Here is a 168,536-nt window from a genome sequence, read left to right on the forward strand (position 1 = left end):
ACAATTCATTGCGCCTCCCATTGTTGATATTTCTCCTACATGAATTTGAATAACTTGCTTCTCCGTATACTGTTGAATATATCGTAAAACTTCCTCATCTTTAGCTAGTCCAAACTTAGGAACATAAAGAGCATCACATGATTCTAACATATTTATATACAACCCTTTTGCTGATGCTATCTCTTGATCATATTGTCCTTTCTCTGTATATGATGAAGGAACAACTATAAATTCAGCTTCTGGCATTTGTTCTTGAATAATCTCTTGAACACTATATCTAAATTCATGATCCCCTAAAAAATCACTAATAAACATTGTATGTTCATCAATAAATTTAACCATTCCGTCTGCGTGTGCTAGTACATCCCCTTCTTCAGCAGGAATAATAATAACTCGGCTCACATCTAAATCCCATTCTAACTGCTCAATAATTTCCTCTTCTGTCCAATCATCGTTATCATCAAATATACGTTCTGTTAATATTACGGTATCTTTTTTATTCCAAATAAGATTACCACCATCTAATATTAATGGGGATTTCACATATTCAAAGTCATTCTTTTTCAACCATTTATTAAACTGTTGATCTAAATATCGCCCCTGATCATCTGGCAAATAATTGGGTCTATATTTAAATTTAACTAGATGAGTTGTGACAACCGGTGCAACATCTCTTAGCCATATATCATCATACTCAAAACAGCTCGTATGAAAGTCTTGTTCTTCAACAGATAAAGATATAAGTTGATCCGCAATTGATTTCTTTTCATTTAAACATTCATTAAAGTAAATCAAGTCTTCATAAAATGGTTGATAATATTCATTCGATTCGTCTGGTATTGCAGTAAAAATAATCCCATTATGTTTTTGTTCCATATTATTTACCTCGCTTTTTAATAGTAGTTACATAACTGATTTCACAAAGCCAACTATTCCTCAATTCATTTCTCTTTTCATTACAACTCATGAACCGCGTATATTTCATGAATGGATTATAGCATGGAGAAATATTATATATTTATATAAAGAATATAAAGCTGACATTAAGCCTTAAATTGACTCTTGACAAGTTTTTTAAATACCATATTTTAAAACAACAATAAATGATTAAATGATTTTTTTATCAAGATTCAAACCCATTACTTCTAATAGATCGTTTTGATTATATAAATTCACTAAATGCGCTTCTACTCCTATACAAATTCCTTCTAGCGGAAGATCATTTGGATCCTGACCAAAGGGATCTTCAATTTCAACCCCTATTGCTTCAATACCTATGAATGTAAAACTTATAAATGTAAACTATTTTGATTATTGTAATGAACCATATTTACAAAAACCTCTTTCTCTATTAACCTTTTATTCTTTTAAATCACGAAAGTATACAATTAAATAATAGAATCATAAACCCTATCATTATGAGGCTGGTTAAGATTATTTCTTTCAATACCGTTACTCCTTTTTGGCAAAAAGATAAAATATCTTATTTAATTCAACAACAAATGTTCACTATTCTAAATCCCGACGCATCATTTTAGAATTCGCAATGAATAACGCACTAATTAATACAAAGATTGCACAGGCATATAACAATAAATCTAACGGACTATCGTGATCTATAATAATAAGACGCACAATAGCTGTTATACCTATATATATAAAATATCGTAATGGAAAATGAAAATTCATTTGAAAATACTTTATAATCATTACGATGAATTCAAAGTACAAAAAGAATACGACGATACTATCAATTAAATGATAACTAGATTCATTACCATCCAATTTCAGTTCTTGTATAAACTGAATGACTTCTTTCATAAGAAACACACTTAGAACAACTCCTAAGCAAATTAAAGCTACATTTAAAATGTACTGTAAAACGATAGGGAAATACGAAAACACTATTTTAAAATTCTTTAACACAAACATTTTTCTCCTTTACCATATAAAACGAAAAGCGAACATACACTACAATTCAATTATCATCATATTTAAATTTTATTTTTACAAATAATAAGGAACGACAAAATAGGTAAAGATAAGATTTCACCTATTTTGTCCATATAGCAGCACAACGAAATTACAATTAATTACTTCAATGCAATTGGTTGTTGTTGTGTCACACAATGAATCATACCGCCGTTTTTATACAACTCTCTCACATCAATACCGACTACTTTACGATCTGGGTATAACTTCTGAATCGTATCGTTTGCGATTTTATCATTCGAGTCATTATAATTAGGCACTAATACAACTGTATTCCCGATATAATAATTGATATACGATCCCTTATAATCGAGAGTTTTTCCATTCTTTAAAGCAACCTTTTCTTTACTAAGCGGCAAGTATTCATACTTATATTTCTGTCCTGAAGCATTTTTTGCATCTAACAATGTATCCATATCTTTATTAGATAAACCCCATTCGGCTAGGTCATCTTCTTTCATCGTTACAATGGTAGATTTATTATGGAATTTAGCAAATCCATCAATATGAAAGTCCGTAATATCTAAATTAGGTACTCCGTCTAACCAAATAAAGTTTGATACCCCTAGGTCACTTATATATTTTTCAATTTCCTTTTCTGATAAATCAGGATTTCTATTTTTATTCGTTACCGAACTTCGAGTTAATAACGCAGTCCCATTGCTGTCTAATTCAATTGCGCCGCCTTCAAGGACAAATTTCCCCCAATCAATTCTTTCAATTCCTGATTGTTTACTAACATTTTTACGTATTTGAGCATCATTTTTATAAGGTGTTTTCTTCCCCCAACCATTAAATGCTGGATCTAATATTTTGAGATTTTTATTGCTGTCATAAACAAAAATTGGTCCACTATCCCTTGCCCATACATCATCAGTAGGCGCGATAAAGAAATCAATCTTCTCCATATTTAACCCTTCATTTGTTAAAAGCTTATTGATTCTCTCCTTTTCTTCCTGGTCATATGCAACAATGTGAACTTTCTCACCCTCAGTTAAAGCACTTGCCATCTTAACCCAAATAGGTTCAACTTCCTGCTTATACTCTTCACCATATGTGTATTCATGTGGCCATTGCAGCCATGTACCTTCATGTTTATCTTTTTCATCTGGCATCGTATATTTCCCAGCATTTTTCTGTACCTCTACTTTTTCTCCTTCTTTCCCTTTAACATTTTCATTGTTACCCTCAAAAGAGCATCCACTAATAATCGTTGTAGATAATGTAGCTATTAAACAAAACTTTATTGCTTTTTTCATTTTTCCAACCTCCTGTTCTTGTCTCCAATACTGTAAAGCTTCACATAGTGTGAAGCTCAAGCTTTTTTATCAATGTAAAAATTACCAATTGTTCTTTGCATTACTTATCATTTAACGACCTATTTAGATTTATTCAAATGCCAATCACCTTTTTTACCTATTTATCCCGCCATTTGTGGGCAGTAAGACCCCCACCTCAAAATTCAGCGAAAGCAAAGAAGTTAGGTGGGGCCCTGCTGATTAAAGTTTCACTTTATTCAGTAAGTAAAACTTTACAAAATAAAAAAATCGGTATTGATAATTACATATCAATACCGATTTTTTTATAATTACTTTCCTTCTATTAAATCATTCGCCATTTTCCTAAATTCTTGATTAAATGCATCATTCATACCATTTTGGACGTTAGAAAATAATATGACAAACGTTCGTTTATCCCAGTTAAAATTATTAAAAGTGTTCCAGCCAGCTAATACACCGTGGTTATGATAATAATCTGGGTAAATATAGAAACTAAATCCATATTTTCTTGCAGGTGATGCAGAAAACATATCTGATACACTTTGTTTGGAAAGTAGTTTACCATCCATAATAGCTTCATCTAACTTTTTCATATCTTCAACAGTCGTATACATTTCACCACAACCATACAGCCAGTTCATTTTTAAGCGAGGCGTGGCTATTAACTTATTATCTTTTTTCGTATACCCTTCTGCTAAGAAAATATCTTCTGGGAGTGTTGCGCCCATTCCAGATTCATTCATTTCAACAGGAGTCAAAATATTTTCTTTCACATATTCAGCAAGTGGTTTATTCGATATTTTTTCTACAATATATGCAAGCACCATATAATTATAATCTGTATATTTCCATCCTGTCCCTGCTGGAAATTGTAACGTTTGTGCCCCAATCCACGTTACTAATTTTAACCGTGATGCTGCGTCAACACTACCTTGTCCCTGTTCTGGTAATCCAGACGTATGTGTTAACAAGTTTCGTAACGTAATATTTTTATCTGCTGGAAACGATGGGATATATTTATTTACATTGTCTTCAATGTTCAACTTCCCTTTTTCTTTTAGTTGCATAATAGATATTGCAACTACTGTTTTCGTAATAGACCCAATGCGATATTTCGTTCTTGGCGTTGTTAATACTTGATCTTTCACATTCGCATAACCGTAGCCTTTTCGTAAAATGACATGATCTTTACTTGCTACAAGAACACTCCCATTAAATCCTTTATCTTTTAAGTACTGATCTAGTTTTCCAGCTGCAATTTCATAACGCTTTTTCTCATTCGCATCAACTTCCTGCTTAACATCTTTTTGCTTACTATTTACATTAGAAAATGCCTTTGTATCATATTTTTTTCCTTTATTTGCATGTATTAGTGTAACAACACTTCCACAAAAAACAGCAAAAATAAAGAAAACGATTAACCATTTCTTTAACATACTAGGAACCCTCTTTTATCTAGTTTCACTTAACGTACATCCATTCTATTTTATATCTTTTAATTATCAAGTATATTATAATATTATTTAATATTCACTCTGTTAAAACTAGATTCCTTTTTCTCATTTTCAATTTTTACTACTCTCTATTGTATTTCTTTCTTGCAAAATTTCCAACATACAATCGGATGCATTAAACTATAATTTCAAATTCTTTTGTAACATTTGTTACATACTAAAAAGAATGGAGATGTAATATGAAAAATACCGATAAACGCAATCGTTTAGATGATAAAATGTTTCATTATCGGATAATAAAAAACAACATGGTATTAATTGAATATTACAGAAAACAGATTATGGTATTAAAAGGAAATGATGCTGAAAAATTTTTAAATAAAATAAATCATGCAAATAACGATAAAGAAAAACAGCTAATTATGGCTAAAATTACAGGTAATTTCAAAAGAGGTAATGAACGAAATTGAAAACGAATCTCATTTACATTTTGATTATACAACAAATAAAAAAGAAATGTCGCTCATTCAACATTTCTTTAGACTTTCTTCATAAAAAATTTACATTGCTAACATTCCTTCATTTTCTATACTTCCTATATAAGCTAACCGCTGAAATAGTTAGTAATACAACTATGCATAACCACGCGTACGTATATCCCTTCTTATCTACAATATAACCAAATAAAGCAGGCGCAACAATAATAGCAATTTGATTTAATGTAAGTGCAAAACTCACTGTCATCCCTACCGATTCTTCACTTGCTGATTCCGCAACTTCAGTTATAAAAAGACTAAACCATCCAATTGAAAAGAACCCTAACAATGCACTTACGCCATACAATACATTCGTTATTGTATGTATGCTCATTACTAATATTAGAATGAAGAAAATAGAAATACAAACAGTTATAAATAAGGGGGTACGCCTATTCCCCTTATAAAATAAATCACTAGTAGCTGCTAATATAACCCTACCAACCATTCCAGAAAAGAACATAACGGAAAATACTTTTCCAGCTAAAATTGGCGTGATTGATTGTTCCAATACTAAAAATTTTATAAAGTGTGCAACTAACACCATTTGCAATGAAATCATACAAATGCCAGTTATATAAATTGCATACAACTCTTTTTTACACATCACTTCTTTTAACTGCATCCAAAAAGAAAGTTTACTACGTTCTTGTTTAACTTTCTCTTGAATATATGGTTCCTTATAAAATATAAAAAATAAAAACCCTCCAATTATACAAATGCATGCAATGCTATTTACCGCATAGGCCATATTATATTTTATTGTAAGAAACGGGATCAATACTCCCGCTAATGTACCACCAATCGGTATACCGGCTTGTCTAATCCCCATCGCTAACCCGCGATTTTCTTTTGAGAACCACTTCATTATCACCTTACTTCCTCCTGGCTGCAAAACACTATAAAACGTTCCTACTAATAAAAGTACAAAGAGTAACCCATTAAATCCATTGACCATATTAGTCAGTAAAAACGAACCCCCTAGTAAAAATAAACTTATCGAAATTAACAACTTTTCATTGTATTGATCAAGTAGCCGCCCAACAAAAAGCATACAAAATAGCGGTCCTATATTTACAACACTTACTAACAATCCACTCTCCGTATTCGTAAGTGCATATTCTTCTTTCCAAAATAAAGCAAATGCTCCAACACCATACGTTATAAGTGTCGCTGTTGTTTGAGCAACTGTCGCAAAAATTAACATAACCCACTTATAAGTACCATTCATCCTTTCTTCCATTAACACAATAATCCCTCCATCCCCTTCCATTGTATGAAAGTTCTGATATCATATAAAATAAAGATTTATCATATAATCCATCAAAAAAAATGATACCTTTTATGGAGGGATGATACTTGGATATAAAAGATTTAACTGTATTTTACGAAGTTGCGAAAGAAAAAAACATATCTCACGCAGCTAAAAATTTAAACTATGTACAGTCTGGCGTAACAATGCGTATGAAACAACTAGAAAACGAACTAGGTGTACCTTTATTTTACCGAAACGGAAAAGGTGTAACTTTAACTTCTAACGGTGAGATTTTATTAACATACGCTAAACAAATTATCCACTTAATGGATCAATCTATTAAAGCAGTTCAAAGTAATGGGATCGAACCAAGGGGCACTTTAAAAATTGGATGTACAGAATCTACAACCGCTGTAAGACTTCCATCTATATTAACGGCCTATTATGAGGAATACCCAAAAGTCGAATTGATTTTAGAATCAAATACGACGGAACAATTGATTAGACTTGTATTAGAACGAAAACTAGACGGGGCGTTTATCGCTGGAACCACTCAGCATGCTGAACTTCATACAAATATATTTCATGAAGAAGAATTAGTTCTCATTAGCAAAAAGCCTTTATCTTCCTTTAAAGACATAGGAGACATGAATTTACTTGCATTTAGTCACGGGTGCTATTATAGAAATTTATTAGAAGATTGGCTTCAAGAAGAAGGGATTTCACCTAAACGAGTATTAGAGTTTGGAACAATTGAAGCGATACTCGCATGTGTAAAATCAGGTATGGGCGTAGCAATTATGATGAAGTCTATTTTAAATGGTCATAAACATGACATATCATTCAATCCTTTGCCAAATAGCTTCAAAAAAGTTCCTACTACTTTTATTACTAGAAAAGATATATATCACTCTGCTGCATTACAAAAATTTATGGAGATGACTCTCAATGCGTGAAAAGAAAATACGTGGTATGAAACGAAAAACAAACACTATGATAAAGCGAATTGAGGAACATACAAAAACATTCCCTTCTACTTTCTATAACGATGAATATTGGAATATGCTATTGCCAATTTCGCAAGCTTTTATTGCCTCTTGTAAAACACCTAGAAAAGTAAAACGATTGTGTATTCAAACCTTATTAAATCAAGCAAATCATTTAATAACTATGAAACCGAGCGATACACATACATATCGAGTTGTTGTTTTGATTTCTATAAATAATTTATGGGATTCGCAAATCATTATATTTAAAAACAAGGACTATTTTCATAATTTCTTTAATAGAAATAGTGAATTTCAAAAATGGATCCTTCTTTCAAATGAAATTGATTTTGGGGAGACATGGGAAATTTCAGTTTATCATTCCTTCCAAACACTTCGCTTTCAAGAAATTATTTATGATGAAGATGAATGCTATGAAAAAGAGATTCTGTTTATCGGGGAATTAAATTAAAAGGGGTATACCTAAAACACTGGTATACCCTTTTCCACTTATTTTTCCTTCAATACACTATGTAATCGATCCGGATAATTTGTAAACATTCCTGTAGCACCCCATTTGATTAACAATCTCATATCTGGTTTCTCGTTAATTGTATAAGGGTGAATTAACAGTCCATTTTTCCTAGCCATTTTCATATATGACTCATCAATAATTAGTTCTCCGTTATCATTACGTAAGTTTGGTCCAATACCAGCTGCATACTTTTTAATTTCTTGAAAATCATCATTCGTTACACTTTTCGGTTCATGTGTAATGCCAGACCATTCGACAATTTCATTGTTTTCATTTGGATAATACCAAAGCAATTGAACTAACGGAATATTTTCATTCATACTATGAATCTTTTTCAAACTATCTTTACTAAATGATTGAATCATAACACGGCTAGAAGACATGTTTTGACCTACTAAATTATATTTTTGTAACAACGCCAACAATTTCTCTTCCATTTCTGGATACACATCTGGTGATTTTGTTTCAATATAATACTTCATACTTCTTCCATACTTTCGAAAAATTTCTTCAAGAGTTGGAACTTTTTGCCCAACATACTCTTGCTTAGCCTTTTCTGGATACGCTTTATTAAACCATGATCCTGCATCTAAACTCTTTATTTCGCTTAACGTTTTATCACGTACTTCGCCTGTTCCATTTGTAGTGCGATCAACCGCTGTATCATGCATTGCAATTAATTGGCCATCCTTTGTTAATTGAATATCTAACTCTAAATAATCCGCTTTCATTTTTTTCACTAAATCATAAGAAGCAAAAGTGTGCTCAGGTGCATGTCCACTTGCTCCGCGATGTGCAATATTTAAAAACTTATTCGTATTCCATTCATGCTTCCCTTCTGCTTTCGCATGAACAGCTCCCCCAGCAAAGATACTTCCCGTCATAAAGAAAATAACTAAAACGCTAATAATTTTTCTCATCCTTCTAACCCTTCCTACGTTGCAAATTTCAACAAGTTAATGAGATTTACACGAAATAGAAGATATACTTTCATTATTTTTATAAGCTTATATGAAAATTCCAATCTTACAAATACAATTCCCCTATGTTATTACTATACTATTTATTTTCCATATCCCTCCTATTCACATGTAACTCCTTATTGATTACAGTTCATCAATAAAAAAAGCCATAATTTATTTAGAGGACACTTCTGTATCCCTAAATAAATGTATGGCTTATCTCAAATATCTCCGGCCTCGATTAACTTGTCGAAATTAATCATACCAAACCTATTAATATTTGTGAATATTATTTTTTCAGTACGACGAAGCTTTAACCAGTATAAGTTATATATCTCATACTAATTAGTATTTGAACCTATCGAATTTTTCTGTACAGCCTGATTCCTATCTAACTTCTTTAATTTCCATTCATACAAGATAAAATTCTATTATCATTTGACGTGATATTTACGTAAACCTAGGTTTTATTTAATTACAAATTCTTAATTTCGTATATCTTTTCTTGTAAGTTTAGGTTTCTTTTGAGAATGTGGTATATTTACATGTCCCGAAGCAGCCGTGGATTGTCTCCTTTCCTTTCTTGACAGTCTAGGCTTCTTTTGAGAATGTAATTTTTTTAAATGTCGCGAAGTAATACCTTGTTTTTTGAAATCAAAGTAAAAATACAAATGTGTACTTAGCGCTAGGAAAACAACTGAAATAAATGACAATATAACGATTAGCACAATCGCCATAGCTTTTTGGCTCAAAATCCCAATAATAACTTGACCAATCATATAACCTAAACCAGAAAAATATACAATTTTAGGAATTTTCACATCTTGATCAGTTGTCCCCCTTAAGCGGGCTGTAAAATATTTAATCCAGAATAATTCAGATTTATAAACAATTAAACTATATGCAATAAGCGATAGAGTAAAAAATAAAGGTGACTCTATTTCTACGAATTCGTAAGCTAACTTTTGTACAGCTATGAAGCTACAAAATGAAATACTTAAAGCAACAAATCCAGAATATAGTAAATGTTGCAATTGAGGCTGCCGAGGCTTATGAATAGAAACCCAAATTCCCCATAGATTACATATCACATAAAATGGTAAGGCTACGTAAGAGTATATATTGAACGGTGGAAATATGAATAAAATGATAAGTAGCATAAAATTCATGATAACCCACATAAAGGCCCCTACAACATTCCTTATATCAAATGGTATTAATATTCGTATACAATCCACTATGTTGTTGCCATTATATTTGTCCATTATGCATCCCATCCATTTCCTCTCTCTTTAAATCAATATATATACATATATACACACCATATATACTAGACACAACAGCCAATAAAGAAAAGACTAAAATTAAGACCGTCGCTAAACCGTTTTGTGATAATGTACCTATACATATTTGTCCAATAACATATCCCAATCCTGATAAATAAACAATTGGAGAAATTTTTATATTGTCATTTTCTTCATTGTTTAATCTCCTTAAAAAACTTTTCACTCCAATAGAAATCAATTTATAGATTGTAAGAATGTAAAGCAGAAAAGTAACAATAAAAAATAGAGGTGTTTCAATTTTAATAAAAGTATATGCAATCTTTTGAATCACTATAAAGCTTCCAAAAGAAAAAGTTAGCCCCATAAATCCATTATATAAAATGTGTACCAACCTTGGCTCATTTGGTTTATAAAAAAATACCCATACTCCCCATATATTAGCAATGGAAATAAAAGGTAAAATCACGTATAAGTATATAGTAAAGGTTGGAGGAAATAAAAATGGGGTTAAAATCATAAAATTAATAACTACCCATACCATAACGACACTCGATCTTACACTGCCAGGCATCAATTTCTGAATAATTTGTTCTGTGCTTTTTCCGTGGTATTTTTCCATATTACTCTCCTAAAAACTAAAAAATTTTATCTAAAGTTGCTCCGATTCCAGATTTAACTCTATCTTTTATTGAATCCTGTTTACCATCATGATTCCAATCACCTTTGTTAAACTTAATTCCATCTGTTATTATACTAGCTCCTATAGAAACACCAAAGCCAATACAAGCTCCAGCAACAGTTCCGATTGGACCGCCAAAAACAGTTCCAACAGCTGCACCTAGCTTGGCTCCCGCAAAGGCACTTACAGCAGTTGTACCAACCCCAATTGCTGCATCACCAATAATATCACCAGCTATCTTAGTTTTTGACGCTTTATTTTCAATATTTTCCTTTGTATCATTAATTACATCCCATCCTACAGCTGCATAGCCTAAAGCATTTGTTTTTAATTTCAATGAATCTTTCAGAATTTCTTTTGGTGATAAAACATGTCTTTTTACATCGTCTATTTGCTTTACTTCAGCTAAAGGTAATTTTGTACGCCTTATCACATTAAGTCCATTTTTATCCTTTAGTACGGTACGATTTTGAAATCTTACCATTTCTTTTCCTTTGTTATTTTTGTAGGGTGTTACACGCAAACCTTTATTATGTAAAGCTGCCAACTTGTAAGCAGCTGCACCTTCAGTTACAGTACCAAGTAAAGTAAATAAAGATCCCGTAGGGTTATCTTTCCAATCATCAATATCGCCACCCATCGGTGCAAACCAATTAATATCAATTGCTTCTTCCCCAAATGAAACTTCTTGTTGATCAACCTTCTCAAAACGATCAGCAATTTTTCTTAATGCATCACTTTGTTCTTTTAAAACTGTCGTTATAGTAGCTAACACTGAGCCTGCGTATTGGGATTGATTCAACACAGCATCTCTTCCAGATACCTGGAATGGAATATCAAATAACTGCTGATTGATACGTTGATATGTTTCAAACAGCTCATGAGCTGTTTGTTCTATATTAGAAGACAATTTCCTTAAATGGTCAGGAGTAACCTTAATTTCGCCACTCACCTTGTTTCACCGCCTAATGATTTAAGATAAAGTACCATTTTCTTTATCTCTTCAGCAATTGTAAAGGTGTCAAGACAAATAAAATTCGTTTGTGTTTGCTCATTATCTAAAACTTTTTGGATTAGCCAATATTGATTTTGACTATATAAAAAATGAATACAGTCTGTAGACCATGAGTCTTTTATATAATAATGAACTTGAACAGTATTTAACTCTTCACGATTATGTATAATGTTTGCTAACTCTAAGGAAGCTTCATCATCTAAGTAAAGTTTCAAGTAATCTACTAATTGCTTGTTTGATTGATTTAAAATATTTTCCTTATATGCAGAAGAAGGGATTTTAAATGTATAATTTGGATGAGAGAAAGTATTTTTAGGCTGTAATGCTTGATATATAAATTGCCAAGCTACCTCTGGTGTCCCGCATTCTTTAAATGTACATTGTATTTCACCGTTAGCATCTGTTATTACATTTTGTATAACTTTTTTTCACTAAAATAGAAAATGTTTTTTTCTAAAGCGCTGTTTTTACTTATCTGTACTTCAATAACAAACCCTGTAGTTAAACAAATACGAAAATATTCTAAAAGTTGTTTATCACATAATGTTTCATCTTCTTTTATTATGAGTAGCTCTTCGTTTGTCCAATTCTCGTACATTACATCCAATTCTTTGTCTATTTCCTCATCTGATCAATTTTCAAAGGGGTTCTCAATTCCAATCATCGTTTCATGGTCAAATATACCAGTTAATACATATACTTCTTTATTTGATAAAATAAGAGGTTCAATAGTCAAGTAGTCCCACTCCCTAGTGTAATATGTAATCTCTAGGAAATATAATACAATAAAAAAATGATTCAATCTAGTAATTACCAACGTTTAAAACTAAAAACTAAAAAAATTCTAACAACAAAAAAGAAAGAGAATTAATACATATTTTTATAATAATAATGTCTTTTCACTTCATAATTTTTATTTTGTCAGCTAAAAAAAATAGAAGTATTGTCCCATATAAGACAATACTTCTATTTTCACTTAAAAATCACATAATAAAATTCCCATTACCTCGTCCAATACTATATCTGGATTTACTACCGCTTTTTCCGAACACCATCCTATAAAGCCATCTGGTCTAATTAATACAGCACCTCCATTCTCTATACCATATAATTTGCTAAAAATATCTTCTTGAACAATAAAGTCTCCACTTAAGCCAACACGATACCCTTTTATATTTATTCCTAATTTGGCTGAAACAGTATGTGCTGCTTCAGCCCAAGAACTATTTTCTACTCTTGTAAGTAATACAAAACTGTTACCGAATAAGTCTAATATAGAAACTTCCTTCCCTTCATACGTTCCCCATAAATGTGGCGCTCGCGTTCCAGGTCTTCCGTTCAACTCTATGCTATCCATTCTATGTGGAGTGACTGAATTATCTATAATCGCCTCTGAACAATACTGATATCCAACTGTAACAGCTAAACCATCCATATTATTCAAACTGCCTTCCTCTCTATTCGCAGCACGAAACAGTAAACTACTTGCATAAGCTGTCGTTAATTTTGCAACAGAGTGTCTCTCTTCATGATATGTTTCTAACAGTTTTGGTTTTGCCTTCCCTTTTATAACAGCCGCTAATTTCCAAGCTAAGTTATGTGCATCTTGTATTCCTGTATTTGAACCAAGTCCTCCTGTTGGCGGCATAATATGTGCTGAATCTCCAACTAAAAAGGTTCGATTTTCTTGAAATTTCACCGCTGTACTTTCGGCCGCTTCCCACGGTAAAACACTTAATATTTCTGATTCAACATTTGTACTTCCAATTGCTATTTGAATAATTTGTTTACAACGTTCTATAGTGAAGTCCTCTAGCCCCTCTCCTTTTAATGGATCGTAGGCTACATGATAAATCCATTTTTTTACGTTATCAACCGGGATAAGTGCACCAAGAACCTCCGGATGAACTACCATCGAAAAACCGAATGCGTCTCCTTGTATAAACTCACTTAAGTCTGCTTCAAAATAAATATTCATATAATAGCCACCAATGGTTCCACGCCCCTCAGTTTTAATCCCTAACTGCTCACGTATTTTACTTTTCGCTCCATCTGCTGCAATTACATAGTCACAATGTATGACACTTTCTTTTTCTGTTTCACGATTTCGAATCTTTGCTTTTACCCCGTTTTCATTTTGTTCAAATGAAACTAATTCATGATAAAAAGATAGTTGCCCGCCTAGCATTTTCGCTTCTTGTAACATCATCTCTTCTAAAATAATTTGATAACACGCAGTTTGTTTTGATGGACTAATCTTTTCTATTTTTTGAAGTAACTCTTCATCGTTTCCGTATTGCGTCGCTCTCATTTGTTCCAATTCTTCTTTATTCGCCTCAGCTATTGTATGAACCGCTATTCTTCCTCGGCAGTTCTCTAATGCTTTACCTGCCAATTTAATTCTTTTTTCCAAGCCTAATTCTCGAAACAACTCCATTGTACGTAAAGTAAGACCGCCTGCTTTCGGATGAATGGCAGTAGACGGATGCCTTTCAATAAGTAAGTACTCAATGTTATGTTTTGCAAGAAATAACGCAGACGCTAACCCAGATAATCCCCCTCCAACAATTAAAACTGGTACATAATTCGATTTCATATATTTACCCTCCACATCATTGTTCTGAGCTCAGTGACATAAATATAATCAAAAAAACAACAAAGATATAGACTTATATTTCATTTTAAATTATCATATAGATAGATTACGCCCCAAATTACTTTTACTTTTTCATACATCTATAATCCACCTGAATTGTGTCTGTATGAAAGTGTAAAACAAAAGAACGTACTTTACGTTGAACCATGTTCTATCGTAAAAATCAAAAATAATACAAACATTATAAGCGATTGTAACCTTATGGATTATACAAGGTTACGACCGCTTATTTTATTGTTACATCATTTTTTGTTTTTAAAACCTCATCTATTGTGTTATGTAGTCCTTCCAATCCCTTTTCTATCTCCCTATAATTTTCAACAATAAAAAATTCATTCGTCTCGATTTTCTTTCTCAATATTGCACCTCATACAACAATCATGTAGCATTACCGTATCGAAGTAATGGTTCATCATCTTAAACCTTTCGACTAATTACCTGGAGGCAAAGTGATTGAAATGAATAAACAAGAACAATTAAATATTATAAAAAAAGATTTTATTGATTCTCAAAAAGTATTATTGGCAATTGGTGATGAAACGCGTCAAGCTATTTTATTAGTGCTAATGGAAACGGAATGTCAAACAGGATTACGTGTAGGAGAAATCACGAAGCAAACACACCTTTCCCGTCCAGCAGTATCACATCACCTTAAGATTTTACGAGAAGCTGGCATTATTTTAATGAGAAAAGAAGGTACAAAGAATTTTTATTATATTGATATACGTACAAAATTAGGTTTATTAAAAAATCTTGTATTAGATATTGAGAAGCTATTGCAAAACTTTTATTAAAACTTGGAGGTATAAGAAATGAAAGCAATGATAATTGATAGATATGGAAAAGTCCCAATGCGTATGGCAGAGGTACCTACTCCTGAAATAAATGAGTATGAAGTGCTCGCAGAAATTCATGCAGCTAGCATTAACCCAATTGATTTTAAAATACGCGACGGAAAAGTAAAAATGTTACTGAAATATGAAATGCCCCTAATCCTTGGTAACGACTTTGCCGGTGTCATCACGAAGGTTGGATCAAAAGTAACTCGTTTTAAAGTTGGTGATGAAATATATGCTCGTCCAAGAAAAAATAAGATTGGTACTTTCGCGGAGTATATAGCCATTCATGAAGATGATATAGCTTTAAAACCGAAAAATTTAAGTTTTGAGGAAGCTGCTTCGATTCCACTCGTTGGCTTAACATCATATCAAGCATTACATGACATCATGCAATTACAAAAAGGACAAAAGATTTTAATTCACGCCGGATCCGGTGGTGTTGGTACTTTCGCTATTCAGCTAGCAAAAATAATGGGTGCCATTGTTACAACGACTGCTAGTGAAGCTGGTGCGAATTTAGTAACGTCTCTTGGCGCAGATGAAATTATTAATTACAAAACAGAGAAATTTGAAGATATACTAAAAAATTATGATGCCGTATTTGATACAATCGGCGGTGCAACACTTGAAAAATCATTCAATATTATAAAAAGGGGAGGAAACATTGTTTCCGTTTCAGGCATGCCGAATGCTCGCTTCGGTAAAGAATTTGGTTCAGGATTCTTTAAAACTCTCTTATTTTCATTAGCCAGCAAAAAACTTACTGCACTTGAAAAAAAGCATAATGCTCAATATTCATTTTTATTTATGAAGCCAAGTGGGGATCAATTACGTACTATTGCAAACTATATTGAAGCTGGACAAATCAAACCTGTAATCGATCGAGTTTTTCCTTTTGAAGATGCGCAAAAAGCAATGGAATATTCAGAGTCTGGAAGAGCAAAAGGAAAAATAATTGTAAAAATTAAATAATAATAAAACCTCCATTTTTAAAAATGGAGGTTTTAAATTTGCTGTTAAATAGACATAGTACAATGAAGTCCTTACAATAGATTGCAAGGGGAAATATTGTATTATACTTTTAGTTAACTTTACAAAGAATACATACGTACAAATACATAATTTAAAATACAAAAAGGAGGAGATACAATGACTAAAAATAATGAAACAGGTTGGAATTTAGATAATAGTTATATGACTTTACCACAATCATTTTATACAGAAATCCCCCCTACTCCCGTAAGTTCACCGGAGTTAGTTAAACTAAACCATTCATTAGCGATATCTCTTGGCTTAACCCCTGAAGAACTGAAAAAGGAAGCTGAAATTGTCATTTTCGCTGGCAATGGACTTCCAGAAGGAGCTCATCCATTAGCTCAAGCATATGCTGGTCATCAATTCGGACATTTTAATATGTTAGGCGACGGTCGTGCTCTTTTAATTGGCGAACAAATTACTCCTTCAGGTGAGCGTTTCGATATTCAACTGAAAGGTTCTGGCCCTACTCCCTATTCACGTCGAGGAGATGGCCGTGCTGCACTCGGTCCGATGCTACGTGAATATATTATTAGTGAGGCAATGTATGCACTTGATATTCCGACTACTCGTAGTTTGGCTGTTGTCACAACTGGTGAACCTACATATCGTGAAACAAAATTACCTGGAGCAATTTTAACTAGAGTCGCTAGTAGTCATATACGGGTCGGTACATTTCAATATGCTGCAGCTCGTGGTTCAATAGAGGACCTGAAATCACTAGCTGACTATACGATAAAAAGGCATTACCCAGAAATTGAATCTCATAAAAACCGATATACTGCATTACTACAAGAAGTCATTAAAAGACAAGCCAGTCTTATCGCAAAATGGCAACTTGTTGGATTTATTCACGGCGTAATGAACACTGACAATATAACGATCAGTGGCGAAACAATTGATTACGGTCCTTGTGCATTTATGGACAATTACGACCAAGGAACCGTATTTAGCTCTATCGACACACAAGGTCGTTATGCATATGGAAATCAACCATATATGGCCGCATGGGATCTCGCACGACTAGCAGAATCTTTAATACCGATTCTGCACGAAGATGAAGAAGAAGCACTAAAAATCGCTCAAGACGAAATTTCGAAATTTAGCGTACAGTATGAAAACAATTGGTTCCTTGGAATGAAAAAGAAATTAGGACTATTTAGCAACGAAGAACAAGATCAATCACTTATTGAGCAACTTTTAAAAATGATGGAGAAATATAAAGCAGATTACACTAATACATTCCGTTCATTAACTCTTGATACGTTAGAAAATATCCCTCTATTCGATAGTCCTGAATTTAAAGAATGGTACAAACTGTGGCAATCTCGATTAGAAAAACAAGAAGAATCGAAAGAAAACGCCTACGAGATGATGAAAAATAATAACCCATCAATCATCCCGAGGAACCACCGTGTAGAAGAAGCACTAGAAGCAGCTGTTACAAATGACGACTATAGCGTAATGGAGAAACTTCTTGAAGCTTTATCAAATCCTTATGCGTATTCTACAGATCAAGAAGAATACTGCATTCCGCCTGCACCGACGAATCGCCCTTATCGTACTTTTTGTGGGACTTGATTAAAAATTTGTTTTTATTTTAACCCAAAATTTATTAAGTTAACTATTAATCACAAACTTAAAAGTTGCTTTCAATATTGAAAGCAACACATTTAGTATCCAACCTTAAACAAGTCACAAATTATAATTTGTGACTTGTTTAATTACCCACGTTCAATAGAAGGTTTGTTTTGCAGGCATCGTTGTATCTTCAGAGACAGCATATGGATTTTCATTAGGTTTTATAATTATAAACGTTCCACCATATCCACTGTGAGCTAATTTATTGCAAAGACCTTCTACCATAAAACCCCATAACTCCAGCTGCTATTCCCATTATAGATAATCCAAGTTTTTTCTTTATTTTAATGCTTCTTTTTCAAATATTCTCTTTTTTATTTCATAACTCATAAAAAAATACTTTTCTGCTTTTTCTATATTACCTACTTTATGAAACTCTAATGCCAGACTTTCAGTATATTCGTGAATATACTCCGATAAATTTTTTCTTTCAAAGTAAGAAAAACCTTCAAGAATAATTTTTTCTATTTTTTCTACCTCTAAATGCTGACAAAATCCCTTTAGAATTAAAAAGTGATATCTATATTCATCATTTTTTAATTCCTCACAAACCTTCAATCCACTTTCAATTAATTCCTTCGCTTTTTCTATTTCACCTAATTTATAATATTCTCTTGCCTCTAAAAAGATTGCCTTATAATGAGTAGGCATTTTTTTAGAAACCTCAGATAAGTGTCTAATTGCTAAAACTGAAAGATTTTGACTCGCATACAATAAACCTAAATTATGTCTGATTCTTAATACTAACATTTCTGCATCATTTTTTTGTAAAATGTTTATTGCTGACGCAATATATTCCTCACCTTTATCATGCTGCTTTAATTCCGAAAAAGATAATCCTAATATATTTTCGCACAGCGCTATGTTCACTTCATACCCTGCTTGTTTAACAAAGATATCTCTTGCCTTTGAAGCGTATTCAATAGCTGAATATGCGTAATGCAAGTGGTATTTTAATATAGCAACTCTATAATTAAACTCTGCATATTCAATTTCATCTGAAATATGCTCTAATAACCCTTCAGCTTTTTCAAAATAGTTGCTAGCTTCACTATAATTAGTAAGAATTGTATAATGAATGGCTTTGAATAAATAATAATAATAATTAGAATATTCATCATTTGGTTTAGGCAATGCATCTATTTTATCAAAAGCTTTTTTCAAATTACCTAAACCATCTATTAGCACTTTATATCGAAATTCTAACAGATAATAGTGAAATGAAACCTTTATATCTGATTCGATAATATAAAGCTTTTTATCGATCTCTTCTTTTAATTTTTTTGCTTCACTTATACGTTGAGCTCTAATATCTCGATACCAATCATTCAGCATCTTATTAATTAATTCATTGCCAGTGATTTGTATATTCATCAAATCCACTCTCCTTCTTTTAATTATCATAAAAATAACATAATTCGATTATTTATATCTATCTATATATATATTTCTCAACAATTGAACGAAATTCATTCACTGAATTTTGTTCAATATTTTAATAGACCCGCTGTAAATATGAATACTTTTTCTTATAACCTCTGAATATGAGTATCCTTAAAATCCGTCTCATATTTCAATCCATATCCAAACATTCGATCCATTCCAATATGTGCTGTCCATATTAAGCCAATCATTATAACGATATCCATCTTAAAATAGACACCTATTAGAACAATTAATATGGATATGATATATGTGTGACATACATTATATATTTTCGCACCAACGTGATTATTAATCCCATATGCTAACATTGATAGATCCGGCGCTAAAAGGAATACAAAAAATATAATCCAACTAAACTCATATATCGAATACATATAAATCATGGCTAAAAATACAACCATTCCTTCAAAATGTACAATACGTTTTTGCATTATTTATCATTCCTATTTTTCTATATTTATTGATACATTTTCATCGCTGAAAGTATTCTTTGTATTTTTTGACCAGATGGTTGCTAATATTGGCCCTGCAATGTTATGCCATACTGCCGCTAATACACTCGGGAGTGCAGCAACCGGTCCAAAATGTGCTGTCGCCAGCGCAACACCTAAACCTGAATTTTGCATTCCTACTTCTATTGAAATAGCCCTTCTTGTCCCTTCGTCTAGTCCAAGTACGAACGCAGTTATATATCCGAGCAAAAAACCGAAAGCATTATGGAGCATCACCGCAATAAAGATAAGAAGTCCTGAAGAAGTAATGCTACTTACATTTGCTGAAACAACTGCAGAAACAATTATGATAATTGCTACAACTGATATTAAAGGAATAACAGTCATTCCTTTATTAACGATATGAGGGAAAAACTTTTTCACTACTAGTCCTAAAATAATAGGCACAATAATGACTTGTACGATAGAAAGAAACATGGACATAGCATTTACTGGCATCCATTGCCCTGCAAGTAATAGTAGAATGAGCGGTGTAGCAATTGGTGCTAGTAACGTTGATACTGAAGTCATTGCAATAGACAACGCTAAGTTCCCTTTTGCTAAATAAACCATAACATTTGATGCAGTGCCACCCGGTACTGAACCGAGCAACACTAACCCAGCTGCTAATTCCGCTGGCAGATTCATAACGTAGGCTAGTACGTATGCGACAAGTGGCATAATAATAAACTGAGCACATACACCGATAATAACTGGTAATGGTTTTGTAGCTATGATTTTGAAATCAACAGCCTTCAATGTTAATCCCATCCCAAACATGACAACCCCAAGTAAAATCGTTATGTAACTAGTTAACCCGAGAAATGGCGCGGGAATGAAATATGCAACAGCTGCAATACAAATAACCCAAAATGCAAAATACTTTCCAGCTATATTACTTATCGCTTCTAGTACTTTCATCCACTCAGCCCCTATCTTTTAATTGAAACACCTTATTCGGATTCAAAATATTTTGCGGATCAAGAGCTTTCTTTATTTTCTCCATTACAAATAATGCCGCCCCATGTTCTTCTTCTTGATACTTTCGTTTTCCGATTCCAACGCCATGTTCTCCTGTACACGTTCCTCCTCGTTTAAGAGCATACAGAACGATACTTTCGTTTATTTCGTCCGCCTTCTTTACTTCCTCTTTATCATTTGTGTCAATCATTAAGAGTACATGGAAATTCCCATCTCCAACATGACCTAGAATACCGCCAATAAGTCCTACTTTATCTAATACCTCTTTCGCATGTTGAATCGCTCCAGCTAATTCCGAAATTGGCACACATACGTCTGTACTCATTAGCTTTTTACCAGGATAACTATGCACGTAAGAGTACGCTAAGTTATGTCTTGCATCCCACAGTTTATTTCTCGCTGCTGTTTCCGTCTCAAACGTAATTTCTATACATTTATGATCAAGAACGATTTCTTTCGTAAATTCAATATCTTGCTTTAACCCTGCTTCATTGCCGTGAAACTCTAAAAACAGTGTCGGTTCTTCTCTGTAACTTGTTTCATTATAATAATTTACTTGTTTCATAGATAATTCATCAACGAGTTCAATTCTCGCGATTGGAATACCTGCTTGTAATATGTTAATTACAGCTTCTACTGCATCATTTATAGTTGGAAACGATGCCCTCGCAGCCATAACATGTTCTGGTATACCGTATACTTTTAAAGTTAACTCCGTGAAACATCCAAGTGTTCCTTCTGATCCTACGAAAATACCATTTAAATGATAACCTGATGATGACTTCGCCGCTAAATTCCCGGTATGTATTACTCCTCCATCAGCAAGAACGACTTCTAAATCTCGAACTTGATCACGCATTACACCATACTTTACCGCTGTCGTTCCGCTCGCATTTGTAGCAGCCATTCCTCCTAACGTTGCATCAGCTCCTGGGTCTACACTAAAAAATAATCCATACTTTTTCAATTCTTTATTAAGCTGAGAGCGCGTCACCCCTGGCTGTACCCTCACAAGAAAATCCTTTTCTCTTATTTCTAGTATTTTGTTCATAAGAGAAAAGTCCATTGTAATTCCTTTTTCGTAAGGAATTACATGTCCCTCTAAACTGGATCCTACTCCAAATGGAACGACAGCTGTTCCGTGCTGACTCGCTATTTTCATTATCGTGCTAACTTCTTCGGTCGTTTTTGGAAAAACAACTACATCAGGTAAACTACTAACGTGGTAAGATTCATCTTTACTATGTAACTCTCGTACTGTCATATTTATTACTACTCGATCTTCAGGAAGTATGCCTCTTAATTCATTTACTACATGTTCAATTGTTATTTCCATAATCAACTCTCCTTTTTAATTTTAAAACAAGTATACCATCTTTATACAAAATAATTAGAAAAATAAGATTATTAAACCTGAACATACAAAAAAGAACCTGCAGCACACGCTACAAGTTCTTTTTCACTACATTTTAAACGATTTCTTTATTAACAACATAAACCAAATTAAAGTAACTGCCATCAACGAATGAGAAAATCCTACAATATAAGTTAACCCTTTAAAGTCAGCTCCATTTAACTGAAGAAGCCCTCTCGCTGCTAGCGAACCTAACATTAATGTTAATGCAATATTATGTAAAACAAACCACTTATTAAACCCTTGCACTTCATGAAACGCGAATACTTTTGCTAATCCTAAAGCAATTAAAAAGAAGAAAAAGCCAAGTACAAGTGTATGCGTATGCAAAAGATTTAACAAAGTAGATCCTAAAATCCCTTTATACTTACCATACTCCCTAGCGAAAATCCCTGATAATAAACCGATAATCAAATACGTAAACGATGCATTATATAATTTCTTCATTATGTACCTCCTTGAGTAGAATGTATAGTGTGTCATATTTAGTAATAATGATAGTTATATAGTAAAAACTCCTAGTCACCTAGGAGTCATTGTATAAGCATCTCACTCTTTACAATCAATCCTAATTATAAGATATCTCTCTATACAAAACAAACGAACTTTATGTGAACAAACACCCCCATTAAAATATGTTGCACTTTTGTTTTACACAATCCATACTAATTGTTATAACTTTTTAAAGGTGGTGTAATAATTGATAGTTCTTGAAACCGAACGTCTAAATCTTCGTTGGTTTGATATAAAAGACGCTTCTTTTATTCTTGAGTTAGTAAACGATCCTGCATGGATTCAGTTTATCGGTGACAAAGGGGTTAGAAACTTAGAAGATGCAAAAAATTATATTGTAAACGGTCCCATCGATATGTATAACAAACTCGGATTTGGCCTTTACTTAGTAGAACGAAAAGAAGATCTCACTCCACTTGGTATGTGTGGCCTTATTAAAAGAGATTCATTAGAAGACGTTGATATCGGATTTGCCTTTTTAGAAACATTCCGTTCAAAAGGATATGGCTACGAGTCAGCTTCTGCAATAATCGAATACGGTGTACAAAAGCTCGGCATGAAACGAATTGTAGCAATTACTTCTATAGATAACATCGCCTCAGGAAAGCTTTTAGAAAAAGTAGGATTACGCTTTGAGAAAATCATTTCAGGGTCTGGAGAAGATTTAAAATTATTTGGGTATAACGCATAGTAAAGAAGGTCGCCGTGAATGGCGACCTTCTTTACTATTTTATTGATTTTGTAATACTATTTTTAGTTACATCATAGTTGCATCAATTCTTGTGATTACTAATATCCCTTTCACATCAAATTTTTGGAACTTTATAGAAATAAAACTTCTACTTTCAAATAAATTATATTAATATATCAAACAAAGGAAGTGAGAATAAATGGATCAACCACTATTTTTGTTAGCTCTTCAATTCATTGCATTTGTATTAATCATTTGTATCGTATATGGAATCTTGTACAATACCGTATTAAATTTAAATATGCCTAAATGGACTGCACATATGGTAGCTACGGTCTTTTCCCTTGGTATTGCCTATCAAGCTTTTATAAATTTCATTTGAAAAACTTTTGTAGCATTTACTTCTACAAATATTGTTGATGCAGTAAAATTTGCAAAAAAAGTAGAATTGCAATTTGAGAGGATTATTTCAAGATCAGGAAATGTAACCATTTTTTATAAAGTCTGTCTAGCGCAAAATAGTGATGAAGTTATTTCCGCTGAAAATGTGTTTGCATAACAAGGAATGAATTTAATTGATCCTGCAAAAATTTTATTTTAATTCTGGTTCTATTGTTTGAAATCGTTCTAGGGTACCATTTGTGTGGACTTTAAAAATTTTCATTTGCGCACCAAAATATTGCGTTAAGTAAAATGTATCACCAGTTATTAAATTTCCAATCTTCCAATCAGGTTGATATGTACTTTCCTTGGAACTTTCTAAATCCCCGTTCATTATTAAATCGATATATAATGTAGATGAACTACGCAACATTTTCGTTAAAGATAGTCTATCAACCTCTAACTATCTAATGAACTCAAGTAAACGCATCTTCAGTCATTTTAAGAGGTACAAAAGGCACCCTTTCGGGTGCCTTTTGTATAAAAATTCCAATTTTTTTATATTCGATACCAACCACGAACCTTTTTAAAATAATAGTATCATTATGTCTCCTTTTTAGAGATTATTTTTAATTACCTTGAATTTTTTGCACCAGAACCGGAAAATCCCTGACTACTCGAAATATCAACTATCAAGTGCTAATATTCAATAACGCGTACTGAAAATGATTAAACATTTTTATAAACCAGCGGAACGTTTAAGAAATCAATTTTTCTCTTATCGAAATTTAATTAGCTTACAGTAATACAATGGTCATATATTTTTAAGAATAACGGAAGAATATATAGAAATTGCTACAGAAATGTGAAGTTTAATTAATTTAGGAGGAACAAACTTGTTTAATCAGCTTGTAAAAATCATACCGAATTTATTTACGATTGGAAATTTATTGTGCGGCGTTTTCTCAATCACCTTGAATATGAATGAATATTTGGGAGTAGCCTCCATTTTCATTTTCTTTTCAGCTGTTTTAGATTTTCTTGATGGAAGAATTGCGAGAAAATTAAAAGTGAACAGTGAGTTTGGCGTAGAATTGGATTCCTTAGCTGATATTGTTAGTTTCGGCGTCGCTCCTGCGCTTTTATTTCATACGATAGCAACACCTTCTATTTTAACTTCTTTGGCATTTATCCTATTCCCAACAATGGGTGCTTTAAGATTAGCTAAATTTAGTATTAAACCAACTATTGGATATTTTAAGGGATTACCTATTCCAGCTGCAGGATTATCATTGGCTGGTATGGCATTGTTTTCATATAGTAATGCATGGATTACTTTAATCCTCGCCCTCTTAATGGTAAGTCCCATTAGGTTTAAAAAATTTTAATTAAGGTCACGCCCAACGCCATTAAGGAGCATCTCAAATGGATTTAACGCATCAATAAGTATAAAAAAGCGGGACAATAATATTAAATTAGGTGCCCTTCGTAAAAATTAAAACCTTGTATTTATGGCTATTGGGTTAATCCATCGATATGTTATTCTGAAACGTCAATCCACTTTTAACAGGAGCTCCCTTTATCAAGAGAGCTCCTGTTCTTATTTCTTCTTCTTTTCTGTCGGTTGGCTTTGTTTAGCAAAATTAGATGAATCATCAAAATTCGGTTGCTTTTTACCAGCATTATTACTTCTACCTTTTCCCATATGTAATGCACCTCCCCTCCCCCTTACTATTCCCAATAAAAAAATTCTCTTGCATCCAAGAGAATTTTTGATTGGGTTCTTATTGATAATACCTAAGTACTTCCAACACTGCCATTCGATAAAAGATGGATCCAATGTCAAATTCTTTAATGCTGAAACAAACATTACATTTTCATATTTAACTGGATAATCAATTAATAATCCTAATGTATTTCCTGAAGCTGCAACAATTATGCTTTCCTTGTCTAACACGTCATCTATAACTTCTTTTAATTATTCTTACCTGTCATATAATATTTTCCTACGCGTTGAGATTGCATGTTGTATAAGGAAGCCCTTCTTTTTTCCATGCAATAAATCCCCCCTTTAAATTCACTACTTCCTTTATACCAGCTTTTTGTAAAATGCTAGCTGCTATAGCTGAACGCAACCCGGTTCGACATTGTAAAACTATTGGGCAATCTTTTGGTATAGAATCTATCTTCTCAAATAGATTACCTAAAGTAATATGTATTGCATCATGAAGGTGTCCTTCCTCCCACTCTTTTTTACTACGCACATCGATAACCTTAACACTTCTATCTTTTATATGCCGATATAATTCAATTGATGTTTTTTCCTTGTAACTTTCTAATATATCAAATTTTTTTATTACTTTTAAAGGTACAAAAGCAACAATATTATCTAGCCCAATAGATTCAAAGTCCCTAATGACTTCCTCCACTTTAACCTTTTCCTCATCTAGAATGATTAAAGTCTCTGTTTTATAATCTAGTAACCATCCACACCAAGTTGTAAAAGAATTGTTATAAGGTATGTTAATTGATTTTTCAATGTGACCAGAAGCAAAACTCTCTACATCCCTTATATCAACTATTTGCTGAACACTCCTCATAACTTCTTGGAGTTCTTCTACTGTATTAATAGTAGTAATCTTTCTCTTCTTACGAATTGGAGGACCATACTTATTTAAATTCTTCATTAATGAAAAATACTTTGGAGGCTCTGGCTGTCCCGTCAATAAAATCGATACAAAATCACTTTCTTCATTACATTGAAATGCCCAATTGAACATCTTTTCATAACCTAATGTAGAAGTTGGAATTGCTCCTAATGCTTTTCCGCATGCGCTTCCTGCACCATGTGATGGCCATATTTGCAAATAATCAGGGAGTATTTTTACTTTTTGTATAGAATCAAATAATTGTTTCGCTCCTATTTGTGCTGTATCTTTCATACCAACAGCTGTTTCTAATAAATCAGGTCTTCCTATATCTCCTACAAATATAAAGTCACCTGTGAAAATTCCTATCGGTTTATCATTCGTAAAATTATTTTGACTTGTATCAGTTACTAAAAAAGAAATACTTTCAGGCGTATGCCCTGGGGTGGAAATTACATTAAATTTTATATGGCCTACGTTAAACTCTGTGCCCTCTCTAACCAACTTGTATCGACCTTCGTTGAGATATTGATATTTCCAATCACAATCTCCTTCATCAGATACATATAAATTTGCATGATAAAGATTAGAAAGTTCTCTAGATCCAGAAAGAAAATCTGCATGAATGTGAGTCTCAGCCGCAGCAATTACTTCCATCCCCTCTTTCTTAGCAAACTCTATATATTGTTCTATATAGCGACCTGGATCAATTACAATTGCTACACCTTCCTTCTGACACCCAACTAAATAGGAAGCATGTGCTAATTTTTCATCATAAAAATATTTTAAAAGCATAGCTATTCCCTCCAAATATTTATTTCAAATTGCTTTTCAACTGTTTATAACCACTTTTTATCTTCTCCTATAGGATCCCTTTCAGCATTAAATTCCAATACATATAGGGCAACATATATCTTTTAAGTAAAAACATACTATACCGTTCTTTCGCTTGATTAAATGGAAACGTTTCTTGGGGCTCATGTTCATAGTTAAATTCAGCGAGTATAAGACTTTTATATCCTGTAACAATCGGACAGGATGTATACCCATCATATTTAGCATGCAAGTCTCTTCCGTTAAGTACGTCCATAATATTTTGTTTTAAGACAGGTATTTGTTTTCGAATTGCCGCTCCAGTTTTAGAGGTGGGTAAATTGGTACAATCTCCAAGTCCGAAAATATTCTTATACTGTATATGCTGCAACGTATAAGGGTTTATATCTACCCACCCCTGAGAATCACTTATCTCACTCTCTTTAATAAAAGTAGGTGGCTCCATTGGTGGAACAACATGGATCATACTGTATGGTACAGTTTCTCTTTTCAGTGTTTGCGTATCTTCAAAAATTGCTTCTCTCTTTTCGCCAATAATTTCTACTAAATTTTTATTATAATTTGTTATAATTTGCTTTCTTTCTAGTACTTGTTCTAAAGTATTTGCATAACGTGGAACCTGAAATATGTTAGCGTTCGCAGTATAAAACATTACTTCACTTTTGTTTCTTACACTGCTATTAGAAAAATACTCTTCTGCTAAATACATAATCTTTTGTGGAGCACCACCGCATTTAATAGGAGTATTGGGATGCGTAAAAATCGCATTTCCTCCTTTAAATTTTTCAATTTCTCTCCAAGTTGAATCAACATATTTATAAGAGTAATTGCTACAAACCCCACTATCCCCAATAGACTCTTTTAAGCCTTTAATACCTTCCCAATTTATTTGTATACCGGCTGCTACAATAAGAATTTCATACTCAAGCAGCAGTCCGTCATCTAACAGTATCTTATTTTCATCCGGAAATAACTTAACAACACTTTTAGGGATCCACGTTGCCCCTTTTGGAATAAGCGATTCTTGATCACGCATTGTACTTTCCTTTGAAACAATTCCTCCCCCCACTAAACTCCATAGTGGCTGAAAATAATGTTTTTTTGACGGATCAATAATTGCTATACTTTCTTTCAATAGGGGGACATTTCGTAACAAATGTGCAGTAGAAGATAGTCCTGCAGTCCCAGAACCAATTACTATAATTTTATAACTATCTCTGGTCTTCATTATCCTCTTCCTATCTAAAATTTATTTTTTAATTAACTCAACCTTAGCCTTATTTCATCTTATAAACAATATTATAAGTTAAAAACACTATTATTTTATCTGATTTGAATGAAAATTTAGTTAAATTAAATCAACAAAATTACTATATGCATGAATCCCCCATGTTACTTCTTTAATTTGTTTCAAACACTACATACTTTATATTTTTCAATATTATCCTGTATTCTAACTACATTTAATTACATCACATGCCAATAGACATTGGATTATGAGTTACATGAAACGAACTGCATAGAAACATCAAATTTCCACATATACAATAATAGGATGTTTTTATATTAATTAATCACTTATATAATTTTCCTCTTACAATTTATCCTTGCCCCATTACTATCTCACAGTATCCGTTTATACTTATAAGAACCTGAATATTGAATTTAGTAATGTAAAAAGTTTCTTTTCAACCATTTTTGTTTATATAAATTTATTAATAAGTTTATTGTTATTTAGTTTGTATGTAGCCAACAACCCATTTGCAAATCAATCCTGTTGAGCTATTACTCTTTTAAAGATCTCATATGTAGTATTTTTATTTAATTTTGTTTACACCCTTAAAAAAAACGAGCATATGATACTATATACTAATCCAAAAACCATATAGTTTACTTTCTAAGAGCACTGATCTGTGTTCTTTTTTTTGAATGAATCTTGTGTTCAATTTTTTACTACATTTTTAAAACTTTCACTTGTTACTCTTAGAAAATACTTTTAAAACAATTACATATAAATAAAATTTTTTAATTGCTCGGGATTTCCATCAACACTATCGAAAACTTTAGCTTTGTATTTTATCCTATTCAAATATCATTCATCATAGCCCCATATATCCCAATTTCTCATTTTATAATTCCGATTCATAGTATTTGGACCTTGGAATAGCTAATTACTAAGTCATAGAATATCTTTTTCATTAACCCTTCCGACCATGTTGTATTTATTAAACCTTTGTATTATAGGATTTAGTAGTTATCTCACTGATCATAAAGAGATAATATCAGAACGTGATTTCTATTAGTCCAAGCACTTCATGTTACTTACACATACACTATAAAATGTTTGGACTTTATTATTTTAATTAAAACTTAAAATTAGGAGGATTTAATATGGCAGATTGTACAGGTTTAGCTTGTTTTTTATTCTCTTCGTGGCCAACAGGAACAGTAGTTACAGTTACCACTAGATCAGGTCAAATTATCGGGCCTGCTACTTTTTCACTATTCTTTCCGAATATATGTGCAGTAGTGTTGGTAGAAGAAGATGTGATAACCCCCTCTTCAACCAATACTATATTTATTAGTTGTGAAGATATAGAAAGTGTTACTTTAACCACTCCTTAAGAAGCTTCATATTTTTCTAGCTTAATCCCTATTTAAGAAAATCTAATGACTGTACTAATCAGTACACCCTGATATGTAACATTCTATTGCATCTATTATTTCAATAGGATGCTTTAATTTAAACTTTTTCTCTTCTAAAGGTTACTTGTCTACACATCGTTCTACAAAATTTCATATGATATAGTATATTGTTTAAAGGAGGGATAAATTTGTTCTTATGCAATTTATTTGGTTGTTCAGGTGGAGTATGTAGTATTTTTAAAAATTTACAACCAGGCGAAGTCGTTACTGTGACTGGTAAATCTGGGAATATTATTGGTCCTGCTGTGTTTACAAATTTTAACCCTAATACTTGTATAGTCACATTAGAAGAGGAAAATTCAGTTACTCCTCCTACTACAAGTATTACTAAGATTAGTTGTAAAGAAATAGAAAGTATTACGTTTATCTCATAATATATTTTAAACCTAAAAGCAGGTGTTGAAATATGAAACTCTTATACATTACTTCTGGTTACTCAAAAATCTATCAATATCTAGATCAAAGCATACAAAGAACTCTTATTGATCAAAAATTCGAATGGTTAGCAGTACAGCCAAGTGAATTAATACAGCAATTGGATTTCATTACAACAACGTTTCATCCCGATATTGTTTTCACCTTATTAGGTAATCATCTACCACAAAAAGCAACTCAATATTTTAAAAAAAGGAACATTAAATTAGCTGTGTGGCTAACTGAGGATCCATTTTATATAGATACTTCTCTTCTTCTATTAAAAAACTTCGATTTTATATTTACTATTGATAGCGAAGCACTTAAATATTACACAGCTTTAGGATATACCAATGTATATCACTTACCATTAGCAACTAATATAGAACTATTTAAACCAAATCAAAAAAATTCAAAATATAAAAGTGAAGTATTGTTGATTGGATATCCTTATCCTAACCGAGTAAAATTGATACAGTTTCTCTTGGAAAAAACGCCTTATCACTATACTATTATTGGTCAACACTGGAGAAATAAGTTATTAAAAAAATGGAAGAATCACCGAAGAATTAAGATTATAGAAGGATGGATTCCACCTCAAGAGGTTGCACTCTATTATAATAATGCTAGTCTTATTTTAAATCCTCATCGTAGTCATCTATTTCCACAGAATAAAAATAAAAATAAAGTGAAAAATAATACCATTAATAATCGCGCTTTTGATATTGCCGCTTGCCAAGGCTTTCAAATTATTGAAGAAAAACCTGACCTTTCATCCTTCTTCAATAAAGATGAAATTGTATCCTATAACAGTTTTGAAGACTGCTTAAACAAATTATCTTTTTATTTAAATGATGCAATTTCGAAAAGATTAATGGTCGAAAAAATTCATGCAAGAGTTATTAGCCAGCATACTTTTTATGAGAGGATCCATTTTATAACGACTACTATACAATCACACATTCATTAATTTATTAAATTAATAATATCTTTTCTTCAATACTCATTCTTAATAAATTAAAATGTTTTTTCAATTTTATGAAGAAGCATTTTAATTTGTCTTTTCCCTATAGAAATCTACCACAATTCCCCTGAAGATACAATTGCACTTTCAATGAGATGGAGAATAAACATCGTTTGGACCAATTTAACAAGTTTGCTACTACATTTTTAGTATTAAGGATTTTTTATTAGCATTTCATATTAGTGTATTTTAGCTATTATTGAAGATGACATATCAGCGATATTTTCTTTTTTTATAGGTTTTGTCAGGTTCGTTTGCAAACTTTTTAACACTTTTTTATATTTATTCTATTACACCCACCTTCACAAACGTATTATACTTAGGTACTAACTCATCAAGTTTCCTTTTTTGTATTGAGTATCCGTAAAAATGAATCACTGGCATTTTATCGTAATATTTCTGCTTATATATTTTGATGAGCTCTTCGTACTTTTTAATTTCACTTCATTTATTAAGAGCAATCTACCTCAACTTCATGAAATATCCCTTCTTTATAGAGATAATACACGTATTCTCTCCCTAGTATTGTTTTACTCACATTCCGCTTCAAATTTTCTAAAATACGATGAAAAACTTTATTAAATGCGCTACTCCTACATTTCCTGTTGCATATCTTATTTCAAAAGTTATTAAATTACATATAGAGGGTATTTGGTATGAAGAGATAGTAATAAGTGTTAAGCTGGTTATACTCATACTGAGGTGAATTGTATGATTTGGGCTATCATTTCATTAGTCATCGTTTTTGGATTAGGAATAATACTTAAAGCACCCAAGGTCTCTGAAGAAGAAATTCGCATGAAACACTTAAGAGAACAAGCAAATCGTGAATATTTAGAAAAAATGGATCCGCGAAAGTTTGAATATTTAATCGCTGACTTGTTTAATTCTCGAGGATACCAAGCGCAAGTTACACCAGGTTCTAATGATAGAGGAAAAGACATTATTCTTTGGAAAGATAATGAAGTGAAATTTGTTGAAATAAAAAGATATACAAAAAAATCTATTGGACGACCATACATTCAAAAGCTACATAGTGCCATCATCGATGGAGAAGCTACAGGAGGATACTTTGTTACGTTAAGTCATTTCAATAAAAATGCGCAGCAATACGCTGCAAATAAGAACATTGAATTAATTGATGGTAACGATCTTATCGACATGCTAAATTCATAAAACAAAAAGAGCCGTCATCTAATGGCTCTTTTTGTTTACCGAATTATTCTTTTATCATATACATTTATCAGTCAATACTAAGTTCTATCTTTTTATAATATTGGATATACTATTTATACATCTAGAATATCACCACATGAGACACCTTCAGCTGGGGAAGGTGTCTTTATTATTTTCAAGTCATATTGTATATAGTGAATTCATATAATTAGAATGCCGATTGTGTTATACAGAAACAGAGTATTCCTCCCATCCAACCAGGAATGCTCTTTTTTCTGTCTTTTTAGTTATACAAAATGATTTTCTGCATTATATTACATGGTTCAAGAGAAACTACGAAACCAGAGCTCTCTCTAATTAATAATACTCTGGTTTTATTTTCATCATACTCTTGGCTATCATTACATAAACATGATACAGAACGCCATTACGGGGATAATATATCTTATAATATTCTACAAACTAAGTTCTTCTCTCGGGAAGAACCCTTTTTATTATTCTTTGATTTCACATAGGCTTCATTTACAGTTACATAACATGTTTTTCCTTTACTGCTTGTATACTGTATATTATGTTAAGCCATTTATACTTTTTTTCGTCAATAATAAATTATACGTTCAAAAAATTAGATAGATTAATTCCTTTCAAGAAAGGCTATGGCCACTTGAAAATATCATAGGAATTGCGTTTAAAATAAACATTTTTTATGAGAAGGGAATTGAATTTATGCAAAACTTTCATTTCATTTGTGATCAATTTGCTACAATCCTTAAAGGAAAAAGTAAAATAAGTCAAAATGGTTGTTCGGTGTCTTTTCATCGTGATTTTAAGGTGCTAGTTCAAGGAAAACCAAGTGCGTATGTAGTACCCGTCGGATTAAGTTTCGAATCAATGGATCAAAATGATAATGCATTAAATTTAGGAGAAATTGCTGTTCTACAAGAAGAAATCCCTTTATTTTTGAAATCAATTGTACAACAGGGAATTATCGTTAGTGCTTTACATAATCACTGGTTATATATGACCCCATTAATCATGTATATTCATATCCAATCAGTGGAGCCTCCGTTACATTTTGCAAAAAAATTAGCAACTTCCTTTTTATCTTTAAGTAGCTATCCTATTGCTAATAACAATGAAGAATAATAAATGAATTATATATATCTAATTTTTGTTAATAGTTTTATATTAAGCTGATTTCAATCATTACGTATTACTTTATTTCGAAATGGATACCTACCCCTAAATTGGATTTGATTTCCGATTTAGGAGATTACCGTCTTCTAAATTTCTAATCAGACTTTATCTCAATTCTTTTCATTTTCAAAAATCTAAAAAAACAATCCTAAACATATTCTTAACTTTTATTTCACTTGAAACATGTATTTTTTATAATTTTTATGCACCGATAAGATAAGCCCCATCATTATCATATTTGAAAACAGTGAACTCCCTCCATATGATAAAAAAGGAAGTGCAATTCCTTTTACCGGCATTATCCCAACAATCATACCGATATTTTGGAAGATTTGCAGTGTTAAAACACTAATAGTCCCCGCACATAGGAATGTACCAAACAGACTCTCTGCTGAATAAGCAATTATAGTTACTCGATATATAAGAAGTAACAAGACCAATACAACGAGAGCCGCTATTATAAATCCACCTTCTTCAGCGATGGTAGCAAAAATAAAATCAGTATGCTTTTCAGGAATATATACACTTCCTTGACCAAATCCTTTTCCATGCAATTCACCACTTCCAACAGCTAAAAGAGATTGTTGCGTTTGATACCCCTGATCTGCATTTTCAGCTGGATTCAGCCACCCTATAATGCGTGATTGTTGGTGAGGTTTTAACCTAGTAACTAAATCTTTAAAGAAAAAATCGGGATATCTTACGTATATAAATATTAATGTAGATAGTAGAGTTACAGGTATGAATGTACAAAGTGCAATTAATTTTTTTTGAATCCCTGATATGAATAAAATAAAGACAATAGATGCTGCGTATAAGAACACCATCCCTGTATCTGGCTGACTGTATACCAGAGCAATAGGAGGAATAGAAACTAACATAATTTTTCCAATCAACATGAAATCAGTTTTATATGTCCGCATCATATATTTTACATTATGATTTACTACTAAATTTGCGACAAGTATAATTAGTGCAATTTTGAAAAACTCCGACGGTTGAATTTGACCAATAACAGGAAATTGAAACCATCTTTTTGCTCCCAATTTAACAGGGGTAAACGTTGATTCTGGTAGTATTTTCAATATAACAATTGCTGCAAATCCAATAATATACAATGGCCAAGATAACTTTTGCCATTGATCCCAATCAATACTTGCAACTAATATTAACAGTACAAAACCAATTATATAGTTCCTACCTTGCTGAAATGCAAAGTTTGTACTTCCATACTGGCCAGTTTGTTGACTACTATAAATTGCAGTGATACTAATAATACAAAACATGCATAAGATCAAAATTAGTTTTTTATCTAAACTCCTTAGTAAATCTATTATTTTACTCATGAAACCCTCCTATACTACTCAAAAAATTCCATACTTCATAATAATGACTAGCACCCATTTTATATGCTTTTAATTATTCAAATGAAAATTATATTATTATGTTATAACGCAACATTTTATTTTTTTTAAACTTTCCCTTAAGGTTTCACTTTAAATAGTTAAAGTAATAATAAGTAAATCTTAATTTTTTCTAAACTAAAATGAACCAATCTTTTTTATCCAGAATTACTTAATTTCTAACTTCTTTAAAAAATAATAGGCACTTAAAGGCCTCGGTAACTCTAACTCTCTTGGTTGAGGGTCGAGCAGTTAGCTATTGTTAGCTGCTCTTTTATGATTCATCGTCACAATATGATGAAATAGTCATATATTATATTAAATTTTAAACTACTAATTTATTTTTCAATATCTCATTTCTTCCTTAAAGAGGTCTTTTTATAGATGCTCTTCTTAGGTTTTTCAGCATAAAACTAAACATTTCGTCAATACTAAAGATAGGCGAAAGCCAGAACTCATTTAACCGTCCCTGTAGTTCTTCTCTTTTCTGTATTAAGCAGCTAGCATCACTAGCTGCTCTTTTATTTACACATATCGTAAGATTTTGAATACATTATGTTTGAAAGTGCTCTGTTTTATCAAAAGGTTATCCGGTGGCAATTTTATTTTTATTTCTCCAAAATGTAATTGCCACCAGGTACCTTTTCGTATAACATATGCAATCTTGTTAATACTATAAATGTAACTTTAGGTTACATAACTATTACTTTTAAGGGCCTAATTTTCTTTTGTGCAACAAGTGGTTAGCCAGCTTCGCTGGCCACTTTGTTGTGCCCAATGAATTTTTTATTTCTCAACACCTAACATATGGTATAAATATTCCAATAATGGTAATGTAAAGGTACCTTCAGTTGTTAAATATCATGCCCTTTTTAAAGGCCCTGTTTTTAAACAGGGCCTTTAAATCATTTTCTGACAGAAGACTCTTCTTCAAAAATATGAAGGTGTGAAACACCAACTTTAGGTGGTAGATGAATGTCGGTGGGTATAGGCCAGCATGTTTGCTATCATTTATAGCATTTTTGTTATAAATCTTTCTATAAAAGCTCTCATTTCCTCGGTATCAAATTAAATCCCATGAAACAGGCGTCCCTTTTTTGATATCCTTACTCGCTTTTTTTCCGATAATTTTGGATAAGTGTTTTGGTAATAAGCCATTCCCTGGTCTAATAGCTTTAACATTTTCATTTGTAAATCTTTCTCCCGCTTTTATGTTTTCTACTACATATAATGATCTTCTAAACTTTAAAGAATCTTTTTCTATATCAGTAGGTCCATAATATACATTCCCCAAAGATTCCCATGCTTTTTCAGTTTCGCTTACTAATAATTTAAATTCAGCTGGTTCCATTGAAAATTTAGCATCAACTCCTCCATCCGACCTTGAGAGCGTTAAATGTTTCTCAATTACTGTAGCTCCCAAGGCAACACTTGCTACAGATACACCTACTCCCAGGGTATGATCTGATAAGCCCACCTGACAGTTAAATAACTCTTTCATATGAGGTATAGTAACTATATTTGTAGATTTTGGAGATGCAGGATACGTACTTGTACATTTTAAAAGAATTAGTTCTTTACACCCTTCTTCTCTCGCAGCCCTTACTGTTTCATCTAGTTCAGCGATTGAAGCCATACCTGTCGAAATGATTATTGGTTTTCCTGTTGCGGCTACCTTACGTACGAGGGAAATATCAGTATTTTCAAAAGATGCAATTTTATAACATGAAACATTTAATGTCTCTAGAAAGTCTACAGCTGTTTCATCAAAAGGCGTACTAAATGGTATCATTCCTAACTCTATACAGCGATCAAAAATTGGTTTATGCCACTCCCATGGTGTATACGCTTCTTTGTATAAATGATAAAGTGATTTGCCTTTCCATAAACTTTTCTTATCATGAATTAAAAAATCACCATTTTCTATATTTAAAGTCATTGTATCTGGTGTATATGTTTGAATTTTAAATCCTTGTGCCCCGGCCTCCGCAGCTGCCTCTACAATTTTCAACGCCCTATCTAATGATTGATTATGATTCCCTGACATTTCTGCAATAATAAATGGTCGCAAACTATTGCCAATCTCTCTACCTCCGATATATACATTACTCATTTTTGTCACCTTCAAGTTCTTTTTTTATAGATTCTCTTCTTTCCTCCCATTGTTCACGGGACAAGGTCATTGTAATGACATCAACATAATCATTGTCCCTGTAAATATAATCTTCATATCTTCCCTCTTCTTGGAAACCAATTTTCTGATGGAAATTTAAACTAATACGGTTTGATTCTATTATTTCTGCACATACTTTGTGTATGTCTTTGATTTCAAAAATAAAATCTAATGCTAATAAACCTAATACAGTTCCGGCACGTCTTACACTTTGCTTTTCACCTATATAAAATCCCCAATAACAAGTTCGATCCATTTTATCTATTTTTGTAAAATTAACAAATCCAATTGGTTTTTCTTTATATATTAATAATCTTGCAACCTTTGTATCATCCATTACGAGTTTTTCATACCACTTTAAATGTTCGTCTATTGTTATTTCATGATTTTCATACATAACCGAGCGGATTTCTTTTGTATTCCGCCAATTTAAAATAAGTTCTAAATCTTTCTTTTTTAACTTTTCCAATTGAAAATCCCCAATATCTAACATACTATCCTCCTAAAATAATTTTTGCTATTTCATTTGTATTACTGGCACACTGTATAGAAAGAGCTTTATTAGACATTTCTTTCACTATTTTAAAATCTGATAAAAGTTTGTTTAGACATTTCGTAATTGCTTTATCCGAAACACTTTCAGCTGTACCAATATTCCATGTAGCTCCAACCTTCGCTACAGCCTTTGTTACTTCAATTTGATTTTGGGCAGTTGTAATTGTTATAGAAGGTAATCCAAGAAAACATCGTTCCCATGTGGTTGTGCCCCCAGCTCCTATCCCTAAATCCGCTCGTACGAGAAGCTCTTCCATATTCTCTATTTGACAATAATATGAAGCGTTAGTAACACTCTTACAATAAGTTTGAATATCCTCTTTATGAGGATTTTGGCTACCTACCACAACGTCTATTTTTAAGTTATCTTTATTTATATTTTGTAAAGCTCTTAACGTTTTTAATGTCTCATTTGTTACATCATGGCCACCAAAAAAAATAAAAATCCTCTCAATTTTTCCTGTTCTTTTTCGTGAAATCTTCTTAGCTGCATGAAACTCTGGTCGTAATATAGCGTATTTAGGCCCCAATTTTACTAATGAGTGCTCTGGTATTAAATCTTTATAGCGACCATTAAGGTTATCATATAAATTTTGGTCTAGTAACAAATCACAGTCATGCATTCGATTTGCAAGATCATCGATTACCATAATTTTTCTTACACTTTTTCTTAAAGCAGACTCCCACTTATTATCTAATCCATAATGATCAACAATTAACCAATCACACTTGGGAAGTTGCGACAAAATATCATTGGTCTGCTGCGCATCAACAAACCAATGATATTTTAGCCAATTTAAATACCTCCCGTTTTTTGCACTTAAGAAATTCGTATTTTCACCATCTCCATCTAATACAAACACATGAAATCCTTTATTTAAAATATATTGATGCAAATCACCTTGCAGCTTACGACAAATGAAATATACTTGAGCACCTTTATTTCGCAATTCTTGGGCCAGTGTTAAACAACGCATAACATGACCGGTACCTATTTCAATAGATGCGTCGGCGCGAAAGGCAATTTTTTTCTCAAGCAAGATACTCCCTCCTCACTAAAAGCACTATAACTTATTAACTTATAATTTCGTTTCTCTATTTAGCTCATCTACTAATGATTGTTGATTTGCCCATTTCAATTTCACATGATTATTCATTTTAATAAGTTCAGGATTTCGAAGGATGTAATCTTTTATTTGATGAAAAAATAAAGGTTTAGATTTTACATTCAGACCTTTATAAAGTTCATTGAACATATCTAAATCCGGTTGTTCATCTAATGTTAACCTCCAAGTAGGGTAACAAAATGGTGGAGGAAGTTTCACTATATTGATACGAAATAAATGTGGATTATTAATAAAATAAAATGGAAGGTATTCTGCATAGGTTAAAGGTTTTGGGGTTTGTAGTAGTCGTTCAATTGCCTCTAATGTAAAAATATCGCCTGCTGTTCCGACAGGTAACGTACTTAACTCTGCCTGTGTATAATCTGCACCACTTTTCAAATGTTCATCTAGTAAAAAAGTATTAATTTCTGGTGACACAGCTGGGCAATCTCCTGTAATCCTTATGACAATGTTTGCATTTTCTTGTTTTGCAGCTTGGAACATACGATCAGCGGTATTTTCTGGATCACCTCTAAAAATCTTAACCTTTCCATCTAAATTAAATTTTTCCAAAGGGTCATCTTGTGCAATATCTGAAGTAGCAAGTATGACCTGATGTTTTCCTGGAATAGCTAATGTATTTATAAGACATCGTTCAATGGAAGAAACTCCGTGTATTGGCAATATGGCTTTTAAAGGTAATCTAGTAGATTTTAAGCGGCAAAGTACAATTATTACTACCTTAGGAGGCTCAATAACCTCTTTTGTTAATGGGGTACCTGCAGACAAATTATATACAGCTACCTGAGGTAATAATTCCTCTGCTTCAAGCTTGTTCAGCGCATTTTCTACAACATTTAACTCCATTGTTACTTTATTAGCTGTAATAATTTCTCCTTTTTTAATGTCAACTTTTGTAACTGCTCTTAACAATTTCTGATTTTGCAATTTTATTAACCCCCCTTTCATTTAATTTTTAGCAACACTATAAAACGAAAGAACTTTTCTCACAGCTTGTATTACATCCCACACATCAGCTTCTGTCATTTTAGGAAATAGAGGCAGCGTAATAATTTCCTCATATACGTTTTCTGCTTGCGGACAAATACCTTTTTCATAACCTAATTTTTGATAAAACGGTTGTAAATGTACGGGTATATAGTGCACATTCACACCGATATTTTCTCTTTGTAACGCTTCGTAAAATTCTTTTCGATTACATTTTAATAATTTAGTATTTAAACGAATAATATAAAGGTGCCAACTCGAACTGGTTTGAGGCAATTGCTTTGGTATGATGATTTCAGATAAACAACTAAATTCTTTACTATAAATGTCTACATATTTCTTTCGAATCTTAATAAAAGAGTCTAATTTACTTAACTGTGATAAACCAAGAGCAGCTTGTATATCCGTAATTCTATAGTTGTAACCTAAGAATTGCATTTCATAATACCAAGGTCCATGATTTTCAAGAAGTTTTTGGGGGTTCCTTTCAATTCCATGCGTACGGAATTGAACAAGTTTTTCATAAAAAAGAGGATTATTTGTGGTAATTACTCCGCCCTCTCCGGTAGTAATATGTTTCACCGGATGAAAGCTAAACATTGTCATATCACCAATTGAACCAATCTTTTTATTTTTATAAGTGGCTCCTAATGCGTGGGCTGCATCTTCAATGATAATCAAATTGTTTTTTTTTGCTATTTTTTGTATTGCTTCTAACTCTACAGGCTGTCCAGTAAAGTGTACGGGAATAATGGCCTTTGTTTTGTTTGTAATCTTTTCCTCAATAGATTTAGGACTAATGTTATATGTTTCATTGTCAATATCGGCGAATACCGGCTTTGCACCCTGGTATAAGATACAATTTGCACTTGCTACAAATGTCATTGGAGTTGTAATTACTTCATCTCCCTCAGTTATGCCAGCTGCATAGCAGGCAGCATGCAATGCAGCTGTACCATTTGAAAAGGAAACAGTGTATTTTGCTCCCACATATTTCGCTATAGCCTCCTCAAATTGTTGAACCATAGGTCCTGTTGTTAAAAAATCCCCTTTTAATACGTCTACAACAGCCTTAATGTCATATTCATCAATTTGTTGCTGACCATATGGTAAATAAGTTTCTCTAACAGGCTTTCCTCCATGAATACCGAGAATCCCCCTTACCATTACTCTTTCTCCTTAGGGTTAATTTTTAAAGATTTAATCCACTCTTCTGTTTTAATAACTCCATCTTCTAAAGAAACTTTCGGTTCCCAGTTTAATATTGTTTTTGCTTTTTCATAGTTACATAATAATTTTTGGATTTCACTTTGCGGATGGATATGAGTTACATGTTGAATACTTACTTTATTTCCCGAAATCAATTCTGCTAATTTATTAATGGATATATCTTGTCCTGTTCCAGCGTTGATAATATGGCCATTTGCTTTTGCAGAGTATCCTGCTGCCACAACAAAATCTGCACAATCTTCAACGTATAAAAGGTCTCTCGTTTGTTTTCCATCCCCATAAATATTTAATGGTACATTATCTAATTTATTATTTATAAAAATGGCAACAACCCCACCTTCCCCACCTGTTTTCTGGAATGGACCATACGTATTAAATGGGCGAATAACCACTACAGGTAGCTTATAAGCATAATAGTAAGATAAAACCATGTTTTCAGCAGCAATTTTTGATCCAGCATATGGAGAAGCTGGTTTAATCGGGTCTAATTCTGATATTCCTTGTATATTAGTAGCTTTATCATATACCATACAAGTACTCATAAAGACCATTTTGACTTTATATTTAAGACATTGTTCTAACAAATTAAAAGTACCTATTGTATCATTTTCAAAAGTTGATCTAGCATCATCTATACTATCTTGAACATTGATACTAGCTGCTAAATGATAACAAAGGTCAAATGAATTATTTTTAAATAATTCAGCAACTAATTTTTTATCTTTAATATCTCCTTGAATGCATTGCTTTAAATTTAGATCGTGTGCAAATTCGGTGATATTTGCAGTAGTTGAATTTGCTAAGTTGTCTAATATCCATACTTCATGCTTATCCTGCAATAATCTCTTTACAACCCACCTACCAATAAAACCTGCACCACCAGTTACTAATATTTTCATAGTTTCTCCCCTCCTGTTAATAGTTGCTGGTTTAATATTAAATTTCTAAGCTCTTCTTTTGAAATCGCATTTTGATGATCAGAACGGTAAAATCCTGCTTTCGCCCTTTCTGCATTTTCATATTGTGTACCCTTTTTTAATGGGCTAGGAATGATAAACATATCTGGTAATTCAAAAGCCTGTAAAGACTCATCATGTGTCATAAGTTCTTCATACATTTTTTCACCAGGTTTTAATCCAATTTCTTCAATTTTTATATTCTCCTTAGGCAACCCATATAACTTTGTAACTTCTTCTATCATCACTTCACTTAAATCTTTTAATGAAATAACTGGCATTTTTAATATAAAAGTTTCACCACCCTTTGCTATTTTCATTGCTTCAATTGTTAACATAGTTGCTTGATTCAGTGTCATCATAAATCTACTCATACTAAGATCCGTTACAGTTATTTTTTGGTTTTCTTTAATTTGATTTTCAAATAAAGGAATGACAGATCCTCTTGACCCCATCACATTTCCGAAACGAACACTTGCAAATATCGTTTCACTTGAACCTTTTGAATATTCCGCTGATGTAATCAATCTTTCAGCAGTCAACTTTGTTGCACCGTAATTATTTGTTGGTGAAATCGCTTTATCAGAACTTGTAAAAACTACCTTTTTTACTTTCTGAGCAATTGCGGCTTTTATTACATTTTGTGTTCCAAAAATATTGGTCAAAACTGCTTCAAACGGATTATATTCACAAAAAGACACATGCTTCATCGCGGCCACATGAAATACATAATCAATATTTTCCATCGCACTAAATACTCGATCATAATTACGAATATCCCCAATTAAATAACGAATATTTTGATTTTTATCCCTAAATTCTTCTTGTAATAAAAATTGATTATATTCACTTCTACTAAGAACCCTTACCACTTTTGGCTTTTCCTGTAGAACATTAGAAAGAATGCTTTTTCCAATTGTTCCTGTTCCACCAATAATTAAAACGTTTTTATCTTTAAAAAACATGAAAATATATACCTCCTCATATTAAAAAATTAATTTTAGCCAAGAAAAACCTCTCTTCAATTTGTGTGTAGTTCCATTAGCAAGCCATTTGTTGAGAGATAAATTGGTTTATCGGATATTAAAACACACGTTTCCATTGCAAGTTTAAGATACATATTAATCATTGAAAACTGAGGATATAATCTTTTACTTCAAATATTTATAAATGGTGAGGAGTTTATTCTTTTTCACCTTGAATTAAATTTATTAATCTTTTTGTACATGCTTCTTGCGGATAGTTTTCATTAATAAATTTTTTTCTTAATTCTTTTGCTAAATTAGATTGTAAAGGATCATGTAGAACCTTTTTAATCGTACTAGTCACATCCTCCATAGAATGGTTTACAAGCCAATCTAGCGTATCGTAATATTTATAATCCCTTTCCTCTAATAAAGATTTATAAACAACTACAGGTATGTCTAATAACATTGCCTCTAATCCTACTGTTGAATTTGAGATAACCACAAGATTTGCATGTAAAATAACATCATACATGTTCACTTCATTTGTTATATATTTAACATTAGGATATAAGTTACTTAACTTAATATATTCTCCCACTAAGTTACGCCCTTTTTCCCAAGGATGAGGCTTTATAATAACCGTAATATTTTTTTCTTTCACTAACTTTTCTGTCAGTTCAGTATAAAATAAAGTTTTAAATGGCTGGGTTGCAATAAAAACTACTTTTGTAGAGGGGTCTATATTTAATTTATTAAATAAATTCTTTTTATCCATATATACTCTATCAAAGATTTCGTCATATCTAGGGTGCCCTAGTATTTCAATTTGAGATTCACTGACCCCTTTTTGAAGGTACCAAGCTTCTTCATATTTCCCATATACGACCTGTTTTGTTGCGAAAACCGGAAAGTATGCTTCTTCTCCCATTATTGCACCATGTTGCAGACATAAACTTGGTATACCCTCACTACCAGAAAGAAAAGTAAGTGCTCTACTTGTTATGTCTTCCGTAGTACCAACAACCACACCAGAAATATCTTGTTCTTTAAAAATAAAATGAGCCATGTTAAGCTTCTCAATCATGATAGGAAGGTCGCTGAGTAATTTTTTTTGAAAAAACGTGTTTGATAGTAGTGGGTGTTTATTAAACCTTAAAAAGATTTCTTTAGCTTTTTCTATATAAACATTTGCGTTATTAGGGGATTTATTTATATAATCTGGTGCACAAACTGTAGGAAGACCATAAAGTTCTGGCTTTTTTGATCTTGTTAATATCTTAGTTTGATTTGGATGAAAGTGGGTAAAATTACTTACTGAAAAACGGAGATAATCTGAATTTAGCAGGATTGTTCCATCTTTATTTTTTCTTTTTATTTTTGATTGAAATGCAGAAATTATTTTTTCAAACTCCAACTGTAACTGTTTTTCCGCTATTGGTTCAATTGACAATTGCTTGTAAAAATTATCATCTTTCATTTTATTTTTTATATCTTCATCTAAATATTGATAAAAATTACTCAGTAATGGCAAAGGAATGTTATGATGCTTTAACTCTGAAAAAATATTTATATAATCTAAATTTAATAGCCAGTAATTTTTTAAATAAATGTCACTCAATTTTTCACCCTCTTTTTCTTCTTAGATCTTCTCTTAATTCTTTGCATGTTCTTTGTGGTGGTAATAATTGCACAAATTCATTTTTTTCTTCTGCAAATAACTGTGCATGTATTGAATGAGGAGTAATATAATTGATATCTAAAATTTCATCTAAGGGATAAAAATCCCAATAATGATTTAATCTCCAAAAGAAGCGTGCATCTCCTATCCGGTAAAACTGAGGATCTTCATCCCAGTAAGAATTCCATCTTTTTTCAAGAATTGGTAAAACTGATGCTCTATGCATAATAGAACAATGATCAATGGTACATGGCGCATTATTTGTAATTTTTTTGGAAGGTCTTTCAACAGTTTTAATAGGCATATCTGATTCATCTATATGAATCGTTTTTGATGCAGAGTAAATAATTTGAACATCTTCATTCTCATCAAGATAACTAGACATCTTTTTCAAGCGTTCTTCTTCATATTGATTATCATCTGTAATATAAGTTATATATTCCCCTTTAGCATGCTTAAGTGCTTCATTAATTAAAGCCGCATATCTGACTTTTTTTGTCCTTTCAGAAATATGAGCTACATTACTTTTATAAAAATGTACATTTTCCTTATTTATAAATGGTTGAATCACCTTCTGCGTTATTTCATCTGAATTATCATCCATTATAAAAAGCTCAAAATCTTGAAAAGTTTGGTTTAATACACTTAATATCGATTTTTCAACAAACGCAGGCTTATTGTAACTTGTCATTATAACTGAAATTTTAGGCAAATATCCCTCTCCTCCTTATCAACAAATACAAAAACAGTTACGTTATTATATAAATAGAAAGGACAAACCGTTCCGATAATTTTAAAAAAGATTTCTTTACCTATAAAAAATTAATAGCGTTATTTATATTCACCTATATCCTTTTTTCTCCACTATAGTCCATACCATATCTATGAAAAAGTAATAAACTATTTAAAATAAAAAAGAAAGTGTTGATAAAGCTTTAATTATTATATTTCACTAGAAAAAACACATTTAATATTCTCAATAGAGGTGAAGTATTTGCAACCCAAAATATCAATTATCCTTACTAGTTATAATAAGCCGTCATTAATTAATCAAGTTATTGAAAGTGTTCTAATGCAAACTTATAAAGAATGGGAACTTTTTATTATGGATGATAACTCCTGTCTAGAAACTATAAATGTCATAAAAAATTATTTAGAGGATCCTCGAATTACTTATAAGAATAGTTTTATACAAGATGATGAACGATATAAAACTACAAGATATGCAACACTTATCAATGAGGCACTTCCATTAACCTGTGGGGATTATATTTGCTATTTAACGGATGACACTATATACCTTCCAAACAGATTAGCTGAAATGTTATCTTTCTTAGAAAAAAACCCTGAAATTGATGTAGTCTACTCTTCCCAATACGTTAAATATGTTGATTATAACCTAGAACCTACAAATGAATTTGTAAGAGAAGCTTCGAAAATTTTATATACAGCTGCTAATGTTGTAGATCACTGTTCAGTTATGCATACTAAAAGAATATTAGTAAAAGTCTATGAAAAGTACCGTGGATATTGGGATACAAATCCTTTATATTGGTTTGCTGGAGATGCAATGTTTTGGAAACGCCTAAATACATTTCAACCTTTTTATCCCATTCCCAAAGTGCTCGATATTACTTTTAAAACACCATTCTCTTTCCAAAACCTATATGCTAACCTCCCTTCTAAAGATTTAAATGGTATTTTGTTTAGTAATTCACACGGTGAAGTATTTTTAATTGATAACCTTAAACGCAGGCTTATTTCAAAAGACATGCTTTCTTACTTCAAATATAATCAAAATGAAATTGTCTTAATTCCCGATCCATTTATCTATAAATATACAGAAGGTCCCCCCATAACCCTTACAGAGTCAATTCCAAATCTACGAGTTGTACAAAATGAAAAAGGAGAGTTATTTTATATAGAAAATAATCAAAAACGTCTGTTTATTAATACCATAGCATTTCGCAAATTTAAATTTTCAGTCCAAGAAATTATTAAAGTTTCACAATGTAGTTTAAATCAACTTTCAGATGGGCCACCTATTTATCCAAATTTATCTAATCACGCGATTCTACCGGAAGGAAAAGTATTTATCTACCATCACAATTATTTCATCATGACAGATTATATGCTTCATCCCATAGATAAAGATATATTGCAAAAACTATATTTATTAAAGAACTGTATACCAATTTCAAAGACCAATTTATCCTACTTTCATATGGGCCCTCCTATTTCAACATACCCTTCTTACCTAGCCCAAAAATACTTAGAATAGTACTAAGAAGGAGTGTTATCAATAAAATAATAGAAAAAGCTCCTGAACTAAGTACTATGCTTGCCTACAGTATTAGAATTAAACGGATTGATAAAAAAGAACTAAATAAAAGTCCCTATTGTTATACTAGTATCTCCTAATAGGGTGCTAGAATTTATTTAGATGATCAAAGATTCTTCTTAACTTGTAAAATAAATTATCATAAAAAGGGGACGCGAATAAAAATGCGTCCTCTTTTTATATCGAATCAAACTAATCCATTAAAATGTTTTTCATGAATATGGATTAGTAATATTTTTAAGAAAAACATTATCTAACATCTTAGCTGTTACAATAAGTAGATTCGTATAATTCACACCAATGACAAGTATTACTTATGTTTTTACCCTTTTCTGTATATTATAATAAAAAATTGTGAAATTTTATCGCATTATGTAAGACACTTAATATCAAATGTATTACTTTTACTATGAACTAAATGTATTTTATAGGACTATTATAGATAAACAGGGTGCTAAATTGATTCTTAAGAAGTCATTAGCATTTGATTTATCTAAAGATTGAAAAAAATATGTAGATAGATATCATCTTAAATACATATATAATTAACTTTAATTTTCTGACACAATTTCACATAATTATTAAACTGATTTTTTGCGTACATTATGAAAAAAATTGCACCGTGTCAGTCTTTAAAAGATTATATATCATAACTTTAAGAGAGGAAGGAAAACTATGAAGATGAAAAGAAAAATCATTATGGGTGCACTACCTACTACCTCGGTGTTTGCTGCAGAAAAGGAGGCTCCCATTCAACCAAAAGAGGCACAATTAAGTATTCAACCTTTTGCACAAAACAATTTGGAAACAGCCGTTCAAGCTGCCTTAAATGGTCCAGAAGTCAAAAAAATCAAAGTATTCGAACATGAATTTAATGTAAAAGAAATAGAAGTAGTAAATCTAGGTGCAGGAAAAAAATATGTTAAGGGGCAAATCTCTCACCATTTAAGTTTTCGTCCAGATGATCAATTTTATTATGAGTTTACAGTACAAGATGGAAGCTGGGAACATGCGGCCCAATCAATTGCAACTGTAGTTAGTCTAAGTTTTAATGAGTAAAATTTTTCAATTTTTATTATCATTGTAGAGATTCACTTTTCGTAATTAGCCTAGTTATAAGAGAATCTAAAACAGCTATTAATAAATTTTTACCGCTCAGTCACATTATCTTGATTTGTTTACCACCTTATCATTCATTATATGTCACAAAATAGAAGTCTTTTTTAAGGCTTCTATTTTGTTTGTATAAAATACGAGCACCGGTTGCTTTTTGAAGGCTATACTTCGATTTTTCAAAAATAAGTTTGGCTATTAGGCACAATTCATAAAAACAAATTATTAAAGTCTCAAATAATTTACTCCCCCTATTTTCCAAAAATACCTTTTAAGTATATAAAGTGGTAGTTCATTCATAAAAAAGAAAGAGATAATTAGAACGTTGCTTCATTTTCACAGAAATAAAAAAGGAATCCTTTACGGATCCCTTTTTGCAATGCACTCTTTTTCAAATGGTACATTTTGCACCTACTTTTAGTATAGCTTATAATTCCAATAAAATAAATAGGATTAAATAAAATTCACTTCATGTATTTTCATAAAAGTATATGAATCTAGAAATTAATAATAATAGGTTCACTTACAAAAGATTTGTGTTCTTTCACTATTAATAAAACATCATACTTCTTTATAATTTTACAAATATAATTACGTATTTTTAAACCTTTCTCTTGAACATTCTATTAGTTGTTCCATAGCAATCTTTTGCGCATGTTCCTTACTATCTATCAAAGTCAATCCTTGTGATATATAACTCCAAAATGTATAGCCGCAATCCTCCATCCATCTATACGCTTCTGTTGTATATAGACCATCTTTTCTTTTAATGATTTGAACCTTATAGTTTTTACTTGGAGAAAAAAACTCTTGTATAACCTGCTCCATTTATTCAATATCCCCTTAAAATAAGGGCTAGGCTTTTTCACCTAACCCTACTAATATATTTACCCGTGTTTAATCAATCTCATACGGACATCTTCGTCTGCACTATAAAGTTGTAACATATTTAAATCATAATTTTGTACCTGATATCTAAAACTCTCAGTTCTTTGAGTCTTATGACCATTCTCAGTTACGCTTGTTAATTTTAATGTTAATTGTAAAGAAGGTACGTCTAACTCGTATGTTCCTTTCATTAGACTATCTCTACTTGGGAAATCCCCATACTTATAAAAAGCAAATGTCATATCACCTTTTAAATAGAGTATTGTTTTGACTCCTTCTCCTAAATCAATACCATACTTACCTACAATAGACCTTTCATTTTTAATATACCTAGATGTATTAGAATCGTTTATTCCTAACTCTTCATCAGTACCAACTATACCTTTGAACATACCTGTTTGGGCTTGGCTCTTGTCTGATTGACTTGAGTTAGGTGAAGATGATCTTGGAACAAAATTTGATGAAACGTCTTCACTAGATGAATCAGAAGAACTTTCTACTTTTTTTGATTCATTCTTTAGTTTTTCAAACACTGGTATCCAAACACGATTACCTTCTGATAGCTTACTGTCTGCCTTTTCAAGTACTTCCTTATCAGCTTCCATTGAGAAGTCTGTTTTCTTGAATACCTTTTCTACTTCTTCAAAAGATTCCCTATACTTACTGACTGCTTTAAGGACTTCTTTGTGATCTTCCTTGTATTTAGAAGGGGCATCTATAGACTCTATCTTATCCAGTACTTTCATATAGTCTTTAATGGAAACTAAGACTTCTTCCCTTGATTTACTACCTTTTTGGTAGTATTTTATTGAATCTTTATAAAAAATTAACCGCTTCACTAAATCTTTCTCCATGTCTAACATGTATTGTGGATAATCCTCTTCTAAAACTCGAATCCTTTGAATATCTTTCTCGTTATCTTTTAAGCTAGTAGACTTTTTATCTTGTTCAGTAGCTTTCGCTTTGCTTGACTCTTCTGTCTTTGCTTCTATCTTTGGTGAACCTTGAGTCGTAGCACAACCCCCTAATAACATAACCGGAATCGCTAACGTGATTAGTTTCTTCGATTTCATACGTCATCCCCCCGTTAATAATCGTTGTTATTTTCTTCTCTGCTTACCTTTTTAGGATTTAATTTATGAATACGGAATCCACCTTCTGTATCATCATTTAAATTCCTTTCTACTTTCTTCTCTGCTTTACGTTTCGCATCAGGGAAATCTTTATCTATTTCATCAAAAATCGGTTGCCATGTGCTCAGTACGTCTATAATCATATCATTGGCTTTGTCGAATCCCTCAGGTAATTTGTTATCAGGATATAATGGATTTTGCGCTCTCATACCAAAGTCTACAATGAGTTCTAAAGCTTCTCTTAACTTTGATACACCTTCTTCGAGTAAAGGATAGTTTGATTCGTACTTTCCGATTGGCACCAGGTTAAGTATGTAGTTTAGTTGCATATCAACCAGTTTTGATTCTTCTCTTGTGTAGTTCACGGTAGCACTACGCTCATTAATTGATTTTTCCATCCCCTTACCTAGATATTCAATTTGATACTGAAGTCGGGCATAGATTTCGTATAACTGATACGGATATCTTTCTTCCGTTACCGTTACTTTTTCTTTTTCTTTCTTTTCATAGACTGTTTCATTGTCCCCTTTCTTCTTGTCTTTCTTGGTTTCTTCTTCCGTCTCTATACCCTTGTACTTATCATTCTCTTTCTTCTTCATTTCCTCTTCATACTTTAATTGTGCTAACGCCATTCTTAGCTGTTTCTCAATTTGTTCATCGCTATAATGCAACTGTTTCATGTCTTTTATCATCTTATCTGCTTTAAACTCTTTATCTACTTGTCTGAACTCTGACTGTGTAAGTCCATATGTTTCGGTTGTACAACCTGCTAATAACATAACAGGTAAGGTTAATGTTACAAGAATCTTTGCTTTCATTTTCTGCTACCCCTATAAAAAGCAGCAACTATACAGTTGCTGCTTCTAAAATTTCTTTTTTTATTTCAACACACTTAACTTGGTGGGGGTCTTTTGAAAGAATTGTAAAAGCATATCCTTCACTAAATAATGTTTGTCCTTCCTGGATATCATAATTCTGCATTAGAATCCAACCACCAATTGTATCAACATCACTATCATTCATATGTAATCCTAACAAATCATTTATTTCACTAATACGCACTTTACCTTCTACGACAACATGATCATTATTTATTTGCTGAATTGGTGACAGCTCATCTCCATCATATTCATCACGGATTTCGCCTACAATTTCTTCTAGTATATCCTCAATTGTTACCAAACCAGCTGTGCCGCCGTATTCATCATATAATACAGCCAATGGGATACGTTTCGTTTGCATTTTTAATAATAAATCATGTATTGGTATGGTTTCTATTGCTACAATTACTGGACGCGTATACGAGGACATAGATTTAAATTCTTTTGATTCATTACTCATATAACGAATCAAGAAATCTTTCACATTCACCATGCCAATGATTTCATCTTTGTCTTCTCCAAATACAGGGTAGCGTGTGTACTTTTCATTACGGATTATATTTATATGATCCGCTAAAGAATTCTCTACATGAAGCCCTATAATTTCTGTACGAGGGACCATTATTTCTTTTGCAATACGATTATCAAATTCAAAAATATTATTTACATATTTATATTCAGCTTGATTAATCTCTCCACGTTGATAACTTTCCGAAAGAATCAATCGTAATTCTTCTTCTGTATGTACGACATCATGCTCTGATGCTGGTTTTAAACCAAATAGTCTTGTTATCATCCTTGCAGAGCCATTCAACAATCGAATAAACGGATACATGATTTTGTGGAACCAGATAAGCGGAGCTGAAAGCAATAAAGTAACCTTCTCAGCCTTTTGAATCGCAAATGTTTTGGGTGCCAATTCACCAACTACAACATGTAAGTACGTCATAAAAGTAAAAGCAATTCCTAAAGATAATACACCTGCAATGGAAGGGTTGATATTCCACTTATCAAATAAAGGATGTAAAAGTCTCTCAATGGTTGGTTCACCTAATGCCCCTAGTCCCATTGCTGTCACTGTAATACCTAATTGACAAGCTGACAAATATTCATCCAGGTTTGACGTTACTTTCTTAGCTGCCAATGCACCCTTCTTTCCTTCTAATACAAATTGATCAATCTTTGATCCTCTTACTTTTACAATAGCAAACTCAATTGCCACGAAAAACGCGGTACATGCGACTAAAACCGCTACCATAATTAAATTAAATATGTCCAACTAATCCCCTTAGTTTCGTAAAAACTAAAGGATTCACCTCCTAATATATTTTCACTTTCCCTACTTACTATTTATTAACTGCGTGTAATATATGATTGTTTACAATCTACATTCTCAAAATAATAAGAGGTACTCTAAGAAAATCGAGGTTATTTAGCCAACTATCCGAGTCAACGTCTGAGTCCAATACATATCCACCGCCTAAATTAAATTATCTATATGTTAGCATAGGTAATAAATTACAGTCAACACTTATATTTCAAATACTTAGAAATTGATTTAAAGAACTTCCCTCCTATCCTTTTCTTCCCTCACTACCTAATATAGCTAACACTGTTTATAACCTAAACACTCCAACTACATTAGGCCGCTCTCTCTTTCATTCTGCGTATTTTTAATTCATAAATATTTTTCAAAAACCACTTCATAAAAGAACGTAAGTTCGTGTATAATAAGAACGGACGTTCTTGTTGTTGGGAGGAATTATGATGTATGACTATTCAATTTTACCGAATAGAATCATTTTATGTGTTGATCTTCGAAGCTTTTATGCCTCAGTTAGTTGTATTAAATTGGGCTTTGATCCACTTCATACAAAATTAGCTGTAGTCGGGGATGTAAATAGAAACGGTTCAATTGTTCTAGCCGCAACTCCACCATTAAAAGCAATGGGTGTAAAGAAGATGGCAAGGCTATACGAGATTCCTCGACAAAAAGATATTCTTATTGTGAATCCAATTATGGGAACATATATTAAATGCTCCAATTACATAACGAAGTTAGCTCTACAATATGTTCCTATTGAAGACTTTCATCAATACAGCATTGATGAATTTTTTATGGATATTACCGATAGCATCCATCTATTTGCCCGAAATCCACATGAATTTGCATTACAGTTTAAACGTGAAATATATGAACATACACGAATTGAATGCACAATTGGAATTGCTCCTAACCTGTTGATGAGTAAGGTAGCTTTAGATATTGAAGGAAAGCAAAATAAAGACGGAATTGCTTATTGGAAATACGAAGATGTACCTACAAAATTATGGAGCATACGGCCACTTAGTAAGTTTTGGGGAATTTCACATAAAACTGAAACAAAGTTAAATAAAAAAGGAATACATTCAATTGAAGATTTAGCTAATTATCCTCTTAAATATTTAAAACAAAGCTTCGGCGTGATTGGAGAAGAATTACACTTACATAGCCATGGAATTGACTTTAGTCGCATTTCAGAGAAATATGTTCCTGCCACAACTTCTATTGGAAAAAGCCAAATTCTCATGCGTGACTACACAATAGAAGAATTTCCGATTATCCTGCTGGAACATACCGAAGAAGTTTGCTATCGATTAAGACAACAAAACAAACTTGCTCAAACCGTTCATTTCTCTGTTGGTTATAGCAAGAATTGTGCAGGTGGCATTAGAAAAACACATACTTTAAGCCGTCCCACAAATTTAACGATGGATATTTATCATATCTGTACATACTTTTTACATCAGCAATATACTGGTGAACCCATTCGTAGCATAAACATATCCTTAACAAACCTACTTCAAGAAGGAGAAGAACAAATTTCACTTTTTGATAATGTCACGCAACGAGAACAAGAAATAAAGCTAACGAAAGTAATGGATGAAATACGCACGAAATTTGGAAAGAATAGTATATTAAGAGGAATTTCGTATACAAATAATGCAACAGCTAGATGCAGAAACACACTATTAGGAGGACACAAAGCATGAACAACGCTAATATGCCAAAAGGCAGAGGAATGGTAAAATGGGCGCCGTTCGCAGCAATGCCAGAACAATTCGCCGGAATACGTGAAATAATCAAAGAGAAAAATAAAATAGCACGTCCTATTTTAACCTCTGAAGAAAAAGAACTTATTGAGAATATGCTTTTATGTTCCTTATTATCCGAAGAAGAAATACTAATTACATATTATGAAGACGGCTATTTTCTTACTAACTATATGACCATCATTGATATAGATCCGTTAAATAGCGCTATCATATGTACGGATGCTTTCTATAATAAGTTGACACTACAATTTTCGGATATACTTGATGTAAAATAGAATAGATTTAAACGTTTGGATTGTTATAAAGGAGTGTATAAAATGCAAGGGAATCAGATAAGAAAGAATACAGCAAGAACAGTTATTCATAACAATATAAATAGCTATCCCTATTTAAATATACCTATGATTATTAATGAGAATGATGGAATAACTTACGAGGTTTTAAGCGCTGGTTTTCATAATAATGATGCAGTAGCAATGATAACAACTGACGGTTTCACTACAACTAGGGTAAATACACCAATCGTAACAGTAAAAAACGATGATAGTAGTATCCAAGTATTCCGTTTACCTTTAGAATTGGATTATTGGGTGCTTTCATGTATGCGCGCTGCTTCAATAGGAAAAAATCCGTTCCCATGTAAAGTTGCTTTTGGAATCATTGATACTAAATTTCATGTGGAATTCAAGTAAAAAAGGAGTAAATTAATTTGTTCCTTTTTTAATTTTTGGGACATTTATTTTTCTTAAGTTGATGGGCATGTAGCGGTATCCCCCACTATTAAATTTCAAATGCATAAAAATGAGAAAAACTTTAAAATAATTTATATACAAATGAAATAATCCAGCGAGAGTATCAAACTGTATACAATTTGCCTTTTCACACTAAAAAATGATACTAAGGTCATTGAAAGGCACCTCAGGGTGTCTTTTTCTTAATTCTAATCCGCGGTAACAAATTCATATTTTTTATATAAAAAATGGAAAAAATATTTTATAATTCTATTTAGATTAATATTACGTTTTTAATATAAAATTTATAGAAAAATGGCGGTGATTGATTTTATGTTTAATATTTCAAAGGGTGCGATGATAGATACAATAAACAATATGATTTACAACATTGCTCTTTATGTCTTTGTATTTATTATTTGCATGTGGATTTTAGTATGTATTGTTCGATTATTTGTAAGGGGATTATCTAGAGTAATACCTATAACGTATACACCTTCGTTGCAATCTAAAGGAAATGGAAAAAGAAAACAAAATAAAAAAAGGAATACGTCTTATAGAGTTCAATCAGTTGGAAAGAAAGCAAATACAAATAAAGTTGTAAATTCTGATTTGGATGATGAAGATGATTTTAACGACTATTATGACGACTACAGTTCCCCTAGCTATTATAGCTCTTCTAATAGTTCAAGTTCTGAAAGTTCCTATAGTAACTCCAATTATAACAGCACTTCTAGTTACAAAAATGAAGATTCCTCTAGGTATGATAGTCCTTCTTATAATTCTAGTTATAATAGTAACTCAGATGAAAATGATTACTAATAAAATACTAACTTGCATGATAGTACACAATCTATTTGTCATAAGAATGCACACATCCATACATTAAAAATATATTAAATTGCAACAATCATTTTGGTTAGAAATCTTATCCATAACATTAAACTTAAGATGGTTCCATACGGAGAAAGACGCCTTTGGTGTCTTTCTCCGTATGGATCAGTACCAAGCTTAATATATTACGTAAGAACTTGACGCTATTTTAAAGCGAATGCTGCCCCTGCTGCTACATGAGTCGGTCCTCTCCAATATATCCTCCTTTCTATTATTCAAGCTTTATCTCAGCAGTTGGCGAAAATATAATATCCTTTCACCCAGCGCTCTTTTAACCATCTCAGTTTATATTCCATGCTTGGTGTATGAGTTGCTGCAGAATCCATTAAGTTATATCTATCTAAAATCTCCAAACATCTAATAGGACTTGTTAAAGTATTTAGAAATTCCAAGTCCTCGCTTTCAAGAGACTTCCATACAATTCCTTTAAAATTAATTGGCAGCAGTTCTAATATCATATCTCTATCCAAACCTGATGTTTCTAAGAAATTTTGAAGATGCGAGAGAGATAAATAACTCCAGTTTGTACTTTGGTATTCTTCCCTTAAAATTGTATATCGATCTAAGTCATTACAATTTAATTCATAACTCTTTATTGCTTCTATTCCCCATTTCATCTTTTTCCCCCACAATCATTATTTCCGTAATCAACCGTTAGTTATGTTCACAAAGCCCTATTATTAAAAAAGATCCAAGCATCAGTAATACGCTCAGATCTCTGTTTAATAATTAGATTAAATAAAACTTTATTAGCCTCTTTTTAGAAAATTAAATATGTTCCCCATGATCCATAAATACTTCAATTGATTCTTGTTGTGGTACGTCTTTTACATTAGTAAGACCAAAAGTAAAAAATGTGGACAACATCATCATTAATAAGATAGCTTTTTTCATTTTAGCGCCCTTCTTTCTTTGCTTATTTTGTCTGCGTCTAAAGCAATGTGTAAATATTTGCTTGCCTTTTCATGATTTTTTGAATTGTAGAATTGGTCACCTAAAAGAGAAGCATACTCTTTTATCCACTCATATAATTCTTCTGCTTCAAAATAAGAAATACCTTCTATAACTAATTTCTCAAATTCTTCGATTGGTGCTTTATTATGTAATGACCTTAAGATTTCGAAATGATGACGATAACCTACATCACTAAGCTTATAACCTTGTTCAATATATTCATTAGCAATAGTATGCTTTCCTAGCTTGAAATGTTCTCTCGCTAAAAGAAACATAGTTTTAAAGTTATTCTCTAATGAATTCTCTAAATGTTTAACTGCTAACTCTGGCATGTTTTGACTTGCATATAAAAGTCCTAAATTATGCTTAACGCGTTTAATTAGAATTTCATCACCTGATTTTTTGAAAGTGTCTAATGCTGAAAGTAAATATTCTTCTGCACTTTCAAATTCATTTAGTCGTATGTTTGCCATTCCTAAAGTATTTAAACATGCAGCTATTTTCAATTCATATCCTGCATTATTTATAAATATTTCATTTGCCTTCATAGCATATTGAATTGCTTGAATTGGTTTCATTATATGGTAGTAGTAAACAGCAACCCAATAATTAAATTCTGCTTTTTCAATTTCATCATGCATGTAATCTAGAAGCTTTTCAGCTTCTTCAAAATGAATCCTTGCTTCACTATTGTTGGCCGTATTGATGGCGTAAATAGCTTTAAATAAATGATAATAGTACTCTAAAAACGTTTCATTTTCGTCTGGTAAAGGTTCGACTTTGTCTAAAATATCTTTTGAACCCTTCGTATCACGAATTAGAAGGCTGTACCGCGCATTTAGTAAAGCGTAATACATTAATATTGTTTGATCTTCCTTGATATAATTAATTTTACTTTCAATATCTTCTTTTATCTTTTCAGACTGTAATACACATTGTGCAATCATAGCTTGATACCAGTCATTTAATAATTTGGTGATTTTTTCGTTAGAAATGAGGTTAACACTCATCTGCTCCTACCCCCTTTTATCAAATATTATCACGGCATACTTGCATTTATAAATATATTCACAATATTTTAACTTGAGAAACTTATTTTTGAATATTCACAGAAGAACATGAAGAAAGTAATTCGAGTTTTTGGTATCACTCTAGAATTAGTAGCTATCTTTAGATTTAGTTTCACTTCAAGCAACAAAATAATGAACATAGGAAAATATTCTAATACAAAAAGAACCATTCTATCACAAATGGCTTCTTTCATCTCATATATTTTCTTTGCTGTACCATTTCAGATACAAGTACATTGATTGTAGAGATATATTCTCTTCCCATAGCCTTTAAGATAAAATCCTGTTCTTTTGTAGGAAATAGCTTAATTTTTCTGTCACAAATTGTTATATTTTTCTACAACTAAATCCCTAAGAAGTCTGGCTCTTTTAAGACTTTTGTATTCGTCTAAAGTTATAACTCTTACAATTGACCACGAGCCAAGCCACATCACTTTTCTGATATAACCACTCGGGATTTTAATTTGAGAAGTATCACAAGCATTTCTCCCACACAGAACAAACAAGGCATTTTTGTAGTCATCTCTATATTCTCTGTTGAATTTATGGTCTTTCATAAATTGTTCAAATCCGCAATTACTACATTTAATTTGCACCTTTCTCATCTCCTTGTTTTTTGTTTTTCTACATATTTTTTAAAAGTTGCACTCGATACATTTCCTGCGGTAGATACAAAATAACTACATGCCCATAAACTTGGAAAATGTTTAGGGTAAGGAAATTCCTCTCTCAATTTTTTGAAGTTACTCCTTTGATTTTTGCCATAATATCAAAGGACTAAATGTTGACAGCGTGTTTAAAAACATATGTGTATGGTCTTTGTTACACTCTAAAGCGACAATGACAATTTCTAATTCGTCGCATATTTCTTGTACCAACTCCCTAAAGCACTCTTCTAAATCCGTCCGGTATGATGCTCCCTACTTTGTTCAAAGAAACCCGTTGTCCATTCTATCCCTTTCCCCTTTTAATTAAAAAGCTATCTGTTACTCTTTATTTTATATATACTTTTCTTTAATTTAGGCTTTTTATGTAACCTTACTTTGCTTCCATTAATATCAAAATCCAACTTTTCTTCTAAAGCCTCCATTTTCTGCTTATGTTCTTTTTCTATTCTATCTTTTTCTTCTTTTCTCTTAGTCGCTTTAGGACCAATTACGAATAGAATTAAGAAAATACTAACCATTACAATGAACGTAGTCACTAATACTCATCCTCCCTTACCAAAACCTCATACACAAAAAGCTTTTTAACTTATTAGATTTAAATTAGAAACCTAAAGGAGAATAAGTACTAGTATATATAGAAGGAATAAATATAGATGTTACCTTCACTATTCCTCTATCTCCTTATATAAACCAAAATTATAAATGGCGCAGTAAGGCCGGTACTAGCAATGTCATTACAAATATAAAAATTGAACTATATCTCAAACTTGAACTCCACTTTCCATATTTGGGATGTTCAAATTTCTTATAAAGCATACCTAATGCTAAAGATATCAAAAACATTAATACAGCTGTTCCTAAAATTATAGAAGTAATTAAGCCCACCATATTACTCATAAAAGTTTGAAAATCAAAAGAACGTGTTGTCAACATTAACACTGGTAGAATCCTTATTAAAAGTATGAGAATAAATGAACCTACTCCTAAATATATAGATCTTTTTTTCCACTTTATATGTTTAAACCATAACGAAGCCCCAAAAACTAATAATGATATTAAAATTACTACAGAAAATATAAGGAAAATAACATCAAAGAATGCAGGCACACTCGCATGGACTGCACCATCTATTTTATCTCCCCCATCTTTTATTACATTACTGCCGCCATTAAACAAAGAACCAAACCAGTCTACAATCCAATCGGTCATCCAAGAAATATCGAATGGTAACTCTTCATTATTTGTTTGTGCAGGAGCAGCTGAGTTATATACCTCCAAATTATCCTCCTCCTTAATTGAAATTAAGCCCTTTACTTTAAGTATATAAACTTACCTAACCAAAACTAAGAAAATATCAAATCTTATCTTATTTTATTAGATAGAAATTCTCCTTCTTCAAATGTGTGCAGGACGATAATCCGACGGTAACAGTAAGAAGGATTTTCCTTTATGCGCATAAACAGAAAAAAGAGCACCCTATCACTAACAATAGGAGTGCTCGTATTTATTTTCGTCTATTCCTTTTCTGGCCAAATTTTCGCGTTTGGTTCTAATAACCACTTGTGGTCTTCCTCCATGATACGATCATTCCATGGGTTATTCTCAAGATGTCGAATCATCCAACAAAAATACATTGCATATCCAGGCGCAGTTGCTTGCGGATGGTCTAGCTCACCCGGAATTGTAATAAAACTATTATGTACAACGCGATAAGCATCCTCACCAACCATTGCACATCCAAATCCCTGTGGCTTGTTAAAGCGATAATAATATACCTCCGGTTGATCATGGTGATGCGGTGGATAACTGGACCATCTCCCTGGATAAGAAATAACTTCTCCTACAACCATATTCGAATATGCTGCATTATTATAATCAAAAATTGTCCGAATAACACGCTGGGCTGTTCCCTCCCATACGCCCTCACCAACTACAACACTTTGACACTCATTTGGAGTATACAACTTGGACGCAAATTCTTGGTCATTATCTGTTTTTTGGACAAGCACTTCACTATCTGAAAGAGCAGTAATTGTAACCTTCACATTTTTAGCCACATGTAAACACCAAGGATTTTCTTCAAAAACAGACTGCCTTTGAATAACTTGTTCCATTCCATCCCACTCTAAACGTATTGCCCCTTCTAGTAAAAGTACTGCCGTTTCATTCTTATTATCAAATAACAGCTCTTCTTTTCCATTAGACAACTTATATATGCCTATATCCATTAACATATCACTGCAATGACCGTTCATTTCTGTTAATACATTATATCCTTCATTTAATTTACCCAATTTACCTAACATGATGTTCTCCTCCTTTTTTAACGTATTCCCCGAAAGAATTCTCTACCTTTGTCAGCTAACTAAATTATGAGTTCCTTCTATTATTTAATGAAGAAAGCTTTTCTGGTTGTGCTTTGTTTTCACTTCCGAAAATGAGCATATGATTTTTAACGTTTTCGTATGCGGCCTCAATTACATCTTGATGATACATAAAGTAATCTGAATAAGGAGTATTTAGGACAGCAGTGTTAACCGCAGTAATTACATTCTGAAATGTCGCTGTTGCTACATTAATTTTTCGAACACCATGTTGAATACATTGCTTGAAATCCTCTGGGCTAATGCCAGACCCACCATGTAATACTAAAGGAATATCGACTATCCCATTAATCTCCTGCAAGCGGTCTAATCGTAAATCAGGGTCTCCATTGTACATCCCGTGCGCATTTCCAATCGCAACAGCTAACGCATCAACATCTGTTTCTTCTGCAAATCTTTTTGCTTCTTTAGTACTTGTCAGCATCATTTCAATATCTTCTGATCCGTCCTCACTACCACCTACTCTGCCAATCTCAGCCTCTACTGTCGCTCCGTACTGTTTCGCAAGCTCCACAACTTCTTTTGTCCTTTGGATATTCTCTTCTAATGGATAGTGAGAGCCATCAAACATAATCGAACTAAAACCAATTTCTAATGTCTCTTTAATTTTTCCAAACGTCATACCGTGATCAAAGTGAACTGCTACTGGAACAGTTGCTTTTTTCGCTGCAGCTACCATCAAAGGACCAACCATATGAATGGGCGAATGATTCAAACGAACTTCCGCAATTTGTAGAATGAGCGGGGAACGTAACTCTTCAGCTGCTTGAATAGCTCCCATTACCATTTCCATATTAGCGACACTAAAAGCTCCAACCCCATAATTCTCTTGATCTGCTTTAATTAAAATATCTTTCATTTGAACTAATGGCATTACATACTCCCCTATTTCAATATTATTTATTAAATGTAAAACCAACCGTCACGTCTTTTTACCCCTTTTGTAAGAAGACATGTTGATTACCATACCATTTACTTAGGGATAATCTTAATATGCTTAAATTACAAACCTGCTTTTTCTTGTATAAATTTTCGAGCTTTTAATGCGTATTCAAAAGGATTCGCTAAAGCTGGGTCTTGCTCTGCTTCTACCACAAACCATCCTTTATACTCAGAGTTCGCAAGGGTAGTAAACACTTCATCAAATACAATTACGCCATCTCCAGGAACTGTAAATGCACCATTCTTCACTGCCTGTAAGAAGCTTAAATTGTTTTCCTTTACAGCATCAACTACTTCCTGGCGAATATCTTTTAAATGTACATGTTTAATACGAGGTAAATATTTTTTCAAAACATAAAGCGGCTCTTCTCCTGAAAAAACAAGATGACCTGTATCAAAAAGTAGGGATACAAGCTCTGGATTCGTCATATCCATTAACTTTTCAATTTCTGCCGTTGTTTGAACACCCGTACCCATATGGTGATGGTATACAATATGTAGCCCCTTTTCCTGAGCTAATTTACCGAGGTGATGTAACCCATCCACTAGCTTTTCCCACTCTTCTTCTGTAAAAACAGGCTTATTTTTAAATAGTGGTACATCCATTAAACCTTGAATACTATGCCCTTGCTCTGAAACAACGATGACTTTTGCACCCATGTCATGCAAGAAATCCCTATGCTTAATAAATTCTTCTACCGTCTCTTCAATCGGCTTCGTTGTTAAAAACGTACTAAACCATGCACTAGCAATCTCCAAGTTTCGTAATTCCAAAGATTTTTTTAATACAACTGTATTTCTCGGGTATTTATTACCTACTTCACTTCCATTAAATCCAGCTAGTGCCATCTCACTAATACATTGTTCAAACGTATTTTCTGCTCCTAGCTCCGGCATATCATCATTTGTCCAAGCAATTGGTGCAATTCCAAGCTTAATTGTATTTTCTTTAAACATCCCCTTATCTCTCCTCTTTGCAAAATGTTATAGAATCTTGCCAAGTTCACTTAACTGTTCGTTAAAAAGAGAACTTCCTAGACAATATGCATGTAGATAAAAAGCTCTCTTTGTGTCCTAATCTAATATGATCTTGCCTTTTGCAAGTTACTTACTTTACTCTCATACGAAGCTTGTACACTTGGACTATTAGATACTTCTGCAACACCTACATGCCACCATGAATCGTATCCATTTGTCATTGTTTTTGGTAATACTTTAATATCAATTAATGTAGAAACTGTTTGTTTTTTCGCATCCTTAAGCGCTTCCTGTAATTGTTCCATTGATGTAACTTGATACGTTTTTACGCCATATCCAGCCGCGCTAGCTGCAAAATCAATTTTCATAATAGCCCCGTTTAATTTACGTGTTTCTTGGTTTCGGTAGCGAAATTCTGTTCCAAAGCTGCCCATACCGTTGCCCATTTGTAAGTTATTAATACAGCCAAATCCGGAGTTATCAAACAATAAGACGTTAATTTTTTTGTTTTCTTGAAGACTTGTGACAAGCTCAGAATGTAGCATTTGGTAACTGCCATCCCCTACCATTGCATATACTTCTTTCGATGGTTCAGCGAGCTTTGCACCAAGTGCACCTGCAACTTCATAGCCCATGCAAGAGTATCCATACTCCATGTGATATGTATTAGGTTTTCTTGCTGCCCACATTCTTTGTAAATCACCCGGAAGACTTCCTGCCGCACCAACAATAATTGCATCTTCATCAAGTAATGTATTGATTTGTCCAATGACTGCGGTCTGTGTTAATTGTGTACCAAGTGCGTCTACATACTCATTTAAATTCTCATCGAAATGACCTTCAACTTCCGGCGTGAAACCTTGACCTGTAAAGCGAATATTATGTAGACGTTCTAATTCTGTTTCCCAAGCCTCTTTTGCATCATCAATTTCTACTGTGTAACTAGATTGATACTCAATTGCTTGCAGTTCATCTATTAGAGCAAGAAGTGCTTCTTTTGCATCTGCTATAACCTTTAATGCATCAAGTTTGTTCGCATGGAATTCCGAAATGTTGATGTTTAAAAACTCAACCTCTTTATTCTGGAACAATTGCTTAGATGCCGTTGTAAAATCAGTAAATCTTGTCCCAATTCCAATAACAAGATCTACTTCCTTTGCAATTGTATTGGCTGCTACATTTCCAGTTACCCCAATGCCGCCAAGATTATATGGATGATTGCTTTCTATCGCGCTTTTCCCAGCTTGCGTTTCTCCAAATGGAATGCGGAATGTTTCAGCAAACTGTTTGAGTTCCTCTGCCGCTTCTGCGTATCTTACACCACCACCGCAAATCATAATTGGCTTTTTCTTTTTCTTAATCATTTCTACCGCATCCGCTAAACTGGCTTTTGTAGGTAGACGACGTTCAATACGATGAACACGCTTTTGGAAGAAGTAACTTGGAAAATCCCAAGCTTCCCCTTGGACGTCTTGTGGTAAACAAATTGTTACAGCACCTGTATCTGCCGGATTCGTTAAAACACGCATGGCTTGAATCATAGCTGTCATCAATTGCTCAGGACGATTCACCCGGTCCCAATACTTACTTACCGCACGGAAAGCATCATTCGTAGAAATAGATAAGTCATGCGTTTGTTCAATTTGTTGAAGAACAGGATCAGGTTGTCTCGTTGCAAATACATCACCTGGAAGTAGTAAAACGGGAATATTATTTGCAGAAGCTGTTGCAGCAGAGGTAATCATATTTGCTGATCCAGGACCAACAGAAGAAGTACATGCCATAATTTGTTTTCTGTGTTTTTGTTTTGCAAAGGCCATCGCAGCATTTGCCATCCCTTGTTCATTTCTCCCTTGATATACTTCTAATTCCCCTGCGTCTTCTTCTAAAGCTTGACCTAGGCCTACTACATTCCCATGACCAAAAATCGTAAAGATTCCCTTAATAAATTTTTGTTGCTTTCCATCAAACTCTACGTATTGCTGATTCAAAAATTTCACCAAAGCTTGCGCCGTCGTCATTCTAACAGTTTGCATATTGTTTGCTCCTTTCTATCTCTATCAGTCATTCTGCATATGAAAAAGGAGTATCAGGAATTTGATAGACTCCTAATACTTCCTTCTTATGTTTTACTACTTCCGTTACTTTCGCTTACAAGCACCTAGAGAGATTCTACTTCTCTCTTCATGATTACTTTTCCCAACGAGATGTAAGCATTTTCTTTCTCGTATAAAACTCAACGCCGTCAGTACCGTTCGCATGAAGATCTCCATAGAAAGAATCTTTCCAGCCAGAGAACGGGAAGAATGCCATCGGTGCTGGAACCCCAACATTCACACCTAACATACCTGATTCAATTGTTTCACGGAATTGACGTACACTTGCTCCGCTATCTGTATAAATGCAAGCACCATTTGCAAAGCGAGATTCATTCGCAATTTCAATCGCTTCATCTAATGATTTCACACGAACAATGGATAAAACAGGAGCAAAAATCTCATCTTGCCAGATTTTCATTTCTTTTGTAACATGGTCAAAAATTGTTGGACCAACGAAGTAGCCAGCTCCTTTTACAGCTGTGTCTTCGCGTCCATCACGAACTAATGTAGCGCCCTGTTCTACACCTGAATCGATGTAACCAATTGTACGCTCTTTATGGTTATGACGAATAACTGGGCCTAAAAATACATCTTCATCAAGACCATTACCAATCACAATTTTATGTGCTTCTTCTACTAGTCTTCCAACTAATTGATCTGCAATTTCTTCTTCTACTGTAACAACAGAAGCAGCCATACAACGCTCACCAGCTGAACCGAATGCAGCACTAATAATTTGCTTTGTTGCTAGCTCAAGATTCGCATCATTTAATACAATGGAATGGTTTTTCGCACCCGCTAATGCTTGAACGCGTTTTAAGTTTTCTGTTCCTTTTTTGTATACATATTCTGCGACAGGCTGAGAACCTACAAATGAAATTGCCTTCACTAATTTATGTTCCAGAAGACCATTTACTACATCGTGTGCACCATTTACGATATTTAATACACCTTTAGGTAAACCAGCTTCTGCAGCTAATTCTGCTAATCTTGCTGCTAGAAGTGGTGTACGCTCTGAAGGTTTTAATACAAATGTATTACCACAAGCAATTGCAAGTGGGAACATCCAGCATGGAACCATCATAGGGAAGTTAAAAGGTGTAATCCCGCCTATAACACCAATTGGGTAACGATACATACCAGACTCAATACCTGTTGCAATATCAGGTAGCTGTTTTCCCATCATTAATGTCGGAGCACCTGCAGCAAACTCCACGCACTCAATACCACGAAGAACTTCACCGTAAGCTTCGTTATAGCTTTTTCCGTTTTCAATCGTAATAAGTTTCGCTAACTCTTCCCAGTTATCTACTAATAATTGTTGATATTTAAATAGAATACGAGCACGTTTTGGCACAGCTGTTTTGGACCAAGATTTGAATGCTTCATTTGCTGCTAATACAGCTTGTTCAACATCTGCTTTTGTTGAAAGTGGTACCTGGGCGATTACTTCCCCTGTTGCTGGATTGTATACAGCTTCCAACTTAGTTGAAATAGATTCTACCCATTCGCCGCCAATGTAGTTTTTTACAATTTGTGCTGTTTGTACTGTCATATTCATTCTCTCCCTTTTATGTAATGTAGAAGCGTACATAAGATACGTACTTACTTGATTACTCATTTATGATGTTTCTATACAATTTCCTCAGCCGTTTCCATAAATGCAGAAATCTCTGCCCTTGTTGGCATTGCATCAGAACAGCTATGTTTCGAAATAACAATGGAAGCAGAAGCACCACCTAATCGCATCGCTTGAGGAATCTCAAGTCCTTGCATTAGGCCATAAATAAACGCAGAAGCATACGAGTCACCAGCGCCAAATGTCTTTAATACCTTTGTTTTAAAGATACCGCCTCGGTGGGATTGGCCGTCTCTCGTATAAGCGATTGAACCATCCCCGCCGTGCTTAATTACGACGATTTTCGCATGATGAGAAAACCATCTTTCAGCCGTAACTTGGTCATTAGATTGTTCATAGTTTAATAGTTTTTCCATCATATCGAACTCTTCACGCGTTCCAATAATGACATCAGATTTTTCAGCCGCTAGATTGTAATACACAGCCGTTTCAGCCTCTGATTGCCATGTATACGGGCGGTAATCAACATCAAAAAATACGACTACATCATGTTTACGCGCATATTCTAGCGCTAAAAATACCGCCTCGCGAGAAGGACTTTTCGCTAAAGCTGTTCCTGAAATTAAGAGAGCTTTGGATTGTTTAATATAGTCCTCAGATACTTCTGTTGGATCAAGATTTAAATCTGCGACATTGTCGCGGTACATTAAAATACTGCAATCTTCAGGGCTTTTAATTTCTGTAAAAGCTAGACCTGTCACCGCACCTGTACAATCGATACGTATCTGATCTGTATTAATATTGTTATCCTTTAAGTATCCTGTAATAAAGCGGCCCATTTGATCATCGGAAACTTTACCGATAAATCCTGTCAGTAAGCCAAGACGTGCCGCACCAATTGCGATATTCGCAGGAGAACCTCCCACATACTTAGTAAATGTTCTTGTTTCTTCCATAGGACGTTGTGTTTCATTGGCATTTAAATCAACGCATAAACGTCCAACTGCAATTAGGTCTAATGGACAATCTTCTTTAAAAATAAGTGGATTCATTGTTTCTACCTCCCATGCTTTATGAATGAGTGAATGATATGGTTCATATTTTTATAAACTTACTATTCATTACTCTTTATCTATCTAGAAGTAAGCGCTCTCTTTATTGATTTAATGCAGGCTGTTTATGTTCAATTTGAACAGGTTTTCCAGTTAGTAAAGATTCCTTCGCAGCTTTCGCAATTCTTTCTGCCTGTAACCCATCATTACCACTGCAAATAACAGCTTGTCCTTCTATAATTGACTTTGTAAATTGTGTTACTTCCTCAATGTAAGCTTGCGTGTAGCGCTCTAAGAAGAAATAAAGCGGCTTATCTTTTACAACACCTTCTGTTTTTGAAACTTGTACTGTTGTCGGGCAACAATTATCCGCAGCAACCGCGCCTTTTTCACCAAATACTTCCACACGCTGGTCATATCCATAAACAGCTTGGCGGCTATTATCAATTACCCCTAAAGCTCCATTCGCAAATTTTAATGTGACAATTGCAGTATCAACATCATTTACTTCCTGAATGGATGGATCAATTAATGTTGTTCCATATGCAAATACTTCAACCACTTCACTATTCATCACATAACGAGCCATATCAAAATCATGAATCATCATATCCATAAACAATCCACCTGAAGAGCGAACATATTCAATACTTGGCGGTTGTGGATCTCTAGACGTAATTTTTAAAATATGTGGGTGTCCCACTTCTCCTTGTTGAATAAGATCATAGACTTTTCTGAAGTTAGGATCGAAACGACGATTAAAACCTACTTGAAGAGATACGCCTTGTTCTTTTACTACTTCTAATGCATCTAATGTTTCTTCTACTGAGAAACTAACAGGCTTTTCACAGAAAATATGTTTTTTCGCAAGAGCCGCTTCTTTAATAATTTGCGCATGTGTATTTGTTGGTGAACATATAAAGACAGCATCAATTTCTGGATCTGCTAATAAATCCTGATAGTTTGTAGTCAGAGTGGAAATCCCTTTATCCTCAGCCCACTTTTCTAGATGACTAATCACTACATCTGAAACCGCTTTAATTTTTACTTGTGGCATAAGCTGCAAGTTATCAACATGCAGTTTCCCAATTCGTCCAGCCCCAATAATTCCAATCGTTAAAACATTCATATGATTTCTCCCTCTTTATTTAAATTTAAGAAAAAAATGAAAGTCTATAAGGTTTAGCCTAATAATTTTAGTTAAGCGCTTTCCTTATTTTTCTTCATTATACACACTTGATTCTAAATTGAAAACATTTTTATTTTTTTGAATACTTACCTTTTCATCCGAATTTTAAGTTCCTTCAATAAACGTATTACATAAAAATAAAGAATAATAATTAGAAATAAATAATCTAAAAAGCTATAAATATATTCTTTTAAAATACTGATATAACAAAGAAAACCAAGCCTTTTAAATAGTAACCCCCATCTATAAGGTATTTCTTTCTTTTCATACTCACTATTATTTTATTGTCCAATAAGTAAATAGAATGCCTCTATAAAAGAAAGTTGTAAATTGTCAAAAAATTAAATTGACGACCTCACAATGTAAGCGTATACTTTTTTTATCAAAAAGAATTAAGCGCTTAACCAAAAATAACTTATCGGTGGTGGGAGAATGAACGCTATTAGTTCAAACAAAACATTTATGGACAGGATTGGGATCCCTTCTAATTTAACTTGGGGATACATAGGGATTATTGTTTTTATGATTGGGGACGGTTTAGAGCAAGGATGGTTATCCCCTTATCTCGTTGAAAAAGGATTAACGCTAGAACATGCTGCATTTTTGTTTACTATTTACGGTATTACTGTATCTGCTTCTTCTTGGTTTTCAGGGGTATTTGTACAAATGTGGGGACCAAGAAAAGTCATGACGTTTGGTTTAGTATCATTCATTTTAGGTTCAATCGGGTTCATAGGTATAGGAATTCAACATATGAATTATCCCGTAATATTAATTTGTTATGCCCTACGAGGGTTCGGTTATCCTTTATTTGCTTATTCTTTTCTAGTTTGGGTATCTTACAGTACTCCTCAGCAAATGCTTTCAAGAGCAGTTGGCTGGTTCTGGTTCGTATTCCAGCTAGGGCTTAGTGTTATAGGAGCCTTTTATTCTAGCTATATGGTTCCTAAAATCGGAGAAATCGCTACATTATGGAGCGCTTTAATTTTTGTTGTCATCGGGGGATTGTTCTCAATTGTTGTAAATAAGGACAGATTTAAAGCACAAACCGTAAGCGCTAACAAATCAAGTGAGTTACTAAAAGGCATTACCATCGCATTTGAAAATCCTAAGGTTGGTATAGGCGGTATTGTAAAAATTATAAATTCGGCCGCTCAGTTTGGATTTGTTGTTTTCCTGCCTACTTATATGATGAAATATAATTTTACGATGACTGAATGGCTTCAAATTTGGGGTACTCTATTCTTTGTAAATATGGTGTTTAATATTATTTTTGGTATTGTTGGAGACAAGTTTGGTTGGGTAAATACAATTAAATGGTTCGGAGGAGTCGGTTGCGGAATTGTAACTCTTGCACTCTATTATGTACCTCAAATGGTGGGGCATAATTATTGGGCTATATTATTTGTTGCCTGTTGCTATGGAGCAACACTTGCCGGTTATGTACCTCTTACAGCATTAGTCCCATCTTTATCTCCTGAAAATAAAGGAGCTGCAATGTCTGTCTTAAATTTAGGTTCAGGATTATCAGCATTCGTTGGACCATTAGTGGTAACTGCCTTCATCGGTCCTTTAGGTGTTGGCGGCGTGATGTGGATCTTTGCTGGTTTGTATTTCTTTGGTGCATTTTTAACTCATTTCCTTACTATTCCAAAGGAAAATGAGATGGAACAGGATTTAAACACGAAAAGCGGTGAGCAATTCTCTGTATAAATCCTATATATAAAAGAAGGTCATCCTAACTATACTTAGTTACGATGACCTTCTTTTTTTACATTCAAATAGGCTTATAAAAAATCTATCATGTAATATCCTTTACTGAGGATCGCTCTACTAACTGAGGAATAATTGTAATTTTTTGCTTAGCATGTTCCTTCATTTCCATCGTTTTTAAGAGTTGTTCAAACGTACAAGCTGCCATTTGTGTAATTGGCTGTTCAATCGTCGTTAACCCAGGATCTGCAATCTCAGCATAGATTGTATTATCAAATCCGATAATTGATAAATCTTCTGGAATTGAAAGCCCTTGTTTTCTTGCTTCATTCATAAGGCATATAGCAATCAAATCTGTACAAGCAAAAACCGCTGTGGGTCTGTTAGGTAAATTAAGTAACTCTTTACTTGCACGTTTGCTATCTTCCACTGTCGAATAGCAGCTAATTATAGCATCATCATCTAGTGAAATCTCTGAATCTGTAAGAGCTTGTTTGAAACCAGTCAATCTCCCTAAGCTACTTTTTCTATCCTTCTCCATCATAATCGTTAAAGATGTATGGCCTTTCTGCGTTAGATAACTTCCAGCTAGATAGCCTCCCCTCATATCATCAGTTGTCACAACATGAGTCGTGATGGAAGGGTGATCTACAGTGAATAGTACTAGTGGCAAATCTCGATTCACGATTTTTTTTACAAGTTTATAATCATTTAGCTCCGTTGCAATAATAATGCCATCTACTTGCTTTTTAAATAATAAATCAATGTATTCATGCTCACGTTTTGTTTGATGGTCTGTACTACATAAAATGAGTGTATACCCTGATTCTCGTGCACTATTTTCAAAAGCTCTTGCTACTTCTGCAAAAAAAGGATTTGAGATATCTGGGACAAGTACCCCAATCGTATATGTTTTTTTACCTGTTAACGCTGCTGCTACACTACTTGGCTGGTAATCTAATTCATCCATTACCTGATTTACTTTGTTTATTGTTTTTTCACTAATACGCCCAGTTTGATTAATTACCTTGGATACAGTCGCTATTGATACACCTGCTTTTTCCGCAACATCATAAATTGTTGGTTTCACTTTAATTATCCCTTCTTAATCATCTTTTTCTATATTTTATCATAAATATATTTTGCTTCTTGGTATCCAAACGGAAATCTTTTAAAATTTGTAAGTACTTGTATCATCTAGCGCAGTGCTTCACATTTACAAACTAATTACCCTTGATGAAACTCCGGTAGAAATACTTCACTGATATACTTATGAGACATTTTAATCACCACTGATATTGTCTACAATGTCTACTAGTTCAATATTGTTATCATCATTACAAAATAGAATCCACCAGCTCTATTGAATTTCTATATAATCCTGTTACTACTAGCTCTGGAATCCCCATATTTCCAAACCTATCTTTTGAATACTACGTCCAAAGCTTTTCACTAAATTGAATTACTTCACATAAATGGTTCAATTTCACTATACCTGTCAAACTTCATCACCTACATTTTTATCAATAATATAAATAACAATTTTTTTATTTTCTCTACTCTAATCAAACATCCATTTTACTTGCTTGATAAAATTATATAATAAATTAAAAATAGATTAATATAAAAATATAATGTATGCTTTTATTAATAATCTATTACGACTATTACACTCAAAAATTAATAGAGGTGATATTATGACAGAATCGAGTAAGCTAATTGAATTATTATACATACAAAACGAATCCAGAAACATAGAGTATAAAACCACTTACAACTGGAATGAACCTTCCCATAAAGCTAAAATTACAAAAACCATTCTCGCAATGTCCAACATTCGTGATGGTGGTTATTTAATTTTGGGCGTTAGAGAACTTGAGAATCATACTTTTTCAGTAGATGGAATGCCTCAAGAACATTTTGAATTATTAAATCAAGATGATTTAATGAGCCATATCAATAATTATGCAGATCCTTATGTCACATTTATACTTCATAAATTTGACATTGATAATAAGTTTTTCGCTATATTCGAAGTCATGGAGTTCGAACAAGTACCTGTAATTTGCAAAAGAGATGGAGTTGCCAATTTGCAAGTTGGCGCTATATATACTAGAAGTCGACAAATGGCAGCTACTGCTACAGTAAACAATCAAGCTGAAATGCGAGAAATTATTGATATAGCTATTGAAAAGGGTGTAAGAAGGCTGCAACAAACCATCTTTAGAGCTGGACTGTCTATTGAGCTTCAGCAAAGTGAAGATGAAAAATTTCAAAAAGAATTAGGAGGGCTATAAAAATGAGCGAACAAATTTTAGAAAAAATTAAATCCAAAGCTTATTGGAGAATTATTATACGCCCAATGGAATATAATAAGTACTCAATTGAATCTCTCAGCCAAATTCGAGAAGTAATTCAAGAAAACCAGGTTAAACTATCTGGGTGGAACTATCCTCATACAAATCAAAGTACATTAAATAATGGACATAATTTTGTTGAGAGTTCAACTGATTTCTCGACACATATTGAATACTGGAAGTTTTTCCAGAGCGGACAATTTGCTCATTTAATTTCCATGGGCGAAGATTGGCTTGAGCAACATATTTCGTTGGTTGGACCTACTACTAATCCTACTGACTTTAAAGGGCTAGAAATCTTAAATGCTCTCTATCTAGCAACTGAAATGGTTGAATTTGCAACAAGATTGGCTTTAAAAGGCATATATAATGGAAAAATAAAAATTCAAGTAACACTTTTTGATACAATTGAGAGAAAGCTGTTTTTTACAGAAAACTCGCGCACTTTATTTGGGGATTACATCTGCCAAATTCCCGAAATTAATTGGGAAAAGGACTTAAATCGTGATGAATTAATCGGCGGGGGCCCTGATATTGCTTTACAATTAGTGAGATTTATTTTTGAAAGGTTTAACTGGAGTCCTCCTCTTAATACTCTTAAAGAAGAACAAACTAAATTCCTTAATCCTTCCATTTAAATGAAGGGATTAAGGAATTTAGGGCTTCCATTAAAAAGAAAGCTTTTTTTCGCTGGGGTATTCACTTGAATGAAGAGGCCTTTATTTTCACCGGCAATATGATACATTCTCCCTTACATATAGATGCTCCTCATCGCTTTTTGAATAATCACTATAAAAAAGCTGGTGTTCCTAGAATTCGTGGCTGGAGAACACCATAAAATCGTACAAGACCGCTTAGGACATTCCTCTATTAAAATGACTTTAGACAAATATAGTCACATCACCCAGAACAAGCAGCAGAAAACTTCGAAAACATAATAAAATCTAATGAAAACACCTGATAAAAAATGAACATCGAGGTGAATCACCACTTATAAACCTTGATATAATAAGGTTAATCATACTATATCGTTGAATCTCGGGAGGAGAATGAGCAGTTTTAGGGTTGTTTATTTGATAAAACATAAAAAACACAAAAGTACCAAACCCCTTATACCACAAGGTTTTTGGCACTTTTTAATATCTAGAATAAATTTTATTATAATAATCATTTTCATAGATTTTCATACTTTTTTATATAATACGTGAACAAAATATGAGCAAATATTTGAACATAAATAGTAATAAATGAAATACCTTTCCGTTTTATATTAGGGCGAATCATTTACCATAACTTTCACATCAATAGTATACCCTAATTCTTCATCAACAGTACCTGCAACATCCTTATATGGCCAGGAAGCCGTATGTTAAAAACTAGATTGTCCACTTTTTGAAACAAGTTGTTTACCAAATATAATACTTACATAAAAAGGTTGTTTCCTCTTATATCCGATATAAGGTGGGTTGTAATAAATCACCTGTTTCTTCTAACACCTAATACGCATCGTCTTTTCCTAATTGACAAAATAGAAATCACTTTAAATTTATAACAAGCTTGCCTAGAATTCACTAAAACTACCTCTTAACTATTACTCTATTTAACAGCTGTACGCTAGAATCACTGATTCTTATTATTTAAGTGAATGTAGTGATTCTACCAAGATATTATTTTCCGCTGTACAAAGTAGCTCTTGATGTTCGGTGTCCCACAGTCCGCACTTAATCATAATCTCTTTTAATTTAAAAAAATCTTCATTTGTAAATAAAACTGAAGAAACTGTTGCAGAGTATTGAGAATGTGTCTGAGCTTCTACAAGCAACTGCGTATTGCCATTTACAATACGGCTTTTGATACGAGCAGTTGCATTACTACCTGTATTAAAATTCTCTGCCATTTCTAAAAGTACCTCTACCGTTTCTATTGTTTGTGTTCCAATTAGCATTCTTGGTTGTACTAATCTATCAAATTGGTTCAAATGCAATACATCAACTGTTGTTTTCCCTTTTAAATCTTTGCCTTTTATAAGATAATTAAACATTTTTATGTGATTACTAGGTTTGTCAACCGTAGGATTAATAATTGGTTCTTTTCTTGCGTCATGTGTTCCTTTTTTTCCATTACATCTTTTGCAACTAGGTAATAAGTTATTCCAATCGACAACTAGTTTAGGATAATCATCTTTGGGAAGAAAGTGCTCAACTTCCATATACTTACTTTCTTCATCTAATCTACATTCACAGTAAGCACACTTGTTATGTGACATCTCTAAAAGAGCAGACTTTATATAAGACTTTCCCCAAACACTACTACCACTAGTAATGAAATCTTGGGTTAGTTTTGTTTTAACTTCATCCGTAAGTTTACTAGGACAATTAGGTCGAGGTAAATGAATCACTTTATAATCCTCCCAAATTGAGCTAATTGTAATTTTATAAGTTTTCGAAGTGGATTACTTGGATGTAACATTAAATCTAACTTGCGATACGCCTCAAATATTTCTTCTTCATTTTCTACCTCTATAGATTTTTCAAATTCAGTAATTGCCTCTATGTACATTGGTGAACGTGTTTCAACTAGTCCCTTAACGTCTTCCAATATTTCCTCAACAGTCCAACCTTGAAATCCATATTGTACATTAGGTAATTGTCTTACGTATACACTTCCACTTTCATTTACTCCTAATGCTATAAGTTCATTAATTTCTGCAGCCTGTACCATATGAGGACTGTGTGTTATTGCAATAATTTGTGCCTTTGGTATTACACGTTTTAATAAGTAAATCATTCTCGCTTGCCACTGTGGGTGCAGATGAAGATCTAATTCATCGATTAATACTATTCCTTCATAGTCTTGAACATTAATTCCGCCATCATTTTTAAATCGATATTCTATTTCTTTAATTATTCCATGGATAATATAAATACATGATTTAAATCCTGATGATAAATATTCGAAATAAATTTCCCCATTTGGCGTATTGATTATTATATCGAATGTTTCACTCTTCACGCGACTAAAACGAATATTTTCATCTAGAATACCAAAACATTCTGTCGCAAGATTAAAATTATTTTTCTGTAAAGAAAATAGCATCCATTATGGATGCTATTCTTTAATTAATACTGCTCTTGGTTTACGTCCTTCATAAGGACCAATGACCCCATTCTCTTCTACGATCAATAATCTTTACTGCACTTGTATAACCAATTTTAAATCTACGCTGCAACATTGTTACTGACGCAGCTTGCATTGCTATTACACATTGTGCAAGTATCAAAAAAACTTTTATTTAAATAATGTTTTCTCGATTATTATGGGCATGGTGTATGACTAACAGTAACGGTTGGAAGTTGAATAGTTCCAACTACCGTTCTTTGAGCACATTCAATCTTTTGATCACAGATTCCTATCGTTTGAGCACCTGTTACACCAAAATTAATCAGTTTAACTAAATCACAATTCAATACTGCTGGTACATTAATCTTTTCCGTACTACTACCAATTATTTGATTTACACATATATTTCCTTTACAACAAATGTATCCTATATTACTTCCATCTGTAGTTGTATTACATAACGGTCCAGTAATCGCGCCGCCACATTCAGAAGTAACTGCTATATTCGCTAAATATGGAATACAACCTATTAATCTTGCATTATTACAAGTACCTTTTAGCGGGCCACATTTAGTGTCGTAACATATTTCTTCAGCCTCTATAACTATATCTAAACAATCAGTCGTGTATAAAAATCGATGTGGTACAGTTACATCCTCTACAACTTCAAAATTTGGAGGTAAATCAATTGTACAACAAAAATTTACAAGTGTGTTGTCTACTCTATATTCATGAGTATCAACATTGGTATCAGTATTATCATCAATCATTTCATTTTCATGATATTCAAATTCCATCCCAAACAATCCTTTCATGTATATGTGTGTGCATCTCATATACATAGTAAACAAAGAAAAAATTTTTGAGTCTGTACGCTTATATATTCGAATATCGAATATCGAATAACTAATATAATTTTAAATAAAATTTCAGAAATAACACTCTCTTTCGTTTCTGAATCCCATTCATGTACTGGCATTTCAATACTACGAACATATCTTTGCATTAATAATGGGTCACAAGGTTTCTCACGCTCATAGGCAGCTCTTCGTTCAATACCTCTTTTTTTTCCTGGCTGTTTAGTAAAGCACATCTATTCCAGAGAAAATTACGAATTTAAAATAATTTCAGAACACACCTTAAATTCTTCTTCCTCAATTGTTTCTTTAGCCTGTTTGATGGTATTCAAAGATTTCTTATACTCTTTAATTAACTCTTCCATTACCTCATTCCCTTTCTATTCAAAATAAAAAATCTAAAACAGTTAAATAACTGCTATAAAGAATCAGTGCCCTCACGCTTTCGTTCTCGGACTACTTAGTCTTGTTCTCTATCTTCTTTGATGGATCCTAGAATCGCTAAAAATAAATTTGCTTTATCTATAATACGATGGTTTCTTATTGCCAAAATCAGTACCAGTGGAAATACAATGCTTGGAATTAGAATTATTTTCATATTACTGTTTCCTACAATGTCTATAATTGTTTTAACATAATCTATATTTTCTCCACCAACCTTACTGGAAATTTGCGCTAATTGCGCCGTGGTAGCTATTAATATCGATACTACAATCCCGACAAAAGTAGCAAGTATTGTATAAATTTGAAAATTAATTTTTACAGTATCAATATAAGAAACTAACATAGAATAATAAAGGTTTAGCTGCTTCTTATCACTGATTTTTGAGTCAATATACTCTTTAAACTTTTCCATTTCCCAAAGGTTATTACCCTTTTTAAAGCTTGTATACTCCTCATTTAGGTAACTATATATGCTACGACTTTTTTCTATACCACGTATTCTTGCTTCCTCTTGGATACTTGTTTTACTAGTATTATTTTGAACTTGCTCATTTGTATTAACCCCAGCCAAAAAGATTCCTCCTATCATTAATGTCAATATTTATATATAATTTAATATTAATATAAAAATATTAATTAAAACAACTCATAATAATTATCTGGTGCAATTTCTTTTGGGAGTTTATCAACTACCTTTGCTTCATTTGATATATAAACAATAATATATGTATAACGCACCATAGAATTGAACCTCTTAATATAAGCCTTTTCAAAATCAAATATTGTTAGTTGCTCAGGCATTATAATCACACCAAACCCTTACTTCTTGGAATTACTTTTTGTTTTTCAGCTTAATGATAGACTAGTAAAATTACTTACTGGGGTTTCCGTTTAAATATTTTCAAAATGTTCCCTACAGAAATACCAAATTTCCTCACCTCTCGAAAATCATTAATCTATTGGATACTCCACACATGATTAAATTTCTCTCGCATAATATAATCTACTTCCATTTGACTTAAGCTTCTTTTCGATATTTAGCTAATACTTGTTCTAAACGTTTACGTTCACCTTAGGCGCATTCTTTTCTAAAGCTGTTTCCATTGCTTTGAGAACAAGTTGTGCATTCAAATCTTCAATCCCCGCATTATTCCCTTCAGCCACAAATGGTTTAATTACTCCAAAGTTTGCTCGTTGAATGCTATTGGATTTTCTTCTACTACTTTTCTATCACTTGGGCAGCTTGCTACTTCTTTTCCCTTCATATCAAAAACCTTTAAGCTAATTTTGCTCGCTTTAGGTTAGAGCTATCTTGTTAGGTTATTAGGCATAGATACTTTTTTCTTATCCTATATTTCTGACCTTTTAATCTGTCCATTTCCACGAATCACATATTATAAATTCATTTATAAATCACTCTTACAAATAAAAAAATAAGAAGATCCATGCGAATAAACGCTCTAGAATCTTCCTATTCCTCCATATACACCCTTAAAAATAGTTGGCTTATTGCTTTGTATTAGATAATCCCCTTTTTCAATAAACTTACATAACTATTATCTCCAATGATGACATGATCTAGAAGAGGGATACCAATAATAATTCCACATTCTTTTAATCGCTTAGTTACTTCAACATCTTCTTGAGATTCCATACTATGTCCTGAAGGGTGGTTATGGAAACATACTATTGAAGATGCATTGTTTAATATTGCTGTGCGGAACGTCTCGCGCGGATGGACTAACGATGAATCAACAGTTCCTTCAAACACAATGCTACATCCAATAATTTCATTCTTTGTATTTAAGTTAAATACACCAAAAATTTCATTTGGCCTTGATTCTATATCAAATATAATCTGTGCAAAGCGTACAGCATCCGCTGGACAAGTGATTTTCTTTTTCTCAATATCATAAATTCGATTACTGTCTTTTACCAACTTTACAGATTGAACCATAATTTTCTTACCCATGTCCTTCTCCTTTCGAAATAAAAAAGACGAGACTGCTCCTCTCATCTTTTTTCACCTTCTTTTGTATTTTGAAATCCAAAATTCTTATTTCCCCACTACAATTCTTAATAATTTAAGATAATCTATCACATCCTTGTTAGTTGATTACTTGTCCTATTCCTACAACGCAAAAAACCTTCCAGGAATACATTCGTATTACAAATTAGCGTATATGCGTTATACACTTCCTTGTAATGAATCGTAAACCCGAAAGGTTTGTGGTTATCTAGGAATGATTAAAAAGGAAAAATTTTCTTGAACTTATTATATAATAAGTTCATTTCTATTTCAATTAAAACAAACTAAATATTCATATTTTTACAAAATATATTTGATTTCTATAATAAAAGACACCCCTATTCAATCGAGTGTCTTTACAAAATTATTTAACTTGTTTTTTTAGAATTCCCTCTAATTCTCGCACAGTCTCGGAAAATTCATCAATTCTTATCGTGCACATTTCGATAGTTTTTTCAGTATCGATAACTTCCCACACAGGATGAACAGCTTCTACCTCCTGTTTCGGGTACAACAATATACACCTTTCTACTTCCTTATAAGCAGTTACATACGCATACATTTGATAAATGTCACTCTGAACATAACTACTTCTTCCATTATTTGTTGCACTTTTCCACTTCGTATCCATGATTATCACATTATCAATCACAAAATCTGGTTTTAATAAAATATTCTGGCGTCCACTCTTCTTATTACGTAATAACCTCTTCTCTGCATGTTGAATGATTATTTTATTATTACCAATAGCCTCTTGTAGTGCTACTTCAATATATTTTTCAAACAATATATTCATTTGAAATAAGAAAGAGAACGATGATGCTCCTCGCCCTTTACTATAAATCGTTGCCCGCTCAACGATTAGCTTAGCAAATAAAGCAGCTTGACGAAAACGTTCATTCTGTCGGTTAAATGTAATGCTTTTTATTTCCTTCTCTGTAAAATGTACTACATCCACAGTCTCTAAGTAGCCTAAACAGCGCTCAAGATATAGTTTTAAAGTATGTATTTTTGTATGCTTTTTTACAATGAGCAATGCACATTTAAATAGCTGGTTTAGAGGGTTATTTTCCGTATATTCATCAAATGCACAATATGCTTTTGTTTTTTGAAATACATTCTTATAAATGTGTTTACTAAGCTCGAGTTTGCCACGCAGTGTATTTAAATTTTCTTCATGACGTTCGTATGTTTTAAAAGTCCCTTTGCTGAGTTCATTCAGCAAACGAGCAAGAAATGCAGTAAGCAGTTCACCTCTATCTTCACCATTTAGTACTTCCTCATAAAATGAAACCGGCAAAAAGCCTGTAATTGAAAGCATTCCTAGCAATGCCTTTCGATCGTCAGTAGGTGTGAGTTTTAATTTAGGAATAATTTCGTACCTCACATCTGAACATTGTATCACTCCAACATAATTAATAAAGCGAAGTCGTTTATACTTCTGATCAATCACTTGTTCATTAGGATATTTTTCTTCAATATACCGTATATGTGCAGTGATAATAAAGTTGTTTAATTTTATTCTTAGAAATACAATAACCACTTGTCCATTAACTTGGCAGGTGGTTATTAAAGTTATTTAAAAATTAGTTTACTCCTTTCAATGTGAGACATTTTAAGAACAATAAAGTTGTTTAAAAATCTAATTGCTGTTAATCGAATGGATTTAATTACAACTTTTCTTTAATAATCGATTTTAAAAGTTCAATGGCTGGCTCATCATTTGGATCATTTGTACCAAGTTCACCTTTGAAGGCTTTTGAAAGGATAGATTGTTTTAAATTATTCACTGAAGAATCTAACTCTAAAATTTTTATAGTATTTCTTTCTCTATCTTTTAATTCTTTAATCTGCTTATTAATTTCCTTAATTTCTTCAATAGTTGGCACTGGTATCATTATTGATGCTAATTTTTGAGAATTAATGTTTGCTTGACCAACTTGTTGAGTGACCATTGAAAGTAACATTTCTCTACCAATGTGAGAATTGATAAATTGAACAATATAAGGGGCTAAAACATCTTTTTCAACTAAACGTAAGCGTATTAAATAAGAAGCAAAAGAATACTTACCATCAAATTCTTCAGTTATTATTGCTGATTTACCTACAAGTTCATAACTGTTTGTACGATTAAATAATATATCATTAGTTTGTACATCAAACTTTAATACATCAGGATGGTCATTAGGTAAGTATTTATAATCTACTTTTGTAATTTCGCCCTCTTGTATATTCCCCATTCTAATAATTGGTGTTCCACTAACATCATCATTTGTCTTTGAGGAACTACCATAAGTCATATTTTCAATCAGATCATTTAGCTCTATCCATTTCCAACCTTCTGGTAATACATAGAGATTTTCTTTTATCTTAGGGTCTAATTGAGATTTAAACTTTTTAACTTTATTACTTTCAAGTTCAATATATGTTTTCTTTTTTTGGTTCTTTCTAAATTCTTTAGTCAAATTGCCACTAAAAGCATTATAAAGAATCGCTGCTTTACGAAGTTCAAATGTTTCTTTTGCTTCTTCAATTAATTGTTGAGCTTTTTCTATTTTTGAGAAAGTCTTACATAATAAATCAACTATCTCAATTTGCTTTGATTTATTTGGCAAAGGAATTGGCAATTTTTCAAAATCACTGCTCCTTACAGAGGGAGAATTATCTCCCTTAGTATGTTCGTTTAAATATTTTGTTGCTATCGGAGACATTAGGTAATAGTATAGATATTTTGGATCCACTTTATTTTTTGTATTACAAACATAAAATGCTGTAGAAGCAACTAATTTTGCATCTTCAAAATCAATTAGAGCAATATTTTTTAAATAAGGTCTTACCAGTGATATTAAAACATCATTTTTTCTCACTTTTCTTTGAGCACGGCTTGGAGCATTGCTAATTTCTAATTCTTTAAACTGAGCTAATTTTTGATTCTTGTTATCTATGGCATCTACATCTATATAATGGAAAATACTGCCATTGATATCTTTTGGTTTTCTATTTTCCATAGTACATATAATATTATTAATATTTGTCCAGACCCAATTCTCAGGAATTTCATAAGGCTGTTCATCTTCTGGTACTAATGCTTCTTCCAATAGTTCACCTATCGTCTTTACTTTATCTTTTTTACTCGCCATCTTCTTCCACCTCAATTGCTTGTAACTTGTCTACTACTTCTTGCAGCAAGCTCATTGCTTGTGAAAGTTTTGAGATGGCTCCTTCAGCCAATTCGATTGGGTCTGGTAAGTTATCGTAGGCTAATAACGATTCATCTGCAATTAAACCGATATCCAAGCTGTCATCTTTTCTTGTAATGTCTTCACGTGTAAACTTGTTCCAACGCTCATCTGCAATAGCTTCACGATTTTCAGCATTGTAGGCTTTAATAAAATCTTCAAAGTGCTTATGAGTTAGTGGTGTACGTTTACCAAATGACGGCATATTTGTACGAAGGTCGTATACCCAAACTTCTTTTGTATTTCCTTTATCTGTTGTGCCACGTTTAAAAAATAATACATTGGTTTTAACAGTTTTGGCATAAAATATGCCTACTGGTAATCTTAAAATTGTATGTAAATCACATTTATCCATTAAATCACGACGAATTTGCGTTCCTACACCAACATCGGTTAATACATTTTCAGGTAGTATTACAGCTGCTCTCCCATGCCCATTAGTCACTAGTGAATTATATATAACTTGTAAGAAATTTAACTGCTTATTCAATGTTTCAAACGTTAAGTCATCACGTGTTGCGCGTTCGCCACCTTTTTTCGTACCGAATGGTGGGTTCGTTAAAACAACATCAAAGTTTTTCATCCACTTACCATTAGCAGATAGTGTATCACCTTGTTCCAGTGGACCTTCAATATCATGTAACAAAGCATTCATAAGAGCTAATCGATGTGTATCCTTTACAAGCTCCATACCAGCAAATGCTTCTTTCTTTTGGAATTCTGCTTGCTCTGGTGTTAATTCAAAATAATCATCTGTTTTTTCTTTTAAATAACGATCGGCTGCAATCATAAAGCCAAATGTTCCTGCTGCTGGGTCATTTAGTTTTTCACCCGGTTTTGGATCAATTAATTCGACCATTACATCAATAAGTACGCGTGGTGTAAAGTATTGACCTGCACCTGATTTTTTCTCACTTGCATTTTTCTCAAGAAGTCCCTCATATAAATCACCAAGACCCTCTTCTTTTGCATTGTACCAATCTAATTCATCAATAGATTTAATTAATTTCTCTAAGTTTTTTGGTTCATCGATACTTGTAGCTGCACCACTATAAATTGCACGTAAACGTTCATTTTCTGTTTCTGAAGATCCTAGTTTTAATAGTAATGTTTGGTAAAACTCTTTTAACTCAATACCTTCTTTTGAAAGTAAATCATCCCAACGATATCCTTCTGGAATAACACTCTCTGTTTCTTGTTCTTTCATCATTTTTAAGAACAAAATATATGTCAATTCAGTTACATATTGTTGATATGTAATCCCGTCATCACGTAATACATTTGCTAGTCCCCATAATTTTGAAACGATCTCGTTGTTATTCATAATCTTCCTCCTAATATAAAACACTGCCTATTATTATACCTTTTTTTTATTCAAATCAAAAGGAGCTCAATAACAGAGCTCCTTTTTCTATTAACTTACATAAAGACCTTCATTAATAGCATAAACCAATTGATTCACTTCTTCTTCACCAAGGTCTTTTTTCATCCTTGTATAACCACCTTGACTTTTAAAAGGCTCCTCTGAGAAAGCCTCCTCTGGTGTAGGTGCTAACACTGGGAATTTCAATAATTGTGTTTCAATCCGCTGTAGCCATTTTTTCTGTCTAGGCGTCCAATCGTGCATCTCATACACTTTCTTCATCGCATGATTCACCCGTGTTTTATGGTCAACCAATGCTTCACCGATCGCAGCTTGGCGAATAAAGCTAATAATATCCGCTGCAATTTCTTCATTCTTCGCTTGCTTCCAAGCGTTTCGTAAATCATTTTCTTTATATCCTTCCGTACTTAATTGCACAATAATATTACGAAGGTCATCTTTCGTTAAGTCTTTAGGACGCTGACAAATGATTTGGAGTGCAGGTATAGTATTCATATTCTCCCGAATATATTGTACAAAACCATCTAAATAATCGACTGGCCTTGTATTTCCTTCACCATACCCACGATTTACTGACGTAACTTGATCTTCATGTTTCGAAATTACTTGAAGTTCCTTTTGTGTTCTATAATTATCTAAATAGTCAAATAGACGACTATTTGTTTCTACTTGTGTTTGTGTATAATCTTGAATGTCATGTGCAAAGTCATCAACTGTAGTACCTTTTGATAGTTGTTCAAATTCTTTCTTTGCGGTTTCATCTAGCTTTTGTTTTTTACGTTGAATTTTTGCAACTAGCTGATCTAAGAAGTGCTTTGCTTCATCTTTCGTCTCTGATTGAATATATGCTTCTTTTAAATCACCAATTGATGCATTTTGTTTTTTTACAACAGGTTTCATATCTGTATATTTTTGTAGTTGATGATAAATACCCACTGCATCAAAAATACGGAATACTTCTTTATTGATATCAGGACATAATCTTGTTGCACGACCTAACATTTGATCGTATAAAATACGTGATTTAATACGACGTAAAAAGACGATATTAGTAATGGACGGTACATCAATTCCTGTCGTTAATAGATCTACTGTTACAACGATATTTGGGAGTTTTTCATTTTTAAAACGTTTAATCATTTCATTTGGGCGATAAATAGAGCCTGTAATTTTTACGATCGCATCATCTGATACTTTATCGCCTCGCTCCTCAAACGCCTCTTTTAATAGACGCACAATAGAGTCAGCGTGTCGATCTGTCGCAGCAAAAATCAAAGTTTTTTCATCACTTTCAGGATCAATGTAGTCTGTTAATTTCGTTAAAACTGCTCGATTAAAACCATCCGAAATAACTCTCTTATTGAAATGTTCCACTTCAAACTTCAATTCATCTTCCAATTGTTCTAAAATGATTTCACCCTCTTCAGGGTCATACAGTTCAATCTCTTCACCTTGATTAAACGTAATACCATTTTCCTTAAGTTCTGTTTCAAATAAATACGGAGGTTCATGATCTACTAAGTAACCATCTAATACAGCCTCTGTATAAGAATACTTATAAATCGGATTTCCAAAAATCTCCGTTGTATGTAATGCTGGCGTTGCAGTTAGTCCTAAAACCGCTGCATCAAAATAATCAATAACACGTCGGTACTGACTCACATAATCATTTTGATTACGGAATAATAGTTCATCTTCAGTCATTTCTTTATCACTTGTATAACCTCTGTGTGCTTCATCGACAATAATAAAATCATATTGTCCAACAGAAGGAATTTTTTCTCCATCATTATTGAACAAGCGTCGAACCATCCCTTGAACAGTAGCGATTTGAACTTTCGTTTCAACATCAGGTGTCATATCTTCTAAAGTTTTAACATCATAAATGGAGGTAAAAGGTAAACCATTTTCCATTTTAGAATCTTTTAATGCGTCTTCCGTTTGTTGTCCTAGTGAATTACGATCTACTAAGAAAAGAATACGACGACATTTTTTCGCTTTAATTAAACGATACATAAGTGCAATCGCTGTACGAGTTTTACCAGTTCCTGTTGCCATTGCAACCAGCATTTTACGTGCACCTTCTATTAATGCGTTTTCAACGGATAATACCGCTTTTTGTTGGTACCCACGTAAACTAAACTTTGTAATATCATCCTCTTTTAAGCGCTTATCAGCTTCTTCATCATTCACATCTAGTAAAAGTTTTAAATCTTCTGGTGAATGCCAACCTTCAATTGCATGAGCACGCTTTGTTTGGTGGCGTGTATCCCAAAACCAAATTCCAGATTGATCTTCCAATTGTCGAAGGAACGGACGACCGTTTGAAGCATATACAAACGGTACTTTATATTCACCATTTGGAGGTAATAATTGAATATCCTCCATTTGCGTAACATTACGTGCATAATCCTTTGCTTGACTATCCAAAGCTGCAGGAATATCACGATGTTTTGCTTTCGCTTCAACTAAAGCTACTAGTTGCTCACCGATAAATAATGCATAGTCAGCAAATTGACTACCAACCTTCCATTCAGCGATCGCCATATTTCTATTTTTTTCAGGCATTGTTTTATAATTTTTAAAGTTAATAGTTTTTGAATCAACTTCCCAACCAACTGCACGTAATTTATCATCAATTAATGTACGTGTTTGCTCTTCTGACATTTGATGTTTACGTAAATGATTACGCGATTTTTCTTTACGTTGAACACGCAGTTCTTTTTCTACTTCGCGTGCCGAAATGACTTCCAGTTGTTTTTCTAAAGCTTTTTCTTTCTTATCAATCTCTGCTTGTAGTTGTTTGATTTTTTCTTGTAATGCAGAAGAATCGGCTTCTTTAGTAGGAGGAACATAACTTGGCGCACTAAACTCCCAGTCTACGTAAACCTCCATAAACCAAATAGAAATTTGATAAGCTAATGCTAGCAGTTGCTTTGCTTCTTCCGTTGTTCCATAACTACCATCATGAGCAGCTTTATTCCCCTTTTTACGAAGCAAGTGGAAAATCTCTAACATTTCTGGCTCTGCTAGACCTTCTCGTTGAATTGTATTCAATCGCTCAATCTGAGTATTACTCTGTAGTTCTTTAATATTGTCAGAAGCAAGCACAGATTTTGCAATTGTTTCTCCTAGTAAACGCAGTTTGCTGATCGTAGTGTTTGAATCAATATATACATTACGCTCTGCACTTTCACCAATTTTCGCCAACACTTCCCATTCATCTTTAAAAAATGAAAAGTTACCCATCACATCACCACTTTACACTTAAATTATTATATTTATATACAACTATATCAATAACTATTATACTTACCTTTACAATATAATACAATTATATACTATTAGTGACATGCACTTTTATTTTAATTTATATACTATATGTGCATATACCAAAAATAATATAATTATAATTATACGGAGGCATATAAATTGGGCGATATTAAAATATTCCGTTTAAAAGAAAATAATGTAGAAGAATTAGTTGGGCAAGCATTAGCAGTCGAAAAATCATTACAAACTATAATGGAGCGACACCTAGATACATTTTTAGGGATACGTTTTTTAGCCTCTGAATATAGTACAGGTAAAAAACACGCAGGTAGAATAGACACATTAGGCATAGATGAAAATAATTCACCTGTTATCATTGAGTATAAACGTTCAGTAAACGAGAATGTTATAAACCAAGGATTATTCTATTTAGATTGGCTACTAGACCATAAAGCAGAATTTGAATTGATGGTAATGCGTAGATTCGGTGAGGAAGTCTCTAATGCTATTGACTGGAGTAGTCCACGTTTATTATGTATTGCAGGTGGTTTTACTAAGTACGATGAACACGCAGTAGAACAAATCAACAGGAATATCGAACTATACGTTTATAAACACTATGAGGACGGGTTACTATTACTCGACTTGGTAAATGCTACAACTGCTCAAACTGTACATATTAATGATGATACAACTGCCCTGATTACCAACAGAAATACCAAAGTTAAAACTGTCTCAGATTATCTTGAGCAATCAAATAAACAATTAATTGATAGATTTGAAGCACTAAAATTGTATATGTTGGCATTAGGTGACGATGTTCAAGTAAAAATATTAAAGCATTACATAGCTTTTAAGAGAATAAAAAACTTTGCATGCTTAGAAGTGCACCCCCAAAGCGATAAGATCTTACTGTATTTAAAGGTGGATCCAAAACATATAGAACTACAAAGTGGTTTTACTCGCGATGTCAATAATATAGGACATTATGGTACCGGAGATTTAGAAGTTATTATTACAAGTGACGAAGATACCGAAAAAGCTAAACCCCTTATTAATATGAGTTATGATGTAAGTTAATTAGTTAATAAACCCTTGTACGAATTAAGAGAATTTATTTTAAAAAATGTAATCTTTTCATAGAAAATTTCGGTCTTGTAACTCAATAATATGAGTACTATATTGACAAGATGACGGACAGCTAAAACGGGTACTTAGACATTTCTCGCCGAGTTTTCAATAACGACATTGGAGATGTTTTTAGAAAATCTAATAATGAAAAAACAGGTTCGAAGTGCAAAGGGAAACATATGAAAAAATAAATACATTTACTTTTGAACAATTATTTTTGAAATTCTATCATACTACTATAAAGAGAATATTTATAAGTATAATAGTATGATAGTTATTTTTTACACTGAGACTAGGGAGTGTTCCTTTTGAAATATTATTTTGCAACTAAAATACATAATATGACGATAAAAACTACTCTATCCAAAGGAAAAACAATAGAGGGAAGTGCTCGTATTTCAAACGGGAGAGAAAATTTCAAGAAATACTTTGATAATAGGGTACTTAGAGATTGTATTGGTTCGTTAAATTACGATGAGTTCAATGATAGCACCTACTATTATGAGACAGGGAATTTCGAAGATTTAAAAAATAAAGTTGGTGGTGACCCAGCACGACTAGATTGTTTATTTTTTCTGTTGCGGAATGCTCAACATTTTGTCAATAATTTATGGTTAATAAAAGATAATAGTATTTATGTAACTGATGGATTTTTACAAATATATCCAGAAAAAACCCCAGAAAAAGGTTTTGTAACAACCGGATCACTTTCACTAATCACTACAACAGCTTTATGTGAAACTCAAAATACAGATTTCGCAACAGAGGAGTTAGATAACGCGATTACCCTTTATAACCTTGATCCTATATTAGAATTCACAGAAATAGAGGAAAATTGGGAGATGCCCCTTAAAAATCCACTAACGAAAAACCTTGGGAGAATAGGAAGAGCTACTTACTTTACATTAGGTGCTCGTGGTGCTGCCTCACTTCCATTAAAAATCCTTAATTATTGCACCACTCTTGAATGCTTATTTACTTCAGATAGTACAGAAGTAACACATAAAGTCGCCGAGCGATTCGCATATTTTTTAGGAAATAACTTCGAAGAAAGAAAAAAATATTTTCAATTGACTAAAGATGCATATAAAATACGTTCAAAAGCTGTTCACGGGCAGTCTATTAGAGCAACTAATGAAGAAATGCAACGAGTTTCGCAAGAAATTGATAGTGCAATTAGAAATATATTTATTATCTACTATACTAATAAAGTAAAAGGTAATATTTTCAAACAAACTGATAACAGCAAATACGATGATTGGTTCAACAACTTAATTTTAGGTTAGGTACTAAGTGATTGGGATTATTTGACTTAATAAAAACGACTCTGTAATCCGAGTCGTTTTTCCCATTAAATTAGTGGATTTGTACACGGTTTTCCTTTCGAATTTACTAATTAAAATCGACATTGTACATTTTTAAGTTTTTTCCCAGAAAATTTTCAGCGAAATTAAGTAACTATATTCAAAGTATTACAAATGGATTAAGATGGCGTATAGTTCTATCTAATAAATTAGACCTGTTATTTTAAATTTTACGTGGATCTTTCAGTCACATGGTGAACAAAAATATCTATTACCTCTTTCATCGCTATAATGGACGGCTTTTCCCCTACTTTAGATCACTTATATACTCCGATAAGATTATCTGTTTTTGCTGATTTCAGTATACTGGGCTCCTTCCACTTCCCTTGCACGTATCTTCTTACGTTCTCCACGGCAGTATTTGTAATGGCTTGCCAGTAACGATTGTATCTACATTATACTTATACTTTGTCATAACTAATAGCAACATATCTATTACGACAATATCTGCTTGCATCCCCAATATTATCTCGTCACAACTTATTAGTATCGCATCCATATTAGATCCTAACTAAATTAACACAGCTTACAACTGTCTGCCCAACATTTCTACTCCCCACTATTCCTCCTTCTACAATCTTTCATTTCAACTCAATTACCGCTTTTACTCTTTTAAAAGTGCTTAGTTAATAATTGATTGTTTATTTTTTACAGTATGAGGATCAAATGATTATTAATCTATTAAACTTAAAGGGTATCCGCTCTGTCCTCAATCTCCTAATACACGTATACTAATATAGTCTTTTGATATCTTATATTACAAACCCCTCTATAATTCATTATTTTATATTTAGTATAAATTTATATATATTTTTGCAAATACAAATATTTACTCATATTTTAAAGGGAGAATATAAAAAATCACTCTGCTAACCTATACGCATGGTATTTTTACAAAATAATTTCTCTACCGGAGAAAGAAAAAACTACCATTTTATGTTTTATACATAACCCTCTTCATTAATAATTTGGTATTATTAAATATAGAAACAATAGTTCTACATAAGGAGGCTTTTATGCATAAGATTTTATTAACAGAAGAATCCTCGATTTCTTATCGAATAGAGCCCTTTTATTTTAAAAAGGACTTCTCAAAGATAAAAAGCTTAAATGGTTTTAAGCCATTATCCTTTACAAAGGACATGTTTTATAATCATATTAACCAGCTAATGTTTTTAAAAGAAAGCGATCCAGCGTACAAAAATCAAATCGGCAAGTCCTTCCTCCTTGATTGGGAGACAGAGGATCCAATTAAGTATTTTAATTCTTATCTAAAAGAGGAGAAATTTTTCCCACTTAGGGGTACAGAATATGAATATCTTGTGAGAGAGTTTAAAGACGAGCAAACCAAAGAGAGTAGACTAAAAAAATACATTCGTTTTAAAATCGAAAACGTTCAGTTGCTAATTAGTGAAATGCAAGTTGGTTTTCTTGTTTATGATTTGAAGGTATTAGAGCTTTATGATGTTGAGAAGGGGGAAAAGAAGCCCTATCCTCAAACCCTCGAAAATTATGATTGGGTCATGTATTATTTACGAAAAATGCAGCATGCAAAAAAAGGGAGATTACGTGCTGTTATTCGAGACCCAGAGGATATTAAACACCAGAATAATTACAATAAAAGGAAAGCAGCAGCATTTAAGAATGGACTCTCATTTACTGAAGAAAAACCTGATAAACAGGGGGAATTTTCAATTCCAGTAAAATGGACAGACTTAGTAACAGGGCTGTTAAATCAAATTGGAGATGTATATAGCTTTACCAATCAAAAAAAGGTTGGACATCATTCGCTATTATATTCATCAGCTTTTATTAAGACTCCAGATAATTTGGAACAATCGAATCAGACACATGAATTGAGTTTAACACGAGAAAATTATGAGTTAGCAGTTGCAAACAAAGTATATAAGGTTAGCCATGGTTATCAGGAAACATATTATAAGGAATGCACAACAGAAGATGTTCTGCGGACATTTGATAACATTATGTGGAGTTTATCAGCCGAGGGTGTTTCTAATATCGTCTATAGCGTACCAAATAAGCAGGCTATGAAGTTCTTTGATGAATCGTTTAAAAGGAAACAAGAGACAAATTATTATTATATGTATGTACTTGCTTTAATGCAGAAGTATAGTTTGCTGTATTATTCAATGCGTACGGCAGATATTTTATTTCAATCTTCTGTTTACATAGGACAAGAACTTTCGAGGGAAGAACGTGATGAGGAACTGCAGCGAACACGAAGCTTTCATGCCAAAACATTAAAATTCACTATTCATGGTTATTATGAGCAAGTATCATATCATTCTCATTATAATGATCTTTATGAAAACCTTATCAAGTCTCTGCGAATTCCTGAGCTTCAGCAGGAGTTGTCACCAAAAATGGCAGCTTTTACTCAGGTAATTGAAACACTTGTGCATGAACAAAACACAAAAGAAAAAGAAGAAATAAATAAAGCAGCAAAAATTTTGCATAATGAGGAAAAAAGGACACAGGAAAAACAAAATAACATCATTCAAACAATCACTTATTTTCTATTACCAGCTACGTTAACAACAGGAATTTTAGGAATGAATATTCCATTTATTGATCACAGTCAGGACATTTACTTAGTTTATGCTATATTACTTGTTACCCTGTTTACAGCTAGTTTGTCAGTTTTACTCAATAAAGAAATCAAGGGAATTCCGGCAAAAACTGTTATTGTTGCGGCCATAATTCTACTAGTTCTAACATATACTTTGGATCAAGCTTTTAATAAACCAAAGCAAATAGAGAAAAAGACTGAGCAAGTACAAACAAATGAAAAGAAATAGTTAATCTGGACTAATTCTAAGAATTAATGTAGAAAACAAAGTGTAATTCAAAAGGGATTTGGAAATAAGAGATCAAATCCCTTTTGTTTTTAAATAAGCTTGAGTCACAGAACTTAACGATTAATATGTATCTTGCAGTTATTTATATGCTGGTGAACTTTTATTTTCAACGATAAAATGCATTAATGATTATTTTAGTATCTGATGTTCAACAATTAATATGCCCCACCCTGCTACAACAAGATTGTTACTAAATTAATCCAGAAACAACTATAGGATAACGCCTTTTAATATTGGTATTGTTGATTTATTTAAGCACGTTACCCCAAAAAATCCTTTATCAATACATAGAAATTTACTAAGCTTGATAAGGGCTTTTCAGAATATAAAAACGTTGTTGAATAGATTCCTTTTTTAAGTCGACGTAGATTAACACAGCTCGTTTTCATAACTAAATGGAACTATAATAACTTAAAATTTATTTTCACCGTTCTTTTTATTAAATACATACAAACGCAATTAAAGTTTATTATATTTTCCTTAGGTAAGATTTTCGGACTAGAGTAGAAGTTTCTTATTTTCATACAGTTAACACTGTATTCTGTGAGATAAAATGTTAGGTTTTCATTAGATAGGAAGCAAAGCATAAACTGTGAGAAATGACTGCATCTATTACGGAAACAAAGGTTAGCGATATTTATCTTCGCTAGACCTTTTTATTAACTTTATTATTATCAAAAACATATCTTAATTGCATGTTCAATTACCTTTCGTTGATTATACACGCCTAAACAAAAAAGTTTAGGTGTTTTTGGAAAAAATAATACCTAAGGGGTATAGGACCTATGTAAGTCCTTATGCTCTCTTACCTCTTTCCACTCTTCCCTATAACCTTATTACAATTATCGCTTCAGAAGTTTCTAATTCTACGTTAATTTTTAAACTGTTTCATGTGTTTAATTTGCTTGATTTATTATCTACCTTGTAATCAATTCCTTCTGAAAATAAAAAACACCAGCTTTAAACTGGTGCATACATTTCTCTCTATCTATTGTAGTGGTTAGAATAAAATTATATTACTTTTTCCGTTGTACAGACTCAAATACCAGAGATAAAAATAATTCTACTTGATTACCCATATGTGTAATGAAATCTTGTTTTATTGCTATTTCACCACTATCACTAATATTAATAGTTTCATATGAATCAATTACCTTTTTTATTTCTTCAACCTTTTGATCATCGTACATTCTTCCATTGCAATGTACAATATTATTACGGATAGTGTTTAAATCGTTAATAAATTCCCATTCTTTACATTCAAAAGGGAATTGAATACCCATCTCTTTACTCATATATTCCCCTAATCTTCTTAAAAAATGACCTTCATATTTAAATTTCCCGAACTCTTTTTTAAATTTTCGGTTTAATTCCATCATATCTTCATACCTCAAAGTACTCGCCATGTGAGCCTTTACAACTCTCACCAAATACTGTTCGATAGTAGAATATGTTAATACTACCGTTGAATATCTTAATAAACTTGGGAAAGTTTTATCTAGATCATTAAATTCATCTATTACATATTCCCAATACATATCTTGTTCTTCTTCAGTTAGTTCTTTTGAGCTTTTTTCGGATAATTTTGATAGTTCTTCTAATTTTAATCTATTTGTTTTTTCCATTTCATGAACATAGTCCCTAATAGAGCCTACTTGCATTTTAGCAACAGTATGTGCTATTACGTTTTCAAACATCTAATCACCTTCTATATCCTATATTTTAAATTTCTATTTATAACATATCACTATTTTTTTCCTGTACACAAGGATAGTACCAATAACTAGGATTTTATAACTCTATATTTATATAATAAATTAATTTTAATCTTTAATTTTGTTCAAATTAATAAATTGTTCCTATGAACCATATTTTTTTATAAAATACTCCCTATCCGTCTTCACCAACGTAAACTCTTGATACCTCTTTGTCTCTCCCCGTTCCTAGAATCTGCTCTTCTATAAATCTGCAACTTCTCTTTTTCAAACGCATCCTACGTACAGGAGGCTTGTGATCACTCCGATCAGAACCGTATTCCTCCCCCTAATTTCACCGATACCTCAGCGCTATGCCTCCTCGACGATTGATGATGGCTCATAATCAGAAATTCTTCATGAGTCATCTTATCGGGATATGTATTCGAAAGCTCTTCGTATAACATCAAATCTGCTAATCGTTCGAGTTATTTTACCTCAGGACGTTCTTCTTCTTTTTTTAAATATCGTTATAATAAAAATACTGATTAAATACCTAGGAAAAAGAACTCGCTTTATTTATTGCTGAAAAGGCAACAGGTAAATATATAAAATATTTAAAGACTTTGTTGAGGACTGGAAGAAGAAATATGCTGTTAATAACCTGTGACCTCGAACATACGAAGCTTATTGCAGCCATTTAAAGTTACGTATCTTACCTTCTCTCAGAAACATAAAGTTAGAAGATATAAAACCTATATACCTAATCATCCTTGCCGATCAGCTTAAAAGTGATATTCATAAAGATAGTAAAGCGAGTAGTTTATCCATTACTACGAGATTCAATCTCTGAACTTAATTATGTGTGTAATAACTTATTTTTGTTAGTATTAAAGCGTTCTCTCTATTTCTACACATTGCTTTTATGTAGAAATAGAGAGAAAATCTGTTTAAATTAATTACTTTTTAAATATAAAAGTAATTAATTTATTTTGTTATATATTTTTATAAATACGCACAGAATGCTCTAGACTAGAGAAAATCATTCTACTCTTTATTTATATAATTCTTTACAATATACCAGTTTCTCGCAATTTAAAATCTGAATTTTTTAAAATCAACCTTAATTGCTTACATTCCAACAATTAGTTCTCCTTCATTTGTAACTAAAATTTTTATTTCTTTTAGATTTATATAAGCCTGTTTTTCTAATAATTTATATTTTTTCTTTAGGTAGGAATTTTGACCCTTTGATAAAATTCGCATGACTTTCTTTTAAATTTTTTAGCCCCTTTACTACTTCAGGTACTATTTTTAATAAATAAGGAGAATCTAATGGTGCCGCATACCTATATTTTAAAATACGATATACAGATTTCTCCATCTCCTCAAGACTTCTAGACCATTTCCCTTCACAAATAGAATCACAGGATGCATATATAACAGCATAAAACATAGCCGAAAATTTATTTTTCCTTTGCAAATCAGGCAATAAAGCCTCTTTCTCATTAAACCGCTGTACAATCACATTAATTTGAGGATGATTCGTAAAAGGAAGAAACAAATCTAACCACTCCAATTAAAAAATTCCCACTATAAATCAAACTATCCCAAAAATAGCACCTGCTTTTCCTTATTCTCAACAAACTTCGGAGATGCTAGACTCCTGAGCCCCTATCATATAAAATAGATGTATTTTATGTACCGTAACTTCAAAATTAGTTTCAATTCGTTATTTAAGCATATATAAATTGGGCACATTGTCGTGTTTTCTTGTTTATTGTATAATTTCCATCTCTTCAAATATGTTACAAATTCATTAAATTAGAAATGATACCTTTAAATTTCTTATATTCCTCAATTTGTCCGGATACTTCTTTATAAGATGTGGATATCAATACTTTATTTCCATGAATGAAATCATTTCTATTTTTTCGGATGTTATTGATTAGTCTATTCATCTTACTCCTGCTAATTAAAGTTGGTAATAATTCGCAATAATCATACAATTTCTTTATAATCTGAAAAGTACTCATGCTTACTTCTCTAATTAAACCTTCATTTAATGCAGATTGATAATTTTCTTCAGTCATGTAATACTTAAAATCAAAATCATTGTAATTAGGAACTCTACGATAAAACTTTTCATCTAGTTCTCCCACACTTTTTTCTACAATCAATGGGCACACTACAGTATATATATAGTTTTCAAAGGCTGAATTCAAAGAAAGAATGGATTCTCTAAAATCACCACTTAATAGATAACTCTGCGAATCTAATAATAGTAAATCATATAATGCTAAAGCACCCGCATCCATATATTTAGGAATTTCTACTTGTGATTTTTCAGAACTAAATGTATATGCTCCATTATCTAATAAAGGTATATTTATAAATGGAATTCCCTCAGCTATATATTCAATTGCCTTATTTCGAATCATAAATGGATATATATTTTTTATCCAATACTCTTGAGATACTGCTCTATAATTATTAATTACAGTATTAATAGTTAAGCAAATCGCTTCATCTAAAATTGAAATCTGATAATCCGCATTTACTTCAACTAATTTATGGTAATTAATATATTCATTAAATTCAATACTCCAAATTGTAGACGACATTTGTCCTTCTTTATCGTAATGCTTTGTTACATTCCCACTATTTGGGGCATCTGGATTATTTGTTACATAATTAAGATTTGCTACAAAATCACTAGTTTGAACTGTTATCGGTATTATTGTGGCTTCTTTCATTGCTAAAGGGAGCTCCAGCATAACTTTTGTTTTTATAGTATTTTTCTCAATTGCTTCTTGTAAAGCTAGTGCCTCTTTAAATGTTTCATCATTTACAATAGTATCTACCGCTAAAAGTTCTAACTCTTTCAATAATTTTTTTCCATTGCCAAGGAATTTTGAATTTTTACTGTTCAAAAATTCAACAAAATAAGTTTTTGCACCACTGATAAGAATGTTCCTCTTATTATCTTCTAGCTCCTTACTATATCTATTGTGATTTTTCGTCTTTTCAAACCAATAAATCGCTTCAGAATATTGAGAAGTCCTAAAAAGATTATCAAATTTCCCTCGATATATTACATACATCTTATATTCAATTTCAGCTCTTTCCCTTCCTTTCAATTCTTGATATTGAGTAAGTACTTCCTCTACTAAATTAAAATCTTGAAATTTTGAATTACAAAATAATTGTACCTTTGTTAATAAACTTTGCAAAAAAAACACTCCAATTCATAAGTTTTTATAACTTAATAAACAAACTGTTAATTTTCATGTTCAAATACATGTAATAATAAGGTTTAATAATAGGCTTTTCTCTACTATGATACTTTACAGTACAATTCATCTCTTCTATATGTTACTTAATTTTATATAACGATCACAGCATAAAATCCACTATGAAAGTATCTTACATATATTTAACTATTTCACCTTTTTGTGTGTTAAAAAACTTTGCAACGGAACTATAATTTCTATAGCTTGTTTGTAATCATCTCTTCTATATCCACATTTATTTGGTTTTTTAATAAAATAAAGTAAATTAAAACATCAGCTAGTTCATTATTGGTTTTTCAAAAATTTCCCCAAAGCTTCTTTACTAATGTTCCATTGAAAATTCTCCAACAATTTACTAGCTTCTAATTGAAAAAGAATTTGCTAGATCCTCAAGATAACGAAACCGCTTTAAGTATCTATTATATAGAAATTTAAGGATTTTTCCGGAAATATTTTGATTAATTTTTCGAACCTCCAAATACATTTCATTGATTGTGCATCTATAATTATATAAAACCACCTGTTACCATTGCGGGAAATATAGATATGCAAATATAAATGTTTAAATTTGAGATAAATACAAATGATTTATCGAGAGGTATACCATTGTCCCAAAATAATATATAGTTAAATGAAGTCATCGAAATATTAACGAATCTAGAATCAAACTAAGAACAAGGTTGTGGAGCGTAATATATGTGACTTTGATAATTATCACCACGAACAGACTATCTACCATCGTTCATACGATAGTAATATTTATAAAAGTGAACAAGTCTTATTTTATGCTATAAGTCCAAACAATCAATGATTACACTGTTTTAATTTTGGGCAGACCGCATGGATCTGTTCTTTTTGGACTATATACATGTCTCCCAGTGTACTTAATATCAAAATTGCAACATAAAATAATTTGAATACTCGCATTGAACATATGCGTTTCTTAATAAACCGATTATTCTGTTCCACAATGTTATTTAGCTTTTTTATTTGTTTGATTTAGCTGCCTATCGACATCTTTTTTCAATTCTTTAATCGTTATCGGATGGGATGAATTCTTTTCTACTGTGATAGCGCAAGGCTTAGAAACTGTAAAAGGCTGTAAAGCGTTTTTTTGATCTCTTTCCCTGAACAACTTGATCGCATACTGCATGCCTTTATGATTCTCTGTATATCTTTTGGTCATCCTTTATATACTCCTCGCCTTTTATCAAAAAAGAGTCCCTATCTCTGTGCCGTTACTTAATCATATCAGCTGCAAAATCTGCAATCCCCGATATAACAGTGATTATTAATTTTTCTAATTGCCGTAATGTGTTTATTTTATCTCCATCTATGTTTAGAACGTCAGAAATTACAAGTTTAGCAGGTTTAAAAAAAAGATAAGAAAAAGTTTAAATATGATTTAACAAATTTCTATTTTAAAGTATAAAAAATTCTACTCTCAGTCACGCGAGTAGCTTACAAATCCTATTGTAGTGGGAAAAGTAGAGATTTTATCTATTATTACAGTCAAATCCGAATTCAGACAAAATTAAGCTACCTGCCCCCAATTGAATATAGGGACAGGTAGCTTAGATGCTTTTTCTATTGTCTCAAATTAATAGGTCAGCTCAGGGCATTCCGAATTGTTTCTTTTATAAAATCTTAGTTAATACACTTAGTCAGCTTAATTAACTGAATTATCTTCTGTTCATCAGCCAAATCCTCGATTCGAATTTCTTGTAAGTACCCAAAAATGATTTCAGCATTAGGAACTTCTTTTAGGGCATTAAACCGTTGACCAATTTCTTGTATAATTTGCTTGGATTGCTGCTTATTGCCTTTTCTATGTTCCATTAGCAATTTCTCTGCATACATGCCAAGCTGGATGACCTTCATGGTTATCCCGCTAAGATGAGAATCGCATATACTAATCGCCGTATTGATATACTTAACAGCTAATTTATCCTTCCCTTTACAGTAGAGATACGTAGCCATATTCCAAAAAATAAATTGTAGCGGGTGAGAGAATCGATAGCTTGCTTGCAAGGTTTCAACCGTTATATTTTCCTTGATCAACGATTCATACATTCGGTCTGCTAATACATCTGTCCCATTCCATTTAGCAGCAGCCATAATTTTAAAATACGAATGGTATTTAAAAATCACCCTATACACTTCGTCTTCTTTCAACGTCGCCAATAGTCCGCGAAACTCATCTTTTTCTGTTGTTAGTTCGCATGCTTGATAAAGAAAATTAATGGCTTTGTCAAACTGTTCCCCTTCACAGTAGGCCAGGCTTTTGTAAAGATACTGCCTCTCCTTATCAACATCAAGTGTAAAGTGATTTAATGCATGATCAAAGTCATAGATCGCATTCTCCAAATTGGCCGAGTTCTCCTGAATCAGCATCGAATACCCTTGACCTCTTGTCCCGTATGCTTTTCCTAGCATCTCAAACATTTGCGTTTCTTCTGAAACCCCTGAGGATTCCTCATCAACAATTTCAAGCAGCTGCATCATTTCCTCAAGGATTGTAATCGCTTTAGTAGAATCTTGGATCGATCCTGTAATATCCATTAAATTCTTTTGATTAACCGCCCTACGAATTTTGTATAGATTGAAATACTCAAATTTAGTCATCACATCTTTTACACAAGTGAGCTGCTTCATAAATAGAGCATCCTGGTCATTCGCTTTCATACTGCCTTCATGAGTGTACAAAGAGTAAAGATAGAGAATAATATCAAGGTTAAACTCTGGTATATCTATCCCATTTTCACTTAACCAAGGCAGGAGCTCTTTCTGCATGTCAATTAACACAGGCCGAATAAATTCATAATTTCTGTCTATCTTTATAAAAGTATCGACTTTAGACGAAATGAAACGCAATTGAATTTTCTGTCCATACTCGTCTAAGTCACTTAGATGCTTAATGGCAATCGGGAGGTAGGTTTCCTTGAAATCCTTACTTGAATCGAGGTAACATTCAAAAATAACGTCACTTATATTACCTTCTACTAACCAGCGTTCCATCTCGTTCTTCACGGAATTCTCAAAAAAAGAGAAAATGTACAAATGATTATACAGTTCATCAATCCGCTGTTTTTGATTGTCATCAAATTTAGATGAAGTTTTGGTTAAGAAGGTATTACAGACACCATCTGCTAACATCAATCTTGAACTCGTTCTGGCATCATCAAAATGAATATGATAATTCCATCTGTTTTTTCGTGTTAGAACTTTTCGCGCCAGGCCAACAATAATTCTTTCTCTTAATCTGCTTTCATATTCTTCTTTCGCTAGAATTCCATAGCCTTTTACCGTATTCTTTCTCGTGGCTACTAAGATATCAAGCTCAAAATCACCATGAATCGCCGACAAACGCAGCAATAGTTGAATGATGCCTTCTGCGAGGACATTTAAATAAGTAATATCGCTGTCAATTATCTTAATCCGCTCTTTATTTTGAAAAATAACAAATTCCCCATTATTTTTTCGAACTTCTTCGAGCATTGCTAGATTTTCATTGCCACTTTCCTCATTAAAATGAATGTTGTCTTTTCCAATAATCTGCCGGGCGCTTTCTTCAGTTATTTTTCCTTTTTCAATCAATACTCCCCCAACTAGAGATGGGTTCAAAAAAGTTTTGTGATCACTGATGAAATCACCGCTTTCATCCAGCCAAAGTTCGAAACGCATGTTCTTTCCTCCAAATATTTTATATGAATCTACGAATCTGGAAAATCACACACCGGGCACTTCACGAACCACGGATAATGTTCAAATTCTTCTTTATGATAGTTATCATTAAGATGTTTGACCAGTTTATGACCATTACTATCACAATGCGTACGGACCCAAAATTCTCCGCAACTGTTACAAGAAATATGGAATTTAATGTTTTGACTCCCCGGGATAACCTTATGTTGGATGTCAGTGTCGGTACTGCCGCACTCCCAACAGATAAACGGGGTCTTTTGCTCTACAAAATGGTATTCAATCATCATTTTAACATATGCTTTAAGATTTCGTATTTGTCCGGGGATACAGGATATGGAGCCAAAGCTTTGCCGTGGATTACGGTCAAAAAGCTGGTTAACTCTTTGAAAGTTTTGTGCCATTGTATAGTTTAAATAGCCGCCAAAAAACTGATAGCGATCGTCGACATCCGGATGAATGAGAAAAGAAGCATGTGATGGCTGATCGTGGGCATGGAAATAATTTAGATAATGATTAATCGCCACTGTATTAATATCATGAAACCAACCATAATGTGAACTTTGCTCCTGATAATTTCGATATTTAGCATCCAGGTAAAACCATTTTGTGATTCGTCTTTGTTGCAACCCTTCTCCTGCAAATACCGTCAACTCAAAAGCATAATCGGGTTTTTTCCCAGCAATGTATTCATTAAAATGAATGATTACTTCAAGTTTTTCAATAGAGACGGATCCGTCCGCGTATAGATGATTCGTATGTTTCTTTCCGGTATGTTCCATTTTAATTTGAAAACCTTCTAAGTTCCCTGCTTTTGCTTTTTCCATCCTTCTCCCATCAAAAAATTGGTCAATTACGTTTTTAAAAGAATGTCCAGTTATTGTTTCCCAGCCCGTATCATGGAAGATTTTTAAGATTCGAATCAAAATCCAATATTCATATAATTCATCTGTCTTTTTTACGATGATATCAATTTCTTTAAAATCGGAAGTAAATTCATATTTCTTATCAAGCGCCCTTAAACTTTTCCATAGCATAGAATAATTCTTATCATTGGTAAAAATTTGAGTGAGCTTCCAACGATTCTTTTTCTTTGTCACACCACTTAGAAAAGGAATCTGTAAATATCCATCTAATTTATCTATTAGTTTTCTTACCTTTTCATTGCTGGCTTTAATTTCTTCTAATTCGGTATGAGTTCGAATCTGCTTTGTATTTAAACTGTTAATTTGCTTACGAATTTCTTCTTTGAATTCTAAAACTCCATATAGATTAAACCAATACTCAAGGTCTGATTGGGTAATCACTTTTGGCACTTCCATACCATTAATACTCTTCAATTCTACAATGTCAAGCGGATATTCATAGGTATCCCGATAATACTCACCATTCTGATTTTTAGCTTGATTTCCCCTTAACGGGTCATCATCTTTGATGGAGTTTTTCTTCACAACTGCATGGATGTTCATCACACTTTTGTCATTCAGTTCAAATAACTTGTATAAAAGAAAAACATGCTGCCGAAAATCTGCTGTAATAAGTTTTAGGTCCACTTTTCGTCCTTTAATAGGAACAAGTCTCCGATTTTCATTCACAATACGATATTTTAATTTTTGATTAAGAAACATAAAGTCAAGTGGAAAAACACGGTTCACAATATCAAACTGATAACCATTAATTGTTGTCATTAATTGATGATAGATAAAACTCATCTTAGGTGTAAAATTCTGGTTGTACTTGGCAACTTGAAAAATTACTTCAATTGTTTCATCCTCGTTGTTTTGTGATTTGAGCTTCTTAAACATATTTCGGCAATAATTCACTTTGAAAAAGGGATTGATACTAGAATCTGAAATCAGTTCCTCTAAATCTGTTAAGTTATGAACCCCATACTGCCCAACTAGTTGCCCCACTTGGTCATCAATTTCTAATTTTCTTTGGAGACTTTCCTTAGAAATATACATCTTTGAATCTTCTAGATACCTTTTTAATTCTAATAAAGCAAAACAAATCATTTGGTTTTCATAAATATCGGTGGATTCCGATGGCTGTGAAGAAATCATTTTAACATTACCTTCATTAAGCAAAAGATTCATTACTGTTTTCGAATTAAACTTTTTAATATTGCGAATCGGTACCTTCGTAAAGCGCTCTTCAATTTTCACTTTTGGTTGTTGATTAATTCTTATCAACGGGCTATGTATCTGTTCAATGGATTTTTCAATATCCTCTAATGTATGCTTCCACATAAGCTGTATCGACTGCTTAGAGGCGTTATGTTCCATGATCAGCTCTCTTCTAATATTTATAATATCATTGAGCATTTCCTGATATTTTTCAAAAGAAAGAGAAGAAGGCAGGATACACGCTTTATAGAAATTAGGAGATACCGGTGTTATTGATCCCTTTTTGTATACATTAAAGAAAAAAACACCTGCATTCACTGAACCAAAAACAGCCTTATCTAAACTATTTGAATAAGCCCATTTCTTATCTCTGCCCTTTTTCAGCTTCGGTTGGTCGAAGAAGATTTGCCTTTTTTCATCATATTGTAACTCTTTCTCTAGCACTTCTTTCTTTGGAGAATACTTGATTTGAAAATTACTAGGGTCTTCATCATCGGCTAGGTCAGTTAATTGAAACACAAGTACATAAAATTCGCTTCCTCTTTCCTGTCCTCGAAAATGACTTTGTGCTACAAATGTTTTATGCCGATTTTCAATTCCTACTACCAATTCAGGGTACTGCTCAAGGTTTTCAAGAAAAATCACATCTTTATAGACGAATTTTCCATTTTGATTCTGAACTTGTTCCTCATCAAGAATAAATTTGGCCATCAAAGCTTCGACTTTCATTAGCCCTACCTCCAATAGGTTATAGCTGATAATTTATTACTGCTGCCAGAATCAAAGATTTTCATTTCGTTTAATACGTAATATGAGCGTTTTGTACTTTCATTGATAAAAGATTGCAGTATCAACATCAATTGATCCAAGTCAGTATCATAGCTGTCAGTATTGATTTTGGGCAATATTAAACTAGTACTGACAATATCAATTAAATCAGCGGATTCCAGCACTCCTGCACCAATCATTTGATTTACAGCACGATCAAACCGGTTAGTTAAATGCAAGTCAAACTGACGTAACTGCTCTTTCATCGTATGAAACTTCTTCTTTTCTCTTTCATTCTTCTTACCATTTTCAACCCGAAAATCCTCAGTCGAAATATCGACTTGTTCGCGAGGGATATTTAAATTTAGAACATTTTCTACTGCTTTTTCCATTTCAATCTCATTAACAGGGTCGATCTTCATTAAGAAGCTTCGATCCACAACCTTCGGACTTAAATCCTTTGTAGTTTCATCTTTATTGATTGTACCAATGAACCGGACATTTTCAGAAATTTCAAGAACCGATTGATATGTATGGATAAAATGAAATTGTTTTTTCATTTGAAAATAGTTATTTATGTCATTTTGCCCTTGTGAGGCTAAAAAATCTTCTAATGACATATCAGCAATTTTCTCTTGAAAATAAACATAACGCTCACTTAATTCTTCCTCTATTTCGAGCTTAATATTTTCACTGTAAAGCTGTATCTTCCGATCCGTCTGAAGTTTACTTAAAAATTCTGCAAAATAGTACTCAATATGAGCAAGGTTCATCTCGTCCAAGCAAATAAAATAGAGTTTCGATGGATTGTTTTTTGCTTCTAAAATTGCATCTAAGAAAGGAGTTGATACGTAAGTCTTTTCGATTGGATTCAAGAATCCTAACAGGTCGCTTTTATCCATCCAATTCGGCTGAACTGGAATAATGCGCAATTCAGCATCCACTGCCTTTGAGAATCCTTCAACTAAACTAGTTTTACCTGTCCCTGGCCTCCCCGCTAACACGACAAGCTGATCGGTTCGTAATCCTGTATAAAATTGCAATAATGTTTGGGTATCAAAATACAACGGCTTTTCATCATCGGTTAACAAATAATTCTTTACATGCTCGATCATTTCTAATGGGTGGTCAAACTTTCTTTTCGTCTTTTCTCGTGAGATCACAGATTTGGATTTACCTTTTTCCGTAAATAACCTAAAGATTTCTAGATTATTTCTGATCTCTTCCATCTCATCAATTTCTTGCTGTAATGTTGCTTTCATTCTTTGCTGTTCTAACTGTAGTTGCTGCTTTAAATCTTCTTCTATTCTTTCATAGTCTTCTTTTAAAATTGAGATTTCACCTTGATGAGCTGTTATTAAATCCTCTGTATATGCTAACACCTTCCGTTTTTCCTGAATATCATATTCTATTAGCTTGTTAAAAAAGTGTTTATTATTTTTTGTTAAATATGCAATTTTCTTTTTGGTATCCACAGCACAATCATTGAGTATCGGTCGTTCTTCGGGATAAGCATCCAATAAATTTGCAAGATAACCGTCAACCAATTCTGCTTTCATAACTGTATCTTTTTTTATTTTAATTAAGTGGGGTTCTGTTTCCCTTTTGCCACCATATAGGTCAAGATTAAAAAAGACGTAATCTCCATGGACAATCTTTTTATCAATTAATTCTTTGGTTACAGGGAGCGTTCCAAGAATTGTTTTATAATTTAATCCAAACGGAAACTTCAATGGAGACAGATGCTTGTTATTATCTATAATCCTTGGATTAATAATCTCACAATTATTTTCTTTTATTGAGTGAACTTTACCAAATAGACGCAGGTCGCTATTTCCCACAAACTGCTCCCAAAACTTACTTCTCTCTTCATAAGGTTTTTCCAAGTAATCTAGCAGATTCATTTGTTCCCGCTGTAGTTGTTCTACCATGTTAGATCTCCTAACTTCCTATTCTTTATTAACTTATGCCTATCTTAATTAACGACAGTCTTGTTTTTTCGTAAATTGTCTTTAAGAAGGTTCCAACCTAAAAAGGATAGGGATTCTATCATTAGGTCACTGCCTCCTTCTCTTCTGCTAGCAAAAGTAAGACTAAGTAAACCGACACGTCCTTGACCCGGATCATTAAACTTCTGTTTTATCAATCAATTCTTTAATCGTAATCGAAACGATCTTGCCATTTGGAAAGGAAAGCTCATTTTCATGTACCTTGATATGGATGAAGGAATGTGCAATCTTATATTAAAAAAATAAAATACAATCCTAACCTTCTTTACTTTTCTTTAACTATTTTCATTTAGAAAGTGATTAGAATTTATCTTTCAGGTTTTTTTAAATTGAGTAACTCAATTATTTTTAGTTTCATAACATAAACAACCCTTTATCATTTTGCGGATATACATAACCACCCATTTTGCAGTTAAAATCTTCTTGACTATAAGAAAGCTTTTTATCATTAAAATAACCGAATTTTTCGCCTTCTTTTCCAACTAGTTTAAAGGTAAATCCTTCATTTAATAATAAAGGATTCGGCGCGTCTATTCTAATTATACTAAATTTACTAATACTTTTAATTGTTTGTGAGGTAATATCTGTTTCATTAAGTTCAATAATTAAATCTAGATGAGACTCAAATATTAATCTCTTCATAAAATCAAAGACTGAAGAAAATAACTCATTTAAAAAAAGCACTTTGACTTCCTCATCACTACTAGATAATTCTTGAATTAGGATTCGATTTTCTTTAACGAACGGGTACTTCTTTCTTTTTGAATCGTACTCCGAAAAAATCTTCATAAGTTGCCCTTTATTTGCAAAATTCGTGAAAATATATTTTATAATATCTGTCCGTTGTACAGAAACATGTAAATCTTGAATTTTTCTTTTTAACTTTGGTTTTGCTACAGTTCCAGCAAAACTTTTTGGTGTTGTTGGAGCAATTACTTCTTTCTGCAGTTCCTCTAGTGCTTTACCAAAGTAAATCCCTAATTCGACTAGTCTTTTATATTCCGAAATCGATAAAACTTCTTCGATTTCTCTTTTAAACATATCCACTTTCTGGTTATCTTTGTTTGCCTCTAATAAATAATATGCATTAGGTATACCAAAATAATGACCAAATCCTTCACTTGCATTAGATATAACTAGTCGAGAAAAATTATGCCAAGCATCAGGTGAAGTTTTTTCTTTTGTTACTTTGATTACTTCTAAAAGTTCTTTCCCGGCATCTATTTTTTTAAAAGCTTTCCCAACCCTATATGATGTTTCAGCTATATTCATTTAATTCCCCCCTATATTTCATCTTATACGCTATAATCATCCCAATAATTGTATTTGAATTCCAAATATCCATCCTATCAGTGCTTTCTGTTGCACGACCATGAACCAGATCATTTCTTTTTTTTCTTATACGTTTTAGAAGTTCACTATCTCTGTCTGTAATTGGAATGTCCAATTTATCTATTAAATTATATAGCTTTGCAAATAACGGAGCATTTGTTAATGCAGCAGAAAACTTTTGTTTAATATCCTTGTATAACCTATCTTTATCTTCTACATCTCCATCAAAAATTGAATCAAATTCATTCAATGCTACATCTACTATTTTATTTCTGATATCTTTATTTAATAATGGAGGCACTTTTTCACCTGATAGTAAAAATTCTATAGCTATATTACTAAATATAATTTGGTCTTCTAAATCAGTAGCATCCCAACTACGTTTGAGCCACTTTAAGGCATTTAACAAATTCTTCTTCTCATTGGAAATATTATTATCCATATTGTCAGCAATCAAATCTTCATACCATTCTAAACCTTCTATTCTATCATTAAAACTTTCATCTAGTTTTAATACATTAGGTTCAACTATACGTTCCATATCGGAAATAACTATACCATTTGTCACCAAATTACGAGCATAAACTATGGATCCAATTTGGGGCTTTGGTATAAAAACATCCCTATTCCACTCTGCAACTTGGTTTTGAGTAGAATACAATTCATACAATGAATCCTGTTTAACAATGTGATTTATGGCGTTAAGCGCATCTTCAATTTGCTTACTCGCTTGACAATATGCCTCATAGTAAGACCGACTATCTACATTTACTTTCGCTATTGTAAATTCTTTCCACTTCTCTTTCAATTTATCTTTCATTAGTAAAACATCATCATTTTTGGAGGCTCTTGCCAGTAATTCTACATTGCCTATCCCTATAGCATCAGTTTCCACTAATATGTTATGAACCGGTATCATTACTATATAAGGTTGAATATGATTTGCTATTCCTTCGATATTTGTCTCCCAACCATAACTTCTAATCATAAAATCTATAAGATAACGAGGATCCGTACTTTCTGAAATAAGTACACCTACATTAGAATTTTTGAGATTGTACACATTGGTACTAAAAAACAACTTAACAGTAGTATTATTTTCTTTCCTAACAGATAATACCAAACCAACATACTCTTGCTGTATACCTTCACCGTAATCAATATAAATAGAGAATTCATGAATTAAATGAAAGCTTTTGAGATCCTTCTCAAAAATATCTGTAAGAACTATTTCACCGTAATCATCGCTACCTGAATATCCTATAAAATTAAAACGAGAAGGTTTTATAAAGTTACCTTCAGAAACCTGTATTTGTAATTTTATTAGTGTTTTTTTATCCGCATTTAAATCTAATAATATATACATATTATTAGCAAATCTAATAAGTTTCTCCCCATCTCCTATTTGTTTATCTGTTAGTTGTTCCAATGAACTTATAGTTGAATTAATCTTATCAATACTTATCTCTTCATTTGACTTTTGACTTTCATATTTAGTCAATCTATTCTGCATTAAATTTAATAGTTGTAATGCAATATTTTTATTAATCCCGAATAGATTACCTTTCAGTGATGATGCTCCTACTAATAAAAAAATTGGTACACCCCCATTATCGCCTTTGAGAAGAAGTGCTTCTACCATTTTTTCATCTTGATACATTATGAGTTCATAATGCACAATTGAATTTTTAAACGGCTCAAAGGGAAATTTTAGTGGTGTACGCTTGGCTGCAATTCTAAACAGTTCCGTCATTATGATACTCCTTTAGATATTTATATTTATATTATAATAAGAGCAAAAAAATTGGTATCCTTATAGATGTAAGTAACAACCTTCCATTTTTTCAACTATCTAAATATTAAGGAAAAGGCAACTCAATTAAAATTAGTCTCATTATTCATCAAAAAAGCATAATATATCTGAACTTAAAAGCTTTTTATCACTTGTAGGAATAAATAGACTTCGCTTTTCTTTTAAATCCCAGTATTCTGTACTATATATAGTTTTTCTAGTTTCTACTTTTATTTCCTCCTTAGTAATTCAACTATCTTATATCTAAAAACTTATATTCCGTTTGTCTTCTTCTTTTGCTTCAATAACACCTTTTATGATTAACACAGTTAGTGTCGTCCCTACACTATCACCAATGAAGAAGCTTAACCACGTCATTTATACCATTCCATCCAGAATAAAAAGCACCATCGAAGGTGCTTTTTATTCTTTAATAGAATTTTTTAAAACGTCATATGAATACCTCAGATTATTTAAAAAAGCATTAAAGTGTTTGGAGCGTTCTTCATATTCTTTTACAGACTCTTCATATTCTTTTGCAGACTCTTCATATTTTTTTGCAAGCTTTTTAACTCCAATTTCAACCTTCTTGATTTCATCTTGAATATCCTGAGTAAAGGAATTATTATGCTCTTTCTTAATTTTATCTATGTCACCTTGCAATCCCTCGAAGTTATCTTTCATTTTCTCTAGGTCATCTCGCATTATAAAAACATTATCTTTACAAACACTTAAGGCCCCTTCAATCAATTGTATTTGCTTTAGTGTTATATTCTCTACCGTTATAACTTTTTTGTATTCTTCTCTACTCTCAAATTCATCTAAAAAAATTCTATTAATTAAAGTATAATATATATATCTAAAGGTAAATATAAACCTATTTTTGGCAGACGTATCTTTCCTTATAGGATTTAACTCTAATGGTGGTAACTCACCAGTTTCTTCATTTGGAAATGGAATTGATGGTGGTACGAAACAATTCTTAGGAATTCCAAAATTTTTACACACATTAATAATATCATTGTTTTCAAATGAAATATCAACAAACTGATGCGCAAATTTATTTCTAATTCTTTGCAGGTAAATAATATTTAATCTTTCGTTTTGTGATATTAATCCCAAATAATAAGACATTTTTATTTTTGAATCAAAATTTGTTAATACTCCATTACCCTTAAATAAATCTTTTTCAACACTATCAGTTTTAATAAGAATAATTTTTAATAGTTCGCTTAATAACTGGTCTATTATAGAACCACAAACCAACACCAGTCCTCTATCACTACTATTTTTAAGTTCTTTTTCAAACTCTTCATATGCTCCCAAGTATTCTTTGTTTTTAATAACACGTTCATAAAAATCATTTCCTTTTTTGTTTCTCATTTCATCTCTCCTTATATGTATATCTATGTATTCATTCTAACTAGGAGTATCCGTTTTACTATATATTTCGTTCGACATTAATCGTCAAAAATCTCGAAAAAATGGAGTTCTCCTCATTTATATGTATATCCAAATAATTTAAAATGCAGATTGTAAAAGGGGGAATTGTTGTGAAAAAAGTTATGGCAACTGTTTTAGGTTTGTTAATTGTAGCAAGTGGGTGCAGCTCAAAAATGTATGATGAGCAAGTTGATTCAGGTAAAAAGGCAATAGAAAAAGGGGAATATGCAGATGCTGTTAACTCTTTCGAAAAGGCTGCAAAGGATAAATCAACAGATGACATTCAAAAATACATTCGATTAGCAGATGATATGAAAGACAGTGCTACTGCATTAAAAGAAGAAAAATACGAAGTGGCAATTGCAAATGCTGAAAAAGTTACAAAAGAAAAAACGAATGATAAAATATTCAAATCTGCAAAAGAACCGGCGGATAAAATCATCAAAACTGCTAAGAGTTCTCAAGAACAAAAAGAATCAACAAAGAAAGAAATTCAATCGGGGAAAGATTTATTAAACCAAAAAAATATGATGAAGCCTATCAAGCTTTCAAAACAATAGCTGATAGAAAAGAATCACCACAACTTATAAGTGAAGCAACAACATTAATGAATGAAGCGATTACATCGAAGAAACAACATGAAGATGAACAGGAAAAGGTAAGAAAAGAGAAAGCAGAAAAAGAACAAGCTGCGCAAGAAAAGAAAAAAGCGGAACAAGAACACCAAAAAACAAAAGAAGAAACTAAGAAACAACAAGACACAGTCGCGGATACAAGTGAAATAACTGAACACGAGGCTGAAGACCTTGTACGACGACAATTTAATTTCTCATCAGATGTAGTAGTACAATATAATAACGACGATGAGAATGGTAACTTTGTTATCCAAGTGTATGAAGATCATCCCGACCATACGGCTACATTAGGATGGTTTGCTGTAAATCCAAAGACAAAAAAAGTTAATAAAATGCAATTATAAAATTGAACAAAGAGAAACATTCGAATAAAAGACTTCTATTACTTTACAGTGAAATAGAGGTCTTTTTCATTACAATATGAATATTGTCAACTCATGTGCTCCCTCTCCCTTTTCATTGTCCCTGATTCCACTTGGTATTCCTCGTGTTCTTGATTTAGGTATCTGGCCTGGAAAAAGGAATTTTGCTTGTCTATACAAATTTAATTTTGATTTTTTACAAGTTTTATTTGGAAGGTCATTTACCTTACAATATGGAATGACTCAACAGGTGATGGTAATTATCATTTTGAAAAGTAACATTAGAAAACTATTAAAAAGCAATGGAATAAAAGGAAATTGGATTGTACAGCAATTAAATATAAGCCAGAATCAAGTGATTAATTATGTAACTGTCAAATTTTATCCTCCAGTAGTCAAAGTATTTGAGTTAGCAAAAGTATTTAATTGTAGAGTCGATAATTTATACAAGGTACAAGAAAAAGACCCTGCTAATTAATTACTCGAAGGGTCTAGCACGTATTGAGGTAAAGGATGTCCCTCAATAGATTCCATATACATTTCAGCCAATCTCGATCCATCAATTAATCTAAGGTATGTAACTTTGAATTCTTACCTTTAAAAACTTCAATAGAGCTACCATAACTATCTATTTCTTTAGCTTGAATATTAATCTTGTTATCAGGGGCAGCATCCCTATTAATACGTACTTGAATTTTTATCTTATCAATATTATTTATTTCTAATTCAACCTGCATTTGTTTTGTATTATTAAATTTAACTTGAACAGACTTTTCTTGTCCAAAAGATACAAGAGTGATCGACATGCCGCATATAAAAAATAAAAAGGCTATATATGCAAAAAAACTATACGGAAAAATTAAAAATTAAGTAGAGACTGTAGGCACTATATAATAAAGATTTATTTATTGCTAAAATATATAACGAAGATAAATGTCGCCTGATTAAATACTATTACAAAGAGCTCAACCTAAAGAAAAACCTTTTATTTCCATCCTATAAACCATTAAAATATGCAATTTTCGAAAAATATCACCAGAGAAAACTTAAAAAATACGCACGATATGTTAACATAAAAACTAGAATATCAAGTTAAAAACTAATATAAAGTACCACTTAGCCTATAAACTTTTATATCCATTTATTTAAGTTAATTCTTCATAAAATGAAAGTTTTATTAGTTTAATGAGCAATAATGTGTTTAAGTAAAAAAGTATGTTAACCATTCTCCGCCCAATTTGCAACAAAGGAGCGCCTCATTTTAGAGACCCTCCTCACTTTTTGGATATTCCAACACATCCGTCTTTTCACCTTACTAAATATATAATAGCAATAAACAAAAAATATTAGATATAAGAACAAGTAATCAGAATTTCGATTATCAAAAACTATACATAGAAGAAGACCTCCAAATATTGCGGGTTCCTTTATACAAAAACAAATGAATACTCAACAATCTAGTTATTCCAGAAATTAATCTATATATTTTTTACGTAATTGTTTTAAAAATAGAGTTTCATTTTTTAATTTCCCCTTCTTACTTAAACATACTACATACATCCTATACGCTGCTTTAAGTTGCTTATGTTCTTTTCCATATACTCCTCTTATTATACTTAAACAATCCTCTATATGCTTTTTCCCTTTACGCATGTTACCTTTTTCAGTATAAATTGCCGTTAAATTTAAATGTAACATAGATTTATCAAGATTATTAATAGCTCGCTTATCATATATTCTTAGTGCCCTTAAACTATAGATTTCCCCATCTTGAACATTACCAGACTCAAAAAGAGTCGCTCCCAATTTTGCCAAGTCTTTCGCGACTTCAATATGATTTGGACCATAAACCCTTTGATCAATTACAAGTGCTTGTTTCAAATATCTCTCCGCTTGACCATAATCTTTCATGCAAGTATATAAATTTCCTAAATTGTATAGAATTGGTGAAACTGATGGATGTTCTACCTCTACTAAGTTACCTAAGATTCTTAAAGAATTTTCATAACATTCCTTAGATTTCACATATTCCCCTTCATATTCATAAACCATTCCTAAGTTATTAAAATTCTTTGCTAAAACATCGTTAGTTTCAGGATCGGGGAAAACCTTCTTGTTGATTCCTATAGCCCTTCTAAAATACCTCTTTGCTTGAGTTAAATTGTAATTGTAAAAGTAGGCTAAACCTATATTATTATATTCTCTAGCCACGTTAAAATGATTCTCCTCAAACAATTCATGATTAATTTTTAAAGCTTTTTTATAATATGTTATCGCCTTATCAAAGTTACCCGTTGTGGTCCATAGCGTTCCTAAATTACTATATACTGAAGCAACATCAGTTTTAATATACCCTTCTCTTTTTTCCGAAGCTTTAACTGCTTCTAATAAAAATTTTTCTGCTTCTTCGTATTCGCCCTTTTCTGTAGAAATTTGCCCCAAGGTGTTAAATATCATTGTAGCTATCCTTAATCCTATACTATCTATATTATCTTCAAAAATTCCTTTGGCTTTCCATATTGATTTGCTGGCAGAATCCAAATCCCCTGCAGATAATTCTAAATTTGCTTTAGTATTTAAATATGAGCACCTATCTTTATAATGTATTCCTTCACCTTCAAGTGCTATTTCTACCAATCTTTTTGCATCTGCTGTCCTTCCCATTTTCATATTAACAACCGCTAAATTATGGTAAGATTCTTTTGTAAAAGGGCTATCCTCCCCATATAAGTTAATACTCATCTTTTGAGATTTTTCCGCCATTTCTAATGAAATTCCCAGGTTTCCTATTTCACTAAAAGCTGTTGTACACCGTTGCGATAACATAAGTACATTATGAGATATAAGATTTAATTCTTCTGCATATTCAAGAACCTTAATCAAATGTGCTAGCAAAACATTTATATTAATACGATTATTAATCGTTTCTATATTGTCCTCCAAAAAATTTATAACCTCTTGTAATTCTGTTTTTCGTTCTTGCCCGGATAACTCGCTTAGAATTACAACTTGTAATAATCTATGTATATAAAAGAACTCTTCGTTTGTCTGAATTAAGGAGTACCTTTTAAATAACTTAATAACTTCATCAAATTCAAGAATTGATTTTAGTCCATGACTTAAAAACTGTGGGATAAACCCCTCTTTTTCATCAAAAAACATTTTCTTAGAAATGTTATCAGCATCTAAAAACGAACAAAATAACATAAATTTTTTACAAATCGGCATAATTCCCGAAACTGTTTCTAGAGATATTTTCCAAGTTGTTAAAACTGTTTCATTATAATTTAATGCTTTTCCTTTACCCATAATCTCGTTTTTATATTGCTCAAATCTTTGTAGGTACTCTACTAGACTTAAACCTGTTTCACGAATATAAGCACTTGCCTGTTCTAAAGCTAGCGGTAAATAGCCTAGTTCTTTTGCTAATTTTAATGCGGTAGCTGAATCCTTTTGATTAGTACTCTCTAGTAGAAGGTCTTTTGAAAAATTTTCATTGAGTACATCTACCGGTATGGATCCTCCCCATTCACAAGATCTAGAAGTAGCCAGTATATTCCCTTTTATATTTGTTGGAGTATATGTATATACCAAATCAGGTTCTTCTAGGTTATCGAAAATAATAAGCCACCTTTCATTTGCTTGCATCCACTTTTTCAATATTTTTATAGCAATTGATTGATTCTTTTCATCGACTATAGGTAAACCTAATTCTCCACATAATTCTTCTAAACTACTCAATATAGCATGTTCATTTTCCGCATTAATCCACCATACAACATCATACTCGTTTTCATACTTAAAAGCATATTCTATAGCGAGCTGAGTTTTACCAACTCCCCCCATTCCACAAAACATTTGAATTTCACTAGTTTTATCTTCCTTAAAAAAACTATCTTTCAGTCTTCTAATATCACTATCTCTACCAGTAAAATAAGGATGTCTATGGTATGGAATTTTCCATATTCTTTGTTTCTTTAGATTTCCTAATTTCGAATCTCCATCTGATAGTAATAGTCCATTTTCTCCCCTCCTCCCTCTATCTACCTTGAAAAAAAGGTTGTAGTGCTGCTTTGATTCCCAATTGCCAGTTCTAGGATCATATTCATAAGGTATTTGCTCACAAGTTCTAGATTCCTTATTAACCTTTAATATTGAAAAATTGTTTCTGTATCTTTCTCCTGCATATGTTGCTCCTCCTATCACCGAGTAAGCACGGTTAAATATTCTTGAAGGCTCTTCAATAGCAGCATGAACATGACCTGATAAAATCAGATGTGTTCTTTGTGATAAATACCTGTAGGTACCTGGACGTTCATATGTATTTTGTTCTTCATCATTTAACCATTCCTTTGGATGGTGCACTACAGCAATTGTTATTGGACCATCATCATAGTCAGAAGGATTAATAAGTTGTTCGGTGGATTGCATAAGCTCTAGCTGTGGTAACCCCAACCATAATTTCCCCCTATCTTCATTCCCCCTACAAAACCACGCACTATTAAGTACAACAAATTTAATTCCGTGTATTTCCCTTTGGCCCACCAAGTTAAATTCCTTGGATCCCATGGATAATTTTTTAATTTCCATTCCTTCACAAAATCTCTCAAATGCCTCAAAAGGGCGAATAAAGTTTTCTAAATGCTCTACTGACAACCAATCATCTGCATCAGCTGCATTTTGGGGCGTGCTCATTCCTATCGTTTTATTCCTATTAATATCATGGTTACCCGCACAAACTACGAGATTTTCTTTTTCAACATTTAAAACATTCAACAAACCATCTATCCACTCATTTGCTATTGAATATGCTGATTCCTTTCCTTGCCAAGCTATATCACCTGATATAACTACAATATGCGGCCGATCCCCATCCTTTAATTTAGATAATGTTTTAATCATTTCCTTCAAAGCATTATCCCTCTGCGCTTTCTTTGTTTCATCCTTTTCTGACTCCATTCCAAAGTGGAGATCAGAAATATGTAAAATATTAATCTCGTTTAACATATTTTCCTCCCAAGTATTCTTTCTATAAACAAACCATCTATCCAAAATTTTTATATTTACAAACTATCGACAATCTTATAAAAAATTATAATTTATATATACCTTTGGTCACAAGGAAAAACGAAGATAGCATTGATTTATTATTTACAATTTATTCTTAATTGATCTCAGTAATATTATAAATATCCCGAGTATCTTGTATTACTTTGACCATACTAAAATAATTAAATACAACAAATACTCTCAATAGTTTTCCTTTTAGCATTGTATATTTTGGTATTATTTTATATAAATATATAATACCCAAACTAACTTAATACATATTATAACATTGTATAATAATGAAATTATAGAAAGGTGGGTATAAGGGAGATGGAAATTCTAGATATTTTAGACAAAATATCATGGACTTCTTGTTTCATCCTATGAATATACATACTTCTTAAATAAAACAAAGATGACACAAGTAAACCCAACTAACTAGTTAGATTTCTCAAAGAACAATATCTATCTCTTCTTATCAATATGTCAAAAACTTCATTGATTTTAAATACTATCTGTTTGTTTTTAGCTATTCATTACTTTATTGTTACCGACTTTTCTAATTTACAAATGTTAGACACTATCTACCTAATAGTTATTATTTTATGGATTCTGGTCTTCGCCATTTCGATTATCAAGAAATTTAAGAAGTAAATCCATTACACTATATTTAGCAGGAGGAAAAGCAAATGAGCACTTACCAAGATCGCTACATCTACCCATCTATTTTTAATTTTTCTAATGAACAAGTCATTGTTACATTCCCTGACTTAGCAGATTGTCATGCTAATGGTACTAACTATGAAGATGCTTTTGAAACTGCTAAAAAGACGTTAGCAACTCATCTATATGAAATAGAAGAAAATAAAGGCGCTATTCCGCCCGCTTCTAATCCAACTTCTATTCAAACTACAGACAATCAAATTATCGGCTTAATGGAAGTATGGATGCCACCATTCCGTAGTGAAATTGAAAATAAAGCAGTAAAGAAAACATTAACTATTCCTCACTGGCTTGATAAAATGGGAAAAGCTAATAATGTAAACTACTCTCAAGTGCTACAAGATGCATTAAAAAAGCATTTAGGTATTACTGAAAACAAGAACGTATAAAAGAGATGAGTTATTTTCATCTCTTTTTTCTATCTCCATAAAAAAAATCAAAAACCATTTACAGAGAATGATTTTTGATTCTTCCTTCCTAATCAAAAGCCTTCTTAATAACTTCAAAAGTAGCTTTTAATGATCCACCCAACAAAATTATCCCCAGAAGAAAATAAATAATAAAAATTGCATAATACACATACAAATTAGAATTTATCGGCAAATAAGGGAACAAAAACGTTGTGAGTAAAAACGTTAACGTAACGAGCATCAGTGTCAAATAGTTCAAATAAACGTTTTTATTTTCTGTCCTAGATTCATGATTTTGAAAAGACATACAAGCAATAGAAATTGCAACCAGACCTATAATTATGCTTATTCCTAATTTCGCTGTTTCCTGAAGCATCTCTGTTAACATTTTCATATTTCCTACAGTATTACATATTACTGTTATCACTGTAATAATTGCTAAAGCAACGACTAATCGAGTAATAGCTCGAATGTCTTTACGGATTTTTCTCATATGTGATAGCCTCCTCCTTCTATACAAGGATAAAAGAAGACTGTATTAAAATCAATAAAACTTAATATTAAATTTTACACATAATAACCTTCAAGACAGCTTCTAAACTTCATCATACGGTCTATACTTACCACGCAATACTTCTAATTCTTTCTTCTTCTCTTCAATATCTTCACGAAGAAATAAACTTACTCGTTACATTTTCTTAAATGGCACAAGTTTACCATCTTTAATCATTTTATTAATCCTCGCTTTACTAATTCCTAAAACATCCATTACCTCTGGTGTCGTTAATACTTCATCATGTAAAAAAGAAAGCAGTTGCTCTTTATCTTCAAATTTGTACACTCTATTCATCTCTTTTTTCTTTAAAAATCCCAAAGAGTCGCAATGACGTATTTATTATATAAAGGACTAAAATAATAATTAACAAAATATCCAAAATCGTTTTAAAAATACTCGTTTCAATTGAATCTCGAAAATAGGTAACGTAACACAGTGTAATGAAAATAATTAAGAATCTTGATGAATCACTTGTTTTCTTCATATTGTTTACAAATTGGCAAGTTGTTATAATGTGTATAGAAGGGAGAAGGTCGGCTTCTCTCTTCTGCTCAAAATCATTTTTGTTTACGTCTGGCTGGGCGTTTTCGTTTGGTTTTGAGCTTTTTTACTTTTCGTGGATGACTAGGACTTTTTCGATTGATTGATAGTGTTGTAAGTATCATTCCTAGTATCAGTGCTAACTTTGCCAGTTTGTATCCTCCTTTCATTCTTTCTATATTTATTAGACCACTCCTATTCACTTAGACAAATAGATAATGCATATATTAGTTATTTTTTTGTTTTTTTATCCATTTGATTTCTAATATTCATTTGAGCTTTATATTGTTTACTTAGAGAATATAGTTCTCTCACCACTTGTCCCGTAATTTCATTCTCTCCTTAAAAATATTTCTACAGTTAATTCACAAAGAAGCCACCTATTTTTACAGATGGCCCCCTGGTTAATTACAAGGTTAGAATTTCTCACGTAATCCTTCTAATTCTTTTTTCTTTGCTTCAGCATCCGTACGTAAAAATAAACTAACCTTGTCCAACTTCTTTACGGATTCAAAGTTCTCTCTTTAATTAATTAATTCATTTACGTATGCTTTACACCTAATATTTCAGATGCTTCGCTAGTAGTAAGCGAAGCATCTGAACTCATTTTTCTTACAAGAATATAACCCCAAATCTTTTTAATCTGCAAGCCTTAAGAGATCTATGTCACTTGAGTAATGTCTATTATTTTTCTGGTGTTACAACTTCAATAATGCCTGTAAAAATATCAATTAAAATAATGGGCAATAAGAACATCTGTATCAAAGTAATTTCTTTAGGCCATTCAAAAGATACCTCTTTTACACTCGCATCATATTGAAATAATAATGTAAATGCAAATAACAAAATACTTATACACACTTTTAAAAGTGTTAATCCTTTTTTTACTGCATTGGGGCTCATATTGGATCGAAGCATTATGATACACCCTACGAAATAAGCAGCGGCTATAATAAAAAATGACTTCAGTATAGGCTCTGCTTGTTCCATAGACAATTTAAAAATCTCAATGTTCATTAGTTAAACCCTCCTCTCTCTAATAGACAAAAATATATTAATTACTATGCATAACTTTATATCGTTTTATAACATTATTCAAACTATATGTTTCAAATTAGACAGTCATTACTCCTCCACTTCGATCCCTAATATATAAGCAAGTATCGTTCACTTGGAAAAAATGGTCCCTTGCAACTTGTTCCTTCATTTCATTCTCTCTTTAAAAATCCCCCTGCAGTTAATTTACAAAAAAAGAAGCCAACTATAATTAGCTATCCGTTCGCTTAAAGCCTATTTAAATTTTAAAAAACCAGTAAAAAACCTTTCAATCAATCATTCTTTCTTTAGATAAGCCACTCCTAAGTACTTTCGGTGTTTTATTTAAACCATCAAAATGTATAAGTGCGAGTTCTTACTTATCTATTCCTGTTCTTAAAGGCGATTACCTTTATGTGAAAGTAAGTGAAGTGGGAACACCCCATTCATATTCTGAGGCTTTAACTGTTAATGGTGTTATATATGCGGGGACTTCTTTAGACTCAGTTATCTCTTATACTGGTCCATTCAGTTCTGAGAAAACATTTAGATTACGTATCAAAGATTATTACGTCTTCTCAAACACATCAAATTCTATGGCTTTGTTCCTTTCTCAATGCAAGTATTATCTAAAAGCCTATCAGTTCATGTGGAATAATATAAAAGGTGATACCATGAAGACTATACTCAAAGTTATTTGTACTCATCTCCTATTAATTACAAAACCTATTTCTTTATCTATTATGTTCTTCTGGTACAGGAATTGAATCTAGACAACGGAATTGAAAGCATTACTTTTTTACTTTATAAGTTGTAATGCTTTCATATAATCCTCTTTTTTCTCAAGTGTCTTTTTTGCATTTTCTGCCGTTAATACATAATCTACTACAATATTTTGTAATAATTCCTTCTTAGCATTTGGCAGCTGAATCGTTATATCTTCCACGCTTCTCTTATTATTTTCAATTGTTTTATTAAATGCTTGAACACTTCTTGCAAGCTCTGTTAATTTTTCCATATGTGCGGGATTGTTTACATCTATAAAGATATTACTTCTAAACACTGCTGTAACATATTTCTTTGAATTTTTCTTTTCTATTTCTGCTTCAGCCTTTTTATCGAAAACAGCATCTCCTGTATACATTTGTTCAAACGTAAATAAATCATTATTCCCTTTTCCAGCATAATATGTATTGAATTTTTCTTTTAAATCATTCGCTTCTTTTTTTATTTTATAATTATCATTCACTACTTTAAGAGAAACTTGTCCATCGAATGATAATTGAAATTGTAAATACGGTTTATCTACTTGCTGTACATGGGCTATTCGTACATCTGGCCCTAGTATATCTTTACCGTTTCCAATTGTTTCAACTTGATCTAGTTTAACAGAAAGACCATACTCCGATTTTGTATAATTTTGTGCTTTTTGTTCAATTTCTTCATTCGATATACCGCACGATGTTAATAGTAGTAAACTAATCATCATGCTATATGTTATTTTTTTATTTTCATATGGTAGCCCCTCTTATTTTCACTTTATATACACAAATGCTAATATAGATTTAGAAGAAAGTCACGAAGTTTCACAGAAAGAAGAACAATTTCGAATAAGTTTGCTATATGTATAAAATTAAAAGATTTACATATATTCTACTACTTCTTAAGGAGGCATTTATCTTGAACTATGGCTGGGCTGGAACTATTGAACAATTTAAAGAATTAGATTTAAGATCATTCATTAAACAATTGCAATATCATGTTTATAAAACCAATGCAGATGATACCAAAATAGCTTCTCAAAAGAGAGCATGGATTGATAGCTACAATAAGCTACAAGATTTATTTAATCGATTTTCTAATTTAGATGCATCACTTATTTTTGAATATGAGATTTTACGCGGAGGTGGCCGTCGTCCAGATATACTTTTATTAATCAATGGTTATTTGATAGTCATCGAATGTAAAAGTTTTAATAACGTTTCACCTTCTGAATACATTCAAACATCGCTTTATATGCGTGATCTCCAGCATTATCACTCAGCTATTCAACAATCTAACATGCAAGTCATAGGTATTCTACTGCTTACAAACTATGAAGGTGAACAATGGGAATTCCAAAAAGATTATCAAGTAACCCTTTCAACAGTTGATGGATTGGAAAGTATTATTAAACGAATATTAGAGAAAACAGAAGTACAAACGTTGACGCTAGACGAAATAATCAATGGTTTCTATGAACCTTCACCTTCTATGCTAGAAGCTGCTCGTTCCATTTTACATAATGAACCACTCCCTGATATTAAAGCAATATCAAGCAGTAATTTTCCAAAAGTACAACAAACTATACGCACAATTATTCAGGAAGCACAAAATACAAATACTCATCACTTAATTTTAGTATCTGGTGAGCCAGGAGCAGGTAAAACATATTTGGGTTTGACCATTGCACATGAAATGAAAAATGCAGTTTATTTATCTGGTAACGGGCCATTAGTAGACGTATTACAAGATACGTTGAAAAATAGAACGTTCGTACAAGGCCTATATGGATATAAAATGGATTTTCTCGAAAAGAAAATCATTCCAAAAGAACAAATTATCATTTTTGATGAAGCACAACGAGCATGGGATACAAAAAAAGTCGACCAATCACTCACTCGAAGAAAGCGAGAAGCCCAACACTTAAGTGAACCGGATATTATAATGAATATTACGACACATAATAAGCCGTGGAGTGTAACAATTGGCTTAATTGGGGAAGGTCAAGAGATCTATTCTGGTGAAGAAGGCGGTCTCCCTCTGTGGAATACTGCGATTGCTGGAAAAAACGTTACTGTTCATTCTAAACACCCTAATTCTGTATTCACAAATGCAGCACATTATAAAACTCATTCTCAGCTACATTTAAATTCATCTTTCCGTGCTCATGCAGCTTTAAAATACTATGAAATTATTAATACTTTATTAAATGTTAGTTTTGAACAAACGAAACAGCTTATTCATAACCTACCAAAGGAACATTATCAGCTTTTTATTACGCGTGATTTAGAAAAAGCAAAAATCACTTTAAATCAGCTTTATCAGGATGATACAAAAACAGTTGGTGTCGTCTGTGCTGGTGGCGCTGATCGTCAAAAAGAAGTCCCTGTTTTACCACGAGATGAACGATATGAAAAGCCTAGTAAGATCGCTCAATACTTTAACTATCCAGGGTCTCAATACTATTGTAAAAATCTCAACTACAGCGCAACTGAATTTCAAACACAAGGACTTGAACTAGATATGGCGCTCGTTCATTGGGATGATGATCTTTATCTACAGAATGGGGCTTGGAAAGGACAACACTATCAATGGGGTGTCGAAGATCCATTCCAAATTAAACTCAATGCATATAGAGTTATTTTAACAAGAGGGCGAGATGGAACAATTATTTACATACCACCAAAACCTATTCTAGATGAGACTTGGAACTTACTTAAAAATCAGTTGAAAATCCCTGAATTAATGTTTTAAAACCTATAATAAGAGACTATATTCTAGATTCCCTCAGAATATAGTCCCTTATTTTTCTATTTCACAGCAAATTGGGAATTAGTCTTACATGGCTTAAAACAATTGCAAGAAAAAGTTGCCTCAAACGTCTAGTATTTTAGGAAATTACAACTAAAGAAGTTGCTGTTTCTTTTATTACTTTAGCAACTTAATCGCTTTGCGTTACTTGTTGTACTCTTTATACTATTAATTATTATCGGATGAAGTTATTTCTGCTAAAAACTATAAAAAAAGGAACCTTAGGGTGTCTTTTCTATATGGAAAAATCCCCAAACATTGTGTAGGGATCTTGTTTTTCTTACCAATTAATTTTTGTTGGATTTAACTTAGAAATATTTCCACGTACCAATTGTTTTTCGTTGCTGTCATAGATACCGATATCACCAGAGAAGTTTTCCCAATATTCCCCTAAATAGTCTTTTGATGGTGCTTTCAAATCTACATATAATCCCATAGTCCCAAAACTTGCCACCTGGCGCGCTGCTGTGTCTCCTACTTGTTGTGCTCGTTCTTTCGTTGTTCCCGCTGGAACGATAACTACAATTCGAGTTAGACTGTCTTTCGCTTCAATATGGACGTCTTGCGCCTGTGCAGCCACCTTTATTCCATCCTTTGCTGTTTGGATGCCTAATTGGCTTAATTTTACATCTTTATTACGCGCTCCCTGGCCTTGTGCTGTCTTCGATTGTTCCACTTTTTCTTGTGATTGTGCCTCATTTAACCCACTGGCTTTCGGTTGTTCAACAGGCGTTGACTCCGCTTTTGGTTCTTCTTTAACTGTTTCCTTTGCTACATTTTCATGCTGTTTTGACTTATCGGTCGATTGTTGCACCGTTACTTTCTTATCTTCTTGCTTCTTTTCTACCTGAAATGCTTTAACTTTTTCTTTTTGTTCCTCTTTCTTCACATCTTGCTCTATTTTCGCTTCTTCAGTACCACACGCTGCCAATAATAAACCTGCTGCAATTGTTAAACCTGCTAATTTAATTGCTTTCATAATAAATACCGCCTTTTCATAATTTAATTCTTTCATATGCATAAACGACCTTAGCTACAAATATTAACTTTGTACCACATATCTGAATTATTTAAATGATAACATATCGATATTCAAATTTACTATATTTAAATATTAATTTTATAATCTATTTTCAATCAAAACAAATTAATCTTTTCATAAAGACCAGAAATTTACTATTGGCACTAAGCTATTAAAAAGTTTGTTATGAAAATTAAATCCGGAGCAAACATGAATAAGGAGAAATTCGCTTATTTCAACAGGATTGTAAATAACTTAATGGACAAGTTCTACTTTGATAAAGAATTTATGGGAGCATAGAAAATGCCCTCAAACACTAAACGTTCGGAGCTCCAAAAGGAAAAAAAGCATGCAGAGGGAGACACCTCTACAACCACAATACAGATTATCATAGTTTCACATTATAAAAACATCTAAATTTCCCTTTATTACCCAAAAATTTATATATCTTATTTATGTAATTTATGTTATGGTTCCATATGTTAATTAGTTACAATATTTTTAAAAAGGAGTGTACAAAAATGCAAGCAAAAAAACTAGCATACGTAATTTTACCAATCATGTTATTAGGGGTAGGTTGTGGGATATCAAAAGACCATCTGAAAGAGTCAGCTTCACAAGAAACTGTATCGGAGACTTCTACGGAGTCATCAAGACATAAGACTTTAAATGATAAGTCCTTAACATATACAGATTTCTTATTTGACCTAAGTGATGAATTAACCGAAGCTTCTAATGCTGTGTATGATGCAGTTGGTGATGATAATTACAAAATTGCACTCAACGATTTAAAGAAAGTAACTCTTAAATTCGATGAATTAGAGCCTAGTGATGATTACAAAGCCATTCATGAGAAAGTACTTCAATCAATGAAAACCAGAAGAGAAGGTATAGAGTTAATATTATCAAACATAGATGATAAAACAAACAGTGATTTCTTGAGAGGGTCATATCTTCTAGGGGAAGCACTTGATTCTTATATAGATGTATTAGGTGAAATAGCACATAAAAACAAAGGGTAGAACTTTATGAAAAGGTAACACAACAAGAAGTGTACAGAAATGGAATTATCCACAAAAGAACTAAAAGAATTACTTATGAATGCGTGATATAAACAGGAGGCATCTCTATAAAAGTTGTACGTTCTATATTTAATAGTTTACGTTTAATAGGTTTAATTGTAAAACCAATATCAAAAGCATTATCTAAAAGTGAATTTTAATTACATAGCCATAAAAAAGTACACCTCCAATTGTTGTTAGTGTCTAACAATTGGGGTGCACATCAAACAGGACGGCTTTTGTTTTATTTCAAATACTCGTACCACCAGTTTCTTTCGTCCATCCAAGCTGTAATCTTATCAAGCTCACCATTTGGTAACACTTCGGTTTGCAAGTATGCTAAACCAGTTAATGGATCAGAAATAACTTGCCCTTTAGTTCCACGCTCATTCATAGCATATAGAGCTTCTTGAACCAATGAAATACCAAAACCACCAGATTTAACATATTGATAACCGCCATTAGCAACAGATTGTTTTGATTGTTTCTCTCCGGTAAACCAATCCAGGGTTTTATCACCTTGCAATAAATTAATATCCACTTTCCCAATACCATCAATATAACCATTGTCGGTATATTGCCAAATGTCACAAGTATAGGATGGTTTCTTCTGTGGACTGCCGTCATTTGTTCCGTATCGTGGTAACCAAATAAAATCAGCTTGTACACTTTGTAAATTATAGTCACCGTACATATGATGTGCTACATAAAATCCTACTGTCCAACCTGCAGCTTTACATGTATCAATAAAAGCTTGTGATGCTTTAGCTAAATCACTAAGGTTACCTTTGCTTTTCATTGACTTTACTGTGTCATCTTCCACATCTAATACAAGGAATTTAGCATTAGGATTTACTCTTGCTAAGAAATCCTTAGCTTCCACAATTGCATCTGCTACTGATACGAAACATCCATAAGCATATGCAGCATGTGGAATACCGTATTGTTCTGATTTTGCTACATGTTCATTATACAAATGATCTACTAGATTTGAACCATATTGTACCCTAGCAATTACTAAATCTAATTGAGCTGCTGCTACATCCCAATTAATACTTCCATTCCATTTTGAAATATCTACAATGTGTCCCATTACTGAACATCTCCTTCAAAAAGTTTTTATTTAAATTCTGTTACGTCTTTAGAAATAAATCCAAGAGCTTTTCCCTGTTCTTCAATAACTTCCTGGTTCTTTTGAATAACAGCTTGGTACTGCGCTTCACGCTGTTCATTCTTTTTTGTGTAATAAAAAGCATCCACACAAATAATGCTGCGCATGCTCCCTATTGAATACCTGAAATAAAATCTCGATAAACAAAAAGAGCACCTCAATTGAGACTGCTCCTTTTGCTATCATTTTTTATATTTGTCTATATTTAATTTTTTTCTTTTCTAGAGTTTGATCTTCTAATTTTCGCTTCAATTTCAGAAGATACACTTTCTAACAACCAAGTAGGAATCCATTTATCCCACCCAATCCGTACACAATTGGCTGTAAAGCTATTAAAAATATGATAAATTAAACCACCCGTTACCATAAAATAGAAAAACTCTGGTAGTTTAAACGCAATATCAAATAAATGCGCTAAAGAAGGTAATAAAAAGAGCACCACAGTTCGTGCAATGCCCTCAATTCCATATTGTGATGAATACGTACCATCTAATTTTGAAGCCTTACTACCAGTTATCCAATCTAATACAACTACCCATACCAAAATGATAATCCAAATTAAATTAGATTTACCATATAAAAAATTAAATATCGTTCCCAATCCTCCACTAATTACAGAAGCAACTTTAAATTGGGTGGTATTAATAACATCCATTACATTTAATGTTTTTACAAGTTCATGAATCCTTTCCAAACTTTCACCCCCTTTTTACATTTCAAAGCAAAATAAAAAAGCCTGCTTTGGCACGCTCGATTTTGATAAATTTATTTATATGTTCATTTTCTTCCACGCATACTCTAGTGGTTCAGTTCGTGGTGGCTTCATTACTTCTTTTTCAGTAGTTCCTTTCTTACCTTGAGATAAATTGTGCATAACACCTTGACGGGTGGAAATTTGCCTAATACCTGTTCGTATCCAATCATCAGGGTTTAAAATATCACCTCGATGTGTTAGCAGTTGCCTAACGCCTGTATGTGAAAAATCGATTGGATTAACAATACCCCCTTGACGATGTGTATTGATTTCACGTATTCCATGATAATATAGCGTTGTTGGAGATATGATTATACCCTGATGTGTATTAATTTCGCGTGTTCCCGTACGGTATAGATTTGTTGGAGATATGATTATACTTTGAAGTACTGTCATATACTTACCTCCTTCTTACTCGATGCGTAAAGCTATAGCATATTCAGCAAATGAATTGTATTGTCCGCTTACAGATGGAGCATACGTATAAAATAATTTATATTTTTGAATTTCATTATTCTCTGGGACTTCTACAATATCACCGTAAATATAACCACTCCCTTTATATATGTAAAAACCATCATATTTCCCTCTGAACCCATCTGTCGAATCACCCAAATATAGCGGTGTGAAAACTATTTTCCCCTCATTTGAAGGAGCTCTTAAAAACACCTTATCCCAAAAGAATGTTGAAACTGAACGAGACACTGGTGATGGTGTAGCAAATTTGCTTTTATTAGTTACTTGTGCAGTTTGTTGGGAATAGGCTCCAGCGCTTAATAAAACACTAAAAGGATAGGAATAAGGTGTAAATAATTCCGGTTGATATAATTCGTCAGGTATTCCTAGAAAACCAATTGTTGTTTTTCCTTTTTCGGATGGGATTTCATCATCATTTGCATATACACAATAAATGACAGTATCCTTATCAACGTATAGATATAGATCAACCATATATTTTTCATAACCTAAAGTAGTTATTCCGCTCGAATTATGTACTTTTCCATGATGAAATACTAACGGAAACCATGATTCTTCTCCGGTCCCATTATTAGTATCTTTATTGTAACCTCTAATCAGTCTATAACTCCCATCTGCACGATTCCCTTTTGGATCCCTTATATCATTTGCGCTCGATAGTTGGTCGTTTTTAGAGTTTGAGTCATTAGGACGCAGCTCAATATAATTGTTTTTGGTTCCATCATTACCTGTAGAAAACATAACAAAAATATTATTCTTATCCGGTTTGTCAGCATTTAATTGCTGCCATCCAGCCTTTTTCATTTCATCGATAATCTTCATAAAGACTTCTCTGCGCTCTAGTCTGTGTAACTTACAAATTTTATTTGTCATTTTATATGTTCCTCCTTAATTTAAACGTATTGCTTTCATAGAAACATTAAAAGTAGAGGTTGCTACGCCCCTATTTTCTATATAAAGATGTACCTTGTTTGTATGATCTTTATCCTCACAAGGAATAGCCAAAATATCATATGTTCTTTTTTCTGATAAGCTTTTATAAATCTGATTCCCATTCTCTTTTTGATCGTACATAAATAACATTGCTTCAACGTTTGAATCATTTGTAACTTGAATGGTACGAATATCGTATTTGTTACAACCTACATCCAGCGGAGCATATAGAACTTTCCCTGGTTCAATTGTAATTTGTACATTCCTCTCAATAAGGATTGATGGTGTAATCTCACTTTCGGATGTATATCTATATAATTTCATTACAGTTCCCATATTGTATTCACCTCAATTATGTTTTAGATGAACATTAAAATAAATTGGTTCAAATGCTAGGAATTTTGTATCCTTTACAACCTTTACCCAAAAATCTCGCGTACTTTGTGCGGCTATTGAATCAATCTGTATTTCATTCAAATAGTTAGTACCATTTAATGAAATAAGTACCCAGGTGTAACCAACTTTCTCCATGTATTGCTGGATTGATAGTTTTATATTTGTAGCAGCACCAATGTTATCATTTACGATTGTCATTTTTACAATACGCTCATTATTCAACATATAACCTAAATTCGTTGGATCTGTTGTATTTAATTCATCGTTATTCATTTTGATTTGTAGGGATGAGCCCATACAATACATATCCCCACCATAGAAGGTAGTTTGTTTCTTAGCTAGTAGTTCGTTTTCTTCATCATATATTTCTATGATTCCCTCAAACTCTAAAGAAGGAAGTAGAATATCAATGCCCGTATGAGCTGCCGCCACAATATTAGTAGACAGAATATTATCTGCAGTATCTTTTAATACAATCTTATAATTTTCATATAGTTGACGCAGACATAACATATTACTCTTTGTCATAATAATTTTATTGATGTCAAGAGATACAAATCCCTCTGCTGTCCCTCTTTTTAGAACAACACCAATTCTTTTTGTATCTAATGAATCATTATCCATATAATCAAAAAATGTATTAGTTTTTGTGTAGAAGTCCCATTGATCTTCCTTACAAATTGCCATCCACTCTTTATGGCTTTGTGAACTATTAACAGCATAAGATTCAAGGAATTCAACCTTATTCTTTTCATTTTGATAGATCAGTAAGCCACCTTCATCTCCATCTTTTATAGGAGCATACTCCCCAATAACCTGGATTGCAAAGTTACCTTGCGGTTTATCGATTAACAGCATAACGTCTTTATCTGCAGAATGATTCATACGTAAGAAACCTTTTTTGATAGCATTGTTAAATGCATTTGATGGCGACATAAGCCATTTTGCATTTATTGTATCAAAATCATCTACAAATATTTTTCCGCTTTCTTTTTCGTACAAAGATACTTTTGGTTTTTCCAGTTCAAAAAGGAGTAATTCTCCATCCAAAATATCAATTGCATCAATAACATTTTCTAGAGCTTCTATCCTTATTTGATGAATTCCAGGTTCTAATTTTAATTTTTCATAAACTAGAACTTGCCATAAAACTTTTGAACCTATTAGAGAATATGTTTCTGTTAAACCGTCAATGGTTATAGCAATAGGCGCTTTGTAGCTACCACTCCCATCATAATTCCGACTAATTATTCGGAGTCCCGTACCATTAAAACTAAACTCACATATTACAGGTTCTGTTCCATGTGTAGTATTTTTATAAATCCCTGTTCCGTTGTGATACCGAGAATCATTATGGATTTCTTCCCAGTTCCCAGTATATTTAATCCTACGATCAGAATTATCAAAACGATTCCATCCTGATTCTGGTTCCTTTAATTCCTCACCTTTTTTAGGAAATGTTAAAAATTCCCCTTGTGCATCTATATCAAACGCATTAAATCGGTGACTATGACCAGTTGTACTCTCAATTTTAATAATAACTTCATGTATCTCCCATTTTGATAATTGCTTTTCAAAAAGGAAAGTATATTCCTGTAAACCGCTTTTTAAATCTTTATAAAGGCTAAAATATTCTTTTTCACTACCATCAATTGATATAGAAACATTCCCTGGTCCGCTACTGACTTCTGCTATTACACGTAGTTTCTTCCCCAAAAACTTAAATCGTAAATAATTATCTTTTGTTGAACCAAAATAATAATTTTTATAAGTATCATTGACAGTAAACCCATTCATCTCAAAAAGGAATGAATGAGATGGCATACAATCATATCTCCTCCATCCCACTTCTGGATTCTTCAATACATCCCCAATTACAGTCATTGCATCACCTACTATTTTTCTCGTTTCCTTCCAATTGAAGTTCTCCCATCATTATTAGTGACTATACGATACTCATAACTTCAAATTATTATATATTTTTCTATCTAATGCTCTTTCCATTGAAAATATTTAGTCATCTTCCATAACAATTTTTCGTCCTAGTTACATTCAAATCGTTTAAATTACTTTGTAATGATTTCTAAACAAAACAGTATACCCATTGCTACTGACTTTCAAAAAAATATATCCCTTAAAATTTATTTTTGTTAGCTGTTACATAGTTTGTCCCTCCTTTAATTTTATTTTCATTATTTTTTACAATTTGAAATTAATATGTGATATTTTCCTATTAATTTCATTACAGTCCCCATATTATATTCACCTCAACTATGTATTAGGTGAATATTAAAATAAATTGGTTCATATGCTAGGAAATTCGTATCCTTCACAACCTTTACCCAAAAGTCACGCGTACTTTGTGCAGCTATTGAATCAATCTGTATTTCAGTCAAATAGTTAGTACCATCTAATGAAATAAGTGCCCAGGTGTAACCAACTTTCTCCATGTACTGCTGAATGGATAGTTTTATATTTGTAGCAACATCGATGTTATCATTTACGATTGTCATTTTTACAATTCGCTCATTATCCACCATGTAACCTAAATTCGTTGGATCCGTTGTATTTAATTCTTCGTTATTTATTTTAATTTGTAGGGATGAACCCATACAATACATATCCCCACCATAGAAGGTGGCCTGTTTCATTGCTAGTAGTTCGTTTTCTTCGTCATATATTTCTACGATTCCCTCAAACTCTAAAGAAGGAAGTAGAATATCAATGCCTGTATCCGCTGCAGCTACAATGTTAGTAGACAAGATATTATTTGCAGAATCTTTTAATACAATCTTATAATTTTTATATAGTTGACGCAGACGTAACATATTACTCTTTGTCATAATAATTTTATTGATGTCAATCGGTACAAATCCCTCTGCAGTTCCTCTTTTTAAAATAACACCAATTCTTTTTGCATCTAATGAATCATTATCCATATAATCAAAGGATGTATCTGTCTTTGTATAAAAACCCCATTGATTCTCCTTACAAATTGCCATCCACTCTTTATGGCTTTGAGAGCTATTACCAGAATAGGATTCAAGGAATTCAACCTTATTCTTTTCATTTTGATAGATCAGTAAGCCGCCTTCATCTCCTTCTTTTGTAGGAGCATAATCCGCAATAACTTGGATTGCAAAGTTACCTTGTGGTTTATCAATTAACAGCATAACGTCTTTATCTGCAGAATGATTCATACGTAGGAATCCTTTTTTAACAGCATTGTTAAATGCACTTGATGGTGACATAAGCCATTTTGGATTTACGGAATCGAAATCATCTACAAATATTTTTCCGCTTTCTTTTTCATATAAGGATACTTTTGGCTTTTTAATTAGATTTGATGATTGTAATTCTCCACCGAATACGTCAATTGCATCTATAATATTTTCTTGAGCTTCAATTACAACTGTATGAATACCTGCAGAAAGATTTAATTTCTCATATGCTAAACATTGTTGTAATGGAGGTTTAGGAGAAATTATGTAAGTTTCAGAAGAACCGTCTATTGTAATTTGTATTGGATATCGATAACTTGAGTAATTATTGTGTTCTGAAATAATTCGAATTCCAGTTCCCGAAAATGCAAACTCACAGGTGACAGGTTCGTTACCGTGATCACTATTATGAAAAGATACTGTATTGTTAAAGTAACCCTTAGAGTTTGCTAGATGATTCCAAGTGCCTGTATATTTAATATTACTATCCGTATCATCAAATCGCTTCCAACCTGGTTCCGGTTTAAATAGTGCATCACCAACTTTTGCTGGTTCTAAAATAGATCCATCTGCATCTATATCAATTGCATCTAGATTTAATACATAGTCATATATTTCTACAGTATGTTTACCCGGATTAAGATCTAATTTTTCGTAAACTATTACTGATTTTTGATCTGAGGTCTTATCGATTTTCGGACAATTGTAAGTGATTCCGTCAATTACTATTTTTGTATTATCAAAATATGTACCATCTGTTCGATATGCTAGTAAACGCAATCTAGTACCAACAAAGTTAAATAATACACGCCCTAACTTATCTTGCTCATCATTTTTAACATGTGCCGTCTTATTGTAACCATCATCCCAAAAAGTATGAGTCATCCAAGTTCCAACATACTTAATATTGCTATCTGAATCATCAAACCGTTTCCAACCTGGTTCCGGTTGTTTTAAAATATCACCGACTTTTGCCCCTAAATCCACGTAATCAATAGCAGACAAAAATGTATAAATCGACTTATTATTGGAACCAGTAGTGAAACCATCATAAGTTACTTCTACTCTATAGGTCCCTTTAGGTAAATCTAATTTCTCAAAACAAACTCTAAACTTTGATGTATTATTTTGAATTACCGAACCTTTAATCCAATTCCCACCATTTATTCTTACTTTTATATTGTAACGATGATCGGAATAAGACATTTGCATTATTCTAAAAGCCGTTCCAGTAAATACAAATGAAAAGATATCTTCATTTGTATTTCTAGGATTAAGGATGCCAAACCAACAACCTTCCTCAGAAGGATTATTATTTCCACCTACTACAAACCACGTAGCATTGGGATATTCTTCTGACCCTCTTATATTTTGAAAAAAAGTACCAATGTTAGCTTGTTGGCAATATTTACGATTCCATCCGAACTCTGGATTAAGTAAACTCTTACCTAATTGAATTGCCATTTTATCACCTTATATTATTTAGTTTTCTTTAATGTAAGATTGTTAATAAATAACTACTACTTCACATAGTTTCAAACTTATATTTCTTTTCCTACACACTCTATTTATTCTCCTTTTTCTATACCTAGCGCTCTTTCAAGTAAGGTAACTATATTTTTATACTAACTACTCAATCGTTCTTTACTACCAACAAAAAATCAATCCATATTCTCTTTTGAGTTCTCTATTATGATAGAATTCACAGAAAGTTCCGGCTAGACTCAGTATTTATTTAAATGATTACATTCTACATCTTTGTTATATAAAAATCGTTTTTGGGGTCAATTATAATTTTTAAAATTTTTTTTCATTAATAACGTTGCTGTACCTATATCTTATTTACATTAATTATGTTTTAGATGAACATTAAAATAAATTGGTTCAAATGCTAGAGAATTTGTATCCTTTACAACCTTTACCCAAAAATCACGCGTACTTTGTGCAGCTACTGAATCAACCTGTATTTCATTCAAATAGTTAGTCCCATCTAATGAAATAAGTGCCCAGGTATAGCCGATTTTCTCCATATATTGCTGGATTGATAATTTTATATTTGTAGCAGCACCGATGTTATCATTTACGATTGTCATTTTTACAATGCGCTCGTTATTCACTATGTAACCTAAATTCGTTGGATCTGTTGTATTTAATTCATCGTTATTCATTTTAATTTGTAAGGATGAACCCATACAATACATATCCCCACCATAGAAGATAGTTTGTTTCTTTGCTAACAGTTCATTTTCTTCATCATATATTTCTACAATTCCCTCAAACTCTAAAGAAGGAAGTAGAATATCAATGCCTGTATGAGCTGTAGCTACGATGTTAGTAGAAAGGGTATTATCTGCAGTATCTTTTAATACAATCTTATAATTTTCATATAGCTGGCGCAGACGTAGCATATTACTCTTTGTCATAATGATTTTATTAATGTCTAGCGGTACAAATCCCTCTGCAGTTCCTCTTTTTAAAACCACACCTATTCGTTCAGCTGATAATGAATCTTTATTCACATAATCAAAGAATGTATCTGTCTTTGTGTAAAAGTCCCATCGATCTTCTTTACATATTGCCAGCCACTCTTTATTACTTTGTGAACTATTAGCAGCATAAGATTCAAGGAATTCAACCTTATTCTTTTCATTTTGATAGAGCAGTAAGCCACCTTCATCTCCATCTTTTGTAGGAGCATAATCCGCAATAATCTGGATTGCAAAGTTACCTTGCGGTTTATCGATTAACAGCATAACGTCTTTATCTGCAGAATGATTCATACGTAAGAAACCTTTTTTGATAGCATTGTTAAATGCACTTGATAGTGACATAAGCCATTTTGGATTTACGTAATCAAAATCGTCTACAAATATTTTTCCACTTTCTTTTTCGTACAAGGATACTTTTGGTTTTTTGTTATAATCATAAGGTAGCAATACTCCTGTATCATTAATATCGATTGCATCAAACGTTAATGGATAAAGTGAAGTAGTTCCAGATTTAATAACGACTGTGTGAACTCCATCCACTAAATCTGTTTTTTCATAAACCAGTGTTTGATATTGCATTTGAGTGCCTTGTTCACTATATATTTCTTCTTTACCGTCTATTATTATCTTAATATCGCTGCTTCGATGCTTAGGTTCATGTATACAACCAATAATTCGAAGTTTTGTTCCGGAAAAATTGAATTGTACTTCTCCAGAACCACCTTGAATAAAATTGAATGTATTGTTATACCATTCAGGAGTAGTGCCCGACGACCACCAATCACCTAAATATTTAAAGAATTTATCAGTATCATCAAATCGCTTCCAACCAGGTTCTGGTTCTTTTAGAACATCACCCACTCCAGCAGTAGGACGTAGTAATTCTCCTTGTGAATCAATATCAATAGCATCCAAAGTTGATAACGCATCATCATCAGTAGTATAAATAACTACGTCGTGTTTTTTGTAATCTAAATACAGCTGTTCAAATGTTGTCATACACCCTCGTGCGTAGGGAAACTTTTCAGCGTAGCTACTAATTTTATAATTACCAACATTAATACCATCTATTTCTACATAAACAGAACCAAACCAATCTTTATAAACGGTAGGTAAAATTCTAATTCGACTCCCGGTGAAAGAAAACTTTATCTTTCCTTTCCCTTTTTTTATATGATTCTTTCCGTTATATAGTTCTTCTGGTGATCTCCCACCATCTCTCTCTCCCCAATTCCCACCACTTTCGTCTATATACTTGATTCCTTCATGACTATCATCGAAACGTTGCCAACCAGTTTCCGGTGTTAAAAGGTATTGTCCTCTTTTTTCATTTAGCTTCAACATGCTTCCATCAATTGGAATATCAATAGCATCTAGATTATAAAAATCCCCCGAAATTTTAACCGTATGATATCCTTTTTTTAAGCCGAGTTTCTCATACATTAAAAGAGTATGGTCGGATGTGGCATGTGGTTGAAAACTAATGATTTCTTTGGCGGAATCATCTATTGTAATCGTAGCTTGTTCATAGCTTCCCTTATAACCAATAATTCGTAATGCGCTGCCATAAAAACTGAATCGTATAACTCCAATTCCATCTACTTTACTTATATAGTGTCTTGTCCCGTTGTAATTATCTTTCACGTTCTCGAAAAATTTCCAATTTCCTTCATATCGAATCCTTGGATCGGAATCATCGATGCGAGTCCATCCTACTTCAGGTTGTAAAAGTACATCACCTACTTTAGAAGGAGTAAGAATAGAACCCCCTTGAATATCGATAGCATCCATGATATTTTCTTGAGCTTCAATTACAACTTTGTGCGTTCCTGGTGAGAGGCTTAATTTCTCATATACCAAACTTTGCATAACAATCTTTGTAGACTTAATCGTATATGTTTCAGTTGAACCATCTATTGTAATTTTTATCGAAGAACTATAACTAGTACCATTAGATAGTTGTGAAATAATTCGAATACCGGTTCCTGTAAACGAAAACTCACATTTAGTTGGGTCAGCACTGAATCCATCATGCTTGAATGTAATTGAATTACCATAGTAAGCAGTATCGTTAGTAATAGTTTTCCAAGATCCTGTATATCGAATATTACTATCCGTATCATCAAAACGCTTCCATCCTGGTTCAGGTTGTAATAATTGGTCGCCTACTTTAGCCGTCGCTAAAATAAGGTCACTTGAACCTACATCAATAGCATCCAAGTTTAAATAATAGTCGTACATATCAACAGAGTGAGTACCTGGACTAAGGTCAGTCTTTTCAAATACAACAACAGTCTTTACAGATGAGGGTTTATCAACTCTAGGTATGTCGTAAGTAACTCCGTCAATTACTATTTTGGTGTTATCAAAATAAAGTCCATCTGTTCTATATGCTAGGATTCGTAACTTGGTACCCGTGAAGTTGAAAAATACATGACCTAATTTATCTTTATCATTATTTTTTATATGGTAACTACCCAGATAACCGTCACCGGAAGACTGGTTATTATAAGTTTGCCAATTCCCTTCATATCTAATAGCACTATTTCTATCATCAAAACGACTCCAACCTGGCTCCGGTTGTGTAAGTACATCACCGACATTTGCGCTTAAATCCGCGTAATCAACAGCAGTTATAAACGTATAAGCAGTTCCAGGTGCCCCAGAAGCATATCCATTGGTAGTTACTTTAACGTTATGTTCACCTTTAATTAGATCTAGTTTCTCAAATACGACAAGTGAATATTCGCTAGAATAAGCAGGTACCGAGCCACCATAGCTTATATTATCTATGGTGACTGTAATGTTATATGCATGAGTTGTAAAATTTTTTAATAAAATACGAACTGCAGTCCCTGTAAATTTAAAATAAAATGAACGACCTAATGTATCACCAACATACCAGGCACTATTCTGCTCTAATCTGTTAGTATCACCTACTGCACGCCATTTATCGCCCGTAATTTTATTATCTAGGTCTACATTTGAAAAAAACATACCTGGTTTTGCATTTTCTAAAAAGCAATATTCACGAGTCCACCCTGGTTCTGGTTGCAATAGGTTTTTTCCTAATTGTCTTGCCATTTTATCACTCTCTCTTTATCTCGTTTTCTTCCAGTTTGAATTTGTCCACCAAGATTGACGGCTATGACGCAGCCATAACTTCGGATCATCATTTTCCTTTTCGATAACTATTAATTCATCTGGTTTTACTGTATCTAGCACTCTCTCCATTTTGAATAGTTCATTATCCTCTAGAACTGATTCTCGTTCTGGTGTACGTTCAAATCGTTCATATTCCTCTATAACGCTTCCTAATTCATGTTCCCTATCAAATATACCTACTTCATTAACTACAACTTCTACACTAGCCCGTCTTTCTAATAATTCTTTTTCACTAACGATTGCATATCGTTCAGATTCCCTTGCTACATCTACAGTTTCAATTACATTTGTATCTGTTGTTATAACTTCCTTATCAGCTGGTGTTATGTCAAAGATAATTCCACCTTCGAATTCACGTATGCCGGTAAAAGCTTCTTGCTCTGTAATAAGAGCTTGTTGTGTATCCTGTTTATAAGAAATGTCTAATGATATATGTTCAGCACCTAAGGTAATTGGAACGGTATCAGAAGCCACTTCTTCAATTACTACAGTTGTATATTCTTTCATTGCTTTTTCAGATTCAATTGTTTGATTTAGCTTCATTTGCATCACATTTAATGATTTAGATGAATCATTAAGTAAGGAAATACGTGTTTCTAGTTCTTTTTGAACACGACCAAACAAATCGAATTCTGGAAGATATACGGGGATACCAAGGCCCTCAAATAAATCAAACTCTTCTATGATAGCTTCTAATTCTTTTTCTGTTTTATTGGCAACTTCATCAGTATCTACATGGGTACTAATGAAGAGTTCTTTTAATTCGAATAAAGAAATTTCATCTATATGTGTAAGCAATGCAGTATCTTCTTTATCTGCATAATCCAGTTCAACTACAGTTGCTTGCAGCTCATTTTTCACTTCTGCAAAAGTAAAGTCTGGCGATACGCCTTGTAATACTTTTAAGATACGATGAGAATAATCTGCCGCAGTAATATCAGCATTTATTTCATATAACCTCTCTGCTTCTTCTGCGACGATCGTCTGTATTTCAAATATGTTTTGCGATTTATTTACATCGTCAGTTATGGAAATATCCTTAACAGATAATACCCGTGAAGCATTTTTAACTTCTTGCCCTATCTCTACAGCTGCTGTAAATACATGTTCTTTATTGGCGAATTCTTGTTGATCGGCATAAACAGAGTCAAGTGTTTCTACAATACGTTCAAATGTGTGTGTTGTAACTACATTCGCATACTGTTCTTTTGTTCTTGTAAATGATGCAGATTCATTTCTTTCAGAATCAAATATATTTATTTTCTTGCTTACTTCATTACTTGCAATAATATCTGCAGCAAGTTCCTTTGTTCGAATATAGTGATCCAGGTTAATTTGCGCTACATCGATCTTACGAATTAAATACGCGCTTTCAATATCTTCATAAGGAAGCAAGTCCACATTTTCAATTTCTTCTACGCGATTCAATTCATATTGTTTAGCGATAGATGTTTCAATGTCTCTTTGCATACGAGCAAATAAATCATAATCCGGAAGATAAACCGGTATACCCATACCATTGAACAAATCAAATTCTTCTATGATTCCTTTAACTTCTCGCTCTTTTGTACTAAATTCGAATTGTGCCAGAGCATGAAGAAGTATTTCTTTTTGCTGTTTCTCACCAGTCTCCTTTTCGGCAATGGATACAGGTAATATATTTGGAACGACTGTAGATAAAGTAACTTCTGCATGAGTAGCTTTTAGCTCCCTGGTAACAATATCACTTGCGTCATTATACATTGATACAGCTTTATAATTCTTTGTAACTCTGTCGGCCATAAGTTCATTATAGAAACCCTCACCGTATACAATACGCGCAACATTGACCCATTCCGGTAATACTTCTACACCTGCAGCGAATTCACGTAACTTACCTTTTAGTAAATCCTGATTTATGATCGGTGCAGCTTCGTATTCATTTGTTTTGAGATTTGTTCTATCAGAAGCGTGTACCATTGCTTCTATCTTGTTTAGTTTTGTGCTCTCTACCCCTTCGATATGGTTTATATCGAAAATCCGTCTATGTTGTGGTGATTCTTCTGCAGAAATTAGTTGAACAGAAATACTGTCCATTCGTTGCGAATGCTGCATTTCAATGTTGGCCACATTTATATTTCGATTTAAATCAAAATCAGTTGTATTTGAAATATAGGCTTCTACCTCTATTTGTCGCAATGCATTCTCTATAACATCTGTTAACATCCCTTTTGCCCTTACTTTTATGGCAGTTACTCCTGCGTTATCTTCTTTAACAGCCTTATATCTCGTATAGGGAGCAATGCAAATTGGATAATCAACATCATTTTTGTTTTCTGTATTTGCTGGTGTAATAGAAAAAGAATAAACTTTTTCATTCCAATTAGGTCCAGAACCAACGACAACAACATGACTTTTTTCTTTGGTACATATAGAAGGGGAAGCAATAGAATAAACTTTTTCACTCATTCTTCTGCTACCCCCTTATGCTTAAATATCTTCTTTGTAGATTGCTAAACCAATTGGATTAAATGGTGTTGCTTTTGCTTGTGTCATAGGACAAACAGGCGTTGTTGGTAATGTGTAACGATATAATTGAGCCATTTCATAAGCGCCTGTGATTTCAGAACCAATAACCGGTGCTTCTTTAAACGTAACGGTCTTATCTTCTGCATTGTATACATAATCCGTTTTTTCTACTTCTTTACATGATATGAATAGTCTTAACGTTTCGCCCTTTGACTTATGTTCTAAATGAAATACTTTACGGTGCCCATCGCCTTTTCCAATTACTTCATCTACAACCGTTTTCTCAATTTCTAGCTCGTCGGCTTGCTGGATATTCTTCGGATGAACCGCATATACATCATCCAACTTCCCAACATAGCCATCATTAGGATGCACAATATAAATTTGAGATAAATGATATTTACCACTATAAACGGATGGATTAAAGCGTCCTTGCCCACTATCTACTGACATATCATGTGTAATGAAAGCTAAGTAATGGTGTTGGTACATTGCTCCTGTACTTGATTGCGATAATTGGACCGTTTCGTTCCCGTTTGATGTATCAGAACCGTAATCAAGTGGCGCGTTACCGATTTTCTTATTTTGTGAATATACAAATTGATCACCTGGTCTACAGCCACTTAAAATAATCATGTTTTTTCTTGGTGCAACATCGAATGTATATAATTTCCCGATATACAACGGAACGAATAATGCACGAACTGGATTTGGCGTTGGATCTACACGCATAAACATAATCAAGCGGTCCTTGTTTGCATTCCCGTATAGATAAACAACAGAGTCACGATTTAGCTCTTTAGAGAAACGCTGCTCTGGTGTAAAACTAATTGATGTATAAGGGGATGGATTCACAAAATTAATCGTAGAATAAACTTCACCCATAATACTTTCCATCTTTTGTACATCAAAGTTTGTTTTTGCTGTTAATGCATCCAGTGTTCCATCTTCTTTTGGTAATAAGAAATAAATACCGGAAACCTTAATTGTTATATCTGCTGCAGGTGCTGTTTTAAATACAATTTCTTTTTCAGTGAACGAGTACTCGCTTGGATCAACAATAGTATTATTTTTGTAAACTATCGTTCTACTTTCATCAAAGTTAGGAAATGGCAATGCAAAGTTCTTTTTCGTTCCATCTCCTTTTCCTAATTCACCTAATTTATCACCAGCAAGAATCTCTTTTTCGATAAAATATCGATTAAAAGTAAATAGCAACATGTCATTGTTCGGCTCATATGTGTTGGTAGCTAATCTGTATTCGCATGTGACTTTATCGCCTTTTGCAATAGCAGTAGTGAATGTTACTTTACCTGTAGTTGCATCCACCTTATATTTACTCTTTTCTTGCTCAAACCCATTTACATATACAATGACAGAAGGGCCAAGAACAGGAGAAACAGGGATGAAGAAGTCTTTCTTCACTCCATCCCCCATCCCTAATTTACCTAATGGAGAATCTGCCGAAATAAACCGACTATCAGTGAAATCAGAATCAGCAGTATCATACGCATTTGCTATACCGAATCTTCTACGTTCTCCATCACTTCCTAATGATTCAAACAACCTTACATCAATAAATTTTGAAATACCGCTCTTAATTTGGAAAAATAGCGTTCGTTTCCAACCGTTATCAGCAAATAGTTTTTCTAATTCTTGCGGTAATGTCTGTAAATATACGACTTTATCAAACCACATATAAGTCCACTCCTTTATACTGTTTTCTCGAAAATACCTAATCCAGCAGGACGATATGCCGTAGCAGGTCTTTTTGTAATTGGTGAAATAGCATCTACATTAAAGAATTTGTAAATGTCGTGTGAATCCGGACAAGTATTCTTCCTAACCTTTAATCTATCGCCATTTAATAGACCTAGTGGAGACAATAGGATCATATAAGGTAAATACCCACGTACACCTTCGTCTGGATGAACAATATAAGCGCGTGAAGTATGTACTTTATTACTATAAACAGACGGATTAAATTGATATTTGTATTCGTCATTATCTTGAGATTGCCATGCTAGTGAATATTGACCGCCATCTTTACCAACGCGATCTGGTGGCATTGCATTAGGCGCTACATTCCATGCAATAAAGTGAGCCTGGTACCTTGCTCCCAGTCGTGAACGTTTAATAATTACGTTATCAATACCATTACCAGGAGAACGCGGATAAGACTTCATGACAGGCATATAGTTTTCTACGTTTCTATATGGTTTTGTGTCATTAAAATCGAATTTGTGTGATGCTGCTTCGTTTCCAGTATCAAATGCGGTTCCTGCCCATAATGCATCCCCTAATGTATCGTCGTTAGCATAACTTTCTAATTGCCCCATATAAAGCGGTGTAACTGGAACTACATTGTTTTCAAAGGCTGGTGTATTATCAGCTTGTATTAATAAAACAACACGACTTTCATCAACTTGGCCATTAATTCGGACCAATGAATCTGGCCACCAGTTTGTTTGAGCATTGATACCTTGTAAATTTGTATTTCGTAATGTTACTTTTACCCAAGGAGACATCATGACTTGTGTCTCTGCTTCATCATAGGAGTAAACTTTGTAAGTACTACCACTATTTACTCTTGTAGTAACTGTTATTTTAGTTAATTCAACATCTAATAATGTTTTTTCGAATTTATTAGATTCATAAGGAAGAACAAGAACACCCTCATCTGCAACGCTTGGTTCTTTTTCAATCATGTAAACATAAAAACAAGAACGATCTCTGCCGCTTTCTAAACGTTTTTTACCGTCTTCGGCAAAAGCTTTCTTTCCTTCTTCATTTGTGAAGTTGTATTTAATCTCTGACTTTTTAAGGGACCATTTTGAAATTTGAGCAATTCCATAAATAGAACCGCTTTTATTCTTCACTAACATGTGCTTACTCATGCCGAATTCAAATTTTGTATCATCCTCAGATTTTACGTCTAAATCCGGATAAACAGCTCTGAAAAACGATTTTACTTTCTTCCATCCGTTAGCGATTACCAATTTAACGATTTCGTCTTGGAATTCGCCTTCTGTATACATTTTTTCAACGTATGCCATCTATTTCACACTCCTAATCTCTTAATAGTTGGTAATTAAGCCATATAGCTTTTTTCTCTGCAGATGCATTGTGGTATTCGAACTTTAACTCGGCATTAGCAGGTATAGGTTTTACAATAGAGAAATTAAATCCCTCCGGCACATCTTTTACATAAACCTCTTTAAACACTTGTTGGCCATTAATAAATAAATTCCAGTAGTCCGAATCACTGTAATGTGAAGCAGCAACAGAAAAAGCAATCATTTCTGTTTCGAATGGTAATGAAAACTTATCTATATGAATTTCATCATGAATACCAACCCTACGCCCTTGTATGAATGGCTCTGTTTTTGTCGGGAAGTAAGGCGCGTCGAATCTTCCACCAGCCATATAATTAATTGCAAAACTCATAAGTACGCCTCCTTATCTTAAAAAGTGCAATTCAAACCAAACAGTTTTATCAAGAATTCCTTGGTTATGGAATCGGAATACAATTGTATCTCCTGCTTTAACCGCTTTATAAACCATAAAATGCATCCCTTCTGGAAGACGCTTTGTATAAATATCTTGGCAAACAGTTTGTCCATTCACGATTAAATCCCATTTATCATCTAATTCGTAAATGGAAGAACTAACACTAATTGCGTAAATCTCCATGTCTGCAGGTAATATATATTTCACTTCATCCGTTTTATATGATGTGGAATCCATAATGAATCCAGGTACGAATGGTTCTGTTTTTGTTGGATGAAAAGGTGGATCTAATCGACCACCGGCTAAATAGGTTGTTTCAAACAAGAGCAATCACCCTTTTTCTTGTATTAAAAAATTCCCGTGCATCATTACGACACATCGGGAATTGTTAAATCAGATAGTATACCGTTACCTTTATTAAGAAGTCTCGGCTGCACACGCTCTAATTGCTTTTGTGCATTATATATTAATTGTATCTCCATTTCTTTTCCTGTTACTTTATGAGAGACAAGAACCTTTTCTAGCATGCTGTGTGCATTGAAAGCTAAATCATAGTGTAAATATTTATCTCCATCGACTGCAGATAAACGAGCACCGTCACGAATAAGCGTATATCCTTCGGTCATGCCTTCTTTAAATACGCCATTTGGATCATTACCAGGCATTGGTTTACCACCGGTATAAATTTGCCTATCAATTAATCCCTTCATCAAATACATGATTGGATCATATAAATTCTTTTGCATTATCATAGAATCACCCCTAGTTCACCCTAGTAACAGACCAAGTTTTTGCTGGACGTTGGATATAATAGTGATTTGCATCTTGATTTACCCGAGGAAATGATAAATCCGGTAAGGAACCATAATCAAACAAGATATTATTTTGCTTATCTAGTACTTGCAAACGTCCTGTAAGAATTCCTTTAGGGTTTCGCACTGCTTCAAATACGATAATATTCACGCCATATTCAAGCGGAATATCAACATACGTCGGATTGTTTCGGATGAAATAATTTTCTTCGATTAATTTATCATTACAGTAAATATTTAATAAATCGCCATCCTCTACATCCCAATCCCAAAGTTTTAAACGTAATGTATCTACATTTACTGTAATACCAGTAATATCTGTATATGGAGCTGGTTCATACCCATAGTTAACAGATAAATCTAAAGTTTGATAGAATCCATCATCAGCAGATATCATGGTATTAATTCCTTTAACAAAGTAGTTCCATTGTTGCCCAGAATCTCTATTGTAAACAGAAACCACATCGAATAATTGAATCCTTGGATCTCCAATGACCGCTACAGTTAATGTTCTGAACTTCTGGATTGCTTTTAAATGATAAGCTGCAGCAACCGCTCTTCTTGCAAAAAACGTTGTCGCCCAGGGAACTTCTATCATTTCCTCTCGTAAATCACCCTGCGATACATTTTTTAATAGAAACGAATTAAGAAATCCGTTTGCATAATCTCCACATTTAACAACAATGCTATTACTTATATCCTGGTCAGTTAGCTGCATATCTAAAGAGATAAGGTTTTCGCCTTCTCTAAAATTAAACTTTGCAGGCTCATTAATTGCATAGTCTGGCATTTTCATAAATGTACAACTTCCGTCTGGTTCGTGTTTAATATAATGGAATGTTGTATCTATGATATCGCGAACAATCTCATCCCATTTTTGAAATCTCTTCCCTGTTGCTCCTTCAATAATCCAGCTTTGATTTGTACCGGGAATGTTTACCCTACTTCCGTGTAATGTAACTCCTGCTTTTTCAAGGAAGAATTTCACTACATCATACACATTACCGGTAGGTGCAACAATTTCATCTGATCCCCGCGTTGGAATTACTGATTTTTGTAGAACCTTTTTATAAGATGTTGTGCAGGTAACTGATATTGTACCGCTTTCAGCATTCACCTTTATGTCAGATACAAAACCATGTATATACGGTAAAGCTTCTTCACCATAACCGATAGAAACCTTAAATTCAGTCTGCGGATATAGTTGGTTTGTGTTTGTTACTTCACTGTTGTAAAACCATTCTTGAATGGAAGAAAACTTACCATACCAGTTATCAGGTGCCATTTGCCCATATTCATTAGCAAAGGTAATAGAAAATGTACTTGCGAACTGATCTGCGTTCTCTTGCACTTCCAGGCTCATTACACGATGTTGTATTTGTACATAAGAAGAAGATTCTCTTTTTTTCATATAAACAATTAAATTAGGAGCATTATTCCCCACTTGGAAATAGCTCCCCAACATTCTGATTAAAGAAATAGATCCTTCTCTCACATTCCATCAACTCCAATACCTGCTTGTGACATAGATATTAATTTACACTTTGCTATTACTAGCGTTCCTTTACGTATTGCATCAACTTCATTAGGTGGAATAATACCACCATAGGTACCGTAATCACCTGTAATAATATGAGGGCGATATATTTCCCCCATGAACTCACGCCAATGGCTGATATCATTGAATAAAGCAGTAAATTCTACTTCACATCCTTTATTACCAGTACTTTGGTAACGAGGATATCCATGCATAACATTGTAATTTTTTAATCCGTTTAAGGATTTAGGCATTTTCGTTTGTTCAATCATTGCAATTGTAGGTATAGGTCCATATGCATGATAATAAACATCACGCAAATAGGCTACGTCAGAAGAACCGTAACCGATTGTTGTAAATTCAATTGTTTGTGGCCCTGCACCAACAAAAATTTCTCTTGCTTCCCAGGCATAAGCACCTCTTGCTCTAAATTTTTCAATACCATTTACTCGAACACTAAAGTATTTATCTGGTAACATACCATCAGAACCAATAGGAACTTGGGACATAAAAGAAAAATTATATGTCCCAGGCCATGAAAAATTAATAGTATATTTAATTGTACTTTTTAATTCTGTAGCATCCCATAAGAGATGATATGAACCAGCTCTTCTATGCAATGTTTTTAATATACTCATACATTCCGCACCGCCATTCCCATTAGATCATCAGCAACTACGTTTTGTAGTAATTTTCTCATTTTCACAAAATCCTCTGCAGTTTGCAATTTTTCAACAGCAACTTTGAATGTAGCATTTTGGATTGTAACACCTTTATCAGTTTTCTTTTCAACAGAAGATTGCCCAGCAAATGGATGTGCAGCTTTTCCAATCATATCAGCAGAATGTGCCCCCATTTGTCCAATTCGGGTAGATACATCCGTTACTAGTTGCATCGGTTTCGGTGGAACGACCGCTTTATTTAACAATCCAGAAGCCTTGTCCACAGCCGGGATCATTTTTTCCATCCCTACACCAAGACCTTCTGTAATATATCCGCCGTATTCCATCATGAGACGCGAAGGAGATTTTATACCAAAGAAACTTTTAACTGCTTTTGGTATTCCGTCTACAACGCCTTTAGCTTTATCAACAACCCAGCCAGCCATAGATGTCATACCTTTACCAATACCAGCAATAATATCTTTCCCCCAGCTTACAGCGTCGTTTGCTATCCCTTTCACTATAGAACCAACTTTACCGAATACATCCTTTACTGTATCAACAATGCCGTCAAACGCTCCGACGATAGCTTTTTTAATTGCTGCAAAGTTACTTACTATGAAATCTCTAATAGCACCAACAACACTAAATATTGTGTTTTTTATCTTATTAAAGTTATCCACCACAAAGTTAACAAATGTCCGAACAGCAACTATTATTGTTTCTTTAATAAAATTCCATGCGGTTACAATAATAGACTTTACGATATCCATTACAGTCGTAATTGTGTTTTTTATAAAATGAAATGCTGTAACCACAAAATTCTTTATAGTCTCTAATACAGTTATAAAAACTGTTTTAATTACATTCCAAATCGTAGAAATAACCGTCTTTATTCCATTCATTACAGTTGTAATTATGCTATGAATTGCTTGAAACACACTACTTACAACTGATTTTAAGAAGTTTAATACAGTCGTAAAAATTGCCTTTATTCCATTCCACACTGTAGAAATGACGGTTTTTATCCCATTCATCACAGTCGTAATTATGCTGCGAATTGCTTGAAATGCACCACTTATAAATGTTTTCAAAAAGTTTAGCACCGTCGTAAAAACTGTTTTTATAATATCCCAGCCAGTTTTAAAAATATTTTGCCATGTTTTAATAGCAGTAGAAATATAGCTTTTAATAAATTCTAAAGCAAACTTAACAACACTTTTTATTACGTTTAGCACTGTATTAAATATCGTTTTTATTAAATTCCAACCAATTTCAAATGTCTTTTTCCATATGTTGATATACATTGTAATTACAGTAGTAATTATTTTCCATGCCCCGCTAAGTATTTTATCTATAAACGATACCGCAGATTGGAATACTTTTTTTGTTCCTTCCCAAAAACTTGAGAAAAACTTTGACAAGCTATCCCATACTGACTTCGCAACTTTAACGATAGCATCCCAGGCTTTAGAACAAATATCACTGATCCATTGCACTGCCTGCTTTGTATATTTCACAATTGAATCCCAATTTTTATACAGCACATATACTAAACCAACCATTAAAAGTATTGCAATGCCCCATGGACTTAATACTAATGAAAACATTGATTTTCCAAGACCAGTCAATATCTGTGCGAACTCACTAAAAACTTTAATTAGTTTTAAGGCATCTTTAATAATCGCCGTAATTGCACCCGGTATTTGCATTAATGTTTTAACTATATTTACAAGGCCACCAATGATTTCACTCGCCTTAGATATAAGACTAGAAACAGATTTGATTAACTCAACCGTTTGCTTCAACGATGGTATTACTATATTGGAAATCTTCACGACTTGTTGAGCGATAGGTTGAATAGTTCCAGCCAAACTCTTTGCATCTTTTTCAGTTAACCCAAGCATATCCTGTAGTTTTTTTTGAGAACCTTCCACATCGGTAGCAAATTGTAAAGCTTTGCTATTGACTTGTTCTATAGGTTTTGTAACTTTATTTGAAATAGTGTCACCAAACGTTTGCATTTGCTTACTAATATTCCCAAGAGAATCTGCTGATTTTTGGATTTTTTCTTGCATTGTATTAGAGGCTTTTTGCACTCTCTCTTCAAACTTTTCTACACCTTTATATGCCTGATCCGCTTTGTTACCAATCTTCCCAAAAACATTGGTCGCCCCGTTACCAAATTTTTGAATTTGGCCATTTATTTGATTAAGTACTTCTGCTGGTTTTTGAAATTTTTCTTGTATGTTCTTAGAAGCCTTTTGTAAACTTTCCTCAAACTTTGCTAAATCCTTATAAGCTTCATCTGCTTTAATTCCAATTGTACCAAACAACTGGAATACTTCTGTAAACATTCACTCCCCCCTTTCTAACTAGGAAGTTTTTTATTCCTGATCGTCTTCAAACTGAAACTCTGCAATCAGCTTATTTGCATGGTCGATACATTCCTCTTTGGACCAAACTTCCATAGTCTCATTTTCTTCCCCATCCGACGTAGATTCCGTAAGTCCAAAAGCTTGCAAATAGTCCTGAAAAGTTGTTCCTTCTTCTAATTGCCTTGTTTGAAATCCGATAAAGGCCATCTTTTTCCATTCATTTAATTCTTCTTGCTGCTCTTCCTGACTAATAAAAGAAAATAAGTCCATTAAACGAGAATACGGTATGGATAAGACATAATCATCTGTCCATCCATACCGTTTTTGGACTTTATCAAAAGCCCTTAGCATATTTTGCTCTGTTTCTTCTATGTATTTATTAGAGTCATTTTCTACATTTCTTGTTTGTTCCACTTGAGACTTTGAGATTTGATTAGACCCTTTACCTGATTGAAAAAAGACATTAAATCTTCGCTTTCTAATAATCCTTCAATAACTGCTACCATGGCTTCTGGTGGTAATTGATCGAATTCTTCACGCTTAATCTGTAATAGACTAGAGAAAAATTCCGAAAACTCATCTTCACATTCCGGAATCATAGACAATAATTGAAAGACAAACTCTAAACCCTTTTCTTTTTTTTGTTTTTCAATTTCATTTAACTGTTCTTGTTGCTCTTCATTCATTTGGGCCAATTGAATTTTTTCATCAATTTCATTCTTTTCTTTCCCGAACTCCATAAAATCAGTCATTGCATGACGACCAACTTTAGAAATAATCTTAGTAAAACGCCAAACATCTTTTACATTTAAACGTCTCATCTTCATCTTCTGACCTGAAATTGTAATTTCTGTACTATTATGCATCATTTTTTCTAGCATTGTTGTCATATTCAATATCTCCTTTTATAACCTAAAAATAAAACCTACAACTTATTTACTTGTTGTAGGTAATTTAGGTGCTTTTTTCTTTGGTAAATAAATTTCATAAGGGGGTGTATTAGGCGAACTTTCACTATAATGACCAATAAATTTGCATTTAAGTCCTACAGTTCCTTTACCATCTTTTAAATCAATTTCTACAGAAGAAACTACCATTGCATTTCGGATAACAAAAATAACCGGAATATCACTTCCTGAAACTACACCTACTATTGCAATATCATTATAACTTGCGTCTTTAATTTCATTGGATGGTTTTACAATGTTATAATCATTATCAGTCGTACTATCTACATCTACGCCTGGTAGAGCTAACTCTAAATTCTCTTTCGTAAATTCTACTAGTGTAACCTCCATATGTGGTTCATCTTTTAATAGCCATTTTCCGTGAACTAGTTTTCCTAAAACACCATCAATATCAGCATCATAGTATTCTCTAGTAAACCCCACTTTACAGCCACCTGTAGTAGCTCCTAACATCTCACCTAGGTCTTTAACACTTTTAAAACCTTTATACATTACACCCGGTCCAATAACAAAATTATCAGTTGTACCCTCACGTACACCATTAATAAGCTTCCAACTCATTTTTTTCCCTCCTTAATATAATTCCATTCTTCCTACCCGTACAAGAAACTTAATACTAATATGAATAATTGATGGATCTTCATCTGGAACTGTAATACTGCCTGCTCGATGAATTGTAATAATACCAGAATCTCTTAACAATCCCGCTTCTCTGTCTAACAAATGTTCTATTCGACTTGAAATTACATCCGCTTTTTCATAATCACCTTGGCCACAATATATATCAAAAGTGAGGATCATACGATCAATTACCTCTATATCATCCGGATTATTAGATTCAATTCTCATTACCACATAAGGCATTTTCATATCATTTTGTGCAGTTTGAAATGTTAGAGCGGGCTCTCCTTCATATTTCGATAGATTACTTTGCACAATTGTATCTTTCTCAATAATATTTCTAATTGTTGCAATCGCTTTTGTCGTCATTGTTCTCCTCCCAATGTCCTTTTTAATTCCCCACGCTCTTTTTCAAACGTTTTTAAGAAAAAAGGTCGGGCTTCTATAGTACTTGTACCATTTTCGACATACACCGCTCTTTTTAATTGACTTCCAATCGTTCCTACTACTTCGTTATCTGTAATATGTAAGCCATATTTAATAGAATCTTGTAATTCTCCCGTTCTAGAAGCAAATGTCTCTCCTGGTTTTGAAGCAATATATGTGCGACTTGATCGTGGAATTTTATACTTCACACCATTGTGACTACCTGATACTGTTTGTTTCATTTCTCGTTGCAGTTGATTGCAAGCATTTATAATTCTTTCTACCATTATTTTATTAAGTTGTTCTTTAACCTGTTCTACATTACGTGTAACCATGAATTCTGATGTATTCGTCATTTTATTCCAACAACTCACAATACAATTCAATATGGTGATTTAAAAATGATGGATTTCTTGGTTCTCCTCTTACCTCAAATACATAATCATGAAAATAGATTACATCATTTGTATGGATGTTATGTTCTGCAGAAGTATAAATTTTAAAATTCGGCTCAAAATTTTGTTTATTTCTTTTTAACCTTTCATTATCTACCGCTGTGTGTGTTGTTACCCGACACTTCATTCTTTCATAAATAATGACAGGCTCTTCTTTAAAATTTCCTGCCGGCTGTTTTACCTTTTGATTCCTTTTCACAGTTACTTCATGTATATATAATTCTTCCATATCTAATGCTCACAGCCTATTCTTTCATTCATAATGCTATTAAAGGGTTTCTACTTCGGTATTTTTTTAATACTTTTAAAATCTTTTTATTAACAGTTTCTTCATCTAGCGATTCAATATTTATTTCATATGAATAATCTCCGATATTTGCTGATTTTTTCATATTTTCATATTGTAGATTTGTTCGAATTACCGCATAACACGTCATATCGATGATGCATTTTTTCATTAAAGTCAAAAGCCCATCATAATCTTGTATGGTATACTCAAATTCATATAATTGATTCTCACTTAAACCATATACAGTGCAACCATCAGAAAAAACTGAACTGGTAACTTCTTCTCCAGAACCAATATGGATTACCTTGATCAAATTTTCTGCTCGAAAAGAAAGCCAAGCCAATTTACTTGTTCTAACTTTCTCTTTCATTGGGTTACTTGGCTTACTTCTCAAATAGTTTTTAGTAATCAATTCATATTGACTAATGAGCTCCTGGATTACCGTATCGGGCATTCGTTGAACATTTACCCTGTTCTTTATGTCCTGTACAGTAATTTCCATCCTTCCACCTCTTTTACTTCTCTTTCTTTTTAACCTCTATACTATCTATTAACTTAAAATGTCCTGTACTTAGTAAATAGTTTGCTTTCTCATTTGCAACCTTTTCCTTTACTCCGTTAAAAAAAGTATAGCCATATGCAGTATATGTACCGCCTAATTTTAATTCTATAATCTTCATATGCAAATTACCTTACTTAATTTCCAAATTTATCAGGTATATTAGTAAGAATTGCTACTGCGTCCATTTCTTGAATAACTGCATCATCATCCAAATGAATAACATAGAAACGCTTATCTTCCATAACAGCAGATTTACCTTCTACAGTCTTACGAACTCGCGTGTCATACGTATTTACCGCAATAAAGTTTTTAGGATCTGCAAAAATAATTACATCATCTTGAATAGAAGGGACTGTGACAATCTCATACCCCAACGGCTTATTCACTTGATCCCCTGTACCTAATAACGCAGCATCGCCTAAGCCAGTTGAACGAGTTGTTAAATATTCAATCCACTTCTCTCTACGAGCAGGTGACATAATCCACTTTAAACCTTCATTTTTATATTTATTAGGCATCGCCTTAGATAAATTAAAGATTGAGTCTTTACTAAACCCAGCGCTAGCTTCAGCATCTCCCGTTCCCGTCACTAATTTAAAATGATCGACAATATGAGATTTGCTTGATTGTTTAATTTGTTTTAACCAGCCATCATTAATTTGAAGAAATGGATCCTCTGAAGTTACATCCCCATTCCAATGAAGGTCTTCAAGGTCAATACCTAACTGAGTTGACATTAATGTCATAACAGTATCTTCATATCCTTCACCTTCGATATTTTCTCGAAGTAGCTCCTCCGTAATCTCCCATGGTAAACGAATAGAAACTGTATCATATTCAACTTTCGACGTTTCTACACCCGCTCGATAGCCATCATCACTATTTTCCATTTTCCTACGTAAAATTCGACCACCGATTGCAATTTTATCTAATTCACCTTTTTTCGCTTTGCGAATCTCTTTACGATGCAATTGAGAAAATGGAGTTGCATCAAATACCATTCGGAAAAATTCTTTACTTTGTTCCGGATATAATAGCCCCGCTTTCATTCCTCCTGTTGTCATTGTACTCTTTTCAATTCGTTCAATACGTGCTAATAATTCTTTATTATTCATAGATTCATTTCTCCTTATCTTTATAGATCTAATCCTACCCATTTATTTACTGGTTTTCTCATCTCGTTTGTTGGTTTGGCATCAGCCCCAAGACTTTTACGAACTTGTGCTGATCGCTCAATTACTTCAAGTCTCTTTGAAATAGGGTCTATTACCTTCTGAATAAATTCACTTGTCTTTTTAGATTCTCTGTCATTTTCTAATTCATTAGTATCATGAGTTGATTCAAATTCTTTATTTAACTGTTCTTCCAACTCCTGTAATCTCTCAAGAAAAGGACCCATTTCTCTCTTTACAATGTCTGCAATTTCATCTGAATTTTGATCTGCATTTTTTTGTAACTTATTTTCTTTAATTTGGTTCATCAAAGAAATCATTTCATCAAATTTTTTATCGTTTTTCTTATATAAGATTTTTCCTACTTCATTTATGGAATTAATAGTAATATCTTCTGGCGAGAAATCTGTATCACCACCCTTCATTGTATTTAAAATGTCCTTCATTTCATCTAAGGTGGAAACCATCCGCTTAATATCTACATTTCCCTCCCAAATCCCAACATAAAATACATCTTCAAACAAATTAAATAGCTTTTGCATTTTAGAGTTTTGTTTACTATTTACTGACTGATTATCCATCTCCTGAGTTTGTTCCTCGTCATAATGTGACTTAAAAAAATTAAACATCTTACGAATTACACCTTTCTCATCTTGTGTAAACTCATCCATTTGTGGCATCTCCATTCTTTCTCCAACCCCTCCCATCGAAAAGCCTGTGATTTTCCCTTTTTTGATCTCTTTCCATGTTTCACTATCATCTACTCGAACAGTCATAAGCCATGTTCCTTTTTTAATATTTTGTTTCCCAACAACCGTATTATTCTTAGAAATCCAGCTTTCTACTACTGTTCCTTTTCCTGCCAACTCGTCATGGTTTTTATCTATGTATCTATATTTCTCTAAAAAATTATAAGCCGCTCTTTCAATTTCTTCAGCCGTCATGATATCACCATGTGCATCTTCTATATTTGGTTCATAAACAACCCCTGTTACAAGTTGTTTTTCATCTTCCCTCTTTAAAATAGGGACATTTTTCAAAACGTTAGAGCCATTCATGTTCATACCCTTCATAATTGCAAATGGCCTACCATTAGCCCCCTTTGTTACTAATGAAACATAACTAATTTCTACATTTTTCAATTCATTTGGCATAATATATTCCTACTTTCTAGCAAGACTACTAAATCGAATTTGAATCTTCATTTAAAAATTTATCTCCTTCTAGAACTGGTTCGTATCCAATAACTTTTCGGCATTCATTTCTTGTTAATATACTCTTTTCGTATCCATCTATTGCATATTGCATATCACTTGCTCGATCATCTGTATCAATTTCATTTAATTGAAACTGCCAGTCCAATTCCCCCAACGTTTCTGTAAACTCTTTAAATAATTGTGTATTTAATCGATGTTCTAAAATTTGTTGACCTGGTTCAATAATTGATCTTTTATACATTTCATTCATTTCTTTTGCTGTCGTCTGCCCAAGTGATCCTGTCATAGCCCAACCAATTCTATATGGTGGCACTCGATGAGCTACACAAATTTCCATAGCATTATCTTGGCGATATAAACGGAAGCTCGCTTCTTTGACATCAGGCCCTAATTTCTCTAAGCGAGCTTTTGCTCCTTCAGGGACAGGAACAACTGCTAACTTATGATGTTCTCCTTTTGTTTCGACAGAGAAAAATGTTTTTAATTCTCTTTCAACTGAATCATCTATTTCATCAACACCCTCAACAAACAAAACAGCATCTGGAATTGTTTTACCAGTGAAATAATTAATATTGTAATCTCTTACAGCTTGTGATCCTACAATGGAACCAATAGAACTCACATAATCCGGAATACCATAGTATGATGATCTAGAGCCAAATTTACGAATTACAATAACTTCACCAGCTTTTTCTTCAGTGTCTAATAACGAGTTTTCATTTAAGCTATCACTAATTGTTTCTCCATCTACTAACCTAAAATCATATGGATAACTAAATCGTTTAAACCATCTCTCCTCATTATTTACAATTTGCGCAAATCGAATCTTATCTTTATGCGCACGTACCGTATGTGCTGGAATATGGTGAAGCTGCGCTGGTTCCCCTTTCAAGTTACGAACAACCTCTATAATTCCCCAACCTACAGTTTCATAATCCTCCCAAACTGCCCTAAGTATTTCGCTACTTGTCATTTCATTGTTGCAATACCTCATAAAGCGCTTTAATTCTTTATATTGTTCTTGATTTGCCTCTGTCACTTCATCTAGCGGTGCAAAATCAAATCCCATACCAGCAATATCATTTACTTTTGCACTAATACATGCCGAGTGAATAGGGTTACTTTCTCTCAAATTTAATAATACTTGCATATCATATGGAGGCTTTACTAGTTCTTTATCACCGTACACTTGTGCAAATGGATCAATTGCCATTTGTTTACTTTGAAGTTCCTCATTACGTAAAGTCATCTCACGATTTTGTAATTTAAGTACTTTCACATTCTTAATTGCTTTCTTCTCAACCATAAAATTTATGCCTCCTTTCATATACAAATCATTTATTCAATGTTTTTCATAAAAACTTTACCAATATAAAAAAGCTGAACATTACATGTTCAGCTAAACCCTTTTTATTTTTCCACCCATTATTTTTTTTTGCTTAGTAAAAAAGTATTCTAAGGCTTGTGACGTTGTATCTACTTGATCATTATGCTTACCAGATGGGAAAGAAGCTAATTCATCTACATAATCATATACCCAAGATTGTATTTTAGGATTAGGTATATATACATTTCCAGATTGAAATTCAGGGGATATTGCCTCAGCACGTGTTTCTTTTGAACCCTGTGGATTTATAGGGATAATTCCACTTATTTCATTCTTCAATGAACTAATAATGGCAGGGCCATTTGCTTTTTTTTCAACTAATTTCGGAATGGACTTTTTAAAACCAGAATTCCGAAGGATCGACTCATATTTATGATGAAAAACAACAAATGCTTTCTTTGTTTCTAGGAAATTCATTTGCGCCCTCACTTGATCAATTAAATATTTGTCTCCATCTATTTTTCCCCAAATCTGTCCAACCACAAATGAACTTTTATTTGTAGTATTATCAAAAGCCATATCCCAGGAAGTAATAATTTGATCAAATTGTTCCCAATTTGGTAACACATCATAATATTGAAACCAGTTCCTTTTAAAAATATTCCCTATATCACTTGATGGTTTTTGTTGCCATAAAGATAACCAAGAGCGTGCAGAGGAAAACTTCTTTTTATCTTCATAATAATTTTGGCCATAGTGTTCAACCCATAAGCCTCTTCCTATTTCTCTGTTTAATGGATCATCCCTTGACTCTGCTATAGCAGGAATTGATAACACAGTCCATTTCTCCTGTTCTTTCTCTAACAATCTACCAGCTAAATCGTCCTCATGCCATCGCGTCAAAATTAGAATTACCTTTGCACCTTTTTGCAAACGTGTAGATAAAGTGTCTTCCCATTCATCCCATAGTCTATTTCGGTATGTAATTGATTCGGCCTCTTGGCGATTTTTAATAGGGTCATCAATAATTAATAAATCTGCTCCTTCCCCTGTAATCGAACCACCAACTCCTACAGACAACATTCCACCAGAGTGGTTATGTAGTGCCCAATCTGTTACGGAACCTTGTCGCTCATCAATTCTAATATTAAATATTTCTTTACCAAACTCTTCAATCTTAGCACGATTTCTTCTACCAAACTTTTCAGCTAAACTTGATGCATAAGATACCTCTATAACTCTCTTATTTGGATATTTTCCTAAATACCAACTTGGCAATGTTTCTGTTATAGACTGTGATTTTGAATGCCTAGGTGGCATAAACACCATTAATCTATTAGTCGATAATTTCTCTTCAATTAAATCTTGGCAAATCTTTGTTATTAATTTTGTGTGCTTTGCATGTTTATAGAATCCCTTATGTGTATACTGAACATAGAAAGGGGTAGTTCACTTTTGCCAATTCCTTAAATGTATTTTCATCTATTAACTTATGCACATTCATCCGTGTCATGATTGTAATTCTCCTCCTTGAACTTTCTCAAATAATTTCATAGCTAAATCAAGCATTTCCTCATCACACCCAATTTTCATAGCCATTTTATTATGCTCTACTTTCATTTCTCCTGAATGATTTACGTTTGCTTGCAATTGATCTTTTCTTCCCCATTTAGTTGGGAATTTTCTTTCTAATCTCCATGCTGCGGCTTTCCAATTAGATTTTGCATGCTCCCCAATTGTCTCAACGTCTCTAGCTTCACTAAATGCTAATGCCTGATCAATTTCCATGACTAACTTCACATAAATCTTATCTTTTCTCGGTATTACTTCACCTGTCTTTTCACTCGTTTCAATTGCTCTACGCCCTTGTTTTAACCAAACATAAACTATACTTCTACTAATTCCAACTAACGCACATGCGGTTTCAATATAATTCCCTACTTTAATATATTGGGTCAACCTATTTATCAGCTCATCATTCAATTTCATTGGTCGCGCCACTAGCATTCCCTCCCGTTTTAACTCATCATTTGTACTTCTTTTTCTAAACACTCAATACATATTGTTGTTATATTGTCGTCAACTACCTCACGAATTAACATTTGTTCACAATACTGAATTGTGATTGGAAATTTCAAAACCCACAAACATTTTTCAAGACAAATTGAACATATTGGCATTGTATCTATATCTTGTTCTAACATCTAATCGCATCCTTCTGTAGTTTTTCATGTACTACTGCCTATTTTGTAGTAAATAAAAAGATGCCGTCACTTTTAAAATCTCTCATTTAATTTATAGATATCCTTTGGATCACTCTTTCTTTTTGCTAGTATCCATTCTTCATTTTTTATATTTCATTTAAACTTATTTTATTACTCTCTATTTATAGGTGGCACTATGGTGACAAGAATGTATTTGTAAATGAAAAAAAGCCTTAACTACTTTCGCAGAAAAGACTTTTTCTTACTTGTTTAGCAATTTTTATTTCAGATCTATATAGAATCGTTTTAATTGTGCTTCTTGAAACATTCAAATATTTAGCAATTTTCTCTTGTGTAATGCCTCTTCCTCTTGACATGATATATATTTCTCTTTCATATTTTGTCAAAGTAGAGAGCGCATCTTCTAGTTTTATTCTTTCCCATTCTGAAATGACACTTTCTTTGTTTTCATCATCCCATTCATATGTTGTATCAGTACTACGAAAATACCTTTGCATTAACAAGGAATCACATGATTTTTCTCGTTGATAAGCAGCTCTACGTTCTATTCCCCTGCGATTACCCGGCATCTTTGCATTCTTCATCCACTCCAAAGCATATGTGACATCACTAATCATACTTGTTAATATTTTAATCTCTTCTTCTTTTGCACTTATTTTTGCACTCTCTAGCTTACATAACGTTTCTTTATATTGGATAATTAAATCTCGCATATACCATTCCCACCCTTATAACAAAGCAAAATTGTTAAAAATAGAGACCATCTAAATCTACATTTAATTTCCATTTATTTTTTCTCATCAAAAACTAAAATTATTTTAAAAAAATCTTCCTTAATACTATTTATCATTGCTACTTTGTACTTATATGATATATGTATATAACGATTCATTTTTATCTCTTTTTCATCATTTTTTTACATAAAAATAACCACCTGTTTGTTTACACAGGTGGTTATAATCCATATTAAAAACTTATTTATGATTAATAATCTTAACACTCCTCAACCTCAATCCCTAATGCATATGCATAGTTGTAAAAAGCAGTATTTCTTTTTCTATAATAATCTCCCTCGGATAAATTCAACTCTTTCATAACCTCATATCTATTAACTCGATTCTTTAACAAATATTTTTGAATAATTATTCTATCACTTTCAATATCTAGCTTTTCTAACCCTTTGTTCATCGCAATAATATAATTGACCCGCTCTTCTTTCGCATTTTCTTTTAATATATTTTCTTTCGAGAGTACCGTTTCATTAAGATAATTACACTTCATAAATAATCTGTATTTCTTTATAGCTTTCAGTACATTTTCTTTAGTAGCTTCTTTATTTAATACTGGTAATTCTATATTTAACATGTTAAGCCCCTTTCTTATCATTTATCCTTAATCATAATTTGAATTTCACATATCAAAATCATTACAATGATTTGCTATTAAGGCTTATATCCCTCATGTATTATTTCATACATTGTATTGCTAACATTTATTTTCTTATCCTTATAATTTTTGATTAATTTTATTAACTCATCACTATTTAATTCGTACAATTGTTTATCCTCATATTTGTAAATTCCATTTTCAATAAGTTGATTAATTAAAAATAACTTCATCTTGCTGCACCACCATATCTTCAACGAAAAATTGAATCTCTATATCTTTTGAATTATAATAACAAATTGCGCCCCCATTAATCGGAACACATCCTACTACAATTTGAGATTCACTTCCACTTTTTACAATAGCCACTTTATACAATTTATTATCTCTTTCAACTACATCACCAAGTCTAAACTCATTTATTTTACGCCCTTTAGTAGCGAATAATTTTGCCCGTTCAAATAATAATTTTTCACTTTTTTCAGCTTTCCTAATTTTTAATTTCGTACTCTTTTCAAAATGACCATAATTATTAGAGAACTCCTCTCCATTAATCCAGAACCAACTACCATGCTTTATTTCTTTTTCATTTTCTTTACAATATTCAGCGATGAATTTTTCACTTTTTTCATTTTCAATATACAATAGTTCTCCTTTTCGAATTGTTTCTCTACAATCTATAAATTCATTCTCAAAAAAGAAATTAATTTGTTGATAGCTTTCTTTTTTACCTAAATAATCAGCAATCACTCTTTCACCTTCTATCTTCCAACACATCGGTGTCTCTTGTACTGTTGTAATCCAATTTGTTTTCATTCGTTTAATTGCTTCAAATCCTTTATATGTTCTCATTTTCAAGATGCCTCCATTTAATTATTTAAAACATATAGAATAAACTTAAAAACTGCTTTCAATGTACATATGTGGAATTTCTGATTAAATGCTCTTTCCATTCCTCATATTCTTTCTTAACTTCCGAATCACTTCACTTACTCGCTAATTAAAAGAACCAATTCATACAGTACAAATTTCTTGAACAATATGTTTTCATCTGCATCTATATTTCCTACACAATATATATTCTTTTCCTAAAAAGGTAATTTTCTCTTACGCTTATCTCTTGTTTTTTTAAATTCTATGTGTCGATATGTATTAAACATACGAGATGTAACTCTTTCATCGTACGCTTTTATAATTGCCTCACCTGTTAAATTCGTTGTGATAATTGTTTTTTTCCCTTGTCGTCCATCAAATAGTTTAAATAACACACGATTTACAAATGCTGTTGCTTTTAGATCATTAATATCCATATCCCCTAGCTCTGCTCCTAGATCATCGATGACTAATAAGTCCATAGAAATTAGCATATTTGTTATGCTATGCTCTGTTTCACAAGATTGCGTATTAAATGTCGAACGTATGTAATCAAAGAGTTCTGAACTTGTAACATACATAACTTTATCCGAACTTTGTTCATTCATTTCATGTGCTATAGAGTATGCAATATGACTTTTTCCGGCTCCAACTTTCCCCACAAGAATCAAATTAAATCGAATATCATTTAAATAGTCTGTAAGAGCCTTTTTAGCTAAAATTAAATTCTTTTCATCCTCTTCACATTCTGATATAAATGTCGAAAATCTAGCTAATTTAATAGTTTCATCTTTAATAAGACTATGATCGTAAAATATACTTTTACGTTTTCTTTCCTCTTTCTCATAACGAAAAACATTCATTTCTTTTTCTAACCTTCTATTTTCTTCTTCTAAACGACATACTGGACAAATCGTTTCACCCTGAATCTCCATCAATCTTACAATTCGCTTCCTCTCCTGATTACATATCACACATGTTTCAGAAAGGAAGTTCATTTTCTTCGAAAGACTTTGTACTATATCTGTTACATTTGTTAAAGCCATTTGATTTCACCATCTTTCTCTGCTGCAAATATCCCTCAAATTTAGTTCCAAATAAGGTTTCTGGTCTTAAATATTTTGCCTGTTCTGTATAAAGCCATTCTTTCGCCTTCGTCTCAATAACTTCTTTGAATTCATTTATATTAAATCCCTCTTGTAGTCTAGATTTAATTAACATTTGTGTCTTTTTAGTTGAAATACGATAACTTGTATTACATACACTGTTGAGATAATTAATTATCTCTACTATATCTTTTTGAGTGGTATTCTCTGAGTTAATCTTTTGTGTAGTCTCTGGTATTGGTTGAGACATATTATCATTTTCCATCATGACAATATGTTCTTTTCGTTGAGACAATTTGTAACAATCGTTATCTATTTCTAATTCAACTAGTCTGTCATAATTTATTGAATACCATTTTGTTTTATCAAACTTTAATTTGTTATAGTTACCACTTATCAATAAATTAAACTCTTCTAGATTTTTAACAATACGTTTCAACGTTCTTTCATTCCAAAACGGGAATTGTTTATGCCAATTTGAAATGCTATTATAGACCCAATAACGATCATCATAATAATGTTTCGAGCGCTTGAGCCAATAATGTATTTGTTGAAGAAAAATTGCCTCGTTCAATCCAATCTTACTTGCTAATCGAGGTAATACTAATAATGGCTCATCCTGTATAAGCAAACTACTCATTTTATCTTCCTCCAGATTTTTTTCTTAAAATCAACATATTAAACTTCTTAAATATTAAAGGTTTTATTCTCCAAAACCTTTAAATTTCCCAACCTATTAATACTTTTATAGCTTGATTAGCTTGCTTCCTTGTAAGATCACTCAGTGATTGAATTTTAAGTTTTACTTTTAATTTATTTTTGATTTCCTCTTTTGAAATTACTCCATCATATTTCAATGCTATTATATGAATTTTGGCATAAATCATTTTTAACTGTTTATTCGAAAGTTTTTCTGATTCGAAACAACTAGTATTTCTAAATTCTTTATTCTCATTAGTACTCTTGCTGACATATCCTTGTTTTTTTGTCACTCTAAAAACCATGATTAATCCTCCTTACAATAGGATTTCCTATAAAATTTGTTTTTTTAAGACGATAGTCTTTCTTTTCTTACACCACATTCTCTGTTAGCCAATTTAATAAAAATGCCTTCGTTTCTTTATCTAAAAAATACCATTTCCTGTCCATTTTAAATTTTTGTAAACGCTGATCAAAATAGAATTCTTTTTGAATAGTAATCCTCGACATGCACGTTCTTTTTTAAAATTCCCTTGTATCCCAAAATAAAAATTCTGCACCCACTTCTTTAAGCTTTTCTTCTAATTTTTCTAAATATAATCTTTTGATCACTCTTTCACCTACTTGAATATTTAGCATTCTATATTTCATCTATATTTTTATATACCAAATACACTTTAGCGTTTCATTTTTAGATTTCTTTCCTTCTTTTCTAAGTAAAAACTATATATAAAGTACCTTTAATAGTAGGATTATTAGATATTTTGTTTAAAATACCTCAAAAACATCCTATAATCCATATATAAATACGTGCATTTTTGTCACAAATTATTTAAAAAAAGATCAGGGAATAATTCTTCTATAGATTTCTCTAAATAGCACGATAACATATGTGCCTCTTTCAGAGTGAATTCACTTTTATTATGTTCTTTTGCCCAATATGTACGTGGAGAAACATTAAGAAAATCAGCAACTTCTTCAATAGTTTTTCTCTTTAATTTTCTTTCTAAAAATATCACCTTGTGCATTTTTGTCACCTCTTTTCAAATTCAAATATAGTACTACGTGACAAAACAGTCAAGAATTTTTTTACCAAATCACGAAGAAAGTTGCATTTTTGTCACACCAATTATATAATCAATCAAGACGGAGGTGACAAAAAGTCATGAAATCATTCGGTTTAAAATTATCTCAATTGATGAAGAAAAATAATATGACAGACGAGCAATTAGCTGAATTATTATCTGTTAGTAGAACTACTGTTTTGCGGTGGAGAAATGGTGAAAGAAGCCCTAAAATGTCAAAAATATCTCAAATCGCTAAGATATTAAATGTCTCTGCAACTTACTTTATTGATGAAAATGAGTCCTATTGTCCTGAAGATCACGCAATTACCAAACGAAATATTCCCATTTATGGTACAATCGCAGCTGGTAAACCAATTGAAGCTATAGAAAATGTAATTGGGGATATACAGGTACCTGATATCATTTTAGATAAATATGGATTTGAAAAACTATTAGCACTTCGTATAAACGGAGACAGTATGAATAGAATTGTACATGATGGACATATAGCTGTACTTGAGAGGACAACAAATATAAATAATGGCGACATAGCCGCTGTACTCATCAACGGATATGACGCCACTTTAAAAAGAATTTACAAAACCAATAATAGAATTATCCTAGAACCAGATTCTTTTAATCCTAGTATACATCCATTAATGTTTGATTGTACAGATATAGAAAATTGTCCAGAAATAAAAGTAGTTGGAAAATACATTTGGAGTTGTGCACCAATTCAATAATATTTCATCAATGAATTAAGTTATTTTTTAATAAATTTTTAAAGTAAGGGGGCTTTCTCCCCTTCTTTTTTATAGCAGGAATTTATCTTGTCTAGTTTCAAGAAATCTTGATTTTTTTGTGAGCGTTTTGTGGGTGAATTACTCTTCTTTCAAATAAAAGTGTTTTACCCACAACATAAAAAAACTCAGCACGTTTTGTGTCAGGAATTTGAACTTCTTATTATAGAGACATATACTGCCCGCTTTCGCCTCTTAAACGTTCAATCATACTTGGTACTTCTTCAAAATCTATACTTGATTGCTTTTTCTTGCTCAATACAAAATACCTTTCTTACAAATTAATACAATAATCTAATATTAACATGGTGCAGTTTTAGGGGTAAGTTATCAGAAGACATATGAAGTAAGCACCTTACAAATTATAATAAATTGAATCTTAGTAAAACAAAAAGAGATGTCTTAGTAGTATACCTAGGACATCCTCTTCATTTTATAATATCTAGATTCTATACATCCCTAACAATTAAATTTTTATTCTACCTAAAACATCGTATTATCATTAGCTGCTTCATTTGGAATCTCTTGAATTACATCCCAGTGATCGACAATCTTTCCATCCTTGTTACGAAATATATCGACTATAGCAACTTCTCTTATCTTGAGAATTAGTACGAGAATGTACATGAAGAGCAACTGTATCCCCTTCAGCTACTACACGTTTAATCTCTGCAGAGGAATTAGGTTTTTTAACAAAATACTCCTTAAAGAAATCCATGAAGGCTTTTTGTCCATAAGCAACAAAAGGATTATGTTGCTTATACTCTTCACCTACATATTTTTAGTAAACAACTCATAGTTGAATTTAATATATCTAATTCCTTTTATTATCAGAATAAGCCTTTACAACAACTATTTATTATTTTTCATTTCATTAATTCTATAATTTCTTTAATACACTTACCATTATCCATTGTTATATCTAATTTCTATTTAAATTTAATTATTGTTAGGTAGTTTCTACGGTATGATATTATCACACAATTAGTTATACATATAAAAAAGGTTTCCTTCCTTATAACAGGAAACCTTTTACGTGTTATTAACCTACAAACCTAAAATTTCAACAATCTGACGGGCCTTAGCATTATCTATATAATAATGCATCTCTAACCCTCTTCTTTCTGAGCGGAGTACGGTTCCCCTCAATTTTGATAAATGTTGTGAAACAGTGGATTGTGGAAGTCTCAATATCTCCGTTAACTGTGTAACATTGCATATTTTATGGTGCATTAATTCATTTACAATTTGTAATCGAACAGGATGTGCCATTACTTTTAATACATCTACATCGTCTTCATGGATTTCAGCTAGATTTCTTTCAGATATTAATGTTATCATTTCGCATTCTCCTTTATTATTAATTTCTATTTTCCTTTTATCCTTATAATTAATACTTATAGCTAATTACCATTTGTCCTGTTGAGAAAATATATTCTCTTTTTAAAACAAAAAGGACACCAATTCATAAAAACGTTTTTTACTGCTTTAATGAATTGATGCCCTCTAATTTTTTGACCAGAATATATCTTGTTTTAAAGGATATTTTCAATTCCTTTTTCTCAAATCTAGTAAAAAATTTGTATTTTCTTTAAAATCCATATTAAGAATATTCTTCAAATCCTGAAAGCATAAGTTTGCGGCAAACTTATGCTTCCTATCACATTCCACACCAATCAGGATAATTAACACTATCAATGTAGTACTAACTATCTTAATTGAATATTAGTAATAGTGAGTCTAAATATTATCAATTCACTTTATATTACATGTATGTAAAAATAATGACATGATAAGCTTTTTCAAATTTTTCTCCTGATAAAGATTTGAAATTAGCATTTCAATACTCTCCTTACTGTTAATATGCCTGGAAAAAGAACCCTATAGGGTTCTTTTTCTCTTCATTCCCAAAAATCCCATAAAAAAAGAAGAGGGATATCTCCCCTCTTCACCAATAAAATCGAACATACTTACAATTAAGGAAGGGCATACATTCATCAAGAGACGAAATGAACAATAATAGTTCACCTAGTGAATTATAACATAAACCCAATTCCATTAATAGTTAATATTAACATTTATGGAATAATTGTTACATAATTGTTAAGTATCTTAATATTAAAAGGCTTTATATATATGTAAATTGAAAGTGGATAGTGTAAGAATAAAATTTAAGGGGGATATACCATGTTTAACAAAAAACAAATATTCGTAACAACGGTAACAACTTTAACACTAGGATGTGGATTTACATTCGGATTAACACCGGCCTTTGCAGATTCTAACAAGATTTCCGCCAACAATATTCCTATTCATTCTATTCAGAACCAAGAACAAGAACCTTTTACTGGATATGTCATTTCAGTAGAGAACAATTATTTGGTAGTTGCAGCTACGTCTACAAAAGATGAAGCTCTTGCTTATCAACATGATTGGTGGGATCTAGTTTCTCAAAATAAGATTTTAAGAGTTCCTGTTTCAGATGGTGAAAACTACACATTAGGTGAGAAATTAAATGTATATGCAGCTGCATGGACTAAATCTCTACCACCAATAGCTGTTATGCCTACAATTGAAAAAGTATTTCAGTAGGTAATATTTCCAATAATTAAGTTATCCCATAAAAAAGAGTCGAATAACGACTCTTTTTTATTCTTTTTTACCTTTCTCTGGATTCCTTACGTTCTCATACCCCTAATATTTAATAACATGCTTCTTTCTCACTAGCTAACGCAATTTTCATCTTAGGAATTATTAACCATATTACTTATTTGAATCCTTATCATAATTGTGAACTACCCGCCACTTAACGTCCTAACGGACTGTTTGAAGTGGGGGCTTCTCGGTTAGTCGTTACTTTTGGTAGCTAACGAATTCGTCCTAAGACAGCCGAGCTAACTCCCTTGTTCCAAGGGTTATTTTATTGCTATCTATGCTAACACCAATAGGCGTATTGCTTCATTTTTGATATTGATAGCTGCGTTATAATCTCTATCGATATTTACACCGCATATACAAGAATAAACTCGCTCAGACAATAACATACTTTTCACATTTCCACAACTGCTACATGTTTTTGTGGAAGGAAACCATTTGTCTATTTTCACAAGCTGTTTGCCTTGTTCATTTAGTTTATAAGCTAAGAAAGAAGTGAACATACCCCAAGCATTATCAGCAACGCTTTTTCCAAAATGAAGTGCTTGCGATATTCCCTTCATATTTAGATCTTCAATAGCTACAACATCAAAATGAGTAGCTAACTCTTTAGACTTATGATGAA

The 168,536-nt window shown here is 32.6% G+C and carries 151 protein-coding genes and 11 pseudogenes (1 of these 162 running past the window's edge); 38 read left to right on the forward strand and 124 right to left on the reverse strand.

Annotated features, from left to right (window positions below):
- The 5 genes and pseudogenes from BUA87_RS08935 to BUA87_RS08955 all read right to left on the reverse strand — a co-directional run.
- Nucleotides 1–876: the 5' portion of an agmatine deiminase family protein gene (locus BUA87_RS08935; protein ID WP_000435524.1), read on the reverse strand. It extends 102 nt beyond the left edge of the window; the window shows 876 of its 978 coding nt (coding positions 1–876); its start codon is at nucleotides 874–876; its stop codon lies beyond the left edge, outside the window.
- Nucleotides 877–1,107: 231 nt separating this feature from the next.
- Nucleotides 1,108–1,299, reverse strand: a pseudogene (locus BUA87_RS08940) (bestrophin family ion channel); the annotation flags it as partial.
- Nucleotides 1,300–1,509: 210 nt separating this feature from the next.
- Complete coding sequence (psiE, locus tag BUA87_RS08945) at nucleotides 1,510–1,926, reverse strand: phosphate-starvation-inducible protein PsiE (protein WP_000916570.1); 417 nt, start codon at nucleotides 1,924–1,926, stop codon at nucleotides 1,510–1,512.
- A gap of 167 nt (nucleotides 1,927–2,093) precedes the next feature.
- Nucleotides 2,094–3,251, reverse strand: a complete 1,158-nt coding sequence (locus tag BUA87_RS08950; RefSeq protein ID WP_072939257.1) for an agmatine deiminase family protein — start codon at nucleotides 3,249–3,251, stop codon at nucleotides 2,094–2,096.
- 329 nt (nucleotides 3,252–3,580) lie between these two features.
- Nucleotides 3,581–4,708, reverse strand: coding sequence for a serine hydrolase domain-containing protein (locus BUA87_RS08955; RefSeq protein ID WP_000915203.1), 1,128 nt, complete (start codon nucleotides 4,706–4,708; stop codon nucleotides 3,581–3,583).
- A 257-nt stretch (nucleotides 4,709–4,965) separates the two neighbouring features.
- Here BUA87_RS08955 and BUA87_RS08960 point away from each other — a divergent pair, with 257 nt between their 5' ends.
- Entirely contained in the window at nucleotides 4,966–5,196 is a 231-nt protein-coding gene (locus BUA87_RS08960) for a hypothetical protein (protein WP_000798787.1), read from the forward strand.
- Between the two features lie 109 nt (nucleotides 5,197–5,305).
- Here the strand turns inward: BUA87_RS08960 and BUA87_RS08965 are convergent, their stop codons facing one another.
- The gene (locus BUA87_RS08965; protein WP_072939261.1) at nucleotides 5,306–6,535 is read right to left on the reverse strand and encodes an MFS transporter; all 1,230 of its coding nucleotides are present in this window, start codon (nucleotides 6,533–6,535) and stop codon (nucleotides 5,306–5,308) included.
- Nucleotides 6,536–6,621: 86 nt separating this feature from the next.
- Between BUA87_RS08965 and BUA87_RS08970 the strand changes: the two genes are divergently transcribed.
- Together BUA87_RS08970 and BUA87_RS08975 are read left to right on the forward strand one after the other, a co-directional pair.
- Nucleotides 6,622–7,473 carry a LysR family transcriptional regulator gene (locus BUA87_RS08970; protein ID WP_016512498.1) on the forward strand — a complete coding sequence of 284 codons (852 nt, stop codon included), beginning with the start codon at nucleotides 6,622–6,624 and terminating at the stop codon, nucleotides 7,471–7,473.
- Complete coding sequence (locus BUA87_RS08975; protein ID WP_072939264.1) at nucleotides 7,466–7,975, forward strand: DUF3916 domain-containing protein; 510 nt, start codon at nucleotides 7,466–7,468, stop codon at nucleotides 7,973–7,975. Before BUA87_RS08970 ends, BUA87_RS08975 begins: the two co-directional genes overlap by 8 nt.
- 38 nt (nucleotides 7,976–8,013) lie before the next feature.
- On the opposite strand, the gene BUA87_RS08980 is transcribed toward BUA87_RS08975, so the two are convergent.
- From BUA87_RS08980 to BUA87_RS09005, 6 genes and pseudogenes are all read right to left on the reverse strand, one after another.
- Complete coding sequence (locus BUA87_RS08980) at nucleotides 8,014–8,958, reverse strand: glycerophosphodiester phosphodiesterase (RefSeq protein WP_072939267.1); 945 nt, start codon at nucleotides 8,956–8,958, stop codon at nucleotides 8,014–8,016.
- Between the two features lie 527 nt (nucleotides 8,959–9,485).
- Complete coding sequence (locus BUA87_RS08985) at nucleotides 9,486–10,277, reverse strand: hypothetical protein (protein ID WP_016512497.1); 792 nt, start codon at nucleotides 10,275–10,277, stop codon at nucleotides 9,486–9,488.
- Complete coding sequence (locus BUA87_RS08990) at nucleotides 10,252–10,905, reverse strand: hypothetical protein (protein ID WP_072939269.1); 654 nt, start codon at nucleotides 10,903–10,905, stop codon at nucleotides 10,252–10,254. The genes BUA87_RS08985 and BUA87_RS08990 overlap by 26 nt, the downstream gene beginning before the upstream one ends.
- A 16-nt stretch (nucleotides 10,906–10,921) precedes the next feature.
- Nucleotides 10,922–11,917, reverse strand: coding sequence for a WXG100 family type VII secretion target (locus BUA87_RS08995; protein WP_023522642.1), 996 nt, complete (start codon nucleotides 11,915–11,917; stop codon nucleotides 10,922–10,924).
- A pseudogene (locus BUA87_RS31740) lies at nucleotides 11,914–12,599 on the reverse strand (hypothetical protein). Before BUA87_RS31740 ends, BUA87_RS08995 begins: the two are co-directional and overlap by 4 nt.
- 357 nt (nucleotides 12,600–12,956) lie before the next feature.
- On the reverse strand, nucleotides 12,957–14,576 hold the full coding sequence (locus BUA87_RS09005; protein ID WP_072939272.1) for an FAD-dependent oxidoreductase: 1,620 nt from the start codon (nucleotides 14,574–14,576) through the stop codon (nucleotides 12,957–12,959).
- A gap of 509 nt (nucleotides 14,577–15,085) precedes the next feature.
- Here BUA87_RS09005 and BUA87_RS09010 point away from each other — a divergent pair.
- From BUA87_RS09010 to BUA87_RS09020, 3 genes are all read left to right on the forward strand, one after another.
- Nucleotides 15,086–15,430 (forward strand): ArsR/SmtB family transcription factor, encoded by a 345-nt coding sequence (locus tag BUA87_RS09010; RefSeq protein ID WP_000571870.1) that lies wholly within the window; start codon nucleotides 15,086–15,088, stop codon nucleotides 15,428–15,430.
- Between the two features lie 18 nt (nucleotides 15,431–15,448).
- Entirely contained in the window at nucleotides 15,449–16,447 is a 999-nt protein-coding gene (locus BUA87_RS09015; protein WP_000646439.1) for an NADP-dependent oxidoreductase, read from the forward strand.
- A gap of 177 nt (nucleotides 16,448–16,624) precedes the next feature.
- A complete protein-coding gene (locus BUA87_RS09020) occupies nucleotides 16,625–18,091 on the forward strand; it encodes a protein adenylyltransferase SelO (protein WP_072939275.1) in 1,467 nt (488 codons plus the stop codon).
- 153 nt (nucleotides 18,092–18,244) lie between these two features.
- Here BUA87_RS09020 and BUA87_RS31745 read toward each other — a convergent pair whose 3' ends face one another.
- The 6 genes from BUA87_RS31745 to BUA87_RS09045 all read right to left on the reverse strand — a co-directional run bounded on the left by BUA87_RS31745 (nucleotide 18,245) and on the right by BUA87_RS09045 (nucleotide 22,930).
- The gene (locus BUA87_RS31745; protein WP_000229164.1) at nucleotides 18,245–18,376 is read right to left on the reverse strand and encodes a hypothetical protein; all 132 of its coding nucleotides are present in this window, start codon (nucleotides 18,374–18,376) and stop codon (nucleotides 18,245–18,247) included.
- Between the two features lie 54 nt (nucleotides 18,377–18,430).
- On the reverse strand, nucleotides 18,431–19,525 hold the full coding sequence (locus BUA87_RS09025) for a response regulator aspartate phosphatase (protein ID WP_001025499.1): 1,095 nt from the start codon (nucleotides 19,523–19,525) through the stop codon (nucleotides 18,431–18,433).
- 155 nt (nucleotides 19,526–19,680) lie between these two features.
- Complete coding sequence (locus BUA87_RS09030; RefSeq protein ID WP_072939279.1) at nucleotides 19,681–20,028, reverse strand: DUF4260 domain-containing protein; 348 nt, start codon at nucleotides 20,026–20,028, stop codon at nucleotides 19,681–19,683.
- A gap of 12 nt (nucleotides 20,029–20,040) precedes the next feature.
- Nucleotides 20,041–21,009 (reverse strand): bile acid:sodium symporter family protein, encoded by a 969-nt coding sequence (locus BUA87_RS09035; protein WP_072939282.1) that lies wholly within the window; start codon nucleotides 21,007–21,009, stop codon nucleotides 20,041–20,043.
- Between the two features lie 4 nt (nucleotides 21,010–21,013).
- Nucleotides 21,014–22,405: an FAD-binding oxidoreductase gene (locus tag BUA87_RS09040; RefSeq protein WP_016512488.1), complete on the reverse strand. Its 1,392-nt coding sequence runs from the start codon at nucleotides 22,403–22,405 to the stop codon at nucleotides 21,014–21,016.
- Between the two features lie 126 nt (nucleotides 22,406–22,531).
- Nucleotides 22,532–22,930 (reverse strand): DUF2871 family protein, encoded by a 399-nt coding sequence (locus BUA87_RS09045; protein WP_000737896.1) that lies wholly within the window; start codon nucleotides 22,928–22,930, stop codon nucleotides 22,532–22,534.
- Between the two features lie 253 nt (nucleotides 22,931–23,183).
- Here BUA87_RS09045 and BUA87_RS09050 point away from each other — a divergent pair, with 253 nt between their 5' ends.
- Both BUA87_RS09050 and BUA87_RS09055 read left to right on the forward strand, forming a co-directional pair.
- Nucleotides 23,184–23,687 (forward strand): GNAT family N-acetyltransferase, encoded by a 504-nt coding sequence (locus BUA87_RS09050; protein ID WP_016512486.1) that lies wholly within the window; start codon nucleotides 23,184–23,186, stop codon nucleotides 23,685–23,687.
- Between the two features lie 199 nt (nucleotides 23,688–23,886).
- A complete protein-coding gene (locus BUA87_RS09055) occupies nucleotides 23,887–24,069 on the forward strand; it encodes a hypothetical protein (protein ID WP_071714626.1) in 183 nt (60 codons plus the stop codon).
- A gap of 210 nt (nucleotides 24,070–24,279) precedes the next feature.
- On the opposite strand, the gene BUA87_RS32120 is transcribed toward BUA87_RS09055, so the two are convergent.
- Nucleotides 24,280–24,462, reverse strand: coding sequence for a DUF5065 family protein (locus tag BUA87_RS32120; protein ID WP_043352867.1), 183 nt, complete (start codon nucleotides 24,460–24,462; stop codon nucleotides 24,280–24,282).
- A gap of 502 nt (nucleotides 24,463–24,964) precedes the next feature.
- On the opposite strand from BUA87_RS32120, the gene pssA reads away from it, so the two are divergent.
- On the forward strand, nucleotides 24,965–25,456 hold the full coding sequence (gene pssA / locus BUA87_RS09065; protein ID WP_071714627.1) for a CDP-diacylglycerol--serine O-phosphatidyltransferase: 492 nt from the start codon (nucleotides 24,965–24,967) through the stop codon (nucleotides 25,454–25,456).
- A 212-nt stretch (nucleotides 25,457–25,668) separates the two neighbouring features.
- Here the strand turns inward: pssA and BUA87_RS31750 are convergent, their stop codons facing one another.
- The 3 genes from BUA87_RS31750 to BUA87_RS09080 form a co-directional block, all read right to left on the reverse strand.
- Nucleotides 25,669–26,025: a hypothetical protein gene (locus tag BUA87_RS31750; RefSeq protein WP_225988587.1), complete on the reverse strand. Its 357-nt coding sequence runs from the start codon at nucleotides 26,023–26,025 to the stop codon at nucleotides 25,669–25,671.
- Nucleotides 26,026–26,074: 49 nt separating this feature from the next.
- Nucleotides 26,075–27,511 (reverse strand): MBL fold metallo-hydrolase, encoded by a 1,437-nt coding sequence (locus BUA87_RS09075; RefSeq protein ID WP_072939285.1) that lies wholly within the window; start codon nucleotides 27,509–27,511, stop codon nucleotides 26,075–26,077.
- 67 nt (nucleotides 27,512–27,578) lie between these two features.
- On the reverse strand, nucleotides 27,579–28,778 hold the full coding sequence (locus BUA87_RS09080; RefSeq protein ID WP_072939288.1) for an FAD/NAD(P)-binding oxidoreductase: 1,200 nt from the start codon (nucleotides 28,776–28,778) through the stop codon (nucleotides 27,579–27,581).
- Nucleotides 28,779–29,941: 1,163 nt separating this feature from the next.
- Here BUA87_RS09080 and BUA87_RS09085 point away from each other — a divergent pair.
- The 5 genes from BUA87_RS09085 to BUA87_RS09110 all read left to right on the forward strand — a co-directional run bounded on the left by BUA87_RS09085 (nucleotide 29,942) and on the right by BUA87_RS09110 (nucleotide 34,016).
- Entirely contained in the window at nucleotides 29,942–30,175 is a 234-nt protein-coding gene (locus tag BUA87_RS09085; RefSeq protein ID WP_000752671.1) for a hypothetical protein, read from the forward strand.
- Between the two features lie 209 nt (nucleotides 30,176–30,384).
- Nucleotides 30,385–30,630 (forward strand): hypothetical protein, encoded by a 246-nt coding sequence (locus BUA87_RS09090; RefSeq protein WP_000477971.1) that lies wholly within the window; start codon nucleotides 30,385–30,387, stop codon nucleotides 30,628–30,630.
- Between the two features lie 32 nt (nucleotides 30,631–30,662).
- Nucleotides 30,663–31,640 (forward strand): CgeB family protein, encoded by a 978-nt coding sequence (locus BUA87_RS09095; protein ID WP_000772274.1) that lies wholly within the window; start codon nucleotides 30,663–30,665, stop codon nucleotides 31,638–31,640.
- 765 nt (nucleotides 31,641–32,405) lie between these two features.
- Nucleotides 32,406–32,870, forward strand: a complete 465-nt coding sequence (locus BUA87_RS09105; RefSeq protein ID WP_000637731.1) for a restriction endonuclease — start codon at nucleotides 32,406–32,408, stop codon at nucleotides 32,868–32,870.
- Nucleotides 32,871–33,596: 726 nt separating this feature from the next.
- On the forward strand, nucleotides 33,597–34,016 hold the full coding sequence (locus tag BUA87_RS09110) for a DUF1259 domain-containing protein (RefSeq protein WP_072939291.1): 420 nt from the start codon (nucleotides 33,597–33,599) through the stop codon (nucleotides 34,014–34,016).
- Nucleotides 34,017–34,234: 218 nt separating this feature from the next.
- Here the strand turns inward: BUA87_RS09110 and BUA87_RS09115 are convergent, their stop codons facing one another.
- From BUA87_RS09115 to BUA87_RS09160, 10 genes are all read right to left on the reverse strand, one after another.
- The gene (locus BUA87_RS09115; RefSeq protein ID WP_000034609.1) at nucleotides 34,235–35,413 is read right to left on the reverse strand and encodes an FtsW/RodA/SpoVE family cell cycle protein; all 1,179 of its coding nucleotides are present in this window, start codon (nucleotides 35,411–35,413) and stop codon (nucleotides 34,235–34,237) included.
- A gap of 1,120 nt (nucleotides 35,414–36,533) precedes the next feature.
- Nucleotides 36,534–37,583: a pseudaminic acid synthase gene (pseI, locus tag BUA87_RS09120; protein ID WP_072939294.1), complete on the reverse strand. Its 1,050-nt coding sequence runs from the start codon at nucleotides 37,581–37,583 to the stop codon at nucleotides 36,534–36,536.
- Nucleotides 37,576–38,136 (reverse strand): UDP-4-amino-4,6-dideoxy-N-acetyl-beta-L-altrosamine N-acetyltransferase, encoded by a 561-nt coding sequence (gene pseH, locus BUA87_RS09125; RefSeq protein WP_072939297.1) that lies wholly within the window; start codon nucleotides 38,134–38,136, stop codon nucleotides 37,576–37,578. The genes pseI and pseH overlap by 8 nt, the downstream gene beginning before the upstream one ends.
- Before the next feature lies 1 nt (nucleotide 38,137).
- Nucleotides 38,138–39,238 (reverse strand): UDP-2,4-diacetamido-2,4,6-trideoxy-beta-L-altropyranose hydrolase, encoded by a 1,101-nt coding sequence (gene pseG / locus BUA87_RS09130; protein ID WP_072939301.1) that lies wholly within the window; start codon nucleotides 39,236–39,238, stop codon nucleotides 38,138–38,140.
- Between the two features lie 39 nt (nucleotides 39,239–39,277).
- Entirely contained in the window at nucleotides 39,278–40,273 is a 996-nt protein-coding gene (locus BUA87_RS09135) for a cytidylyltransferase domain-containing protein (protein ID WP_072939304.1), read from the reverse strand.
- Nucleotides 40,274–41,479, reverse strand: a complete 1,206-nt coding sequence (gene pseC / locus BUA87_RS09140; protein WP_072939306.1) for a UDP-4-amino-4,6-dideoxy-N-acetyl-beta-L-altrosamine transaminase — start codon at nucleotides 41,477–41,479, stop codon at nucleotides 40,274–40,276.
- A complete protein-coding gene (locus BUA87_RS09145) occupies nucleotides 41,479–42,441 on the reverse strand; it encodes a dTDP-glucose 4,6-dehydratase (RefSeq protein ID WP_048564032.1) in 963 nt (320 codons plus the stop codon). Before BUA87_RS09145 ends, pseC begins: the two co-directional genes overlap by 1 nt.
- Nucleotides 42,438–43,463 (reverse strand): SDR family NAD(P)-dependent oxidoreductase, encoded by a 1,026-nt coding sequence (locus tag BUA87_RS09150; RefSeq protein ID WP_064532251.1) that lies wholly within the window; start codon nucleotides 43,461–43,463, stop codon nucleotides 42,438–42,440. The genes BUA87_RS09145 and BUA87_RS09150 overlap by 4 nt, the downstream gene beginning before the upstream one ends.
- Before the next feature lie 217 nt (nucleotides 43,464–43,680).
- Entirely contained in the window at nucleotides 43,681–45,084 is a 1,404-nt protein-coding gene (locus tag BUA87_RS09155) for a CDP-glycerol glycerophosphotransferase family protein (RefSeq protein ID WP_072939309.1), read from the reverse strand.
- A gap of 4 nt (nucleotides 45,085–45,088) precedes the next feature.
- Entirely contained in the window at nucleotides 45,089–45,856 is a 768-nt protein-coding gene (locus BUA87_RS09160) for a glycosyltransferase family 2 protein (protein WP_072939312.1), read from the reverse strand.
- Nucleotides 45,857–46,138: 282 nt separating this feature from the next.
- Between BUA87_RS09160 and BUA87_RS09165 the strand changes: the two genes are divergently transcribed.
- The gene (locus BUA87_RS09165) at nucleotides 46,139–47,425 is read left to right on the forward strand and encodes a glycosyltransferase family 2 protein (protein ID WP_072939315.1); all 1,287 of its coding nucleotides are present in this window, start codon (nucleotides 46,139–46,141) and stop codon (nucleotides 47,423–47,425) included.
- Nucleotides 47,426–48,160: 735 nt separating this feature from the next.
- Nucleotides 48,161–48,544: a hypothetical protein gene (locus tag BUA87_RS09170; RefSeq protein WP_072939318.1), complete on the forward strand. Its 384-nt coding sequence runs from the start codon at nucleotides 48,161–48,163 to the stop codon at nucleotides 48,542–48,544.
- Nucleotides 48,545–49,189: 645 nt separating this feature from the next.
- Here the strand turns inward: BUA87_RS09170 and BUA87_RS09180 are convergent.
- From BUA87_RS09180 to BUA87_RS09195, 4 genes are read right to left on the reverse strand one after another with little or no spacing between them, the layout of a single operon-like run.
- The gene (locus BUA87_RS09180) at nucleotides 49,190–49,426 is read right to left on the reverse strand and encodes a hypothetical protein (protein ID WP_025117929.1); all 237 of its coding nucleotides are present in this window, start codon (nucleotides 49,424–49,426) and stop codon (nucleotides 49,190–49,192) included.
- 59 nt (nucleotides 49,427–49,485) lie between these two features.
- Nucleotides 49,486–50,559: a DUF3994 domain-containing protein gene (locus tag BUA87_RS09185; RefSeq protein ID WP_000837196.1), complete on the reverse strand. Its 1,074-nt coding sequence runs from the start codon at nucleotides 50,557–50,559 to the stop codon at nucleotides 49,486–49,488.
- A 14-nt stretch (nucleotides 50,560–50,573) separates the two neighbouring features.
- A complete protein-coding gene (locus BUA87_RS09190) occupies nucleotides 50,574–51,437 on the reverse strand; it encodes a hypothetical protein (protein ID WP_072939326.1) in 864 nt (287 codons plus the stop codon).
- Between the two features lie 28 nt (nucleotides 51,438–51,465).
- On the reverse strand, nucleotides 51,466–52,779 hold the full coding sequence (locus BUA87_RS09195; protein ID WP_025117928.1) for a hemolysin family protein: 1,314 nt from the start codon (nucleotides 52,777–52,779) through the stop codon (nucleotides 51,466–51,468).
- Nucleotides 52,780–53,267: 488 nt separating this feature from the next.
- Here BUA87_RS09195 and BUA87_RS09200 point away from each other — a divergent pair, with 488 nt between their 5' ends.
- From BUA87_RS09200 to BUA87_RS09215, 4 genes are all read left to right on the forward strand, one after another.
- Nucleotides 53,268–54,533, forward strand: a complete 1,266-nt coding sequence (locus tag BUA87_RS09200) for a Y-family DNA polymerase (RefSeq protein ID WP_000272544.1) — start codon at nucleotides 53,268–53,270, stop codon at nucleotides 54,531–54,533.
- Nucleotides 54,530–54,871 (forward strand): YolD-like family protein, encoded by a 342-nt coding sequence (locus BUA87_RS09205; protein ID WP_001057796.1) that lies wholly within the window; start codon nucleotides 54,530–54,532, stop codon nucleotides 54,869–54,871. Before BUA87_RS09200 ends, BUA87_RS09205 begins: the two co-directional genes overlap by 4 nt.
- A gap of 42 nt (nucleotides 54,872–54,913) precedes the next feature.
- Nucleotides 54,914–55,288, forward strand: coding sequence for a hypothetical protein (locus BUA87_RS09210; protein ID WP_071714991.1), 375 nt, complete (start codon nucleotides 54,914–54,916; stop codon nucleotides 55,286–55,288).
- Nucleotides 55,289–55,660: 372 nt separating this feature from the next.
- Nucleotides 55,661–56,149: a hypothetical protein gene (locus BUA87_RS09215; RefSeq protein ID WP_071731141.1), complete on the forward strand. Its 489-nt coding sequence runs from the start codon at nucleotides 55,661–55,663 to the stop codon at nucleotides 56,147–56,149.
- A 299-nt stretch (nucleotides 56,150–56,448) separates the two neighbouring features.
- Here the strand turns inward: BUA87_RS09215 and BUA87_RS09220 are convergent, their stop codons facing one another.
- From BUA87_RS09220 to iolG, 13 genes and pseudogenes are all read right to left on the reverse strand, one after another.
- A complete protein-coding gene (locus tag BUA87_RS09220; RefSeq protein ID WP_025117926.1) occupies nucleotides 56,449–56,838 on the reverse strand; it encodes a hypothetical protein in 390 nt (129 codons plus the stop codon).
- Nucleotides 56,839–56,989: 151 nt separating this feature from the next.
- On the reverse strand, nucleotides 56,990–57,115 hold the full coding sequence (locus tag BUA87_RS09225) for an aspartate phosphatase (RefSeq protein WP_071714989.1): 126 nt from the start codon (nucleotides 57,113–57,115) through the stop codon (nucleotides 56,990–56,992).
- Nucleotides 57,112–58,185, reverse strand: coding sequence for a response regulator aspartate phosphatase (locus BUA87_RS09230; RefSeq protein WP_072939330.1), 1,074 nt, complete (start codon nucleotides 58,183–58,185; stop codon nucleotides 57,112–57,114). The genes BUA87_RS09225 and BUA87_RS09230 overlap by 4 nt, the downstream gene beginning before the upstream one ends.
- Nucleotides 58,186–58,846: 661 nt before the next feature.
- Nucleotides 58,847–59,150, reverse strand: a pseudogene (gene tnpA / locus BUA87_RS09240) (IS200/IS605 family transposase); the annotation flags it as partial.
- A 74-nt stretch (nucleotides 59,151–59,224) separates the two neighbouring features.
- On the reverse strand, nucleotides 59,225–59,449 hold the full coding sequence (locus BUA87_RS09245) for a hypothetical protein (RefSeq protein WP_072939333.1): 225 nt from the start codon (nucleotides 59,447–59,449) through the stop codon (nucleotides 59,225–59,227).
- Nucleotides 59,450–59,609: 160 nt separating this feature from the next.
- The gene (locus BUA87_RS09250; protein WP_072939336.1) at nucleotides 59,610–60,209 is read right to left on the reverse strand and encodes a hypothetical protein; all 600 of its coding nucleotides are present in this window, start codon (nucleotides 60,207–60,209) and stop codon (nucleotides 59,610–59,612) included.
- 218 nt (nucleotides 60,210–60,427) lie between these two features.
- Complete coding sequence (locus BUA87_RS09255; protein ID WP_072939339.1) at nucleotides 60,428–61,219, reverse strand: 5-deoxy-glucuronate isomerase; 792 nt, start codon at nucleotides 61,217–61,219, stop codon at nucleotides 60,428–60,430.
- Between the two features lie 64 nt (nucleotides 61,220–61,283).
- On the reverse strand, nucleotides 61,284–62,171 hold the full coding sequence (locus BUA87_RS09260; RefSeq protein WP_072939342.1) for a class II fructose-bisphosphate aldolase: 888 nt from the start codon (nucleotides 62,169–62,171) through the stop codon (nucleotides 61,284–61,286).
- A gap of 128 nt (nucleotides 62,172–62,299) precedes the next feature.
- Nucleotides 62,300–63,196: a myo-inosose-2 dehydratase gene (gene iolE, locus BUA87_RS09265; protein WP_072939345.1), complete on the reverse strand. Its 897-nt coding sequence runs from the start codon at nucleotides 63,194–63,196 to the stop codon at nucleotides 62,300–62,302.
- Between the two features lie 122 nt (nucleotides 63,197–63,318).
- Nucleotides 63,319–65,253: a 3D-(3,5/4)-trihydroxycyclohexane-1,2-dione acylhydrolase (decyclizing) gene (iolD, locus tag BUA87_RS09270; RefSeq protein ID WP_072939348.1), complete on the reverse strand. Its 1,935-nt coding sequence runs from the start codon at nucleotides 65,251–65,253 to the stop codon at nucleotides 63,319–63,321.
- A gap of 154 nt (nucleotides 65,254–65,407) precedes the next feature.
- The gene (locus BUA87_RS09275; RefSeq protein WP_072939351.1) at nucleotides 65,408–66,871 is read right to left on the reverse strand and encodes a CoA-acylating methylmalonate-semialdehyde dehydrogenase; all 1,464 of its coding nucleotides are present in this window, start codon (nucleotides 66,869–66,871) and stop codon (nucleotides 65,408–65,410) included.
- 77 nt (nucleotides 66,872–66,948) lie between these two features.
- A complete protein-coding gene (gene iolC / locus BUA87_RS09280; protein WP_072939354.1) occupies nucleotides 66,949–67,947 on the reverse strand; it encodes a 5-dehydro-2-deoxygluconokinase in 999 nt (332 codons plus the stop codon).
- A gap of 103 nt (nucleotides 67,948–68,050) precedes the next feature.
- Nucleotides 68,051–69,076 carry an inositol 2-dehydrogenase gene (gene iolG / locus BUA87_RS09285; RefSeq protein WP_001101871.1) on the reverse strand — a complete coding sequence of 342 codons (1,026 nt, stop codon included), beginning with the start codon at nucleotides 69,074–69,076 and terminating at the stop codon, nucleotides 68,051–68,053.
- A gap of 492 nt (nucleotides 69,077–69,568) precedes the next feature.
- Here iolG and BUA87_RS09290 point away from each other — a divergent pair, with 492 nt between their 5' ends.
- Complete coding sequence (locus BUA87_RS09290; RefSeq protein ID WP_000991761.1) at nucleotides 69,569–70,849, forward strand: MFS transporter; 1,281 nt, start codon at nucleotides 69,569–69,571, stop codon at nucleotides 70,847–70,849.
- 88 nt (nucleotides 70,850–70,937) lie between these two features.
- On the opposite strand, the gene BUA87_RS09295 is transcribed toward BUA87_RS09290, so the two are convergent.
- Nucleotides 70,938–71,939 carry a LacI family DNA-binding transcriptional regulator gene (locus BUA87_RS09295; RefSeq protein WP_000805152.1) on the reverse strand — a complete coding sequence of 334 codons (1,002 nt, stop codon included), beginning with the start codon at nucleotides 71,937–71,939 and terminating at the stop codon, nucleotides 70,938–70,940.
- Between the two features lie 607 nt (nucleotides 71,940–72,546).
- On the opposite strand from BUA87_RS09295, the gene BUA87_RS09300 reads away from it, so the two are divergent.
- From BUA87_RS09300 to BUA87_RS31755, 3 genes and pseudogenes are all read left to right on the forward strand, one after another.
- Nucleotides 72,547–73,146: an AlbA family DNA-binding domain-containing protein gene (locus BUA87_RS09300; RefSeq protein ID WP_072939356.1), complete on the forward strand. Its 600-nt coding sequence runs from the start codon at nucleotides 72,547–72,549 to the stop codon at nucleotides 73,144–73,146.
- 2 nt (nucleotides 73,147–73,148) lie between these two features.
- Entirely contained in the window at nucleotides 73,149–73,844 is a 696-nt protein-coding gene (locus BUA87_RS09305) for a hypothetical protein (RefSeq protein WP_072939358.1), read from the forward strand.
- A 32-nt stretch (nucleotides 73,845–73,876) separates the two neighbouring features.
- Nucleotides 73,877–74,167: pseudogene (locus BUA87_RS31755) on the forward strand (site-specific integrase); the annotation flags it as partial.
- 672 nt (nucleotides 74,168–74,839) lie between these two features.
- Here the strand turns inward: BUA87_RS31755 and BUA87_RS09320 are convergent.
- The 12 genes and pseudogenes from BUA87_RS09320 to hsdR all read right to left on the reverse strand — a co-directional run bounded on the left by BUA87_RS09320 (nucleotide 74,840) and on the right by hsdR (nucleotide 87,528).
- The gene (locus BUA87_RS09320; RefSeq protein ID WP_072939360.1) at nucleotides 74,840–75,604 is read right to left on the reverse strand and encodes an HNH endonuclease; all 765 of its coding nucleotides are present in this window, start codon (nucleotides 75,602–75,604) and stop codon (nucleotides 74,840–74,842) included.
- Nucleotides 75,601–76,302, reverse strand: a complete 702-nt coding sequence (locus BUA87_RS09325) for an AAA family ATPase (RefSeq protein ID WP_072939363.1) — start codon at nucleotides 76,300–76,302, stop codon at nucleotides 75,601–75,603. Before BUA87_RS09325 ends, BUA87_RS09320 begins: the two co-directional genes overlap by 4 nt.
- A 12-nt stretch (nucleotides 76,303–76,314) precedes the next feature.
- Nucleotides 76,315–76,474 (reverse strand): annotated as a pseudogene (locus BUA87_RS09330) (DNA translocase FtsK); the annotation flags it as partial.
- A 46-nt stretch (nucleotides 76,475–76,520) separates the two neighbouring features.
- Nucleotides 76,521–77,123, reverse strand: coding sequence for a hypothetical protein (locus BUA87_RS09335; RefSeq protein WP_072939365.1), 603 nt, complete (start codon nucleotides 77,121–77,123; stop codon nucleotides 76,521–76,523).
- Nucleotides 77,124–77,643: 520 nt separating this feature from the next.
- Complete coding sequence (locus tag BUA87_RS09345; RefSeq protein ID WP_072939371.1) at nucleotides 77,644–78,198, reverse strand: hypothetical protein; 555 nt, start codon at nucleotides 78,196–78,198, stop codon at nucleotides 77,644–77,646.
- A gap of 65 nt (nucleotides 78,199–78,263) precedes the next feature.
- Entirely contained in the window at nucleotides 78,264–78,428 is a 165-nt protein-coding gene (locus BUA87_RS31260) for a hypothetical protein (RefSeq protein ID WP_178340545.1), read from the reverse strand.
- Between the two features lie 267 nt (nucleotides 78,429–78,695).
- Nucleotides 78,696–78,883, reverse strand: a pseudogene (locus BUA87_RS31540) (replication protein); the annotation flags it as partial.
- A gap of 263 nt (nucleotides 78,884–79,146) precedes the next feature.
- Nucleotides 79,147–79,599: a JAB domain-containing protein gene (locus tag BUA87_RS09355; RefSeq protein WP_000516687.1), complete on the reverse strand. Its 453-nt coding sequence runs from the start codon at nucleotides 79,597–79,599 to the stop codon at nucleotides 79,147–79,149.
- 421 nt (nucleotides 79,600–80,020) lie between these two features.
- Complete coding sequence (locus BUA87_RS09360; protein WP_072939375.1) at nucleotides 80,021–81,199, reverse strand: McrC family protein; 1,179 nt, start codon at nucleotides 81,197–81,199, stop codon at nucleotides 80,021–80,023.
- 127 nt (nucleotides 81,200–81,326) lie between these two features.
- Nucleotides 81,327–82,796, reverse strand: a complete 1,470-nt coding sequence (locus tag BUA87_RS09365; RefSeq protein ID WP_072939378.1) for a restriction endonuclease subunit S — start codon at nucleotides 82,794–82,796, stop codon at nucleotides 81,327–81,329.
- Complete coding sequence (locus tag BUA87_RS09370; RefSeq protein ID WP_072939381.1) at nucleotides 82,786–84,219, reverse strand: class I SAM-dependent DNA methyltransferase; 1,434 nt, start codon at nucleotides 84,217–84,219, stop codon at nucleotides 82,786–82,788. The genes BUA87_RS09365 and BUA87_RS09370 overlap by 11 nt, the downstream gene beginning before the upstream one ends.
- A gap of 90 nt (nucleotides 84,220–84,309) precedes the next feature.
- A complete protein-coding gene (hsdR, locus tag BUA87_RS09375; protein WP_072939385.1) occupies nucleotides 84,310–87,528 on the reverse strand; it encodes a type I restriction-modification system endonuclease in 3,219 nt (1,072 codons plus the stop codon).
- Between the two features lie 183 nt (nucleotides 87,529–87,711).
- Between hsdR and BUA87_RS09380 the strand changes: the two genes are divergently transcribed.
- On the forward strand, nucleotides 87,712–88,632 hold the full coding sequence (locus BUA87_RS09380; protein ID WP_072939389.1) for a DUF5655 domain-containing protein: 921 nt from the start codon (nucleotides 87,712–87,714) through the stop codon (nucleotides 88,630–88,632).
- A gap of 359 nt (nucleotides 88,633–88,991) precedes the next feature.
- Nucleotides 88,992–89,969 carry a HEPN domain-containing protein gene (locus BUA87_RS09385; RefSeq protein WP_072939392.1) on the forward strand — a complete coding sequence of 326 codons (978 nt, stop codon included), beginning with the start codon at nucleotides 88,992–88,994 and terminating at the stop codon, nucleotides 89,967–89,969.
- 418 nt (nucleotides 89,970–90,387) lie between these two features.
- Here the strand turns inward: BUA87_RS09385 and BUA87_RS31265 are convergent, their stop codons facing one another.
- On the reverse strand, nucleotides 90,388–90,546 hold the full coding sequence (locus BUA87_RS31265; protein WP_178340546.1) for a hypothetical protein: 159 nt from the start codon (nucleotides 90,544–90,546) through the stop codon (nucleotides 90,388–90,390).
- Nucleotides 90,547–91,063: 517 nt separating this feature from the next.
- On the opposite strand from BUA87_RS31265, the gene BUA87_RS09390 reads away from it, so the two are divergent.
- Nucleotides 91,064–92,866: a CorA family divalent cation transporter gene (locus tag BUA87_RS09390; RefSeq protein WP_072939395.1), complete on the forward strand. Its 1,803-nt coding sequence runs from the start codon at nucleotides 91,064–91,066 to the stop codon at nucleotides 92,864–92,866.
- Nucleotides 92,867–93,942: 1,076 nt separating this feature from the next.
- On the opposite strand, the gene BUA87_RS09395 is transcribed toward BUA87_RS09390, so the two are convergent.
- Nucleotides 93,943–94,623, reverse strand: a complete 681-nt coding sequence (locus BUA87_RS09395; protein WP_072939398.1) for a hypothetical protein — start codon at nucleotides 94,621–94,623, stop codon at nucleotides 93,943–93,945.
- A gap of 709 nt (nucleotides 94,624–95,332) precedes the next feature.
- Here BUA87_RS09395 and BUA87_RS31760 point away from each other — a divergent pair.
- Nucleotides 95,333–95,473 (forward strand): hypothetical protein, encoded by a 141-nt coding sequence (locus BUA87_RS31760; RefSeq protein ID WP_083530640.1) that lies wholly within the window; start codon nucleotides 95,333–95,335, stop codon nucleotides 95,471–95,473.
- A 363-nt stretch (nucleotides 95,474–95,836) separates the two neighbouring features.
- Here the strand turns inward: BUA87_RS31760 and BUA87_RS09405 are convergent, their stop codons facing one another.
- The 9 genes from BUA87_RS09405 to BUA87_RS09445 all read right to left on the reverse strand — a co-directional run bounded on the left by BUA87_RS09405 (nucleotide 95,837) and on the right by BUA87_RS09445 (nucleotide 111,025).
- Nucleotides 95,837–96,199, reverse strand: coding sequence for a hypothetical protein (locus BUA87_RS09405; protein ID WP_256678946.1), 363 nt, complete (start codon nucleotides 96,197–96,199; stop codon nucleotides 95,837–95,839).
- Between the two features lie 229 nt (nucleotides 96,200–96,428).
- Entirely contained in the window at nucleotides 96,429–97,853 is a 1,425-nt protein-coding gene (locus BUA87_RS09410) for a hypothetical protein (RefSeq protein WP_072939402.1), read from the reverse strand.
- 1,033 nt (nucleotides 97,854–98,886) lie between these two features.
- Nucleotides 98,887–99,099 (reverse strand): hypothetical protein, encoded by a 213-nt coding sequence (locus tag BUA87_RS09415; RefSeq protein WP_072939405.1) that lies wholly within the window; start codon nucleotides 99,097–99,099, stop codon nucleotides 98,887–98,889.
- A 461-nt stretch (nucleotides 99,100–99,560) separates the two neighbouring features.
- On the reverse strand, nucleotides 99,561–101,597 hold the full coding sequence (locus BUA87_RS09420) for a hypothetical protein (protein WP_072939408.1): 2,037 nt from the start codon (nucleotides 101,595–101,597) through the stop codon (nucleotides 99,561–99,563).
- Nucleotides 101,598–101,626: 29 nt separating this feature from the next.
- Nucleotides 101,627–104,470: a nuclease domain-containing protein gene (locus BUA87_RS09425; RefSeq protein ID WP_072939412.1), complete on the reverse strand. Its 2,844-nt coding sequence runs from the start codon at nucleotides 104,468–104,470 to the stop codon at nucleotides 101,627–101,629.
- A 5-nt stretch (nucleotides 104,471–104,475) separates the two neighbouring features.
- On the reverse strand, nucleotides 104,476–106,440 hold the full coding sequence (locus BUA87_RS09430) for an AAA family ATPase (protein WP_072939416.1): 1,965 nt from the start codon (nucleotides 106,438–106,440) through the stop codon (nucleotides 104,476–104,478).
- A gap of 432 nt (nucleotides 106,441–106,872) precedes the next feature.
- Nucleotides 106,873–107,790, reverse strand: a complete 918-nt coding sequence (locus BUA87_RS09435) for a hypothetical protein (protein ID WP_072939419.1) — start codon at nucleotides 107,788–107,790, stop codon at nucleotides 106,873–106,875.
- The gene (locus BUA87_RS09440) at nucleotides 107,777–109,603 is read right to left on the reverse strand and encodes a HEPN domain-containing protein (RefSeq protein ID WP_072939422.1); all 1,827 of its coding nucleotides are present in this window, start codon (nucleotides 109,601–109,603) and stop codon (nucleotides 107,777–107,779) included. Before BUA87_RS09440 ends, BUA87_RS09435 begins: the two co-directional genes overlap by 14 nt.
- 462 nt (nucleotides 109,604–110,065) lie before the next feature.
- On the reverse strand, nucleotides 110,066–111,025 hold the full coding sequence (locus BUA87_RS09445) for an MltR family transcriptional regulator (protein WP_072939424.1): 960 nt from the start codon (nucleotides 111,023–111,025) through the stop codon (nucleotides 110,066–110,068).
- A 170-nt stretch (nucleotides 111,026–111,195) separates the two neighbouring features.
- Here BUA87_RS09445 and BUA87_RS31765 point away from each other — a divergent pair, with 170 nt between their 5' ends.
- The 3 genes from BUA87_RS31765 to BUA87_RS31775 all read left to right on the forward strand — a co-directional run bounded on the left by BUA87_RS31765 (nucleotide 111,196) and on the right by BUA87_RS31775 (nucleotide 112,560).
- Entirely contained in the window at nucleotides 111,196–111,645 is a 450-nt protein-coding gene (locus tag BUA87_RS31765; RefSeq protein WP_256678947.1) for a hypothetical protein, read from the forward strand.
- Nucleotides 111,646–111,692: 47 nt separating this feature from the next.
- Nucleotides 111,693–112,064 carry a hypothetical protein gene (locus tag BUA87_RS31770; protein ID WP_256678948.1) on the forward strand — a complete coding sequence of 124 codons (372 nt, stop codon included), beginning with the start codon at nucleotides 111,693–111,695 and terminating at the stop codon, nucleotides 112,062–112,064.
- A gap of 76 nt (nucleotides 112,065–112,140) precedes the next feature.
- Nucleotides 112,141–112,560 (forward strand): helix-turn-helix domain-containing protein, encoded by a 420-nt coding sequence (locus BUA87_RS31775; RefSeq protein ID WP_256678949.1) that lies wholly within the window; start codon nucleotides 112,141–112,143, stop codon nucleotides 112,558–112,560.
- Here the strand turns inward: BUA87_RS31775 and BUA87_RS32125 are convergent.
- The 3 genes and pseudogenes from BUA87_RS32125 to BUA87_RS09465 all read right to left on the reverse strand — a co-directional run.
- Nucleotides 112,557–112,655: pseudogene (locus BUA87_RS32125) on the reverse strand (restriction endonuclease); the annotation flags it as partial. The gene BUA87_RS31775 and the pseudogene BUA87_RS32125 overlap by 4 nt on opposite strands.
- Complete coding sequence (locus BUA87_RS30910) at nucleotides 112,646–112,888, reverse strand: hypothetical protein (protein ID WP_072939427.1); 243 nt, start codon at nucleotides 112,886–112,888, stop codon at nucleotides 112,646–112,648. The gene BUA87_RS30910 and the pseudogene BUA87_RS32125, both read right to left, overlap by 10 nt.
- Before the next feature lie 667 nt (nucleotides 112,889–113,555).
- Nucleotides 113,556–117,089 (reverse strand): tetratricopeptide repeat protein, encoded by a 3,534-nt coding sequence (locus tag BUA87_RS09465; RefSeq protein WP_072939431.1) that lies wholly within the window; start codon nucleotides 117,087–117,089, stop codon nucleotides 113,556–113,558.
- Between the two features lie 731 nt (nucleotides 117,090–117,820).
- Between BUA87_RS09465 and BUA87_RS09470 the strand changes: the two genes are divergently transcribed.
- Nucleotides 117,821–118,243 carry a type II toxin-antitoxin system HicB family antitoxin gene (locus BUA87_RS09470; protein WP_072939434.1) on the forward strand — a complete coding sequence of 141 codons (423 nt, stop codon included), beginning with the start codon at nucleotides 117,821–117,823 and terminating at the stop codon, nucleotides 118,241–118,243.
- An 88-nt stretch (nucleotides 118,244–118,331) separates the two neighbouring features.
- On the opposite strand, the gene BUA87_RS09475 is transcribed toward BUA87_RS09470, so the two are convergent.
- From BUA87_RS09475 to BUA87_RS09495, 3 genes and pseudogenes are all read right to left on the reverse strand, one after another.
- Entirely contained in the window at nucleotides 118,332–118,757 is a 426-nt protein-coding gene (locus BUA87_RS09475; protein ID WP_072939438.1) for a hypothetical protein, read from the reverse strand.
- Between the two features lie 102 nt (nucleotides 118,758–118,859).
- A pseudogene (locus BUA87_RS09480) lies at nucleotides 118,860–119,138 on the reverse strand (helix-turn-helix domain-containing protein).
- A gap of 906 nt (nucleotides 119,139–120,044) precedes the next feature.
- Nucleotides 120,045–120,377 (reverse strand): hypothetical protein, encoded by a 333-nt coding sequence (locus BUA87_RS09495; protein WP_071742753.1) that lies wholly within the window; start codon nucleotides 120,375–120,377, stop codon nucleotides 120,045–120,047.
- Between the two features lie 383 nt (nucleotides 120,378–120,760).
- Between BUA87_RS09495 and BUA87_RS32130 the strand changes: the two are divergent.
- A pseudogene (locus tag BUA87_RS32130) lies at nucleotides 120,761–121,053 on the forward strand (hypothetical protein); the annotation flags it as partial.
- Nucleotides 121,054–121,194: 141 nt separating this feature from the next.
- On the opposite strand, the gene BUA87_RS09505 reads toward BUA87_RS32130, so the two are convergent.
- Nucleotides 121,195–121,884, reverse strand: coding sequence for a hypothetical protein (locus BUA87_RS09505; protein ID WP_098655442.1), 690 nt, complete (start codon nucleotides 121,882–121,884; stop codon nucleotides 121,195–121,197).
- A gap of 191 nt (nucleotides 121,885–122,075) precedes the next feature.
- On the opposite strand from BUA87_RS09505, the gene BUA87_RS09510 reads away from it, so the two are divergent.
- Nucleotides 122,076–123,911 carry a DNA/RNA helicase domain-containing protein gene (locus BUA87_RS09510; protein ID WP_072939450.1) on the forward strand — a complete coding sequence of 612 codons (1,836 nt, stop codon included), beginning with the start codon at nucleotides 122,076–122,078 and terminating at the stop codon, nucleotides 123,909–123,911.
- Between the two features lie 337 nt (nucleotides 123,912–124,248).
- Here BUA87_RS09510 and BUA87_RS09520 read toward each other — a convergent pair whose 3' ends face one another.
- The gene (locus tag BUA87_RS09520; RefSeq protein WP_033657567.1) at nucleotides 124,249–124,983 is read right to left on the reverse strand and encodes a DUF874 family protein; all 735 of its coding nucleotides are present in this window, start codon (nucleotides 124,981–124,983) and stop codon (nucleotides 124,249–124,251) included.
- A gap of 130 nt (nucleotides 124,984–125,113) precedes the next feature.
- Here BUA87_RS09520 and BUA87_RS31785 point away from each other — a divergent pair.
- Together BUA87_RS31785 and BUA87_RS09530 are read left to right on the forward strand one after the other, a co-directional pair.
- Nucleotides 125,114–125,289: pseudogene (locus tag BUA87_RS31785) on the forward strand (helix-turn-helix domain-containing protein); the annotation flags it as partial.
- Nucleotides 125,290–125,510: 221 nt separating this feature from the next.
- Complete coding sequence (locus BUA87_RS09530) at nucleotides 125,511–126,011, forward strand: hypothetical protein (protein ID WP_072939453.1); 501 nt, start codon at nucleotides 125,511–125,513, stop codon at nucleotides 126,009–126,011.
- A 283-nt stretch (nucleotides 126,012–126,294) separates the two neighbouring features.
- Here the strand turns inward: BUA87_RS09530 and BUA87_RS09535 are convergent, their stop codons facing one another.
- The 40 genes from BUA87_RS09535 to BUA87_RS09730 all read right to left on the reverse strand — a co-directional run bounded on the left by BUA87_RS09535 (nucleotide 126,295) and on the right by BUA87_RS09730 (nucleotide 164,417).
- Entirely contained in the window at nucleotides 126,295–127,143 is an 849-nt protein-coding gene (locus tag BUA87_RS09535; protein WP_071714949.1) for a GH25 family lysozyme, read from the reverse strand.
- Between the two features lie 26 nt (nucleotides 127,144–127,169).
- Nucleotides 127,170–127,328, reverse strand: a complete 159-nt coding sequence (locus tag BUA87_RS09540; protein ID WP_253207836.1) for a hypothetical protein — start codon at nucleotides 127,326–127,328, stop codon at nucleotides 127,170–127,172.
- A 98-nt stretch (nucleotides 127,329–127,426) separates the two neighbouring features.
- Nucleotides 127,427–127,915, reverse strand: a complete 489-nt coding sequence (locus BUA87_RS09545; protein ID WP_071714948.1) for a phage holin family protein — start codon at nucleotides 127,913–127,915, stop codon at nucleotides 127,427–127,429.
- Between the two features lie 75 nt (nucleotides 127,916–127,990).
- The gene (locus BUA87_RS30075; protein ID WP_221448835.1) at nucleotides 127,991–128,371 is read right to left on the reverse strand and encodes a hypothetical protein; all 381 of its coding nucleotides are present in this window, start codon (nucleotides 128,369–128,371) and stop codon (nucleotides 127,991–127,993) included.
- Nucleotides 128,372–128,386: 15 nt separating this feature from the next.
- Entirely contained in the window at nucleotides 128,387–129,325 is a 939-nt protein-coding gene (locus BUA87_RS09555) for a hypothetical protein (protein WP_072939457.1), read from the reverse strand.
- 15 nt (nucleotides 129,326–129,340) lie between these two features.
- Nucleotides 129,341–129,721, reverse strand: a complete 381-nt coding sequence (locus BUA87_RS09560; protein ID WP_071731731.1) for a DUF1998 domain-containing protein — start codon at nucleotides 129,719–129,721, stop codon at nucleotides 129,341–129,343.
- Between the two features lie 12 nt (nucleotides 129,722–129,733).
- Entirely contained in the window at nucleotides 129,734–131,665 is a 1,932-nt protein-coding gene (locus BUA87_RS09565; RefSeq protein ID WP_072939459.1) for a hypothetical protein, read from the reverse strand.
- A 383-nt stretch (nucleotides 131,666–132,048) separates the two neighbouring features.
- Nucleotides 132,049–133,989 carry a hypothetical protein gene (locus tag BUA87_RS09570; protein ID WP_072939535.1) on the reverse strand — a complete coding sequence of 647 codons (1,941 nt, stop codon included), beginning with the start codon at nucleotides 133,987–133,989 and terminating at the stop codon, nucleotides 132,049–132,051.
- 860 nt (nucleotides 133,990–134,849) lie between these two features.
- Nucleotides 134,850–136,835 (reverse strand): hypothetical protein, encoded by a 1,986-nt coding sequence (locus BUA87_RS09575; RefSeq protein WP_072939538.1) that lies wholly within the window; start codon nucleotides 136,833–136,835, stop codon nucleotides 134,850–134,852.
- Nucleotides 136,836–138,590: 1,755 nt separating this feature from the next.
- Nucleotides 138,591–141,104, reverse strand: coding sequence for a hypothetical protein (locus BUA87_RS09580; protein ID WP_072939461.1), 2,514 nt, complete (start codon nucleotides 141,102–141,104; stop codon nucleotides 138,591–138,593).
- Nucleotides 141,105–141,125: 21 nt separating this feature from the next.
- On the reverse strand, nucleotides 141,126–142,862 hold the full coding sequence (locus BUA87_RS09585) for a hypothetical protein (RefSeq protein WP_050845301.1): 1,737 nt from the start codon (nucleotides 142,860–142,862) through the stop codon (nucleotides 141,126–141,128).
- A gap of 14 nt (nucleotides 142,863–142,876) precedes the next feature.
- Complete coding sequence (locus BUA87_RS09590) at nucleotides 142,877–144,220, reverse strand: hypothetical protein (protein ID WP_071714943.1); 1,344 nt, start codon at nucleotides 144,218–144,220, stop codon at nucleotides 142,877–142,879.
- A gap of 13 nt (nucleotides 144,221–144,233) precedes the next feature.
- Complete coding sequence (locus BUA87_RS09595; protein WP_050845297.1) at nucleotides 144,234–144,611, reverse strand: hypothetical protein; 378 nt, start codon at nucleotides 144,609–144,611, stop codon at nucleotides 144,234–144,236.
- 12 nt (nucleotides 144,612–144,623) lie between these two features.
- Nucleotides 144,624–144,998 (reverse strand): hypothetical protein, encoded by a 375-nt coding sequence (locus BUA87_RS09600; RefSeq protein WP_050845295.1) that lies wholly within the window; start codon nucleotides 144,996–144,998, stop codon nucleotides 144,624–144,626.
- A 44-nt stretch (nucleotides 144,999–145,042) separates the two neighbouring features.
- Entirely contained in the window at nucleotides 145,043–145,426 is a 384-nt protein-coding gene (locus tag BUA87_RS09605) for a hypothetical protein (protein ID WP_071714942.1), read from the reverse strand.
- Between the two features lie 10 nt (nucleotides 145,427–145,436).
- Entirely contained in the window at nucleotides 145,437–146,981 is a 1,545-nt protein-coding gene (locus tag BUA87_RS09610) for a hypothetical protein (protein ID WP_072939462.1), read from the reverse strand.
- Nucleotides 146,978–147,661, reverse strand: a complete 684-nt coding sequence (locus BUA87_RS09615) for a hypothetical protein (protein ID WP_072939464.1) — start codon at nucleotides 147,659–147,661, stop codon at nucleotides 146,978–146,980. Before BUA87_RS09615 ends, BUA87_RS09610 begins: the two co-directional genes overlap by 4 nt.
- Nucleotides 147,658–150,042 (reverse strand): phage tail protein, encoded by a 2,385-nt coding sequence (locus BUA87_RS09620; RefSeq protein WP_071714939.1) that lies wholly within the window; start codon nucleotides 150,040–150,042, stop codon nucleotides 147,658–147,660. The genes BUA87_RS09615 and BUA87_RS09620 overlap by 4 nt, the downstream gene beginning before the upstream one ends.
- A 30-nt stretch (nucleotides 150,043–150,072) precedes the next feature.
- Nucleotides 150,073–150,414 (reverse strand): hypothetical protein, encoded by a 342-nt coding sequence (locus BUA87_RS09625; RefSeq protein WP_002094261.1) that lies wholly within the window; start codon nucleotides 150,412–150,414, stop codon nucleotides 150,073–150,075.
- Between the two features lie 41 nt (nucleotides 150,415–150,455).
- A complete protein-coding gene (locus BUA87_RS09630; RefSeq protein WP_000210326.1) occupies nucleotides 150,456–150,953 on the reverse strand; it encodes a hypothetical protein in 498 nt (165 codons plus the stop codon).
- A 42-nt stretch (nucleotides 150,954–150,995) separates the two neighbouring features.
- Entirely contained in the window at nucleotides 150,996–151,592 is a 597-nt protein-coding gene (locus BUA87_RS09635) for a hypothetical protein (protein ID WP_071714936.1), read from the reverse strand.
- A 12-nt stretch (nucleotides 151,593–151,604) separates the two neighbouring features.
- Nucleotides 151,605–152,021 carry a hypothetical protein gene (locus BUA87_RS09640; protein WP_017657986.1) on the reverse strand — a complete coding sequence of 139 codons (417 nt, stop codon included), beginning with the start codon at nucleotides 152,019–152,021 and terminating at the stop codon, nucleotides 151,605–151,607.
- Complete coding sequence (locus tag BUA87_RS09645; RefSeq protein WP_072939542.1) at nucleotides 152,018–152,434, reverse strand: HK97-gp10 family putative phage morphogenesis protein; 417 nt, start codon at nucleotides 152,432–152,434, stop codon at nucleotides 152,018–152,020. The genes BUA87_RS09640 and BUA87_RS09645 overlap by 4 nt, the downstream gene beginning before the upstream one ends.
- Before the next feature lies 1 nt (nucleotide 152,435).
- Nucleotides 152,436–152,762 (reverse strand): hypothetical protein, encoded by a 327-nt coding sequence (locus BUA87_RS09650; protein WP_000392019.1) that lies wholly within the window; start codon nucleotides 152,760–152,762, stop codon nucleotides 152,436–152,438.
- Between the two features lie 28 nt (nucleotides 152,763–152,790).
- Nucleotides 152,791–153,324, reverse strand: a complete 534-nt coding sequence (locus BUA87_RS09655) for a hypothetical protein (RefSeq protein ID WP_000406978.1) — start codon at nucleotides 153,322–153,324, stop codon at nucleotides 152,791–152,793.
- Between the two features lie 13 nt (nucleotides 153,325–153,337).
- Nucleotides 153,338–153,502 (reverse strand): YqbF domain-containing protein, encoded by a 165-nt coding sequence (locus BUA87_RS09660; protein WP_000691127.1) that lies wholly within the window; start codon nucleotides 153,500–153,502, stop codon nucleotides 153,338–153,340.
- 16 nt (nucleotides 153,503–153,518) lie between these two features.
- A complete protein-coding gene (locus tag BUA87_RS09665) occupies nucleotides 153,519–154,499 on the reverse strand; it encodes a phage major capsid family protein (RefSeq protein WP_001060156.1) in 981 nt (326 codons plus the stop codon).
- 20 nt (nucleotides 154,500–154,519) lie between these two features.
- Nucleotides 154,520–155,710 carry an XkdF-like putative serine protease domain-containing protein gene (locus BUA87_RS09670; RefSeq protein WP_071731721.1) on the reverse strand — a complete coding sequence of 397 codons (1,191 nt, stop codon included), beginning with the start codon at nucleotides 155,708–155,710 and terminating at the stop codon, nucleotides 154,520–154,522.
- Between the two features lie 28 nt (nucleotides 155,711–155,738).
- The gene (locus BUA87_RS09675; protein ID WP_071714934.1) at nucleotides 155,739–157,079 is read right to left on the reverse strand and encodes a phage portal protein; all 1,341 of its coding nucleotides are present in this window, start codon (nucleotides 157,077–157,079) and stop codon (nucleotides 155,739–155,741) included.
- A gap of 93 nt (nucleotides 157,080–157,172) precedes the next feature.
- Nucleotides 157,173–158,420, reverse strand: coding sequence for a phage terminase large subunit (gene terL, locus BUA87_RS09680; RefSeq protein WP_002094259.1), 1,248 nt, complete (start codon nucleotides 158,418–158,420; stop codon nucleotides 157,173–157,175).
- Nucleotides 158,421–158,609: 189 nt separating this feature from the next.
- On the reverse strand, nucleotides 158,610–159,101 hold the full coding sequence (locus BUA87_RS09685; RefSeq protein WP_081367285.1) for a hypothetical protein: 492 nt from the start codon (nucleotides 159,099–159,101) through the stop codon (nucleotides 158,610–158,612).
- 17 nt (nucleotides 159,102–159,118) lie between these two features.
- A complete protein-coding gene (locus BUA87_RS09690) occupies nucleotides 159,119–159,304 on the reverse strand; it encodes a hypothetical protein (RefSeq protein ID WP_000892960.1) in 186 nt (61 codons plus the stop codon).
- 233 nt (nucleotides 159,305–159,537) lie between these two features.
- Nucleotides 159,538–160,038: a sigma-70 family RNA polymerase sigma factor gene (locus tag BUA87_RS09695; RefSeq protein WP_071714932.1), complete on the reverse strand. Its 501-nt coding sequence runs from the start codon at nucleotides 160,036–160,038 to the stop codon at nucleotides 159,538–159,540.
- 280 nt (nucleotides 160,039–160,318) lie between these two features.
- Nucleotides 160,319–160,690 carry an ArpU family phage packaging/lysis transcriptional regulator gene (locus BUA87_RS09700; protein ID WP_000931950.1) on the reverse strand — a complete coding sequence of 124 codons (372 nt, stop codon included), beginning with the start codon at nucleotides 160,688–160,690 and terminating at the stop codon, nucleotides 160,319–160,321.
- 77 nt (nucleotides 160,691–160,767) lie between these two features.
- Complete coding sequence (locus BUA87_RS09705; RefSeq protein WP_016513552.1) at nucleotides 160,768–160,944, reverse strand: Fur-regulated basic protein FbpA; 177 nt, start codon at nucleotides 160,942–160,944, stop codon at nucleotides 160,768–160,770.
- The gene (locus BUA87_RS09710; RefSeq protein WP_071714931.1) at nucleotides 160,925–161,563 is read right to left on the reverse strand and encodes a hypothetical protein; all 639 of its coding nucleotides are present in this window, start codon (nucleotides 161,561–161,563) and stop codon (nucleotides 160,925–160,927) included. The genes BUA87_RS09705 and BUA87_RS09710 overlap by 20 nt, the downstream gene beginning before the upstream one ends.
- A 236-nt stretch (nucleotides 161,564–161,799) precedes the next feature.
- Nucleotides 161,800–162,630 carry an ATP-binding protein gene (locus tag BUA87_RS09715; RefSeq protein WP_071714930.1) on the reverse strand — a complete coding sequence of 277 codons (831 nt, stop codon included), beginning with the start codon at nucleotides 162,628–162,630 and terminating at the stop codon, nucleotides 161,800–161,802.
- Nucleotides 162,566–163,330, reverse strand: coding sequence for a conserved phage C-terminal domain-containing protein (locus BUA87_RS09720; RefSeq protein ID WP_072939467.1), 765 nt, complete (start codon nucleotides 163,328–163,330; stop codon nucleotides 162,566–162,568). The genes BUA87_RS09715 and BUA87_RS09720 overlap by 65 nt, the downstream gene beginning before the upstream one ends.
- A 79-nt stretch (nucleotides 163,331–163,409) precedes the next feature.
- A complete protein-coding gene (locus BUA87_RS09725; protein ID WP_016513556.1) occupies nucleotides 163,410–163,694 on the reverse strand; it encodes a hypothetical protein in 285 nt (94 codons plus the stop codon).
- 516 nt (nucleotides 163,695–164,210) lie between these two features.
- Nucleotides 164,211–164,417 (reverse strand): helix-turn-helix transcriptional regulator, encoded by a 207-nt coding sequence (locus tag BUA87_RS09730; RefSeq protein WP_025117876.1) that lies wholly within the window; start codon nucleotides 164,415–164,417, stop codon nucleotides 164,211–164,213.
- 137 nt (nucleotides 164,418–164,554) lie between these two features.
- On the opposite strand from BUA87_RS09730, the gene BUA87_RS09735 reads away from it, so the two are divergent.
- A complete protein-coding gene (locus BUA87_RS09735; protein WP_000834513.1) occupies nucleotides 164,555–165,199 on the forward strand; it encodes a LexA family protein in 645 nt (214 codons plus the stop codon).
- A 540-nt stretch (nucleotides 165,200–165,739) separates the two neighbouring features.
- Here BUA87_RS09735 and BUA87_RS09740 read toward each other — a convergent pair.
- Both BUA87_RS09740 and BUA87_RS09745 read right to left on the reverse strand, forming a co-directional pair.
- A pseudogene (locus BUA87_RS09740) lies at nucleotides 165,740–166,127 on the reverse strand (ester cyclase); the annotation flags it as partial.
- Nucleotides 166,128–166,303: 176 nt separating this feature from the next.
- Nucleotides 166,304–166,597 carry an ArsR/SmtB family transcription factor gene (locus BUA87_RS09745; RefSeq protein ID WP_000631352.1) on the reverse strand — a complete coding sequence of 98 codons (294 nt, stop codon included), beginning with the start codon at nucleotides 166,595–166,597 and terminating at the stop codon, nucleotides 166,304–166,306.
- An 846-nt stretch (nucleotides 166,598–167,443) separates the two neighbouring features.
- Between BUA87_RS09745 and BUA87_RS09750 the strand changes: the two genes are divergently transcribed.
- The gene (locus tag BUA87_RS09750) at nucleotides 167,444–167,848 is read left to right on the forward strand and encodes a DUF3221 domain-containing protein (RefSeq protein WP_072939469.1); all 405 of its coding nucleotides are present in this window, start codon (nucleotides 167,444–167,446) and stop codon (nucleotides 167,846–167,848) included.
- A 338-nt stretch (nucleotides 167,849–168,186) separates the two neighbouring features.
- Here BUA87_RS09750 and BUA87_RS09755 read toward each other — a convergent pair.
- A partial coding sequence (locus tag BUA87_RS09755; protein ID WP_142953277.1) for an RNA-guided endonuclease InsQ/TnpB family protein occupies nucleotides 168,187–168,536 on the reverse strand: 350 nt, incomplete at its 5' end.

This window comes from Bacillus sp. bc15, assembly GCF_900142585.1.
GTDB lineage: Bacteria > Bacillota > Bacilli > Bacillales > Bacillaceae_G > Bacillus_A > Bacillus_A cereus.

What these genes read in the sequence shown, in the direction of transcription:
- BUA87_RS09255 (WP_072939339.1), bottom strand. Translation starts at nt 61,219, where the DNA reads ATGTTAGGTAAATTGGGTAAATTAAATGAAGGATATAATGTATTAACA.
- BUA87_RS09475 (WP_072939438.1), bottom strand. Translation starts at nt 118,757, where the DNA reads ATGAGAAAAATCCGTAAAGACATTCGAGCTATTACTCGATTAGTCGTT.
- BUA87_RS09335 (WP_072939365.1), bottom strand. Translation starts at nt 77,123, where the DNA reads ATGGAATTTGAATATCATGAAAATGAAATGATTGATGATAATACTGAT.
- BUA87_RS09470 (WP_072939434.1), top strand. Translation starts at nt 117,821, where the DNA reads ATGAGCACTTACCAAGATCGCTACATCTACCCATCTATTTTTAATTTT.
- BUA87_RS09555 (WP_072939457.1), bottom strand. Translation starts at nt 129,325, where the DNA reads ATGACAAATAAAATTTGTAAGTTACACAGACTAGAGCGCAGAGAAGTC.
- BUA87_RS09585 (WP_050845301.1), bottom strand. Translation starts at nt 142,862, where the DNA reads ATGTGGTTTGATAAAGTCGTATATTTACAGACATTACCGCAAGAATTA.
- BUA87_RS09420 (WP_072939408.1), bottom strand. Translation starts at nt 101,597, where the DNA reads ATGCGTTTCGAACTTTGGCTGGATGAAAGCGGTGATTTCATCAGTGAT.
- BUA87_RS09745 (WP_000631352.1), bottom strand. Translation starts at nt 166,597, where the DNA reads ATGATAACATTAATATCTGAAAGAAATCTAGCTGAAATCCATGAAGAC.
- BUA87_RS30075 (WP_221448835.1), bottom strand. Translation starts at nt 128,371, where the DNA reads ATGACAGTACTTCAAAGTATAATCATATCTCCAACAAATCTATACCGT.
- BUA87_RS08990 (WP_072939269.1), bottom strand. Translation starts at nt 10,905, where the DNA reads ATGGAAAAATACCACGGAAAAAGCACAGAACAAATTATTCAGAAATTG.
- BUA87_RS09215 (WP_071731141.1), top strand. Translation starts at nt 55,661, where the DNA reads ATGTTTAATATTTCAAAGGGTGCGATGATAGATACAATAAACAATATG.
- BUA87_RS09185 (WP_000837196.1), bottom strand. Translation starts at nt 50,559, where the DNA reads ATGAAATCGAAGAAACTAATCACGTTAGCGATTCCGGTTATGTTATTA.
- BUA87_RS09425 (WP_072939412.1), bottom strand. Translation starts at nt 104,470, where the DNA reads ATGAAAGTCGAAGCTTTGATGGCCAAATTTATTCTTGATGAGGAACAA.
- BUA87_RS09355 (WP_000516687.1), bottom strand. Translation starts at nt 79,599, where the DNA reads ATGGGTAAGAAAATTATGGTTCAATCTGTAAAGTTGGTAAAAGACAGT.
- BUA87_RS09390 (WP_072939395.1), top strand. Translation starts at nt 91,064, where the DNA reads ATGCATAAGATTTTATTAACAGAAGAATCCTCGATTTCTTATCGAATA.
- BUA87_RS09660 (WP_000691127.1), bottom strand. Translation starts at nt 153,502, where the DNA reads ATGAAGATTATAGAATTAAAATTAGGCGGTACATATACTGCATATGGC.
- BUA87_RS09170 (WP_072939318.1), top strand. Translation starts at nt 48,161, where the DNA reads ATGAAGATGAAAAGAAAAATCATTATGGGTGCACTACCTACTACCTCG.
- BUA87_RS09365 (WP_072939378.1), bottom strand. Translation starts at nt 82,796, where the DNA reads ATGGCGAGTAAAAAAGATAAAGTAAAGACGATAGGTGAACTATTGGAA.
- BUA87_RS09005 (WP_072939272.1), bottom strand. Translation starts at nt 14,576, where the DNA reads ATGAAATCGAATTATGTACCAGTTTTAATTGTTGGAGGGGGATTATCT.
- pseC (WP_072939306.1), bottom strand. Translation starts at nt 41,479, where the DNA reads ATGGTAAGGGGGATTCTCGGTATTCATGGAGGAAAGCCTGTTAGAGAA.
- BUA87_RS09025 (WP_001025499.1), bottom strand. Translation starts at nt 19,525, where the DNA reads ATGAATATACAAATCACTGGCAATGAATTAATTAATAAGATGCTGAAT.
- BUA87_RS32120 (WP_043352867.1), bottom strand. Translation starts at nt 24,462, where the DNA reads ATGAACGGGGATTTAGAAAGTTCCAAGGAAAGTACATATCAACCTGAT.
- BUA87_RS09735 (WP_000834513.1), top strand. Translation starts at nt 164,555, where the DNA reads ATGAAATCATTCGGTTTAAAATTATCTCAATTGATGAAGAAAAATAAT.
- BUA87_RS09275 (WP_072939351.1), bottom strand. Translation starts at nt 66,871, where the DNA reads ATGACAGTACAAACAGCACAAATTGTAAAAAACTACATTGGCGGCGAA.
- BUA87_RS09095 (WP_000772274.1), top strand. Translation starts at nt 30,663, where the DNA reads ATGAAACTCTTATACATTACTTCTGGTTACTCAAAAATCTATCAATAT.
- BUA87_RS09305 (WP_072939358.1), top strand. Translation starts at nt 73,149, where the DNA reads ATGAGCGAACAAATTTTAGAAAAAATTAAATCCAAAGCTTATTGGAGA.
- BUA87_RS09150 (WP_064532251.1), bottom strand. Translation starts at nt 43,463, where the DNA reads ATGTTTTTTAAAGATAAAAACGTTTTAATTATTGGTGGAACAGGAACA.
- BUA87_RS09085 (WP_000752671.1), top strand. Translation starts at nt 29,942, where the DNA reads ATGGCAGATTGTACAGGTTTAGCTTGTTTTTTATTCTCTTCGTGGCCA.
- BUA87_RS09015 (WP_000646439.1), top strand. Translation starts at nt 15,449, where the DNA reads ATGAAAGCAATGATAATTGATAGATATGGAAAAGTCCCAATGCGTATG.
- pseH (WP_072939297.1), bottom strand. Translation starts at nt 38,136, where the DNA reads ATGTTAGATATTGGGGATTTTCAATTGGAAAAGTTAAAAAAGAAAGAT.
- BUA87_RS09220 (WP_025117926.1), bottom strand. Translation starts at nt 56,838, where the DNA reads ATGAAATGGGGAATAGAAGCAATAAAGAGTTATGAATTAAATTGTAAT.
- terL (WP_002094259.1), bottom strand. Translation starts at nt 158,420, where the DNA reads ATGCCACCTAGGCATTCAAAATCACAGTCTATAACAGAAACATTGCCA.
- BUA87_RS09435 (WP_072939419.1), bottom strand. Translation starts at nt 107,790, where the DNA reads ATGAATATAGCTGAAACATCATATAGGGTTGGGAAAGCTTTTAAAAAA.
- BUA87_RS09200 (WP_000272544.1), top strand. Translation starts at nt 53,268, where the DNA reads ATGTATGACTATTCAATTTTACCGAATAGAATCATTTTATGTGTTGAT.
- BUA87_RS09445 (WP_072939424.1), bottom strand. Translation starts at nt 111,025, where the DNA reads ATGAGAAACAAAAAAGGAAATGATTTTTATGAACGTGTTATTAAAAAC.
- BUA87_RS09535 (WP_071714949.1), bottom strand. Translation starts at nt 127,143, where the DNA reads ATGGGACACATTGTAGATATTTCAAAATGGAATGGAAGTATTAATTGG.
- BUA87_RS09715 (WP_071714930.1), bottom strand. Translation starts at nt 162,630, where the DNA reads ATGGCTTTAACAAATGTAACAGATATAGTACAAAGTCTTTCGAAGAAA.
- BUA87_RS09730 (WP_025117876.1), bottom strand. Translation starts at nt 164,417, where the DNA reads ATGCACAAGGTGATATTTTTAGAAAGAAAATTAAAGAGAAAAACTATT.
- BUA87_RS09615 (WP_072939464.1), bottom strand. Translation starts at nt 147,661, where the DNA reads ATGAGTATATTAAAAACATTGCATAGAAGAGCTGGTTCATATCATCTC.
- BUA87_RS09540 (WP_253207836.1), bottom strand. Translation starts at nt 127,328, where the DNA reads ATGCGCAGCATTATTTGTGTGGATGCTTTTTATTACACAAAAAAGAAT.
- BUA87_RS09225 (WP_071714989.1), bottom strand. Translation starts at nt 57,115, where the DNA reads ATGAAAAAAGCTATCTTATTAATGATGATGTTGTCCACATTTTTTACT.
- iolE (WP_072939345.1), bottom strand. Translation starts at nt 63,196, where the DNA reads ATGTTTAAAGAAAATACAATTAAGCTTGGAATTGCACCAATTGCTTGG.
- BUA87_RS09030 (WP_072939279.1), bottom strand. Translation starts at nt 20,028, where the DNA reads ATGCAAAAACGTATTGTACATTTTGAAGGAATGGTTGTATTTTTAGCC.
- BUA87_RS31745 (WP_000229164.1), bottom strand. Translation starts at nt 18,376, where the DNA reads ATGGTAGAAGGTCTTTGCAATAAATTAGCTCACAGTGGATATGGTGGA.
- BUA87_RS08980 (WP_072939267.1), bottom strand. Translation starts at nt 8,958, where the DNA reads ATGAGAAAAATTATTAGCGTTTTAGTTATTTTCTTTATGACGGGAAGT.
- BUA87_RS09260 (WP_072939342.1), bottom strand. Translation starts at nt 62,171, where the DNA reads ATGCCATTAGTTCAAATGAAAGATATTTTAATTAAAGCAGATCAAGAG.
- BUA87_RS09115 (WP_000034609.1), bottom strand. Translation starts at nt 35,413, where the DNA reads ATGAGTAAAATAATAGATTTACTAAGGAGTTTAGATAAAAAACTAATT.
- BUA87_RS09650 (WP_000392019.1), bottom strand. Translation starts at nt 152,762, where the DNA reads ATGGAAGAATTATATATACATGAAGTAACTGTGAAAAGGAATCAAAAG.
- BUA87_RS09750 (WP_072939469.1), top strand. Translation starts at nt 167,444, where the DNA reads ATGTTTAACAAAAAACAAATATTCGTAACAACGGTAACAACTTTAACA.
- BUA87_RS09725 (WP_016513556.1), bottom strand. Translation starts at nt 163,694, where the DNA reads ATGGTTTTTAGAGTGACAAAAAAACAAGGATATGTCAGCAAGAGTACT.
- BUA87_RS31770 (WP_256678948.1), top strand. Translation starts at nt 111,693, where the DNA reads ATGAATGAAGCGATTACATCGAAGAAACAACATGAAGATGAACAGGAA.
- BUA87_RS09110 (WP_072939291.1), top strand. Translation starts at nt 33,597, where the DNA reads ATGCAAAACTTTCATTTCATTTGTGATCAATTTGCTACAATCCTTAAA.
- BUA87_RS09415 (WP_072939405.1), bottom strand. Translation starts at nt 99,099, where the DNA reads ATGACCAAAAGATATACAGAGAATCATAAAGGCATGCAGTATGCGATC.
- BUA87_RS09635 (WP_071714936.1), bottom strand. Translation starts at nt 151,592, where the DNA reads ATGAGTTGGAAGCTTATTAATGGTGTACGTGAGGGTACAACTGATAAT.
- BUA87_RS09640 (WP_017657986.1), bottom strand. Translation starts at nt 152,021, where the DNA reads ATGACGACAAAAGCGATTGCAACAATTAGAAATATTATTGAGAAAGAT.
- BUA87_RS09605 (WP_071714942.1), bottom strand. Translation starts at nt 145,426, where the DNA reads ATGATAATGCAAAAGAATTTATATGATCCAATCATGTATTTGATGAAG.
- BUA87_RS08965 (WP_072939261.1), bottom strand. Translation starts at nt 6,535, where the DNA reads ATGGAAGGGGATGGAGGGATTATTGTGTTAATGGAAGAAAGGATGAAT.
- BUA87_RS09230 (WP_072939330.1), bottom strand. Translation starts at nt 58,185, where the DNA reads ATGAGTGTTAACCTCATTTCTAACGAAAAAATCACCAAATTATTAAAT.
- BUA87_RS09045 (WP_000737896.1), bottom strand. Translation starts at nt 22,930, where the DNA reads ATGAAGAAATTATATAATGCATCGTTTACGTATTTGATTATCGGTTTA.
- BUA87_RS09105 (WP_000637731.1), top strand. Translation starts at nt 32,406, where the DNA reads ATGATTTGGGCTATCATTTCATTAGTCATCGTTTTTGGATTAGGAATA.
- BUA87_RS09670 (WP_071731721.1), bottom strand. Translation starts at nt 155,710, where the DNA reads ATGCCAAATGAATTGAAAAATGTAGAAATTAGTTATGTTTCATTAGTA.
- BUA87_RS09325 (WP_072939363.1), bottom strand. Translation starts at nt 76,302, where the DNA reads ATGCTATTTTCTTTACAGAAAAATAATTTTAATCTTGCGACAGAATGT.
- pseI (WP_072939294.1), bottom strand. Translation starts at nt 37,583, where the DNA reads ATGAGTAATGTATATATCGGAGGTAGAGAGATTGGCAATAGTTTGCGA.
- iolG (WP_001101871.1), bottom strand. Translation starts at nt 69,076, where the DNA reads ATGAATGTTTTAACGATTGGAATTATTGGGGCTGGACGAATTGGGAAA.
- BUA87_RS09655 (WP_000406978.1), bottom strand. Translation starts at nt 153,324, where the DNA reads ATGGAAATTACTGTACAGGACATAAAGAACAGGGTAAATGTTCAACGA.
- BUA87_RS09135 (WP_072939304.1), bottom strand. Translation starts at nt 40,273, where the DNA reads ATGAAAGGGGGGTTAATAAAATTGCAAAATCAGAAATTGTTAAGAGCA.
- BUA87_RS09035 (WP_072939282.1), bottom strand. Translation starts at nt 21,009, where the DNA reads ATGAAAGTACTAGAAGCGATAAGTAATATAGCTGGAAAGTATTTTGCA.
- BUA87_RS09300 (WP_072939356.1), top strand. Translation starts at nt 72,547, where the DNA reads ATGACAGAATCGAGTAAGCTAATTGAATTATTATACATACAAAACGAA.
- BUA87_RS09675 (WP_071714934.1), bottom strand. Translation starts at nt 157,079, where the DNA reads ATGGTTGAGAAGAAAGCAATTAAGAATGTGAAAGTACTTAAATTACAA.
- BUA87_RS09495 (WP_071742753.1), bottom strand. Translation starts at nt 120,377, where the DNA reads ATGAACATTGAGATTTTTAAATTGTCTATGGAACAAGCAGAGCCTATA.
- BUA87_RS09645 (WP_072939542.1), bottom strand. Translation starts at nt 152,434, where the DNA reads ATGACGAATACATCAGAATTCATGGTTACACGTAATGTAGAACAGGTT.
- BUA87_RS09465 (WP_072939431.1), bottom strand. Translation starts at nt 117,089, where the DNA reads ATGTTAAACGAGATTAATATTTTACATATTTCTGATCTCCACTTTGGA.
- BUA87_RS09190 (WP_072939326.1), bottom strand. Translation starts at nt 51,437, where the DNA reads ATGAAAGCAAAGATTCTTGTAACATTAACCTTACCTGTTATGTTATTA.
- BUA87_RS09580 (WP_072939461.1), bottom strand. Translation starts at nt 141,104, where the DNA reads ATGAGTGAAAAAGTTTATTCTATTGCTTCCCCTTCTATATGTACCAAA.
- BUA87_RS09430 (WP_072939416.1), bottom strand. Translation starts at nt 106,440, where the DNA reads ATGGTAGAACAACTACAGCGGGAACAAATGAATCTGCTAGATTACTTG.
- BUA87_RS09210 (WP_071714991.1), top strand. Translation starts at nt 54,914, where the DNA reads ATGCAAGGGAATCAGATAAGAAAGAATACAGCAAGAACAGTTATTCAT.
- iolC (WP_072939354.1), bottom strand. Translation starts at nt 67,947, where the DNA reads ATGAATCCACTTATTTTTAAAGAAGATTGTCCATTAGACCTAATTGCA.
- BUA87_RS08950 (WP_072939257.1), bottom strand. Translation starts at nt 3,251, where the DNA reads ATGAAAAAAGCAATAAAGTTTTGTTTAATAGCTACATTATCTACAACG.
- BUA87_RS09710 (WP_071714931.1), bottom strand. Translation starts at nt 161,563, where the DNA reads ATGAGAACATATAAAGGATTTGAAGCAATTAAACGAATGAAAACAAAT.
- BUA87_RS31260 (WP_178340545.1), bottom strand. Translation starts at nt 78,428, where the DNA reads ATGCCTGAGCAACTAACAATATTTGATTTTGAAAAGGCTTATATTAAG.
- BUA87_RS08955 (WP_000915203.1), bottom strand. Translation starts at nt 4,708, where the DNA reads ATGTTAAAGAAATGGTTAATCGTTTTCTTTATTTTTGCTGTTTTTTGT.
- BUA87_RS09630 (WP_000210326.1), bottom strand. Translation starts at nt 150,953, where the DNA reads ATGACAACAATGCTAGAAAAAATGATGCATAATAGTACAGAAATTACA.
- BUA87_RS09055 (WP_071714626.1), top strand. Translation starts at nt 23,887, where the DNA reads ATGGATCAACCACTATTTTTGTTAGCTCTTCAATTCATTGCATTTGTA.
- BUA87_RS31775 (WP_256678949.1), top strand. Translation starts at nt 112,141, where the DNA reads ATGAATATTGTCAACTCATGTGCTCCCTCTCCCTTTTCATTGTCCCTG.
- BUA87_RS08960 (WP_000798787.1), top strand. Translation starts at nt 4,966, where the DNA reads ATGAAAAATACCGATAAACGCAATCGTTTAGATGATAAAATGTTTCAT.
- BUA87_RS08975 (WP_072939264.1), top strand. Translation starts at nt 7,466, where the DNA reads ATGCGTGAAAAGAAAATACGTGGTATGAAACGAAAAACAAACACTATG.
- BUA87_RS09575 (WP_072939538.1), bottom strand. Translation starts at nt 136,835, where the DNA reads ATGTTGAAGCTAAATGAAAAAAGAGGACAATACCTTTTAACACCGGAA.
- BUA87_RS09370 (WP_072939381.1), bottom strand. Translation starts at nt 84,219, where the DNA reads ATGAATAACAACGAGATCGTTTCAAAATTATGGGGACTAGCAAATGTA.
- BUA87_RS30910 (WP_072939427.1), bottom strand. Translation starts at nt 112,888, where the DNA reads ATGTCGATCACTCTTGTATCTTTTGGACAAGAAAAGTCTGTTCAAGTT.
- iolD (WP_072939348.1), bottom strand. Translation starts at nt 65,253, where the DNA reads ATGCAAACTGTTAGAATGACGACGGCGCAAGCTTTGGTGAAATTTTTG.
- BUA87_RS09665 (WP_001060156.1), bottom strand. Translation starts at nt 154,499, where the DNA reads ATGAATAATAAAGAATTATTAGCACGTATTGAACGAATTGAAAAGAGT.
- BUA87_RS09440 (WP_072939422.1), bottom strand. Translation starts at nt 109,603, where the DNA reads ATGACGGAACTGTTTAGAATTGCAGCCAAGCGTACACCACTAAAATTT.
- BUA87_RS09530 (WP_072939453.1), top strand. Translation starts at nt 125,511, where the DNA reads ATGCAAGCAAAAAAACTAGCATACGTAATTTTACCAATCATGTTATTA.
- BUA87_RS09565 (WP_072939459.1), bottom strand. Translation starts at nt 131,665, where the DNA reads ATGACTGTAATTGGGGATGTATTGAAGAATCCAGAAGTGGGATGGAGG.
- BUA87_RS09145 (WP_048564032.1), bottom strand. Translation starts at nt 42,441, where the DNA reads ATGAAAATATTAGTAACTGGTGGTGCAGGTTTTATTGGTAGGTGGGTT.
- BUA87_RS09290 (WP_000991761.1), top strand. Translation starts at nt 69,569, where the DNA reads ATGAACGCTATTAGTTCAAACAAAACATTTATGGACAGGATTGGGATC.
- BUA87_RS09625 (WP_002094261.1), bottom strand. Translation starts at nt 150,414, where the DNA reads ATGCTAAGGGCTTTTGATAAAGTCCAAAAACGGTATGGATGGACAGAT.
- BUA87_RS09075 (WP_072939285.1), bottom strand. Translation starts at nt 27,511, where the DNA reads ATGCTTTTAAAATATTTTTATGATGAAAAATTAGCACATGCTTCCTAT.
- BUA87_RS09080 (WP_072939288.1), bottom strand. Translation starts at nt 28,778, where the DNA reads ATGAAGACCAGAGATAGTTATAAAATTATAGTAATTGGTTCTGGGACT.
- BUA87_RS31265 (WP_178340546.1), bottom strand. Translation starts at nt 90,546, where the DNA reads ATGGATGCGATACTAATAAGTTGTGACGAGATAATATTGGGGATGCAA.
- BUA87_RS09705 (WP_016513552.1), bottom strand. Translation starts at nt 160,944, where the DNA reads ATGAAGTTATTTTTAATTAATCAACTTATTGAAAATGGAATTTACAAA.
- BUA87_RS09695 (WP_071714932.1), bottom strand. Translation starts at nt 160,038, where the DNA reads ATGCGAGATTTAATTATCCAATATAAAGAAACGTTATGTAAGCTAGAG.
- BUA87_RS09700 (WP_000931950.1), bottom strand. Translation starts at nt 160,690, where the DNA reads ATGTTAAATATAGAATTACCAGTATTAAATAAAGAAGCTACTAAAGAA.
- BUA87_RS09620 (WP_071714939.1), bottom strand. Translation starts at nt 150,042, where the DNA reads ATGTTTACAGAAGTATTCCAGTTGTTTGGTACAATTGGAATTAAAGCA.
- BUA87_RS09595 (WP_050845297.1), bottom strand. Translation starts at nt 144,611, where the DNA reads ATGAGTTTTGCAATTAATTATATGGCTGGTGGAAGATTCGACGCGCCT.
- BUA87_RS09205 (WP_001057796.1), top strand. Translation starts at nt 54,530, where the DNA reads ATGAACAACGCTAATATGCCAAAAGGCAGAGGAATGGTAAAATGGGCG.
- BUA87_RS09040 (WP_016512488.1), bottom strand. Translation starts at nt 22,405, where the DNA reads ATGGAAATAACAATTGAACATGTAGTAAATGAATTAAGAGGCATACTT.
- hsdR (WP_072939385.1), bottom strand. Translation starts at nt 87,528, where the DNA reads ATGGGTAACTTTTCATTTTTTAAAGATGAATGGGAAGTGTTGGCGAAA.
- BUA87_RS09720 (WP_072939467.1), bottom strand. Translation starts at nt 163,330, where the DNA reads ATGAGTAGTTTGCTTATACAGGATGAGCCATTATTAGTATTACCTCGA.
- BUA87_RS09395 (WP_072939398.1), bottom strand. Translation starts at nt 94,623, where the DNA reads ATGTTTGAAAACGTAATAGCACATACTGTTGCTAAAATGCAAGTAGGC.
- BUA87_RS09505 (WP_098655442.1), bottom strand. Translation starts at nt 121,884, where the DNA reads ATGATGATTAGTTTACTACTATTAACATCGTGCGGTATATCGAATGAA.
- BUA87_RS09590 (WP_071714943.1), bottom strand. Translation starts at nt 144,220, where the DNA reads ATGGCATACGTTGAAAAAATGTATACAGAAGGCGAATTCCAAGACGAA.
- BUA87_RS09180 (WP_025117929.1), bottom strand. Translation starts at nt 49,426, where the DNA reads ATGGAGCAGGTTATACAAGAGTTTTTTTCTCCAAGTAAAAACTATAAG.
- BUA87_RS09560 (WP_071731731.1), bottom strand. Translation starts at nt 129,721, where the DNA reads ATGGGAACTGTAATGAAATTATATAGATATACATCCGAAAGTGAGATT.
- BUA87_RS09020 (WP_072939275.1), top strand. Translation starts at nt 16,625, where the DNA reads ATGACTAAAAATAATGAAACAGGTTGGAATTTAGATAATAGTTATATG.
- BUA87_RS09520 (WP_033657567.1), bottom strand. Translation starts at nt 124,983, where the DNA reads ATGAAAGAATTAAATTATGAAAAGGCGGTATTTATTATGAAAGCAATT.
- BUA87_RS09690 (WP_000892960.1), bottom strand. Translation starts at nt 159,304, where the DNA reads ATGTTAGAACAAGATATAGATACAATGCCAATATGTTCAATTTGTCTT.
- BUA87_RS08985 (WP_016512497.1), bottom strand. Translation starts at nt 10,277, where the DNA reads ATGGGATGCATAATGGACAAATATAATGGCAACAACATAGTGGATTGT.